The organism is Allobosea lupini, from assembly GCF_900109525.1.
Taxonomy (GTDB): Bacteria; Pseudomonadota; Alphaproteobacteria; order Rhizobiales; family Beijerinckiaceae; genus Allobosea; species Allobosea lupini.
This window is the reverse complement of sequence record NZ_FOAN01000002.1, coordinates 439,062-657,407: the sequence shown is the minus strand read 5'-3', so window position 1 is coordinate 657,407 and position 218,346 is coordinate 439,062. Positions and strand designations below refer to the sequence as shown.

The window sequence follows — 218,346 nt, the reverse complement described above, 5'->3', positions numbered from 1 at the left end:
GGATACGGCGGCAGTCGCGGCGCTCGCCGTCGTGCAGGCGACATTGGGCGACTGGTCCGCCAGATAACTCCGCAACTTGCGTGCCGTCGGCTCCTCTCCCGCTGTTCGGAACGCGGCGGCCGCTTCCGCGTTTAGGCGTGAAAACTGCGCGGCTGGTCGCAGTTCCGACTCATTGACTGGCAGTCTGGCGCCGCTGCTTCGCTCCGGGGCGGCGCGCCACGGGGGAGAGACATCATGGTGAGCAGCGCCTACCGCTTCGGTATCGAGGAAGAGTACTTCCTGTCCGATGCCGCAAGCCGCGGCGCCGTGCGCAAGATCGCACCGCGTTTCATCGAGGCGGCGCAGGCTGCCTTTCCCGAGGAGTTGCAGCGCGAGATGCTGCAATCGCAGATCGAGGTGGCGACGCCGGTCTGCGAGAGGATGACACAGGCCCGCCATTCGCTGCGGCGGCTGCGCGCGGGGTTGGCTGCGATCGCGCGCGAGCACGATATGCTGTTGCTTGCCTGCGGTACTCATCCGAGCGCCGTCTGGGCTCGCCAGCGCGCCACCGAGGCCAAGCGCTACGATGGCATCATGCGCGACCTTCAGATGCTCGGAAGCCGCAACCAGCTCTGCGGCTTGCATGTCCATGTCGAGGTGCCGGACGAGGATCAGCGCATCTCGATCATGGTCCGGATGCTGCCTTTCCTGCCTCTGCTGCTCGCGCTCTCGACCTCCTCGCCGTTCTGGCAGGGGCGACGGACCGGGCTGATGGGCTATCGGCTCTGTGCCTATGCGGAACTGCCGCGCACCGGCCTGCCGGAGCTCTTTGCCGATGCCGCAGATTATCGCGCCTATGTCGATACCATGGTCGCCGCCGGCGCGATGCGCGATTCCAGCTTCGTCTGGTGGGCGATCCGTCCCTCGGATCGGCACCCGACGCTGGAGTTGCGCGTTGCCGACAGCTGCACGCGGCTCGACGACACGCTTGCCATCACCGCTCTCTATCGCTGCCTGGTACGCCATCTCGCCCGCAAGCCCGGGCTCAACGCCGACCTCACTGCCGCCTCGCGCGCCCTCGCTGGCGAGAACATCTGGCGTGCCCAGCGCTACGGCCTGCATGGCGGCTTCGTCTGTGAGAAGCGCCGCGCCATGCTGCCCGTCGGACAGGTGCTGGACGAGGTGCTGGCCCTGCTCGATGAGGATGCCGCTGCGCTCGGCTGCGGCCTCGACCTCGCCCATTGCCGTAGCATCGTCGCAGGCGGCACCAGCGCCGACATGCAACTGGCGATCTTCGAGGAGGCCCGCGCCGGTACGGGCGGCCAGAACGCCGGACTCGTCGCCGTCACCGACTGGATCGCCGCGCAGACGCGTACGGATGATGCGGATGATGACGGGTTCGTGCCGAAGGGTGCAAATCTGCTGCGCGGAGCCGCTTGACCGCTTCGCGATCATGCATTGATGCAAGGTCGGCGTGCGCTCGCACGCGTTTGCGGTCGTTGTCGGATCAACGCCGCTCGCCTATTGCTGGCGCTCCTCAGCGCATGGCGCGGCGGGAGCACCAGCTCCCGCTGCCCGTGCCGCACTTGATCCGGCGCGTTGCCCGGCTGCCAGATCGGCAGGCGGCGCGCCGGTGCACGCATGCCGGAGCGCCCATGGCCCGCGACGTATCCGATTCGACTCCGATCAGCTCGAAGGCCGAACTCGTCGGCTGGATCGCGCAGGGTGAGAAACCGGCCTCCGAATTCAGGCTCGGCACCGAGCACGAGAAGTTCCCGTTCTATCGCGACGATCTCAGCCCCGTTCCCTATGAGGGCGCTGCTGCCGGCCGCAGCGGCGGCATCCGGCAATTGCTGGAGGGCATGCAGGCCCGCCTCGGTTGGGAGCCGATCCTGGATGCCGGCCATGTCATCGGCCTGGCCGGCCCGGATGGCGGCGGCGCGATCTCGCTCGAGCCTGGTGGCCAGTTCGAGCTCTCCGGCGCGCCGCTTGCAAATGTGCATGAGACGGCCAGCGAGCTCGACCAGCACCTCGCGGATGTGAAGGCGGTCGCCGAGCCGCACGGCATCGGCTTCCTGCCGCTCGGCCACTCGCCGCTCTGGACCCGCGAGCAGACGCCGATGATGCCGAAGCGGCGCTACCAGATCATGAAGAACTACATGCCGAAGGTCGGCACGCGCGGCCTCGACATGATGTTTCGCACCTGTACCGTCCAGGTGAATCTCGATTTCGCCGACGAGGCCGACATGGTGCGCAAGCTGCGGGTCTCCCTCGCCTTGCAGCCGCTGGCTGCGGCGCTCTTTGCCGCCTCGCCTTTCAGCGACGGCAAGCTCAACGGCTTCCAGTCGATGCGCTCCGAGATCTGGCGCGACACCGACAATGCCCGCTCCGGCATGCTACCCTTCGCCTTCGACGAGGGCATGTCCTACGAGGCCTATGTCGACTGGGCGCTCGACGTGCCCCTGTATTTCGTCAAGCGCGGCGACATCTATCACGACGTCGCCGGCGCCTCCTTCCGTGACCTGCTCGCCGGCAAGCTTCCGCAACTGCCGGGCGAGCGGGCCACCATGTCGGACTGGGTCAACCACCTCGGCACCCTGTTCCCGGAGGTGCGGCTGAAGCGCTATATCGAGATGCGCGGCGCCGATGCCGGCCCGGTCGAGATGCTGAACGCGCTGCCGGCCTTCTGGGTCGGCCTGCTCTATGACGATGCTGCGCTCGCAGCCGCCTGGGACCTGGTCAAGGGCTGGAGCGCCGAGGACCGTCAGCAACTGCGCGACACTGTGCCGAAGGCCGGACTCAACACCAGGATCGCGAACCGTCCGCTGCGCGAGCTCGCCCGCGAGGTAGTCGAGCTGTCGCGCGCCGGTCTCGTTCGCCGGGCTCGGCTCGACGACAAAGGCCGTGACGAGGCGATCTATCTCGAGCCGGTCATCGCCATTGCCCAGAGCGGCCGCACGCTCGCCGAGCGTCTGGCTGTGCGTGAGCAGGGGGCCTGGGGCGGAAAGGTCGAGCCGGTCTTCCCGGAACTCGCGCTGTAGGCGCTGAAGGCGAGCGAGACATTCGCCGGTGATCGCGTGTTTTGCGCTTCGGATTAACCAATTATCCGGAGTTTTGGGCTAATCTGGCGGGTATGGAACGCTTGTCCGCCCTGGCCCTCGAATTCCTGCGTGACCGCCGCGGCGCGACTGCGCTCGAATACGGCTTCATCGCGTTCTTCGTCTCGATCGCTGCGATCGCGACGATCCGGCAGATCGGCCCGCTGCTGAACGCGAAATACGCCAGCATTCTGCCCGGTCTCCAGTAGGATAGCTCTGCGGTCGCCTGCCAGGGCGTATCGGTCTTGCTCGCTCGCGCTGCAGCTCTCCTTTCAGTTTTAAGCGCATTTTACCATATCGCCGGAAGGTCACGCTGCCAGGCGGGTTTTCGCAGCGATACCAGCGACATTCACGGGTTTCGGAAAGGTTTTCTCAATCGCCCCGTACCTAACGTTCAGGCAACCGTCCTGTCGTTCGCCTGTCCCGTTTGCGAGGCCCCCCAATGCCCGGCCTGTTCCGATCTCTCCTGACGGATGTGCGCGGCGTCAGCGCGCTGATGTTCGGGCTCGCCGCACCTGCGATCGCGCTTGCCGTCGGCGGAGGCATCGATCTCAGCCAGGCCGCGGCGCGGCGCCAGCGCATCGCCAGCGCCGTCGAGATCGGGTGCCGGGCGGCTTCGCTGGAGATCAATTTCCAGTCGCGGCAGACGGGGGCTGATCCGAAGAAGGACTATACTTCGGTCGCGAACACCAAGATCCGGGAGAGTGTCAACGGCTTGTCCCAGCCCGGTGTGACGGGTGTCAACGTGACCGCTACGCTCGCCAACAACATCATCACGGCCGTCGCGACGGCCGCAAGTGCCAACGCTTTCGGCGGCATACTGGGCTACAATACGGTAGCGCTCCGCGTCGAACGGAACTGCAATTATGTGGTCGGTACGCCCGGGACGCCGACGCCAACCGGCACGGTTCTGTTCGTCGAATCCTTCGAGACCGGACACAATGTCGCGTCGAACAGCTGGACCGTGCTGAACAACTGGAACGGCTGGACGACCCAGAGCGGCAAGGGTGGCATCGAGATCAACGGCATCCCGGAGCTCGCGGCCAATACCATCCGCTTCGGCAACTTCTTCGCCGAGCTCGACTCGCACTGCTACACCTCAGGCTGCAAGACCAATTCGAACATGTGGCGCGAGTTCACGCTTGAGGTCGGCGACTACGAATTGAGCTACTGGTACATTTCGCGTGTTCGCAACGCAGCTTATGCCGGCCAGACGCTGTGCGCCTACAGCACCGACGCGAAGGCGGTGTGGGACAAGCTCAAGGCGGCGACCTGGGAAAGCCAGACCAACCGCATCGAGGCCTTTTTCCAGAAGAAGTCGGGTTCCTACTCCACGCCTTCCAAGGACGTGGACAAGGCCACCGACCAGGTCGACGTCTGCGTCCACACCGACAAATGGACCGAGCGGAAGATTCCGCTGAAGGTCACGACGAAGGGCACCTATCGCATCTTCTTCCAGGCAGCAGGCCGTGAGGACACCTATGGCGGCCTGATCGACTACATCCGCTTCTGCAGCGGCAGCTGCCCGTGAGAGTGCCTGACCATATGGGCGGCGATACTCCGCTGATCGGCAAGGCGCACTTGCGCGCATTCCGTCGCGACATCGCAGGCTCGACGGCGATCGAGTTCGCCTTCATCGGGATGGCGTTCGTCGTCCTGCTGCTGGGCATTCTCCAGTTCGCGCTCGCCTTCATGGCGCAGATGTACATCCATGATGCCGTATCCGACGCGGCCACCGGCAGGACTGCCGGTACCTATGCGGGAAACCGGGCGCAGGTGAAGAACCAGATTTGCGGCCGATTGATCGCGATCGACAATTGCGTCGGCAGTCTTCTCCTCGAAACGCAGCCGCTGGCGAATTATGCAGCCGGGTCGCAACCGATCACTGGCGCGACCTTTGTCGCCGGCACTTCCGGGACGATGATGCTGATCCGGGCAAAGGCGCAGGTGATCACCTTCGTGCCGGGGCTGCCGACGCTGCACGTCACCGGAGCCGCACTCTATACGAGGCCGTAATGAGACGTTCCTTCGGATTGTTCAGGCGATCGCGGCGCCGGCACGGATTGATCCGCGATCAGCGTGGCGTCGCCGCGATCGAGTTCGCTCTGATCAGCACCGCCATGTTCGCCTTGCTTTCGGGCGCGGTCGACGTCACCCAGGCGATCACCATTCAGCGTGACCTCAACCGGTTCGCGGCAGAGGTCGCGCAGGCCATTGCCGGCTCCTGCAAGGGGGCGGCGAGCTGCGCGGCAGCGGCGATGGAGACCATCCGGGCGCGGCAAGGCAACATCGCGCCCAAGCTCGCGACTATCCAGCTCGGCATCGCGAATTTCGATCGGGCCAACAACCGGATCGAGAACATCATCGGTACGATGACCTATCTGCCGGCCGACATGAATACCCAGGCATTGGCGATGATGGCGAACGGTGACAAGGGCGTAGCGGTGCTCGCGACCTATACCCACACGCCGATCATTCTCGGCCTCGCCGATGACTGGGGCTTCACGACCAAGACCTTCACCGCCAAGAGCGTTGTTCTCGCCGCTCGCCCCTGACCGTCGCCTACTCCGCCGCCACCTTGAAGCTCTGCAGGTTGTCCAGGCTCTGGATGATGTGCTCGGCGAGCGCGTTCGACAGGATCGAGGGGTCGTGCCGCGTGCGCAGCAGGCCGATCTTGCAGGAGGGCAGGGTTGAGAAGCCCTCGGCTGGGCCCAGGATGCGCATGCCCGGCCGGACAGCGCTCTCCGGCAGCACCGAGACGGCGAGGCCCGCCACCACCGCGGCGCCGACCGCGGTCGAGTTCCAGCTGGCATAAAGCACGCGGAAGCGCCTGCCCTTGCTCTCCAGCGCCTCGACAGCCGCCTGGCGCCAGTTGCAGGTCGGGCGGCCCAGCGCCAGCGGCAGCGGGTCTTCCTCATGCACGCAATGACGGGCCGAGGTCACCCAGAGCAGCGGCTCGATCCGGATGATCTCGCCCTGGCCGCGCCCTTCGACATGGGTAATGATCGCAAGGTCGATGTCGCCGCCGCCGATCCGTTCCGCCAGCATCGGCGTCGGCTCGCAGACAACGGTGACCTCGGTGCGCGGGTTGGAGCGGGCGAAGCGCGCCAGGATCTCCGGCAGATAGCGGTCGGCATAGTCATCCGGGACGCCTAGCCGGATGCGGCCCTTCAGATCGGCCTCGGTGAAGCTCGCGACGCATTCGAGGTTGAGCCGGACGATGCGGCGGGCATAGTCCAGCAGGCGCTCGCCATCCTCGGTCAGCTTGGCGTGGCGCCCGTCGCGGCCGAAGAGCGGGCGGCCGACCCGCTCCTCCAGCCGCTTCATCTGCATCGAAACGGCCGATTGCGTCTTGAACACGATCTCGGCGGCGCGGGTGAAAGAACCGGTATCGGCGATGGCGACGAAGGTCTTGAGCTGATCGGCGTCGAGCACATGGGCCATGCCGGCCTCCTTCAAGAGGTTCATCAAGATCGGTTGTGTTTAGCATCATAACCATTCGTTTGGCTGATGGCCAGTGCGGAGTTATCGTTTGGGCATTCTCCCGCCGATGTCAGCCGACTCGGATGGGAGGCGAGTTTCCACGTCCAACCCCGAGGAGGCTGTCATGCTGGTCATGACCTTCGTCACGAAGACCTTGTCTGCCGTTTCCGGCGGCGCGGCGCGTGCTGCCGCTCATTCGGTCACGGGCACAAAAAACCTGGTGCGCGCGTTCCTGCACCGCCGAGAGGTGATGCGCCTCAGCGAGCTCGACGAGCGCGGGCTGAAGGACATCGGCCTCGTCCGCTCCGATATCGACGGCGCACTCGCAGTCTCCTGGCTGAGCGATCCGTCGAGCGTGCTCCAGAATCGCTCCAGCCAGCAGCAGTCGGCGGCCGTGAGCCGGCGAGAGGCCGGGGTTCGACGGCCCGTGGTGATCCAGGCCGCCGTGCGGCCGGGCGCGAAGGAGATCAAGATCGCGTGCAACGCCTGACCCCTTGGCGTGACGCGTCCCTGCGGGCGGTGGCTGCGGCTGCCGCCCTTTTTTTATGCCGGAGGGGGCAGCCTCGGCTGCAATCGTTAACTGGCCTGCGCGTCACGTAACGCTTCATTCAGCAAGTTCGATCATCTTTGCGCCGCATTGCGCCGAGTACGGCGCCCCGATCCCTTGCCCCGGGGTTTTTTATGCGACGCTTTCGCTTCCGCCTGCATGACTTGAGAATCCGAACCAAGATCGCTATCCCGATGGTCGTCATGGGCGCGATCGGCATCGGCTCAGCCGTCTATGGCGCCTTCGAGTTCGGCAAGATCGAAAAGACCTATGGCGATCTGGTTTCGCAGCGTGCTGCCGCCATCCTCGATTCGGCCCGCGCCGCCAGTGGCATGACCGAGATCGTCGGCAATCTCTATCAGGCGATCGCCTATCCCGAGTTCATGAAGCAGAACACGACCAGCATCGAGAAGGTGAAGACCGCCTATGCGGCCTCGCTGCAGGCGCTGGTCGAGGCCAAGATCAGTTTTCCGCAGCGGGCCGAGAGCTTCGACGAACTGAGCCGACGCCTGCAGGCGACCAAGTCCGACATCGACCAGATCATCGCCCAGGCCGCTCGCGACGAGGACCTGCCGGCACTCTCGATCATGTCGCAGCTCGACAGGACGGTCAGCGAGATCGCCGGCGCCGCGGCAAAGGTCAACGACGAGATCAGGAAGGATACGGAAGCGACCTCGGACCTACTGGCGGCCGATGCGCGCCGCGTCACCATGGTGGCGATCGGCCTCAGCATCGCCGGCGTTTTGCTCGGCCTGATCGGCGGCGCGCTTCTGACAAGCGCCGCCATCACGCGCCCGCTGGAACGGCTCAAGCTCCGCATGGGCCAGATCGCCAATGGCGACTATGCCGCCGAGGTGGAGGGCCAGGATCGCAAGGATGAGGTCGGCGAGATGGCCCGCGCCGTCCAGGTGTTCAGGGAGAACGGCCTCGCGGTCCAGCGCCTCGAGAGCGAGACCGAGGCCAGCCGCACCGCAGTGGAGCGCCAGCGTCTCGCGGCGGAGGCCGAACGCGGCAACGCCGCGGCCGTGCAGCAACGCCTGGCGGCGGAACAGGCGGTCGTGGTCAACGCCCTGGCCGAGGGGCTGACCAGACTTTCGCAGGGGGATCTCAGCGCGCGCGTAGAAGACGAGGTCGCGGCCGACTATGCGGCGCTGAAGCAGGATTTCAACAGTGCCGTCGGTCATCTTGCGCAGACGATCGCGACGATCCAGGCGACTTCGGTCGATGTCGGCAACGCCGCGCGAGAGATCAATTCGGGCGCCGACGATCTCTCGAAGCGCACCGAGGAGCAGGCCTCCTCGCTCGAGCAGACCGCCGCCACCACCGAACAACTCGCCGCTTCGGTCAAGGCATCGGCGCAGGCTTCGCGCCAGGCCGCTCAGCTCGCCAACGAGGCGACGGAGGTCGCTACGAATGGTGGGGCCGTCGCCGGCCAGGCGGTCGATGCGATGGCGCGGATCGAACAGACCTCGCGCAAGATCTCCGACATTACGTCGGTGATCGACGAGATCGCCTTCCAGACCAATCTGCTCGCGCTCAACGCCGCGGTCGAGGCGGCTCGGGCCGGAGACGCCGGCAAGGGCTTCGCCGTCGTCGCCTCGGAGGTGCGCACGTTGGCTCAGCGTTCGGCCGACGCCGCCAAGGACATCAAGGGCCTGATAGGTGAGTCAGGTGTCGAGGTTGAGCAGGGCGTCGGGCTGGTCCGGGCTGCCGGCGAGGCGCTGAGCCGGATCGTGGAAGCTTCCAGGAAAGTCGCGGCCACGGTTTCCGACATCTCGGCAGCGGCGGCCGAGCAGGCCAATGGCATCGACGAGATGAGCCAGACCGTCGCGCATATGGACGAGATGACCCAGGCCAATGCTGCACTCGCCGAGCAGAGCGCAGCGTCCGCCGGCTCGCTCAGCGGTCAGATCAGACGGCTCAACGAGCTGGTCGCCAGTTTCCGCACCGGTGGGCACGGAGATGCCCTGGCGGGTGGTCCCGCCGAGTTCGCGCAGGCATACGATCGCGACGAGCGCCTGCGCGCCTGACGATATCCGACATCACTGAAATTGATCGACGGCGGCTTCACAGCCGCCGCTCGCTTATTCTTCAGCCCTTGCGCTGGCCGCCGCCGAGCATGGTCTCGAAGATCGAGCGCAGCGCGTCCTGCTGGCTCGCCTGGACCTGGCGGCCGTGCTCGAACATCTGGTTGAGCGCATCGAGGCCGATCGAGCCCGGGCTGGCCTCGCCCGCTGATTGGGGAGCCTGTTCCGGCTCGGGTTCGGGCGCCGGACGGCGCGATTTAGGCGCCGGCTGGGGGCTGCTCTGCGGGGCCTGCGCTTGTCCCTGCCCACCGAACATGCCGCCGAGGATCTGGCCGAAGATGTTGCCCATGTCGGCCGGCATGCCGGGCATTCCGCCGCCGAAGGGGCCGCCGCCCTGTGCCTGACCGGCCTGGGGTCGCTGCCCGCCGAACAACCCGCCGAGGATCTGCTCCCAGGGATTGGCCGCGTTCGGCTGCGGCGCCGGGGGCTGCATGCCCGGCATCTGGCCGCGCATCATCTCGGCGAACTGGCCGAGAATGCCGCCAAGACCCTGGTTGTTCACCGATTTGAACAACCCGCCCATCAGGATCGAGGCGATCACCGGCAGCATCTGCTTGAGGATCGCCATGCCGACGCCGCTTGTCGCCGCTGCCTGCGCCGCGACGGCATTGGCAACCTCCTTCGAGCCGAAGATCTGGCTCATCACGTCCTGCCCGAGCGGCAGCGCCCGGTCGGGAATGCCGTCGCCATCGCTGTCGTACATCTGGCCGAAGGGCGTCGCCGTCATCATCTGGGCGAGATTGCCGAAGGCGTAGGGATTCTGGGTCTGGCGCTGCAGCCCCATCGAGAAGGCGGGTAGCAAAGCGTCGAGCGCCGCCTGGGTCTGCTGCATCGAAAGCCCGTATTGCCGCGCCAGGTTCTGCATGGCCTGGCCGTTCTGGGCCGACTGCATCATCTCGAACAGGTTCATCATGCGCGCTCCCGAGATCATCGCGCGTCCGACCGGACGCGGTCACGATGATCTATCACATTGTGATCGCATCGGATTATTCCGAAAAGCGGATTCCACTTGTCGGTCCGATGCTATAGCGGGACCCGCCCGCTCATCCACCGGGAAACGATAGCAGCCGCCTGCCGTCAGGCAAGCGACGGCCTGGCGGCGGCCTGGGCCGTGCCTTCGAGCCGGCTGATGCCGCGATAGGCGGTGACGAGCGCGGCGATGCCGAACAGCACGGCGCCCAGCGCTGCGCCGGCAAGAGCGCCCTTGGGCCCGGCATACTGCGCGCCCAGCCAGGCGAGCGGCACCGTGCCGAGCGTGGCCCGGCCCCAGCTGAACAGCGTCGAGTAGAACGGCATGCCGAGATTGTTGAAGGCGGCGTTGGCGACGAAGAGTGCGCCGACGAAGAGCCACATCGGCCCGGCGATCAGGCAGAAGAAGGCGACCAGCTCGGCGGTCTCGCCGCCGGTGCCGAACAGCGCGGCGATCTGGTGGCGCAGCAGTGCCAGCAGCAGGCCGGCTGCGGCGACATAGGCCGCGGCGAAGCCGACCGCATCGGTCAGCGCCCGGCGCATCCGGTCATAGCGCTGCGCGCCCCAGTTCTGCGCAAGGATCGGCCCGACCGCACCCGACAGGGCGAACAGCACGCCGAAGGCGACGGGTATCAGCCGGTCGATGATCGCGGTCGCAGCGATCGCCTGGTCGCCGAAGCGGGCGATGATGGCGAAGAAGCAGGCATTGGCGATCGGATTGGCGAGATTGGTCAGGATGGCCGGAGTCGCGATCGCGAAGGTCGGCCTGACGTCACGGCGCAAAACGGGCCAGCTCGGACGTGCGATCATCTTGTGCACGCTGAGCGCGCCTCGGAAGCCGACGGCGAGGAAAACGATGCGCGAGAATACCGTCGCCCAGGCGGCGCCGTCCGGGCCGAGGCCCATGCCGAAGATCAGCAGCGGATCGAGCCCGGCCGTGACGATGCCGCCGGCGAGCGTGACATACATCGCCCGCTTGGCGTCGCCGACGGCGCGCAGGACGCCGGACAGGCCCATGCCGAGCGCCATCAGCGCATTCGACGGCAGCGTGATCCACAGGAAGGAGGTGGCGACGGTCAGCGATTCGCCATGCGCGCCGAGCTTCGGCAGGAGCCAGGGCAGCAGCGGCAGCATGACCAGGCTGAGGACCAGCCCGCAGATGGTCATCACCGTCAGCGTCGAGCCGGCGATGCGGCGTGCGCCCTCGCGGTCGCCGGCGCCGAGCGCCCGTGCCGTCAGCGCGGCAACTGCGATCATCAGCCCGACATTGATGGAGACCATCAGGTAGAGCACGATCGTGGCGTAGCCGACGCCCGCCGTCGCCTCGGGTCGGCCGAGGCGCGAGACATAGAGCAGCGACAGGAAGTCGACGACGAAGATCGCGATGAGGCCGACCGAGGCGGTCGTGGTCATCACCGCGACATGGCGCAGCGTCGAGCCGCTGACGAAGACGGCCTGTTGCGGCTTTTGCGGTGCGTTCACTCGGCCGGCTCCCCGACCCCACCGACCGCGACCTCGGCCCCGCCATCCTCGATGACGTCCTGCGTCTCCTTGGTGAGCGGCTTCGACTTGCTTTTCGGAGCGATGATCGGCTCGGGCGTGACGCGCGGCACCTTGTCGATCCCGGCGGCGATGCCCTCGCTGAACTGGATCTCCATGCGCTGCGCGTCGCGGTCGCGCACATGCTCGATCACGAAGCCGGCTTCCTCGTAGCTGAGGCCGAGCGCCTCCAGGGTCACGCGGCCGAAGCCGAGCGCCGATTCGAAGGTCTCGCGCATCTGGTAGTCGACGTCTGCGCGCATCAGGTCCATCGCGTGGACGCGGTCATAGGCGCGGGCGTGGATGCGCGCGGCCGGGAACTCGGCCTTGGCCATCTCGACGATGCGCAGCGCCGCCTGCCGATCGTCGATGCAGACGCAGATCACCTTCGCCTTGCCGGCGCCGGCGGCGCGCAGCACGTCGAGCCTGGTGCCGTCGCCATAGTAGATCTTGAAGCCGAACTTGTTGGCCGAGCGGATCCGCTCGATGTCGGAATCGATGATGGTGACGTCGAGATGCTGCAGCAGCAGCGCCTGTGTCACCACCTGGCCGAAGCGGCCGAAGCCGATCACCAGCACGGAGGGCGTCACCCCGTCGAAGGTCTCCTCGATCTCCTCGGGCGGCGGTGCATGGGCGGCGAGCCAGAGGTCGATCAGCTTGGCGGCGATCGGGCCGATCAGCATGCTCAGCGCCGCGATCGCTGTCGCCAGCGCGCCCTGCTTCTCGTTGAGCAGGCCGAGCGAGGCGGCGAGCGGCAGCAGCACGAAGGCGAACTCGCCGGCAGGCGAGAGCAGGGCGCCGGCGCGGATCGCCTCGGTGGTCGAGGAGCAGGACGCCCGCAGGATCGCCGCCGCCGCCGCGATCTTGAACAGCACCAGCAGCGGCGCCGCCAGCGCCAGCAGCAGCGCGTTCTCCGCGACAAGCTTCAGGTCGATCGACATGCCGACCGCCATGAAGAACAGGCCGAGCAGCACGCCGCGGAACGGCTCGATATCGGCTTCCAGCTCGTGCCGGAAATGCGAATCCGCCAGCAGCACGCCGGCGAGGAAGGCACCCATCGCCATCGAGAGGCCGACCTGCTCCATCAGCAGCGCCGCCCCGAGCACGACCAGCAGGGCAGCGGCCGTCATCACCTCCTTGGCGCCGGTCTTGGCCAGCAGCCGGAAGAACGGGTTCAGCGCATAGCGGCCGGCGAGCACGACGACGGCGATGGCGAGCAGGGCAAGGCCGAGGCCCGTCAGAGCCTTGGCGGAGCCGCCGCCATGGGCCGCCTCGGTCGTCGCCAGCAGCGGCAGCAGCGCCAGCATCGGCGCGATCGAGATGTCCTGGAACAGCAGGATGGAGAAGCAGCGCCGGCCATAGGGTTCGGCCCCGTCGCCGCGCTCCTCGAGCAGTTGCAGCGCGATCGAGGTGGCGGAGAGGGCGAGCGCCAGCCCGACGGCCAGCGCACCGGCGGGGCTGAGCCCCAGCTTCCAGGCGACGGCGCCGATCACCGCGGCGCTCAGCAGCATCTGCGCGAAGCCGGCGCCGAGGATGTCCTTGCGCATCGAATAGAGCCGCTCCGGCTGCAATTCGAGCCCGACCAGGAAGAGCAGCAAGACGACGCCGATCTCGGCGGTGCTGCGGATCGTATCCGGGTCCTTGATCACGGCGAGCGCCGAGGGGCCGATGACGACGCCGGCGGCGAGATAGCCCAGCACCGCCGACAGGCCGAAGCGCCGGAACAGCGGCACCGCCACCACCGCCCCTGCGCAGAAGGTCAGGATCGACGGCAGATAGCTGGCATGCGAGGCGGCATCGGCCATGAAGAAACTCGTGCTGAAGCGAAGGGGGCCCGTGCGGAGGCAGGTGGCCGGACGCGTGCAATGTAAGGCCAATCCTTGCATCCTGCGAGGGGCTGCCGCGCATGGCCTACGGCACTGCGTCGCCGCGCTTCCTTGACATCGCCGGCGCCAGACAGAAAAGAAGGCGCGATCCCTTCGGAACCAGCGCCCCAGTGACCGCCAAGCCGCCGCTCGACATCCTGCTCTGCGCCCCGCGCGGCTTCTGCGCCGGCGTGGTCAGGGCGATCGACGCCGTCGAGAAGGCGCTCGCTTTGCATGGCGCGCCGGTCTTCGTGCGCCACGAGATCGTGCACAACAAGTACGTGGTCGAGTCGCTGAAGCGGAAGGGTGCGGTCTTCGTCGCCGAGCTCTCCGAGGTGCCCGATGCGACCCGGCCGGTGATCTTCTCGGCTCATGGCGTGCCGAAATCGGTGCCGGCGGAGGCGCAGGCGCGCCAGTTCTTTGCCATCGATGCCACCTGCCCGCTGGTCACCAAGGTGCATCGCGAGGCCGAGGTGCATCACAAGCGCGGCCGGCACATCCTCCTGGTTGGCCATGCCGGCCACCCCGAGGTGATCGGCACGATGGGGCAGTTGCCGGAAGGCGCGATCACGCTGATCGAGACGCTCGATGACGTCGCGCGACTGACCCCGCCGGAAGGGCGTGAGCTCGCCTATGTCACGCAGACCACGCTCTCGGTCGACGACACCCGCGAGATCGTGCAGGGCCTGCAGGCGCGTTTCCCTGCGCTGATCGCCCCGCACAAGGAAGACATCTGCTACGCCACCACCAACCGCCAGGAGGCGGTCAAGCGCGTCGCGCCGCTGGTCGACGGGCTGATCGTGGTCGGCTCGCCCAATTCCTCGAACTCGCAGCGCCTGCGCGAGGTCGCCGAGCGCGCCGGCTGCCCGGTCTCGCGCCTCGTGCTGCGCACCAACGAGATCGACTGGTCGCTCTTCGGCGGCATCCGCCGCCTCGGCATCACTGCCGGTGCCAGCGCGCCCGAGGTTCTGGTCGAGGAGATCATCGACGCCTTCGCCGAGCGCTACGAGGTCACGGTCGAGACCGTCTCGACTGCCGATGAGAGCGTCTTCTTCCCGCTGCCGCGCGAATTGCGCGAGCCTGCCCCGTCCGCAGCCGAGTGAGCTGAGTATCCAGCGTGGCCGTCTACACCGAAGTGCCCGATGACGAGATGGCCGCCTTCGTGGCGCGCTACGGCATCGGCGACCTGCTCTCCGCCAAGGGCATCGCCGAGGGGGTCGAGAACTCGAACTACCTCGTTCACACCACGCGGGGCTTCTACATCCTCACCCTCTACGAGAAGCGGGTGAACCCGGCCGACCTGCCGTTCTTCATCGAGCTGATGCAGCACCTTGCCGGGCGCGGGCTCAACTGCCCGGTGCCGGTGCTCGACGCCTCGGGCCAGGCGCTCGGCACGCTCTCCGGCCGCCCCGCGGCGATCGTCAGCTTCCTCGACGGGCTCTCGGTGCGCCGCCCCGGCGCCGGCCATTGCGGCGAGGTGGGACGGGCGCTCGCTCTGCTGCACCGGGCCGGCGCGGACTTCGCGATGACACGCGTCAACGCGCTGTCGGTGCCGGGCTGGCGCCCGCTTGCCGAGCAGGCCGGAGCCGACGCCGACAAGGTCTCGCCCGGGCTGGCGCAGCGGGTCATGGCCGAGATCGCGGTGCATGAGGCGCGCTGGCCGCAGCACCTGCCCGGCGGCGTCATCCATGCCGATCTCTTCCCGAATAACGTCTTCTTCATCGGCGAGAAGCTGTCGGGCGTCATCGACTTCTATTTCGCCTGTACTGACGCCTATGCCTACGACCTCGCCATCTGCCTGAATTCCTGGTGCTTCGAGGCCGATTCCTCGTTCAACCTGACCAAGGGCCAGGCGATGCTCGCCGGCTATGAAAGCGTGCGCCCGCTCGGCGAAGCCGAGGTCGCGGCCTTGCCGGCGCTCTGCCGCGGCTCGGCTTTGCGCTTCCTGCTGACCCGGCTGGTCGATTGGCTCAACGTGCCGCCCGGCGCGCTGGTCAAGCCGCATGATCCGCTCGAATACGACCGCAAGCTCGCCTTCCACCAACGGGTCAGCGACGCGCGCGAATATGGGCTGCGCCGATGACCGACCCCGTCGAGGTTTGGACTGACGGCGCCTGCTCGGGCAATCCGGGTCCCGGCGGCTGGGGTGCGATCCTGTCCTACAAGGGCAAGGAGCGCGAGCTTTCCGGCGGCGAGGCGCTGACCACCAACAACCGCATGGAGCTGATGGGCGCGATCTCCGCGCTGGAGACGCTGACGCGGCCCTGCACCGTCGCGCTCCACACCGACAGCCAGTATCTGCGCCAGGGCATCACTAGCTGGATCCATGGCTGGAAGAAGAACGGCTGGAAGACCGCCGACAGGAAGCCGGTCAAGAACGAGGAGCTCTGGAAGCGCCTCGACGCCGCGCTGAAGCAGCACAAGATCGAGTGGAAATGGGTCAAGGGCCATGCCGGCGACGAGATGAACGAGCGCGCCGACGCGCTGGCGCGCGCCGGCATGGCGCCGTTCAAGCTGGGGCGGTGAGCGGCGCCCTCAGCGCCACCCCAGCCCCGGTGCGACATGCTTCAGGATCGCCTCGATGACATGGGCGTTGTAGTCGACGCCGAGCTGGTTCGGCACCGTCAATAGCAGCGTGTCGGCCTCGGCGATCGCCTCGTCCCGCTTCAGCTCCTCGATCAGCTTGTCCGGCTCGGCCGCATAGCTGCGCCCGAAGATCGCGCGGGTGCTGTCGTCGATATAGCCGATCGAATCGTCGCTTTGATTGCCGCGGCCGAAATAGGCGCGGTCGCGCTCGTCGACCAGGGCGAAGATGCTGCGGCTGACCGAGACGCGCGGCTCGCGCTGGTGGCCGGCCTCCTTCCAGGCCTGCCTGAACAGGCGGATCTGCCTGGCCTGCTGGATGTGGAAGGGCTCGCCGCTCTCGTCGGTTTTCAGCGTCGAGCTCTGCAGGTTCATGCCGGCTTTCGCCGCCCAGATCGCGGTGGCGTCGGAGGAGGCGCCCCACCAGATGCGCTCGCGTAAGCCCTCGGAATAGGGCTCCAGCCGCAGCAGACCCGGCGGATTGGGGAACATCGGGCGCGGATTGGGTTGCGCGAAGCCCTCGCCGCGCAGCACGTCGAGGAAGACCTCGGCATGATGGCGCGCCATGTCGGCGTCGCTCTGCCCCTCCGGCGGCTGGTAGCCGAAATGGCGCCAGCCATCGATGACCTGCTCGGGCGAGCCGCGGCTGATGCCGAGCTGCAGCCGCCCGCCGGAGATCAGGTCGGCCGACCCGGCATCCTCGGCCATGTAGAGCGGGTTCTCGTAGCGCATGTCGATGACGGCGGTGCCGATCTCGATGCGCTTGGTCCTGGCGCCGACCGCAGCCAGCAGCGGGAAGGGCGAGGCGAGCTGGCGGGCGAAATGATGCACCCGGAAATAAGCGCCGTCCGCGCCCAGCTCCTCGGCCGCGACGGCAAGGTCGATCGACTGCAGCAGCGTGTCGCCCGCCGAGCGGGTCTGGGATTGCGGCGAGGGAGTCCAGTGTCCGAAGGACAGGAAGCCGATCTTTTTCATCGCGTGACGCCTGTGAACCACCGCAAGCGCGGGGCTTTTCTGCCAAAGGACAACGCCCGAGCGGCCATCACCGCCGGGTTTGTGTCATCGGCATATAGGCAGGATTCACTTTCGTGCCGCGGCGCTCATGCACAGACGCCAATGCGGCGATGCAATCTCGGCAGCAGGAATGTGGGCGTGCCAGCTCAGCCCAGCGGCTGGCGGTAGACGATGAAGCCGGATTTCTGTGCGACCTTGTCGTAGAGTTCCTGTGCCTGCAGGTTGCTCTCATGCGTCTGCCAGTAGACGCGGAACAGGCCTTTCGTTTCCGCCATCTGCCGGACGGCCTCGATCAGCTTGCGGCCGACGCCGTGCCCGCGCGCCTCCTCGCTGGTGAAGAGATCCTGTAGATAGCAGATCTCCTTCTGGCTCCAGGTCGTGCGGTGGAGCACGTAGTTGACGATGCCGAGCGCCTTGCCGTCGCGTTCGGCGATGAAGCCGCCCATGGGCTCCTGCCCGCCCGTCAGGCGCGCGAAGGTGGTATCGGTCGTCTCCGGCGTCAGCGAGGCCTTGTAGAAGGTGAGATAGCCCTGCCAGAGCGGCTCCCAGGCGGCGCGGTCATCGGCCGTGAGTGGGCGGATGCTGATCTCTGACATGGCGTGGCGTCTCCTCGATCGTGCCGGGAGGCTAGCGGCGGCTTTGGGCGCTGTCTCATGACAAGCGCAGATCGGATCGATCGGATTTGGTGCTGAAAAGCGAAAGCCCGCGCCAAGCCGGCGCGGGCGCAAAGCGACGGGGCCGACGCCGAGCCTCAGAGCTGGTTCAGCATCGCTTCGGCGCCGGAGACATCGGCCTTGCCCGGCGCGTCCTCGACGTTGAGCGCGGTCACGACGCCGTCTTCGACGACCATCGAATAGCGCTGCGAGCGGGTGCCGAGGCCGAAGCCCGAGCCGTCCATCGACAGGCCGATCTCCTTGGCGAAGTCGGCATTGCCGTCGGAGAGGAAGGTGATCACGCCGGCGCCGCCGGTCGCCTTCGACCAGGCGTCCATCACGAAGACGTCGTTGACGCCGGTGACGAAGATCTCCTCGACGCCCTTGGCCTTGATCTCGGCCGCCTTGTTCACATAGCCGGGCAGATGGTTCTTGTGGCAGGTCGGCGTGAAGGCGCCCGGCACCGCGAAGAGCACGACCTTGCGGCCCTTGAACAGATCGTCCGTGGTCTTGGCCGCCGGCCCGTCGGCCGTCATCACGCGAAACGTCGCCTGCGGAAGCTTGTCACCGACCTTGATCGCCATGTCCGTATCTCCTGCATGCGGCAGCGTGCCGCCCGCGCGCAGGGTTACGGCTTCGCGTTGCCGATGTCGAGTTCGAGCCGCGTCTCGACCGATTGGGGCTTTCCGCGCACGGTGATGATCAGGGGGGTGGGGCCGGTCGCGCCCTTGGGGCGCTCGACAATTCTGAGCTTTGCGGCCACCGTGCCGTCGGGCTGCGGCATCAGCATCGCCCGGCCGAAGGACCACATCCCGGCGCCTTCGACGAAGACATCGTCGACCGAGCCGCCCTCTGGGGCCTTCAGCACCAGCTTCACCGCGGCGTCGCTATGCGTGACTTCCAGGATCGACAGGCGGTCATCGGCCGCGCCCAGCTTGACCGCGTGCGGAATCCGCGCCTCGAATTGCTCCAGCCGCGGCGAGGTCACCGAGGTGACGCCGGGTTCCAGCCAAAGCCGTGCCTCGCCCTTGGCGGGAACGCAGATCTTGTCGCAGACCGCGTAGTCGAGCTTCAGCACCACGGTGACCGGCCGCGTCGGATCGATCGGCTGGACCGAGACCGGCACAACCACATCGCCGACATAGCCGATGCCGGAGCCGGCGCCGTCGTCGAAGCGCTCCGGGGTCGGCCAGCGCACGTCGAGCCCGCCGACATTCTCCGAGCCGCTCCAGTCGAAGACCGGCGGTACGCCGGCATCGCCGGGGCTGCGCCAATAGGTCTTGAAACCTGGCGACATCGTGATCTCGACGCCGACGCGCTGCTTGCCCGAAGGCGCAGTCGCGCCCGCGATCAGGCGCATCGACGAGTATGCGGCCTTCGACCACGGCGAAACCGCGGCGTCCTGGGCGGAAGCCGGAGCGCCGAGCGTCAGCGCGGCGAGGAAGGAGAGGGGCGTGACCGTTTTCACGTGGTCTGATTTAGGCGATCCGGACGCGTTTTGCGAGGCCGATACCGGCGCTGTGATCCGGGATCGATAGTGCAGCCAAGCATGGCCAGCTTTGCGCCAGCATTGCGGCGGGGCGGACCGGCATCCCGCAGAGCCGTCCGGATCAGCCTGAATATCCTCCGCTTGCCTGCGCGCCAAAAATGTTCCCACACCAGCCGAACATGTCTTAGCATGGCGCAATGAATATCGGATCGAACCAGCGCATCAGCGGCCGCAGCTATCTCGACGGGCAGTGCCTGATCGCCATGCCGGGCATGAGCGACCAGCGCTTCGCCCGCAGCGTCGTCTATCTCTGCGCCCATTCCGAGGACGGTGCGATGGGCATCATCGTCAACAAGCCCGCCGCCGACACCCGCTTTCCGGAATTGCTCGTCCAGCTCGACGTGATTCCGCCTGACCAGGCGATCCTCCTGCCGAGCCAGGCTGAGAGGATGAAGGTGCTGCGCGGCGGGCCGGTCGAGACCAAGCGCGGCTTCGTCCTGCATAGCGCCGATTTCTTCCTCGAATCGGCGACGCTGCCGATCGACGACGGCATTTGCCTGACCGCGACGCTCGACATCTTGCGCGCCATCGCCGTCGGGACCGGGCCGGAGAATGCGGTGCTGGCCCTCGGCTATGCCGGCTGGGGGGCGGGGCAGCTCGAATCCGAGATCCAGTCCAACGGCTGGCTGCATTGCGCCGCCGATCAGGCGCTGCTCTTCGATGACGCGCTCGACACCAAATATGCCCGCGCGCTCGGCAAGCTCGGCATCGACCCGGCTTTCCTGTCCAAGGATGCCGGGCACGCGTAACATGCGTCATGCTCGGGCGTGACCCGAGCATCTCAGGCCGGACGAGGCTCAAACCACCGCTTTCTCGTCACGAGATTCTCGGGTCTGCGCTTCGCTTCGCCCGAGAATGACGTCGCAGCTCACGCCGCCTCGAAGGACGAGCTCGACGCCCCTACCAATCGCCGCGCCTCCGCCGCCGTCATCGGCTGGCCGAAGGTGTAGCCCTGCGCGTACTGGCAGCCGAGCTGGTAGAGCTCGATCGCGTCCGACTCGGTCTCGGCGCCCTCGGCGACCACGTCCATCTGGAGATCGGCGGCGAGCTGCACGATCGAGCGCAGGATCACCGGCGGCTTGCCGTTCCCCATCTGGCGCACGAAGCTCTGGTCGATCTTGATGGTGTCGAAGGGGAAGCGCTGCAGATAGGACAGCGAGGAATACCCCGTTCCGAAATCGTCGAGCGACAGGCCGGCGCCGAGATCGCGGATGCGGCTGAGCATCTGCGCGGCATATTCGGGGTTTTCCATCACCAGGCTCTCGGTGATCTCGAGCTTCAGCGTGCCCGGCAGCACGCGCCGGCGCGCCAGCACGGCCTTGACGTCCTTCAGCAGATCGTGGCGCAGCAGCTGGCGGCTGGAGACATTCACGCTGGCGAAGATCGGCGGCTCGACCTCGAGCGCGGCCTGCCAGGCGGCGAGCTCGCGCGCGGTGCGGTCCATCACATAGACGCCGAGATCGACGATCAGCCCGCTCTCTTCTGCGATCGCCAGGAAGTCCTGCGGCAAGAGGCGGCCCTCGCGCGGATGGTCCCAGCGCATCAGCGCCTCGAAGCCGGCGATGGTCCGGTCCTCCAGCCTGACGATCGGCTGGTACATCACCTGGATCTCGCCGCGCTCGATCGCCCGGCGCAAGTCGCTTTCGAGCGCGAGCCGGTCGTTGCGGTCGCTGCGCATCGCCGGAACGAAGACCTCGACGAGGTTGCCGCCCTGGTTCTTGGCATGCGCCATGGCGAGCTCGGCATTCTTCAGCGCGTCGTCCTTGCGTGCGGTCGGTGTGCCGTCGAAGAGGGTAAGGCCGATCGAGGGCGTCAATACGATCTCGCGCTCGGCGAAGGTGATCGGCGTCGAGACGGCGCGGCGGATCAGCTCGGCCAGGGCGAGGATACGCTCGGGATCGCTCTCCGAGACGATGATCATCGCGAAGATGTCGCCGCCGATGCGTGCGAGCGTGTCCTGCGTCCGCAGCAGCCGGCCGAGGCGGCGCGCCAGCGTCAGCAGGATCGAATCGCCGGCCGAGAAGCCGACGGATTCGTTGACCTGCTTGAAGCGGTCGATGTCGATGACGATCACCGTCGGGCGGATGGCGTCGTCGGCGCGGCTGAAGCCGAACACGGCGGTGAGCCGGTCCTGGAACAGCTCGCGATTGGGCAGGCCGGTCAGGTTGTCGTGCACGGCATCGTGCAGCATGCGTTCCTGGGCGGTGCGCTGCTCGGTGACGTCGGCGAGCGTGCCGATGACGCGGATGACCTCGCCATCCGAGCCGATCACCGGCCGGGCCTTCAGGCTGAACCAGTGATAGGCGCCATTGGCGGCGCGCAGGCGGAAATCGAGCTGCAGTTTGCCGCGGCGCTGCTCGATCACAGCGTCGAGCGAGACGCGGTAGCGGTCGCGGTCGGCGACATGCATGTGCTCGAGCCAGCGCGCGGCCGAGCCTTCGAGCGCGCCCTTGGATAGGCCGAGCAGGATCTCGGCCTGCGGCGAGACGAAGATCTTGTCGGCAGAAACATCCCAGTCGAAGACGAGGTCGCCCGAGCCGGAGAGCGCGAGCGCGCGTCGCTCGGTGTCGGAGACCAGCCCCTGCGCCAGCGCGCCGCCGGCGAAGGCATGCTGCACCACGGTGAAGCCGATCAGCAGCACGATCAGTACGAGGCCGCCGATCAGGGCGGGCGGCACGAGGTCGCGCGTGACCTGTCCGATCACGGTGAAGCTGGCCGCGGTCACCCAGACCAGCAGCAGGAACCAGGTCGGGATCAGCATCACCGCCCGCTCATAGCCATGGGTGGCGAGGTGCAGGATCAGCACGAAGCCGATCGTCGCCACCGCCGCGATCGAGATGCGGGCGATACCGGCCGCCATCGGCGCATCGAACACCGCAAGTCCGACCAGCCCGGCGAGGCCGAGGATCCAGACGATGGTGATATGGCTGTAGCGCACATGCCAGCGCGACAGGTTGAGATAGGCGAAGAGAAAGACGACCAGCGTCGCCGCCAGGACCACCTCGGCGCCGGCGCGGTAGATTCGCTCGATCGCCGGCGTCAGCGGGAAGATGCGCTGGAAGAAGCCGAAATCGAGCCCTGCATAGGCCAGCACCGCCCAGGCCAGCGCCGCTGCGGCGGGGAAGATCACCGCACCCTTGACCACGAAGATGATGGTCAGGAATAGCGCGAGCAGGCCGGCGATACCGATGATGATGCCCTTGTAGAGCGTCAGCCCGTTGGTTTTCTGGCGATAGGCCTCCGGCTCGAACAGATAGAGCTGGGGCAGGTTCGGCGACTTCAGCTCGGCGACGAAGGTCACGGTGGTGCCGGGGTCGAGCGTGATCTGGAAGATGTCGGCGTCGGGCGCTTCCTCGCGCTCGGGCCGCAGGCCCTGGCTCGCGGTGATCGCCTCGATGCGGCGGTCGCCGAGATCGGGCCAGACCACGCCCGAGCCGATCAGGCGATGGAAGGGCGCCACCAGCAGCCGGTCGATCTGCTCGTCGGAATCATTGGTCAGCGCGAACACGATCCAGTCCGGCCGCGCTCCGGATTCGCGCGCCCGCACGGCGATGCGCCGGACGATGCCGTCGGCCCCCGGCGCGGTCGAGATCTGGATGACGTCGCCATCGGCCTTGTTGCGCTCGACCACGTCGGTGAGGTCGAGTACGGGCACGTCGAGCGGCACGCGCTGGGCCTCGACCGCCAGTGCCGGCCGCAGCAGCGAAAGCAGTGCCAGCATCAGGAGGCCGAGGACGGCAATGCCGGACCGGAGGAAACGTGGTGTCGCTGACAAGATGGGCTCTGCGGGACAGTCTTCAGGCGTGACGGTCAGTGGTATCGGCGCGACGTGGCGAGGGCAAGGCAGTGCCGGCCTGTTCACAGCTTGCGATCGGTTTCGGCAGGGCGGCGCAGCTCCGCGGCAAGCATGCCGTAGAGCAGGTGGTCGGCCCAGGCGCCGTTGATGCGCAGGTAGCCGCGCGCCTCGCCCTCACGGGTGAAGCCGACGCGCTCCAGCAACCGGCGCGAGGGCTCGTTATGCGGCAGGCAGGCGGCTTCGACGCGGTGCAAAGCGAGTTCGGAAAAGGCGAAGTCGAGTGCGCCGCGCACTGCTTCGGTCATGTGGCCTTTGCCGGCATGGCGCTGGCCCATCCAGTAGCCGAGCGTGCAGGCCTGGGCGACACCGCGCCGGACGAGACCCAGCGTCAGCCCGCCGAGCAGCGCCTCCGAGCGGGCGTCGAGGACGAACAGGGAATAGGCTTCGTCGGTCGCGATCTCGCGGGCCGCGCGCTTCACCCGCAGGCGGAACGAGGCTCGGGACAGATCGTCTTCGGTCCAGATCGGCTCCCAGGGGGTGAGAAAGTCGCGGCTCTCCATCCGCAGATTCGCCCAGGCCGAATAGTCGCCGGCGAGCGGAGCACGCAGGATCAGGTTCTGCGTCCTGATCAGCGGCCGCGCCGGCGGGTCGGTGGCGAAGCGGAAGAGAGCCATTGGAGTCAGGCGGCTCGCGCCAGCAGCGCGCGCAAGGCTGTCACGGGGGCAAGACCGTCGAGCGGGCCGACGGCCGCGACCGTGACCACGCCGTCGAGCAGGCCCTGACCGGCCGCCCGCACATCGGCGAGGCTGACCGCGTCGAGCCGGCGCGCCAGCTCCTCGCGCGGGATCGCCCGGCCGAAGACCAGCACTTGTCGCGCCATCTGCTCGAGCTTGCCGCCAGGGCTTTCGAGCGAGGCCAGCAGGCCGACCTTCATCTGCGCCCGGGCCCGGGCGACCTCGGCTTCGCTGACGTCGCGAGCAGCCTGGCTCAGGCAGTCGAGCGCGACCTCGACCAGCTCGCCGACATCCTCCGGCGCGGTGCCCGCGCTGATGCCGAAGACGCCGCAATCGGAGAAGGGCCAGTGGAAGGCATCGACCGCATAGGCGAGGCCGCGGCGCTCGCGCACCTCCTGGAAGAGGCGCGATGACAGGCCGCCACCGAGCACGGCCGAGAAGATCTGCAGCGGATAGTGGACGCCGTTGGTGAACGGCTTGCCGGGGAAACCCAGCACGATGTGTACCTGTTCCTCGTCGCCGTCGATGCGGGCTTCGCCACCATGATAGGCCGCCGGCGTGCGCGCCGCGGGAGCGTTTGCGGGCCGTGCCGGCAGCGCTGCGAGCGCCTGTTCCGCCAGCGCGACCAACTCGTCATGGTCGACCGCACCCGCTGCGGCCAGCACCATGTTGCCGGCATGGTAGTGTCGGTCGAGATAGGCGCGGATCGCCTCGGGCGTGAAGCTCTTCACGGTCTCCGCCGTGCCGAGGATCGGCCGGCCGAGCGGCTGCTCCGGGAAGGCGGCCTGCAGGAAGCGGTCATACACGAGGTCGTCCGGCGTATCCTGGACGGCGCCGATTTCCTGCAGGATCACGCCCTTCTCGCGCGCCAGCTCCTCCTCGGTGAGCGAGGGTTGGGTCAGGATATCCGCGAGGATGTCGACCGCCAACGGCAGATCCTGGCCGAGCACGCGGGCGGTGTAGCAGGTATATTCCACCGAGGTCGCGGCGTTGAGGTCGCCGCCGACGCTCTCGATCTCCTCGGCGATCTGCAAGGCGGTGCGCCGGGCCGTGCCCTTGAAGGCCATGTGCTCGAGCAGATGGGCGAGGCCGTGCTCATGCGGCAGCTCGTCCCGTGCGCCGGCCCCGATCCAGATGCCGAGCGACACGGTCGAGGCATGGGCCATGTGCTCGGAGACGATGCGCAGGCCCGACGGCAGCGTCGTCAGGCTGACGGCCGGGTCGTGGCCGGCTTCGCCTGGTTTCACGGGCTTCTCGATCTTGGCCTTGAGCGTCTTGGCTGCCGTCATGCCGCAGCACTCCTGACGGCCCGTGCCCGCTCGGCGATGAAGCGCTCGAGCTTGCTTTGGTCGTTCGGCAGCAGGCTGAAGCGCTCCTTGCGCTCCATCAGGTCGGCGAGATGCTCAGGGAGAGCGGGCGTCACGCCGCTCGCCGCCGCGACGGCGGCCGGGAACTTGGCCGGGTGGGCGGTGCCGAGCGCGACGACCGGCGTGGCCGGATCGGCCGCAAGCAGCTTGCGGGCGGCAGCGACGCCGATCGCGCTGTGCGGGTCGAGCAGATAGCCGGCTTCGCGCCAGGTGATGCCGATCTCGGCCGCGATCGCGGCCTCGTCCTGCGAGACCGCATCGAAATCGGTGCGGATACGGGCGAGTGGCTCAGGAGCGATCTCGAAGCGTCCGGACTGCGCCAGCGACTGCATCAGCCTGCGCACGGCGACGCCGTCTCGCCCATGCGCCTCGAACAGCAGCCGCTCGAAATTCGAGGAGATCTGGATGTCCATCGAGGGTGAGCTCGTCGCCGCGACGCCGCGCATCTCATAAATGCCGGTTTCGAGCGTGCGCGCCAGGATGTCGTTGCTGTTGGTGCCGACCATCAGCCGGCCGATCGGCAGCCCCATCTGCTTGGCGATCCAGCCGGCGAGGATGTCGCCGAAATTGCCGGTCGGCACCGCGAACGAGATGGGCCGGTGCGGCGCGCCGAGCGCAACCGCCGCGGTGAAGTAGTAGACGACCTGCGCCGCGATCCTTGCCCAGTTGATCGAGTTGACGCCGGAGAGCCGGATCTCGTCACGGAAGGCGTGGTGGTTGAACAGCGCCTTCACCAGATTCTGGCAGTCGTCGAAGGTGCCCTCGACCGCGATGGCGTGGACATTGTCCGCCTCGACCGTGGTCATCTGCCGGCGCTGCACGTCGGAGACGCGGCCTTCCGGATAGAGGATGAAGACGTCGACGCGTTCCAGCCCCTTGAAGGCGTCGATCGCGGCGCCGCCGGTATCACCCGAGGTCGCTCCGACGATGGTGGCGCGTTCGCCGCGCTGGGCCAGCACATGATCCATCAGCCGCCCGAGCAGCTGCATCGCCACATCCTTGAAGGCGAGCGTCGGGCCATGGAAGAGCTCGAGCGAAAACAGGTTGTCCCCGAGCTGGACCAGCGGGCAGACAGCCGGATGGCGGAACGTGCCATAGGCCTCGCTGATCATGGCCTTCAGCGCATCGGCGGCGATGTCGCCATCGGCGAGCGCGCCGAGGACGCGCTCCGCGACTTCGGCGTAGGGCTTGCCGGCGAAGCCGGCGATCTCCTGCGCGCTGAAACGCGGCAGGGCTTGCGGCAGATAGAGGCCGCCGTCACGGGCAAGTCCGGCGAGCAGCGCGTCGGCGAACGAGAGAGACGGCGCTTCGCCGCGGGTCGAAATATGCAGCACGGTTCTTGATCTCGGATGGCGTGCTGATCCTATAGGCCCGTTGGCGGGGGAGGGCAAAAGCAAAGGCTGATTAGCCGCTCTGCGTCGGCCTCCGCGCCTGCCAGGCATAAGCGCCGAACACCCCGATCAGCGTCAGCGCCAGCCCCCACCAGGTCAGCGCATACTGCAGATGGTTGTCCGGGATGCGGGCGATCAGCTCCCTGGCATCAACCCCGGCCGGCGGGGTCAGCCCGTCGCCCTGGCGTTCGGCCTCCAGATAGAACGGCGCCGTTGCGGGCAGGCCGAGAGATGCGGCAATCGCTGCGGGGTCTCGCGTGTAGAACTCGCGCTGCTGTGGCAGATCGGCGGGGGTAAAGCTGTTGCGAGCCTCCGGGATGCGCAGGAAGCCGGTGACGGTCGCCTGGCCGCTCGCCGGCGTGATGGCGCTAAAACGCGCCTCCGGCACGAAGCCGCGATTGATCAGGATGGTCGCGCCGTCTTCCAGCCGAAAACCCTGGAAGACCCAGCGGCCGAAGCCGGAGAGCTGGCGTGAGCCGGGCGGACCGGCGGCGATCGTCGTGCGCACGCCGGCAATACCGTCGAGATAGCTGCCCTTGGCGACAGCCCTTGTGAGATCGACGGCTGCGAGGTCGAGCCGCGGCCAGTCGCTCGCCGGCGGCAGCGGGGCAGCGGAGCCTGCGGCTTGCGTCTCCAGACGGGTGATGAAGGCGCGCTTTTCGTCCATACGCTGCCATTGCCAGGCACCGAGATAGAAGAGCACGCCGACGCCGACGACGGTCAGGAGCGCCGGCAGCAGCAGCTTCGGCCGGGGCGTGGGAGACGCGGACTCGCTCACTTCTTCAACCTGCCTTCCTCGGCCTTGTGGGCATATTGCAGGGCGACTGCGAGCCCCTTCATCGGCCTGAGCAGCCCCAGGCAGGCGACGAGCGCCAGCGGCAGCCAGAGCAGGAGATGCAGCCAGATCGGCGGGGTGTAGGCGATCTCGACATAGAGCGCGAGGCCGAGCACGAAGAAGCCCGCGATCAGCATGATGAACACCGCCGGCCCGTCGGCCGAATCGGCGAAGGCGAAGTCCAGCCCACAGGCGGCGCAGCGCGGCTTCAGCTTGAGGTAGCCGTCGAATAGCTTGCCCTCGCCGCAGCGCGGGCAGCGACCGGTCAGGCCCGTCGCATAGGGCGAGGGCGGAGTGATCTGCGGCTGCGCCATGGCGGTCTCCTCAAACGGAAAGGGCGGCCTCGCGGCCGCCCCTTTTTGAAGGTTCGCGGCCGCTTCCGGCCCGAGTGCTAGTGTGCCGCAGGCGCCCCGGCGCCCCAGACATAGATCGAGGCGAACAGGAACAGCCAGACCACGTCGACGAAGTGCCAGTACCAGGCGGCGAACTCGAAGCCGAGATGCTGGTCCGGCTTGAAGTGGCCGAGATAGACGCGCCACAGGCAGATCGCCAGGAAGATCGTGCCGATGATGACGTGGAAACCGTGGAAGCCGGTCGCCATGAAGAAGGTCGCGCCGTAGATGTTGCCTTTGAAGGCGAAGGCGGCGTGCGAGTACTCGTAGGCCTGGCACAGGGTGAACAGGATGCCGAGGATCACGGTCAGCCACAGGGCCTGCTTCAGGCTCTTGCGATCGCCCTGGATCAGGGCGTAGTGCGCCCAGGTCACGGTCGTGCCGGAGGTCAGCAGGATCAGCGTGTTGAGCAGCGGCAGATGCCAGGGGTCGAAGGTCTCGATGCCCTTCGGCGGCCAGTGCCCGCCGGTGAACTCGGCGCGGGCGAACTGGATGTGCTCGCCGGTGAACAGGCTCGCGTCGAAATAGGCCCAGAACCAGGCGACGAAGAACATCACCTCGGAGGCGATGAACATCATCATGCCGTAACGATGGTGCAGCTGCACCACGCGGGTGTGATGCCCCTCGCGCTCGGCCTCGCGGGTCACGTCCATCCACCAGGCGAGCATGGTGTAGAGCACGCCGAGCAGGCCGACGCCGAACACGAGCGGGCCGATGTTCATGCCGAGCAGCGGCAGTGCCTTCATCCACATCACCGCGCCGATCGCCATGATGGTCGCGCTGGCGGCGCCGACGATCGGCCACGGGCTCGGATCGACGAGGTGGTAGTCGTGGTTCTTGGTATGAGCCCCGGCCATCGTGCTTAAGTCTCCGCGTCCGTAGAAGTGCAGCGCTTGTCGCGCAGCTTTATAGTTTCGATTGGTTGCCGTCACCCTTGGTTTCCGCCACCGGCTGCCCGTTCTTCGACGGGAAGTAGGTGTAGGACAGGGTGATCGATTTCAGGCTGGCGAGCTCGCGGTTCAACTCGATCTCGGGATCGATGTAGAACACAACCGGCGCTTCCAGGGTTTCGCCTGGCTGCAGTGTCGTCTCGGTGAAGCAGAAGCACTGGATCTTGACGAAATAGGCGCCCGACTGGTTCGGCTGGACATTGTAGGTCGCGATCCCGGTCATCGGCCGCGAGGACGTGTTTGTGATCTTGTAGAACACCGTCTGCGTCACGCCGACCTGTGCCCTGATCTCGGTCTTCTCCGCCTCGAAGCGCCAGCCCAGCGCGGGCGCGACATTGGCGTCGAAGGCGACCGAGACGATCCGCTCGCTGGTCTTGCCGGTGGCGGCGGTGCCGACCATCGGCGTACCGGCGAAGCCCGTGACCTTGCAGAACAGGTTGTAGAGCGGCACCGCGGCGAAGGAGAGCCCGGTCATGGCGATGACGGCGGCGCTGCAGGCCAGTACGGTGCGGCGGTTGCGGGAGGCGGTGCTCATCGCGTCACAGCGGCCGGTTGAGGATCGCCGGCCCGGTCTTGGCCAGCGTCACGATGAAGAAGAAGACCACGAGGCCGCCGAGCACGAGCGCGAGCGCAATCGAGCGGCGATTGCGCCTGGCCATGTCCTCCGGCGAGAACGCCGCCGGCGGCTGCTTCCTGTCCTGCGGGCCCTGGCTCATCCCAGCACCTTGGGCAGGGCCCACATCAGGCCGAGGCCGTTCTCGGCCAGCAGTACGGCGAAGAGCAGGAAGAGATAGAGGATCGAGAAGCCGAACAGCGCATAGGCCGCCTTGTTGGCCGGCTCGCCCTCGGTGACGTGCAGCACGCGCAGCGACAGGCCGATCATGGCAAGGCCGGTGACGACCGAGACGATCAGGTAGATCAACCCGCCGAAGCCCATCAGCGCCGGCAGCACAGCGACCGGGGCCAGAACCAGCGTATAGGCGACGATCTGGCGGCGCGTCGCGGCCGGGCCGGCGACGTTCGGCAGCATCGGAATGCCGGCGCGGGCGTAGTCGCCAGACTTGACCAGCGCCAGCGCCCAGAAATGCGGCGGCGTCCACAGGAAGATGATGGCGAACAGGACGATCGAGGTCAGGCCGAAATCGCCGGTGACGACGGCCTCGCCGATCATCGGCGGGAAGGCGCCGGCGGCGCCGCCGATGACGATGTTCTGCGGCGTCGCCCGCTTCAGCCACATCGAATAGACGACGGCGTAGAAGAAGATCGTGAAGGCCAGCATCGCTGCCGAAAGCAGGTTGGCGACGAGGCCGAGCACCAGCACGGAGCCGATCGAAAGCGTCAGCCCGAAGGCGAGTGCTTCTGACGGCAGGATGCGGCCGGCGGGGATCGGCCGGTTGGCGGTACGCGCCATCACCGCGTCGATATCGGCGTCCCACCACATGTTGAGGCAGCCCGAGGCGCCGGCGCCGACCGAGATCGCCAGCAGCGCAGCAAGGCCGATGACCGGATTGACTGTGCCCGGCGCCGCGACCATGCCGCCGAGCGCCGTCACGATCACGAGGAACATCACCCGCGGCTTGAGCAGCGCGAAGAAGTCCTGCGCCTCGCCGGGGGAACTCAGCGAGACGCCGTCGTCAGCCTGGGTGATCTGATCGAAGGCAGCAGACATCGAAACTCGTTCACTTCAACGTTCGAAGACACCTCAATCGGGTGTCGCTTGCGGGATCCGCCCGTCTCCGGAACGCCCTGGATCAGGCGCTCGGGGGAGGGGCGGCGGCGGGCTTTTGGCCCGCCGCCGGTGTGTTCAGTGGTCCGAGCCGGTGATGCGCGGCAGCGTCTCGAACTGGTGGAACGGCGGCGGCGAGGACAGGGTCCACTCCAGCGTGGTGGCGCCTTCGCCCCACGGATTGTTGCCGGCGAGCTCCTTCTTGGTGAAGGCGACGACGATGCCGTAGAGCCAGACCAGTAGGCCGGCCGCGAAGATGTACGAACCGATCGACGACCAGAAATGCCAGTGGGCGAAGGCGTCGGGATAGTCGACATAGTGCCGCGGCATGCCCGACAGCCCGAGGAAGTGCTGCGGGAAGAACAGCAGGTTCGCGCCGATGAAGGCGACCCAGAAGTGCAGGCGGCCGATCCAGTCCGGGATGATGTAGCCGCTCATCTTCGGGAACCAGTAGTAGAAGCCCGCGAAGATGCCGAACACCGCGCCGAGCGACAGCACGTAGTGGAAGTGCGCCACCACGTAGTAGGTCGCGTGCAGCGAGCGGTCGAGGCCGGCATTGGCCAGCACCACGCCGGTGACGCCGCCGACGGTGAACAGGAAGATGAAGCCGATCGCCCAGACCATCGGCGCGGTGAAGCGGAGCGAGCCGCCCCACATCGTCGCGATCCAGGAGAAGATCTTCACGCCCGTCGGCACCGCGATCACCATCGTCGCGAAGACGAAGTAGCGCTGCGTGTTGAGCGACAGGCCGACCGTGTACATGTGGTGGGCCCAGACGATGAACCCGACAACGCCGATCGCGACCATGGCGTAGGCCATGCCGAGATAGCCGAAGATCGGCTTCTTCGAGAAGGTCGAGATGATGTGGCTGACGATGCCGAAGGCCGGCAGGATCATGATGTACACTTCGGGGTGGCCGAAGAACCAGAACAGGTGCTGGTAGAGCACCGGATCGCCGCCGCCGGCCGGATCGTAGAAGGTCGTGCCGAAGTTGCGGTCGGTCAGCAGCATGGTGATCGCGCCGGCAAGGACCGGGAGCGCCAGCAGCAGCAGGAAGGCGGTGACCAGGACGCCCCAGGCGAACAGCGGCATCTTGTGCATAGTCATGCCAGGCGCGCGCATGTTCAGGATGGTGGTGATGAAGTTGATCGCGCCCAGGATCGACGCCGCACCGGCGACGTGGAGCGACAGGATGCCGAAATCGACCGACGGGCCGGGGTGGCCTGCCGACGAGAACGGCGGATAGATCGTCCAGCCTGTGCCGACGCCCTTGGCGCCGGGGGCGCCCTCGACGAACATCGAGATCAGCAGCAGGATCAGGCCCGCGACCGTCAGCCAGAACGAGATGTTGTTCATGCGCGGGAAGGCCATGTCCGGCGCGCCGATCATCAGCGGCACGAACCAGTTGCCGAAGCCGCCGATCACGGCGGGCATGACCATGAAGAAGATCATGATCAGGCCGTGGCCGGTCACGAAGACGTTGTAGCTCTGGCCGTTGGCGAAGATCTGCAGGCCCGGCTGCTGCAGCTCGATGCGCATCATGATCGACAGGAAGCCGCCGATCAGGCCCGCGATGATCGAGAAGATCAGGTAGAGCGTGCCGATGTCTTTATGGTTGGTCGAGAGCAGCCAGCGGCGCCAGCCCGTCGGGGTGTGGTGCTCGTGGGCGTGGGCGTCGTCGTGCCCGTGGGCGTGGGGAGCCGCGGTAGCCATGAATTTCGTCTCCTCCTGCGAATGCGCTTCGCGTGAGTTCTTTCAAGAATGTCGGGTTCAGCGGGTCGCTTCGGCGACCTTGCTGGTGGCGTCGGCCGCATTGGCGAACTTCTGCTTCGCTTCCGCGAGCCAGGCCGTGTAGCGCTCCTGGCTGACGACGCGGATGGCGATCGGCATGAAGGCGTGGTTCTGGCCGCAGATGAACGAGCACTGGCCGTAGAAGATGCCTTCGCGATCGGCCTTGAACCAGGTTTCGTTCAGGCGGCCGGGGATGGCGTCGATCTTCACGCCGAAGGCGGGCAGCGCGAACTTGTGGATGACGTCGGCGCCGGTGACCTGCACGCGCACGATCTTGCCGACCGGCACCACCGCTTCGTTGTCGACGGCGAGCAGGCGCGGCGCCTCGGCCTCGGCGATCTTCTTCGACGAGATTGCCTCGGCGCGCTGCTTCTCGTCGAGCATCAGCGAATCGAAGCCGAAGCTGCCGCCGTCCTGCGGATACTCATAGGACCAGTACCACTGCTTGCCGGTGACCTTCACGGTCATGTCGGCCTGCGGAATCTCCAGCTGCAGCTTGAGCAGGCGAAACGAAGGAATGGCGATCACGACCAGGATCAGGACCGGGACGATCGTCCAGGCGACCTCGAGCAGAGCGTGGTGCGTCGTCTTCGAGGCGACCGGGTTGCGCTTCTCGTTGAAGCGCCAGGCGACGTAGATCAGCAAACCAAGCACGAAGAGCGTGATGATGAAGATGAGGACGTTCACCCAGTCATGGAACCAGTGGATGAACGTCATCACCTCGGAATTGGCCGGCTGGAGATTGATCTCCCACGGCTGCGGCATGCCGTTCTGGGCCGATGCGACGGCCGGCGAAAACGCTACCAGGGCAGCAGCAAGGGCCGCCAGCGCGTTCCTGAGAGGAGTGGTCACAAATCGCATCGGTCCGACATAGCTCCTTTGATGCCGCGCGATCCGCCTTCGTCAGCTTAAGACAGGCGCGCGCCGGGGCGGCCACGTCTGACCGGCCCGGTTCTTCGGCATTGCGATAAATCAAAGATCACGCTTGCGCCAGTGGGGCAATGAAAGGCTGTGACGCAGCCCGTGCGGCATAAGTACGCGACGAGCGCATGGGTGTCGGGCGGTCGATCTGCGCTGTTTGCAGGGAGTCCGCCACGAGTCCGCCACGAGTCTGCCGCGCGGACGCACGTGATCCTTCGCCTTGACAGGAATCGGGACGCATGGTCGGAACGCATTCTCGCGTGGCGGGGGCGCCGTTTCGGTGTGGGTGTGCGCACATTCCCACACCTTTAAGGAGAGGATGACAGGGATGCGCTCATTGATCGGTCCCGTGGCCGCGGCGCTCGCCGTCATCGGCTGCGGCTGGCTCTCGGCCACGCCGGCCCAGGCGCAAGGCGCGGTACGTTCCACCCATGGCGATTGGCAGATGCGCTGCGAGACGCCCCCCGGCGCCAAGGCCGAGCAATGCGCGCTCGTTCAGAACGTCGCCGCCGAGGACCGCCCGAATCTGACGCTGCTCGTCATCGTGCTGAAAACGGCCGACCAGAAGAGCCGTCTGCTGCGCGTCGTCGCCCCGCTTGGCGTCCTGCTCCCCTCCGGCCTCGGTCTCAAGATCGACGACAAGGATATTGGCCGCGCCGGCTTCGTGCGCTGCCTGACCACCGGCTGCGTCGCCGAGGTGGTGATGGACGATACGCTGCTCGGCCAGCTCAAGACTGGTAAGAGCGCCACATTCATCGTGTTTCAGACGCCGGAGGAAGGGGTCGGAATCCCGGTTTCGCTCAACGGATTCGGCCCTGGTGTGGAGGCTTTGCCGTGATTGATCGCTTTGCTGGCCGTTTCGGCCGGTTCATTCTGCCCGCCGGCCTTGCGTTTGCGCTTGCCGGCTGCGGCTCTTCCGGATCGTCGAGCACCGGCGAGCCCAGCGCCACGCAGAAGCTCGGCAATATCCTGATGTTCCAGTCGACCACCCCGCCGCCGGTCGACCAGCTGCCGCAGGATGACGAGGCGAACTTCATCTGCCCGCAGGTGATCATTTCCGATGGTGGCGCGGCGATCCGTGCCCAGTCGGGCCAGGACAGCAGCAGCCTGCGCAGCCAGGTCTCGATCAACACGGTCGCGCGTGAATGCACGCCGATCGGCAAGGATGGCGCCTTCACTCTCAAGGTCGGCGTCGAAGGGCGTATCCTGATCGGACCGGCCGGCAGTCCCGGCAATTATGGCGCGACGCTGTACACGCAGGTGATGCGCAACAACCAGGTGATCGCGCGCCGCAGTTCCCGCGTCGGCGGCGCCATCCCCAGTGGCCAGACCGGTGCCGATTTCTCGCATGTCGAGAGCAACATCTCGGTTCCCGCAGGGTCCGGCGAGGTCGAGATCATCGTCGGCCTGAATCCGGGCGGCGGAGGCGAGCCGGCCCGGCGCCGGCGCAGATAGGCGGCACGCTGCCCTAAATTCACGCGGGCGGGCCGATTGACTCGGCTCCTCGCTCGTCTATTGCTGGCTCAGCCGCATCATCCCCGCGGGAGAGACCGGGACCGGACTTGTCCGGACCCGGCGCCGAAGGCGCAACCGCCCCGGAAACGCTCAGGCAAACGGACCGCGTGGGAATTGGCGCTCTGGAAAGAGGCTGGCTTTTGAAGCCCGCCCACCGACGGGGGTAACTCGCCCAAGGCTTCGGCCCGGCGGGGAAATCTCTCAGGTCCCGAGACAGAGGGGGCGCGCTCCGGACGAATCCGTCCGGGGCTCGCGCTCGACTCTGGAAGGGATGCCATGGCTGCCGAAGCCGAGACTGCAAGCACCGAGCCGCTGCTCAAGACGCCGTTCCACGCCCGCCATGTCACGCTGGGCGCGCGCATGGTGCCGTTCGCCGGCTACGACATGCCGGTCCAGTATCCTGCCGGGATCATGGCCGAGCACAACTGGACGCGCGAGAGCGCCGGCCTGTTCGATGTCTCGCATATGGGCCAGGCCTTCCTCGTCGGTCCCGACCACGAGACCACGGCCCGCGCGCTGGAAGCACTGATCCCGGCCGACATCGTCAACCTGCCGCCGGGCAAGCAGCGCTATTCGCAGCTGTTGAACGAGGAGGGCGGCATCCTCGACGATCTGATGGTGACGCGCTCGGCCGATCCGGACGAGGACGGCGCGCTGCTGCTCGTCGTCAACGCCGCCTGCAAGACGCAGGACTATGCCCATATCGAGGCGCGGCTGCCCGCCAATGTGAAGCTGGTCAAGGCGGAGCATCGTGGCCTGATCGCGCTGCAGGGGCCGAAGGCGGAGGAAGCGCTCGCGGCGCTCAATCCCGAGGCCGCCGAGATGGGCTTCATGACCCTGCGCACGCTGAAGCTCGGCGGCGTCAAGGCCAATGTCAGCCGCTCCGGCTATACCGGCGAGGACGGCTACGAGATCTCCGCCGCGGCCGACCGGATCGGCGAGATCTGGGATGCGCTCCTGCTCGACGCACGCGTCAAGCCGATCGGCCTCGGCGCGCGCGATTCGCTGCGGCTGGAAGCCGGCCTGTGTCTTTATGGCCATGACATCGACGCCACGACCTCGCCCGTCGAGGCGGCGCTCAACTGGTCGATCCAGAAGCGCCGGCGCGAGGAGGGCGGCTTCCCGGGCGCGGCCCGCATCCAGCGCGAATTCGCCGAGGGGGTCTCGCGCGTCCGCGTCGGCCTGCTGCCGGAAGGCCGGGCTCCGGCCCGCGAGGGCGCCGATATCGCGACCGCCGACGGCACCATCGTCGGCAAGGTCACTTCGGGCGGCTTCGGCCCGACCCTGAACGGCCCCTGCGCCATGGGCTATGTCGCCAAGGAGCATTCCGCTCCCGGCACGAAGCTCGACCTGATCGTGCGCGGCAAGCCGCTGCCGGCGACCATCGCCGCGATGCCTTTCGTCCCCAACCGCTACAAGCGCTGAACCCACCTTTTCCGTCGGAGGAAACCATGGCCGAGACCCGCTACACCAAGGACCACGAATACATCCGCGTCGAGGGCGACACCGGCACGGTCGGCATCACCGATTACGCCCAGGGCCAGCTCGGCGACGTCGTCTTCGTCGAGCTGCCGAGCGTCGGCAAGGCGCTGAGCAAGGGCGGCGAGGCCGCCGTCGTCGAGAGCGTCAAGGCGGCGTCCGAGGTCTATGCGCCGGTCTCCGGCGAAGTCGTCGCCGTCAACAGCGAGCTCGAGGCCGCGCCGGGCACCGTCAACGAGGACCCGGCCGGCAAGGGCTGGTTCGTCAAGATCAAGCTCACCAACACGGGCGAGCTCGACGGCCTGCTGAGCGAGGCCGAGTACCAGGACTACGTCAAGACGCTCTGACCCTCACCGAGTCGTCCCGGACAAGCCGCGTAGCGGCGCTGATCCGGGACCCATGCCTGAACCGCTCCGGCATGGGTCCCGGGTCGCCCTCCGGTCGCCCGGGACGACCTCGCAGTTTTGAACGGTCGCGACCGTATCAGAGAACGGAACCTCCATGCGCTATCTCCCCCTGACCGAGACCGACCGCGAGGACATGCTCGCGCGCATCGGCGTAACCGATGTCGATGCGCTCTTCTCCGACGTGCCGAACGGCAAGCTCCTGAAAGAGCCGCTCGACCTGCCGCGCGCCAAGGGCGAGCTCGAGGTCGAGCGCATCCTCGGCAAGATGTCGTCGAAGAACACGGCGGCCGGCTCGGTGCCGTTCTTCGTGGGGGCCGGTGCGTACAAGCACCATGTCCCCGCGACGGTCGATCACCTGATCCAGCGCTCGGAATTCCTGACCAGTTACACGCCCTACCAGCCCGAGATTGCCCAGGGCACGCTGCAATACCTGTTCGAGTTCCAGACCCAGGTCGCGGCCCTGACCGGCATGGAGGTCGCAAACGCCTCGATGTATGACGGCTCGACCGGCACGGCCGAAGCGGTGCTGATGGCGCATCGCGTCACCAGGCGGCGCAAGGCCGTGCTATCTGGCGGCCTGCACCCGCATTACACCCAGGTCGTCGAGACGCTGTCGGAGATGGCGAACGACGAGGTCGTGGCGCTGAAGCCCGACATCCGCGCCACCGAGGACATTCTCGCTGCGATCGACGACAGCGTCTCCTGCGTCGTGGTGCAGTCGCCCGACGTCTTCGGCAATCTGCGCGATCTCAAGCCGATCGCCGACAAGGCGCACGCCCATGGTGCGCTGCTGATCGCGGTCTTCACCGAGGTCGTCTCGCTGGGCGCGGTGACGCCGCCGGGTGCGCAGGATGCCGACATCGTCGTCGGCGAGGGCCAGTCGATCGGCAACGCGCTGAACTTCGGTGGCCCCTATGTCGGCCTTTTCGCCGCCAAGTCGAAATACATCCGCCAGATGCCGGGCCGGCTCTGCGGCGAGACGGTTGATGCCGATGGCCGCCGCGGTTTCGTGCTGACGCTCTCGACCCGCGAGCAGCACATCCGCCGCGACAAGGCGACCTCGAACATCTGCACCAATTCCGGCCTCTGCGTGCTGGCCTTCACCATTCACATGACGCTGCTCGGCCAGGCCGGCCTGACCCGGCTCGCCGAGGTCAACCACGCCAATGCGGTGAAGCTCGCCGACGCGCTGTCCGGCGTGAAAGGTGCCGAGATCCTCACCGAGAGCTTCTTCAACGAGTTTACCGTGAAGCTCGCCAAGCCGGCGGCAGAGGTGGCCGAAGCGCTCGCCGCCAGGGGCATCCTGGCTGGCGTGCCTGTCTCTCGGCTTCTGCCGGGCGCCGGGCTCGACGATCTCCTGATCGTCGCCAATACCGAAGTGAACACGGATGAGGATCGGGCGGCCTTCGTGGCGGCGCTCGCGGAGGTGCTGTGATGCTGAACCGTCAGGGACGTCCCAGCCAGGCTGGTGAAGCTTCCGCCGAGGTCCATGAGACCTTCACCGGCAACCGCGCGCTCCAGCAGATCGAGCCGCTGATCTTCGAGATCGGCCATCACGAGACGACCGGCGTCGACATCGACAAGCCTGCGCCGTTCAAGAGCCGCCTCGGCAAGCACGCCCGCCAGGGCGAGATCGGCCTGCCCGGCCTCTCCGAGCCGGAGACGATGCGCCATTATGTGCGTCTCAGCCAGAAGAACTACGGCATCGACACCGGGCTCTTCCCGCTCGGCTCCTGCACGATGAAGCACAATGCCCGCCTCAACGAGAAGGTGGCGCGGCTGCCGGGTTTCTCCGACGTGCATCCGCTGCAGCCCACATCGACCGTGCCGGGCGCCCTCGACGTCATGCTCGAGCTCGCCCGCTACCTGATGACGCTGACCGGCATGCCGGCCGTGGCGCTGTCGCCCAAGGCCGGTGCTCATGGCGAAGCCTGCGGCATGATGGCGATCAAGGCTGCGATCGCCGCCAAGGGCGAGGGTGCGACTCGCACGGTCGTGCTGGTCCCTGAATCGGCTCACGGCACCAACCCGGCGACCGCCGCGCTGATCGGCTTTTCGGTGAAGGCCGTTCCGGCCCGTCCGGACGGCACCGTCGCGGTCGAGGACGTCAAGGCCCTGCTCGGCCCCGACGTCGCCGCGATCATGCTGACCAACCCCAACACCTGCGGCATCTTCGAGCCGCAGATCGTCGAGATCGCCGCGGCGATGCATGAGGCCGGCGCCTATTTCTACTGCGATGGCGCCAACTTCAACGCGATCGTCGGTAAGGCGCGCCCGGGCGATCTCGGCGTCGACGCCATGCATATCAACCTGCACAAGACCTTCTCGACCCCGCATGGCGGCGGCGGCCCGGGCGCCGGCCCGGTCGTGCTGTCGGAGCGACTGGCGCCGTACGCGCCAGTGCCGTTCATCCATGTCGAGGGCGGCAAGTCGCGTCTCGTCGAGCACAAGGCCGATGCGCCAGAGGGCAGCGACCCGTTCGGTCGCATGACCGCGTTCCACGGCCAGATGGGCATGTATGTCCGGGCACTGGCCTACATGCTGAGCCATGGCGCCGACGGCATGAAGCAGGCGTCGGAAGATGCCGTGCTCAATGCCAACTACATCCGCGCTGGCCTCGCCGACCTGATGTCGCTGCCCTTCCCGGATCACCCCTCGATGCATGAGGCGTTGTTCGACGACGAATGGCTGAAGGGCACCGGCGTTACCACGCTCGACTTCGCCAAGGCGATGATCGACGAGGGCTACCACCCGATGACGGTGTATTTCCCGCTCGTCGTCCACGGCGCCATGCTGATCGAGCCGACCGAGTCCGAATCGAAGGCCTCGCTCGACCTGTTCATCGCGACGCTGCGCGACCTCGCCATCGCCGCCAAGGGCAACGACAAGAGCCGCTTCACCGCGGCTCCCCATCACGCCCCGATGCGCCGTCTCGACGAGACCAGGGCCGCGCGCCAGCCGGTGCTGAAATGGGAAAAGCCCGCGCCCGTGAAGGAAGCGGCGGAGTAACACCTGGCGAGAGGGCAGGGCCGGTTGCTCCTGCCCTTCCGTCACCCGAGCCGGCTGCCTTAAGTCTTCCTTGACCATATGCGAGGGAAGCTTCCGACGGCGTGTATCCTCGCGCCTTGGAAGCTCGCCCATGTATCGCGTTCGCCTTCGCCATATGCTCGCCGCCGCGGTCTCTTTCGCGGCGATGCTCTCGGCCTCCCGCGCCGAGGAGCCGGGCTATGGCCCCAAGACCTATGACCGCACGCTCGAGGCGCTGATCACGCATGAGGATATCGCTGGCCGCGGCGGCTGGCCGAAGGTTCCCGGTTCGGCGAGCGCGCTGAAACCCGATTCGCAGGGGCCAGATGTCGCGCTGCTCAAGCAGCGCCTGATGCTGAGCGGCGATCTGCCGCCCGACGCCTTGCCTGGCGATGTCTATGACGCGGCCGTCGTCGCTGCGGTGAAGCGCTTCCAGCGCCGCCATGGCTTGTCCGATCTCGGTACCGTCGGCCGCCTCACCCTGAAGGCGCTGAACGTACCGGTGGAAGTGCGTCTCAACCAGCTCACGGCCACGCTGGAGCGGCTCAAGGGCAACGGCTTCAGCTTCACCGGTCGCTATGTCGTGGTGAACATCCCCGGCGCCAGCGCCGAGGCGGTGGATGGCGGTGTCGTCCAGCGCCGCCATCTTGCCATCGTCGGCCGGCCTGATCGCCCGTCGCCGGTGCTCCAGGCCAGCATCACCTCGGTCAACCTCAATCCCTACTGGACGGTGCCGATGTCGATCGTGAAGGCCGACATCATCCCGCATATGCGCAAGGATCCCGGCTTCATCGCCAAGTCCAACATGAAGCTGCTCGGCGCCGAGAACCGCGAGATCGACCCGGCGAGCGTCAACTGGGCTAGCCTGAGCAACCCCTATTTCTATGTCCGGCAGGAGCCGGGCCCGACCAACTCGCTCGGCCAGCTCAAGATCGACATGCCGAACAGCGAGGCGGTCTACATGCATGACACGCCGAAAAAGTCGCTGTTCCGCAACGATGTCCGCTTCAACTCATCCGGCTGTGCCCGCATCGAAGGTGTGCGTGATCTGGCGGCCTGGTTGCTCGAAGGCACCGAGTGGAACCAGCCGGCGATCGAGGCCGAGATCGCCAAGGGCGAGCGCAAGAACATCGCCTTGAAGAAGGCCGTTCCGGTGGCCTGGGTCTACATGACCGGCTGGCAGGACGCCGAAGGTCTCGTGCAGTTCCGCGACGACATCTATGGGCTCGATACGCCGCAGGGCATCGTCACCTCGACGATCCAGCCGCGCCGGCCCAAGCCAAAGCCGGTCGTCGCTCCGACAGAGGCAGCGCCCGCCACGGCCAAGCTGCCCCAGCCGGTCGTCCGGCCAGCTGCCCCGGCGGCCGTCGCCATCCAGTAGGACAGGGCGCTGCTCTTTCCGTTTCCTGGAGCTCACATGAAAAACGCCGCGGTCCGAAGACCGCGGCGTTTTCGTTTCTCGTGATGTCGCAGCGGCTCAGTTGAGCTTGGCGCGAACATCCTTGAGGCCGGCGGCGATCAGGTCGGCACCGGCCTTGCCGGCGACCTGGCCACGCAGAATGACCTCGGCGGCGCGCGTCGCAGCCTCGGCTGCGGCGGCACGGACCTCGGCGGTGGCCTGCGTCTCGGCCTGGGCGATCTTGTCCTGCGCCGACTTGGTCCGGCGCGTGACGAACTCCGCCAGCTTCTCCTCGGCGTCCTTGGCGAGACGCTGGGCCTCGTCCTTGGCGTTGGCGACGATCGCCTCGGCCTCGGCCTCGGCCGCCTTGCGCTTGCCTTCGAACTCGGCCAGCAGCAGCTCGGCCTCGTGGCGCAGGCGGCGGGCCTCGGCGAGCTCACGGGCGACGAGCTCGCCGCGAGCGTCGAGCGCGCCGGTGAGGCCCTTGAGAGCACCCATCTTCACCGCCATGGCAAGGAAGATGACGGTCGAGACGAGAACCCAGAAGGTCGGATTGCTCAACATGGTGCTCAGCCTCCCAGCGCGGTCTTGACCGCCTTGGCGGCGTCGGCCGGGGCCGGAGCCGTTCCGGTCAGATGGCTGACGATGGCGCCGGCCGCGTCTGCGGCGATCGCATCGACATGGCTCATCGCCTCGGTCTTGGTGGCGACGATCTTGGCCTCCGCATCGGCGAGCTTGGCGGAAAGATCGGCCTCGACCGTCTTGCGCCGCGCAGCGCTGTCGGCGTTGACCTTCTCGCGCGTCTCCTGCGCGATGGCCTGCGACTTGGCGCGGGCTTCGGCAAGGGACTTCTCATAGGCCTGGCCGGCCTCTTCGGCCTTGGCTTTCATCGCCGCCGCCTCGTCGAGATCGTTGCCGATCTTGTTGGCGCGGTCCTCGAGGATGCCGCCGAGGCGCGGCACGATGACCTTGGCGGCGAGCCAGTAGAGGAAGCCGAAGGTAATCGCCAGCCAGAGCAGCTGCGAGGCGAAGGTTTCACCCTGGAACGGCGGGAAGCCGCCGCCATGGGCGGGAGCCGCGCCGCCATGGGCGGTCGTTCCGGTGGTCGTGGCTGGCGCTGCCATCACTGAACCTCATCCGGCCGCACGAGCCCGGACGGTTCGCACGGCGATATGGGAAGGGAGGCGGGAGCCTGCCGCGTGACGCCCTGTGAGGGCCGTCGCCTGCGGCAGGCTCTGGTCGTTTTCGCGATCAGACCGCGAAGAGCAGCAGCAGCGCGATCAGCAGCGAGAAGATGCCGAGCGCTTCGGTCAGCGCGAAGCCGAGCAGCAGGGTGCCGCGCTGGCCATCGGCCGCCGACGGGTTGCGCAGGGCGCCCGAGAGGAACTGGCCGAACAGGTTGCCGAGGCCGATGCCCGCGCCGGCCATGCCGAGGCAAGCGAGACCAGCGCCGATGTACTTGGCTGCGACGGGATCCATGGAAATGCTCCTTAGGGGGATGGTTGTGACAGTCGAGGGGTGAACTTGAGGATCAGGGCCGCTCAGTGGCCCGGATGGAGGGCGTCGTGCAGGTAGATGCAGGTCAGCACGGCGAAGACATAGGCCTGCAGTCCGGCGACCAAGAATTCCAGCGCGATCAGCGCGACGGTCAGCACGAGCGGCAGCGGCGAGAGGATGGCCCAGCCGCCGGCGAAGAGCAGCGTCGCCACAAAGCCGGCGAAGATCTTCAGCGCGATGTGGCCGGCCAGCATGTTGGCGAAGAGGCGGACCGACAGGCTGATCGGGCGCGAGACGAAGGAGATCACCTCGATCGGCACCAGGATGATCAGCATCAGCGGATGCACGCCCTTGGGCACGAACAGGCCGAAGAAATGCGCGCCGTGCTTGGCGATACCGTAGATGATGACCGTGAAGATCACGAGCGCGGCGAGCGCGGCGGTGACGATCAGGTGGCTGGTGACGGTGAACGCGCCCGGGATCATGCCGAGCATGTTGCAGACCAGCACGAACATGAAGAGCGAGAACACCAGCGGCATGAACTTCATGCCGTCATGGCCGGCCGAGTCTTTCACGGTGTTGGCTACGAACTCGTAGCCCATCTCCGCCAGCGATTGCAGCCGGCCCGGGACCAGCGAGCGGTTGCGCGTGCCATAGACGAACAGCAGCACGATGATGGCGACGGCAGCGACCATGAACAGGGCGGAATTGGTGAAAGCGATTTCGCTTCCGCCGATCTTGCCAAGAGACACGATCGGTTTGATCTCGAATTGTTCGATCGGACCAGCCATCTGTCGCCCTTGTTCCTGCCATAAGACGGCCCCTTTCGGGACCGAGCCTCAGTTCTGCGCGCTCGACTTATCGTCAGTGCGCGATTTCATCAAGCCCGCTGCGCGCACGACGTTCATCACGCCAGCGCCGAAACCGAGCATCAGCAGGACGATCATCCCGAAGGGCGCCGTCCCCAGCCATTTATCGACGGCCCAGCCGAGCCCGCCGCCGACAATGATGCCGGCAACGAATTCCGTGGAAAGCCGCATCGCCTGCCCGATTCCGCTGGAATCGGCGGATGTGCTCTCGCGCCGGATTTCGGCTTCCGTCTGGTTGGTCGCACGCTTCAAGCCTGCATCGAGGGATTTGAGCCGGACTTCCAGGCTCGCATCCTCATCAGCAGGCCGCCCCGGGCCCGAACTCTTTCCGTCCTGGCCCGTCATTGCCGCTCGACCGCCGTCATGACACGACCCCTCCGTGCTCGGTCCCCTGGAGAACCGGACAATACCGGAATTGTCGCTGATTTGCGCTGCCATATCAGCTGATCCGGGAACCGGATCGTCGTGGCGTGCGCTCATCGGATTGCCGATCGTTCCGTGCGATGAAACAAGCCCCGCCACCCGGAAAAATCGGGCGCACCATATTGACGGGGTCATATGGTGTCAAGCTGAGTGGGAGGCTATTAATGCCTTGAAAAATAAAATGATTTTGGACTGCCGCAGGTCTCTGGAGACGATTTTTGTGCGCCGCGGCAATAATGTCAGACCGCCTCGCGGATGCGCTCGGCCGTGGCGAGGTCGACCGAGACCATCTGGCTGACACCGCGCTCGGCCATGGTGACGCCGAATAGCCGGTCCATGCGGGCCATGGTGATCGGGTTGTGGGTGATCAGGATGAAGCGCGTCGCGGTGTTGCGCGCCATCTCCTCGAGCAGGTCGCAATAGCGCTCGACATTGGCATCATCGAGCGGGGCGTCGACCTCGTCGAGCACGCAGATCGGCGAGGGGTTGGTCAGGAACACCGCGAAGATCAGCGCGGTCGCGGTCAGCGCCTGCTCGCCGCCGGAGAGCAGCGTCATCACCTGCGGCTTTTTGCCCGGGGGGCGCGCGATGATCTCGAGCCCGGCTTCGAGCGGGTCTTCCGAATCGACCAGCGTGAGATCGGCGGTGCCGCCGCCGAACAGCACCCCGAACAGATGCTGGAAATGGCCGTTGACGATCTCGAATGCGGCAAGAAGCCGCTCCCTTCCTTCGCGGTTGAGCGCTCCGATCGCCTGGCGCAGGCGCCGGATCGCCTCGGTCAGGTCGTCACGCTCGGTGGCGAGGCCGCTGCGCTTGCCCTGGACTTCGCTCAGTTCGTCGTCGGCGCGCAGGTTGACCGCCCCCAGCCGCTCGCGCTCGGCCTTGAGTCCGCCCAGCCGCCGCTCGACATCCTCTGCATCCGGCGGCGTGTCGCCGATCTTCAGCCCGGCGAGTTGATGCAGGGTGGCGACTTCGGTCTCCAGCCCATCGACGATCTGGCGCACCACGTCTGCGAGGCGCTGGCGCGCGGCCTCCAGCCGGGCCTCGGCGCTCGCCCGTCCCTCGCGCGCGGCTGAAAGTGCTTCCAGCTCCGAGCGCGCCTGCCGGTCGGCTTCTGCCTGCGCGACTTCACCGGCGGCGAGCTTGTCGGCAGCGGTGCGCCGGTTGGCCTCGGCCGTCTCGATCTCGGCGAGGAGCCGGCGGCGCTCGACCAGGAAAGTGTCGGGTGCCTCGAGCAGCGCCTTGTGCTCGGCCGCCGTCGTCTCGATGCGCCGGCGGGTATCGGCGGCGCTCTGCTCGCTGGTGGCAGCGCGTTCGCGCCAGGCGCGCAGATCCCCTGCGATCGCCTCGCGCCGGCGGCTGCGCAGCTCGGCCTCGCGCCCTTGCGTCTGCACCCGCGCCCGCGCCTCGGAGGCTGCAGCGCGCCGCTCGCCTAGCTCCGCTCGCGCAGCGAGCAGGGCGCTTTCCAGTTCGGGCGCCGGGGCGAGGCCGGAGAGATCTTGATTCGCGGCCTCTGCCTGCGCCTGCGCATCGGCGATGTTCTGGCCGAGCCGGCCGATCGCCTCGGTCAGGGCCGAGCGGCGCGCCGCCGTTTCGCCGGCCTTGCGTTCGGCCTGGGCCAGCCGCTCGCGAGCCTGATCGAGGTTGCGCCTGGCCTCGCGGATCGCCTCCAGCGCCTTCGCCTCGGCCTGTGCCGCAGCCTTGGTGCGCTCGCTTGCCTGGTCGAGCCCGTCGCGCGCCGCTTCGGAGGCTTCGCGCGCTGCCTGGGCCTCGCGTTCGAGATCACCGAGGCGGTTCTTCTCGGCGAGCCGGCGGGCGGCAGGCGAGGGCGCATCGGCGGCGCTGGTGAAGCCGTCCCAACGCCAGATGTCGCCCTCGCGCGAGACCAGTCGCTGCCCGGGCAACAGTTTCGGCCGCAGCGCGGCGCCGTCTGCCCGGGCGACGACGCCGATCTGGCGCAGCCGCCGGCCGAGCGCCGCCGGGCCGCGAACTTGTTTGGCGAGCGACTCGACGCCATCGGGAAGCGACGGGTCGCTTTCGCCACTGCCGCTGTCGGACCAATGCGCTGGCGCTGCCGGATCGGCCGACGCGTCGAGATCGTCGCCCAGCGCCGCGCCGAGAGCCGTTTCATAGCCTTTGGCCGCCACAATCGAATCGAGGATCGCCGGCCAGCGTCCACCCGCCGCCGGAGCGAGCAGCTTCTGCAAGGTCCGGACTTCGGTTTCGAGGCGCTGCGCCTTGCGATCAGCCTCTGCGACCGGCCCGCGTAGCCGCGATTCCTCCTCGCGAGCTGCCGCAAGGGCGCTGCGCGCGACGCCCGCGGCGGCATCCGCGCTTTGCATCACGGAATCCGCGGTCGCGACCGCCGCGCGCAAGCCGTCGAGCGAGGCGGCGGTGCCATCGGCATCGAGCGCTGCCTGGTCGCGCTGCAGCCGTTCGCGCTCTGCGGTGTGGCGGGCCTCGCGTTCCGTCGCCTCGCGCAGGGCCCGTTCGAGCGCACCGCGCCGGGCGGCGAGCTCGGAGAGGCGCGCCTGCACCGCGGCGTGCTCCGCTTCCGCCGCCGCAAGTGCTTTTTCCGCCTCGGCGAGTTCGGCTGCTGCGGCCACGCTGCCACCGGCCGCAGCCTCGCCCTCCAGTCGCAGGCTCTCATCCTCGGCCGTCAGGCGCGACAGGCTATCGCTCGCATCCTTGCCGAGGCTGTCCTGCCGGGCGAGATCGCTCTGCAGTTCGGCGAGCCGCTTGGCCAGTTCCTCGGTGCGCTGTTTGGCGCGGCGGTTCTCGGCCTCGATCTCGTCGAGACCACGCTTCAGGCGCACGAGCGCCGCCGCGGCGGCGGCCTCGCCTTCGCGCAGCGCCGGCAGCTCATGCGTCGCGATTGCCTGCAAGCGGGCTGCTTGCGCCTGCACGCCCGTCCTGTCGGCGACCTCGCGCACGGCCGCTTCGAGGGCGCGCTCGGCGACAGCTTCCTGCGTCCGCGCCTCGTGATGGGCGATGAGCGCCAGCACCGCCTCGGCCTTGCGGATGTCGCTGGCGAGGTTGCGATAGCGCGTCGCCTGGCGCGCTTGCCGTTGCAAGGCCTCGACCTGTCCGTCGATCTCGGCGAGCACGTCTTCCAGCCGGTTGAGATTGTCCTCGGCGCCCTTGAGGCGCAGCTCCGCCTCGTGCCGGCGGCTGTGCAGCCCGGCGATACCGGCGGCGTCCTCGAGGATGCGCCGGCGTGATTGCGGCTTGGCGGAGATGATCTCGCTGATCTGGCCCTGGCGCACCAATGCCGGCGAGCGCGCGCCGGTCGCGGCGTCGGCGAAGAGGAGCTGCACGTCGCGGGCACGCACCTCCTTGCCGTTGATCCGGTAGGTCGATCCCTCCTCGCGCTCGATCCGGCGCGTCACCTCGAGCACTTCAGCCTCGTTGAAGGCGGCAGGCGCCTTGCGGTCGCTGTTGTCGAGGGTGAGCGCGACTTCGGCCATGTTGCGGGCCGGGCGCTCGGACGAACCGCCGAAGATGACGTCGTCCATGCCCGAGCCGCGCATGTTCTTGAACGAGCTTTCGCCCATCACCCAGCGCAGGGCTTCGACGAGATTGGACTTGCCGCAGCCATTGGGGCCGACAATGCCGGTCAGCCCAGGCTCGATCTGGAATTCGGCCGGTTCGACGAAGGTCTTGAAGCCGGCGAGCTTGAGGCGCGTCAGCTGCATCGACGCGCCATCAGGCTGCCGGACCGCTCAGCTGCCGAGCAGCGGCTCGAGGATCTTGTCGAATTCGGCGAGGCTGAGTGCACCGGAGCGCTTCTGCCCGTTGATGAAGAAGGTCGGGGTGGAGTCCACGCCAGCCTTGGCTCCACCTTCCTTAACCTGCGTGACAGCGTCGTAAATGTCCTGACGTTTCAGGCAGGCCTCGAAAGATTCCTGTGTGAAACCGGCCTGCTTGACCAGGCTCGAAAGCGCATCGACCGGCTTTTCGGTGAAGGCCCAGTTGCGCTGCTGCGCGAACAGCAGGTCGGTCAGCGGATAGTATTTGTCGGTGCCGTTGCAGCGGGCCAGCATGAAGCCGGCGGTGGCGAGCGGATCGAGCGGGAACTCGCGCAGCACGAAGCGCACCTTGCCGGTGTCGATGTACTTCGCCTTCAGCGCCGGCCAGGTATCCTTGTGGAAATTGGCGCAGTGGCTGCAGGTCAGCGAGGCGTACTCGATGATCGAGACCTTGGCGTCGGCATTGCCGAGCCAGACATCGCCGAGCGGGTTGGCGACCCCGGGAAGCGTCTGGGCCGAAGCGCCCTGGCTGGCGAGAAGCGGCGAGAAGGCCAAGGCGGCTGAGCCGATCAACACCTGGCGGCGGCTGGTCATGAGACAATCCCTGATGACGAAGTAGTTGCGCGGACCATAGTCACCAGCAGGATTGTGGCAAGATCGGTTCGCTGCTTCCCGCTCACGAAGCCGTGTCGTCGCCCGCGACCTGGCGCCGTTGCGCGATGCCGCGCCCGAGCCGCGCCAGCGCCTCGCGCAATTCGGCGCTTTCGACGCCGGCGACCTGTGCTTCGATCCGTGCCAGCACAGCAGGATCTGGCGGCGGGGCGGGCTTGGAGACTGGGAGCGGGGCGACCGGCCCCTGCTTCAGCACCAGTTTGCCGACAGCGCGCCAGCCGAGATGGCTGTTGACCCGCTCCAGCACCAGTGGCCCGAGCTGCTGCATCTCCAGCGCGAAGGCGCCCTCGACACGCACGACCAGCGTCGCCGGGTCCGAGAGCTCACCAGGTGCACCGCGACGCCGCGGCCAGTCGATCTTGAGAGGCCGCGTGCGTTGCGCCAGCCGCTCGCCGACGATCTCCGGCCAGAAGGCCACGACCGAGCGTCCCGCAAAGCCTTGGGCGGCGAGCGCGGGCGCGAGGCAGTCGTCGATCAGTTCGGCGAGGGGTTTTGCGACCATGCAGCCACCCTATAGCTGCGGGTGCCTGCGACAAACAGCTGTTTGCAGGACAGCGGGATGCTTGCTTGACCGGGCGGTCGCGCTACACAAAGTCCGATGGACGCTTCCGCCCCCCAGCCCCGCGCCGCCGATCTCCTCGCCTGGTATGACCGCCATCGCCGCGTCCTGCCCTGGCGGGCGCTGCCGGGCGAGCGGGCCGACCCTTACCGCGTCTGGGTCTCCGAGATCATGCTGCAGCAGACCACGATCGCGGCGGTGAAGCCCTATTTCGAGCGCTTCATGGCGCGCTTTCCGACGGTCGAGGCGCTAGCCGCCGCGCCATCGGAGAGCGTCATGCAGGCCTGGGCCGGGCTCGGCTACTACTCGCGCGCCCGCAATCTCCACGCCTGCGCCAAGGCGGTTGCGCATGAGCATGGCGGCCGCTTTCCCGATACCGAGGAGGGCCTGCGCGCCTTGCCGGGTATCGGCGCCTATACGTCGGGAGCCGTCGCTGCGATCGCCTTCGACCGGCCGGCGGTCGCGGTCGATGGCAATGTCGAGCGGGTGATCACGCGCCTCTTCGCGATCGAGGACGAGATGCCCGCCGCCAAGCCGCTGATCCGCGAGCGGGTTTTGGCGCTGCTGCCGCATGCCCGCCCTGGAGACTTTGCGCAGGCGCTGATGGATCTGGGCGCGACGATCTGCACGCCGCGCTCGCCGGCCTGCGGGCTCTGCCCCTGGCGTGAGCCCTGCCAGGCGCGCATCGCCGGGACGCAGGAGAGCTTTCCGCGCAAGGCGGCGAAGAAGACCGGCAAGACCCGCTATGGCGCCGCCTTCGTCGCGATGCGCGAAGATGGTGCCGTGCTGGTCCGCACCCGCCCGGCCAAGGGCTTGCTCGGGGGAATGGTCGAGGTGCCCGGAGGCGACTGGCGGACGGATTACGAGGTGGACGACGCCCTGCGCGACGCGCCAGTGGGGGCGACATGGCGCCGGCTGATGCTGCCGGTCCGCCACGTCTTCACGCATTTCCCGCTGGAGCTGACGATCTTTGCCGGGCGCGTGCCGCTGGAGACGCACGCGCCGGAGGGCATGCGCTTCACCCCGTTCAACCGGTTGAAGGACGAGGCGTTTCCGAACGTCTTCCTGAAGGCGCTCGAAGCCGGACTGGAAGAGCTGCAGCGGCCTCTAGACTAGAAGTGAGAGACGGATTCACCGATCAGGTTGTCTCGACCTGATCGGATCCGGCTCTAGGCCGCCGCCATCTGCGTCCTGATCTCACCGCGCAGGACATCGAGCAGCATGGCTTTGCCCTCGCGCTCGACATGCCAGAAAGTCCAGCCATTGCAGGCCGGCAGCCCCTGCGCCAACGCGCCGACCTTGTGGATCGAGCCGACGGCCGGGCCGAGCACCAGAGTGCCATCGGCGCGGATGGTGGCGCTGTGACGCCGCTTCTCGTCGAAGACGGTCTCGCCCGCCTTGACCAGCCCGGCCTCGACCAGGCTGAGGAAGGGTACGCGCGGCTCGCTGCGCTTCGACGGCGCCGTGGCGAAGGCTTCCGGCGGCAGCGGCTGAACCGCTGCGATGCGCTCGCGCGCCGCCTTGGCATAGACCTCTTCGCGTTCGACGCCGATGAAATGGCGGCCGAGCGCCTTGGCGACGGCGCCGGTCGTGCCGGTACCGAAGAAGGGATCGAGCACGACGTCGCCGGGATTGCTGGCCGAGAGCAGCACGCGGGCGAGCAGCGATTCGGGCTTCTGGGTCGGGTGGACCTTGGCACCCTTCTCGTCCTTCAGGCGCTCGTCGCCGGTGCAGAGCGGCAGATACCAGTCCGAGCGCATCTGCAGGTCGTCATTCCCGCCCTTCAGTGCCTCGTAATGGAAGGTGTATTTCGACGCTTCGCCGCGCGCCGCCCAGATCAGCGTCTCATGCGCATTGGTGAAGCGGCGGCCACGGAAGTTCGGCATCGGGTTGGCTTTGCGCCAGACGATGTCATTCAGCATCCAGAAGCCGAGATCCTGCAGGATCGAGCCGACGCGGAAGATGTTGTGATAGGAACCGATCACCCAGAGCGCGCCGTCCGGCTTCAGCGCCCGGCGGCAGGCGGTGAGCCAGGCGCGGGTGAAGGCGTCGTAGTCGGCGAAGGAGGCGAACTTGTCCCAGTCGTCGTCGACGGCGTCGACGAGGCTGTCGTCAGGTCGGCGCAGATCGCCGCCGAGCTGGAGATTGTAGGGCGGGTCTGCAAAGACGAGGTCGACGCTCCCGGGGGGAAGGGCCTCGATCGCGGCGACGCAATCGCCCACGATCACCTGGTCGAGCGGCAGCTCGCGAGGCGGGAGGATCTGAGAGGGAAGAAGGCTCTTGGCCTTCATCCGGGCCCCCAGCGCGGGCCGTCCGGTACGCGAAACCTGAATCCGGACGGGAGCGCTGGCGGTCCCGGTACGCGAGGTACTCATGACGCCAAGACCGTTACGCAACTTCAACGCTCGCGATCCTGGCTGGTCACGGTAAAGGACGGGTTTCCGGGTTGAAAAAAATGCGTCCCATTCTGGGGCTGCAGATTTTGCCTAGCCCATTGAATATGTTTGGAAAATCGTAACGGAGATTAAGGAAGGGTAACCGGCTCCCGCCTGCCGTTGCGGCAGTTCGGTGGCTGCTCCGCAGGTCTCCCAGCGGTCAGTCAGGCAGGTAGATTTCGGCCTTCATGAACGTCACCGCGTGGCCGGCAATGAGCACACGCTCTCCCGCCAGCTCGCAACTCAAGTGTCCGCCACGCGCGGAAGCCTGGAAGGCCTCAAAGCGGTTCTTGCCAAGCTCCTCGGCCCAGTACGGGACCAGGGTGGCGTGGATCGAGCCGGTGACGGGGTCTTCCGGGATGCCGGCGCTGGGCGCGAAATAGCGCGAGACGAAATCATGGGCCTCGCCGGGCGCGGTGATGCCGAAGCAGAGCGGGGCGAGAGTCGCGATCGCAGCGGCGTCGGGCACGAAGGCGCGCACGGCCTGCTCGTCAGCCAGAACGGCGAAGACATTCTCGAAATTGCGGAACAGCGCACGAGGTGGGACCGGGAAAAGCGCGGCGATGACCGAAGGCAGCGCCTCGATCGGCTCCGGCGCGAAGGCCGGCAGGTCGAGCCGGTAGCCTTCATCCTGTCGCGAGACCCGGATCGGGCCGACGCGGGTCAGAAATTCCATATCGCTGGAGACGCCGTGCGCACTGGCGAGGACATGGGCTGTCGCGAGCGTGGCATGGCCGCAGAAATTGACCTCGTGCACGGGCGTGAACCAGCGCAGGTCCCAAGCGCTGCCGTTCGGCCGGGCGAAGGCGGTCTCGGCCAGATTGTTCTCATTGGCGATCGCCTGCATCGTCGGCTCGGCGAGCCAGTCGTCCAGGATGAGGACGGCTGCGGGGTTGCCGGCGAACACCTTGTCGGTGAACGCGTCGACCTGATGCATCGTCAAGGTGGGCATGACGTCTCCCGCCGGCTCAAGCGATCGAGCGCGACCAGACACCTTTGATCGGGGCGAAGGAATAGCGATGCGCGGGGCAGGGGCCATGCGTCTTCAGCGCGGCGCGATGTGCCGCGGTCCCGTAGCCGGCATGGTTGGCGAAGCCATAGGCCGGATAGGTCAGCGAAAGCCGCGCCATCATCCTGTCGCGCATCACCTTGGCGACGATCGAGGCTGCGGCGATCGAGGCGATCAGCCCGTCGCCGCCGATGATCGACTCGCAACCGCAGGCCAGCGCCGGCGGATCGTTGCCATCGACCAGCACGAGATCGGGTGAGAGCGGCAGCGCTCCGACCGCGCGCCGCATGGAAAGCAGCGTCGCCTGCCGGATGTTGATCCTGTCGATCTCGGTCGCCGAGGCGCTGCCGACACCGACTGCCAAAGCGCTGGCGAGGATCAGCACGCAGAGCTCCTCGCGGCGCTGGGCGCTGAGCTCCTTCGAGTCGGCGAGGCCGTCGGGAATCGCCGTGGGATCGAGGATGACGGCGGCGGCGACGACCGGGCCGGCGAGGGGGCCGCGCCCGACCTCGTCCACGCCGGCAACACGGGCGCGCCCGGCAATCATCGCGGCCTGCTCGCGGCTGAAATCGGCGGTCATGGCGCCGCTATGCCAGATCTCGATGCGAACGTCTGCCGGAATTGCATCCTGTCCACTTGGTAACAGCCACACTCAGCGCGGTCGTCCCGCGCGACCGGAGGCAGACCCGGGACCCAGGCCGGAACCTTCATCGGAAAGGCTCAGGAATGGATCCCGGCTCTCCGCTGTGCTGCGTCCAGGATGACAGCCATGAGGCACGTCGGATCAAAACAAGCTGAGCTGTGCCTTCTCCTTCTCCGGCTTGACGAAGAGGTCGGTGCGGAGCCTGAGCCGGGTGCTGTTGAAGCCGAGCCGCTCGGCCGCCATTTCGAAGCGCCGGCCGATCATCCAGGCATAGGGGCCGGAGCCGACCTGGCGTTGACCCCAGGCGGCGTCGTAATCCTTGCCGCCCCGGGTCGAGCGGATCAGCGAGACGACATGGCGCATCTTGTCGGGATGATGCGTCACCAGCCAGTCCTGCACGATGTCCTTCACCTCGAGCGGCAGGCGCAGCAATACATAGCCGGCCTCGCGCGCGCCGGCTGCTTTCGCTGCATCGAGGATGCGCTCGATCTCGTGCTCGTTGATCGCCGGCACGATCGGCGCGACCAGCACCGTCACCGGAATGCCGGCCTCCGAGAGCTTTCGGATCGTCTCGATGCGCTTGGCAGGGGCGGCGGCACGCGGCTCCATGTTGCGGGCGAGCTTGGGATCGAGCGTCGTCACCGAGAGCGCGACCTTGACCAGCCCCTTCGCCGCCATCGGCGCGAGGATATCGATGTCGCGCTGCACCAGCGCCGATTTGGTGACGATGCCGACCGGGTGGTTGAACTTCGCGAGCACCTCCAGGATCGCGCGCATGATCCTGAGCTTCTTCTCGATCGGCTGGTAGGCGTCGGTATTGGTGCCGATTGCGATGGTGCGCGGCTGGTAGCTTGGCGAGGACAGCTCTTTCTCAAGCAGCAGCGCCGCATCGGGCTTTGCGGTGAGCTTGCTCTCGAAGTCGAGCCCGGGCGAGAGGCCGAGATAGGCATGGCTCGGCCGCGCGAAGCAATAGACGCAGCCATGCTCGCAGCCGCGATAAGGGTTGATCGAGCGATCGAAGGAGATATCGGGGGAGTCGTTCCTGGTAATGATGGTCCGAGGCTTCTCGACCGAGACCTCGGTCTTGAAAGCCGGCAGCTCGCCGAGCGTCCCCCAGCCGTCATCCTCGCTGATGCGCTGCTCGGCCTCGTAGCGCCCGCCGGGGTTGATCGTCGCGCCGCGCCCGCGCCGCCTGTCAGGGTCGATCTGGCTGCCGATATGGGTCAGCGGGTCGACCGGCGTGAGCCGAAGTGGTGCCGAGACCGTATCCGGTTCACTGTCGCGGCGCTTGAGTGGTTGCGTTCTGGCTGAGGGCCTGGCCTGCAGCATGGCTTCGTCTCCTCGGCGGAATCGGGGATTCCGAGACCAACGAATGTGAACATATCAGGAACAAAAGGCAAGTGACAGGATTGCGACATGTTGCAGTGCGTCATAAGCTGACAGCCTATGATCACTGCCGTCATCCGGGCCAATCGTGACGCAAGGGCGCTTGCCGCAACCTTGTCGGTGCTGATCCCCGCGGTTGCGAAAGGTGTGATCGGCCATGCCGTGGTGGTCGACGATGGCGACGACGCCGCGATCGCGCGGCTCGCGGACGAGACCGGGGCGAGCTATGTCAGGGCCACGGCCGGCGAGGCCTGGTCCTCGGGTGTCGCGCAGGCGCGCGGCGACTGGGTGATCCTGCTCGAGGCGGGCGACCTGCCCGAGCCGCAATGGACGCCAAGCATCGAGCGGCATCTGTTGACCGCAGCGGCCCGGCCGGCGCTGATGCCGCTGCGCGGCATGGCGGCGGCGCTGCGCGAATGGGGCGCGGTCTCGCTACGCTCGCGCGGCGTCAGGGCGGGGCTGCTCGCGCCGAAGACGCAGATCCTCTCCGGCAAGCTGGCGCGGGCGCCGCGCCGGCTTACTGTCCGCCGCGAGCGCGCCGAACTCTGAGGCTCAGAGCTGGTTGGTGCGGAAGGTGTCGCAGCTCTGCATGGAACCCGACTTGAAGCCGGTGTTGAACCACCGGGTGCGCTGCGCCGACGAGCCGTGCGTGAAGGAATCCGGCACGACCACGCCGCGGCCCTGCTGCTGCAGCTTGTCGTCGCCGATCGCCGAAGCTGTTCGCATCGCCTCGTCGATGTCGCCGGCCTCGATCCGGTCCATCGCCTGGAGGTTGTAGGCCCAGACGCCGGCGAAGCAGTCCGCCTGCAATTCGACGCGCACCGAGAGCAGGTTCGATTCGCGCTCCGAGAGCCGCTGGCGCAGCTCGTTCACCTTGGGCAGGATGCCGAGCAGGTTCTGGATATGATGGCCGATCTCGTGGCCGATGACATAGGCATAGGCGAAGTCGCCGCCGCCGCCGAGCTTGCGCTGCATCTCCTGGAAGAAGGAGAGGTCGAGATAGACCCGCTGGTCGTTGGGGCAATAGAACGGCCCCATCGCCGACTGGGCCGTGCCGCAGCCGGAGCGATCGACGCCGCTGAACAGCACCAGCTTGGGCGGTACGTATTTGCGGTTGGCCTGCTGCGGCAGCACCTTCGTCCAGATATCCTCGTTCTGCGCCAGCACGGCCGAGATGAACTTGCCCATCTCGTCCTGCGGCGGGCCGGCCGATTTGCGCTGCTCCTGTGTCGGCGCGCTGCGCCCGCCGATGCCGCCGATCATCTCGGCGCCGCCGATCAGGATGCGCGGATCGATGCCGAGCGCCCAGCCGAGCAGGCCGAGCACGACCATGGTGCCGATGCCGATGCCGCCGCGCCCGCCGGGAAGCCCGGCATATTCGCCACCGCCGCCGCGCCGGTCCTCGACGTTATCGGACTGGCGGTAATCTTCCCAACGCATGCGCGGACCCTTGTTGCAGCGCCGCCAATGTCGGCGAGGATGCGGCGGAACTCAAGCGTAGCCGTCAGCTTGGTCATGCAGTCGGTTACTTGGCATCGCCGCGTGAGACGTCTGTGATCATGCGCGCCAGCAGATAGAGCCGGGGCACGACCGAATCCAACGCGACATATTCGTTCTGGTTCGAATGGGCGCCGAAGCCCCTGAGACCGAAGCCCTCGATCACCGGGCCCCTGGCCTGGAGCGCGGCATAGGCTGCATCGGTTCCGCCGCCGCTCGCTCGTTCGGCGATGGTCAGCGAGCGGCCAATCTCGCCGAAGATGCGCTTGGCATGCGCGCCGAGCGCCCTGCTGGCCTCGGTCGGCGCCAGAGGCGGGCGCCCGCGCGTGAATGTCGCTTCCACCAAGGTGTCGGGGATGAGCTTGTTCTGGATGCGCTCCCTCACCGCGGCCTCGATCAGGTCGAAATCGGCCATGCGCAGCGCCCGCATGTCGCCCTGCGCCTTCGCCTCGGCCGGAATCGTATTGCTGACCGAGCCGGCTGAGGCGAGCGTCCAGTTCAGCTTGAGGCCCATCTCCGGCTTGGAGAGATCGCGCATCTGCAGGATCTGATGGGCGAGTTCGTACAGGGCGTTGCGGCCTTGCTCCGGCGAGCCACCGGCATGCGAGGCCCGGCCGGTGACCTTGAGCTGCACGGAGCCGACGCCGCTGGTGGCGAGGCGCAGCGTGTCCTGGCCGATGCCGGACCCTTCGCATGAAAACACTGCGTCCTGCTCGGCCGCGAGCCTGGTGATCAGCGCCCTTGAGCCGGCCGAGCCGATCTCCTCGTCGCCGTTGATGAGGACGGTGAGCGTGCCGTAGTCCCGGGCCGCGATCCTGTTGAGCAGCGCGATGGTATGGAGGATCAGGGCGACGCCGTGCTTGTCGTCGGCGATGCCGAGGCCATAGGCCCTGTCGCCCTCGATCCGGAAGGGCTGCTGGGCCAGCATGCCCTTGGCGTAGACCGTGTCCATATGGGCCAGCAGCATGATCTTCCTGGTGCCGCTGCCCTTGAAGCGTGCCAGCGCGATCTTGCCCGGCGATCGCGTCGGTTCGGCCGAGTCGATCAGCTCGGTCTCGCCGCCCAGGGCCTTGAGGCGCTCGGCGATGAGTGCGGCGATCGTCGCCAGACCCTGCACGTCCCGCGAGCCCGATTCGATCGAGACCAGCTTTTCCAGCGTTGCGAGATAGGCCGGCTTCTCGGCCTCGGCCGCGTCGAGGACGGGCTTTTGCGGCGCTGCCAGAGCAGGCGTGGCAAGCATCAGGGTTGCGATCAAGGCGCTGCGGGCCATCCCGGTCGCGAACATCATCGACTCCCTGTCGAAGCGGAATCGCAGAATCTGCTCAGGGCGCCGCGAGCGCGGCCTTGAGCGTACGCAGGTCGCGCCAGGCCAGGCGCTTCTGCAAGGGCTGGCGCAGGAGATAGGCCGGGTGCAGCGTTGCGATCGCCCGGATCATGCGCCTGCCGGTGTCATATTCCATCCAGCGCCCGCGCGAGGCCAGGATGCCGGAGACACCGAGCAGCCCCTGGGCCGACGGGCCGCCGACGCAGACAAGGATGTCGGGGTCGACCAGTTCGATCTGGCGCTGGATGAAGGGCAGGCAGATCGCGACCTCCTGCGGGGTCGGCGTGCGGTTGCCGGGCGGGCGCCAGGGCAGGAGGTTGGCGATATAGACATGCTCCTGCCGGGTGAGGCCGATCGCGGCCAGCATCCGGTCGAGCAACTGGCCGGAGCGGCCGACGAAGGGCACGCCGGCGCGATCCTCGTCCGCGCCGGGTGCCTCGCCGACGATCATGACCTTGCCGGCCGGATTGCCGTCGGCGAAGACGAGGTTCTTGGCTGTCGCCTTGAGCGGGCAGCCCTCGAAGCTGGCGAGCGCCGTCTTGAGCTCATCCAGCGAGGTCGCCTCGCGCGCCAGCGCCCGGGCTGACAGCGCGGCTTCGTCCGGCGGAGTGGCTGCGGCCACGGCTGCAGGGCGTCGCGCCGCCGGCTGCGCAGCGGCGACGGGGCGTGCGACAGGCTGTCGCGCCGGCTCGGGTGCGGCTGCGAAATGGTCGTGCGGCGTCTCGTCGAGCGCTTCGGTCACGCCCATTTCGGCGTACCAGGCGATCAATTCGGCTGCGGAGACGGCGTCGAGCGACATGGGCAGGAGAATAGAGCGGCGCTCGGAACGAAGCGAGCCCCTTCGCTGTTGCAAAATGAACGGGAGCCCCGGATAGAGGAATTCCAATCAGCCAAGCGCAGAGCTTGGCGGGTCGATCAAGATAGTTCATATATAAACTATCTAACGATGAAGACGCGCGGGTGGAGGGCAGGATGGATCTGAAGGAAGCGCAGAGCACGCCGCGCGAGAGCATGGACTATGACGTCGTCATCGTCGGTGCCGGTCCTGCCGGGCTCGCCGCCGCGATCCGGCTGAAGCAGCTCGACGAAGCTATCTCGGTCGTCGTGGTCGAGAAGGGCTCCGAGGTCGGCGCGCATATCCTCTCCGGCGCGGTCATCGATCCGATCGGCCTCGACAAGCTCCTGCCCGACTGGCGGCAGGACGATGCCCGCCCCCTGCATACGCAGGTGACCGAGGACGTCTTCTATTTCCTCGGCCCGGCCGGTGGCGCGCGCCTGCCGAACTTCGCCATGCCGAAGCTGATGAACAATCACGGCAACTTCGTCGGCTCGCTCGGCCTTGTCGCCCGCTATCTCGCCGCGCGTGCCGAGGCGCTCGGCGTCGAGATCTATCCGGGCTTCGCCGCCGCCGAGCTGCTTTATAACGACGACGGCTCGGTCGCCGGCATCGCCACCGGCGACATGGGCATCGCGAAGGATGGCACGGTCTCCGACCGCTTCACCCGCGGCATGGAACTGCGTGGCCGCTACACGCTTCTGGGAGAGGGCGCCCGTGGCTCGCTCTCGAAGATCGCGATCAGGCGCTTTGCTCTGGATGAAGGCCGCGAGCCGCAGAAATACGGCATCGGCCTCAAGGAGATCTGGCAGGTCAAGCCGGAGAATTTCAGGAAGGGGCTGGTCCAGCACTCCTTCGGCTGGCCGCTCGACATGTCGACCGGCGGTGGCTCCTTCCTCTATCATTTCGACGACAACCTGGTTTCGGTCGGCTTCGTCGTCCACCTCAACTACTCGAACCCGACGCTCTCGCCCTTCGACGAGTTCCAGCGCTTCAAGACCCATCCGATGATCCGCGACGTCTTCGAGGGCGCCAAGCGCCTCTCCTACGGCTCGCGCGCCATCACCGAAGGCGGCTGGCAGTCGGTGCCCAAGCTGACCTTCCCGGGCGGGGCGCTGATCGGCTGCGCGGCAGGCTTCGTCAACGTGCCGCGCATCAAGGGCAGCCACAACGCCATCCTGTCGGGCATGCTGGCGGCCGAGCATCTCGTGCCGGCGCTGGCGGCGGGCCGCTCGCATGACATGGTCGACGGCATCGAGGACAGCTGGCGCGCCTCCGAGATCGGCCGCGACCTCAAGCCGGTGCGCAACGTCAAGCCGCTCTGGTCGAAGCTCGGCACGCTCGGCGGCGTCGCGCTTGGCGGCATCGACATGTGGCTGAACCAGCTCTTCGGCTGGTCGCCCTTCGGCACGCTGAAGCACGGCAAGCCCGATCATGCCACGCTGAAGCCGATCGGCATGGTCACTCCGATCGTCTACCCTAAGCCTGACGGCAAGATCTCCTTCGACAAGCTCTCCTCGGTCTTCCTCTCGGCGACCAATCATGAGGAGGACCAGCCGGCGCATCTGAAGCTGACCGACCCGAACGTGCCGGTGCTGCAGAACCTGCCGATCTATGGCGAGCCGGCGCGGCTCTATTGCCCGGCCGGCGTCTACGAGGTGGTCTATGCCGATCCGGACAAGCAGTCGCTGCCGCGCTTCGTGATCAACGCGCAGAACTGCGTGCACTGCAAGACCTGCGACATCAAGGACCCTGCCCAGAACATCACCTGGACGGTGCCGGAAGGCGCGGGCGGGCCGAACTACTCGAACATGTGATCGCGTGGGCCGCCGGTCGCGGCGGGCGCTTCAAACATGAAAGGCCGCGCGGCCTCGGATCGCGCGGCCTTTTGCCATTGTTCACCCTGAAAAGGGCGGCGAATCAGCCTTTGCGGACGATCGGACCCGGCTTCTCGGGTTCCTCGGTGGCGCAGCCGCCGGCAATGCCGGCGAGCGTGAGGACGGTCGCGAGCGAGACCTTCTTCCTCTGGAAGCACCTTTGACGAATCGCCACGAAGCCAACATCACGCCCGAAAAATTGACGAAATCCATCGATGCAACCGGCCGGGCATGGGCGCTGTGTCTTTTTCACGTCAGCGCTACAACGATGACGCAGCGCGGCGCGCAACTCTTGTCGGCAGGCCCGGAAACGGCCATGTTGACTGCCTAATCGTTCAGGTCACGGTCCCGTCCACGGACCAGTCCCCGGCGGCCGGGGCGGACCGAGGGAGAATGTCGAACGTGACGTTTCAGATCAACGGCCGTAGCGCCGCTCTTGTGCTGGCGTTTGTCGCAGGCTTGCATGTCGGCATGCCGGCGCTCGCGCAGGCCCGTCCGGTCGAGAAATTCGAGCCAGCCGAGAGCCTTGAAGGCAATTACCTGGCGGCCGTGGTGGCCGGCTCGGCGCGGGATCTTGGCGCGGCCTCGATCTATCTGCGCGAGGCGATCCGGAACGATCCGCAGAACAGCGAACTGCTCGAGCGCGGCTTCGTTGCCTTCCTCGCCGACGGCGCGATGAACGAGACCTTCCGGGCCGCGGAGAAGCTGATCCAGCGCGACGCCACCAACGGCCTCGCCCAGCTCGCGCTCGGCGTGCGTGCGCTGAAGCAGAAGAACTATGGCGCCGCCCGCACCCAGCTGCAGCGTGGCGGCCGCGGCCGTTCGGCCGACATCACCGCGACCCTGCTCGCCGCCTGGGCCTACTCGGGCTCGGGCGAGACGAATCGCGCCATCGACACGCTGGAGCGTCTCAAGGGCGAATCGACCTTCGACCGCTTCCGCGATTTCCATGCCGGATTGATCCTCGATATCGCGGGCCGCCGCAACGAGGCGAATCGCCGGCTCAAGGCAGCCTACGATGCCGAGAAGACCAATCTGCGCCTCGTCGATCTCTGGGCGCGCCAGCAGGCGCGCGCCGGCGACAGCGAGGCGGCCCTGGCGACCTTGAACGATTTCGAGCGGAGCGTCCGCCCGAACCATCCGGTGGTCCGCGACGCCATCGCCAAGATCAGCAGCAAGGAGCCGCTGCAGCGCATCGTCGGCAACACCCAGCAGGGCGCCGCCGAAGTGCTCTACGGGCTCGCCAGCGCGGGCATTCTCCAGGGCGACGAGGCGACCGCGCTGCTCTATCTGCGCTTCGCCGTCTATCTCGATCCCGGCCACGATCTCGCCGTGCTGACGCTGGCCGATATCCTCGAGCGCGCCAAGCAGACCGAGGACGCCGTCCAGGTCTACAGGCGCATGCCGGAAAACTCGCCGCTGCGCCCGGTCGCCGACATCCAGATCGGGCTCGGCCTCGAACAGCTCGGCAAGACCGAGGAGGCGACCAAGCATCTCGAGGGCATCATCGCCGCGCGTCCCGACGACATCGAGGCGATCTCCGCGCTCGGCAACATCTATCGCTCGCGCAAGCGCTTCGAGGAGGCGGCTGCGACCTATGACAAGGCGGTCGCCAAGCTCGGCACGCCGAGCCGCGCCAACTGGGACATCTTCTACTCGCGCGGCATCGCCTATGAGCGCATCAAGAAATGGCCGCAGGCCGAGGCCGACCTGCGCAAGTCGCTGGAGCTGATGCCGGAGGCGCTCGGCCGCGAGCGCGCCCTGGTGCTCAATTATCTCGGCTATTCGCTGGTCGACCAGAACCTCAAGCTCGAAGAGGCGCTCGGCATGTTGCGCCGGGCCGTGGAGCTCCGGCCGCGGGACGGCTACATCATCGACTCGCTCGGCTGGGCCCACTACCGGCTGGGCCGCTATGACGAGGCGGTGACGGAGCTGGAGAAGGCGATGGAGCTGCGCCCGTCCGACCCGGTGATCAACGACCATCTCGGCGACGTCTACTGGAAGACTGGGCGCTATCTCGAAGCGCGCTACCAGTGGAATTACGCCCGCGATCTCGGGCCGGAGCCCGAGGACCTGACCCGGATCCTGCGGAAGATCGACAAGGGCCTGGAAGACCCGGCGCCCTCGGCCAATGCGGCCGAGCCTAAGAAGGATGGCGGCTGATCCTTGCGCCTGGCGACCCGCGCCCCGGCCAAGGTCAACCTCTCCCTGCGCGTGATCGGTCGCCGGGCCGACGGCTACCATGAACTCGACAGCCTCGTCGCCTTCGCTGGCGTCGGCGACGAACTGAGTCTGTCGCCGGGTGAACCTGGCGACATGAGCATCTCCGGCCCCTTTGCCTCGAGCCTCTCGACCGGCCCGGACAATCTCGTCCTCAAGGCCGAGCGTGAGCTTCGCGAGGAGATCGCCGGGCTGCGCTCCGGCCGCTTCCATCTAGTCAAGCGCCTGCCCGTCGCTTCCGGCATCGGCGGCGGCTCGGCCGATGCCGCCGCGGCCCTGCGCCTGCTGGCGCGGCTCAATGATCTGCCACTGTCGCACCCGGCGCTGCTCGCCACTGCCGGTCGCGTCGGCGCCGATGTCCCTGTCTGCCTGGAGGCGCGTGCCCGCGTCATGCGCGGCATCGGCGAAAAGCTCGGCCCGGTGCAGAGGTTGCCGCGGCTGTTCGCGTTGCTGGTCAATCCAGGGCTGGCCGTCGAGACCGCGGCCGTGTTCCGGGCGTTGGGGCTTCAGCCGGGGGAGGGGCATGCGGTCGCTGTCGAGCCGTACAAGGCAGAGGAACCCTCGCCGGCGACAGCGACTGAGTTGATCGACGTGCTCGCAGCAACGGGCAACGATCTCGAACTGCCGGCACGGGCCGTCGCGCCGGCAATCGGTGAGATGCTGTCGGCGCTGTCGGCCTTGCCCGGCTGCCGGCTGGCACGCATGTCCGGCTCGGGCGCGACCTGCTTCGCCTTGTTCGATGACTGCCGTGCTAGCGCGGCAGCGGCGAAGCAGCTTCCGTTTCAGCACCCCGGCTGGTGGGTAAAGCCGACCATGTTGAGGTGAGGCCCGGCCTTAGTGCGCCCGCGCCACGCAGAAGTCGACGGCGTCGTTGAGCGCCTGCTTCATTGGCGATGACGGGTAAAGGCCGAGCGCATCCTTCGCCATCTTGGCGTAGTGGCGGGCCCGCTCGATCGTGTCGGCCAGGGCGCCATGCTTGCGCATCAGCGCCTGCGCCTCCGCGAGATCGCCGTCACGCACCTCGCCCTCCTGCAGGGTGCGGCGCCAGAAGGCGCGCTCCTCCGCATTGCCGCGGCGGAAGGAGAGCACCACCGGCAGCGTGATCTTGCCCTCACGGAAGTCGTCGCCGACATTCTTGCCGAGCTGTCCTGCAGAGCCGCCATAGTCGAGCGCGTCGTCGACGAGCTGGAAGGCGATGCCGAGATTGAGCCCATAGCTGCGGCAGGCGGCGGCCTCGCCCTTGGACGAGCCGGCGATCACCGGCCCGACCTCGCAGGCGGCCGCAAAAAGCTCGGCGGTCTTGCCGCGGATCACGGCGAGGTACTCGTCCTCGGTCGTCTCGGTGTTCTTGGCGGCGGCGAGCTGCATCACCTCGCCCTCGGCGATGACGGCTGCCGCGGTCGAGAGGATGTCGAGCGCGCGCAGCGAGCCGACCTCGACCATCATCTTGAAGGCCTGGCCGAGCAGGAAGTCGCCGACCAGCACGCTCGCCTCATTGCCCCAGAGCATGCGGGCCGCGGCCTTGCCACGGCGCATGTCGCTCTCGTCGACGACGTCGTCATGCAGCAGCGTCGCCGTATGCATGAACTCGACGCTGGCCGCGAGCTTGACATGGCCCTCGCCGCGATAGCCGCAGAGCGCCGCCGTCGCCAGCGTCAGCATCGGCCGCAGGCGCTTGCCGCCGGAGGAGATCAGATGGTTCGCGACCTCCGGGATCATCGTGACCTCGGAGCCGGTGCGCGACAGGATCATCGCGTTGACGCGTTCCATGTCGGCGCGCGTCAGCCCGACCAGTGGCTCGATGCCGCCCTGGCTGGTGTCCTTGTCTTCGAAAGCTACGACGACGCCCACGCGCAAACTCCGGCCTCAATCTCGCGCATTCGCGCGCTATGCCCTTGCCACAAACGTCGCATGCGTGGCCAGCCCCGGCAATCCTTTCGCGGCGCAGCAGTTTGACGCTGCGCTGCCGTTTTGACCCGGGCGATGCGATCTTTCCTGTTGCGCAGGGCTGGCCCGGTGGGCTCCATGAGCGCATGCACGAACTCGTCCGCTCCAATGATCTCGTCCTGCTCGGTGCCATCGAGGCGCTGCTGGCCTCGGCCGATCTGGGTTGCCTGATCGCCGACCAGCACATCAGCTCGCTCGAAGGCATGATCGGCGCGTTCCCGCGCCGCCTGCTGGTGCGCGAGCAGGACAGCAGGCGCGCCCGCGCGTTGCTGATCGAGGCGGGCTACGGGGATGAATTGCGTCCCGCCCCTTCGTCATGACGGAAACGTCCATGGCCGAGCGGTTTCCCGGTCTCGGTGAGATCGCCGAAGACCGCCTGCTCGGCGGGCGTTTGCGTCTGCTGCAGCCGGTCAAGGGCCACCGGGCTGGTTCCGACGCGATTCTCCTCGCAGCGGCGCTTCCCGAACTGGGCGAGGGACGGCTCGCCGATTTCGGTGCCGGCGTCGGCACGGTCGGGCTCGCAGTGGCGCTACGCCAGCCGGGGCTGGAGGTCGTCCTGGTTGAGCGCGATCCGGAGCTTGCGGCACTCGCGGCCCGCAATGCCGGGCTCAACGACCTGGAGGCGCGGGTGCGCGTCGCGGTCGGAACGATCGGCGAGCGCAATGGCGATCTTGCCCGCGAGGGGCTGGCGGCAGCATCCATGGCCTGGGTCGCGATGAACCCGCCCTTCTTCGAAGCAGGTGAGGTGCGCGCCTCGCCGGTCGCCAATCGCCGTGCGGCACATGTCGCCGGGCAATCCCTGGGCGACTGGCTGAAAACGGCGCGCCATGCGCTGAAGCCGGGCGGCGGCATAAGCATCATCCACCGCGCCGAAGCGGTGGGAGCAATTCTCGCAGCGCTGGAGACGGGTTTCGGCGCGATCGAAATCCGTCCCGTCCATGGCCAGGCCGAACGGCCGGCGATCCGGGTCATCGTCTCGGCCCGCCTCGGCAGCAAGAAGCCGGCAGCGTTGCTGCCGGCTCTGGTTCTCAATGGCGCGGATGGGAGCTTCACCGCCTTCAGCGAAGCGCTCCATCGCGGCGAGGCTGTGCTCGCCTAGCTTGGTTCAGCGGCAGATGCGGCGCTCGCGCACCACCCAGCCCCAGCCGTCCCAATAGCGCACCGGGCGGATATAGCAGCGCGGGCCGTAATAGCCGCCGCCCCAGCCGTAACGCGGCCCGCCATAGCCATAGCGTGGCCCGCCATAGCCGTAGCGCGGGCGGCCATAATATCCGCCGCCGCCCCACCCGGGATTGCTGTAGCGCGGCGCCGACGGATGGCGGCTGCCGCCGCCAGGATAGCCGTAGCCGCCGCTCAGCGCCTGCGCCTCGGCCGGGGTGGCGGTGACCGCACCCATACCGAGGCCGGCCACGCCGAGCGCGGCAGCGGCGGACAGTCCAAGAACGAGTTTGCGAAGCATGATTACCTCCTTCGCTGACAGCCCCGGCCTGTGCCGGGGCGATCGGGCGTCATCGTGGCGGCCAGCTTGCGGTCGCCGGGCTGAACGGGGCGTGGCCGCGCCGTTCAGCCTCTCTTCATGAGCTCAGGTGGCCGTCAGCGGCAGACGCGTGTCGACCGGATCACGTAGCGCCGGCCGTTCCAGACGCGCTGGTCGACGATGCGGCAGCGCTGCCCATAATGCGGACGGCCATAGCCCGGACGCGGGCGAACATGCGGGCCGCCGCCCCAGCCGGGATTGCTATAGCGCGGTGCCGACGGATGCCGGCTGCCGCTGCCGGGATAGCCGTAGCCGCCGCTCAGCGCCTGGGCGTCGGCCGGAGCCGCCGTGATGGCGCTGACGCCGAGCGAGGCGGCGCCGAGGGCGGCGGCGGCCGAGAGGCCGAGGAAAAGCTTGCGAAGCATGTCATATCCTTCTTGATGAACCGCGCCGGCCTGTGCCGTGGCGATCGGGCGTCATTATGGCTGCCGGCTGGCCTCGGGGCCTGGCGGATCGCGCCGCCAGGCCCTTCCATGTGCAATGCGTCAGCGGCAGACGCGGACCGGGCGGATCACCCAGCGCCAGCCGTTCCAGACACGGCGGTCTACGAAATAGCAGCGCGGACGATAGACCGGGCGGCCGTAATGGCGGCGCGGGCCGTAATAGGGCCGGCCGTAATACTGGATCTGCTCGATCTGACCGGTGGCGGCCGGGACGCTGCCGGCCGCGATCGGCGCGGCATTGGCCGGGGCGACGGCGAGGCCGGTGAAGAGAAGGGCGCCGGCACCGAACAGGGCGGCGGCGATACGGTTCGACAGCATTGTGTACTCCTGCTTGTCGCGTCGGCCCGTCTCAAGCGCTCGCCCCGAGCGCCGCGGACCGTTCGATGGGGCGAAAATAGCCGCCTCTCTATGAACGCGATCCTTGCCGAAGGGTTCATGGGTCATTCATGGCAAGGAGCAGTTCCTGCAGAACTGTGCAGCGGTTCTGCGGCTGGAATTGCGGCTACCGACGAGACGACGCACCTCCGGCAGCTGTCCCGGGACATGCCGTTGCGCTTGACCATGAGCGTCGCCAGCCCCTAATCACGCCGCATGTTTCTCGACAGTTTAAAAGGCTGATGCCCTTGGCCGCGTCCTCCGACCCGCTGAACCCGACCCGCTCTTTCCAGGGGCTGCTGCTGACCTTGCAGCGCTTCTGGGCCGAGCGCGGCTGCGTCATTCTCCAGCCCTATGACATGGAGGTCGGCGCCGGTACCTTCCATCCGGCGACGACGCTGCGCGCGCTCGGGCCGAAGCCCTGGAAGGCGGCCTATGTCCAGCCTTCGCGCCGGCCCAAGGACGGCCGCTATGGCGAAAACCCCAATCGGCTGCAGCACTATTACCAGTTCCAGGTCATCCTGAAGCCGTCGCCGCCCGACCTGCAGCAGCTCTATCTCGACTCGCTCAAGGCGATCGGCGTCGACCTCGCTTTGCACGATGTCCGTTTCGTCGAGGACGATTGGGAGAGCCCGACGCTGGGCGCCTGGGGGCTCGGCTGGGAATGCTGGTGCGACGGCATGGAAGTCAGCCAGTTCACCTATTTCCAGCAGGTCGCCGGCGTCGAATGCGCCCCGGTCGCGGGCGAATTGACCTATGGGCTCGAACGACTCGCCATGTATGTCCAGGGCGTCGAGAACGTCTACGACCTCAACTTCAACGGCCTCGAGGGCGAGGACCGCGTCTCCTATGGCGACGTCTTCCTGCAGGCCGAGCAGGAGTTCTCGCGGCATAATTTCGAATACGCCAACACCGAGACGCTGTTCCGCCACTTCAGCGATGCCGAGGCCGAGTGCAAGGCGCTGCTCGCCGCCGGCGAGGCGGAAGAGGGCGCCAATTCCGCCCAGCACAAGCTCGCTCTGCCGGCCTATGACCAGTGCATCAAGGCGAGCCATGTCTTCAACCTGCTCGATGCGCGCGGCGTGATCTCGGTCACCGAGCGCCAGAGCTACATCCTGCGCGTGCGCGAGCTCGCCAAGGCCTGCGGTGCCGCCTGGCTGAAGACCGCCGGCGGGGGAGCAATCTGATGCCTGATCTCCTGCTCGAACTCTTCTCGGAAGAGATCCCCGCCCGCATGCAGCGCAAGGCGGCGGAGGACCTGAAGAAGCTCGTCACCGATGCGCTGGTCGAGCGCGGCCTGACCTATGAGGGCGCCAAGGCCTTCGCGACGCCGCGCCGGCTGGTCCTCACCATTGCTGGCCTGCCGGTGCGCGGCCGCGATGTCCGCGAGGAGCGCAAGGGGCCGCGCGTTGGCGCGCCCGAGGCCGCCGTGCAGGGCTTCCTCAAGGCCGCGGGGCTGACCTCGCTCGCTGAGGCGACGATCGTCAGCGATCCCAAGAAGGGCGACTCTTATGTCGCCGTGATCGAGAAGCCCGGCCAGGAGACGGTCGCGGCCATCGCCGAGATCGTGCCGGCGGTGATCCGGTCGTTCCCCTGGCCGAAATCGATGCGCTGGGGCAAGGCTTCGGCAGCAAGCGGCTCGCTGCGCTGGGTCCGCCCGCTGCATTCGATCCTCTGCACCTTCGGCGCCGAGACCGAGGATCCGGAGGTGGTGCCCTTCGAGGTCGACGGCATCCAGTCCGGCAACGTCACCTATGGCCACCGCTTCCATGCGCCCGGCCCGATCACCGTGAAGCGCTTCGACGACTACGTCCCGAGCCTGGAGCGGGCCAAGGTCGTGCTCGACGCCGATCGCCGCAAGGAGATCATCCTTGCCGACGCCAAAAATCTCGCCTTCGCCGTGGGTCTTGAACTGGTCGAGGACGAGGGTTTGCTGGAGGAGGTCGCCGGCCTCGTCGAATGGCCGGTCGTGCTGATGGGCGATTTCGAGGAGCGCTTCCTCGAGATTCCCGGCGAGGCGATCCGCGCTACCATCCGCGCCAACCAGAAATGCTTCGTGCTGCGCGATCCCAATAGCGGAGAACTCGCCAACCGCTTCATCCCGGTCTCGAACCTGATCGCCAGCGATGGTGGCCTGGCGATCACCGCCGGCAATGGCCGGGTTGTGCGCGCCCGCCTCTCCGACGCCGCCTATTTCTGGCAGACTGATCGCGGCCCGCTGCCCGATCTCGATACGCTGAAGGACAGCGCGGAGAAGCTCGCGCTCGATCTCGCCAAGCCGCTCGACCAGCGCATGGCCAAGCTCGACAGGCTCGGCGTCGTCTTCCACGCCAAGCTCGGCACGCAGGGCGAGCGCGTCCAGCGCATCGCCGCGCTGGCGAAGGCTATTGGGGAGCTTATCGAGCCTCAAAAGCAGATAGGCGAGACCGTCTACAGCGGAAGTTCGGCATCGTATCACAACGATATCGCTCGTGCCGCTTGTCTGATGAAAGCCGATCTGCCGACCGAGATGGTCGGCGAGTTCCCTGAATTGCAGGGGTTGATGGGCCGCAAATACGCGGAATTGCAGGGCGAGAACCCCTCCGTCGCCGCCGCGATCGAGGAGCACTACAAGCCGCTCGGTCCCGCTGATCGTATCCCGGCTGATCCCGTTTCGGTGGCTCTCGGGTTGGCCGACAAACTCGACACGCTAGCCAGTTTTTGGGCTATTGAAGAGAAACCTACGGGGAGCAAGGACCCTTATGCTTTGCGCCGGGCTGCGCTGGGAGTAATCCGGCTAGTAGTGGAAAACGGAGTACGAATTAGACTGCTTCCGATTATCAGCGATGCCGGCAAACGCACGCTCGATGCTGTAGTTGCGACAGGGCTCCGTCGTATGCGCGCTGAGGAAGCACTGTTGAGCCAGGAATTCGAGCACGCCCGTTCGTTGCCTTTTGCAGTTGGCATCCAACAGGGCGCAAAAGCTGAAGCAATATTAATCGCCCATAGAGCCGAGATAGAAAATCTCAAGGCGAGACAGCATTACACATACTCGGAGGCGCAGGCCTTTTCGACAGACCTCCTCTCATTCTTCCACGATCGCCTGAAGGTGATGCTGCGTGACCAGGGCGCGCGGCATGATCTCGTCGACGCGGTGCTGGGCGAGGGCGCCTCGGGCAATGACGACCTCCTGCTGATCACCCGCCGCGTCGCCGCGCTCGGCCGCTTCCTCGAGACGGAAGACGGCAGGAGCCTGCTGGCCGGCTACAAGCGCGCCGCCAATATCCTCAAGGCCGAGGAAAAGAAGGACGGCGAGGGTGCCTTCGCCGGCCCGGCCGATCTCCAGCTCATCGCCGATGCCGGGCTGATCGAGGAGAAGGCGCTCGCGGTCGCGCTCGCCCAGGCGACGCCGAAGGCGGAAGCCGCCATTGCTGCCGAGGACTATGAGGGCGCCATGGCGGCGCTCGCCGAGCTTCGGCCGGCGGTCGACGCCTTCTTCGACAAGGTCACGGTCAACGATCCCGATCCGGCCTTGCGCGCCAATCGCCTCAAGCTGCTCAATCAGCTGCGCGAGGCGACCCGCGCCGTGGCGGACTTTTCGCGGATCGCGGGGTAGGGCGCGACGCAGAACCCCTCTCCCGGATGGGAGAGGGGCAGGGGTGAGGGACCGCCGCTGATTGTTGAGGCGATGCGGCTCCGTTGCGCCTTCTGGGGTGAGGGCAGGCCCTCATCCCTGCCCTTCTCCCACACGGGAGAAGGGGTCCCCGCACCCTCGTTCGCAAGGTTGGCTCGTCCTCAGCCAGCCCCCCTCCGGAACTTTTTCCCCGGGCTCGACGTTCTCTTTTCCGAGGCCGCTGCCTGCGAACGTGTCGCAGCCAGCAACCTCGGGGGGCCGGCTTTCGGCCGCGATAAGAGGATTTAAGCCATGAGCATTCTGATTTCGCTTTTGATCACCATCCTGGTGATCGCTCTCGTGCTTTACCTGGTGCGGATGCTGCCGGTCGACGGCAACATCAAGAACATCATCCAGATCATCGTCATCATCATCGGCATCATCTCGTTGCTGCGCTATCTCGCGGTCTTCTAGCCAAAGGGGCCGCCGTCATGCCCGCCCCGTGGCGGGTGTCCATGCGAACATCGCCCGTGACCGGCGAGGACATGGATGGTCGGGACGAGGCCCGGCCATGGCGGTGGTGACGTCTTCAACCGGCAATTGACGAAAATGCCGCGCTGATCCAGAATCCCAGCGGTCCAGAGGGCCCCGGACGCAAGCCGTCCCGGGGCCCTTTCCTGTTCGAGACCGAGCGATCGCCGCGATGACTTCGCAGAACCGTACTTCGCATATCCGCCTGACCTCGCATCCCGAGCCCGGCAGCGCCGCCGCCCGCTTCCCGATCCAGTGGGGTGCTGCGACGCCGCAGGAGCGAGGACCGGTCATCGCCTCGACAACCAATCCGGCCGACCGCAACGTCATCGGCGCCCATGGCGGCTCCTATTCGGTCTATCGGGCGCTCGCCATCTCGGCCCGAGCGATGAACCCGGCGCAGCGTCCGGACCTGACCAACACCCACCCGACCTCCGACATCCTGCCGCAGCCGCAATGGTTCGATCCCGGCCGGATCGTCTCGCTCGACCCGTTCGGCCATCGCGTCGCCCAGGATTTCGGCAAGTGGATCGGCGAGGGCATCGATATCCGCCCGACCATTGCGGTCACCAAGGCGCGGCTCAACCTGCCCGAGATTCTCGCCGCCATGGCCGGCCACCGGCTCCAGGCCGATGGGGGAATCCTGCACGGTTCCGGCGACATCAGCGTCACCAAGATCGCGGTCGACCCGGTCTGGCATCTGCCGGGGATCGCCGAGCGCTTCGGTACGACTGAGAACGAATTGCGCCGCACGCTGTTCGAGCAGACCGGCGGGATGTATCCCGAACTGGTGACACGGCCCGACCTCAAGGTCTTCCTGCCGCCGATCGGCTCGATCACGGCCTATGTCATCGGCGAGGTCTCGGCGATTTCCGACCCCCGGAAGACGCTGGCCTGCCGCGTCCATGACGAGTGCAACGGCTCCGACGTCTTCGGCTCCGATATCTGCACCTGCCGGCCCTATCTGGTGCATGGCATCGAGGAAGCCGTGAAGGAGGCTCAAGCCGGCGGCGTCGGCCTGATCGTCTACAACCGCAAGGAGGGCAGGGCGCTCGGCGAGGTCACCAAGTTCCTCGTCTACAACGCCCGCAAGCGCCAGGAGGGCGGCGATTCCGCCGCGACCTATTTCGAGCGCACCGAATGCGTCGCCGGCGTGCAGGACGCCCGCTTCCAGCAATTGATGCCGGACGTGCTGCACTGGCTCGGCGTGAAGCGGATCGACCGGCTGATGTCGATGTCGAACATGAAATACGACGCCATGGTCGAAAGCGGCATCGAGATCGGCGAGCGCGTCGCCATCCCGCCCGATTTGATCCCGCCGGACGCCTCGGTCGAGATCGAGGCCAAGAAGGCCGCGGGCTACTATTCGCCGGATGGCGCGCCCGGCGACAACGCACTCAAGGCCACCGTCGGCCGCGATCTTGAAAAGTTCTGATCCCGCCTATGCCTGACACCAATCCCGAAGCCGTCCGCCAGCTGCTCAAGCCGGCAGCCGTCCGAGAGCGCGCGCAGGAGATGCTGCGGCTCGGCCTCGAAGGGCGGCTGGCGCATTTCAGCGTCCATCCCGAGCGGCTGCCGGCCTGCGCCGCCTATGTGCTGGAGACGATCCGCCAGAACTATCCGGCGCTCGACATTCCCTTCCATGCCCGCTGGCGCCATTTCATCATCGCCGGCATGGATCGCTGGCAACTGCTCGATGCGAAGGCGCATTTCCCCGACGCCCGGGCGAGGGGCCGCGCCGCCTATGATCTGGCTGTCGTCAGCGTCCTGCTCGATGCCGGCGCCGGCGCCGACTGGCGTTATCGCGATGCGGTGACCGGCCAGAGCATCGGCCGCTCGGAAGGGCTGGCCTTGGCCTCGCTCGACATGTTCGCCGCCGGAGCCTTTTCCGGCGATCCGGCGCAGCCGCTGCGGGTGGATGTCGCTGCACTCGAACATCTCGACGCCGAAGCGCTGGCGGCCGGATTCCAGGTCTCGGACGGCAATCCGTTGATAGGGCTGGGAGGTCGCGCCGCGCTGCTCAACCGCCTCGGAGAGGAGCTGGAGAAGCAGGGGCTCGCCCGTCCGGGCGATCTGTTCGACCGGCTGGTCGAGGCAGCCGAAGGTCGCTCGATCCGCGCAGCCTATATCCTCTCGCAGGTGCTGGAGGTGCTCGGCGGTATCTGGCCCTCGCGCCTGAGCTATGCCGGCATCGCTCTCGGCGACAGCTGGAAGCACCCGTTGATCGCGCCGGGCGAGATCACCGCCGGCATCGTGCCGTTCCACAAGCTTTCGCAATGGCTGAGCTATTCGCTGATCGAGCCATTGCAATGGGCCGGCATCCAGGTCGTTGGCATCGACGATCTGACTGGCCTGCCCGAATACCGCAATGGCGGGCTCCTGCTCGATCTCGGCGTGCTCGAACTGAAGGACCCTGCCGACGCGGTGCGGGGCCATGAGGTCGGCTCGCAGCTCGTGGTGGAGTGGCGGGCGCTGACGGTTGCGCTGCTCGACCGGATCGGCGAACTGGTGCGCGCCGAACTCGGCCTGAGCGCCGAGCAGCTGCCGCTCGCCAAGGTGCTGGAGGGCGGGACCTGGGCCGCCGGCCGCCGCATTGCTCGCGAAAAGCGCGAAGGCGGCGGACCACCCTTGACCATCGTCAGCGACGGCACGGTATTCTAGAGAACAACGACAAGACGAAGGGGATCAGGACTGCATGGCCATGAGCGCTAACGGCGTCACCGTCGTCGACCACCCGCTGGTGCAGCACAAGCTGACGCTGATGCGCGAGAAGGACCGCTCGACCAAGAGCTTCCGCCAGCTCCTCAACGAGATCGGCATGCTGCTCTGCTACGAGGTCACGCGCGACCTGCCGACCGAGATGATCGAGATCGAGACACCGTTGCAGAAGTCGATGCAGCCTGTCATCTCCGGCAAGAAGCTGGTCTTCGCGCCGATCCTGCGCGCCGGCGTCGGCTTCCTCGACGGCATGCTGGAGCTCGTTCCCGCCGCCCGCGTCGCCCATATCGGCCTCTATCGCGACCCGCAGACGCTCCAGGCGGTCGAGTATTATTTCAAGGCGCCTTCCGATATCGCCGACCGGATGATCGTGGTGATGGACCCGATGCTGGCGACGGCGAACTCGGCGGTGGCGGCGGTCGACCGGCTGAAGGAGCGCGGCGCCAAGGATCTGCGCTTCGTCTGCCTGCTCGCGGCGCCCGAGGGCATCGCGCGCATGCGCGATTCCCATCCGGATGTGCGCATCTGGACGGCGGCGATCGACGAGCGCCTCAACGATCACGGCTATATCGTGCCGGGCCTTGGCGACGCCGGCGATCGGATGTTCGGCACGCGTTGACATCAAAAAAGCCCGCCCCGTTGCCAGGGCGGGCCTCGCGATCCGGGATGGCTGCTCAGGCCGCGATGGCGCGAGCAACCTGCGGATCTGCCTAGATCACTCGATGATCTGCACAACGCGGCGGGTCTGCGGCTCGACCAGCACCGCGCGATTGTTCACCACCGTGTAGCGATAGCCGCTGGCGCGCTCGCCGAACTCGGCCGGCACCTCGCGGTAGACCACGCCCTGCTGCGGCAGAACGGTACCGACTGTTACCGGCTCGGCATAGGTGTAGGACGGGACGCGCTGCTCCACCACATAGGTGCGGAAGCGCGGGGCGTTGTCGCCGATCACCGCACCGGTGAAGCCACCGACCACGGCGCCGCCGACGCCGCCGACGACAGCGCCGACCGGGCCGCCGACCACCGCGCCGCCGACAGCACCCGCGGTCGCGCCGCCGACGATGCCGCTGGCCGCGCCGCCCTGGGCGCCGTCCGGGTTCTGGGCGAAGGCCGCAGCCGGGACGATGGCAAGGGCGGTGACGAGAGCAAGCTTCTTGAACATATCCGTTCTCCTTCCAGAATGGGAACCTCGGGGAGGGAAACGGGAAGCTCTGCCTCAGGTTCCGCGCAGGCGGTCACGAGGTGTGAACAATCGTGACAAGCGTTAGGGGTTTGCCCGCTCGAACAAGGCGTTGGCATCGATCACGAGCTCGATGCCGGCCGCTTGAAAATCGTGCACCTGGGTGCGTCGGGGGGCGCGGCCGGGATTGTCGAACAGCTCGTTCACCGTCGCTTCCTCCGACAGGAACAGGAAGTCGGCGTGGCTGCCGTGCTCGGGATAGGCGTCGATCGCGTGCCAGGTGCCACGATGGAACAGCACGCCTTCGCCGTCGAGCCGAAAGGCGCGCAGCGTCTCGGGCGCCGGCGGTGTGTCGGAGGGCTCGGCGACGACGATGATGGCGGGCGGTCCGCCGAGCGGCTGGCGCGCCTCGGTGACATGCAGATGCCGCTCGATCAGGGCGACCACGAAGGGACGTGCATGGTAGCGCACGATCTGCAGCCGCGGCCGGCTTTCGGCGGCGAAAGGCTGGATCCAGATGTCGTAGCCCTCGCGGCCGGTATCGCGCTCTCCCGATGGAGACAGGACACGGCCGTACGGAGCGAAGGCTTCGGCGGAGAGCGGGGAGATGGGCAGGGCAACGCGGCGCATGCCGCATCCTAGTGCGTCAGGGCCAAAAGAAAACGGCGGGCCGTGAAGCCCGCCGTCGATAAGCCTTGTCGTCTACCGATTCACTGCTTCGGCGCGGCGGACAGCACCGGCGAGAGCTTGTCGGCATCGCGCTTGATCAGCGCAGCGAAGCCGGCCGGGGTGCGCTCTTCCTTGGTCGGCAGCACGGTACCGAGATCGAGCAGGCGCTTCTTGACAGTCTCGTCGTTCAGCGCCTTGTCGAGTGCGTCGACCAGCTTGTCGACGGCCTCCTTCGGCAGGCCCTTCGGAGCGGCGATGCCGTTCCAGGCCTCGATCTGGTACTCCGGCAGCCCGGCTTCCTTGGTGGTCGGCACGTCCGGCAGGGCAGGCGAGCGCTCCGCCGAAGCGACCGCATAGGCCTTGATCGTGCCGGCCTTGATCTGCTCGGCGACGCTGACGATCTGGTCGCACATGAAATCGACCTGGCCGGAAACGAGGTCGTTCAGCGCCGGACCCGTGCCGCGATAGGCGACCGAGTTCAGCTTCGGCACGCCGAGCTGGCCCTTGAGCAGGGTGCAGGTCGTCCAGGATACCGAGCCCACGCCGGCATGGGCTTCGTTCACCTTGTCGGAGTTCGCCTTCACATAGGCGACGAACTCCTTGAGGTCCTTCGGCGCGAAGGCCTTCTTGGCGACGATCAGGATCGGCGTGCCGCCGGCGAGGCCGATCGTCTGCATGCCGTTGATCGGGTCGTACTTCAGGCCGGGATAGGTCGCCGGAGCCGCCGAGAAGGTGCCGAGGTGCCCCATCGCGATGGTGTAGCCATCCGGCGCCGCGGTCACCGCGCGGGTGATGCCGGTGGTGCCACCGGCGCCGGCGACGTTCTCCACCACGATCTGTTGGCCGAGCGTCTTCGACATGTTCTCGCTGACGATGCGGGCGATGATGTCGGTCGGGCCGCCGGCGGCGAAGGGCACGATCATGGTGATCGGGCGCTCCGGATATTTGGACTGGGCCTGCGCCGGCAGCGCCAAGGCGAGCGCTGCGGCGAGACCGAGGGCGAGTGTCTTCATGGGTAATCCTCCCTGACGATATATGTTGAAGATGGGAAACCGGGGGCGTGCGACAACCCCGTCATTCGGTGAAGACCTCGTCGCGCTTTTTCGACATCGACGGCAGCAGCGCGATGACGAGGATGGCGACGGCGACCAGCAGCAGGCCGGCCGAGATCGGCCGCTCGATGAAGGTCATGAACGAGCCGCGCGAGATGATCAGCGCCTGGCGCAGCTTCTCTTCCATCAGCTTGCCGAGCACGAAGCCGAGCAGCATCGGGGCCGGCTCGAAGCCGAGCTTGATCAGGAGATAGCCGAACAGGCCGAACAGCGCGGTGAAGGCGACGTCGACCGGCTGGTTGTTCACCGAGTAGATGCCGATCGAGCAGAAGATCAGGATCGCCGGGAACATCAGGCGGTAGGGCACCTGCAGCAGCTTCACCCAGACGCCGACCAGCGGCAGGTTGATGATCAGCAGCATCAGGTTGCCGATCCACATCGAGGCGATCATGCCCCAGAACAGGTCGGGGTTCTTGGTCATGACCTGCGGGCCGGGGATGATGCCGTGGATCGTCATCGCGCCGACCATCAGCGCCATCACCGCATTCGGCGGGATGCCGAGGGTGAGCAGCGGGATGAAGGCGGTCTGCGCGCCGGCGTTGTTGGCCGATTCCGGACCCGCCACGCCCTCGATCGCGCCCCTGCCGAAGCGCGAGGGGTCTTTGGCGAGTTTCTTCTCGATCGTATAGCTGGCGAAGGGGCCGAGCACGGCGCCGTTGCCGGGCAGGATGCCGAGCGTGCCGCCGATGAAGGTGCCGCGCAGGCACGGCGCTATGGACTGCTTGATGTCCTCCCAACTCGGCAGCAGGCGGCCGATCTTGGTACGAACGACGTCGCGCGTCTCCGGGTTCTCCAGATTGCGCAGCACCTCGGCGAAGCCGAACACGCCCATCGCCAGCACGGCGAAGTCGATGCCGTCGGAGAGGGGCGGGAAGCCGAAGGTCATGCGCTCCTGGCCGGTCTCCAGGTCGGTGCCGACGGTTGAGAGCAGGAGGCCGAGCATGATCATGCAGAAGGCCTTGAGGATCGAGCCACGCGCTAGCACGACGGCAAAGCACAGGCCCATCACCATCAGCGAGAAGTACTCGGCTGGACCAAACAGCAGCGCCAGCTTGGTCAGCGGCGCGCCGAGCGCCGCGATGATCAGGGTCGCGAAGCAGCCGGCGACGAACGAGCCGATCGCGGCGGTGCCGAGCGCCACGCCGGCGCGGCCCTGCTTGGCCATCTGGTGGCCGTCGAGCGTGGTGACGACCGCGGTCGCCTCGCCGGGGATGTTGACCAGGATCGCGGTGGTCGAGCCGCCATATTGGGCGCCGTAATAGATGCCCGCCAGCATGATCAGCGCGCCGACCGGATCGAGCCCGAAGGTGATCGGCAACAGCATCGCGATGGTGGCGATCGGGCCGACGCCGGGGAGCACGCCGATCAGCGTGCCGACGAGGCAGCCGACGAAGCAGAGCGCGATGTTCTTCAGCGTCAATGCGACGCCGAAGCCGAGCGAGAGATTCGCGAACATCTCGGTCATGGCTCAGATTCCCAGCAGCCAGGGCGCCAGCGGGATCGGCAGACCCAGCGCGTATTTGAACAGGAGGGCGCAGCCGGTCGTCATCGCAATGGCGAAGATCACCAGCTCCTTGAGCCTGACATCCTCGGCGGCGAGGCCGGAGATGAGCACGACGAGCGGACCGGACACCAGCATGCCGAGCTGCGGCACCTTGAGCGGTCCGATCTCGAAGCCGCGGATCGTCAGGCCGAAGACAACCGCCGCGCCGAGCACGAAGATGACGCCGCGCCAGGACCAGCCGGCGAGTTTGTCGCCATTGTAGCGCAGCGAGTTGAACGCAAGCAGCGCACCGAGCCCGGCACAGATCCAGGCGAAGGCCTTGGGCAGCATGCCCGGGCCGATCTGGCGCAGCGTCCCGGTCGCCAGGTCGCGCGACAGGAACAGCGCCAGTCCGGCCAGCACGATCATGAACAGGCCGGCGGCCAGGTCCTGTGTCGAGCGGATACGCCAACCTCGCGCCGCGTCGATCTTGTTCAGACTCATCAATGTCCTCCGGCTCGGGTGGTTGCTGTGCGTGCGGCAGGCTTCCTGCCGCGCCCGGTTACGCTGAACGGCAGGACGTTGCCGTCGTCGATCAATGTCACGCTCTCGCGCAGAATGGCGAGGAAGTCGTCGCGGGCGGAGAGCTTCTGGTGCGGCCGCCAGGCAACGCCGACGAGGGCCCCCGGCGGCGGCGGGTCGAGCAGCGCGCCGCGCAGGCGCCGCATGGTGACGCCTGGAAAGCTCAGCCGCGAGACCCAGTCAGGCGCCAGCGCCATGCCGAGGCCGGCTGCGACCGCGGACATCATCGCCGGCTTCTCGGTCGCCTCGATGGTGACGTTTGGCACCGCCCCGACGCTCTCGAAATAAGCCATGACGAGGTCGTAGGCGAAGGGGCGGATCCGCTTCGACGGTACGACGAAGGGCTCACCGACCAGGTCCTGCATGGTCAGGAATTCACGCGCCGCGAGCGGGTGGCTCTCGCTCAGCACCACGATCGGCCGCTCGACGCGCAGAATCTCGAAGGCGCAGTCGGTCGGCTTGCGCGGCGGGCGCAGCAGAGCGAGGTCGAGCTTGCCGGCCTCCAGCATCTGCACCAGCGGCGCCGTCATCGCCTCGACGAACTTGATCTCGATGCCGGGATGGCGCGAGCGGAACGTCACCAGCGCTTCCGGCACGAAACTCGACGAGGCCGCGTCGATCGCGCCGACACGCAGGACCTTGCTCGAGGCCAGCGACGCTTCGCGCACCGAGCGCGATGCGCGTTCCATCCGGACGAGGATGGCCTTGGCTTCCTCGAGCATGATCAGGCCGGCGCGCGTGAGCGCGACCTGCCGGGTGGTGCGCGTCAGCAGGCTGACGCCGAGCTCGTCCTCGAGCGCGCTGATCTGGCGTGAAAGGGCTGGTGGTGCGAGGCCGAGCCGCTCGGCCGCCCGGCCGAAGTGCAGCTCTTCCGCCACCGCGATGAAACATCGCAGTTGCCGCAGGTCCATGGTTGTCGCGCTCCCCTCTGGCGTATCGCTTTTTGTGATATCTGCCAGTTGTTTCGGTTATGCCCTTTAGCGCTATCCGCCGGTTTTGCGACCCTAGAGCAATTCATAATTTATTGGCAACAAAGCTTGCTGCAACGGGAAGGGTGTCCACAGGGGTGAACGCCGCTCGCATGCTTGAGCCGAGCGCAATGAATTGATTTTACAGGAGTTTATGGACGCCGGCCGAAGCTGGTCAAGCTGTCGGTAGGTTCGCCCGCCGCCTGCTCCATAACCCGGCCACGCGGCCGTCGATCAGGGCAAGCCCGACAAAGATCGCCGCCATGCCGGCGAAATGGCGGGGCAGAAGCTCTTCTCCAAGAAGCCCGGAGCCGAGCAGTATGGCGCTGACCGGGATCAGGAAGGTCACCAGCATGACGTTGCTGGGCCCGGCTGTGCGCATGATCCTGAAGAAGAGGATGTAGGCCAGCGCCGTCGAGATCAGGGCGAGGCCGACCGCCGCCAGGATCGCCTGCTGCGAGGGCACCGGCAGCGTCCACGGCGGATGCAGGAAAAAGACGATCGGGACGATCATCACCGTCGAGGCCGTGAGCTGCCCCGTGGCGGCGACGAGCGGCGGCATGCCGCGGAAGCGCCGTCCGAACAGGCCGGAAAAGGCATAGGACACCGCGGCGAGGACGCAGGCGAGCTGCGCCGCCAGGTTGGAGCCGAGGCCTCCGAGTGCATCGGGACCCATCAGGATGCCGACGCCGACGAGGCCAGCCAGGACGCCGCCGAGCTTCAGCCCGGTCGCCTTCTCATAGGCGAAGCAGTGCATCACCAGCACCGAGAAGATCGGCGTGGTTGCGTTCAGGATCGAGGCGAGGCCGCTGGCGATCTGCTGCTGACCCCAGAGAAACAGGCTGAACGGGATCAGGTTGTTGAGGATGCCCATGCCGAAGAAGGCAAGCCAGACGCTGCGGCCGACCGCCATCGAGTGCCCGGTGATCCGCACCACCAGCAGCAGCGCCAGCGCCGCGAGCCCGACGCGGACCTGCACGACGGCGAAGGGCGGCCATTCCGCCACGGTGATCTTGTTGAAGAAGAACGAACCGCCCCACAGGATCGAGAGGGCGACGAGCAGGAGCCATTCGGTCGGGCCCATGCGGAGCGAGGGAGCAGAGGTTGGCTGTGTCATGGCGCAATCTGTCCTCGCAGGGCCGGTCATCCTGCGTCAGTAGGTGGCCGGGCAGGACCCGGCCACCCGATTTCCGCCAGAGCGTTATGCCGGCTCCGCATCGCGCGCCGCCCACATCGCCTTGAAGGCGGGGCGCTGGTGCAGCTTGTCGAGCCAGGCCTTGACGTTCGGCGCGGCATCGAAGAGCTGCGTTGCCGGCTTGGCGTAGCGGATGACCTCGCCGACATTGATGTCGGCGACGGTGAAGCGCCCGCCCATGACATAGCCGCCGCCGTCCGCCAGGGCCTTGTCGAGCACGGCGAATGGCGCGGCCAGCGCCTCGAGCGCCTTGCTGACGATGGCCGGATCACGCTTCTCCGGCGGATAGGCGGCGAGATGGTAGGTCAGGTTGAGCGCGTTCGTCTCGCATTCGGTCGCGGCCCAGAGCGCCCACATCGCGGCGAGCCCCTCCTCCTGGACGTCCTTCGGCGCGACCGGCCCACCATGCTTGCGGGCGAGGTAGAGGTTGATCGCCAGCGATTCGTGCATGACGAAGCCGTCATCGTCGATCGACGGGATATGACCGTTCGGATTGACCTCGAGAAATTCGGCGCTGCGGGTATGAACGGGGGCATCGGCCGCCTTCGGATCGGGCAGGCGATAGGCCTGGATCACCGGCACATGCTTGAAGGTGATGCCTAGCTCGTTGGCGAGCCAGACATTGCGCGTCGCGCGCGAGCGATAGCAGCCATAGATGGTCAGGGACATGTGCAGGATTCCGGCAGACGGGGATGAGCTCCGAATCCGGGGACCCGAAGAAGAAAATTCTACGAAGCTCAGCCGAGCTGACGCAAGGTCTCGCGCGCGATGATCAGGCGCTGGATCTCGGAGGTCCCTTCGTAGATCCGGGTGATGCGGGCGTCGCGCGCATAGCGCTCGACCGGGAAATCGCGGCAATAGCCGGCCCCGCCATGGATCTGGATCGCCGTATCGGTGCAGCGATGTGCCGCCTCCGAGGCGAAGAGCTTGGCCATCGAGGCCTCCTTGGCGAAGGGCTCGCCGCGATCCTTCTTCGCGGCGGCATCGAGGATCAGGAGGCGCGCCGCGTGCAGGTCGAGCTCGCGGTCGGCGATCATCCACTGCAGGCCCTGGAAGTCGGAGATCGCCTGCCCGAACTGCTTGCGCTCGCGGGCATAGGACTTGGCGGCGTCCATCGCGGCGCGAGCGATGCCGAGCGAGACCGAGGCGACGCCGATGCGCCCGCCGGCGAGCTCGCCGACGGCGACGCGGAAGCCGTCGTTCTCCTTGCCCATCAGGTTGGCGGCGGGGATGCGCGCGGCGTCGAAATGGATGGTGTTGGTCGCCGAGCCGGTCTGGCCCATCTTCTTTTCGGCCTTGCCGATGCTGACGCCGGGCGTATCGGCCGGCACCAGGAAGACCGAGATGCCCTTGCCCTTCGGCGCCTCGGGATTGGTCACGCCCCAGACGACGAAGAGCCCGGCATATTCGCCGGAGGTGATGTAGATCTTCTGGCCATCGAGGACGTAGCTATCGCCGTCGCGCCGGGCGCGCAGCTTCATGCCGGCGGGGTCGGAGCCCGCCCCTGACTCGGTGAGGCAGAAGGCCCCGGCCGGATAGGTGCCATCAGCCAGCTTCGGCAGATAGGTCGATTTCTGCGCCTCGTTGCCGACGGCCTGGATGACTTCGCCGACCATGTTGGTCACCGACGTCGTGACCGCAGTCGAGGCGCAGGCGGCGGCGAGTTCCTCCAGCGCCAGGGCGAAGGAAACGGTGCCGGCCTCGGTTCCGCCGAACAGGCCCTTGACGTTGAGCGCCATGAAGCCGTTTTCGGCGAGCAGCTTGAGGTTGGCAAGGAACTCGGCTCGGCCTTCGCCGCGGTCGAGCTGCTCGGCCAATGGCGCCAGCCGGTCCGCCGCGAGCTTGCGCGCGCTCTCGCGGATGAGTTCTTCTTCTTCGCTGAGCGCGAACTGCATGCGGATGCTCACCGATCGGGGGCAGGGGCGCGAAGTCTAGAGCGAGCTGCGCCGTGCGCCAATGCGCGGCTCCGCTTTCCCCGGCGTGCGCATTGAGGCGCTGTCCGCGCAGTTGACGCTCAGCTTGCCAGCACCCGTTGCGGCGGGAAGGTGACCTCGACCAGCGTGCCTTCCTTCTTGACGCTGGTGATGGAGAGCGCCGCGCGGTTGGCTTCGACCAGCGCCTTGGTCAGGGGCAGGCCGAGGCCGGTCCCACCCGATCTGCGCGTCGTCGGCACCTGCCGGAACGGCTCCAGCGCCAATTTGATCTCGTCATCGTCCATGCCGATGCCGGTGTCGCGGACCCGCAGGATCGCCTCGCCCTGGTCGCCGAGCGCGGTCGAGACGATCACCTGTCCGCCGGCATCTGTGAACTTCACCGCATTGGAGAGCAGGTTGATCACGATCTGGCGCAGCGAACGCTCGTCGGCGACCACCGGCGGCAGCTTCGGCGCGAGACCGGAGCGCAGCACGACGCGGCCGCGCTGGGCTTCCGGCTGCAGCAGATTGACGGCCGAGAGCGCGATCTCGTTCAGGTTGACGCTGACGAAGTCGAGGTCGAGCTTGCCGGCCTCGATCTTGGCGAGGTCGAGCAGGTCGTTGACCAGGCTGATGACGTAGCCGCCCGACAGGTGGATGTCGCGCAGATACTCCTTGTAGCGCTCGTTCTCGATCGGGCCGAAGCGCTCCTCCGCCATCACCTCGGCGAAGCCGATGATGGCGTTGAGCGGCGTGCGGATCTCGTGGCTGATCTTGGCCAGCACGTCCGATTTCTGCGCGCTCGCCTTCTCGGCGCTCTTGCGCGCTTCGACAAGCTCGCCCTCGGTCTTCTTCCAGGCGGTGATGTCGCGCAGGACCGCGCAGAACTTGCTGTCCGGCCCTTCGGCGATGCGGCCCATGGTCATGAACAGCGGGATGCGCCCGCCCTGGCGCACGCGGCCGATGACCTCGCGGCCATCATTCATCAGCGAGGCGACGCCACCGCCGATCAGCCCATCGAGATAGTCGAGGGCGGGGGAATGACTCTCCGGCGCGAAGAGCAAGGTGAAGAGCTCGCCGGCGACCTCGCGCTGGTCATAGCCGAACAGCGCCTCGGCGCTCTTGTTGAGCGACAGGATGCGCCCGCGCCCGTCGACGGTGACGACGCCATCCGTCGCGGTGTCGAGCATTGCAGACAGCTCGGATACGCGAGCGTCGTTGGCCTGTCCCTCCAGCCGCAGCTGCTCGACGCGGGACGTGGCCTCTTCTTCCTCCGCCGCGAACTCGGCCGCGAGCTCCTGCTCTTCCGCCTCCTCGGGCGTCAGCATCCTGAGGTCGCCGCCCGGCACGCTGTTGCGGAAGGCCATCAGCGTCGCAGGCTCGCCCTGCCAGCTCACGCTCGAGAGCCGGCCGTCGACGCTGATCAGCCCGCCCTTGCGGTCGACCAGGATCATCGCGCCGTCGCTGCTGCGGCTCACGCCCCTGATCAGCGTGCTGATGCCGCCCGCCGCCGAGAGATCGTCGAGATCGGCATAATCCAGCAGGTCGAGCAGGGTGCGGTTGGCGTAGAGTGCCGTCTCGTCGCGATTGACCAGCACGGCGATCGGGAGTCGGTCCAGAATCTCCGCATGGGCGTTGGCGACGCGGGGGCGCCCTTCCGGAGCCGAGGGCTGCACCGGCGCAGCAGTCGAGGGAATCGCGGCAGACGATTCGTCCTTGGCGTCGTTCGCCTCCTTCTCTCGCACGCGCAGTTGCGCCGCGACCGGCAGACGAGGGCCGCCTGGCTCGTCTTCTTCGCCGGCGATGCGGGCGCCGAGCGCCTTGGCGATCTCGCGGAAGGCATTGCGTTCGGCCGAGGAGAGCAGGGTCTTGGACGGCTCAAGCACTGGGCGAACGGCGGCCAGATGGCCATTGCGCAGCGGCACGACATTGGCCGGCGGCGCTTCGGCAGCCGGCGGCGGTTCGCTGGCCTTGGCGGCCTCGCCTCCGTCTTCGGCTTGCTCTGTCGTGGCATCGTCATCCGACGCTTCGGGCTCGGCCGGCGCGTCTTGCGCTTCCACGGTTTCGTCCGGCTCGGAGGACGCCTCGGCGGGCGCGTCCGGATCAGTCGGCACGCCGTCGATCTCGTCGTCGCCGGCCTCTGCCCGGGCCGGCTCGATCGGCGCCGCCTCGGCGGTTTCGATCGAAGGAACGGCGGGCGTGGGGGCTTCCGCGATGGCTGCGATCGGCGGTTCTGCCGCCGGGATATCAGCCTCCGGAACTAAGGAAGCGACGTTCGCTTCAGGTGTTTCCCGCCGCGGAAAAGTCTCGTTGGCGGGCGAGCGGGTGAGGCCGAAGCCGCGAAAGCCGGCGGGATTGCGCTCACTATCGAACAGCGGGAAGCCGGACAGCTCGACGCGTGCGCCTTCGTCTGGGGAAACGCGCCAGAGCACGGCCCGGCCGCTCCAGGTCGAGGAGGTCGCGAGGCGTGTCGCCAGGTCGCCCTCGAGATCGACGACGTCGCTGGCGAGCAGCGCGGACCAGTTGCGTCCCTGCGTCGCGCTCGCGACCTTCTGGCCGACCAGCGCCGCGAAGTCCTGCGACAGGCTGACCAGCGTCCCGTCGAGGTCGCTTTCCCACAGGAAGCGTAGATTGGCGCGGCGCGGCTGCTCGGGTGATTCGCCGGTGGTGCCTGCCATGACAGGCGCCGCCGAGGGCGCGGCAGGAGAGGGGGCAGCGACCGCCGCCGACTCGCCCTTGGGCACGGTGATGCCGAGGCGGCGCAATTCGGAGGCGGTGACGCCGATCGCCAGCGCCAGGCCGGAGTCGGTCTCGATGCGCTTGCAGCCGCAGGTCACGAGCCCTGCGAGAGAGGCGCCGAGCCGCAATCGTTCCAGCCTCAGCGCCGTCGGTGAGGCGAGCCCGCCGGCAAGCAGCCGTAAACGCTCGCGCGTTGCCGCGGGAAGCTTGGCGGCTCCGCCGAACGCGTCGAGCAGGGCCCGGCCGCCGGCGTTGGCGAAGGCCGGGGCGTCGCCGTCGGCTGGCCAGAGCAGCAGCGCGCCGTCACGGGCAAAGCCCGCGAGCGCGGGATCCAGCGCCAGGGCGCCGGTGAGGCCGTTCCAATCCTGTCCGGATTCGCTCATCCTGCTCCGCTCTGCTGCTGGCGACTCCAGCCCGCGCGAATATGCCTAACAAATCTTTAATAACTGCGCGAGCGGGGTGAATCCATGCGGGAACCCGGCCTCTCCCCTGACGTTTCAAAACAACGTTAATATGCCCCCGCCGCCGTCTCGGTGGCGGCATTGTCATTGCACTGCAATAATGATATTGCAGTGCACAATAGGAGCGCGGCGCCGGAGACGGCGCGGACGCTTGGCTCGGTCGCAGGAGGACCTACCATGGACGGCAAGCTTCCCTACGAAGTTCCCACCGAGATGCGCGATTTCGCCGAAAAGAGCGTCGATCAGGCGCGCAAGGCCTTCGACGGCTTCATCGGCGCCGCCCAGAAGGCGGTCGACAGCGCCCATGGCTCGGCCGAGTCGGCCCGCGTCAACGTGCAGGACATGACCAAGAAGGCGATGTCCTATGCCGAAAACAACATCGCGGCCGCCTTCGACCTCGCCGACAAGCTGGTCAAGTCCAAGGACATGAACGAGGTGCTCCAGCACCAGTCCGAATTCCTGAAGGCGCAGGTCGCCGCGCTGCAGGCGCAGCTCAAGGAAGTCGGCGCGAGCGTGCAGGATGCGGCCAAGAAGACGGCCGAGACCGCCGCCAAGGCGACCAAGCTGAAGTGAGGCCTTGAGCGCCGCGAGCGCGGAGCAGGCTTTCACGACCAAGCGGCCGGGCCGGTGCGTGACTCTTTGTTGGGGCGAGACTCGCCCTGCCGGAGTTTGCTCGTGCCCGGCTCCGTCTATCGCGCAGGCATGTCCTGCCGAAACCGTGAAGGAGAGATCCGATGGCTAAGCAGACGATCCCCGGCAAGGCGCCGGTCAGCCTCGCGCCGGTCAAGGCGCTGAGCGAGCCGAAGCCGGTTGCGCCGGCCGTGCAGGCTGCGCCCGTCAAGGCTCCGGAGGTCAGGCCGCTGGAATCCAAGCCGGTGGAAATCAAGCCTGCGGCCGAGGTGAAGCCCGTTGCCGATCCGGTCGCGGTTGCGCCCGCTCCCAAGGTCGAATCGAAGTCCGCTGCCGCTGCTCCCAAGCCCGCTGCTCCCAAGCCTGCTGCTATCAAGCCCGCCGTCCCGCAGGCTGTCCCGCAGCCGGTGGTGAAGCCCGCCCCGGTCGTTGCCGCCGCGCCCGCAGCGAAGCCTGTCGCGAAGCCTGCTGCCGAGCCCACCAAGCGTGTCGCCCCGCAGAAGACCAAGATTGCGAGGCCTTCCGCCAAGGTCGCTTCTCCGGCCCTCAAGCCCGCGCCTGCCAAGGTCGCTGCCGAGCCGGTCAAGACGCAGCCCACTCCCGCCAAGGTCGAACCCGCTGCTGTAAAGCCGGTGGCTCCCGTTGCGGCCAAGGTCACCGAAGCCGTTCAGCCAGCCAAGCCCGTTGCGGCGCCTGTGGCGAGCGCCCCCGTTGTCACCAAGCCGGTCGAGGCGCGGAAGCCGGCTCCCATCGCCGCTTTCTCGGCGGCTGTCTGGATCGAGCCGGCCCTGGCACTCACGCGCGCCTTCGGCGTCGTCCAGGCCAAGGTTCTCGACCATGCCTGCGCCGAGCTCAAGGCGACGCTGGGCGAGGTCGAGACCTTGGCGCGCACGCAGAGCACTGCAGACGCTGTCGCGCTCCAGACCAAGGCCTTCCGCCGCAGCTACGAATCCTTCGCCGCCCATCTCGGCGATCTCGCCGCAACGGCGCGCCAGGAACTGCCCCGCCGCTGATTTTGAAGGCCGGCGCGGTTTTCCACGCCCGGCCCTGTATTTGCCGTTGCATTCGGCGAGGCGTGGCACTAGGTTCCGCGCCGTCGCCGGATCGGTTCCAAGGTCGCGACTTCGGCGCGAGCCGTGCAGCCATAGCTCAGTTGGTTAGAGCGCTAGATTGTGGATCTAGAGGTCCCCCGTTCAAGCCGGGGTGGCTGTACCATCGCGATATCCCCGGATTATCGTTCTGAATAGGACCGGCGCAGTTCCGACCCGGTTGCGTCCTGGTGTGGCCAGCCGGACGCTCGATTGCCATGCCCTCGCTCATGGCTTCCGCTATCCTCCACAAAACATTCGGCGTGGGCCCGGTGCAGTTGGGCTTTGCTCCATCTATCGCGAATACAACCTATAGTAGATTATTGTACTGGATAATATCCAGGCAGAGCGCAAAAACTCTCGGCGCGAGCCTTGGCCCCGTTCCGCGTAATGCTTTGCTAACGATCTTCATTAAACGTCATTGACGTTGCGGCATTAACTTCGCGGTCAAGGGGCGGCCTGAATGAATCTTTTCAAAAAGAGCGGGACACAAGCGACCGCCGAGGCGTTGTCGATTCGACGTTGGCAGGCCGTCATCGAATTTGATCTCGACGGCAAGATCATCGAGGCAAACGATCTGTTCCTGCAGGCTGTCGGTTACCAGCGCTCCGAGATCATCGGGCAGCATCACTCCATGTTCGTGCCGCCCGAGGAGAGGGCTACGGAAGCCTATCGCAGCTTCTGGCAGGATCTGAGCGGGGGCAAGGCGTTCCAGGCGCAGTTCGCGCGCGTTGCCAAGAGCGGCAAGCGGGTCTGGCTTCAGGCGACCTACACGCCGATCTGCGGAACCGACGGCAAGCGGCCGTTCAAGGTGATCAAGTACGCCAACGACATCACCGGCATCAAGGAAGCGGTGTCGAATGCTGAAGGTCAGCTCGCGGCGATCAGGAAGGCGCAGGCGGTCATCGAGTTCGACTTGACGGGCAAGGTTCTCGACGCCAACGAGAACTTCCTGCGGGCGCTGGGCTATACGATCGGTGAAGTCAAGGGACAGCACCATTCGATGTTCGTGCAGCCGCTCGAGCGCGACACCGAGGCTTACGCCCGGTTCTGGCAAAAGCTCGCATGCGGCGAATACGACGAGAACCAGTATCTGCGGATCGGCAAGGGCGGCCGCAAGGTCTGGATCCAGGCGAGCTACAACCCGATCCTCGATTCGCTGGGTAAGCCCTACAAGGTCGTCAAATACGCCACCGACATCACGGCCAGCAAGCTCGCCACCGCGGCGCTCGAGGCAGCGGTGGAGCAGACGCGCTCCGTCATCGTGGCCACGCAGGCGAAGGATTTGACGCAGCGCGTGCCGCTGGATGGCAAGTCCGGAGAGATCGGTGAACTCTGCAACGGCATCAACGAGCTTCTGGATACGTTCTCGAACGTGATTCAGACCGTCACCGGAATTTCCGAGCGCATCTCCGTCGGATCGCGTCGCATTGGTTCGGACAGCAAGGATCTTGCCCAGCGCACGGAAGAACAGGCCGCATCCCTCGAAGAGACCGCCGCGACCACGGAGGAGCTCGCGGCTTCCGTGAAGCAGAGCTTCGAGCGCGCGCGCGAGGCGGCTGAACTCGGGGCCGTGGCCAATGGCGTCGCCAACCGAGGCGGAGCCATCGTGGGCGATGCGGTGATCGCGATGGAGCGGATCGAGAAGGCGTCCGGCGATATCGGCGAGATCATCCGCGTCATCGACGACATCGCGTTCCAGACAAATCTGCTCGCCTTGAATGCGGCCGTCGAGGCGGCGAGGGCGGGGGATGCCGGCAAGGGCTTCGCAGTCGTCGCATCGGAGGTGCGCACGCTGGCGCAGCGCTCCAGCGATGCGGCCAACGACATCAAGAAGCTGATCACCAATTCCACTGCCGAGGTTGCAGGAGGCGTCAGGCTCGTCCAGCAGGCTGGGTCGGCGCTGGGCGAGATCGTCACCTCCTCGACCAGCGTCTCTGCCGCGCTGGACGAGATCAAGAGCGCCTCGCGCGAGCAGGCGAACGGGATCGAGGAAGTGGCGAAGGTTGTCGCCCATATGGACGAGATGACCCAGCGCAATTCGTCGATGGCCGATCAGAGTGCGAGCGTCGCAGCAGAGCTGCAATTGGCAACCGACTCGCTGCAGGGGCTCGTGGGCGGCTTCCGCGTCGCCGGCGTAGCGACGAAAGGCGATCGCACGGTCGAAGGCGTGGCTCAGTTGCGGCAAGCGGCCGCCCAGATGGCGCGCCCGGCTTCCGCCCCGGTGTCCCGTCAGGCAGGTTCAAGTCAACGCCGGGTCGCCAATGGCTCTGCGGCGGGCTGGGAAGAGTTCTAAGCCGGCGACTGCATCGCGCGGCAGATCGTCGAGGCAACCGACTTCTGACCGTGTCGGGCTCACAGGGCGCGCTGGCGACAGTGCGCCCTGGTCCGGTCATGCCGCTCCCGGGCATTTGCACATGCTGCCCCGCAGCCTCTAGCTTGCGGCCGGATCGCGCGGCGTTGCGCGCTCTAGCCTCGGGAGCCGCCCATGCCCAGCAAGATCGATCTTCTCAATCCCGCTTCGCTCTCTCCGCCGACCGGCTATTCGCACCTCGCGATCGTCGAGGCCGGCAAGCAGGTGCATGTCTCCGGCCAGGTCGCTTACGACCCGATGGGCAAGGTGGTCGGGGAGGGTGATATCGCCGCCCAGGCCGAGCAGGTCTACGCCAACCTCGCCGCCGCCCTGGCCGCCGCCGGCACCGACTTCACGAAAGTGTTCAAGCTGGTGACCTACGTCGTCGGGCTCAGCACCGAGAAGGCGGTCGCCGTACGCAAGGTGCGGATGAGGTATCTCGGCGATGGTCCCTATCCGGCGAGCACCATGGTCGGCGTCACCGCGCTCGTCGATCCGCGCCTGCTGATCGAGATCGAGGCGATCGCGGCGCTGGATTGAGGCGTCGTCCGCAGGGCTTGCGGCGGCACGCGCCGCTCGCCATATCTCAGTCACGCGGTTGGGTTCGCCTTTCGCGTGCGGGGTGCTGCGCAAGCGGGCTCCGATAGTTCCAGAGGCGCCTTTTCAAGGGCTTCGTGATGACGCGTCCGCCTAGCCTGTCGCATCCCTTCCTGCTCGGCTTCGACGATATCGAGCGGGCACTCGACCGTGTCGCCAAAGGCGCCGGCGATGGCTATCCGCCCTATAATATCGAGCGCATGCCGCGCACGGAGGATGAGCCCGACAAGCTCAGGATCACGCTCGCCGTGGCCGGGTTCTCGCGCGACCAGCTCGAGATCACGCTGGAGGAAAACCAGCTGACCATCCGCGGCCGGCAGGTCGACGACAAGACGCGGCATTTCCTGCATCGCGGCATCGCCGCGCGGCAGTTCCAGCGCTCCTTCCTGCTCGCCGACGGCATGCAGGTCCTGGGGGCTGATCTCTCGAACGGGCTGCTCGCCATCGATCTGGCCCGTCCGGAACCGGAACGGCTCGTCAGGCGTATCGATATCATGAGCCGCGACTAGGCCCCTGAGGGCTACAGAAGGTCTTTACGAGAAAGGCATGCGGTTTGCCTTCCGTTCATGATCAAGGATGCACAATCAAACCGCCTCGCACTGCTCTGAAGGAGGGCGCGATGACTGAGACCAGAAACAACCCTCTGACCACGGCCGAATTCGCCGCTCTCGGCAACGGCCAGGTCGCCTATCTCAAGCCGATCATGTCGGATGAGCTGGCCCGCATCTTTCCGCAGGCACCGGATATCGAACCCGGCCTGCAGCTCTTCGCGCTGCTTGCAGCCGATGGCGCGCCGATCCTGGTGACCGATTCCCGCGAGGCCGCGACGGCCAACGCTTGGGAGCACGATCTCCGGATGGTCAGCCTGCACTGACCCGAAACGTCTATGCCGTCGTGGGCGCGATGCCCTCGACGGCGGCGACGAGGCGCGCGATGTCCTCCGGCGTCGACAGGCGATGGTCGCCGTCCTTGACAAGGGTCAGCACGACCGGATCGTGCGGCAGGTGCTCGACCAGCTTGAGCGCCTGGCCATAGGGCACGTCGGGATCCTTCATTCCCTGCAGGATATGGATGGAGCAGCCGGTTTCGAGCGGGTGCCCGAAGAGGAGATGGTTCCGTCCGTCCTCGATCAGCGCCCGCGTGATCGGCATCGGTTCGGGAGAATACTCCGAAGGCCGCTGCCAGACGCCGTCCCTGATGATCGTCTCGCGGATCGCCTCCGGCATCTGCGCCCACATCAGCTCCTCGGTGAAGTCGACCGCCGGCGCGATCAGGACGAGGCCGGCGGGCTGCAGGTCCGGGGTGGTGTTGCGCAGTTTCAGCGTCGTCAGCAGCGCGACCCAGCCGCCCATGGACGAGCCGACCAGGACGGCAGGACCTTGCGTATGGGCGGCGAGGACAGCCTGCGCATCTTCGATCCAGTGCGACATCGTCCACCGCGCGAACTCGCCGCCCGATTCGCCATGGCCGGCATAGTCGAAGCGGATGAAGGCGCGCCCGGTGCGCTCGGCCCAAGCGGCCAGCGCCTCGGCCTTGGTCGCGCGCATGTCCGAACGCAAGCCGCCGAGCCAGACCACCGGCGGGCCCTTGCCGGCTTGCGTCAGCACTGCGATCTCCCGGCGTTCCGCGCCGGAGCCGACGCTCAGAAATTGCGGCTGGGGCCTCGTCACTTTAATCTCTCCTGTGATGAACCGGGCGAAAGCAGGTATAACCCTGCTGCAATCCCGCCCGATTTTGTGATCATCACGACCCCGATAGCATCGGCGAGTCGCCAAGCAGAAGGCCCTTTCGAATAGTGAGCATCTCCCTGCGTTCCGGCGCGCACCTCTCCCTGCCGTCGACCGAGACGCATCCGCTGGCCGGGCGCACCGTGCTGCAGATCATCCCGGAGCTGGAAGCCGGCGGCGCCGAGCGCACTGCGGTCGACATCGCCGCTGGGCTGACTGAGGTCGGCGCGCGGGCGCTGGTCGCGACGGAGGGTGGGCGGCTCGTCGCCGAGTTGCAGGCCAAGGGCGGTATCTGGCTGCCATTTCCGGCGGCGGCCAAGAACCCCGTCTCGATGCTGCTCAACGTGCGGACCTTCGCCCTGCTCTGCAAGCGTGAGCGGGTCGAGCTCGTCCACGCCCGCTCGCGGGCGCCGGCCTGGGTCGCGCTGGCGGCGACGCGGGCGCTGAAGCTGCCCTTCGTCACCACCTATCACGGCTCCTACAATGCCCGCTCGGTGGTGAAGAACCTGTATAATTCGGTGATGGCGCGCAGCGACGTCGTCATCGCCAACTCCGGCTACACCGCCGACCTGATCCGCGCCCGCCACCCCTTCGCCCGCGACCGCATCCGCGTCGTCCATCGCGGTACCGATTTCTCCGCCTTCGCGCCGTCGGCGGTGAGCCCGGAGCGGATCAGCGCCCTGCGCAGCGCCTGGGGCGTCGAGCCGCATCAGCGCATCGTGCTGCTGCCTGGCCGGCTCACCGGCTGGAAAGGCCAGAAGGTGCTGATCGAGGCGGCGCGCCAATTGCGTGATGCCGGCGATGAGGACACCGCCTTCATTCTCGCCGGCGACGCTCAAGGCCGCGATGGCTATGTCCGCGAGCTCGACGACGCCATTGCCAGGGCAGGGCTTGAGGGCCGGGTCCGCCGCGTCGGCCATTGCGCGGACATGCCGGCCGCCTTCCTGGCGGCGGCCGTGGTGGCGGTCCCCTCGACGGAGCCGGAAGCCTTCGGCCGTGTCGCAGTAGAGGCGCAGGCCATGGGCACGCCGGTCGTCGTCTCCAACCTCGGCGCCGTGCCGGAGACGGTGCTGGCCCCGCCCCAGGTCGCGCCGCAGGAACGATCCGGCTGGCATGTCCCACCCGATGATGCGGCGGCGCTCGCGCAAGCCCTGCGCGAGGCGCTGGCGCTGCGCCCCTCCGCCCGCGATGCGCTGGCGCGCCGCGCCCGGCTGCATGTCGAGCGCCACTTCTCATTGGCCTCGATGGTCAATGACACACTCGATGTCTATTGCGCCCTGCTCGGGCGCTGAAACCGCCTGATCCATTGACAACGCTTCGCGTTGTGCAATGTGTCTCACCAACGGCGCGATGCGCGCCATTCACAGGAGAATACAGCCATTCGTCGTCCATTCCGTGCCGCACCAGCCCCCGTCAAGGACGGTCCTCGCGCCAACCGCGACATCCGTGGCGTCCGCGACGTCCAGCTCATCGACGATACCGGCGCCAATCGTGGCGTGGTCTCGTTCTTCGAGGCGCTCAAGATTGCCGAGGACGCCGGTCTCGATCTGGTCGAGATCGCCCCCAATTCTGTGCCTCCGGTCTGCAAGATCCTCGACTACGGCCGCTTCCGCTTTCTCGAGCAGAAGAAGGCGTCCGAGGCGCGCAAGAAGCAGCGCACCATCGAGATCAAGGAAATCAAGCTTCGCCCCGGCATCGACAAGCACGACTACGACGTGAAGATGAAGGCGATGCACGGCTTCTTCGAGGAGGGCGACAAGGTCAAGGTCACCCTGCGCTTCCGCGGCCGCGAGATGGCGCACCAGGACCTCGGCGTGAAGGTGCTGGAGCGCGTCAAGGTCGATACCGTCGACGTCGCCAAGGTCGAGAGCGACTGGCAGCTCGAAGGCCGCCAGATGGTCATGGTGCTCGCGCCTCGATAAGGCGCGGGCGTCACGAAGACGTGAAAAAGGGCGCACTGCCGGTGCGCCCTTTTTCGTTCAGCCCAGCAGGCGTTTCAACTTGCGGACCGCGCTGTCCGGCGTTGTCAGCACCGGCTTGCCCGTCATCTCCGCCACCGCCGATGCGGCCCGTGCCAGGCTGAACTGCGCCAGAGCGATCGCGTCGCACCCCGCCAGATCGCTAGCCGCCAACGCCGCCAGCCGGTCGTGCTCGGCCCCGTCGCCGCGATCGAGCGCGGCGAGCGCGCCCTCCGCCAGCTTCGGCGTGACAGTCAGCGATCCCGGAAATTCCGGCGGCATCGACTGCAGCGTCGGTTCGAAGCTGGCGAGCAGGCCGATCCGGCCACCGATCGCCATGGCTTCCTCGATCATCGCCTCGTTCGGCTTCAGCACGGGCAGGGGAGCCAGTGCGCGCTGCACCGCCTCGATGCAGGGGCCGAAGGCCGAGCAGGTGAAGAGGATGCCGTCGGCGCCGGTCGCCCGCGCATAGCTGGCGAGGCTGAGGAAGCGCCCGGTCATCGCCTCGGTGATCCGCCCGTCGCGGGAGAGATCGGCCGAGAGGCTGTCGTCGAGCAGGTTCATCAGCGTGACTTCTGGCCACAGCCGCGCGAACGCCGCCTCGATCGGAGGCGGCGAATGGCGCAGCGCATGGATCAGCGCGATCCGCATCAGCGAATGGGATGCGGGTATTGCAGCCCGCCCTTGGAGGCGAGGTCGTTCAGCCCCCGCTTCAACTGCAGCTTCGAGCCCCCACCGACATTGCGCTCGAAGCTCTCGCCGTAATTGCCGATGTGCTTGATGACGCGATAGGCCCAGTCATTGCTCAGGCCGAGGCCCTCGCCGAACTTGCCTTCGACGCCGAGCAGCCGCTTGATCTCGGGATTGCCCGATTTCAGCTGCTCGTCGACATTGGCCTTGGTCACGCCGAGCTCCTCGGCGTTGAGCATGGCGTAGTGCACCCATTTCACCAGCGCGACCCAGCTCTCGTCGCCGCGCTTCACCGCCGGGCCGAGCGGCTCGCGCGAGATCAGCGTCGGCAGGATGACGAAATCGTCGGGCTTGGAGAATTTCAGGCGCTCGGCGGCGAGGCCCGAGGTGTCGGTGGTGAAGGCGTCGCAGCGCCCGGCCTCCAGCGCCTTCACGCCCTCCTCGTTGGTGGCGAAGCCGATGATCTCGTATTTGAGTTTGTTGGCGCGGAAGAAGTCGGCGAGGTTGAGCTCGGTCGTCGTTCCCTGCGTCACGCAGATCGAGGCGCCTTCCAGCCCCTTCGCCTCGGTGACTCCGAGCGACTTGCGGACCATGAAGCCCTGGCCGTCGAAATAGTTGATGATCGGCCAGGACATGCCGGCCGAGGTGTCGCGCGACATCGTGTAGGTCGCGTTGCGGGCGAGCATGTCGACTTCGCCGGACTGGACCACGACGAAGCGCATCTGCGGCGTTGTCGGCACGAACTTGACCTTGTTCGGGTCGTTGAAGATCGCGGCAGCGACGGCGCGGCAGAGATCGATGTCGAGCCCGTCCCAGCGCCCGTCCGGCCCTTGGATGCCGAAGCCGGGCAGGGCGATGTGGTTGCCGCAGATCAGTTCGCCGCGCGCCTTGACGCGGTCGAGCGTGCTGGTCTGGGCGCTGGCAGCGCCGGTGAAGCCGAGCGCGGCGAGCCCGGCAAAAGCCAAATGTTTCAGTCGTTTCATGATCGTTCCCCTGTTGTGGAAGCACCGGGCTCTTCTCGGCCCGGATCCTGGTTGAGCCTTTAGGCCGGTCGGGCCGAGGCCAAACTCGCATCGAGCGCGTCGCCCAGCCGCTCGACGATGGTGTCGACGGTCGCCGCGTCGATGATGAAGGGCGGCGCCAGCAGGACATGGTCGCCGGCGGTGCCGTCGGCCGTGCCGCCCATCGGGTAGATCAGCAGCCCGCGCTCCTGTGCCGCCTGCTTGATCCTGGCGTTGAGTTTGAGCGCCGGGTCGAAGGGCGTCTTGGTCGAGCGGTCGGCGACGATCTCGACGCCCCAGAAATGGCCGCGCCCCCGGATGTCGCCGACATGGTGGTGATTGCCGAAGCGCTCGCGCAGGCGCTGCTCCAGCCGCGCTCCTTGCCTGCGGACATTGGCGAGCAGGTCGTCGCGCTCGATCACCTGCTGCACCGCGAGCGCGGTGGCGCAGGCGAGGGGATGGCCCACATAGGTCTGGCTGTGCGGGAAGACGCCCGAGCCCTGCCGGACCGTCTCGACGATCCGCTTCGAGGCCAGCATCGCGCCGATCGGCGCATAGCCCCCGCCGAGGCCCTTGGCGATCGCCATCAAGTCGGGCGCGATGCCTTCCTGCTCGCAGGCATGCAGCGTGCCGGTGCGGCCCATGCCGCTCATGACTTCGTCGAGGATCAGCAGCACGCCATGGCGGTCGCAGATCTCGCGGATACGCCTGAAATAGCCAGGCGCGGCCGGCACTGCGCCGAGCGTCGCGCCGACCACCGTCTCGGCGACGAAGGCGCAGACCGTCTCAGGTCCGAGCTCCAGGATCTTGGCCTCGAGCTCGTCGGCGACGCGTAGCCCATACTCGTCGCTGGTCTCGTCGGGCCGGCGGCCGCGATACTCATAGCAGGGCGAGATATGGTGCCCCTGCATCAGCATCTGCTCGAACGGCGCGCGGTCCTTCATCCGCCCGCCGACCGAAAGCGCGCCGAGCGTGATGCCGTGATAGCTCTGCCGGCGCGAGATGAAGTTGACGCGACGCGTCTCACCCTTCTCGACGAAATAATGCCGGGCCAGCTTCAGGCAGGCCTCGATCGCCTCCGAGCCCGAGCTGCAGAAATAGACTGAACCCATTCCGGCAGGCGCCCGCGCGATCAGATGGTCGGCGAGCTCTTCGGCCGCGTCGGTGGTGAAGAAGCTGGTATGGGCGTAGGCGAGCTTGTCGATCTGCGCATGCATCGCCGCCAGCACGTCGGGATGGCCATGGCCGAGACAGGACACGGCGGCGCCGCCCGAAGCGTCGATATGCTCGCGCCCGTCGCGGTCGCGCAGCACCATGCCCTCGCCGCCGGCCGCGGTCGGATAGGTCTTGCTCAGCATGCGATGCAGGATGTGGCTCATCGATGGCCTCGCCTGGTGGATCGGGGAGTGAGGAAGGTGCCGGCCGCGTCGAGCGCGGCTTCGTGGCGGGCAATCGCGTCGAGCGCGGCCTTGCCCTTGCGCGCCGTCATCAGCGCCGCCAGGCATTCGACTGCGGCGAAGGCCGGCGTCATCGTGTGGAAGAAGGAGGGCGTCTCGGTCCGCACCAGCAGTGCCACATCGGCGATGGCGGCGAGCGGAGAGAGAGCGCTGTCGGTCAGCGCTATAACCTTTGCGCCGCGTTCCCGCGCTATCTCCGCAGCCTGCACGGTCTGGCGCGTATAGGGCGCGACCGAGACGGCGAAGAGCGCATCGCCCGGCCCGATCCGTCGCAGCGCGTCGATGCCGCGCCCGCCCGCGCCGTCGGCCAGCACCGAGCTCGCCCCGATCAGATCGCGGATGTAGTCGAGCATGAAGGCGGCCGGAAAGGCCGAGCGCAGGCCGAAGCAGAACACCGTCTGCGCCTCGCTCAAGAGGTCGGCCGCCTGCTCGAAACGGGCGAGCGCCTGTGGTTCGCGCAATGCTTTCAGATGCTCTGCCAGCGCCGCGAACATGTCCTGTGCAATCGCGCTCGGACCCTCGTCGCCATGGCGCTGCATCAATTCGCCGGCGCGGCCGGCAAAGCCCTCCGGCCGCCGCCGCAAGGCTGCCGCATGGACGGCGCGCAACTCGTCATAGCCCTTGAGGCCGAAGCGCTGCGCCAGCCGGGTGAGCGTGGCCGGCGACAGACCGGCGCGCTTGGCCTGCTCGCGCGTCGTCAGCAGCGCGACATCGGCCGGATGGTCCAGCACCCAGCGTGCCGCCGCCTGCAATTGCTGCGGCAGCTGTTCGAAGCTCTCGGTGAGGCTTGCCGTCAGGCCAGGTTTGTCCATGCGCCGGAGCTTAGCAGGGGGGTGCGCTGGATGAAACAGATTATTTGATATGACCTGGATGAAACAATCGTTTCATGCCATATGGCGCCACTCGCGACCGCCGAGTTCGGCTCAGCTCCGAGCGAGGAGCCCGTCGAGCATCAGGTTGAAGGCATCGATCGCCTTGCGCGAGATCGCTTCCGGTTCGGGGGCGTTCGCGATCCACTGCGCCGCATATTGCGTCGCCCCCGCGATCAATCTCGCGGCTGCCTCGGGATCGATAGGGGCAATGACGCCGGTCTCGGCCAGCTTCGTCAGGCTTTCCGTCATGGAGCGGATACACTCGCTCAGCGTCGGCCAGTCCCAGGGATCGCCGAGGACGGCTGGGCCGTCGCGCAGCATGATGCGCTGGATTTCGGGATCGAGGGCCAGCTCGATATAGGCGGTGCATTCGTCGCGGAAGCCCGTCCAGGGGTCGCCGGCCTTCGCCGAGACCGCCTGCATATGGGCGTTCATCTCGGCATCGATCTCGGTGATCACCGCGACCAGCAGGCCCTTCTTGTCGCCGAAATGATGATAGAGCGCGCCGCGCGTCAGCCCGGCCGAGGCGGTGAGATCGTCCATTGAGGTCTGCGCATAGCCGACCGTGCCGAAGGCGGCGCGCGCCGCGGCGATCAGCTTGGTCCGCGTCTCGACGATCATCTGGCTGCGCGGCTTGCGCATCGTCCATGTTCCTTTCGCATACGGTGCGTATGTGAATTGACATACGGTGCGTATGTAATTACTCATGTCACATACGCAACGTATGTCAATTACGCTTTGATGTGACGGAGACGTCCATGCCTAATCCCTATCGCGAAATTTTCCGGGCTCCCGGCTCGATCGGATTTTCAGCTGCCGGCTTCATCGCCCGCATGCCATTTTCGATGGTGACGATCGGCATCGTCACCATGCTCTCCCAGGCGCGTGGGCAATACTGGCTCGCCGGTGGCGTCGCCGCGACCTTCGCTCTCGCCAATGCGCTGATCGCGCCGCAGATCTCGCGCCTGGTCGACCGTCACGGCCAGAGCAAGGTGCTGATCCCTGCCACACTCGCGACCGTCGTCGCGCTGACCGGACTGATGCTGGCGACGCGCCTGGAGGCGCCGAACTGGGTGCTCTTCCTGTTTGCCGGCCTCGCCGGATTGACGCCCAGCATGATGGCGATGGTGCGCGCCCGCTGGACCGAGATCTATCGAGACACGCCCCATTTGCGCACTGCCTTCGCTTTCGAGTCGGTGGTGGACGAGGTCATCTTCATGCTCGGCCCGGTGATCGCGATCGGCCTCAGCGTGGTCTGGTTCCCGGAGGCCGGGCCGCTCGCGGCGACGATCCTGCTCGCCGTCGGCATGGCTCTGTTCGTGGCGCAGCGCGCCACCGAACCGCCGGTGCATGCCCATGACGCCGGTGGCCGCGGCTCCGCCATCCGGCTGGTGCCGGTGCAGATCATCGCGCTGCTGATGGTCGCGCTCGGCGTCGTCTTCGGCACGGCCGAGGTTACCGCGGTCGCCTTCGCCGAGGCGCAGGGCAACAAGGCAGCGGCGAGCCTCGCGCTCGCGGCCTATGCCGCCGGCTCTTTCATCACCGGCCTCGTCTTCGGCGCGCTGCGCCTGCGTATGTCGCTCGCCATGCAATTGCTGCTCGCGATCGGGCTTGCCGCGGCGACGACGCTGCCGCTGCTGATCGTCTCGTCGCTCTGGATGCTGGGCATCGTGCTGTTCATCGCCGGCGCCTCGATCTCGCCGACCGTCATCGTCGCGATGGCGCTGGTCGAGCGGCATGTGCCGGCCGCGAAGCTCACCGAGGGGATCACCTGGGTGATGACCGGCATGGGCATCGGCATGGCGGCGGGCTCGGCCGCCTCCGGCTGGCTGATCGACGTCTATGGCGCGAGCGCCGGCTTCTACGTGTCGGTCGCCGGCGGGTTCTCGGCGCTGGCGATCGTCACGATCGGGTTCTGCCTGATCGCCGAGCCGCGGCGCGAGCCTGAGCCGGCCCTTGCCTGATTGGATAAGGAAGGCCGCGCTTGCAAGGGCGCGGCTTTTCTGTCATAGGCGCCACCTTCGATCGCCCGGCTGATAAGGGCTGCCGTGGCGGTCGTTCTTTGCTTCCCAAAGCAAAATTGAAGCGGCGCATTGTTCGCGCTCGCGACCTATGAGGAGCTGAAATGCCCAAGATGAAGACTAAATCGGCCGCCAAGAAGCGGTTCAAGGTCACCGGAACCGGCAAGGTGCTCTACGCCCAGGCCGGCAAGCGTCACGGGATGATCAAGCGGACCAACAAGCAGCTCCGCAATCACCGTGGGACGAACGTTCTTTTCGAAGGCGATGCGGCCAACGTGAAGAAGTACTTCCTCCCCAACGGCTGACGTCCCCTAACTTTTCCGGAGATCAAACATGGCTCGCGTGAAACGGGGCGTTACGTCCCACGCCAAGCACAAGAAGACATTCAAGGCCGCCAAGGGCTTTTACGGCCGCCGCAAGAACACGATCCGCGCTGCCAAGGCGGCCGTCGATCGGTCGATGCAGTACGCCTATCGCGACCGCAAGAACAAGAAGCGCACCTTCCGCGCGCTCTGGATCCAGCGCCTGAACGCTGCGGTGCGCGAGCACGGCCTGACCTATTCGATCTTCATCGGCGGGCTCGCCAAGGCGGGCCTCGAGCTCGACCGCAAGACCCTGTCGGCTCTCGCCATCGATGACGCTGCCGCCTTCGCCGCGGTGGTCGAGACGGTCAAGGGCGCACTGGGCACCGAGGCCCAGGCCGCCTGAGCGGTCTGACCCGATCGGAATGCGAGAGGCCGGCGGAAACGCCGGCCTTTTTCGTTTCCGTTACCTTTCTGGTCATCCCGGACAAGCCGCGAAGCGGCGCCGATCCGGGATCCATTCAGGAGCCTTTCCAAGAAAGGTTCAGGAATGGGTCCCGGGTCTTCGCTGCGCTCCGCCCGGGACGACCGCGGTGAGATGTGGCGGGCTTTACGTCTGCACGTTGTCCACCGCCTTCGGCGCCCAGCTCTCGCCGGCACCCTCGACGATGCGCCGATAGGCGTCCTCGGGGCTGTCGGCGTAGCAGAACAGCTTCAGATCCTCCTGCCGGATGAAGCCGGCCTCGGCCATCCGCGCGAGATTGATCAGCCCCTGCCAGTAGGCGCTGTCGTAGAGCACGATCGGCACCGGCGGCATCTTGCCGGTCTGCACCAGTGTCATGATCTCGAAGAGCTCGTCGAGCGTGCCGAAGCCGCCGGGAAAGACCACCAGCGCCGCCGCCCGCATCGCAAGGTGCATCTTGCGCATCGCGAAATAGTGGAAGCGAAAGGTCAGGTCCGGCGTCGACCAGGCGTTCGGCTCCTGCTCGTGCGGCAGGGTGATGTTGAAGCCGATCGAGACCGCGCCGGCCTCGGTGGCGCCGCGGTTGGCGGCCTCCATGATGCCGGGCCCCCCGCCGGTGGCGATGACATGGCGCTTGCCGCTCTCCTTGCCGTCGAGCGCGCCGCCGCGCTCCGAGGCGATTTTGCCGAACTCCCGCGCCGCCTCGTACCAGGGATTGCCCTCGCGCACCCGTGCCGAGCCGAAGACGACGATGGTCGAGACGATGCCGCGGGCGCGCAAGGCATCCTCGGCCTTCTGGTATTCGAGCATGAAGCGCGTCCCGCGCATCGAATCGCCGAGCAGAAAATCCTGATCGAGCGCGGCGAGCCGGTAGGAGGGCGAATTCTTCTGGGCGGTGTTGTCGGGCATGGTGGCCTCCCGGCTGGCGCGCGGTCCGCCCGGCCTGACTTGGTCGAACGGTCCGGCTCGCGCCGACTCAATCAGGTCTATCTGGCCCGACTCGCCCCGATCACGACAGATATTTGCGCAGCACCGCGGTCATGCGCTCCGGCGAGGTCCGGTGCGGCAGCAAAGTCAGGAAGCGCCCATCAGGGCCCATCAGATAGGTCAGCGAACCATGGTCGATGGTGTATTGGCCCTCGCCGTGATGGGCTTGCGTCAGCTTGCGGCGATGGACCCTGTAGGCCTTGGCTGCGGCGGCGATGTCGGTCTCGCTGCCGGAAAGCCCGATCAGGCGCGGGTGGAAATTGGCGACATAGGCCGCCATCAGGGCCGGAGTGTCGTTGACCGGGTCGACGCTGATGAACAGCGGCGCGACCTTCGCGGCCAGCGGGCCGAGCGCATCGAGCGCCTGGGCGATCACCGGCAGATCAACCGGGCATGTATCGGTGCAGGTTGTGAAGCCGAAATAGACCAGCATGAAGCGGCTGCGGAAGTCGGCGTCGGTGACGCGCTTGCCGGTATGGTCAGTCAGCGCGAACGGGCCACCGAACTGCGTCGCCAGCAGGTCGGGAGCAGAAGGGGAGGCCGGGGAGGCGGGCGCCGCCTTGTGGTCATGGCCGAAGGCTCTTGTCGCCAGCATCATGCCCAGCCCAGCGAGAACGCTCCGGCGTGCGACGCTCGCGCTCACGGCTTCGGTTTCGGCTGGAGGTCCTTGATCCCGAACGGCCCGTCCGCGGCGATGATGCGGTTGGCCTCCGGATCAGCCCGCCACCATTCCTCCGCCTTGCCGTTCTTCGCCTCGAAATCGGCCTTGAAGCGCTCGGCCGCGATCCAGTCCTGGTCCGGCCGCTCGCGCAGGCGCTGCACGAAGAACAGGGTCACCGCCGGGTTTTCGATCAGCAGGCCGTCGGCCTCGATCTCGCGGCCGCAATAGGGTGACAGATCGGTCGTCGCGCCGGCGAAGTCGATGTTCGATTTCGCCACCAGCCTGAACATGCCATCAGAGAGCACAAGGCCGAGCTGGCGCTTGCCACCACCGCAATCCGGCGTGCAGCGGCCCTTGAGCTGGCAGAGCGCGTCGACGACGCGCCCCTTCAGCACGGCTTGCCTCTCATGCGGGATGTTCCAGGGCTCGGCAGCCTGGGCGGGCGCTGTTGCCAGCCCGGTTGCGATGAACAGTGCCGTGACGCCGCCTCGCATCGCTTCAGTTCCCGAACGGCTGGATGCCATGTTCCTCATGCGTCATCGTGATGACGCCCTTGTCGTCGGCGATGCGGTCGACCAGCAGGTACTTCACGCCGTCGCGCTCCAGCAATTCGCCATCGACCGTGACCTCATGCGTCGCCAGCTTGGCTACGCGCGGATTTCCGGCGCTGTCCTCGTCGTCGCCGATCTTCAGGATCAGGTAGAGATTGCCGTTGGCGTCGCGGATCGCGACCGGAATGCCGCCGAGTGCACACCAGACGGCGCATTGATGATGCGCGGTGCCCTTGGCGAACATCAGTCCGCTGATCGTGCACCAGCTGTCGCTGATCTCGCCGGTGACGGTGACGCGCTGGCCGCTTTGCTGGGCGGATGCCGGCACCGCGGCTGCGAGCAGCCCGGCAAAAGCCGTGGACAGGAGTGCGCGACGCCGGACTTGAGACAAGATTGTCATCTTCGCACGCGATCCCGCAATTCGGGTGGCATTTCCGTGCCGGCGAGATGCTTTGCCAGCACGATTGCCCCTAGCCTCTCCGCCGCCGACACCATAGAAGATGCCTCGCAAACGGACCAGAGCAGGCATGAACGACATCGACACCCTTCGCGATTCACTTGTCGGTGAGATCGAGGCGGCGAGCGACGAGGCGACGCTCGAGCAATTGCGCATCGCGGCGCTCGGCAAGTCCGGCTCGGTCTCGGGCCTGCTGAAGACGCTCGGCACGATGACGCCGGAGGAGCGCAAGGAGCAGGGCCCGCGCATCAACGGTCTGCGCGACACGGTCCAGCAGGCGATCGCCGCCCGCAAGGACGCGCTCGGCGAGGCGGCGCTGGAAGCGCGGCTCGCGAGCGAGCGGCTCGACATCTCGCTGCCGGTACGCGAGGGGCCGGAGGCGCGCGGGCGCATCCACCCGATCAGCCAGGTCATCGACGAGATCACCGCGATCTTCGGCGACATGGGTTTCTCGGTCGCCGAAGGTCCGGATGTCGAGACCGACGACCTCAACTTCACCAAGCTCAACTTCCCGGTCGGGCATCCCGCCCGCGAGATGCACGACACCTTCTTCTTCGCGCCCGATGCCAATGGCGAGCGCAAGCTGCTGCGCACCCATACGTCGCCGGTCCAGGTGCGCACGATGATGTCGCAGGAACCGCCGATCCGCGTCATCTGCCCGGGCCGGACCTACCGCATGGATTCCGACCAGACCCACACCCCGATGTTCCATCAGGTCGAGGGCCTCGTCATCGACAAGAAAACCCATTTCGGCCACATGAAATGGGTGCTGGAGGAGTTCTGCAAGGCGTTCTTCGAGGTCGAGGGCGTCAAGATGCGCTTCCGCCCGTCCTTCTTCCCGTTCACCGAGCCGTCGGCCGAGGTCGACATCCAGTGCTCGCGCAAGGATGGCGAGATCCGCTTCGGCGAGGGCGAGGATTGGCTCGAGATCCTCGGCTGCGGCATGGTCCATCCGAACGTTCTGAGGAATTGCGGGCTCGACCCGGACGTCTATCAGGGCTTCGCCTGGGGCATGGGCATCGATCGCATCGCCATGCTGAAATACGGCATGCCGGACCTGCGGCCGTTCTTCGAGGCGGATGTCCGCTGGCTGTCGCATTACGGCTTCCGTCCGCTCGACCTGCCGACCCTGACCGGCGGTCTGACCTCTTAAACCTCACCCTGAGGGGAGACGCATGAACGGCGCGCAATGGGCTGGGCTGATCGCGGCGCTAATGGTCGCCGCCAATCTGCTGTGCTTGGCCGTCGCCTTCGTGCGCCTGCGTCGCAAGCAGGCACCGTCACGCCTGCAGAAGCTCGCGCCGCCGGTGACGATCGTGCGCCCGGTCTGCGGCATCGAGACCTTCAGCCGGGAGACGCTGACCTCGGGCCTGGAACTCGACTATCCCCACTACGAGACGATCTTCTGCGTCGCCGACGGCCATGACCCGATCGTGCCATTGATCGAGGAGCTGATCGGGATCTACGGGGCCGATCGCGTCCGCCTGATCGTCGGCGATGTCGCGGTCAGCGCCAATCCCAAGCTCAACAACTGCGTCAAGGGCTGGGAAGCGGCGCGTCATGACTGGGTGATCCTCGCCGATTCCAACGTGTTGATGCCGAAGGACTATGTCCAGCGGCTGATGGCCTCCTGGCGCGAGGACACCGGCCTCGTCTGCTCGACGCCGGCCGGCTCGCGGCCGGGCTGCTTCGGCGCCGAGGTCGAGTGCGCCTTCCTCAATACCTTCCAGGCGCGCTGGCAATATGCCGGCGAGGCGCTCGGTTTCGGCTTCGCCCAGGGCAAGTCGATGCTCTGGAACAAGCCCTTTCTCGACGCCAATGGCGGCATCGCCGCGCTCGCAGCGGAAATCGCCGAGGATGCGGCGGCGACCAAGCTGGTGCGCAAGGCCGGCAAGCATATCCATCTCGTCGGCCAACCCTTCGAGCAGCCGCTCGGACCGCGCAATCTGCGCGATGTCGTCCAGCGCCAGTTCCGCTGGGCGCGCCTGCGCCGCGTCACCTTCCTGCCCTTCTTCGCACCGGAGATCCTGGTCGGGCCGCTGGTGCCGGCCGTGCTCGCCGGCTTCGGCGCGCCGGGCTTCGGCTTTCCCGCCTGGCTGGGTGTGCTGGCAGTGCTCGTGCTCTGGTATGCCGGCGAGATCGTGCTCGCCAGGAGCGTCGGCTGGTTCCTGAACTGGCGGACGCCGCTCGCCTACCTGGCGCGCGATCTCGCTTTCCCCGGCATCTGGGCCTATGCCTTCGTCGCGCGCGAAGTCAGCTGGCGCGGCAATGCCATGAAGATCAAGGCCGATGGCGAGGACGAGCTCAATCGAGCCGTCCCGGCACTCTCGGCAGTCACGATGCGTAGCGACGGAAGACCATGAAGTTCACCCTCTCCTGGCTCAAAGAGCATCTCGACACCACCGAATCGCTCGACACCATCACCGAGACGCTCACGCGTGTCGGTCTCGAGGTCGAGGGCGTCGAGGACAAGGCCAAGGCGCTCTCGGCCTTCACCATCGCCTATGTCATCGAGGCCAAGCAGCACCCGAACGCCGACCGGCTGCGCGTCTGCATGGTCGACACCGGCTCGGGCGAGCCGGTCCAGGTCGTCTGCGGCGCGCCCAATGCCCGCACCGGCATGAAGAGCGTGTTCTCTCCGCCCGGCACCTATATCCCCGGCAAGGACATCACCCTCGGCAAGGGCGTGATCCGCGGCGTCGAGTCGAACGGCATGCTGTGTTCGGCCGCCGAACTGCAGATTTCCGAGGATCACGACGGCATTATCGACTTGGCCGAGGATGCGCCGGTCGGCCAGCCCTACGCGACCTATGCCGGCCTCGACGACGCCGTGATCGAGATCGCGGTGACGCCGAACCGCGCCGATGCGCTAGGGGTCGCCGGCATCGCCCGCGACCTCGCCGCCGCCGGCCTCGGCACGATCAAGACCCCGCTGGTCCAGCCGGTGCGCGGCTCCTTCCCGTGCCCGGTCGTGCTCAAGCTCGATTTCGCCGAGGAAGACCGCAATCTCTGCCCGGTCTTCGCGCTCCGGCTGGTGCGCGGCGTCAAGAACGGCCCGTCGCCGGAATGGCTGCAGGCGCGCCTGCGCGCCATCGGCCTGCGGCCCATCAACGCGCTGGTCGACATAACCAACTTCATGACCTTCGATCGCAACCGGCCGCTGCACGTCTTCGACGCTGCGAAGGTCAAGGGCGACCTCGTCGTCCGCCGCGCCAGGGATGGCGAGGAGGTGCTGGCGCTCGACGGGCGGACCTATGCGTTGACCTCCGACATGGTCGCGATCGCCGACGACAACGGCGTCGAATCGATTGCCGGCGTGATGGGCGGCGAGCATTCCGGCTGCGACGAGAGCACCACCGACGTGCTGATCGAGAGCGCGGTCTGGAACACGCTCAACATCGCCCGCACCGGCCGCACCCTTGGCATCAACTCCGACGCGCGGTACCGCAACGAACGCGGCATCGATCCGGACTTCACCCTTCCCGGCCTCGACATGGCCACGCAGTTGATCATGACGCTCTGCGGCGGCGAACCCTCCGAGGTCGTCTTCGCGGGAGAGCTGCCCGAGAGTCCTGGCGCCATCGATTTCCCCTGGTCCGAGGTCAAGCGCCTGACCGGGCTCGACCTGCCTGTGGTCGAGATGAAGCTGGCGCTGACCTCGCTCGGCTTCCACGTCTCCGGCGCCGGTGATCGCGTCAAGGTCGCGCCGCCGTCCTGGCGCGCCGATGTCGAGGGCAAGGCCGATCTCGTCGAGGAGATCCTGCGCATCGCCGGGCTCGATCGCGTCGCCCCGGCGCCGCTGCCGCGGATCAAGGGCGAGGTGATCAAGCCGGTGCTGACCGTGCTGCAGAAGCGTACCCGCGCGGCCAAGCGCCTGCTCGCCAGCCGCGGGCTGGTCGAGGCGGTGACCTGGTCCTTCATCTCGCATGATGCCGCCAAGCTCTTCGGCGGCGGCTCGCGCGAACTGGTGCTCGCCAATCCGATCGCAGCCGATCTCTCCGACATGCGCCCCTCGCTGCTGCCGGGGCTGATCCGCGCAGGCCAGGCCAATGCCGATCGCGGCTTCGGCGACATCGCTTTGTTCGAGGTCGGCCAGGTCTTCCAAAGTGACGAGCCGGAAGGCCAGCTCATTGCCGCCGCCGGCCTGCGCCGCGGCACCGCGAAACTGGAGGGGGCTGGCCGTCATTGGGACGGCGCTGCGAAGACCGTCGACGCCTTCGACGCCAAGGCCGATGTGCTCGGCCTGCTCTCCGGGCTCGGCATTGCCGTCGGTGGCCTGCAGGTCGTCGCCGGTGGTCCGGCCTGGGCCCATCCCGGCCGTTCGGCGACGCTGCAATTCGGGCCCAAGGGCGTAATCGGCGCTTTCGGCGAGGTGCATCCGCGCGTGCTCAAGGCGCTCGACGTCAAGGGCCCGCTGGTCGCCTTCGAGATCCATCTCGATGCGCTGCCCCTGCCCAAGTACAAGCCGACCAAGGTCAAGCCGAAGCTGGCGCTTTCCGACTTCCAGCCGGTGACGCGCGATTTCGCCTTCATCGTCGACAAGGCGGTGGCGGCCGGCGAGATGGCAAGGAGCGCCCAGAATGCCGATCGGGCGTTGGTTGCCGAGGTGAGCGTCTTCGACATCTACGAGGGCACGGGCGTCGAGCCGGGCAAGAAGTCGGTGGCGCTGGCGGTGACCCTGCAGCCGACGCAGAAGACGCTGACCGATGCCGAGATCGAGGCCGTCGCGGCCAAGATCGTTGCCGAGATGGCCAAGCGTTACGGCGCGGTGTTGCGCGGGTAAGAATTTGCGTCATGGTCGGCCCTGAGCCGACCATCTCTTGCCGGAAAGGCTGCCAGCCGGCGCCCTCTCGTCACGAGTTTCTCGGGTCTGCGCTGCGCTACGCCCGAGAATGACGGCCGGGAGTCGCCCGCCTCGCTCTGCGTTATTGACCAGAATTATGAAATAATCGGCGCACGAAATCGTCTGAAAATCCGGGTATCGGCTCTGATTGTTGCAATCTGTGAGGCCTGATGTCGCTGGTCGAGCTCCCTGTCGCGGACGATCTGTTTCCCGGCTTCCGGTTGTTCGACGTCACGACGTCAGGTGCGCGCATCCGCGTTCGCACCGGCGGGGAGGGCCCGCCGCTGCTCCTGCTCCACGGCTATCCGCAGACGCACATCATGTGGCGGCGTATCGCTCCGCAACTGGCGCAGCGCTTTACTTTGGTCTGCCCGGATCTGCGCGGCTACGGCGATTCGGAGAAGCCGCCGAGCGCGGCCGATCATGCGCCTTATTCCAAGCGCGCCATGGCGCAGGACATGGCCGAAGTCACGACCGCGCTCGGCCATGACCGATTTTTCCTCGGCTCGCATGATCGCGGGGCTCGCGTCGGCCACCGGCTGGCGCTCGACCATGGCGAGCGTGTTCTGAAGCTCGCGACCCTGGACATCGCTCCGACGCGCGAAATGTACCGCGATACGACCGATGCCTTCGCCCGCGCCTATTGGCACTGGTTCTTCCTGATTCAGCCGGCGCCGATGCCCGAACGCATGATCGAGGCCGATCCGGAATTCTACTGGACCAGCCGGCGCGCCTCCGACATGAAGCTGTTCGAGCCGGCGGCGCTCGCCGAATATCTGCGCTGCTTCCGCGATCCTGCGATGATCCATGCCAGCTGCGAGGACTATCGCGCCGCGGCGACGATCGATATCGCCCATGACGATGCCGATGGCGGGAAGAAGGTCGCTTGCCCGCTGCTGGCGCTGTGGGGCGATCGCGGCGCGGTCGGAAAGTGCTTCGATGTGCTCGCTCTCTGGCGCGAGCGCGCGGAAAACGTCCAAGGCCGGGCCCTGCCGGGCGGGCATTATCTGGCGGAGGAGATCCCCGATCTCGTCGTCGCCGAATTCTCGGCCTTCTTTGGAGAGAACACATGAGCCGCACCAATCGCGTCTACCGCATCGCCGCCATCGCCGGTGACGGCATCGGCAAGGAGGTCATGCCCGAGGGCCTGCGCGTGCTCGAGGCGGCCGCAAAGCAGTACGGCTTCGAGTTGCGTTTCGACGAGTTCGACTTCTCCTCCTGCGACTACTACGCCAAGCACGGCAAGATGCTGCCGGACGACTGGAAGGAGCAGATCGGCGGCCACGACGCCATCTTCTTCGGCGCAGTCGGCATGCCGGCCCAGGTGCCGGACCACATCTCGCTCTGGGGCTCGCTGCTGCTGTTCCGCCGTGAGTTCGACCAGTACGTCAACCTGCGCCCGGTTCGTCTGATGCCGGGCGTGCCCGGGCCGCTGGTCGGCCGCAAGCCGGGCGATATCGACTTCTTCGTCGTGCGTGAGAACACCGAGGGCGAGTACTCCTCGGTTGGCGGGCGCATGTACGCCGGCACGGAGCGCGAGATCGTCATCCAGGAGACGGTGATGAGCCGCGTCGGCGTCGACCGCGTGCTCAAATACGCCTTCGAGCTGGCCCAGCGCCGGCCGCGCAAGAAGCTGACCTCGGCGACCAAGTCGAACGGCATCTCGATCACCATGCCGTATTGGGACGAGCGGGTGAAGGAGATGGCGAAGAACTATCCCGATGTCGCGGTCGACCAGTACCATATCGACATCCTGACCGCGCATTTCGTGCTCAATCCCGACCGCTTCGACGTGGTCGTCGCCTCGAACCTGTTCGGCGACATCCTCTCCGATCTCGGTCCGGCCTGCACCGGCACGATCGGCATCGCACCATCGGGGAACATCAACCCGACCGGCGAATTCCCGTCCCTGTTCGAGCCCGTGCACGGCTCGGCGCCGGATATCGCGGGGCAGGGCATCGCCAATCCCGTCGGCCAGATCTGGTCGGGGGCCATGATGCTCGACCATCTCGGCGAGCACGAGGCGGCCAAGGGTATCGAGGCGGCGATCGAGCGCGCGCTTGGCGATGCCCGCACCCGCACCCGCGATCTCGGCGGCAGCCTCAATACCGAGGCTGCCGGCAAGGCGATCGAGCAGGCGCTGGCTTGACGACGACGCCCGCGCTGACCACAAGCAGTGGTCGGCGCCGAAAAAGACGTAAGACTTAAGGAGGGGACCAAGGTGCCTGATCTGACGTTTTCGCTGCTCGACGCCGCTCTCTGGGGCAAGCTCTTCGAGATCATCGCGCTCAACATCGTGCTGTCGGGTGACAATGCGGTGGTGATCGCGCTCGCCTGCCGGGCTTTGGCACCCGAGCAGCGCGCCAAGGGCATCGCGCTCGGCGCCGGCGTCGCCGTACTGCTGCGCGTCGTCTTCACGGTGCTGATCGCCTCCCTCCTCAACATGCCGTTCCTGCACATCATCGGTGCGCTGCTGCTCGTCTGGATCGCGGTCAAGCTGATCATCGAGGATGGCGAGAGCGACGAGAACGCTGTCGCCGCCAGCAGCAAGCTCTGGAAGGCGGTGCAGACCGTCGCCATCGCCGACATCGTCATGAGCCTCGACAACGTGCTCGCCATCGCCGCCGTCGCCAAGGATTCGATCCCGCTGCTCGTCGGCGGCCTGATCATCTCGATCCCGCTGATCGTGCTTGGCGCCTCGCTCATCACCTCGCTGCTGACCCGTTTCCCGATCCTGGTTTGGGCCGGCGCCGGCCTGCTCGGCTGGGTCGCGGGTGAGATGTTCGAGACCGATCCCTGGCTGATCGGCAAGCTCGGCGAGACGCTGGCACACCAGCTCGAATATCCCGCCGCGATCCTGGGTGCCGTTCTGGTGCTCGGCCTTGGCTATTTCCTCAAGCAACGCCGGCCAGATCCGGCCCTTTAAGACAGGGACTGACCGACCTATGGATTTCTCATCTTCAGCCTTCTGGACATCATTGCTCCAGATCATCTGGATCGACCTTCTGCTCTCGGGCGACAATGCGGTCGTCATCGCCCTCGCGGTGCGCTCGCTGCCGGAGAAGCAGCGGAAGGTCGGCATCCTGCTCGGCGCCGGCGCTGCTGTCGGCCTGCGCATCCTTTTCGCGGTGGTCGTCACCTACCTGCTCGCCGTCCCCTTCCTGAAGGTCGTCGGCGCGCTCCTGCTGTTCTGGATCGCGATCAAGCTCGCCAAGGGCGAGGAAGAGGCGCATGGCGACATCCAGGCCTCCGACAACCTGTGGAAGGCGGTGCGCACCATCGCCATCGCCGATGCGGTGATGAGCCTTGACAACGTCCTCGCCATCGCAGCCGCGGCCCGCGGTCATTTCGAGCTCTTCATCTTCGGCCTGCTGCTGACGATCCCGCTGATCGTCTACGGCGCCCGCCTGCTCTCGACGGTTCTCGAGCGCTTCCCGATCCTGATCTGGCTCGGCGCGGCGCTGCTCGGCTGGATCGCCGGCGAGATGCTGCTTGGTGACCTGGCGGTGCTGCAGTGGCTGCAGGCGAACATGCCGAACTGGGTGGTGAGCGTGCCGGTCTCCGACACCAACCCGATCGGTCTCCTGCCCGCCAAGGTGCCGTTCTATACGGCGGCGACTCTCGGCGCGCTGATCGTCGTCGTCGCCGGCTATGTCCTGAAGAAGAAGCCGGTCGACCAGCCCGGCTGAACAATCAGGCTCGATCGAGAATGATGAACGCGGCGGCCATGCTTTCATGGCCGCCGCTTTTCGTGAGGCGGATGACCCCGGCGGCTCGGCGGCCAGTCTCGTCATCGTTGACGGTGAAGCGCTCGGCGCCGTCGAGTTGCACCGAAAAACTCTCTGGTTCCCGCGCGAAGCCGGTGCCGAGCGCCTTCACATAGGCTTCCTTCGCGCTCCAGAGCTGGGCGAAAGCCAGCGGCCTTGCAGAGGCGGGCAGGCTCTCCAGCCAGAGCTGCTCGTCCGGATGCAGCATGGCGAACGGCGGCTCGCTCGCGAGTGCGACCCGCTCGACATCGATGCCGACCGAGTGATGCGCCAAGGCTATCGCGACAAGGCCCGCGCGCGTTGCGAGCGACAGGTGCAGGCCTGAGGCGCGCGGGCGAAGGATCAGCGGGCGTCCTGCGGGCTCATGCCCGATCTCGACAGCAGCTTCCGCTAGGCCGAACTGGCGGGCCAGCAGCGTGCGGGCGAGTGAGCGTCGCAACGCCGAGCGCTCGGGCAGATTCGCAGGTTGCGCCTGCGTCGCGATCAGCCAGGCTGCGGGCAGGGCAGGGGCGGTCTGATCGATGGAGGAGAGCCAGAGCATATCGCGGTTCTAGAGCAGCATGCTCGCGTGAAAAAGGAGAGGGTCGGCCCGCCCTGCGCGGCGCTCATGGAGGCCCGGAGCTTGCAAGATGTTGACGTGAGCCAATGAAACCGGTTCGAGGACGCATGCCTTCCTCCGACGACAATTCCGACCCGCCGGCCGCGGCCCAGCTCACCCTCGCCGGCATGCGGCTCGGCCTGCGCCGCGTCTCGGTGCTTATGCCGGGCGTGATCGTCTTCGCCGTCGCCTTCGGCGCTGCCGCCTCGGCCAAGGGCCTCACCCTGTTCGAGGCGGTGCTGATGAGCGCGCTGGTCTATGCCGGCGTCTCCCAGCTCGTGGCGATGGAGCTCTGGCGGCCGGAATGGACCTGGGGGGCGATCGTCGCGCTGGCCTTCGTGACGGCGACGGTCAACGCCCGCACAATCCTGCAGGCGGCGTCGCTGCAGCCCTGGTTCTCGCGCTATCCCTGGTTCGTGACCGCCTTCCAGCTCTCCTTCTTCACCGATGCCAACTGGCTGGTCGGCACGCGCTACCATGGCGAGGGCGGCCGCGATCTCGGTGTCGTCCTTGGCGCCGGCCTTGCGCTCTGGGTCCTCTGGGTCGCCATGACCGTCCCGGGCTACCTGCTCGGCACCCTCGTCGCCGACCCCCGCAGATACGGCATCGACATGGTCATGCCGATCTTCTTCGCGGCGATGATCGTGCCGCTCTGGCGCGGCAAGCGCGCGATGCTGCCCTGGATCATCGCCGGCGTCGTCGCGCTGGTCACCGCGCGGCTGGTCGACGGCTATGCCTTCATCATCGTCGGCGCGCTCTCCGGCGCCGTGGCGGGGGCCTTGCTCGATGACCCCGCCTGAACCGGGAAGCTGGGGGCCCTATCTCGCCATCCTCGGCATGGCGCTGGCGACCTATCTCTGCCGCATCTCCGGCGTCGTGCTGATGAGCTTCATCCCGCTGACGCCGCGGGTGCGGCGCGGGCTCGCCGCCCTGCCGGGCTCGATCGTGGTCGCGACCGTGCTGCCGCTGATCGAGCGCCTCGGCCTCGCCGCCGGGCTCGCTTTGCTGGCCGCGATCGCCAGCATGGTGATCAGGCGCAGCGAACTGCTGGCGCTCGTGACCGGCATGGTAGTCGTCTCTCTGGTGCGAGCTGCGGGCTTTTGAGCCTCGGCCGCGATCGCGCAGGCCTGTGAACGAAGCTGCGCCTGCCGCCGCGATCCATCACCGGCTACGATCGCATCCATCACAGCAATCGTTCATCGGCATGCGGCGGGCATGTTGACGTCGCCCTGCCTGCGGCAGACGGTGCCGGCCAGAAGCACTGGCGATTGGAGCGCATGATGGCCTGGTATTCGCAGACATGGACCTGGTTCGACGGTGAGTGGCGCGAGGGCAATCCCGGCATCATGGGGCCGCGCACCCACGCCGCCTGGCAGGCCTCCTGCGTCTTCGACGGCGCCCGCCATTTCGACGGCGTCTCGCCCGATCTCGACCGGCATGCGGCACGCGTGAACCGCTCCGCACTCGCGCTCGGCCTGAAGCCGACCGTCTCGGCCGAGGAGATTGTCGCCAAGACCGCCGAAGGCGTGAAGAAGTTCGCGGGAGGCACCGCGCTCTACATCAAGCCGATGTACTGGGCCGAGGCCGACGGTCCGTCCACCATAATCGGCGACCCCGAGTCGACCCAGTTCGCGCTCTGCCTGTTCGAGGCTGCGATGGGCGATCCCGGCAAGGGTTTTTCGGTGACCAAGGGCGCGTTCCGCCGCCCGACCCTGGAGAACGCCCCGACCGACGCCAAGGCCGGCTGCCTCTATCCCAACAATGCCCGCGTGCTGCGCGAGGCCAAGGCCAGGGGCTTCGACAACGCGCTGGTGCTCGACATGCTCGGCAATGTCGCCGAGACCGGCACCTCCAACATCTTCCTCGCCAAGGACGGCGTGGTGAAGACGCCAGCCCCGAACGGTACCTTCCTCAACGGCATCACCCGCCAGCGTACCATCGCCCTGCTGCGCCAGGCCGGCGTCGCCGTCGAGGAGACGACGCTGCGCTATGAGGATTTCGAGCAGGCCGACGAGATCTTCTCCTCCGGCAACTATTCGAAGGTGATGCCGATCTACAAGATCGACGATCGCGAGCTGCAACCTGGCCCGATGTTCCGCAAGGCACGGGAACTCTACATGGAGTTCGCCCACAGCAAGGGCGCCTGAGGCCTGATGGCCCGGCTGAACGCGGGCGTAGGATCGATCGCCGGCTGAACCACGCGGTCTTTCCGGGGCAGGCCGAAGGCCTGAGCCCGGAACCCATGAACACGACCCCTTCGTCATGGTCGGGCTTGTCCCGACCATCCACGTCTTTTTCACGCTGACCACATGTGGTGTTCAAAACCTGGATGCTCGCCACGAGGGCGAGCATGACGTACGGGAGCCGCGTCGTGGTCATGGGTTCCGGGCCTTTCGCTGAGCGAAATCCCGGAATGACGGCGGCTGCTAGCGCAGAAGCCGCCAGAGCCCAGCCGATCTCAATCCCCCAAGCGCCACGACGCCATAGATCCCTGCCGCGACGAGGCTGAGGATGGCGAGTGCGATCAGGCGTGGCTCGACAGGGAACCCGATGAGCAGCCCGTAGAGCGGTTCGGCCAGCAGCCGGGCGACCAGCGCGGCAAGGCCGGCAGCGACGCCGACGATGACGATCAGCAGCGGCAAGGCGCGATCGGGGTTGGTCCAGCCGCGTTTCAGCGCCAGGCCGTAGAGCGCGCCGAGATTGATCCAGGCGCCGACGGCAGTGGCGAAGGCGAGGCCGGGCGCGCCATGGCTGCGCCAGAGCAGCAGCTTCAGCCCGACATTGGCGGCAATGGCCGCGAGCGAGACCAGCATCGGCGTCGTCGTGTCGCCGCGCGCCTGGAAGCTCGAGACCTGGGCGCGGATCAGCACGATCGCCGGCAGGCCGATCGCATAGGCGAACAGCACGGCGCCGGCAGCCTGCGTCGCCGCATCGTCGAAGCGGCCGCGCTCGAACAGGGCCGCGACGATCAATTCGGGAATGGCGAGGAAGGCGGCGGCGAAGGGCGCGGCAGCGACCAGGGTCAGCGCGATCGCGCGGTTCTGCGCTGCTTCCGCCTTGGCTTCGTTACCGTTGGCGATGGCGCGGCTCATCGTCGGCAGCAGCACCGTGCCGACACCGATCGCGATCACGCCGAGAGGCAGCTGGTAGAGACGTTCGGCATAGTACAGCGCCGAATAGGCGCCCGCCGGCAGCAGCGAGGCGATGATCGTGTCGGCGAACAGGGCGATCTGCACGCCGGCCGAGCCGATCACCGCCGGTCCGAAGGCCTTGAAGAAGCCCTTGACCTCGCCATCGAGGCGCGGCCGGGTCAGTGCCGCCGACACGCCCGCCTGCCGCGCCGCGATCCAGAGCAGCAGCCATTCCAGCAAGCCGGCGACGGCGACGCCCCAGGCGGCGGCATGGGCCGCGCTCGGGAACAGGAAGGCGACGAAGAGCGCCCCGATCAGGCAGACATTCAACAGGATCGGGGCGGCGGCCGCCGCGGCAAAGCGATCGACGGCGTTGAGATTGGCCGAGAGCAGCGTCACCAGCGTGACGAAGAGCAGATAGGGGAAGGTGATCCGCGTCAGCGTCACCGCGAGGTCGAAGCGGGCGGGATCGCCAGCGAAGCCGGGCGCCAGCAGCCGGACCAGCTCCGGCATGAACGGGATGGCGAGCCCCGCCAGGACGAGCTGGACGAGGAGGTTGAGCGAGAAGACGCGGTTCGAGAACTGTGCTGCGGCGGCTTCGCCCGATTGCTCGCGGATGCGGCTATAGGCCGGGATATAGGCCTGGTTGAAGGCGCCTTCGCCGAAGATGGCGCGGAAATGGTTCGGCAGGCGCAAGGCCACCGAGAAGGCGTCCATCAGCCCGCTCACGCCGAGCGTTGCCGCCAGCACGGTGTCGCGGAGGAAACCGGACAGCCGCGAGAGCAGCGTGAAGCCGCTGACGGAGAGGATCTTTCTCAGCATCGCGCCACTCGGGCCCGCCACGGTCGGCGCTCCCCTTTGCAGGTAGCCGCATAGCTGCGTCGCGGAAGATGGTCCAGCACTGGGCTTGCTATGGCGCCTGCCCGATCCCGGGCGGCAGCTCACCGCCGCGCGGTTGGGTGTTGTCCTGCCTGTCGAATCCGACCCGCTCGCCGACCAGATAGAGCGGCCGGCGCTTCACCTCGGCGAAGATGCGCCCGACATATTCGCCGATCATCCCGAGCGAGATCAGCTGGATCCCGGAGAAGAACATGATCGAGACGATCAGCGAGGGAAAGCCTGGCAGGTCGGTGCCGAAGAGCAGCGTCCGGACCATGAAATACAGGCCCGTCAGGGTCGCTACGATAGCGATCAGCACGCCGAGCCAGGTCGCAATCTTGAGCGGCACGGTCGAGAACGAGGAGATTCCATCGAAGGCGAAGCTGAACAGCTTGCGAAAGCGGAACTTGCTCTCGCCATGGGCGCGGTCGGCGACCGCGAAGGGCACGCCGGTCGCCCGGAAGCCGACCCAGGCATAGAGACCCTTCGAGAACCGCGCCCGCTCGGGCAGCGCCCGCAGCGCCTCGACCACGCGCCGGTCGAGCAGACGAAAATCGCCGGCGCCCTCCGGCAGCTCGGTCTCGCCGAAGCTGGCGAAGAGCTTGTAGAACGCCTTGGCGAAATTGCGCTTCAGCGCGCTCTCGCCTTCGCGGTCGGTGCGTTGGCCGTAGACATTGAGGAAACCCTCGCGCCATTTCGCCAGGAAGGCGGGGATCACCTCCGGCGGATGCTGCAGATCGGCATCCATGATCACCACGGCGTCGCCATTGGCATGGTCGAGCCCGGCGGCGATTGCGACTTCCTTGCCGAAATTGCGGCTGAACGAGATGGCTTGGATCCGGCTGTCCTGCGCGTTGAGGGCCCGTAGCGCCGCCAGCGTGCCGTCGCGGCTGCCGTCGTCGACGCAGACGATCTCCCAGGAAGCGACATGGGCGTCGAGGATCGGCTCGAGCCGCGCGATCAGCGGCGCGAGATTGTCGGCCTCGTTGTAGACCGGCACCACGATCGAGAGCTCCGGCCGTGGAGCGAGGGCCGGCATCGTGGCGGAGGCGGAGCTGGGCGCAATCGCGGACAAGGCTTTCGGGACCTTCGTTGCTCGGCTAGAGCCGGGGCCAATCAGATTGAGTCAATCTGATTGGTGAATCCGTCTCTCATTTCTAGTTTAGAGACCGTTTTACCGATCAGCTTGCGATGCAAGCTGATCGGAACGGGCTCTAGGGCTGTGGAACCAACCGCAGGCTCCATATACCAGCGCTGATGAATAGGGGGTAACAGCCGGCATGACCCGCAGCTTCGTGCTCTGCGCCGATGATTTCGCCATGACCGAGGGTGTCAGCCGCTCGATCCTGGAGCTGCTCGCCGCCGGCAGGCTCTCGGCCACGGGGGCGATGACCAACCGGCCGCACTGGCCGCGCCTTGCCGGCGAGCTTGCGGCCTTTTCCGGCCGAGCCGATCTCGGCCTTCACCTTAATCTGACCTGCGCCGCCCCGCTCTCGCCGATGCCGACCGTCGCGCCGTCAGGCACCCTGCCGAGGCTCGGCGGGCTCGCGCCGCTGGCGCTGCGCTCCGGCGCGGCGCGTGCCGAGATTACGGCCGAGATCGCCCGCCAGCTCGACGCCTTCGAGCAGCATCTCGGCCGGGCGCCCGATTTTGTCGACGGCCACCAGCACGTCCATGTCCTGCCCGGCGTCCGCCATCAGGTGCTCGACGCGCTGGCTGCGCGCTATCCCGCCGGCTCGGTCTATCTGCGCGATCCCTCCGATTCGATCGCGGCGATCCGGGCCCGCGGCATCGCGGTCGGCAAGGCGCTGACCGTCGCCGGGCTCGCCATGGGGCTGCGCCGGGCCGCAGCCCGACGCGGCATTCCGACCAATCGCGGCTTCTCCGGTTTCTCGCCTTTCGATCCCGAGCGCGATTTCGCTGACGATCTCGAGGCCTTCCTCATCCGGCCGGGGCCGGCGCATCTGGTGATGTGCCATCCCGGCCATGTCGACGACGAGCTCGTCGCGCTCGATCCTGTCGTCGCGACGCGCCCGCTCGAACATGCGGCGCTGATGGCGTTCGCCCCGCCGGGCCTGCGGATAGGCCGTTTCGCGGACATTGCCTGACCTGAGATCTTGTCGCTGCGCGCGCGGGATGCGTCGACTGCAATCGAAAATTTACCCCGTCCGTTCACCTTGCGGAGTGACGGTCCCGGCAGCCTGGGAATGTCGGTGTCTGGAGTCCGTGGGAAGATGAGCGTGATGGCCTGGTTTCAGTCGCGGGCTCCGCGATCGCATGTGGCCGTGCCGCAGCTCGGCCAGGTCGAGAGGGTGACGCGCTCGCTCAGCAGCCGGATCGCCGGGGCTGCGGTCGCCATCGTCGCCATCGCGATTGCTTTCGTCGTCATTGCCGCCTCCCGCTACAACGAGACCAAGACGCGCGGCGATCTCGAGCAGAAGATGGCGGCGCTGACAGCGATGATCGCCCATGCCGCGCCGCCGATGATCCTGGCGCGCGACACCATCACCCTGACCTACATCCTGGAATCGCTGAAGCGCGATCCCGATTTCGATGCGGGTTTCGTCGCTGACGATTTGGTCGCGCTCGCTTCGGCCGGGCGCAATGACGAGGCGCGGCTATCGTTCACCCCGAACGGGCTCGGCCGGCAGCTCGGCCGGGAAGCCTGGAATCTCGTCGGCGAGCAGGACACGCTGCGGCTTGAGGACAAGACCTATGTGACGCAGCTGCTCTCGGTGAAGGTCGGCAGCTTCAAGAAGCAGATCGGCTATGTCGCGCTGCGCTTCGACAAGACCCGGCTCGTCGCCCGCGCGGCCTGGGAGCAGTTCCTGACGATCGGGATCGGCATCGCCCTGCTCGTCGTGCTCGGGCCGCTGCTCTGGATCTCGCTGTCGCGGACCATGCGGCCGCTGAAGAGCATGACCCGCGCGATCGTCGGCATCTCCGACGGCAAGCTCGACACGCCGATCGACGCTGTTGGCCGCCAGGACGAGATCGGGGCGATCGCCAGGGCGCTCGGCGTGCTCAAGCTGCGCCTCGCCGAGCGGGCGAGCCTGCAGCAGCAGCAATTGACGACCGAGGCGGACCGTCATCGCCACCAGAAGCATGTCGAGGAGGCCATCGCCTTGTTCCGCGGCGAGGTCGGCGTCGCGCTCGAGGCCTTCAAGAGCAATGCCGACCGGATGGGCGAGGCTTCGGACGGCCTGGCGCGGGTCGCGGCGGAGTCGTCCGAACGCGCCGCTCGCGCCGCCCAGAATTCGCAAGGCGCGTCGGCCAATGTCGAGAACGCCGCCCAGGCGGCCGAGGAAATGGGCGCGGCGATCCGCGAGGTCGAGTTTCAGGTCCGCCGCGTCCGCACCGAGATCGTCGAGGCGGCCTCGGCCTCCCGCGACACGGCCGGCTCGGTCCAGGCGCTGGACGAGACGGCGCGGGCGATCGGCGAAGTCGTCAACCTCATCCGCGACATCGCGGCGCAGACCAACCTCCTGGCACTCAACGCGACGATCGAGGCAGCGCGCGCCGGCGAGGCAGGTCGCGGCTTCGCGGTGGTCGCGGCAGAGGTGAAGAGCCTGGCCTCCCAGACCGCCGACGCCACCGATCGAATCGTCAGCCAGGTCGGGGCGATCCAGGGCGCGACCACCGAGGTCGTCGACGCGATCCAGAATATCGCTACCCGTATGGGCGCGATCGAGAGCTTCGCCAATTCGGTCGCGACCTCGATCGAGCAGCAGGCGATCGCCACCGGCGAGATCGCCAGCGGCGTCGCGATGGCGAGCTCCTCGGCCCTCTCCGTGTCGAGTGATCTCAGCGTGTTGGCCGACAGCGTCGAGGAGACCGGCCGGTCTGCCGAGCAGGTCCGCCAGGCGGCCGGTGAGGTCTCGGCCCAGGCGATGCGGCTCGATTCGACAGTCGACCAGTTCCTCAAGCGCGTAGCGGCTTGAGCTTTGACCAAACGAAACGGGGCCCGCAGGGCCCCGTCCGTCTTCATTGATCGATGTGACGATCAGGCCTTGGCGCCGTCATAGAGCTCGGCGACGTAGTCCCAGTTCACCAGGCTCTCCAGGAAAGCCTTGAGATAGTCCGGGCGGCGATTGCGGTAGTCGATGTAGTAGGAGTGCTCCCAGACGTCGACGCCGAGGATAGGCGTGCCGCCATGGACCAGCGGGCTCTCGCCGTTCGGGGTCTTGCTGACGGCGAGCTTGCCGCCCTTGACCTCGAGCCAGGCCCAGCCGGAGCCGAACTGGCCGACGCCGGCGGCGACGAAGTCTTCCTTGAACTTGTCGACCGAGCCGAAGGAATCGGTGATCGCCTTCTCCAGCGCGCCCGGCAGCTTGCCGCCGCCATTGGGCTTCATCCACTTCCAGAAATGGAGGTGGTTGTAGTGCTGGCCGGCGTTGTTGAACACGGCCGGGTTCTTGCCATAGGAGCCCTTGACGATCTCCTCGAGAGACTTGCCCTCGAATTCGGTGCCCTTGATCGCGTTGTTGCCGTTGTTGACATAGGCGAGGTGATGCTTGTCGTGGTGGTACTCCAGCGTCTCCTTCGACATAAAGGGCTGGAGGGCGTCATGCGCATAGGGAAGATCGGGCAGGGTAAAGGACATGGGGCCTCTCCTTGGGCTGTCGAAATCGCGACGTGAGAATGGCTGCAATGACGCAACGCTTGGGCAATGATTGCCCGGCGGAACACCCGCCATTCGCCTGTTAGTTAAGCCCCTCGGCCGGCAGCGGCAACCGCCGTGGCCCGAGAAATCCGGCACGGCCAGCCAGCGTTCCGTTGGGAGGGCCGGCGCAGGCCGTTTGGTTGGCAATACCGGATGGTATCGATAGGTTAACCGCCGAGGCGGCAAGCTGTCGCAGCTCGTCTCGCCCCAAAGGAGCAAGCGTTGGTCAGGCTTTTCGTGGTTCTCGGGTTCGCGCTGCTGGCGGGCGGTGCCTATGCCATAGTCGATGGCTGGCCATATCGCGTCCTGGAGAGTGGCTTCACTGAGGTCATCCTCGGAGGACTGTCGGTGGTCGCCGGCTTGATCCTGCTCGCGCTCGCGGCGGTTCTCGCCGAGGTCCGCCGTCTCAAGGGGCTGGTCAGCGGCGCCATGGCGGCGGTGGCACTGTCCGAGCCGCGTGTCTCCGAGCCGCGTCTCGCCGAGCGTCCGGCGCCGGCCACCGCGCCTTCGCCTGCGGAGCCCGTGCTCGAGAAGGCGCCGGCGCCCGATGCCGGTTCTATCGGCATCGCGACCACGCTGGCGGCCGGAGCCGGTGCTGCTGCAGTGGTCGGTGCGCTGACCAGCCTCGGCAAGGCTGAGGATAACCCCGACGAGAAGAAAGCAATCGAGGCGGCGGACGCAACCGAAAGGGCAGAGGGCGACGACGGAGCCCGTTCCGCTCGCGCCGAGCCGCTCTCGACCGTCCTCGCCGAACCACCCCAGTCGCCCGCCGCCACGGCCGGCGACATCGATGACTGGCTTTTGCCGCCGGTCGCGCCGGTGTTCGATCTCGCCCCCGCGGATGTTCGCCCGGACGAGCGGGACGGAAACGGTGAGGCGGACGAGAAGGCCGAGGACCCGCAGGACAAGCGCAAGCCCCTGGACACCGTCGATATCGACGAGGCCTCGCACCCGACTGACGAGAAGGTCGATGACACCGCCGAACCGGATGCCGCGGTGGATGAGCCCGAAGCCGGGCTGGGCGAGGACGAGCGCGACGATGCCCCCAAGCCGCAGACCGCGCCTGCGCCGAGTTCTGAGGACCAGCTGTGGTGGCCGCGCATCGATCACTCCGCGCGGTCGGAATCGTCCTCATCGGTCGACGACGAATTCAACGCGCTGCGCGATCAGCTCGCCGGGGTCGTCAATGCGCCGGAGGTCGCGCCGCCGCGGCGCGACCGTGATGACAGCGATGCAGCCGAGAGCTGGATAGCGCCGCGGCCCTGGCCGCCGGTGACGCAGCCGCGCGATCCCGGTGCCCTGCGCGAAGTCGAGGCCGAGGTCGCCGAGAAGGCGCCGTCTGAGGAGGCGAAGGTCGAGCCCGCTCCCCTGGTGGATGAGCCTTCGCAGGCCGAACCGGAGCCGGAGTTGGCTGCCGAGTCAGCGCTTGCGACGGTGGACGAAACGTCTGTCGACACAGCCGAGCCATCAGCGGCCGAAGCCGAGCCGGACGAGGCTCAGCCGGACGAAGAGCCGGCGGCGTCAAACGAGGGGGTGATCGGCGCCTATCAGGTCGGCGAGACGCAGTTCACCATGTTTGCCGACGGCTCGATCCATGCCCGCACGCCGGATGGCGACTATGTCTTCGCCTCGATGGACGAGTTGAAGACCTATCTCGCCAGTGAGAAATCGCGGCTCGAACCGGGTGTATCATCCGCCTGAATCCGCATCAGATTGCCGTTCGTCCTTAATCGGACGGCGATCACCTTCGTCGAAGCATCGGATTCCTACGCTAAGGTGCTTAGCGGGACGTCGCAGCACCCGGCTGCGCCGTGAGGACGGCTTCGTCGCTGTCACCGTGTGTCGGCCCATTCTGGGCGGCCGATGCGTCCGGAGGTGTCACGGTGGCGGGGCCGCGGGCTCCCACATTGGCCAGGCTGCCCTTGAGCGCGGCTTCCAGCAGCGCCTTCATGTCACCGTCCGGGCCACCGAAATATCTGCGGGTGACGGGGTTGACCGTCAACTGCATGCCCCAGATTCCGCGACTCTGCCGGTCGATGATCACGACCAGCTTGTTGTCGCCGCAGTCGTGCGGCTGGCACAGCTCGGCAACTGTCCAGCTTTTCCCCGACGCATCCCGCATGACGACCGGAGCCGATCCCACGCCGCCCAGACCCGGAATCCATTGGTCCCATTTCTTGAAGCTGGCCCCCTTGATCGCTTGCGTCCATTTCGCCTTGATCCAGGGTTCCTTCATCAGATCGGATGGATGCTCCTGGGAAAACGCCGCCGCCGGAAAAAGGCATGTCAGCAGGATCGCTATGAATCGAAGCATGGAGCGGGCCTGAGCTGGGCTGAAGTCTTCGCAGATGATGCATGCGCCCGGCACCATGTCCAGACGATGCTCGGCATGGCACTTCCGGGCAGGAACTGCGCTCAGCTCGATCCAGCGGCATCCCAGCCCCCGCCGGCCGCCGTGATGGCGAAGGCATAGGCGAGGGCGGTCTCCTTCATCGAATCAAAGCGTCCGGCCGCGCCGGCATGGCCGGCGTCCATATTGGTGTGCAGCATGATCGGGCCGCCGCCGGTCATGGTCGCGCGCAGGCGCGCAACCCATTTCGCCGGCTCCCAATAGGTCACGCGCGGATCGGCCAGGCCACCCGTCGCCAGGATCGGCGGATAGGCTTGCGCCTTGACGTTGTCATAGGGCGAATAGCCCAGGATAGTCCGGAAGGCGGCGACGTCCCGGATCGGGTCGCCCCATTCCGGCCACTCCATCGGGGTCAGCGGCAGGCTCTCGTCGAGGATGGTGTTGAGCACGTCGACGAACGGCACCTCGGCGATGATGCCGGCGAACAGCTCCGGTGCGAGATTGGCGACCGCGCCCATCAGCATGCCACCGGCGCTGCCACCCTCGGCGACGATGCGGCCCCGGCTGGTGAAGCCCTCGGCTGCGAGCATTTCGCCAGCGGCGATGAAGTCGGTGAAGCTGTTGGGCTTGTTCTGGCGCTTGCCGTCGAGATACCAGCCCCAGCCCTTGTCGGTGCCGCCGCGGATATGCGCGATGGCGTAGACGAAGCCGCGATCGACCAGGCTGAGCGGACGCGTCCGGAACGAGGCCGACATCGCCGCGCCATAGGAGCCGTAGCCGTAGAGCAGGCAGGGCGCCGAGCCGTCGAGCTTGAGATCGCGCCGATGCAGCAGCGAGACCGGCACCCTGGCGCCGTCTTTGGCCATCGCGAAGATGCGGCGCACGACGTAGGCCTCGGCATCGTGGCCGGAGGGCACCTCCTGGCGCTTCACCAGAGTGCGCTCGCCGGTCGCGAGGTCGTAGTCATAGGTCTCTGCTGGCCGCGCCATCGATGCGTAGATGAAGCGCAAGCGGTCGGTTTCGAACTCGTAGCCGGCGTCGACGCCGAGCCCATAAGCCTCCTCGTCGAAGGCGATGCTGCTTTCCGTCCCGCTCTCGAGGTCGCGGATGACGATGCGCGGCAGCCCTTCCTCGCGCTCCAGGCGGATCAGCCGGCCAGCGAGGCAGATATGGCTGAGGATGAGCCGGCCGCGCTTGTGCGGCACAAGATCGACCCAGTTGGACGGCGAAGGATCGCTGAGCGGCGCACGCACGATCTTGAAGTCTTCGGCGCCGTCGGCATTTGTCAGGATCAGCAACTCGTCGCCGTGATGCTCGACGCTATACTGGCGGCCCGCCAGTCGCGGCGCGACCAGCCTGGGCTTGCCCGCCTTGTCGGCGAGGTCGACCAGGCTCACCTCCGAGGTCTCGTGGTCGCTGCTGGAGATCAGCAGGAGCCGGCGCGACTGGGTCTGGTCGATATCGGCGAACAGGCCGGGATCGGTCTCCTCATAGAGCAGTTCGTCCTCGCTCTGCGGCGTGCCGAGCCGATGGCGCAGCACACGCGTCGGGCGGTGGTCGTCATCGAGCGCGACATAGGTGAAGGCGCTGGAATCGGCTGCCCAGATCATTTCGCCTGAGGTATCGGCGATCGCGTCCGGCAGGTCCCGGCCGGTGGCGAGATCACGAACCCGGATCAGGAACAGCTCCGAACCGGCTTCATCGGCGCTCCAGGCCAGCAGGCGATGGTCGGGGCTGTGCTCGGCGTCGCCGAGATCGAAGAACTCCTTGCCTTCGGCCAGCGCGTCAGCGTCAAGCATGACCTGTTCGCGGCCGGGCTTGCCGCCTTCGTTCGCCTGTGGCTTGCGGCAGATCAGCGGATGCTCGCCGCCACGCCGATAGCGGCTGTAATAGAGGAACGGTCCGTCCGGCTGGGGCGGCTCGCTGTCGTCCTCCTTGATGCGCCCGCGCATCTCCTTGATCAAGTCGCGCTGGAGTGCCTTGGTCGGCGCCATCAATGTATCGCACCAGGCGTTTTCCATCTCGATATGCTTGCGGATCTCGGCTGGCAGCGTATCGGGATCGCGCAGCACGTCGCGCCAATTCTCGGCGCGCAACCAGGCATAATCGTCTTTCAAGGTAACGCCGTGGACGACGCGGCTTTGCGGACGGACCGCGGCAATCGGCGGCGAGGCGACCTTGCTTCGGCTAGTCATACTTGGTTCCCAGGCTCGGTTTGATCATTTCCAAGGAGGCGATCGATATAGCGATCGTCCTATCTTTGCCGATGACGACAGGTAGAGGTCGGGGTAGACACTGACAAGGACAACTTTTTGGCGCAAATGCTGCAGCGCAAAGCGTCATGGTTACGATCTAAGCTCGCAAAATAAGCAATAATATGTCTCGATGAATGTATTCGAATCCTTGTCCAGCCACTTGCGATATTGAAGCGTATGGCTTAGACGAGTGCCGGCTGGTCCGTTTTGCATGATTCTATTCCGGCGGAAATTCGACCGTTCGTCGGCGGCGATCAGGGAGGGCGCTCGCGCCTGGAAACAGAGCTGGGCGCAGTCACCGCTATGACCGGTCAATATAACAATGGAGCAACGCCATCATGGCTGACCAAGACGGTTCCGATTTCATCGAGCTTACGGCAGATATCGTTTCCGCCTACGTGTCGAACAATTCTGTCCCGGCATCGGACTTGCCGTCGCTGATCAGCGACGTTCACGCCGCCCTCAATCGTGTTGTCGGCGGTGCCGCCCCGATTGTTCCGGTCGAGGCACCGAAGCCTGCCATTGCGGTGAAGAAGTCGATCACGGCCGACTATCTGATCTGCCTGGAGGACGGAAAGAAGTTCAAGTCGCTCAAGCGTCATCTGCGCACGCAGTACAACATGTCGCCCGAGCAGTATCGCGAGAAGTGGGGCTTGCCGCCCGATTATCCGATGGTCGCGCCGAACTATGCCGAGGCGCGCTCGCAGCTTGCCAAGAAGATGGGTCTGGGCCAGCAGCGCCGCAAGCGTCGCTGAGTCACAGCAGACCAAGCTGCATCACCGCCTATGCAGTGAAGCCGCCGGATTGCCGGCGGCTTTTTCTTTTGGGGCCACCTCTCTTCGCCGATGGCTTCGTGGCGCTGCGCGCCAGGTGCCTTCAACCCAAACATGTCAGGAGCCTGTCGGGATGGGCGACTTCGGGCTTGCAGCGAGGAAGTGTAGGAATATATACCTGTAAGCGTCGCGGTTGAATTCGGGGAGGCAATGCTCGCAATGGAACATATCATGAACATCTTGATTGCCAAGCGGTCAGACGTGATGCGATGGAGGGCGCCGGCGAGCTTGGTCGAAGCCGCGGTTTGCGGCGCGATGGGCCTGCCTGCCGGGGTCCTTCGAACCGGGCGCGGCCAGCGCCGGGTCGCTTTCGCCCGCCAGCTCGCGATGTATCTGACCCATGTCGGCTTCGGCCTGACCTTGACGCAGGTCGGCGCCTGCTTCGAGCGCGACCGTACCACCGTGCGCCATGCCTGCGCCCTGGTGGAGGACCGGCGTGATCAGCCGGCCTTCGACCTCGCCGTATCAGCGCTCGAGACAGGGCTGGCGCATTTCGCCTTCGGCCTGCAGCTGAGTTTCGCCTCGGAGGCTGCATGATGAGCGCTGACGATCGCGACCAGTCGCCATCCCGCCTGCTGCGGCATCTGAGCGAGCCGGGCGCCTATGGCGTCGAATCCTCGCTTGGCTGTGGCCGGATCGCGCTCTATCGCCGGGGTGCCGGTGGAGCCACGCTCGGGGCCGGCTATGTCGAGGCCGCCGAGGCGCAGGCCTTGGTCGCGGCCGGCTTCGCCGGCTGGATCACGGAAGCGGGCAAGCGCCGGTTGCGCCTTGCCGACGCGGAGCCCGACAGGCCGCGGGCGACCGCGACGATGATGGTGGACGGGCAAGCGCAGCAGGTCGTGCTGGACGAGCGCGAGAGCCCGCTGCTCTGGCTCCATCGCCGTCCGGGCAAGGACGGGCAGCCGCAGATATCCGCCGTCGAGTTCGCCGCCGGCGAGCGCTTTCGTGCCGATCTGACCCTGGCGAAGATGCTGCCGCGGGTGACGGTCAACTGGGATGCGGGCCTTGCTGCCGGCACCCATGCCGCGGTGCGCGGGCCGGCGGAAGCCTCCGATTCCAGCCTGGCGGCGCGCCAGCGCGTGCGCTTCGCCTGCAAGCGCCTCGGCCCTGAACTGTCGGGCCTGGCGATCGATGTCTGCGGTTTCCTCAAGGGGCTCGACCAGGTCGAGCGCGAGCGCAAATGGCCGGCGCGCTCTGCCAAGGTCGTGCTCCGGCTGGCGCTGTCGGCGCTGGTCGAGCACTACGGGCTCGGCGCAAAGCAGGAACGACCGGTGGGCCATGCCTGGCGCGCGTCCGATGCGCGCCCGACGATCCAGGCTCCGCTGGAACCTCGCGATTAGGCGAGCGCCGCGCGGGCGTCGTTCTTGATCCGCTCCATCATCGCGCGCACGCCGTTCGAGCGCTGCGGCGTCAAATGGGCAGCAAGGCCGAGGCGCTCATAGATCGCGAAGGCGTCGGTCGCCAGGATCTCCTGCGCCGTGTGGCCGGAATGGATGGCGATGGCGAGCGCCACCAGCCCGCGCACGATATGCGCGTCGCTGTCGCCGCGGAACGAGAGGCGCGTCGCCGCGCCGGGACCGCCCTCGCTCTTGGTCTCGAGCCAGACCTGGCTGGCGCAGCCACGCACCTTATTGGCGTCGTTGTGTGCCTCTTCAGGCAGCGGCGCCAGCGTCCGCCCTAGCTCGATCAGGTAGCGATAGCGATCGTCCCACTCGTCAAGCAGCTCGAAATTGGCGACGATCTCGTCGAGGCTCTCGCTCATGAATTCCGCTGTCGGCCTCCGGCTCAACCCGCCGGTCCTGGGGGCGGAGATCGCGAAGCTCTTCGGCCTGCCGCGCGGCGAGGTCAAGCCTCAGCGGTGTCGCGGCGACGTTTCGCTGCTGCGGGTTGCGGCGCTCGCGGCCAGGGCAAGCACCCGGGCGCGCGTCTCCGGCTCCAGTCCCGCCAGGACTTCCGCGGCTTCGCGTATGCTGGCAGCGCCTTGCAGCGCCGCCTTCGGATCGATCTTGGCGAGGATGGCGATCGCCGCCTTCGCATCGACCATGAGAGCATCGGGCTCGCTCTTCGTGCCGTACACGGGCGAGTTCAGCGCGATCACGCCGACGATCGCCATGCTGCGCAGAAGATAAGCCATCTTGGTCCCCATCCGGTTGCGGGCTCCCTAGCCCACGGACGAGCGAACCATAGCGCCTGGGTCGAAAGATCGGGTGTCGGCGACAGCATCGATTTGAATCAAAGGCGGTGTCTCCTCTTCAGCTTCCATTCACCTTGCCGCGAACAACAGCCTGGCGCAGGCAAGCGCGCTACGGGTCTCACAATTCATTGAAAAGAAAAGACTATTTGTGCTGTCGTCGGCAAAAGACCCGGTTTCCGGCGCTCTCGCCTTAAGCCCCGCTTAAACGGCAGCCGCGAGGATCGGCTCAACAAGGCGAGGCGAAAGTGCCGACGGCCGGCAGAGGTGCGCGTTGCGGTTTTCCAATTTGATGACGGCGGTGAGGGCGCAGGTCGCGGCGATGGTCCATCCATCGGCGCTGGCCGATTCGCTCGAACGCATGCGTCATGAGCGCTTCATGCTGAGCAGGCTGGCCGCTTCGGTCGCGGCGCTCAGCCTGATGCCGGCCTATATCGCCTGGCGCGGCCGCATCGGCGCGCTCGAACTGCTCGTGCTCGTCGCCATGGCGATGCCGCTGCTGGCGGTGTTCCTCCTCTCTCGCACCGGCCGGCTGGATCTCGCGCATTGCCTGTCCGGCGCGGCCCTGACCTTGCTGGTGACCACGCTCGCCTGCCTGACCGGAGGCGCTGCCTCGCCGCTGCTGCTCTGGCTGGCCGCGGTCCCCGCTGAAGCGATGTTCTTCGGCTCCCGGCCCTATGTGGCGCGCGCCAGTGCGCTCGCAGTGATCGGTCTCGGCGTCGTCGTCGCCCTGCAGGGAACCGGGATGATCGCGGAGCCGGCGCCATGGACCTGGCAGGCGATGCCCGTCTTCGCTGGCGTCGCGATCCTGCATGCGGCGCTAATCACGGTCGGCTTCCTCTATCGCCGCGATGACGAGTTGCGTGAGCATCGGGCTTCCGATGCGCGTGCTCAGTTGATGCTCGAGCATGTTGGCGATCTCGTCACCTGGCATGATGCGGCCGGGTCCGTCGTCTTCGCCAACGAAGCTGCCCGCAACCTGACCGGAGCCGAGCCCGCGGGGCTCTTCGGCCGCGGCCTGTTCGAGCGCGTCCACATTGCCGACAGGCCGCTTTTCCTGAAGGCGCTGAGCGATGCCGCTCATGGCAGCGGCCGGGCCACCGCCTGCTTTCGTGTCCTCTTCGTCCCGGCGGGAGCCGATGGGCGCGCCAATGCGAGCCCGGTCGTCCGCTGGCTCGACCTCAGCGCACGGCGCATCGAGCAGTCCGGCCCGCACGGCGCCGCCGCCGTCGTCTGCGTCAGCCGCGACGTGACCGACCGACATGCGATCGACGAGGAGCGCGAGCGCAATCGCGTCGAGGCGGTCAAGTCGAGCGACGTCAAGGGCCAGTTCCTGGCGACGGTCAGCCATGAGCTGCGTACCCCGCTCAACGCGATCATCGGTTTCTCGGAGATGCTGAGCGGCGATCTCGCGGTTTCGTTCAGCCAGGCGCAGCGTCAGGAGTACGCCAGGATCATTCATGATTCCGGGCAGCACCTGCTCGACGTGGTCAATACGCTGCTCGACGTCTCGAAGATCGAGAGCGGCGCGATGACGATCGAGCAGGATGCGCTCGACATGGCCGAGCTCGCCGAGGATTGCTGCAATGTTGTCGCGCTCAAGGCCGGCAGCGGCACGGTCGCGCTCGAACGCGTCGTGGGTCCGGACCTGCCGCAGCTGCTCGGCGACCGGCGCGCCCTCAAGCAGGTGATGCTCAACCTGCTCTCGAACGCGATCAAGTTCACGCCGCCCGGTGGGCGCGTCACGCTCGCTCTGGTGCGCGACGGCGGCATGATCGACCTCTCGGTTTCCGATACCGGCATCGGCATCGCCGCCACCGACCTGCCGCGACTGGGCGATCCCTTCTTCCAGGCCAAGTCCTCCTATGACCGCGCTCACGACGGCACGGGCCTCGGCCTGTCGGTGGTGCGCGGCCTTGTCGGCCTGCATGGCGGCACGCTCACCATCGAGAGTGCACCGGGCATCGGCACCCGCGTCGGCGTGCGCCTGCCGATCGGCGGCGTCGCCGCCGCGAGCGAGCCGGCCCGCATCGCGACCTTCGCCCGCGCCCCGCGCCGTGGCCTCGACACCAAGCAACCCGTTCGTCTGACCGCCTGACCCGAGAGCTCAAGACCCATGTCAGCCACGCTTGCCGCCCGTGCCCGCTCCGATGCGACGCTGTCGATGCCTGTTCGCCGTCCGGCCGGCCGGCGCGCCGCCCCGTCGATGCCGACGCGGCTGCTGCGCTGGTTCGCTCGCCGTCCGGGCCGGGGCCTCATCGTGCTGCTGTTCGCGGCGGTATCGGTGCTGATCGTCCTGAATGCGGTGCTGTTCCAGAAGGGCCGTCATCCCGCCCCGATGCTGTCGCCGCCCTCGCAGTCTGCTGCGCGACCGGCCGAACAGCGCCGCGTCGAGACGCCGGCCGTCGCCGAGCCTGCGCCCGCCCCGCAGGCGGTGATGCCGCCGGCGCGGCCCGGCTCCCTGGCACCGGCCGCTCGCGATGCGGCGCCGCGCCCACCGGCGCCGGTCGCGCCTGCCCAGCCGCGCCAGGCCCAGGCAGCTCCGGCTCCGGCCCGTCCTGCCCCGGCCGCCCAGCCGGCGGCACGCGATCCGATCGCGGACCTGATCAACGGCGCCGACATCCGGCCGCCGGCTGACATCAAGGGCCAGCGGCGCTAGAGCATTTTCAAGCGAAGTGGCGGCCGGTCCGCGTGAAGAAAATGCGACAGAACAAGACGATTGAGAATGTCCGCGCTTCGGAGAGGCGCGGACATTCTCAGTCCCGCGAGCGCTCATCTTGCCGCGCCTGACCAGCGATTTCTGGGTCTCGGCCTATCTGCGCCAGGCTGCGCATGACGGGCTCGTCGCGGTGCTGCGCCGGCGCGGCGCGCGCGAAGCCGGCGCGATCTTCGTCAAGCTCGACCGATTGGACGGTACCGCGGCGCTCTACGGCCCGGCGCCGCAGGCGCTGGCGGACGAGGCCGGCGCGCGGCGTTTCCAGCTTGTGCTCGATGCCGATCCGCTCGCGATAGAGGATCGGGTCGCGCGCGAGGTCCGCTTCGACAGCGATCTCTGGCTGGTCGAGATCGAGAATCGCGCCGGCGATGCGCGTCTCGACATTGTCGAAAGCTAGCGTTCAGTCGGCGCCGCCACCGAGCCTGCGCCTGACCTCCTGAACGATGCCGCGAACCGGCGCCCGCTCGGCGCTGGGACGGGCCGAGGTGCCGCTGGGGTCCATGGCAGGCTGCAAGACGCCGGAGCGGGCACTGCGCGGCGCGATCCCGCCGATCTGCTGGGCGAGCCGGCGAGCCACCGCCGGCTGCAGCGCCCGCATCAGCTCGACCAGCGCGAAGATGCGCTCGACCGAGCGGGCAGCCTCGTCGCCGAGGCCGATCAGGAAGCGCGTGGCATCTTCCGGAGCCGCGCCGCAACCGATCAGCGCCAAGGCCGCAAGCTGACGGGACGCATCGTTCGCCATCGCCGTCGCGAAGCGCGCATCGCCGCCGAAGGCGTGCGCCAGCGCAGTGAAGGCGTTGCGTCGGTCGGAGAGCGCTGTCGCGATCAGAGCGGAGATCTGCTCGCCGGGGAGCGTCGCCGGGCGTGGCGAAGGCGCCAGCGCCTCACGAGCGGTGGCGGCGTCGATCATGGCGAGGCGCTTTTCCAGGCTCGCCTGCAGGAAGAGCGGCGTCAGCTCCGAGACGGGCAGGTCGGCCCGCGCCAGCAAGGCAGCGCCGAGAGCCGGCGCGCCCACCGCTCGCGGCAGCAGCAGGTCGAGCGCGGCATGGGGCAGCGATGCAGCCCCGTTCGCGACCAGTGCCGCGTCGATCTCCGCGCTGCCGCAGCCGGCGAGCGCGATGCTGGCGCTGCTGGTCAGGTCGCGCCGGCCGGCGAGGGCGGTCTTGGCCTCGTCATCGCCTTCGTCCGCGATCTCCTCGATCTCGGTCGCGCTGAGCGACATGTCATGCTTGATCAGCGCGGCCAGCACCTCGCCCCCACGCTTGCGTAAGGCAGCGAGCGCCTCGCGCGGTGCATGCGGCCAGCTTGCGAGCTTGCGGGCGAGGATCGTCGCCGTCGCCTCGTCGACCACCGGGATCAGGGCCTCGGCCATGGCGCGGAAGGCGTCCATGTCCTCCGGAGACGGGCAGGGCGTCGCCAGGAGCAGATCGGTCTTCACCCGCAGCGCGACCTGGCGCAGGTCGAGCCCGCCATCGCTGGCCAGCCTGGCGAGTTCGGCAAGGTCTGTGGCGATGCGGGACGGCATGAGCGATTCTCGTCGGCGAACTGCACTTTTGCGAAACTTATCCCCGATGCGTTAGCACGGCGTTAACCATGATGGCGCTTGATGATCTTGAGGATGGCTGGCGCGGTTTGTGCAGGCGGCCAACCGGCTTCCGCGTGGTTCGCGAATTGGTCACAGGCGCCAGCAAGGGAGGCGCATCATGGCAGACGTCATTCCTTTCGCGCCGCGCAGGCGCTCAACCAGCCAGGGCAACGCAGCGGCGGGCCCGTTCGGCCAGATCCTGTTCTTCACCGGCGTGCGCTACGAGCGCCAGCACGAGCCGGCCGCGAGCAAGCCGCCGCGGCGCCCGCGCCCTGCCGGCCGCGGTGAACGCGAGACACGGCGCAGGCGTCCCGGGTGAGGACTTTCGGTTCACGCTGATTCTGGATCGATCCAAATCAGCGCGTGCCTCGTTTCAGAGTTCGAGTGGGATTCATGCGAAAAACTGGCTCCGACTTTTTCGCATCCCATTCGGTCGCCACGATCGCGGCACTCTGCCTACTGCTCGCCGGCTGCTCGACCACCGGCGATCTCGGCCGGCCCCGCCCCAACATCATCGCCGACAAGATCGCGCCGGCGATCGGCGACTGGAGTGCGCGCTTTCGCGGAGAAGCCTCCTCATGGTCCCACCTGACGGACGACGAGGAGCAGTTGCGGGCCCGCGCCTGGCGCCTCGTCCTGCCCGCGCATGAGCGCAGCCATTTCGACCGGGAGGTCTCGAAGCTCGCCCACGCCCGCATCCTGCCGGTCGAGGCGCAATCGAACGATGTCTCCGCCTATTACCGCGCGTTGACCTCGGGCTCGTTCGCCTCGCAGGCATCGCGCTACAATCGCCTGGGCGAAGACGCCAATGGCGACCGGCTGCTGCTCGGTCAGTTCCGCGCCAACGCCTTGCGCGTCATCAACGCCGACCGTGCGCGCCTGCGCGTCCTCGACGCTTCGCAGCAGGTGCCGCCCGAACAGCGCGATTCGGCCGCCCAGCGCGTCGCCGAGAACGAGGGGCTGATGCTCTGGGTTTGCGAGCGGGCGCACTTCAGGCTGAAGAGCTATCGCTACTCGCTCGACAATCTGGTTGTCGAAATGCCGTCACGCGAGGCGATCCGGGCCGAGCGTGCCATCATGGGCATGGAGAGCGAGATCGGCCCCACCTGCAACTTGCCGCTGATCGGCGTCTTCGGCGGCAAGGGCGAAGGTGCGCCGCCGCGCGCTCCCGTCGTCTACAAGGGCTGATGGCCTGTCGCCGGACGCGAGCGCTTCGATCGGTCGAAGGCCGCGTCGTCCCGCGTCGCGAAAAGTGGTTCCCATCCCCCGCGCATTGGGTCTAGCCTGCCGATCATGAGCCGGCGATCGGTGGGGGATCGCATGTCAGTGACGCAAATCAGGTTCCCGGCCTCGGCCGCAGCGGAAGCGCCCTCCGATCCGCCCGTCGATCATGGCCATCGCCATGAGGCCGGCGTCATCGCCTCGAGCGTCTATGCCCATGGCGTGCGCGTCGCCGACATCCCGGTCGAGGAAGCGGGGGAATGGTCCCGCAAGGACGGCCATGTCGTCTGGATCGGGCTGTTCGAACCGGAGGCCGCACTGCTCAAATGCGTGCAGCAGCAGTTCAATCTGCATCCCCTGGCGGTCGAGGACGCGACCAACGCCCATCAGCGGCCGAAGCTCGAGCAATATGGCGACGCGCTCTTCGTCGTCGCCCGCACCGCCCAGATGGCCGACAAGCGCATCGCCTTCGGCGAGACGCATATCTTCGTCGGTCGCGGCTATATCGTCAGCGTCCGCCACGGCGCCTCGAATTCGTACACGTCGGTGCGGCAGCATTGGGAGACCTGCCCGACCTCGCTGGCCAAGGGCGAGGACTTCATCCTTTACGCCATCCTCGATTTCATCGTCGACAACTACATGCCGGTGCTCGAGGCTATCCATGACGAGGTCGAGGAGATCGAGGACAAGGTCCTGGCGACGCCGATGACCCGGAGCGACATCGAGCGCCTCTACATGCTCAGGCGCGACCTCTTGCGTTTGCGAAACGCGGCCGGCCCGCTCGTCGACGTCTGCCAGCGCCTGACCAATGGCAGCGTGCCGCAGGTTCGCCCGACGCTGGCGCCGATGTTCCGCGACGTGACCGACCATGTCCGCACCGTGCAGGAGAAGATCGACAGCCTGCGCGAAGTCCTCGCCTTCGCCTTCGAGGCGAGCCTGCTCGTCGGCCAGAGCCAGGAGAATTCCATCACCAAGCGGCTCGCCTCCTGGGCGGCCATTCTCGCGGTGCCGACGGCGGTCGCCGGCATCTACGGCATGAACTTCAAGAACATGCCGGAGCTGGAGATGCATTACGGCTACTACATCGTCCTCGGCTTCATCGTCACCGCCTGCCTGACGCTCTTCTGGCGCTTCAAGCGCAATGGCTGGCTCTAGCGCATTCTCGAGCGAAGTGGATACCGGCTTGCGCGAAGAAAATACGATAAAACAAAAGCTTGGCTAATCCGCCAACCCGCAGGCGACGCCGGTCGCCTGCGCTTCCGCCTCGCTGCGGTCGAAGGCGCGGCGGACCACCACCCGGGCGACGACGAGCCCCTGCAGCGATGGCGAGACCACCCGCAGTTCCCGCGAGGTCTCGCCCTCCTCGTCATTGGCCAGCCGCTCGTCGAGCTGCTCCCGCGTCATCACCACGAATTCGAGCACGCCGCGGATCGCGGCCCGGTCGGTGATGGCATAGGCGACGCCGCCGCCACGGCGATGGACGGTGAGGCCGAGCGGCAGCGAGCCGGTGTGGGCTATGACGCGCAGCGGCCCGGCCGAAAGATCGTAGCTGCAGACCGCGGCGACGCTGTTGGGATCGCCGTCGAGGATCGCCGGCAAACCTGCAGGTGGCGGTGTCACCAGCTCGGCGCGGCCGTTGGCACCGAGCGCGGCGTAGACCGTGGCCGCATCATGCGTGGCCAGGGCCGGGATGCGCAGCACGGTGACGATGTGGACGATGCCGGCGAGGAACAGGCCGGCCAGGGTGAGCAGCGCGAACCGCAGCAGGCCTCTGCCCAGCCGCGACAGAAATCGGCGGGACGCATCCGCGCGGGTAGCCGGAGGGCGCTTTGCGGCCGGCACGGCCCGGCTGTCGTCGATCGCGCTCACCGGCAGTCGATCCTGGTGATGCGGGGGAGGGTGTCCGGCCGGAGCTCGCCGGCATGGCTCGAGATCGGCGTGTCGTAGAGGCGAAGGCGCAGCTGGAAGCGCCCTCCCGCCGGCAGGGGCAGCCAATTGCCGGTCTCGGGCGTCGTCGCCAGCACGATGCGCATGCCGCCGCGCTCGCCGCGGACGATCTCGGCATCGGTGAAGCTTTCGCGCTCGATCGGCAGCTGCGGGGGCCGGCCCCGCGGGTCGGCGACGCCGAGCGACCAGCCGCGCGCCGGCGGTGTCGCCCCGCTGACCAGATAGCGGCAGCGCGCATCGAGCGCCTGCCCGGCGTCGTCTTGCCCGGCGATCAGCTCCAGCCCCTCGCCGGCGCCGAGCGGGAGGTGCACGCCGCGGGCCAGATAGGCCCGCATATAGGGATCGATGTCGCGCGCGCCGCTGTTCGGCCAGCTGGTCCAGGCGCCGACCTGGGCGCGGCCGACCCAAGGCCGCTCCGCCACCGCATAGCGGGCGGAGGTCAGGCCGAGGCCGGCTCCAAGCGCGATCACATAGGCCAGCGGGAGGACGCGCATGGAACGATCCGGATCCGCATGGATGGCGGTCAGCGTATGGCGGTGAGGCCGGTCGCGGCCTCACGGGCCCCGACCTGCACGGAAGCGCGGGCCGTGCGCGGCGTCTCGACCGCCTTGAACATCGCGCCGACCGAGGAGAGCACCTCGAAGGACTTGCGCGGCATATGCCCGGCGCCGGCGCCTGCCGCGGCGGCCGGGTCGGTCGCCTTGGCAACTGCCGCCTTGGCGTCACCCGGCTGCGGCGCCACGCCGGGCATCGGCTTCAGCTCGATGCCTTGGTGCGCGAACGCCATGATCTCCTTCCAGGTCATCGCCGGCAGCGAGCCGCCGGTCATGTTGGCGGTCTCGGACGAATCGTCGTTGCCGAACCAGACCGCGCCGACCAAGTTGCCGGTGTAGCCGACATACCAGGCGTCCTTATAGCCATTGGTCGTGCCGGTCTTGCCGGCGCTGACGACGCCGTCGAGCGCGGCACGCCGGCCGGTGCCCGCGGTCGGCACGGTCGAGAGCATCTGGTTCATCTCGTAGGCGACCTGCGTGCTCAGCACCTGCGCCGGCGTCGGCTCGTCGCGGTCATGGCGATAGATCTCCTCGCCCGCCGAGTTGCGGATGTCGAAGGCGGCATAGGGCCTGGCCCGCTTGCCGCCATTGGCGAACACGGCATAGCCGGCGGCCTGCTCGATCACGGTGACCTCGCCGGCGCCGATCGGCAGGGAGACCGTATCGGTCAGCGGCGTGGTCAGGCCCATGGCCCGGCAGGTCTCGACGATCTTCATCCGGCCGATGCGGGCGGCGCGGGCCTCGTGCGTCTCGCCGGTCGCCTTGCCGATCGCGATCGACATCTGCACCGGGATCGTGTTGATCGACTTCGCCAGGGCCACCGTCAGCGGCATCGAGCCGGCATAGGAGCGCCCGTAATTGTTCGGGCACCAGTTGCCGATGCAGACCGGCCGGTCGGTGACGATCGTGGTCGGCTTGTAGAGCCCGGCGCTCATCGCCGCCGCGTAGACGTAAGGTTTGAAGGACGAGCCGGGCTGCCGCAGGCTCGACGTCGCCCGGTTGAACTGGCTCGCGCCATAATCGCGCCCGCCGACGATCGCACGCACCGCCCCGTCCGGATCCATGATCACCGCCGCCGCCTGCCTTGCCCGATAGGCCGGGCCGTGCTGGCGCAGGATCGACTCGACCGCCTCGTCGGCGCGCTTCTGGATCGCCGGGTCATGCGGGGTCTTGACCGTCAGCACCCGCTCGGGACCGAGCTTGCCGTCGTCCGCCAGCTTGCGGATTTCGTCGAAGGCCCAGTCGAGATAGTAGTCCGGGCTGGCATCGCGCTTGCGGTCGATCGGCGTCGCAGGATTGCGCCGGGCGGAGTCGACCTGTCCCGCGGTCATGAAGCCGGCATCGACCATGGCGTTCAGCACGTCGCTGGCGCGCGCCCGCGCCGCCGGCAGGTTGACGTGTGGCGCGAACTTGGTCGGCGCCTTGAACAGGCCGGCAAGCATCGCCGCCTCCGCCAGCGTCACGTTCTTCACCGACTTGCCGAAATAGTATTCGGCCGCAGCCGCGACGCCGAAGGTGCCGCCGCCCATATAGGCGCGGTCGAGATAGAGCTTCAGGATCTCGTTCTTGGTCAGCCGGTATTCCAGCCAGAGCGAGAGGAAGGCTTCCTTGATCTTGCGGTCGAGCGAACGCTCGTTGTTGAGGAACAGGTTCTTGGCCAATTGCTGGGTCAGCGAGGAGCCACCCTGGACCACGCCCGAGGCGCGGGCGTTGACGGTGATCGCCCGGAAGGTGCCGATCACGTCGATGCCGAAATGGTCGTAGAAGCGCCGATCCTCGGTCGCCAGCACGGCCTTGAGCAGATGATCGGGGAATTCCTCGAGCTTCAGCGAATCATCGTGGCGGGCGCCGCGATGGCCGATCTCAGAGCCATAGCGATCCAGGAAGGTGACGGCGAAGACCTGGTTCTTCAGCGCCTCCTCGCGCCCTTCGCGAAAGGCGGGGATCGCCAGCATCAGCATCACGATCGCACCGGCGATGCCGACGTTGAGCCCCTCGCTGGCGAATTCGGCAGCGAGGCGCTTCGGGCCGCTGACGGTCAGACGGTCGGTGACGCTGCGGATGCGTTCATAGATCTCGCCGGCGCGGTGGCCGGCCGCATAGAGCGAGGCGTCAATCCACGAGTCGGCGCTCAGCGCGAGGCGCTTGAGACGGGTCGTCCAGCTCGCTTTCCGGAACTCGATCACGGTCGTGCGGCATCCTAAGCCTGCCGCGGGGGCGCGTCCGCGGTGTCCCGGACCGGCCGACGAAGGCCAAGCCCGATCTCAGAAGGTAAGGGCTCGCGGCTCCGAACGGAAGTATGCGAAGGTGGGGTTGCCCGACAAAAAGAAGCTGGGGTTACCCCGCAATCAGCCCTTGGTCGCCAGCACTGCAAAGCGCGTGGAGGAGGCGAGGCGAAGCGCATCGTGCAGGGCGGCGTTGCGCTGCTGCGCCCTGACCACCTGTGCGTAGTCGGCAGCCTCGATGCGGGCGAAGCCGGTCTGGCGCAGCATCGTGCCCAGCCGCTCGAAGCTCAGCCCGTCGCGAAAGAAGAAGCGCTTGGTGATCGAGTCGAAAGCGTCGCGATCGGCTGCGTGCGGAGCAGCGCCGGCGCGCTCGCGCAGGAAGGTCGCGGCTCGGTTCAGCATCTGCTGCAGCCATGAGCGGTTGATCCAGTCGCCATCGATGACGAGCAGCTTGCCGCCGGGCTTGAGCACCCGGAACCATTCGGCGAAGGCCGCTTCCGGATCGGTCAGCGTCCAGACCAGGTGGCGCGTCACCAGCGCGTCATAGGTCCCGTCGTCGTCGAGCAGCCGCTCGGCGTCGCCAGCGAGGATACGGGCCCTGTCGCCATGCTTGGCGCGGGCGCGGGCCAGCATCTCCTCGGAGAAGTCGAGTGCCGTGACCTTGTGGCCGAGCGACAGCAGGGCGCGCGTGATCTCGCCGGTGCCGCAGGCGAGATCGAGGACCTCGCGCGGCTCCGCGCCGAAGGATTGCCGCAGCAGCGACTGGAAGGCAGCGAGCTCGGCGTCCGACTTGATGGCGTGGCCGACTTGGCTGTCGAACGTGGCGGCCCGGCCTGACCAATAGGTCCGGATCTCCTCCTTGAGGGAGTAGTTGGCACCAGGAGTGGGAAGGCCGGAGGAAAGGCTGCTGTCTGACATCGGCGGGTCGCCAGGTTGAACTGAGAGGGGGTTATTCTGCTGCCTGGGCGGGGGCAAGCGGTGTCTCGCCGCGGCTGTGCCTGCGAGCCGAGCCGTGGACGACGATGAAGGGCGTCTCGCCTTCGTTCGCCTCGACCCGCGCGACGACGCCGTAGACCTCTTCGAGCAAAGCCGGCGTGATGATCTCGCGCGGGGCGCCGAAGGCGGCGAGCCGCCCTTGCGACAGCACCATCACCTTGTCGGCGATGCGCAGCGCCTGGTTGAGGTCGTGGATCGCGATCAGCACGCAGATCTGCCGCTCGCGCGCCAGCCGGCCGACGAGGCTCAGCACCTCGAACTGGCGGTGCAGGTCGAGCGCGCTGGTCGGCTCGTCGAGCAGCATGATCTCGGGCCGGCGCACCAGTGTCTGGGCGATCGAGACGAGCTGGCGCTGGCCGCCCGAGAGCTCGCCGAGGCCGCGGAAGGCGAGGTCGGCGATGTCGAGCGCGTGCAGGGCTTCGTCGATCGCGGCAAGCTCGTCGTCGCCGACGCCCCAGGAGCCGCCCTGCTTGCGGGCGAGCAGGATCGATTCGTAGACGGTCAGCACCGCGTTCACCGCCGTGTCCTGCGGCAGGTAGCAGGGCGTCTTGCCGGTCGTGCTTTCGACCTGGACCTTGCCGGTACCCGGGATCAGCCCGGCGATGCGGCGGAACAGGCTCGACTTGCCGGCGGCGTTGGGGCCGATCACGGCGACGACCTCGCCACCGGCCATGGTCGGCGTGGTGATCCCGTCGAGAATCCGGCGCTTGCCATAGGCGACGCCGACATCGTTGAGCGTCAGGCGCTTCACCATGAACGCCTCCGGCTGGTCAGGATCAGGCTGAAGAAGAAGGGCACGCCGACCAGCGCGGTGACGATGCTGATCGGGAAGATCAGCCCGGGGATCAGCGACTTGGAGACCACCGAGGAGGCCGAGAGCACGGCAGCGCCCGCCAGCGCGGATGCCGGCATGAAGAAGCGCTGGTCCTCGCCGATCACCATGCGGGCGATATGCGGGCCGACCAGCCCGATGAAGCCGATCGTGCCGACGAAGGCGACAGGGACCGCTGCGAGCAGCGCGACGAGCAGCATGGTCTCCAGCCGCAGATATCGCACGTCGATGCCGAAGCTCGCCGCCTTCTCATCACCGAGACGCAGGGTCGTCAGCGCCCAGGCCCGGCGCGCGAACAGCGGGACGCAGATCAGCAGCACCGCCGAGGTGATGGCGAGTTTGTGCCAGTTCGCCTTGGTCAGCGAACCCATCATCCAGAACACGACGGCCCCGAGCGCCTGCTCGGAAGCAAAAAACTGCAGCAGTGCCAGCAGCGCATTGAAGGTGAAGACCAGAGCAATGCCGAGCAGCACCACCGTCTCGGTAGTGACGCCGCGGCGCTGGCTGAGCAGATGGATCAGCAAGGAAGCCCCCATCGCCATGATGAAGGCGTTGAGCGGCACGACATAGTCGATCGCGAGCGGCACGATCGAGACGCCGAAGACCAGCGCGAGCGCCGCCCCGAAGCTCGCCGCGGCAGAGATGCCGAGCGTGAAAGGGCTGGCGAGCGGGTTGTTCAGCGCGGTTTGCATCTGCGCGCCGGCGATGGCGAGCGCGGCGCCGGTGACGACCGCCATCAGCGCGACCGGCAGGCGGATGTCCCAGATCACCACTCGCACGGCGGCCGGTGCGGTCGAGGGCGAGAGCAGCGCATTGACCACCTCGCTCACGCTGTACCGGGCCGGGCCGAGCATCAGGTCGACGATCAGGCAGGCCAGCAGCACGGCGGCGAAGCCGGCGAGGATTAGCTTGCGGCGCAGCGCCAGCGCCCGATAGGCGTCTCTCCCTTGGGCCGTGCTCCGCGACGCCTCTGCCGGCGTCGTCACAACATCGTCCGCGCTGGCGGGAGCCAGGCTCATTTGCCCGCCTCGAGCGAGACCCACAGGCCGGGCTCATAGGGCAGCGGCAGGAAGCGCTCGTGCAGCAGCTTCATGGTCGCGCCCGGATCGACGTCCTTGAACAGCTCCGGGTGCAGCCATTTCGCGATCTCCTGGATCGCCACGAACTGATAGGGGCTGTTGTAGAACTGGTGCCAGATGCCGTGGACGCGGCCGTTCTTGACGGCGGCGGTCTGGGTGAAGGCCGGGCGCTTCATCAGATTGGTCAGCTTGCGGCGCGCCTCCGTCATGTCGGCGCCGTAGCCGAGGCCGACCCAGTTGCCGCCCGGGACATAGCCGTCCCAATTGCTCCCGGTGACGATCACGACATCGGGATTGGAGGCGACGATCTGCTCGGCATTGACCGTGCCGAAGGTGCCGGGGATCAGCGGCGTCGCCAGGTTTCGGCCGCCGGCGAAGTCGACCATCTTGCCGAAATTCTCGTTGCCGAAGGACATGCAGCAATCGTCGGAGTAGCCGCCGGCGCGCTCGACCATCACGAGCGGGCGCTTCAGGTCCTTGGCAGCGGCGAGGCGGTCGGTCACGACCTTGATCTGCTCGGCGCGGAACGTGATGAACTCCTCCGCCACCTGCTCCTTGCCGAAGAGCTTGCCGATCAGGCGCATCGACGGCTCGGTGTGCTCGAACGGCTTCTCGCGGAAGTCGACATAGACGACGGGGATGCCGACCGAGGCGAGCTTCTCGACGAGCTTGGCCTCGTCGCTCGCGATCTTCGCCTCGATGTTGAGGAAGAGCACGTCGGGCTTGAGCGCGATCGCCTGCTCGACGTCGAATGCGCCTTCCTTCATGCCGCCGAAGGTCGGCAGCTTGGCGATCTCGGGATAGCGCTTGGCATAGGCACGGAAGGTCTCGGGATCGGCCTTGCCGAGATCGTCGCGCCAGCCGACGACGCGCTTGAACGGCTCGTTCTTGTCAAGCGCGCCGACGAAGTACATCTGCCGGCCTTCGCCGAGGATGATCCGCTTGACCGGCGCCTCGACCTCGACCTTGCGGCCGACGATATCGGTGACGGTGACCTTCTCCGCCAGCGCGGGAAGGGCCGCCGCGGCCAGGCCCGCGGTGATGGTAAGAGCGCGTAGCAGATGTCGGCGGTTCAGCATTGTCGAACTCGGAAACGAGGGAATTCTTCCCCCCGTTAGGCCGATCCGAGTATTCGGTCAATTTTCATAGATTATAACTTTTCTAAGTATAGATTAGAATTGATGTAATGAGGGGCGACCGCTAAGGGCCGCCTTCGCGGCCGGGGCCGGTTCCGATCGCCGATGTCCGATTGCGGACGATCACCTCCAGGGTGCATAAGCGGCCATGGCCGACGCAATGACCGAAAGCACGCCCTTCTGGCGCAGCAAGACGCTCGACGAGATGACGCAGGCGGAGTGGGAATCGCTCTGCGACGGCTGCGGCCGCTGCTGCCTGGTCAAGCTCGAGGACGAGGATAGCGGCAAGATCCACGCCACCGATATCGGCTGCCGCCTGTTCGATGCCGCGACCTGCCGCTGTCATGACTACGCCAACCGCTCGAAGACGGTGCCCGATTGCGTCACGCTGACGCCGGAGGCGGTGCGCACCTTGCCGTGGCTGCCGCCGACCTGCGCCTATCGTCTGCTCGGGGAAGGCAGGGATCTGCCTTGGTGGCATCCGCTCGTCTCCGGCGATCCCGAGACGGTCGTCGCTGCGGGCGTGTCGGTCCGCGGGAAGGTGCACGCCAACGAGGACGAGGTCGCCGAGGAGGAGATCGTCGAGCGTATCGTCGCCTGGCCGCTGCGCTGGCCTAAGGCGGCGCGCGGGCCACGGTAAGAGCACGCCGTGCTCGAGCTTGCAGCGTCACGGTCGAAGTCTTACTCTTACGTGTAAGAGTAAGGAATGTTCCTATGCGGATCACGTCAAAGGGCCAGGTGACCATTCCTGCCGACATCCGTGAACGGGCCGGTCTCCTGCCCGAGACCGAGGTGGATTTCGAATTCGACGGCAAGGTCGTCCGGATTATGCCGGCTGCGGCGCGCCGCAAGACGGGGCGCGGTGACAGGCTCGTCGCGCATCTGCGCCGCAGCAAGGGTGATATCGCCATGACGACCGATGAGATCATGGCGCTGACGCGCGAGCCCGAATGAGCGCAGTCCTGGTCGACAGCAATGTCCTGCTTGACGTTCTGACGCAGGACACGCGCTGGGGCGCCTGGTCGGCGCGGGCCTTGTCCGAGGCTGCGGATCGGCAGCGGCTTGTGATCAACGCGATGGTCTATGCCGAAATCTCGGTTCATTATTCGCGGATCGAGGATCTCGATGAGGCCCTCCCGACGACGATGCTGGAGCGGGAGCCAATTCCGTTTGCCGCTGCGTTTCTGGCCGGCAAGTGCTTCCTAGCTTACAGGCGCCGAGGCGGTGTGCAGCAATCGCCGCTCCCCGATTTCTTCATCGGCGCGCATGCGGCGGTGGCCGGATACACGCTGATCACGCGCGATGCGTCCCGCTACCGGACCTATTTCCCTGGCTTGTCGCTGATCGCTCCGGATGTAGCGCCGCGAAAGTGAGACGTCTGTGAGACGTGGCGGAGCCGGTTCTACCTGAACCGTAAATTCTCGCGCGAGAGCTGGTCGAGACTGGTGACGCCCATCAGCTTCATGCTGCGCTCGACTTCCGTCTTGAGCTGGCCGAGCGCGCGTTCGACACCCGGCTGGCCTGCCGCCGCGAGCGGGTAGAGGTAGTAGCGCCCGATGCCGACTGCCTTGGCGCCGAGCGACAGGGCCTTCAGCACATGCGTGCCGCGCTGGATGCCGCCATCCATGATCACGTCGATCTTGTCGCCGACAGCGTCGACGATCTCGGCGAGCTGGTCGAAGGCGGCGCGGGAACCGTCGAGCTGCCGGCCGCCATGGTTGGAGAGGATGATGCCGGTGCAGCCGATCTCTACTGCGCGCTTCGCATCGGCGACGGACATGATGCCCTTTAGGCAGAACTGCCCCGACCACAGCTTGACCATCTCGGCGACGTCGCCCCAGGTCATCGCCGGGTCGAGCATTTCGGTGAAATAGCGGCTGATCGACATTGCGCCGCCGCCCATGTCGACGTGGCTGTCGAGCTGCGGCAGGCTGAATTTCTCGTGGGTGAGGTAGTTCAGCGCCCATTGCGGCTTGATCGCGAACTGGGTGATGCCGGCGAGGTTGAGCCGGAACGGGATCGAGAAGCCGGTCCGCAGGTCGCGCTCGCGATTGCCGCCGGTGATGCTGTCGACGGTCAGCATCATCACGTTGACGCCGGCGCTCTTGGCGCGCTCCATCATCGCCCGGTTCAGGCCGCGGTCCTTGTGGAAATAGAACTGGTAGACCTGCGGGCCGCTATGGGCCTTTCGCAGTTCCTCGAGGCTGATCGTGCCGAGCGAGGATACGCCGAACATGGTGCCATAGCGCGCGGCCGCGGCGGCGACGGCACGCTCGCCCTGATGATGGAAGAGGCGCTGCAGGGCTGTCGGCGAGCAGTAGAACGGCACGGCGAGCTTCTGGCCCATCACGGTGACGGAGGTGTCGAGGCTGCTCACGCCGCGCAGCACGCTCGGAACGAGGTCGCAACGTTCGAAGCTCTCGGAGTTGCGCCGCAGCGTGACCTCGTCGTCGGACCCGCCATCGATGTAGTTGAAGATCGGGCCCGGCAGCCGCTTCCTGGCGAGGGTCCGGAAGTCGTGGAAGTTGTGACAGGCGTTCAGGCGCATCGTTGGCTTCGGTGTCGTTCTGGCTCGGCGAGTGTGGCGCTGGCGACCATCGGATCGGCGGCGGTCGTCGCTGCTCGAAAGGCGGGGACGGTACCCTATCGCGCGGCGCTGACCTTGGCCATATTGCGCGACCGGTCGCCAGGCCGCCCAGAATTGAAGGTTGGGTGGGCTGGCTCCGCGGCATGATCATTGATTGTTCATCCGGTTTTCGGCATGACCACCCCCGCACCCGGTGCGCTGCAACAAGCGGGCACCGCAAATGCGAAACCAGGCGTACCCGCCGGCGTTGATGTCGGCGACAACGTTGGGAAAGGCAGGCTATGGCAGGGCAGAAGTGGGTCTACACCTTCGGCGACGGCAAGGCCGAAGGCGAGGCGGGCATGAAGAACCTGCTCGGCGGCAAGGGCGCGAACCTGGCCGAGATGAGCAATCTGGGGCTTCCGGTGCCTCCGGGCTTCACCATCACCACGCAGGTCTGCACCTGGTATTACGACAACGGCAAGAGCTTTCCGGCCGAGCTCGACGGGCAGGTCAAGGACGCGCTCGCCGGCATGGCCAAGCTCACCGGCAAGACCTTTGGTGACCCGGCCAATCCGCTGCTGGTCTCGGTCCGCTCCGGCGCCCGCGCCTCGATGCCGGGCATGATGGACACGGTCCTCAATCTCGGCCTCAACGACGTCACGGTCGAGGCGGTGGCCAAGGCCTCGGGCGATGCCCGCTTCGCCTATGACAGCTATCGCCGCTTCATCACCATGTACTCGAACGTCGTGCTCGACATCGACCACGGCCATTTCGAGGAGGCGCTCGAAGACTACAAGGAGCGCAAGGGCCTGCATCTCGACACCGATCTCTCGGCCGACGACTGGAAGGTTCTGGTCGGCAAGTACAAGGAGATCGTAAAGAAGGAGCTCGGTTCCGACTTCCCGCAGGATCCGCAGCAGCAGCTCTGGGGCGCAGTCGGCGCCGTCTTCTCGTCCTGGATGAACGCCCGCGCCATCAAGTATCGCGAGCTCAACAGCATCCCGGCCTCCTGGGGCACGGCGGTCAACGTCCAGTCGATGGTCTTCGGCAATATGGGCGAGACCTCGGCGACCGGCGTCGCCTTCACCCGCAATCCCTCGACCGGCGAGAACGCGCTCTATGGCGAGTTCCTGATCAACGCCCAGGGCGAGGACGTCGTCGCCGGCATCCGCACGCCGCAGGATATCACCGAGGCGGCCAAGCTCGCCGCCAAATCCGACAAGCCTTCGATGGAGAAGGCGATGCCGGAAGCTTATGCCGAGCTCTGCCGCATCTACGGCATCCTCGAAAAGCACTATCGCGACATGCAGGACATGGAGTTCACCATCCAGGAGGGCAAGCTCTGGATGCTGCAGACCCGCTCCGGCAAGCGCACCGCCAAGGCGGCGCTCAAGATCGCAGTCGATCTCGCCCGCGAGGGCCTGATCACCGAGAATGAAGCGGTCGGCCGCGTCGAGCCCGGCGCGCTCGACCAGCTCCTTCATCCGACGATCGACACCAAGGCTGAGCGGCGCGTGCTGACCGCCGGCCTGCCGGCCTCGCCCGGCGCCGCCGCCGGCGAGATCGTCTTCACCTCCGAGGCGGCCGAGGCCGGCAAGAAGGCAGGCAAGAAGGTCATTCTCGTCCGCGTCGAGACCTCGCCGGAGGACATTCACGGCATGCACGCCGCCGAAGGCATCCTGACCACGCGCGGCGGCATGACCTCGCATGCGGCGGTCGTGGCGCGTGGCATGGGCAAGCCCTGCGTCTCCGGCGCCGGCCAGATCCGCGTCGACTACGCCAAGGGCACGATGACCGTCGGTCCGACCACGCTGAAAGCCGGCGACTTCGTCACCATCGACGGCAGCAACGGCCAGGTGCTGCTCGGCGAGGTCAAGATGCAGCAGCCCGAGCTCTCCGGCGACTTCCGGACGCTGATGGGCTGGGCCGACAAGGTGCGGCGCCTGAAAATCCGCGCCAATGCCGAGACGCCGCGCGACGCCAAGGCGGCCCGCGAATTCGGCGCCGAGGGCATCGGCCTTTGCCGCACCGAGCACATGTTCTTCGATGCCGGCCGCATCCTTGCCGTCCGCGAGATGATCCTGGCCGAGGACGAGAAGGGTCGCCGCGCCGCTCTTGCCAAGCTCCTGCCGATGCAGCGCCAGGACTTCGTCGAGCTCTTCACCATCATGCAGGGCCTGCCGGTCACGATCCGCCTGCTCGATCCGCCGCTGCACGAGTTCCTGCCGCATACCGACGAGGAGATCGCCGAGGTCGCGGCGGCGATGGGCACGACCGCCGACAAGCTGAAGCGCCGGGCTACCGAACTCCACGAGTTCAACCCGATGCTCGGCTTCCGCGGCGTGCGCCTCGCGGTCGCCTATCCCGAGATCGCCGAGATGCAGGCGCGGGCGATCTTCGAGGCGGCGGTGATCGCCGCCAAGGAGACCGGCCATCCCGTCATCCCGGAGGTCATGGTGCCGCTCGTCATGGGCGCGCCCGAGCTCGACCTGGTCAAGAGCCGGATCGACGCGATGGCGGAGGCCGTGAAAAAGGAGAGCGGCACGGAGTTCACCTATCAGGTCGGCACCATGATCGAACTGCCGCGCGCCGCGCTGCGGGCGGAGGAGATCGCGGGGAGTGCCGAGTTCTTCTCCTTCGGCACCAACGACCTGACGCAGACCACGCTCGGCATCAGCCGCGACGACGCCGGCTCCTTCCTTGGCTCCTATACGGCGCGCGGCCTGCTCGAATCCGATCCCTTCGTGACGATCGACCAGGACGGCGTTGGCGAGCTGGTCAGGATCGCCGTAGAACGCGGCCGCAAGACGCGTCCGAACATCAAGCTCGGCATCTGCGGCGAGCACGGCGGCGACCCCGCCTCGATCGGCTTCTGCGAGAGCGTCGGGCTGGATTATGTCTCCTGCTCGCCCTTCCGCGTGCCGATCGCGCGCCTCGCTGCCGCGCAGGCAGCGCTGGGGGCGATCAAGGCCAAGGACGCGTGAGGCAGCAGGTGCGGGAAACAAGCCGTCATGCTCGCCCTTGTTGTGAGCATCCACGTCTTGAACACCAAGCTGCCCGAAGGAAGACGTGGATGGTCGGGGCAAGCCCGACCATGACGAGGTGGCCGTGACCGTGAACCTCACCACCATCGGCTTCGATGCCGACGACACGCTCTGGCAGAACGAGCAGTTCTTCCGGCTGACGGAAGACCGCTTCGTCGCGCTGCTCGGCGAGCATGGCGAAGCGGCTGAGATCTCCGGCAAGCTGCTCGAGGCCGAGAAGCGCAACCTTGCCTTCTACGGCTTCGGCATCAAGGGCTTTACCCTCTCGATGATCGAGACAGCGCTCGAGATCACGCGCGGCCAGGTTGCGCCGGCGGTGATCGGTGAAATTCTCGCCGCCGGCCGCGAGATGCTGGCCCATCCGGTCGAGACCTTGCCGCATGCGCAGGAGACGCTCGCTAGTCTCGCAGGCCGCTACCGGCTGGTACTGATCACCAAGGGCGATCTCTTCGACCAGGAGCGCAAGCTGGCCCAGTCCGGCCTCGGCGATTTCTTCGACGCGGTCGAAATCGTCAGCGACAAGAGCGCCGCGACCTATGAGAAGCTCTTCGCCCGCCATGGCGACGGGCCGGTGCGGTCGATGATGGTCGGCAACTCGCTGAAGTCGGATATCGTGCCGGCGCTCGCCGCCGGCGCCTGGGCCGCGCATGTGCCGCATGAGCTGACCTGGGCGCTGGAGCATGCCGAGGAGCCGGCAGGCGAGGTCCGTTTCCGCAAGCTGTCCGATCTCGGCGGGCTGGTCGATCTGGTGCACGAGATCGGCTGAGGGCGGGGCTTTGGCCTGCAAACTGGACCGACCTTGCAATTTGTGCTAGGTCCACCGATGTAAGACGAGATGCGGCCGGTTCTGGCCAATCCTCCGCGCGGGTATTCCGACCGGCGGGCCACTTCAGATCCACCACACGTCGATACAAGACCATGGCAAGGCGTCCGCGCGTCCGGTCATGGGTTCCACGAATACGCGGATCTGAAGTGCAAGGATTAGTCCCGCTATGAACAAGGGCACCGTCAAGTGGTTCAACGCCACCAAGGGCTACGGCTTCATCACCCCTGAGGCCGGCGGCCCGGATATTTTCGTCCACATCAGCGCTGTCGAGCGCGCCGGCCTGCGCGAGCTGCGCGAAGGCCAGGTCGTCTCCTACGAGCTGATCGCCGATCGCAAGACCGGCAAGTCCTCGGCTGGCAACCTCGTCGCCAACTGAAGACACCTATCGGGCGGGCCATCAGCGTCCGCCCGTTTTCAAGACGCGAGCCTCAAGGCCCGCGACACACGACATCCTCCGGCGCAGTGGCTAGCGGTTCGCCGGGCGGAAAGAGACCATGCGTAGACCGAGACGGCATGTCGAGGCGCTTCCGTTCACCACGTGCGCCCCATTTCGTTCGGCTCAGAAAGACCTGATTTGACCAAATTTACCGACCTCGGCCTGGCCGAGCCGCTTCTCAAAGCGCTCGCCGCCGAAGGTTATGAGACGCCGACGCCGATCCAGGCGCAGGCGATCCCTTCGATTCGCGATGGCCGTGACCTGCTCGGAGCCGCCCAGACCGGCACCGGCAAGACCGCCGCTTTCTCCCTGCCGATGCTGCACCGCCTGCTCAACCAGCCGCGGCGCATGCAGCCGCGTTCGGTGCGCGCCCTGATCCTGTCGCCGACGCGTGAGCTCGCCGCCCAGATCGAGGCCAGCATCCGCACCTACGCCCAGTTCACCTCGCTGAAGTCGACGGTGATCTTCGGCGGCGTGCCGGTCGGCAAGCAGATCCGCGCGCTCGGCCAGCATGTCGACATCCTCGTCGCGACCCCTGGCCGCCTGCTCGACCTCGTCGACCAGCGCGCGGTCTCGCTGCGCGAGATCGAGTTCCTGGTGCTGGACGAAGCCGACCAGATGCTCGACCTCGGCTTCATCCACGCGCTGCGCAAGATTGCGACGCTGATCCCGAAGCAGCGCCAGACCCTGCTGTTCTCGGCGACCATGCCGAAGGCGATCCGCGAGATCGCCTCCGCCTACCTGACCGATCCGGTCGAGGTCGCGGTCGCGCCCGTCGCGACCACAGCCGAGAAGATCGACCAGCGCGTCATCTTCACCGAAGCCGGCCAGAAGCCGGCCTTGCTGGCGAAGACCCTGAGCGTTCCGGAGATGGAACGCGCCATCGTCTTCACCCGCACCAAGCACGGCGCCGACAAGGTCGTGCGCCAGCTCGAGCAGGCCGGCATCGCGTCCGCCGCGATCCATGGCAACAAGAGCCAGGGCCAGCGCGAGCGGGCGCTGGGCGCCTTCCGCGACGGCGAGCTTCGCATCCTGGTCGCGACCGACATCGCGGCGCGCGGCATCGATGTCGACGGCATCAGCCATGTCGTCAATTTCGACCTGCCGAACGTGCCCGAGACCTATGTCCACCGCATCGGCCGCACTGCGCGCGCCGGCGCCTCGGGTCTCGCCATCGCCTTCTGCACGCCGGAAGAGCGCGGCGATCTCGCCGCGATCGAGAAGCTGACCAAGATCGCGCTCACCCCGGTCGGCGACGTGCCGCATTGGGATGGCCGCACCCCGAAGAAGCCGCCGCAGAACCGTGGTGGCCGCGGGCAGGGGCGCCCGCAGAACGGACAGCAGCCGGGTCAGGGGCAGCGCCGCGACGGCCGGGGTGCGCAGGGCCGCAATGGCCAGCGCACCGAGCAGGGCGAGCGTCAGGACCCGCGCCGCGAGCAGTCCCGTCCGAGCCAGCCGCGCCAGCAGCAGGCACGTCCGGAGCAGCAGCGTCATGAGCGTCCGGCCCAACGCCAGGATGGGGGCGGCGGGCGAAAAGACGCGGCTTCCGGCAAGGAAGGACTTGGCGGCGTCGCGTTCTTGCAGCAAAGAACGGGACAACGACGCACCGGCGGCGGCGGGCGGCGCCCGAACTGACAGGCGCCGTAACCGCTGGGGCCCGGCCTAGCTGGCCTGGCCCCGCGCCGAGGACAAGACGAAGGATCAGCGAATGGCGAAAGAAGAACTGCTCGAATTCGACGGCACCGTGGTCGAGGTGCTTCCGGACGGCAACTACCGGGTCAAGCTCGACAATGACCACGTCATCCTGGCCTATGCGGCCGGCAAGATGAAGAAGAACCGCATCCGCACCATCGCCGGCGACCGCGTGGTCGTCGAGATGTCGCCTTACGATCTCGATCGTGGCCGGATCAACTTCCGCCAGAAGACCGCCAGCCCCGGCCCGATGCCGCCGCGGCCGCAGAACTTCCGCCGGCGCTGAGGTTACGATGCGTTTCAGCCGGCCCGAGCAATTCTTCGCCGCGGCCGGCATCGGCCTTGGCGCGCTCGCCTCGCTTGCGGTCAATACCGGCTGGATCGCCAGAGGGGGGACCTTCCCGCCCTTCGTCTATGTGCTGCTGGCGCTCGCTTTGGTCGAGGTCGCCGCCGGCCTCATGACAAAGCAGCCGCCCGGCACCTTGTTCTCCATGCCGGCCCGCATCCTGGCCTTCGCCCTCGGCATCGGCGTGCTGATCCTGCTGACCGGCGGGCTGGCCTGAGCGTCGGCGACCTTTCGATCTCGACATTGATCCATTCGCGTCATGCTCGCCCCTGTGGCGAGCATCCATGTCTTGAACGCCGGATGCGATCGAGAACGCGATGACGTGGATGGTCGGCACAAGCCCGACTATGACGGATGAGGGCGACTCGCCCACCTCTTCAGCGTTGATGCCAAACAAGAAAAAAGCCCCGGCCGAGGCCGGGGCGTGAGGTGTTTTTACGTGGTGACAGGTACTACGAAGAAAACTTGGAAAACTCAGTAGCCGCCCTTGGCCCAATGCTGCGAGCCGGGGCTGACAAGGACCTGACGCTGCCGCGTCGCATACTCGGCCGGCACGGTCTGGTGCTCGACCCGCGACGCACTGACCATTACGCGGCGGCTGCGCTGGCCATAGACGGCCGGGATGACGTCGTAGTCGACCGAGGCCGGAGACACTTCCACCGTGCGCTGCTGATAGCCGTATTGCGCGGGGACATGCACCCAGCAGCCGGTGGTCTGGCCGTAGGCGTCGCGGCTGACTTCCCAGCGCTTGGTCGCCGGCGAGATCAGGACCTTCTCTGAGACGGTCCGGTACTGGGCCGGGATATGGCGGGCGACGCGGCGTTCCGGCTGGATCACGACCTGCTCGGTGACGGTGTCGTACTGCGCCGGGATGACCCGCGAGAAGGTGCGCTCGGGACGCACGACATAGCTTTCATCGACGGTGCCGTAGACCGGTGGGGTCGAAACCAGCTTGTAGCAGGAGCCGCTGCCGCAAGTGCTGACCGGCGCCCGGTAGCAGGAGGAGCTGGTGCAGCCGCCGGCGAGCGCCGGAGCGGCGAGGCCCATGAGCGCCGTGGTGGCGAGAGCCGAAAGCGAAAGAAGCCTGAACGTCATAGCTGAGCCCAACCCTGCGTTGCGCAACGGTGCCGCTGCGTCGTTGGGGTGAGAAAGCCAGAGACGATCCATGAAGACAAGGTTAACTGCAAAACAAGGTAAAATTAACTAATTCTGCCCGAACGGAAGCGGTCTCGTCATGACTGCCGCGTCCGGTACGCTGCCCAGTATTCAAGGGTTTCGGTGCTGGCCGGCGCAGTCGCCGGCCAGCACCGCCAGCCTTGTCTGGAAGCAGCTTTGCGGTCGGTTGTCAGTCGATGGCACCGCGCTTCATGCCGAAGCCTTCGATATAGCAGCTGCAGGACGAATTGGCCGGAGCCGGCCGGGCCGCGCAGGAGCCGCGTGAGGTCACGCAGGTGTCGCCGAAGCGCTGGCGATAGGGCCGCTCATAGCCGTAGCGCGGGCGGTCGTAGCCATAGGGCGGCGGCGGCCGATCGTAATCATAGCGCGGCGGCGGCGGCCGGTAGGGATCGTAATACTGGGCGTTCGCGCTGGTCGCGGACGAGATGGCCGCTCCGACGAGGGCCGCGATGGCGAGGGTCTTGAACATCATGGCGTTCTCCGGGCTTCCCCAGGCCGGGCTGGGACAGTTGACCATCGGCAGGATAGGATCGACTCGATGAACGCGGGCTGAGCGACGTCAGCGCCCCAGTGCCTCGAGGCTTGCGTCGATCGTTACGCACAGCCCCGCCGGGTTCCAGTCATATCGCACCTCCAGCCCTCGATGAGCTCTGATGGTGCGCTCGATCATGGTCGAGCCAAAGCCACTGCGCTTGGGCTGCGCCTCGATCGCCGGGCCGCCCGCTTCGCGCCAGCAAATTCGGCCAGCACGTTCGTCGCGATCCACCGTGACAGTCACCATCCCGGTCTGCGATGACAACGCCCCGTACTTCACCGCGTTCGTCGCCAACTCATGGACGATGAGGGCGATGCAGGTCGCTGCTTGCGGGCCGATCGGGCCGTCCTTGCCGTCTATCTGGACCCGTTCGCCGGCCCCCTCCCGATAGGGCGCGAGCAGCCGGGAAAGCAGGTCGATGAGGCCGCCCTCGGCATCGGTCCTGCTGCGGCCGACGAAGGCGTGGGCCCGGTGCAGTGCCGCCAGTCTCTCTTCGATCCTGGCGGCAAAAGCGCGACTCTCTGGCTCGGAGCGAGCCGCCATCCGGACGAGGCTGCTGACCACCGCGAAGATATTTGCGATCCGGTGCGAGAGTTCGCGGGCGACGAGTTCGTATTGCTCCTCAGCCTGCTTGCGCGCCGTGACGTCGATGTGAGCGCCCTGGAGCAGCAATGCCGCGCCGTCGGCATCCCGTTCGATCTCCGCCTTGGCGAGGATCCAGCGAATCTGCCCATCGCTCGGCCTGATGATCCGGTACTCGACCTCGTAATCGGTCGCGTGACCGCGAACGGTCTCGAGAAAATGGCCAAGTACGCGGTCCCGGTCATCGGGGTGGATACGCTGGACCCAGGCCTCGTGCGTCTCGTGAACCGCCTCGGGCGGCAGGCCGTGGACGACGAGATATTCGGGCGAGCGGGTGTTGCGGAACCGGCCGCCGCGCAGGTCGACCGTCAAGCCGCCGATCTGTCCGATCTTCTGGACGCGGGCAAGTTCGGCCTCGCGGGCCGCAAGTCGCAGTTGAGCGTCCGACGACGCATCCCGATCCATGCCAGACGCCTCTGCCCGCCGTTCCGCGCAGAACTAAGGCAGAGACGCCGTGGATGCAAAGTCATTTGACAGGATCGGCCGGCGGCCGCGCTGCTTCGGCTGCCGGCCTTCATGCTCGCCGCCCAATAGTCCTCGACGTGCCGAACCAGCGCCGGGTGCCCGTCAACAAGAAGACCCCGCAGGCGCTAGCCTGCGGGGTCTGCGCAAACCCGCTTTACAGCGAGCCGTTCGCAATGCCGGTCATTGCCAGGTTTGGCGGCCATACCAGTCGTCGACATCGGTCCGGACCTTGTCCTTCTCGATCCCGTAGCGTTCCTGGATCTTGCCCTCGAGCTGGTCGCGCTTGCCGGCGATGACATCGAGATCGTCGTCGGTCAGCTTGCCCCACTGCTCCTTGACCTTGCCCTTGAGCTGCTTCCAGTTTCCTTCGACGCGGTTCCAGTCCATGGGACTCTCCTCGTGGTCGTGATGGGTATGCTTAAGGAACGCGCGGGCGGCGGAATGGTTCGGCACAAAAAGCCGTGTCAGCGGCAAATGCCGGGCCTGCGATCGCCTGGAAGATTTCCGCAATTCTTCGGATCGCGGAAATCTTCCAGGTCCTGATTCTATCGCATTTTCATCACGCGAACCGGTGCCCACTTCGCCCGAAAATGCTCCAGGAGCGATCCCCGCCACGAGCGGCCAGGCGTGCGCGCAGGCGCGGCGCCACCCAGTCCAGGAAGGTGCGGACTTTCAGGCTGCGCAGGCCTCCTTCTGCATAGGCGAGGCTGACGGGCAGCGCCGCAGCGAAAAATCGGCAAACCGCTAAAATGCGAGCAAAATCCGTATCGGTCGGCCAAGAGCTTGCCGGTTAGGGAGGAGCATCACAGCCCAGAACAGGCCATGACGTACTCAGCGCAAGACATCACAAACGCCCTCCTGCGGATCAAGGAGGATGGCTTCGTCCTCGACAACGACGCCTTCGGCTATGCCGCGATCAGATGGGACGCCCGCCGGCTGAAGCGCGACCTGCGCGAGGCCGGTTATGCCGGCCCCGAGCTGGCTCAAGGCCGGATGATGAACGAGGGTGAGTCGATCTGCTGGCTCTACAACCCCGACGCCGTCGCCAAGGACAGCGTCGATCGCCTCGCTGCGGCGCGGCACTCGGCGCTCTATGGCGAATAGGCGCTCGGGGTGATCGAGCCCCGCCAGTGCAAGCACCGACGGCGCCACTCTCCCTCACTGACGAGCGTCGCCGGCGCCTATCGTCCCCGCTGTTTGCAGCCGGGCGTCGTGGCTTCCTGTTCGAATGCGTCCGCTTGCCCTTCATAGGCGCTCGCCATGGCGGCCAGGCGAGCTGCGCCTTCGCTGTCCCGGGCCGTATCGGCCCAGCGGCGGCACATCAGCGCCTTGACGCGCAGGGCCTGAGCCTGCCGAACTCTGTCGTGGTCCATGGCGGCGCTCCAACACACCAGATCACCCTGCAGCTTGCGGCCGTCAGAGACGAAAGCGCTTCGATCGCGGGAGTGATCACGCGAGCCCGAACAGCTTGAGACAGATTACTGTCCAAGCAGGCTTTTGGATGCACAGGCCGAAATCAAAAACGCCTCGATCTGCTGTGACGCAGCTGTTCGTCGTCTTTGACGTCACCTTACTATTTGTTCGGCAAAGTGCTACGCCATGTTATTGGCAGCGTTAATGGCAGGAGTCAGAAACGGCAGGCCGCGAATATTAAGCATGTTTCCTGGCTGGAACTCCGAAGAGTACCGTATCACTATAAGTCCTACGCGGCGAAGGGGCTGCCAGTCGCTCAAGCGAATAGGTCCCGCGCCTGCGGCTTGGAGATCGTCGATATCAGATGAATGAGGGCGCTTGAGCACTCGGGATGATAGTCAACGATTGCCGTGTCGGACAGTTGGGCAATGCGTCGACTAGGTTTGCCCGGGCCGCAGCTTGTAGAAGACGTGCCGGCCGATCGTGTCCATCTTCTTCAGTTTCCGCGCCCAGTACGGCCGGACATAGTCGGCGTGGTAGTGGGTGGAGGCGCCAACCTCAGCCAGATAGGTCGTGCCGTCATAAACCTCGCGGGCGATGCGGACGGCGTCGCGCCAGGGGCCGGGCTCGGTGATGCGCAGCGCCTTGCCCTCGCAGGCGAAGGTGAACTGGCAGGCGAGATGGCGGCTGGCGTTCTGGTAGACCGCGCCGCAGACCGTGTTCGGGTAGAGCCCGCTCTTGACCCGGTTGAGAACGACCTGCGCCACTGCGGCGCGGCCCTGCTCGCCTTCCGAGCGCGCCTCGAAATAGACGGCTTCGGCCAGGCAGCGCTGCTCCTTGGCCATGTTCTCGGGCGCAATCAGGCTGGTGTAGATCTGCTTCTCGCTGGGGTCGACGGTGCGCAGGTCGATGGTCGTGCCGCGCTCCGACTTGGCGATGCGACTGCGCGATTTCGGCTCGGCGGCAACGGGCGCCATCTGCATCGGCGTGGCGGAGGCCGCTCCGGCGACGCCGGTGGCTGCGGGCGTGCTGGAGGACTGGCCGAGCGCCGTGGAGACGGACGGCGTCGAGCCGTCGAGGTTTTCCGGATTCAGTTCGCCATGGCGCGGAGAGCCGATGCTCTTCGGAACCGCCGTCGGCGAGGAATCGGACAGGGCCGGGTCGGTCATCCCCTCGTCGCGCAGGAAGGGTTCGAAGCCGAGCGGCGGCTCCTCCGGGCTTTCCTGCGCTTCGAGCGAAAAGCCGCCCGAGATCAGCCCGGGCTGGGTGTCGCCGAAGACGACCTGCTCGAGCTCGCCGGGTGGGCCGTTGCGGGTCAGCGTCGGACGTAAGGGCACGATCGGGTCGCCCTTGCTGCTGCGGTCGACCTGCGGGAAGGCGCTGGCCGTGCGCTTCATGTCCTCGCGCGGCTGGCGCGGGTCGATCGCGAAGGTCCGCTCGGGCGTTTCGAAGGAAAGTCGCGCCGGCTGGATCAGGCGGGCATAGGCGCGCTCTGGCATACGAAAGGCGCTGGCGGCCACGAGCAGCGACGGGCCTTCCGCAAGGTCGGAGAGCGCGCCCGGCGCGGTGCGGGGGATCAGCGAGCCCGGCGGGCCGAGGACATCGGGCTTCTGCCCGGCCGAAGCGGTGAAGGAGACCAGCATGCCTGCCGAGAGCGCCCAGGGAGCGACGGTCGCCAGCGCCCAGCGCAGCTTCTGCCAGCCCATTCGCTTCGATCGCCGACGCAGACGCAACTGACCCAGGCCCTCGTTTCGCAAAGACGACAGATGAGCGACCGCGAATCCCAATGATGCAAATTCGCGACAGTCGGATAATCCCTTGTCAGGGTTGAAAGGCGGTTAACGGCCGTCCGCTCGCGTCGGCAGCCCTCCGCCAAAAGACGGCTTTCCCGATCGGGGATTTGTCCCTTATGCTGCGCCGCAACAAAGGGAGAGAGACATGAATGCCACCGCCCTCAAGGCCGATTCCGAAGCCAATGCCGTCGCGTTGATCGCTGCCGCCTTGCCGGGCTTCGAGGCCTTGCTGGAGGAGGCGGTCGCAGCCGTCAGGCAGAAGGTGCTGGTCGACGGCCGGATTTCCTCGGCGAGGCTTGAGCAGGAGCAGCACGCTGCGCACGGCCTCTCCTGGCTCGCCACCTATGTGATGGGCCTGCGCGAGCTCAAGGCTTATGGCGAGCGCCTGCAGGCCGAGGATCGCTACGGCGCGATCGAGGACTACGCCATCCGGATCGGCGCAGGCGAGTATGCCGCCCAGATCTTCGGCGGCATCCCGATGAGCCAGGGCGAGATCGTCCGCCTACCGGCGCTAGGCCTGACGGCCAAGGCCGTCGCCGCCGCTTGCTCGGACGCGGCGGAGCAATTGATCGCCGAGGGCAACACGCCCGAGAACCGCGCCCGCTTCGTTGCCCTGTTCAGCCAGAGCCAGGGCCTCGCCAGCGTCGGCGATCCCGGCCTCGACGAGACGCTGGAAGCGATCCGCTCGGAGATGCGCCGCTTCTGCGAGCAGCAGGTGACGCCGCATGCCCATGAATGGCATCTTCAGAACGAGTACATCCCGCTGCCGGTAGTCGAGCAGATGGCCGAGCTCGGCGTCTTCGGCCTGACCATCCCCGAGGAGTTCGGCGGCATGGGCCTGTCGAAGGTCTCGATGTGTGTCGTCTCCGAGGAGCTCTCGCGCGGCTATATCGGCGTCGGTTCGCTCGGCACCCGCTCCGAGATCGCCGCCGAACTGATCCTGAACGGCGGCACCGACGAGCAGAAGGCCTATTGGCTGCCGAAGATCGCCTCGGGCGAAATCCTGCCGACCGCCGTCTTCACCGAGCCCAATACCGGATCCGACCTCGCATCGCTGCGCACCAAGGCGGTGAAGGACGGTGACACCTGGAAGGTCTACGGCAACAAGACCTGGATCACCCACCCGGTTCGCGCCGACATCATGACACTGCTGGTCCGCACCGATCCGGATGCGCCGGGCTATCGCGGCCTCTCCATGCTGATCGCCGAGAAGCCGCGCGGCACGGATGCCGAGCCGTTCCCGGTCGCGGGCCTGACCGGCGGCGAGATCGAGGTGCTCGGCTATCGCGGCATGAAGGAATACGAGCTCGCCTTCGACGGCTTCGAGGTGAAGGGGGAGAACCTGCTCGGCGGCGTCGAAGGGCAGGGCTTCAAGCAACTGATGCAGACCTTCGAGGCCGCCCGCATCCAGACCGCGGCGCGGGCGCTCGGCGTCGCGCAATCTGCCTTCGATCTCGGCCTGCGCTATGCCCAGGAGCGCATCCAGTTCGGCAAGCCGCTGATCGCCTTCCCGCGCGTCGCCGACAAGCTCGCCATGATGGCGGCCGAGCTCGTCATCGCCCGCCAGCTCACCTATTTCGCCGCCCGCGAGAAGGACGCCGACCGGCGCTGCGATTTGGAAGCCGGCATGGCCAAGCTCCTGGGCGCCCGCGTCGCCTGGGCGGCGGCCGACAACGCCCTGCAGATCCATGGCGGCAACGGCTTTGCGCTGGAATATCCGATCAGCCGCGTGCTCTGCGACGCCCGCATCCTCAACATCTTCGAGGGCGCGGCCGAGATCCAGGCGCAGGTGATCGCGCGGCGGCTGGTGGAGGGGTGAGGTGAGGCCTTTGGCCTAGAGGCTGGCCGCCGCTCGCGCCGCCTGGTCGTACTGGCCCGACAGCGAGCGCATCGCGGCGGCGATCTCGGACAGGCGGGCCGGATCCACGCCGGTCGCCAGCACCGATTTCACCAGCAATTGCTCGCGGATCTGGGCGTAGCGCTTACAGGCGTCCTCGCCCGCGGGGGTGATCGCGACGGTCTTTTCCTTGCCCTTGCGGCCGCTCTTCAGAAGCTTCAGGCGCTCGAGCTTCTTCAGCGAATAGTTCACCAGATGCGTGTCCTCGATGTTGAGGACGAGGCAGATGTCGGCGAGGCGCTTGGCCTTGCCGCGATGGTTGACGTTGTGCAGGACGAGCACGTCCATCGGCGTCAGCTCGGGAATGCCGGCGGCGGTCATGCAGCGCAGCATCCAGCGCTGGAAGGCGTGCACCGTCATCGTCAGCGCGAACTCGAACTCCGACAGCGCCGGCATCGCGCCGGAGGCGAGATGGCCGGAAGAGACGATCGGGCCGAGGTCGTCGGAAGGGAGCATGCTGTCTCTAGCCGAAAGAGGCGCGGTCCGCGGGGGGGCTCCCTTCTCCCCTCGGGGGAGAAGGTCCCGGCAGGGGGATGAGGGCAGTACGACTGGGTGAGAGTCGGACAGGTCGAGCCTATCCTTCCCTCATCCGTCAGCGCTTCGCGCTGCCACCTTCTCCCCCGAGGGGAGAAGGAAAGCATCGCGCCTCACATCTTCTTATAGGCGTCCACGATCGCCTGGCCGTCGGCGCCGGCCTTCTTCAGCCAGTCGGCGGTCAGCGTCTCGCCGGCCTTCTTGAAGCCGTCCTTGAGCGCCGGCGACGGGGCCTGCACCTTCATGCCCTTGGCCTTGAGCTGGTCGAGATACCAGTTGGTCTTCTCTTCCCACATCTTCCAGCCGCGGGCTTCGGCATCAGCCGAGGCCTTGAGGATCGCGTCCTGCGTCGCCTTGTCGAGGCCGGCGAAGGCGGCCTTGTTGACGAAGGTGGCGTTCTTCGGGATCCAGGCCTGGACGTCGTAGAAATGCGTCAGCGTCTCCCAGGCCTTCGAGTCGTAGCCGGTGCCGCCCGACGACATGAAGGAGTTGACCACGCCGGTCGCCAGCGCCTGCGGCAGCTCCGCCGCCTGGATGGTGACCGCCTGCATGCCGAGCAATTCGCCGAGGCGGGTCGTGCCGACATTATAGGCCCGCCACTTCAGGCCCTTCATGTCCTCGATCGTGTTGATCTCCTTCTTGGCGTAGACGCCCTGCGGCGCCCAGGGGACCATGAACAGGAGCTTGATCCCCTGGCTGTCGAGCTTCTTCTCGACCGCCGCCTTCGAGGCCGCATAGAGCTTCTTCGACTCGGCGAAGGAGGTGGCGAGGAAGGGCACGACGTCGATGCCGAAGACTGGGTCCTCGTTCTCATGCAGCGAGATCAGCACCTCGCCCATCTGGGCCTGGCCGGTCTGGACGGCGCGCTTGATCTCCGGCGCCTTGAACAGTGAAGCGTTGGCGTGGACGGTGATCGAGAGCTTTCCGCCGGTCGCCGCTTCGACGTCCTTGGCGAAGGTGGCGAGGTTCTCGCTGTGCGGATTGTCGGACGGATAGGCCGCCGGCAGGTTCCACTTCGCCTGGGCGAAGGCCGTCGGAGCGGCGAAGGCGAGCGTTCCGGCGGCGACGCCGGCGACGAGCAGGCCCTTGATGAAATCGCTACGCTTCATGGTGTTCTCCGTTCCCTCTTGGTGGTGGTTGCGCATCATTTCGGAAAAGCGAGTTCGGGCAAGACCATCACGATCTGCGGGAAGACCGTGATGATGGCGACGGCCGCGACGAGCAGAAAGAAGAAAGGCAGGGCGGCGAGCGCCACCGTGTTCGAATCCTTGCCCGACATGGTCTGGAGCACGAACAGGTTGAAGCCGACCGGCGGCGAGACCTCGGCCATCTCGACGATCAGCACCAGAAAGATGCCGAACCAGACGAGGTCGAAGCCGGCGGCCTTGATCATCGGGATCACGATCGCGGTGGTCAGCACGATCATCGAGATGCCGTCGAGCGCAGCGCCGAGCAGGATGTACATCACAGTCAGCGCCGCGATCAGCGCATAGGGCGACAGGTGCAGGCTATCGACCCAGGCGGCGAGCGCGGCCGGGATGCCGGTATAGGCCATCGAGGTCGACATGAACGAGGCGCCGGCGAGGATCAGCATGATCATGCAGGTGATCCGCGTCGTGCCCATCACGCTCGCCCAGAAGGCTTCCTTGGTGAGCGATCCAGACCACCAGGCGATGCCGAAGGAGCCGAGCACGCCCCAGGCCGCGCATTCCGTCGCCGTCGCCCAGCCGAGCAGTAGCGACAGGAAGACCAGCGCGATCAGCAGCATGCAGGGGATGAGGTTGGCCGATTCCCTGAGCTTCTCGCGCAGGCTCATCTTCGGCTCGGCCGGCGGCGCCTGCTCGGGGTGGAGCAGGTGCCAGACCGCGATGTAGCCGGAATAGAGCGCCATCACGAGCAGGCCGGGCAGGAAGCCGGCGAGAAAGACCTGGATGATCGAGACGTTGGCCGCCACCGCATAGACCACCATGGTGATCGAGGGCGGAATCAGGATGCCGAGCGTGCCGGCGCCGGCAAGCGAGCCGAGCGCGAGCTTCTCATTGTAGCCGCGCCGCTTCAGCTCCGGCAGCGCGATCTTGGCGACGGTGGCGCAGGTCGCCGCCGAGGAGCCGGAGACCGAGCCGAAGATGCCGCAGGCCAGCACGTTGACGTGCATGAGCCGGCCCGGCAGCCAGTTCAGCCAAGGGGCGAGGCCGCGAAACATCTCTTCCGACAGCCGCGTGCGGTAGAGGATTTCGCCCATCCAGATGAAGAGCGGTAGGGCAGCCAGTGTCCAGGAGGCGCTGTTGCCCCAGATGGTCGTGGCGAGCACGGAGCCGGCCGGGATGCCGCCGGCGACGAACTGCATCGCGACCCAGCCGCAGGCCATCAGCGAGATGGCGATCCAGACGCCGCCTGCGAGAAGGACTGCTAGCAGGACGAGCAGCAATGCGGAGATTTCGATCATCGCCATCGGTCAGACTCCGCTCGCCATGGCGCGCTCGACGATCTCCTCGTCGGATTGCGGCGGCGGCTTCTCGTAGCGCGGCGGCTGGCCGCGCAGCACGACATGGACGAACTCGTCGAGCATGGCGATGAACAGGATGACGAGGCCACCGGAATAGCCGAGCTGCGGAATCCACATCGGCATGGCGACCACACCGCCGGCGATATCGTTGAACTCGTAGGATTGCCAGGTCATCACCACGGCATGCCAGGCGAAGAAGCCGGCGAAGCCGAGGCCGAGCACCAGCGAGAACACCTCGAACACCCAACGCGTGCGGCCCTGGAAGCGGTCGATCAGCAGGCCGACCCGGATCATCTCGCCGGATTTGAAGGTGTGGGCGAGGCCGAGGAAGGCCATCGCCGCCATGCACCAGGAGGCGAAATCGTCGCCGGCCGGGATGTTGAAGCCGACCTCGCGGCCGATCGACAGGCCCATCATCAGGACGAGGATCGCGATCAGGAAGAGGCCGGCGGCGTAGCCGGCGAAGAGGTAGAGTCCATCGAGGAAGCGGCGGATCATGCGCGCGCGCCGAGACGATGCGTCGCCGCGCCGGGCCGCTCGGCCATGCGCAAAGCGGCGGTTGCCAGGACTGGTCCCGTCATGAAAGCCTCCCCTAAGATCGGCCCGGCCCCTCAGCCATGTCCCGATCGCTGATCGTCGATCCTAATCGGCGAAATGAGCTTGTCAACGTTTCATCGACGATTTATCGATGAAACGTCAAAGAGCCTTGTTGGCCAATAATCGGGGGATCAGATGACGAACGGCCGTTGGGACTTCTGGATCGACCGTGGCGGCACCTTCACCGACGTGATCGGCCGTGATCCCGCAGGCAAATTGCATGCCCGCAAGCTGCTCTCCGAGAATCCCGGAGCCTATCGCGACGCCGCCGTCCAGGGCATCCGCGATCATCTCGGCCTGAAGCAAGGCGAGCCGATCCCTGCCGGCACGGTCGGCGAGGTCCGCATGGGCACGACGGTCGCGACCAATGCGCTGCTGGAGCGCAAGGGCGACCGTACCTTGCTCGTCACCACCAAGGGTTTCCGCGACGCACTGCGCATCGGCTACCAGGCCCGGCCCGACATCTTCGCCAAGGAGATCATCAAGCCGGAGCAGCTCTACGACGCAGTGGTCGAGATCGAGGAGCGCGTCCTCGCCGATGGTACGGTCGAGAAGGCCGCAGACGAGGCCGCGATCCGCGCCGCCTTGCAGGCTGAGTTCGATGCCGGTTTCCGCGCTGTCGCCATCGCCTTCATGCATGGCTATCGCTACCCCGCGCATGAAGAGCTCGCCGCCAGGGTCGCCCGCGAGATCGGCTTCCCACAGGTCTCGGTCAGCCATGAGGTCTCGCCCCTGATCAAGCTGGTCGGGCGCGGCGACACCGCCGTGGTCGACGCCTATCTCTCGCCGATCCTCGCCCGCTATGTCGCGCAGGTCTCCGAGGAACTCGACATCGCCCGCACCGGTGCGCGGCTGATGTTCATGATGTCCTCGGGCGGCCTCACCGCCGCCGACCTGTTCCAGGGCAAGGACGCGATCCTCTCCGGCCCGGCCGGCGGCGTCGTCGGCCTCGCCGAGACCGGCCGCTCGGCCGGCTTCGACAAGGTCATCGGCTTCGACATGGGCGGCACCTCGACCGACGTCGCCCATTTCGACGGCGAATACGAGCGCGCCTTCGAGACCGAGGTCGCCGGCGTGCGCATGCGCGCGCCGATGATGCTGATCCATACCGTCGCTGCAGGTGGCGGGTCCATTCTGCATTATGACGGCTCGCGCTTTCGCGTCGGCCCAGATTCCGCCGGCGCCAATCCCGGCCCGGCCGCCTATCGCCGCGGCGGCCCGCTCGCCGTGACCGACGCCAACGTGATGGTCGGCAAGCTGATCCCGTCCTATTTCCCGGCGATCTTCGGCCCCGGCCAGGACCAGCCGCTCGATGTCGCGACGGTGCGCGAGAAGTTCGCCGCGCTCGCCGCTGAGGTTGGCGATGGTCGGTCGCCCGAGGAGGTCGCAGACGGCTTCGTCCAGATCGCCGTCGCCAACATGGCCGAGGCGATCAAGAAGATCTCGGTCCAGCGCGGCTACGACATCACCCGCTATGCGCTGAATTCCTTCGGCGGCGCCGGCGGCCAGCATGCCTGCCTCGTCGCCGATGCGCTCGGCATCAAGACGGTGCTGCTGCACCCGTTCTCCGGATTGCTCTCGGCCTATGGCATGGGACTGGCCGAGATCCGCGCTACGCGCACCGCGGCGCTCGACGTGCCCCTCGATGCCGAGGCCAAGGCCGCGATCGGCGTGCTCGCCGACAGGCTTGGCGCCGAGGCCAAGGGCGAGGTTGCAGGACAGGGCGTGCCGGATGGCGACATTGCCATCCATGTCCGCGCCCATATCCGCTACGCCGGCACCGACACCGCGATCGCGACACCCTTCGGCAGCCGCGCCGAAATGCAGGACGCCTTCCAGGCGGCGCACAAGGCCCGCTTCGGCTTCATGGACGAGACCAAGGCGCTGGTCGTCGAGGCCGTCGAGGTCGAGGCCGTCGGCGGCGGCGCCCGTTTCGAGGAGGCTGCGGCAGCCGAGAGCGCCGGCGATCCGGAGGTCGCCGAGCGCACCCGCTTCTTCTCCAGGGGGCAGTGGCACGAGGCGGCGATCGTCCGGCGCGAGGCGATGGCCCGCGGCCAGGGCATTGCCGGCCCGGCGATCGTGATCGAGGCGAACCAGACCGTCGTGGTCGAGGATGGCTGGACTGCAAAGCTGACCGCCAAGGACCATCTCGTCCTGACCCGCAGCAAGGCGCTGGTTCAGAACGCTGCGATCGGCACCAAGGCCGACCCGGTCATGCTCGAGATCTTCAATAACCTGTTCATGTCGATCGCCGAGCAGATGGGCGTGACGCTGCAGAACACCGCCTATTCCGTGAACATCAAGGAGCGGCTCGACTTCTCCTGCGCTGTCTTCGACCAGACCGGTGCGCTGGTCGCCAACGCGCCGCACATGCCGGTGCATCTCGGTTCGATGGACCGCTCGGTCGAGACGGTGATCTCGAACAATCCGGTGATCCGCCCGGGCGACGTCTACTGCCTGAACGCGCCCTACAACGGCGGCACGCACCTGCCCGACATCACGGTCTGCACGCCGGTCTTCGACAACGAGGACAAGCAGATCCTGTTCTGGGTCGCGAGCCGCGGCCACCACGCCGATGTCGGCGGCACTGCGCCGGGCTCGATGTCACCGCTGGCGACCAATATCGAGGAAGAGGGCGTCTATATCGACAACTTCAAGATCGTCGATCAGGGCCGCTTCTGCGAGGAGGGGCTGGTCAAGCTCCTGACCGGCGCGCGCTATCCCGTCCGCAATGTCGTCCAGAACGTCAACGATCTGAAGGCGCAGATCGCCGCCAACGAGAAGGGCGTGGCGGAACTGCGCAAGATGATCCGCTCCTTCGGCCTCGACGTCGTCCAAGCCTATATGGGCCACGTCCAGGACAACGCCGCCGAGAGCGTCGCGCGCCTTTTGACCCGCCTGCATGACTCCGAGTTCACCTATCCGATGGACCAGGGCTGCGCGATCAAGGTGAAGATCACCATCGATCGCGAGAAGCGCGAGGCGACCGTCGACTTCACCGGCACTTCGCCGCAGCGCGAGGACAATTTCAACGCGCCGGCGCCCGTCACCCGCGCCGCCGTGCTCTATGTCTTCCGCGTCATGGTCGACGACGCGATCCCGATGAATGCCGGCTGCCTGCGCCCGATCAAGGTGATCGTGCCGGAGGGCTCGATGCTGGCGCCGCGTTATCCAGCCGCCGTCGTCGCCGGCAATGTCGAGGTCAGCCAAGCCGTGACCAACACGCTGTTCGGCGCGCTGGAGGCGATGTCGTCCTCGCAGGGCACGATGAACAACCTGACCTTCGGCAACGACCAGTACCAGTATTACGAGACGATCTGCTCGGGCTCGCCGGCCGGGCCGGGCTTCAACGGCACCTCGGGCGTCCACGTCCACATGACCAATTCGCGCCTGACCGATCCGGAGATCCTGGAGACGCGCTTCCCGGTCGTGCTGGAGGACTTTCACATCCGCGCCGGCTCGGGCGGCAAGGGCGAATGGAATGCCGGCGACGGCACCAGCCGCACCATCCGGTTCCTCAAGACGATGGACTGCGCCATCCTCGCCTCGCATCGCAAGGTCAGGCCTTTCGGCATGAAGGGCGGCGAGCCCGGCGAGCTCGGCAGGACGCTGGTCCGGCGGCTTTCGGGTGAGATCGAAGAGCTGAAGCCATCGGACCAGACGCTGCTGCAGGCCGGCGAGGCTGTCACCGTGATCACGCCGACGGCCGGCGGCTATGGAAAGCGCAAGGGCTGAGGCTTAGGTCTGGTCTTCAAGACGGAGACGACCATGCCCCAGACCTGGATGATCACCGGTGCCAATCGCGGCATCGGCCTGGCGTTGACGATGGAATTGCTGCGACGGGGCGACCACGTCGTCGCCGCGGCGCGCGATCCCTGGGGCGGGGCTTTGGCGGAGGTCGCCGGCGGGCAGGCCGGGACGCTGACTCCGCTCGAACTCGACGTCACCTCCGACAAGAGCGTCGCCGCAGCCAAGCAGGCGCTCGATGGCCGCCCGATCGACGTGCTGGTCAACAATGCCGGTGTCTACGGCCCGCGCGACCGGCAGTCGGCGCTCGACATGGATTTCAACGCCTGGCGCGAGGTCTTCGAGGTCAATGTCTACGCCCCCTTGCGGGTGGCGCAGGCCTTCCTGCCCAATGTCGAGGCGGGCACCGGTCGCAAGATCGTCACGATAAGCAGCCGCATGGGCTCGATCGGCAGCAATCCCTCCGGCGCGATCGCCTATCGCTCCTCGAAGGCGGCGGTGAACATGGTGATGGTCGGTTTCGGCAATGCGGTGCGCGGCAGCGAGGTCGCGGTGCTGCTCTTCCATCCCGGCTGGGTCCGCACCGACATGGGCGGAGGCGGCGCCGACATCCCGCCGGCTGAGAGCGCCGCCGGGTTGATCGCTACGATCGACGCCTCCGGCATGCGCGAGACCAACAGCTTCCGGAACTGGAAGGGCGACGAAATCCCCTGGTAGGGGTTCAGCTGCCGCGGGTCGAGGCGAGCCAGAGCCCGCCGCCGATCAGGAAGCCACCGCTGACCTTCGACATCAGCTGGACGCGCCGCTGCGACAGGAAGCGGCCGGCCCGGCCGGAGAGGATCGCATAGGCGCTGTCGCTGACCGCGGCGAAGAGCATGGCGGTCGCGCCCATGATTGCGATCTGGGTGGCATAGTCGCGGGCCGGGTCGAGGAACTGCGGGAAGAAGGCGCCGAAGAAGACCAGCGTCTTCGGATTGCTCAGCGCCACCAGCAGTCCCTGCAGGAAGAAGCCGCCGCGCGGCGGGCGCGCCTCGATCGCGCCCTCGGTGATCTCGCCGGCGCTGCGATACATCTTCCAGCCCAGCCAGATCAGATAGGCGGCGCCGGCGAGCCTGACCCAATCGAACCAGTGGCCCATCGCCGCGATCACCGAGCTCAGCCCGATGCCGACGATCGCGATCATGATCACGCGCCCGGCCTGCGTTCCTGCCATGTTGAGAAGCCCGGCGCGGCTACCATGCCTCAGGCTGTTGGCGATGATCAGCGTCACCGTCGGGCCGGGAACGATCACGATGACGAAGCAGGCGACGAGATAGGCGGCGAAGAGTTCGAGTGACATGGAATAGCCTCCGACGGCGGCCGCCTCGCAGGCGGCGCGTCATTCCTCTCCTGTTTGCGGAGGTCTGTCGAGAGAGGGGAGAAAACGCGTGGCGAATCGCGAGTTTCAGGTCGTCCCGCTGACGCCGGAGCTTTGGCCGGCGCTCGAGGATCTCTTCGGCCCGCAAGGGCCCTGCTATGGCTGCTGGTGCAATCATTTCCGCATGCCGCCGAAATTGCGCAAGCCGTTGCTTGGCGAGGGAGCGCGCCAGCTCTTCGAGAAGCGGGTCGAGAAGGGGCCGCCGCCGGGCGTGCTAGCCTTCGCCGGCAATGTCGCCATCGGCTGGCTGCAGATCGGGCCGCGGGCGCATGTGCCCGAATGGAATAATCCGCGCCGGGCCTCGACGCCGCTGCCGGATGCGCCGGCACAGGATGAGCGCAACTGGGCGGCCTCCTGCTTCTTCGTCCGCAAGGGCTTTCGCGGCAAGGGCGTCACGGCGGTGCTGCTGGCTGGCGGGCTCGATTTCGCGCGGGCGAGCGGCGCATGTTTGGTCGAGGCCGCGCCGATGGACAACGAGGCCAGGCGCAGCGCCGACGGGCTCTATGTCGGTCCGGAGAGCGTGTTCCAGCGCGCCGGGTTCGTCGAGGTCGCCAGGCAAAAGCCGGGTCGGCCGCTGATGCGCTGCGTCCTGTAGCGGAAGCGCCTTCGCAAGGGTGTCGAAAGGGTCGGTGTCAAGCCAAATATTTTATATTTTTTAGATACTTAGCTGGCTCCGTTAAGGATCTGTTTGTCTCGCATTTGCGAAAGCTCTGCTCGCTGACGAAGCGGTGAAGACGATGCGGCCGTTCGGGCTTACAGCCAAGATCACTGTCCTGTTCGCGATCTTCGGGATCGCGGCTGCCCTCGGTTTGGCGAGCGCGGTCAGCGGGCTCGATTCCGTCCACGAGATCGACAGCGAGGCCTTCTCCGGACAGCAGCTCGCCAACAAGGCGGCGTTGCTGTCGAGCCGGGTCGCGCAAGCTTCGCTCCTCAGCCGTTTCGACGATGCGACGGAGCCAGGGGCGGTCGCAACCGCGCTCGACCAACTCGATGAAGCGGTCGAGCTGGTCGATGCCGCACGCGCCAATCTGCTGTCGTCGCTGCCTACCGGCCAGCGCCAGGTCAATGCCGTGCTCGACCCGCGCATCAGGACCTTCATCGCCTTCCAGCGCGACATCGTCGATATCGGCCGGCGTGTCTCGCCCAAGGCGGCGCTGATCGAGGCCTCAGCCGCCGAGGCGCGCGAGAACGTCCGCCAGATCATCGCGGCTACGGCGCGGCTCCGCGACGATCTCGATCGCCAGGCCGGCCTCGCCGCCAGCCGCGCCCGCGCTCTGGCGCAGGAAGTCAGGCTGCGCGTGATCCTGATCGCAGCCGGTCTTCCGCTGGCGGGTGGTCTGCTCGCGATCCTGCTGCTGCGGACCTATCTGACGCGGCCCCTGCGCGTGCTGATGGAGACCATTGCGAAGGTCACCTCCTCGGATCGTGCAATCGAGGTGCCCTACGGCAAGCGGCGCGACGAGATCGGTCAGCTTGCCCGCACCGTGCGCACGCTGAGCGAGGTCCGCGCCACTCTCGTCACCCGCGATGCCGAGGCCGATCTCGCACAGCAGCATCGGCAGCATCGGACGGAGGAACTGCACAGAATCGCCCAGGAGTTCGAGGCGCGCATCGGCCGTCTGCTCGCCGATATCGGCCGGCTGAGCGAGGGCCTGCGCGCTGCGCTGGACGCCTCCGCCCTCCGTGCCGGCCAGATCTCGCACAGCGGCAATGCCGCGGCGCAGGCCGTCGCCGGAGCCGGTGACGAGGCGATCCGCATCGCCGATGCGGCGGTACGGCTGGAAGCGGTCGTCGAGCAAATCAATCGCGAGGTCAGGCGCGTCTCCGAGACAGCGAGCCTCGCGACCCGCGACGCCTCCGGCACGGTCGGCCTGGTCGGCCGCTTGACCGAGAACGCCGGCAAGATCCGCGATGTCGTCCAGCTGATCGAGGCGATCGCGCGCCAGACCAACCTGCTCGCACTCAACGCCACGATCGAGGCGGCCCGCGCCGGCACGCATGGCCGCGGCTTCGCCATCGTCGCCAGCGAGGTCAAGGCCCTGGCGACCCAGACCGCCGACGCGACGGCGCAGATCTCGATGCGGATCGCGACCGTCGACACGGCGCTGTCGCAGGCTGCGCAGGCGATCACCGGTATCGCGAGCCGCGCCGGCGCCGTCGAGCAGGCGAGCACCGAGATCTCGACCATGGTCGCCTCGCATACCGGCCTGCTGCAGGGGCTTGGTGAGACCATCGCGCGCATCTCGGTGGTCACCGGACAGGCGGCGGCCGCGGTGACGACGATCGCCGGCGCCGGTGTCCAGACCACGGCGCATGCCGAGCAGGGCGCGAGCGGCGCCCGCCAGCTCGACGAACGCATCTCGGCGCTGCAGGCCGAGGCCGACGAATTCGCCCGGCGCCTGCGCGCCGCCTGAACCGGCTTGCCTTGGCCGCCCGACTCGCGGCCTTGTGCGCCATGCCCAAAAGCATCTGCAACCTCCCATGAGCTGGTCGCCGCAGCAGGACGCGGCGCTCGCCGCCGTGGCCGATTGGCTGAAGGTCGGCTCGCCACAGCTCTTCCGCCTGTTCGGCTATGCCGGCACCGGCAAGACCACGCTCGCCCGGCATATCGCCGAGGGCGTCGACGGCACCGTCGTCTTCGCCGCCTTCACCGGCAAGGCGGCGCTCGTGCTGCGCAACAAGGGCTGCGAGGGCGCGCAGACCATCCACTCGCTGATCTACCGCTCGCGCGGGGTCGACGAGGAGAGCCCGACCTTCGTGCTCAATCGCGAGAGCACGGCGGCCAAGGCCAAGCTGATCATCATCGACGAATGCTCGATGGTCGACGAGGAGCTCGGGCGTGACCTGCTCTCCTTCGGCACGCCGGTGCTGGTGCTCGGCGACCCCGCCCAGCTTCCGCCGGTCAAGGGCGGCGGCTTCTTCACGGAAGGTCAGCCCGACGTGATGCTCACCGAGGTTCATCGCCAGGCGGCCGACAACCCGATCGTGCGCATGTCGATGATCGTGCGTGAGGGCGGCCGGCTCGAGGTCGGCGACTATGGCGCAAGTCGGATCATAAGGCGCGCCGAGATCACGCCGGAGCTGGTGCTCTCGGCCGATCAGGTGCTGGTCGGCCTCAACAAGACGCGCCGGCTCTACAATGCCCGCATGCGCCAGCTCATGGGCCATACCGCCAATGTCCCGGCAGTCGGCGAGAAGCTGGTCTGCCTGCGCAATGACAAGAGCAAGGGCTTGCTCAATGGCGGCGCCTGGATCGTGCAGGAGCTCAAGACCTCGAAGAAGGGGCTCGTCACCATGCGAGTGACGCCGGAGGACGACACCGGCGGCAAGCCGGTCAAGGTCTCGGTCATGCCGAATTTCTTCGACGGCACCGAGGACGAGGTGCCCTGGGAACTGCGCCGCCACACCGACGAGTTCACCTTCGGCTATGCGCTGACCGTCCACAAGGCGCAGGGCTCGCAATGGGACAACATCGTCATGTTCGACGAGGCCTTCGCCTTCCGCGAGCACCGGGCCCGCTGGCTCTACACCGGTCTGACCCGCGCGGCCGAGACGATCACGGTGGTGATGTAAGCTCTGCGAGCAGGCGGGCGCGCTCCAGGTCCTTCGGGCGCCCGAACCCTGCGATGATGCGCCTGAGCTCATCCCGCTCGGGGATGTAGACGGTCGCCGAGCCGAGAGTGACGGCCCGACGCGTCACTGGCTGCACCGGATGCCAGGCATCGCCGACGCGATGCTCGAAGCCGGCCATGAGATCGACCGGCACGGGCTGCGTTGCCCATTTGGCCAGGACCTTGGATCTGAACAGCGGGCTCGGCGGCGCCGGATAGGGTTCGATCCCGATCAGCGGCAGGATACGGCCGATATCCTCGACGCTGAGCAGGACATCGACGTCGGCAACGGTGATCGGCCTGGCCCCATGCAGGGCGGCGGCCGCGCTGGCGATGATCCACCAGGGATCGCGTGCCGCTTCCATGATTCTTGCGACGGAATCGAGGGTCTCGATCAGGGGCGCGGGCAGGTTCATGAGCCGCCTATAGCAGCCCTCCAGGTTCTGCGGCGAGCCGGCGCCAGACCGCCACGGTAGATGGGAATTGCGTGAAACGCTGCTGGCGGAGAAGATTTTTCTTGGTATGCGATGGTCCTGTGCTGGCCCGGCAATGCATCGGAACCCATGATGATCGCAGCTTCGACCTTTGATTTGCGCATCGACCGCCGCGGCAGCAACTGCGCCAAATGGGACAAGATGGAAGCCATCTACGGCGTGGCGGCTTCCGAAGGCATCGCCATGTGGGTCGCCGACATGGACTTTCGCCCGCCGGCCTGCGTCCAGGCCGCGGTCGAGGCAATGGCCGCCCATGGCATCTACGGCTATTTCGGCCACGAGAAGACGAACAGCGACGCGATCCGCTGGTGGATGCGGGAGCGCCATGGCTGGAGCGTCGAACCGGAGGCGATCTTCACCACGCATGGGCTGGTGAACGGAACGGCGCTCTGCGTCGACGCCTATACCAGGCCGGGCGACGGCGTCGTCCTGATGACGCCGGTCTACCACGCTTTCGCCCGCGTCATTAAGGCGGCCGGCCGCCACGTCGTCGAATGCCGGCTGGCGCAGCAGGACGCCCGCTATGTCCTCGACATCCCAGCCTGGGATGCGCAGATGACCGGCAAGGAGACGATGCTGGTCCTGTGCTCGCCGCATAATCCGGGCGGGCGGGTCTGGAGCCGTGACGAGCTCCGCCAGATCGCCGATTTCTGCGTCCGCCACGACCTCGTTCTGGTTTCGGACGAGATCCATCACGACCTGGTCATGCCCGGCTACAAGCATATGGTCATGCCTCTTGCGGCACCGGAGATCGTCGATCGCCTGGTGATGATGACGGCGACGACGAAGACCTTCAACATCGCCGGCGCTCATGTCGGCAACGTCATCATCCCCGATGAAAAGCTGCGTGCCCCGTTCCGCGCCCGCATGAACGCGCTCGGCATCTCTCCGAACTCCTTCGGCATGGAGATGTCGACCGCCGCCTACAGCAAGGAGGGTGCCGCTTGGGTCGATGCGCTCGCCACCTATCTCGACGGCAATCGCCGGGTCTTCGACGCGGCGATCAACGCCATCCCCGGCCTGCGCTCGATGCCGCTGGAGGCGACCTATCTCGCCTGGGTCGACTTCTCCGGCACCGGCATGGAGCCGAAGGACTTCATCGCCCGCGTCGAAAAGCAGGCGAAGATCGCGGTCAACCACGGCTCCAGCTTCGGCGCCGGTGGCGACAGCTTCCTGCGCTTCAACCTCGCGACCCAGCGCGCCGTCGTGGTCGAGGCGGCCGAGCGCCTGAAGCAGGCCTTCGCCGACCTGCAGTGAAGATAGCTTCGTTCAGAAATGCGCGAGATAGCCTCCGTCGACCGGTAGCGTCACGCCGGTGACATAGGCCGCTTCCGGCGAGCACAGGAAGGCGACGGCGCCAACCAGCTCGTCGGGGACGCCCCAGCGCCCGATCGAGGTCCGCTGCGCCAGCATGCCGGCGATGCCGGGATCGGCGACGAGGCCGGCATTGGCCTCTGTCGCGAAGAAGCCGGGCGCGACGGCATTAACCGTGATGCCGCGCGGGCCGAACTCGGCCGCAAGCGCGCGGGTGAGCGCCTCCAGCCCGCCCTTGGTCGCGATGTAGCCGGGGTCGCCGGCGCGCGCGATCGAGCCGGCGATCGAGGTGATGTTGACGATCCGCCCGCCATCAGGAATGTGCCGCGCAAGCCGCCGCACCAGGTCGAACGGCGCGACGAGATTGACCTCCAGCAGCGCCCGGAAGGCGGCGCGGTCGAGCGCATCGAGTGGCCGGCGATCGCGCAAGCCGGCATTGTTGACGAGGATGTCGATGCGGGGATGACGGGCGAGCAGCGCATCGAGCGCCTGCGCGGTCGCATCCTCGTCGGCGAGATCGGCAGCGAAGGTCGAGACCGCCAAGCCTTCCGCCGCCAATTCAGCCGCCGCGCTGTCGAGCGCTGCCTGGCTGCGGCCATGGATCACGACATGGCCGCCACGCGCGGCGAGCCCTTTGGCGATCGCGAGGCCGAGGCCCTTGGCCGCCCCGGTGATCAGAGCGGTTCGTCCTTTCAGATCAGTCATCGCCTCTCGCCGTCAGCCTTGCAGGTCCGCCGAGCTTGCCGCACGGCGGCGTCCTGTCGCGTCAGCACCCGCCCGGTCCATCACAGCCGCTGCGAGGTCGTACCCTTGGCGATGATCGGGCCGGTCGGGCGCCCGGTCGGCGAGCCCGACGCCGGCTCCAGCGTGATCTCGAAGAGCTGGCCGTTGCCGAGCGGCAGGTTGTCGAGTCGCAGGGGCGTCGAGCGCGCGCGGTCGATCAGGCCGACTGAGCGCGGCCCGACGGCGCGGTCCCACAGCGTCCAGATCTCGAGCGCCTTGCCGGCCGGCACGTCGATGCTCTGCAAGGGCAGCATCTCGACGCGCCCATCGGCGAAGGTGTTGACCACGGCGGCGGCGGCGTTGCCCTCGGTCAGCAGCACTGCGACCATCAGCGGCTGGCGCTTGGCGCGATCGAGCGCGCCGAAGAGGCCGACAGCCAGCAGCACGCTAGCCAATGCACCGGCGAAGGCTGCGCCGCGCCAGACGAACAGGCTGTTCCACCAGTTTGCGAAGCGGCTGGAGGTTGCCAAGGCCGGGCGCGCGATCCCCGCCGAGGCGGTCGGCTGGATCAGCCCGGCGATCCCGGCCTCGATGCGGGACCAGAGGTCGGCCGATGGTGTGATCGGTGTGGCCGTGGCGTCGAGCGCGGCGAAATGGCGGCGCCAGCGTTCGACCGCCGTGGCGAAGGAAATGTCCTGCTCGAGACGGTGCTCGGCGGCTTCGCGCTCACGGCCTTCGAGCAGGCCGAGGACATATTCACCCGCGAGCGCGATGGCTTCGGGGGAGGTAGCATCGGCGGCGGGGCTCATCCGAGGCACTCCTTCAGCGAGAGCAGCGAACGGCGGATCCAGGATTTCACCGTGCCGAGCGGCAGCTTGAGCCGCCCGGCGATCTCGCCATGGGTGAGGCCCTGGACGAAGGCGAGCAGCACGAGGCCGCGGCGCTGCGGCGAGAGCGTCTCCAGGCAGGCCCGCAGCGCGCTGGCGTCGGACAGTTTCGCCATCACGGTCTCGGGATCGTCCTCTTCGCTCGCCGTCTCCTCGGCGATCGGGGTATCGCTGGTCTCCGTACGCTTCTCGTCGCGCAGGATCGAGAGGGAGCGGTTGCGCAGGATCGCGTAGATCCAGGTCAGGCCGGCGCCGCGCTCGGGATCGAAGCGGCCGGCATGCCTGAAGATCAGTACGAATGCGTCCTGCACCGCTTCCTCCGCCAGCGCCCGGCGCTTCAGCAAACGCTGCGCTACACCGAGCATACGCGGCGACTCGGCCTCGTAGATGCGGCGGAGTGCAGTTTTATCGCCGGCGGCGCAGGCGAGCAGCGCGGCTTCGATCTCGCCGGTCTGTCGCGGCTGCGTAGCGTCGGTCGCCATCCATCTCCCCGCTTTCCCGCCGTCCTCTCGGATGCGGCGAGCCCATTGATACGCGATACCTGCCGCCTTGGATGCTGCCGGAAGCCTTTATTTTTTCTTTCGCATCCGGTCCGGGAGTCCGCCGCTATCCGCCATGGGTGCCGCGCCGCAGGAGGCGTCGGCCAGCCCTTCAGAGATCGCGACACGAACCGGAGGACGTCACATGACCAAGGCTCGCAACCTGCTTCTCGCTTCCACCATTCTCAGCGCGGCTTTCGCGGCGACTGCAGCCCAGGCCGGCACGCTCGCCGTTCTGACCGGCGACGACACGCTGACCATGGTCGATACCGCCACCCAGAAGGCTGGCAAGTCGATGAAGGTCAGCGGCATCAACGGCAAGATCGCCGGCATCGATGTCCGTCCCGCCGACGGCCTGCTCTATGCGCTCGCCGCCGACGGCACGATCTACACGGTCGACAAGGCCGGCAAGGCCACGATGAAGTCGAAGATGGACACGGTCCTGTCCGCCAGCACCTTGGCGACGGTCGACTTCAACCCGGCCGCCGATCGCCTGCGTGTCATCGGCGCCGATGGCACCAACCTTCGCGTCAACGTCGACGATGGCAAGACCACGGTCGACGGCAAGCTGAAATTCGCCGAGACCGACATGCACAAGGGCGAGACGCCGATGGTCGTCGCCGGCGCCTACAGCAATTCGGTCAAGGGCACCAAGGAGACGGCGCTCTACGACATCGACGGCAAGATTGGCGGGCTCCTGAAGCAGGCGCCGCCGAATGACGGCGTTCTCGGCGCGATCGGCAAGCTCGGCGTGACCCCGAAGGCGATCGCTTTCGACATCGAGACGGCCGCAGACGGCAGCAACACCGGTTGGCTCGTCGCCGATGGCGGCCTCTACAAGGTCGACCTCGCCACCGGCAAGGCTGCCATGGTCGGCAAGATCGCGGGGATCAGCGCAGCGGTGCGCGACGTCGCCGCGCTGCCGGCGATGTGAGCTGAACGCATCACCTGATTTCCAAAGGGCCGCCGTTCCCCGGGACGGCGGCCTTTTTCGTTGTGGAGACTGCCGGGCTTTCGCCATAGTTGCAGTGGAGTTTGCGGATGGCGACGCAGATGGCGGAGGCGAGGGCATGGCGGATTGGTCAGACCCACGCTTGAGGACGCAGGTTTTGCAACGCTTCGGCCTCGGCCCGAAGCCGGGGCAGGGCGGAACGGTTGCAGACGTTCGCGAGCGCCTGCTTGCAGAGATTAGCAGCGACGGGGCGCCGCAGCCGCGCGTCGGCTTCTCCGGTGCGGCGCCGATCGGCCGGGCGCTCTACGCTTTCGAGGACGAGGAGCGCGCCGCCCGCGAGGCAAAGCGCGTCGCCGTCCAGCAGGGCGGCGGGCAGCCGGCGATGGGGCAGGGCGTTCAGGTCGCGGCTGCATCGCCCATGCCTGGCCAGCCGCAGGGCTCGATCGCGGCACCGGCGCAGCCGGCCCCGCCTTTTCCGCAGGCGGTCTATCGCGAGGAGGTCGTCAGCCGCGTCCAGGGCGCGCTGGAGGCCGAGGCCGGCTTCGCCGAGCGGCTGGTGCAGTTCTGGTCGAACCATTTCTGCGTCTCGGTCGCCAAGGGCAATTTCGTTCGTGCCATGGCCGGCGCGTTCGAGCGCGAGGCGATCCGCCCCAATATCTTCGGCCGTTTCGAGGACCTGCTGATCGCCGTCGAGAGCCATCCGGCGATGCTCAACTTCCTCGACAACCAGCTTTCGATCGGTCCGGATTCGCGCGCCGGGAAGCGCCGCGGCCGCGGCCTCAACGAGAACCTCGCCCGCGAGATCATGGAGTTGCACACGCTCGGCGTCTCCGGCGGCTATACGCAGGCCGACGTCACCTCGCTGGCGCGGATCATCACCGGCTGGACGGTGGTCGGGCGCGATGCGCGGTTGGGCTTCCCCGGCTCCTTCGCCTTCAATCCCGGCCTGCACGATCCTGGCGGCCAGAGGCTACTCGGCAAGGTCTACCGGCAGGAGGGCAAGGAGAAGGGCATGGCGGCGCTCGCCGATCTCGCCCGCCATCCGAGCACGGCGAGCTTCATCGCCCGCAAGCTCGCCCGCCATTTCGTCGCCGACGACCCGCCGCAGGCGCTGGTCGCCGAGCTCGCGCGTGTCTTCCGCGACACGGGCGGCGACCTCGCTGCGCTCTCCCGGGCGCTGGTGACCTCGGAACTCGCGGGCGTAGCGCCCGCGACCAAGCTGCGCACGCCGCAGGAATTCCTGGTCGCCGCGTTCCGGGCGCTCGGCCGCAAGCCGGATTATGGCCAGGTCGCCGGGCCGCTCGGCGTGATGGGACAGCCGCTCTGGCAGCCCTCCGGCCCGGACGGCTATCCCGACACGAACGCCGCCTGGGCAACGCCCGAGGGCATCAAGACCCGCATCGATGTCGCAGCCCAGCTCGGCCGGCAGGCGGCAGGTTCGGTCGCCGATCCGCGCGCGCTGGTCGAGGAGGTGCTGGGCCCGCTCGCGTCGCCGCAGACCCGGCAGGCGGTGGCGCGTGCCGAGAGCAAGCCGCAGGCGCTCGCCTTGTTGCTGATGTCGCCCGAATTCCAGCGGAGGTGAGCATGGCCGCCGATGATGATGACTGCGAACGGATGACACCCTCGCGCCGGGCTGTGCTCGGGGCGGCCAGCGCGCTCTTTGCCTGGTCCTACATGCCGAAATTCGCCCATGCGGCGGCTGGCTCGCGCGATTCCCGCTTCCTGCTGGTGGTGCTGCGCGGCGCGCTCGACGGACTCTCGGCCGTGCCCCCGCTCGGTGACCCCGGTTACGCCGATCTGCGGGAGGGCATCGCGCTGGCCAAGGACGGGCCGGAGGCGGCGCTGCCGCTCGATGGCTTCTTCTATCTGCACCCGGCGATGCCGAACCTGGCCCGGCTCTACGCCGAGGGACAGGCGGCGATCGTCCATGCCAGCGCCACCGGCTATCGCGAGCGTTCGCATTTCGACGGGCAGGATGTGCTCGAAAGCGGACAGGGCGGCCCGGGCAAGACCGATAGCGGCTGGCTCAACCGGCTGATCGCCAGCCTGCCGCCGGGCGAGGCGGTCTCGCGCCACGGCGCGCTCGGTGTCGGCGTGGTCCCGCCTCTGGTGGTGCGCGGCTCGGCGCCGGTGCTCGGCTGGGCGCCGCCGCGCATGGCGCGGGCCGGCGCCGACCTCGTCCAGCGCCTCAGCGATCTCTACGGCGAGCGCGATCCCGCTCTGGCGTTGGTGCTGAAGCGGGCGATCGAAACCGAGCTGATCGCGTCGAAGCAGGGCGCCGAGCAGCCGCGCGGCGGCGGCGGACCCGACAGCGCCGAGGGCATGAAGCGCATCGCCGAGGGCGCCGCGCGACTGGTCGGCGCCGAGGACGGTCCGCGCATCGCGGCATTGGCGTTCGAAGGCTGGGACACCCATGCCAATGAAGGCGGTGCCAAGGGAAGGCTCGCCACGCTGCTCGGCGGGCTCGACGGCGCGCTCGCGACCTTCGAGAGCGGGCTCAAAACCGTTTGGAAGGACACGGTGGTGATGGTCGTCACCGAGTTCGGCCGCACCGCCCGCGTCAATGGCACGGTCGGCACCGATCACGGCACCGGCACGGTCGCCTTCCTGGTCGGCGGCGCGGTCAAGGGTCGGCGGATGATCGTCGACTGGCCCGGGCTGAAGCCGGAGCAACTGCACGAGCAGCGCGACCTCAGGCCGACCACCGACATCCGCGCCGTCGCCAAGGGCGTGGTCGCCGATCTGTTCGGGCTCTCCGGCCCGGTGCTGGCCGAGAAAGTGTTCCCCGGCACCGGCGGGTTCGCGCCGATGCAGGGGCTGGTGATCTAGCGTCCTTCTCCCCTCGGGCGAGAAGGTCCGGCAGGGGATGAGGGCGTTATGACGGGGTGAGACACTACAAAAAGGGCCGCTTATGCGGCCCTTCCCTCATCCGTCTCGGCTTCGCCGAGCCACCTTCTCCCCCGAGGGGAGAAGGGAAGGTTACGCCCAGGCGCGGCCCTTCAGCTTCTCCTCATAGGCGTCGATCTTGCTCGACTTCTCCATGGTGAGGCCGATGTCGTCGAGGCCGTTGAGCAGGCAGTGCTTGCGGAACGGGTCGATCTCGAAGCGGACCTCGCCGCCATCCGGCCCCTTGATGCTCTGGTTGACCAGATCGACGGTCAGCGTCGCGTTGGCGCCGCGGTCGGCGTCGTCGAACAGCTTGTCGAGATCTTCCTGGCTGACCACGATCGGCAGGATGCCGTTCTTGAAGCAGTTATTGTAGAAGATGTCGGCGAAGCTGGTGGAGATCACGCAGCGGATGCCGAAATCGAGCAGGGCCCAGGGCGCGTGCTCGCGCGACGAGCCGCAGCCGAAATTGTCGCCGGCGACCAGGATCTCCGACTTGCGATAGGCCGGCTGGTTCAGAACGAAATCAGGGTTCTCCGACCCGTCGTCCTTGTAGCGCATCTCTGAGAACAGCGCGGTGCCGAGGCCAGTACGCTTGATCGTCTTCAGATACTGCTTGGGGATGATCATGTCGGTGTCGACATTGATCACCTTCAGCGGGGCGGGGGTCGAGGTCAGGGTGGTGAAGGGCTGCATCGCGGATACTCCGGCAGGTCTTGTCTGGTCAGGTTGGCGCGACGGCTCAGTCAGAGCTGCGCCGTCAGGAGCTTGAAGCTGGCGAAGGTGAAGAAGGCGGCGAGGCAGGCTTCCGCCCGGCGGCGGATCCTGCGGTAGCCCGCCACCATCGAGGCGGTCGAGAACAGGTAGGCATAGGTCTGGTTGATCGCGAGCGAGATCGTCAGGCATCCCAGGATGATGGCGTAGAGCACCACTGGCGGCGTCTCGGGCCTGAGGCCGAGCGCGATGATCGCCGTCCAGCTCAGGATCGCTTTCGGGTTGGTGAGGTGCATCAGGTAGCCGCGCAGATAGAGGCGGCGGCCCGAGCCGCTGGCTTTCGGCGGCGGCATCTCCGCCTGCATGGCCGAGCGGGCGGAGCGCCAGGCCAGGAACAGGAGATAGAGCCCTCCGACGATCTTGATGGCGTAGAGCGCGCCGGGATGGGCGACGATCAGTGCGGTGACGCCGACCGCGGCGAGGATGCCCCAGGTCAGCGATCCCGTGGTGACGCCGAGCGCCAGCGTCATCCCGGCTTTCCGGCCATGCTCCATCGAGGTCGCCATCACCTGGAGATTGCTCGGTCCAGGGCTGGCGACGGCGATGAAGAAGGCCGAGAAGACCAGAGCGAGGTCAGGCAGGTGGCGGATCAGTTCGTCGAGCATCTCTCTTATCCTGCCGCCTTCTCGATCGCGTCCATGTCGTCGTCGTCGAAGCCGAAATGGTGGCCGATCTCGTGGACGAGCACATGGGTGACGATGGCGCCGAGCGTCTCGTCATGCTCGGCCCAGTAGTCAAGGATCGGCCGGCGATAGAGATGGATCGTGTTGGGCATCTGACCGGTCTGCGGGGCGTAGCCCTGCTGCGGCAGGCCGATCCCTGAGAACAGGCCGAGCAGGTCGAAAGGGCTCTCGGCCTCGAGTTCCTTCAGCACGTCGTCCTCGGGGAACTCGGTGATGGTGATGACGAGATCGGCGCAGAGCTTGCGGAAATCCTCGGGCAGGCGGTCATAGGCCGCCTGCGCCAGGATCTCGAACTCGGCGGTCGAGGGCGCGCGCACTCCGTCCCAGTCGAGGCCCTGCGAGGCCTCGCCCGAAGCGGTGGACTTGATCGAGGGAACGCTGCCCATCACCAGATCTTCAATTGATGCCCGAGCCACCAGGACAGGCCGATGAAGGCGATCAGCGAGAGTCCGCGGCCGATTCTGCGGCCCCAGAGCTCGATGTTGTCGCCTTCCGGCGCGTCCTTGCCGGAGAAGTGGTCGGCCGCGCGCCCCATGGAGGAGCCGAGGAAGCTCTCATCGTCGCGCCTGACGCGATCGAGCGCTTCCTTGGCCTCCTTGGCGCGGGCAGCTTCGCGGGGATCGGTGCTCATGACGTCCTCCCGCGAACCGATCCGCCTCAGCCCAGCGTCCGCACGTCGACGAAGCGGCCGATCAGCGATGCCGCCGCCGCCATCGCCGGCGAGACCAGGTGAGTGCGGCCCTTGAAGCCCTGGCGGCCCTCGAAATTACGGTTCGAGGTCGAGGCGGCACGCTGGCCCGGCTTGAGCTGGTCCGGGTTCATGCCGAGGCACATCGAGCAGCCCGGCTCGCGCCATTCGAAGCCGGCGGCGATGAAGATCTTGTCGAGCCCCTCGGCCTCGGCCTGCTGCTTCACCAGGCCGGAGCCTGGCACGATCATGGCGTAGTCCAGGCTCTCATGGATCTTCTTGCCCTCGACGATCTTGGCGACCGTGCGCAGGTCCTCGATGCGGCCATTGGTGCAGGAGCCGATCCAGATCACGTCGAGTGGGATGTCGGTCATCTTGGTGCCGGCGGTCAGGCCCATATAGTCGAGCGCCCGCTTCTTCGAGGCGCGTTTGACCTCGTCCTCGATCTGGTCCGGATCGGGCACGGCTCCGGTCACCGAGATCACGTCCTCCGGGCTGGTGCCCCAGGAGACGATCGGCGGCAGGTTGGCGGCGTCGAGCTTGACGATACGGTCGAAATGCGCGCCCTCGTCGGTGCGCAGCGTCTCCCAGTAGCGCACGGCCTCGTCCCAGGCGGCGCCCTGCGGCGCTTTCGGGCGGCCTTTCAGATAGGCATAGGCCTTCTCGTCAGGCGCGACCATGCCGGCGCGGGCGCCGCCTTCGATCGACATGTTGCAGACGGTCATGCGGCCTTCCATTGAGAGGCCGCGAATGGCCTCGCCGGCATATTCGATCACCGAGCCGGTGCCGCCGGCGGTGCCGATCTCGCCGATGATGGCGAGCGTGATGTCCTTGGCGCCGACGCCCGGAGCGGGCTTGCCGTCGACCTGGACCAGCATGTTCTTGGCCTTCTTCTGGATCAGCGTCTGGGTGGCGAGCACATGCTCTACCTCGGAGGTGCCGATGCCATGGGCCAGCGCGCCGAAAGCGCCATGCGTCGAGGTATGGCTGTCGCCGCAGACGATGGTGGTACCGGGCAGGGTGAAGCCTTGCTCGGGGCCGACGATGTGGACGATGCCCTGACGGATATCGAGCTCGTTGAAATACTCGACGCCGAATTCCTTGGCGTTCTTGGCCAGCGCCTCGACCTGGATCCGGCTCTCTTCCTCGGCGATGCCCTTGCTGCGGTCGGTCGTCGGGATGTTGTGGTCGACGACGGCCAGCGTCTTGCCGGGGGCATGGACCTTGCGGCCGGTCATGCGCAGGCCCTCGAAGGCCTGCGGGCTGGTGACCTCGTGCACGAGATGGCGGTCGATGTAGAGCAGGCAGGTGCCGTCATCCTGACGATCGACGACGTGGTCCTCGAAGATCTTGTCGTAGAGAGTGGTGGGGGCCTTGGTCGCAGTCATGGCTTCATCGCCTTCGGTATGGAAATCGGGTAGCGGCCCGCCTCGGGGCCAGCACGCATCGCAATGGCCTGTCGCCGGCTGGACGGCCGGTCTCAGGCGAGCGTAAGGCCGGCTGCGAGCGAGGCCGTGAAGCGGCCGAAGAAGCGCCAGGGCAGGCGGGCATGGTCATGCAGCGCGGCGAAGCCCTGGGTGGTCGGAAAACGGCGCAGGTTCAGCGTGCGGCGCACGACGCGCCGGACTTCGCCCCTGTTCTGCCGCTTCACCGTCATGACGTGCTTCTACCAGTTCCAAACTGCACCGGCAACGCGCTGCGCCTGTCGCAGCGGCAGCCGCGTAGCGCGTTCAGTGCAGGGCTGTTATCTAGCGGCTCCCGGTGCGCCGCGAAAGAGCAGGTTGCGCCGGCAAACGGAACGGTGATGCGATGGCGCGCTTCTTTCCCTTCATGCTGCTGGCGGTCATCGCCTATGGCGTCACCGTCGCGGCGTTGGGCGTGCCGCTCTCGCGTGAGCTTCTCAATATCGGCCTGCCGTCCGGCACCGCCTTCGTGCTGACGGTCAGCGAGCTGCTGCTCGCAATCTCGACGGTGGTGCTGTTCTTCGAGATCATGAACGCGACAAGCGCCAAGTCGAGCTCGATCCTCAACCACGGCCTGTCCATGGTTGTGTTCATCGCGTGCGGGCTGATCTTCCTGTTCATTCCCGGCTTCGGCACCGGCACCTTCGTGATCATCACGCTGATGGCGCTGGTCGACGTGATCGCCGGCTATTCGATCAGCATCCTGACGGCACGCCGGGACATGACTTTCGGGAACAACGAGTAGCCCTTCCCGTCGCGAACATGTAGCTCCAGCTCGTCATGCTCGCCCTTGTGGCGGGCATCCACGTCTTGAACACCACATTGCCTCGACGAAGACTTGGATGGTCGGGACAAGCCCGACCATGACGGGGAAGGCGGTGTTCGTGGTTTCCGGGCTCAGGCCTGACCCGAAAGACGGCGGCGCTAAAGCTCGCTGCGCAGCTGCCAGAGCTCCGGGAAGAACGAGCGCTCCAGCGCCGTCCGCAGAAACTTTACGCCACTTGAGCCGCCGGTGCCTTGCTTGAAGCCGATGATGCGCTCGACTGTCTTCATGTGGCGGAATCGCCATTGCTGGAACTGGTCTTCGACATCGACCAGCTCCTCGGCGAGCTCGTAGAGATCGAAATAGGTGTGCGTATCGCGATAGATCGAAAGCCACACCGCCTTCACGCCCTTATTCGCGACATGCGGCTGGCTCCAGTCGCGCTCGATGCACTCGGCCGGAACCGGCAAGCCGCGGCGGGCGAGCAACCTGAGAGCCTCGTCGTAGAGGCTCGGCGCCTCCAGCAATTCCTTCAGATGGTCGTGATGCTCGGGGTGATGCTTATGCATCGCCAGCATCCGCGGATCCTTGGCGCCGAGGCGGAATTCGAAGGCGCGGTACTGATGGGACTGGAAGCCGGAGGATTGGCCGAGTGCGTCGCGGAAAGCGAGATAATCGGCGGGTGTCATGGTCGAGAGCACGTCCCAGGCGCTGATCAATTGCGCCTGAATGCGTGAGACCCGCGCCAGCGACTTGAAGCCCGGCTGCAATTCGTCGGCCTTGATCGCGGCGATCGCGCCGTCAAGCTCATGGGCGGCGAGCTTCAGCCAGAGTTCCTGGACCTGGTGGATGGTGATGAACAAGAGCTCGTCGGGCGCATCGCTCAGTGGCTTCTGTGCCGCCAGCAGCAGGTCGAGGCCGAGATAGGAGCCATAGTCCATCCGCTCCTTGAAATCGGTCTGCATGCCCGGCTCGATCCGGCTCTGGTGATCGCCCGTCCCGCTGGTCATGATGCCGCCCTCGTTCGCCTCGCGCCTTGACTGGGGAGAGGCGCAAGATATTTTAAGCTTAAAGTATTTTGTCGGATCGGCAAGGTGGCGGAGCCTGATGATGGACCAGATGACGAAGGTTCCTGCAACGCTCGGCCGCCCGCCCTTCGACCTGTCGGCTGAGTTCTCACGCTTCCGCCAGAGCTGGCCTTCGAGCCTGCATTTCGCCGCGCACAGTCATCATTTCTGGCCGGATGCGACCCGCGCGGCGCATTTGCGTGCCTGGGACGATGCCGCTCGCCTCGTCGACGGCAAGTGGCAGGAGGTGCTGGGGCCAGTCTGGCAGAAGGTCGCGCAGGGCGTCGCGCGGCATCTCAACCTGCCAGGGATCGACGGGCTCGTTCCTGCCAACAACACCCATGAATTCGTCAACCGGCTGCTCTCCTGCCTGCCGCGCGAGCGCAAGCCGCGCATCCTGACCAGCGACGCCGAATTCCACTCCTTCCGGCGCCAGATCGAGCGGCTCGCCGAGGACGGTTTGATCGAGCTCACCGTCGTGCCGGCCGAGCCCTTTGCCGGCCTGACCGAGCGGCTGGTCGCAGCGGCGCAAACCGGCCCCGGCCCCGACATGGTCTTCGTCAGCCAGGTCCATTTCAACTCCGGCTACGCGCTGACCGATCTGGAGGGGCTGGTCCACAGCGTCAGCGCTCCCGGCCGGCTCGTCGTCATCGACGGCTATCACGGCTTCCTGGCACGGCCGACCGATCTCTCTGGGATTGCCGACAAGGCCTTCTACATCGCCGGCGGCTACAAATATGCGATGTCGGGCGAGGGCGCCTGCTTCATGCATTGCCCGCCCGGCTTCGCCATGCGCCCGCGCGACACCGGCTGGTATGCTTCCTTCGGCGCGCTCGCGGGCGCGCAGGGCGAGATCGGCTATGCCGAGAATGGCTGGCGCTTCATGGGCGCGACCTTCGATCCGTCCGGCCTCTATCGCATGGGCGCGATGTTCGACTGGCTGGATGCCAAGGGCCTGGATGCCGCTGCGATCCACGCCCACGCCCACGCCTTGCAAGCGATCTTTGCCGAGGGCTTGGCGCGGCAGCCCTGCGGCGTGCTCGCACTGGAGAACCTGGTCGTGCAGCTGGATGAGCCGGCGCGCGGCAACTTCCTCACCTTCCGCCATACGGATGCGGCCCTCTGGCATGAGAAGCTTAAGCAGGCCGGCATCACCGTCGACCTGCGCGGCGACCGCCTGCGTGTCGGCTTCGGGCTCTACCAGACGGAGGGCGACGTTAAGCTGCTGCTGGAGCGGATGCTGACGTCGCGGTAGGCTCCTCTCCCGATCAGCCTGCATCCAGCGCTGATCGATCGGACGGAGCTGATGCATGAAGACTCTGCCGGCCTTGGCAATAGCTGCTGCTCTCGCCTCCCTCGCTCCCGCCTTCGCCCAGGCTCCCAAGCCGGCCACGGCTTCAGCGGCCGTGCAGAAGGAGTTCGGCGACTTCATCGGAAGGTTCCGCGCGGCATTGAAAGCCAATGATGCGGCAGCCGTCGCCGACATGACGAAGCTGCCCTATATGGGCGATGCTTCCATCGCCGACGCCGCGCAGTTCCGCGCCAAGGTCTGGCTGCGTGACTTCAGCACGAAGAACCGCACCTGCCTGCAACGCACCAAGCCGGTCTACGACCGCGATGGCGCCAACAACGAAATCTACGCCATCGCCTGCGGCGGCAGCATCTTCACCTTCACCAGGACATCGGCCGGCTTCCAGCTCACCGATGTCGATATCGCCGACTGATCAGGTCATACGGCGCGTCAGCGCTGCGCGGTGTCGACGCTGACCACGACCGACATGCCGGGCGACAGCCGCTCCGCCAGCACCTGGCCGGGATCGATCGCGATCCGCACCGGCACGCGCTGGGCGATCTTGACGAAGTTGCCGGTGGCGTTCTCCGGTCGGATCACGCTGAACTCCGAGCCGGCCGCCGGTGAGAAGCGCTCGATCGTGCCGGTCAGCCGGGCATGGCGCAGCGCGTCGACGGTGAAGCCGACCTTCTGGCCGATGCGCATGCCGGGGAGCTGGGTCTCCTTGAAGTTTGCGATCACCCAGACCTGGCTCGGCACCAGCGCCATCAATTGCGTACCGGCCGAGACATACTGCCCAAGCCGGGCCGAAACCTCGCCGAGACGCCCGTCCTGCGGGGCGGTGATGCGGGTGTTCTGCAGGTCGATCTCGGCGAGATGCACGGCGGCCTCGCCGCCCTGCACAGCCGCTTCCAGCGATGCCTTGTTGACGATGGCGCTCTGCACGTCCTGACGTGCGACGTCGACGGCCGCGTGGCTCGCCGTCAGGGCGGCCTTGGCCTGGTCCAGTGCCTGCTGGCTCTGATCCGTGTTGGTCTGGCTGACGATGCCGCGCTCGCGCAACGGCTCGATGCGGCCCCAATTGGCTTCCGCCGTGCGCAGCGCGGCCTCGGCGCTGGCGACATTGGCCTCGCTGGCGCGTTGGCGTGCCTCGGCGGCATGGCGGGCCTGCTCGGAATTGGCGAGCGCAGCATGCTGCGCCGCGAGACTGGCGCGGGCCTGATCGAGCCGTTGCTGGAAGATGCGCTCGTCGATGCGCACGAGGAGCTGGCCCTGCCTGACAGTGGCGAAATCCTGCACGGCGACCTCGGCGATGTAGCCGGCGAGCTGCGGCGCGATCACGGTGACCTGGCCGCGCACATAGGCGTTCTCGGTGGTCTCGATCGCGCTGGCGAAGGGCGGCAGCCGCCATGCGTAAAGGATGACGCCGATGCCGGCGAGGCCGACGGCGAGCGCGACATAGGTAGAGACTGAGCGAAAGATGCGGGTCATGGCTGGGGCGCGGGGGCGGGAGTGGTGGCGGGAGCGACGAAGCGTTCCCGCAGATGCAGGATGGCGAGATGGGTGAGGAGGCCGATCAGCGCGCTGCCGGCGATCACAGCGATCAGCAGGAAGGCGTCGTTATAGGCGAGCACGGTCGCTTCCCGCGTCGCCTGCTGGGCGAGCAGGGTGACGCCTTCGGCCCGGGTCAGCCCGAGATCGGTCAGGACGTGGCCATAGGCGCCGCCGAGCTGCTGGATGCGGTCGGCGACGAGCGGATTGGCCAGCGAGAAATGCTCGGCGAGCTGGCTGTAGTGAAAGCTGGTCCTGAGCGTGATGAAGCTGCCGAACAGCGCCGAGCCGAGCAGGCCACCGATGCTCTGGGTGAACAGGAAGATCACGAAGAAGCTGAGGATATAGACCGGTCCCCGCGCCAGCGCCGGGGCAAGGCCCTGTCCCATCGCCGCGGGCAGGAACAGCGCCGAGCCATAGGCCACCAGTGCCTGGCTGAGATGAATGTCGTCCGGCCGGGTCAGGTTGGTGGCGCTGCTGTCGAGCAGCGCGCCGGCCATGATGCAGACCAGCGCCACCGCGTAGAAGGCATTCTCCCGGCCGGGACGCAGGAGCGTGGCACAGGTGAAGCCACCTGCCAGGATCGCCACGAGGATCACGCCATAGAGCGGCATGGTCTGCTCGTTCTGGAAGCCGAGCACCTGAAAGAAATTGGAGGCCCCGACCGTCTGCTCCGCCAGCACGATGCGGAAGAGCAGCAGCACGGTGGCGTAATGCAGCGTCGCCGGGCTGGTCAGCCAGCGTATGTCGATCAGCGGGCTCTGGCGGTGCAATTCAATGACCGCCGCCAGCGTCAGGCAAAGGATCGCGCCGGCGAAGAGCCAGCCGAGCCAGGGTGCTTCCAGCCACCAGTAGATCCGCCCGAGCGAGAGCGCGACGGCGATGGCGCCGAAGCCGAGCGCGAGCAGGAGATAGCTCACACCGTCGAGCGGACCGATCACCTTGACCCGTGGCGGCGTGGTCAGAGGCAGGGCGTAGACCAGGCCGAATGCGACCAGCGCCAGCCCCATCTCGAACAGGGCCAGGCCATGGAAGCCGCCGATCTCGAGCAGCGACGGCGAGAGCAGCCGCGTGATCGGGATGCCGAGCGTGGTGTTGGTCAGCGCCAGCGACAGGCCGACCGTCAGCTTCTGGCGCGGCTGCAGCGGCTCGATCATGTAGAGGAAGGCCAGCGAGGACAGCGGCGCGGCGGCGATGCCGCTCATGAAGCGCACGACCAGCGCCGACTGCAGGTCGTGCACGAAGAAATTGAGCAGGGCGGCTATGACGAAGCCGGCGATGCTGATCTCGGCGAAATTGCGCAGGCCGTACTGCATCCGGATCTTGATCAGGGCGATCGAGAGCGAGACGTTCGGCGCCATATAGGCCGCGATCAGCCAGTTGGTCTCGGCCACGGTGGCGCCGAGCTCGCCCTGGATCTGGTAGACATTGGTCGTGACCAGATTGGCGCCGACCTGCTGCGTCATCGCCAGCATGGTCGCGGCCAGCATGTAGGCCAGTGCCCGCGGCCGGCTCATGCTCGCCGCCGCTGCGGGTGGTGGCGATCCGGCTTGCGGAGCGGCAGAGGAGGGCGCGTTCATCCCGCCGCCCCGCGATTGGCGACGATGTTCCGGGACATCCGCGAGAGCACGCGCAGGGCGACTTCCAGCTCCTCTCTGTCGATCCCGTCGAGCACATCGGCACGCAAATCGGTCAGGAAGGCAAGGATGTCCTCGGCCTGGGCGCGCGCAACTGGCGTCAGGAACACCCGCCGGGCTCGCCGGTCGCCTTCGGCTGCGCGGCGCTCGATCATGCCGGTACGTTCAAGGCCGTCGAGCAGGCGCACCAATGTCGGCTGTTCGATGTCGAGCAGCCCGGCGAGATCGGACTGGATCGGCCCGTCGGCCTTGGCGAGCTGCATCAAAAGGCGGGCCCGCGACAACGTGAGCCCCATGTCGCGGGCGCGCTCGTCGACCAGAGCCTTGAGCTTGCGGTTGGCTGATGCCAGCTCGGCAGTGAAGGCGGCCTGAAGCTCCGGAGCGTTCATCGCATCCATATGAATAGCTTGCTAATGATATGCTGACATATCAATGCGAATGATGCATTGCAATCGTGTTCCTGGCGATTTGATATGTGTGGGAGGAATGCCTTTTCGAGCAACCCGTCAGTGCGAGCGCGGCGAAGCGATCCAGGGAATGCCGGGCGCCACGTCGTCTTGGAACGCATCGTCGCTTGCGCCCCTCATAAGGATGGAAGCACAGGCAATAAAAAACGCGGCCCGAAGGCCGCGTTCCTGACGTCCCGAAGCGTGACGAGACGCTTACTTGCCGCCCTTGGCCGGCTTGGCGTCGACGCGCTCGGCGATACGGGCCGACTTGCCGCGGCGATCGCGCAGGTAATACAGCTTGGCGCGGCGAACCTTGCCCTTGCGGACGACCTTGATCGAGTCGAGGTTCGGCGAATACAGCGGGAAGACGCGCTCGACGCCCTCGCCATAGGAAATCTTGCGGACGGTGAAGCTCTGGTTCAGGCCGCCGCCATTGCGGGCGATGCAGACGCCCTCATAGGCCTGCACGCGGCTGCGCTCGCCTTCCTTGACCTTGACGTTGACCTGCACGGTGTCGCCCGGCTGGAAATGCGGGATTTCCTTGCCGTCGGCGAGCTTGGCAATCTGCTCCTGGTCGAGCTGCTCGATGATGTTCATGGCTATCTCCATGGCCGTGTTCGCGCGGATGCGCGGGCTTTCGGCTCGCTGTTTTAAGTTGAGGGCGTGGCCATACAGCAGGGCGGCGGGTTTGTCGAGACGCTGCGACCGTCTAGCCGGGCCAGTCCTACTCATCTTGCGCAATGTCGTCGGCAAGGCCACGAGAATCAGCATGCCGGCCGAGATCCTGTCCTATGCCTCGCTGTTCACCCTGGCGGTCGGCTTGATCGCTGGCACTGTCGGCGGCGTGGTCGGAACCGGCTCCTCGATCATGCTGTTGCCGGTGCTGGTCTGGTCGTTCGGGCCGAAGCAGGCGGTGCCGATCATGGCAGTGGCCGCCGTGATGGCGAATCTGGCTCGGCTCGCGGCCTGGTGGCGCGAGGTCGACTGGCGCGCCTTCCTCGCCTATGCGCTGCCCGGCATACCCGCGGCGATGCTCGGCGCGCGCACGCTGCTGCAATTGCCGGCGGCGGCCATCGATATCGGCCTCGGCCTGTTCTTCCTGCTGATGATCCCTGGCCGGCGCTGGCTGGCGGCGCGCCAGATCAGGCTCGGCCTCTGGCAGCTGGCGCTGGCCGGTGCGGCGATCGGCTTCCTGACCGGCCTCGTGCTCTCGACCGGGCCGCTCAGCGTTCCGGCCTTCGCCGCTTACGGCCTGAGCAAGGGCGCGCTGCTCTCGACGGAGGCTGCGACCTCGCTGTTCATCTACCTCACCAAGGTCGGGACCTTCCGCAGCCTGGGTGCGATGCCGCTTATGATCTTCGCAAAGGGGCTCATCGTCGGTTCGTCGCTGATGCTCGGGGCCTTCATCGGCAAGGCGCTGGTGCGGCGTATGGATGAGCGTACGTTCCGGCTCCTGCTCGACGGGATGATGCTGCTATCCGGCCTGTTCCTGCTGCTGGCGGCATTTCGCTGACTGCTTCCGGCCGGCCGTTCCGCGCTGTATGCAGAACGAAAGCCCCAAGATTGCGGAGCCGCGCCATGTCCGAGAATTCGATCAAGACTGCCCTCGTCACCGGGGCCGCGCGCGGGATCGGGCTCGCGACGGCCAAGCGCTTCCTCGCCGACAACTGGCGCGTTGCCTTGCTCGACATCGACGAGCCGGAACTCGCCAAGGCGATGGCCGATCTCGACGCGCCGACGGCGACGATGTCGATCGGTTGCGATGTTGCTATTCCCGGGCAGGTCGCCGAAGCGGTCGATGCGGTGGTCGAGCGCTTCGGACGGCTCGATGCCCTCGTCAACAATGCCGGCACCGCCGTGTTCAAGCCATTACTGGAGACGACCTACGCCGAGTGGCAGCGCGTCCTCGCAGTCAATCTCGACGGCCCCTTCCTGACGACGCAGGCGGCCGCGTCGGTGATGGCGGACAATGGCGGCGGCGCCATCGTCAACATCACCTCGATCTCGGGTTTGCGCGCCTCGACGCTGCGCGTCGCCTACGGAACCAGCAAGGCGGCACTCGCCCATCTCACCAAGCAGCAGGCGGCTGAGCTCGCCGGCCTCGGCATCCGCGTCAATGCCGTCGCGCCCGGCCCGGTCGAGACCGCCATGGCCAAGGCCGTGCACTCGCCTGAGATTCGCGCCGACTATCACGACGCGATCCCGCTCGCCCGTTATGGTGCGGAAGAAGAACTCGCCGAAGCGATCTTCTTCCTGTGCAGCGAGCGGGCGAGCTACATCACAGGACAGGTGCTCGCGGTCGATGGCGGCTTCGATGCGGTCGGCATCGGTCTGCCGACGCTGCGTGGGCAAAGGCGCAATCGCTAGCCCAGCAGCCCGGCCAGCGCCTCCTTCAGCGTGACCTTGCCGCGGCGCGTCTCGCCGACATCCTCGAAACCGGCGCGCCCGGCGTTCATGGCGTCGTAGAGCCCGGCGAGCTCGCGCGCATGGCTTGCGCTCAAGCCCGCGGCGACGAGCCCCGGTTCCCATTCCGCGCGCGGCGTCGGCACCGCCATGACCGGCTTGCCGAGCAGGTCGCCGAGCGCTTGTGCGGCCTCTTCGGACGAATACTCCGCTGGCCCCTTCAGGTTGACGATGCGCTCGCCGGCATGCGGACGGGCAAGCTCGACGGCCGCCTGCCGGCCGACATCGAGCGCGGAGACCGTCTCGCCGGCGGCGTCGAGCGGTTGGCGCATGCTCGGCAGGATGCCGTGCTCGGCCGCGACAGCAAGAACGCTGCCCCAATTCTCCATGAATTCGGTGGCGCGGATGAAGGTCAGTGACGGAGCCGCCCCACGCAGCGCCTGCTCGAAATCGTGCAGCGCCCTGACGATGCCGGTGCCCTCCGTGCGATGTGCACCGCTCGACGACAGCGCCACCACATGCGGCACCCCGGCGCGGCGGATCGCCTCGGCGATCGCTGCGCCGTTCCTTGCTGCCGCAGCGAAAACGTCCTCGGCGGCGTGGGGCACGGGGTTGAGGACATAGGCCGACTCGGCGCCGGCAAAGGCGGCCGTCAGCGCCTCGACATCGTCGAGATCGGCCTTTGCAAGAACGGCCCCTTTGTCGGCCAGCGCCGTGGCACGGCCCGGCTCTCGGACGATCGCCTTGACCGTCTGTCCTGCTGCAAGAGCAGCCGCCAAAGCCGCGCCGCCCGTCTGTCCCGTCGCTCCCAATATCGCAAACATCGTGTTCTCCATCGGTTGATGGAGACGAGGTAACAGGGCAGTATCGAAGACGTAAGTACGCACAATTTTTATACTTGATTGGAGCCGCCGATGCGCCCCTCGCTCAAGGACATCCCCTATGTCTGGTGCCCGGTAGAGGCGACGATCGACGTGATCGGCGGCAAGTGGAAGGCGCTGATCCTGTTCCAGCTGACGCAGGGGCCGCGCCGCTTCAACGCGCTGCGCCGGCTGCTGCCGCATGTGACGCAGCGGATGATGACCTTGCAGCTGCGGGCGCTGGAGGAGGACGGCATCATCTCGCGCAGCGTGCAGGAGACGGTGCCCCCCAAGGTCGAATATGCGCTGACCGAGCGGGGCTGGGCGCTGGCGCCGATCTTCGAGGCGATGACGCTGTGGGGACAGGCGCATGGCGCGCGCCGCTCGGCGCCGGCCTGAGCCGGCGGCAACATTCCGCTTGCGCCGCCCCCGGAACGGCGCGAACCTGCCCTCCGACATCCCTCTTCGACGGCCGCCCGACCCTGTCGGGCCTGTGCGACCGCCGCCTTTCCGGCGTGGGCGCTCCATTCCCGTTCCCGCCGGTCAACCGCCGCCCCGGACGAGAGGCCGTCTAGGCCATCGTCCGTTCGCGGCCAGAACCGAAGGAGGACGACATGGCTGCGAGCGCCAGCACTGGAGGAAACCCGTCCGGCGTCAGAGGCAGGGGGCCGCGATGCATCGCGATCGTCGGTCCCTTCCAGAGCGGCAAGACCAGCCTGTTCGAGAGCATATTGGAGCGTTGCGGCGCCGTTTCGCGCGCCGGCTCGGTCAAGAGCAGGAATAGCGTCGGCGATGCCTCACCCGAGGCGCGCGCTCACCAGATGAGCACCGAGCCCAATGTCGCCAGCGTCGACTTCATGGGCGAGCGCTACACTTTCATCGACTGCCCCGGCTCCGTCGAATTCCTCCAGGAGATGCGCCACGTCCTGCCGGCGGTCGACGCCGCGGTGGTCGTCTGCGAGGCCGATGACCGCAAGGCGCCGGCGCTTGAGCTCGTGCTGCGCGAGCTCGAGGAGGCCGACATTCCGCGCTTCCTCTTCCTCAACAAGATCGATTCCGCCTCGCGGCGCGTGCGCGAGACGCTCGGATTGCTGCAGCGCGCCTCGCGTACGCCGCTGCTGCTGAGACAGATCCCGATCTGGCAAGGCGGTATCGCCGTCGGCTTCATCGATCTCGCGCTGGAGCGGGCCTTCATCTACCGCGAGCATGCGCCGAGCGAGATCGTGCCGCTGGCGCCCGAGGAAGTCGAACGCGAGCGCGATGCCCGTTTCTCCATGCTGGAGAAGCTCGCCGATTATGACGACACCCTGATGGAGGATCTGCTCGGCGATATCGAGCCGCCGCGCGACCTGATCTTCGACGATCTCGCCCGCGAACTGAAAGAGCGTCATGTCGTCCCGGTGCTGATCGGCGCGGCCGAGCGCGGCAACGGTGTCACTCGCCTGCTCAAGGCGCTGCGGCACGAGGCGCCGTCCCTAGACGTGACGCGTGGACGGATCGGCGTGGTCGACAGCGGCACGCCGCTCGCGCTGGTCATGAAGACCTGGCAGTCCGGCCAGGGTGGCAAGCTCTCGCTGGCACGTGTGCTGCGCGGCCGGATGGCCGAAGGCGACGTGATCACCTCGTCCGGCGGCGTCGAGGCCCGCATCGCCAGCGTGCTCGAACTCAAGGGCGCCGAGCAGCAGCGCCGCCCGGCAGCGGAGGAGGGCGAGACCGTTGCTTTCGCCCGGCTGGAAGGTGTGCGCACCGGCGACGCAATCGCGGTCGGCAAGGTCCGGCCCGATGTCGTCAGCGCCGTCGCGCCGCCCGAGCCGGTCCATGCACTCTCGGTCGGCGTCAAGGATCGCAAGGACGATGTCAGGCTCACGACCGGCCTCGCCAAGCTGGTCGAGGAGGATCCGGCGCTCGCCCTCGAGCATCGTCCGGAGTTCAGCGAGATGCGCCTGTCCGGCCAGGGCGAGATGCACTTGCGCGTCGCGCTCGAACGGCTCGCGGGGCGCTATGGCGTCAATGTCGACAGCGGCGCGACGCAGATCGGCTATCGCGAGACCCTGCGCGGCAAGGCCAGCGCTCGAGGCCGGCATCGCAAGCAGAGCGGCGGCCATGGCCAGTTCGGCGATGTCGTGCTGGAGATCGCGCCGCTGCCGCGTGGCGAAGGCATCCGCTTCGTCGACCGGATCACCGGCGGCGTCGTGCCGAAGCAGTACATCTCGTCGGTCGAGGCGGGCGTGCGCGACTACTGCCAGCGCGGGCCGCTCGGCTTCCCGCTCGTCGACATCGAGGTGACGCTGACCGACGGTTCCTACCACACGGTCGATTCCTCCGACATGGCCTTCCGCCAGGCGGCCCGGCTCGCAATGACAGAAGCCTGCCCGCAGGCCAGGCCCGTGCTGCTGGAGCCCATCCTGGCGGTCGAGATCGTGATTCCCTCGGATGCGATGTCGCGGGCCTCGGCGATCGTCTCGGCCAGGCGCGGCCAGATCCTTGGCTATGACGCGCGGCCGGGCTGGCGCGGCTGGGACCAGATCAACGCGCTGATGCCTGAGGCCGAGATGGGCGGCTTGATCGTCGAGTTGCGCTCGGCGACAGCGGGTGTCGGCACCTTCAGCGCCCGCTTCGACCATCTCGCCGAACTCGCCGGCAAGCCGGCCGACGCGGTGGTCGCGGCGCAGGCGCTGGTGCAGGCACGCTAGAGTCCGCCTGAGCCAGACAGCGCCGCAAATCGGCGGAAGGGAGATATTTAGACTAAAGTCTACGAACTAAAAGATGATGACGCTTCCCCGGCCAGGCCGTTCAAGCCTGACCGGGCTGCGCCCTGGCCTCGCGGTGGCGCCTGGCTTACAGGCTGGTCGAATGCCGCCTTTATCGAGTTGCAGTAAGAAGGTTTATATGTAAACTTTCGAGCGGCGGGTGCTTGCGCCCGCCGCTAGGCTTGCGCAGTGTAGTGCCGAACAATCAGAAGGTGCGGGTCGTGACCGGCGGACAGCCGGGCGTCCGCCGCGCGGCATCCAGGCCCGGCAACAGGGCGGACCGCAAAGGGGAGGATGGGGATGACGGTTCTTTCCGCGGCTCAGGCGACATCGGATGCGCGCCCCTGGCTGGCGCATTATCCGCCGGCCGTGCCGCCGGTGATCGACGAAGCCGGTGTCGGCACGCTTGCCGACCTGATCCGCAATGCCTGCGAGACCTATGCCGATCGCCAGGCCTTCGAGAGCTTCGGCAAGTCGATCACTTTCGCCGAGGTCGGGCGTGCCGCGCGCGCCTTCGCCGCCTGGCTGCAGGCGCAGGGCTTCAAGAAGGGCGACCGCATCGCGCTGATGATGCCGAACATCCTCGCCTATCCGGCGACGATCTTCGGCGCGCTGATCGGCGGCTTCACCGTCGTCAACGTCAACCCGCTCTACACCGCCCGCGAGCTGGCTCATCAGGTCAACGACGCCGAAGCGCGCGCGCTGGTGGTGATCGAGAACTTCGCCCATGTCGTCGAGGAGGCGCGGCCCAACCTCAAGCTCGACGCGATCCTCATCGCCACTGCCGGCGACCTGATGGGGTTCAAGGGGACGATCGTCAATTTCGTCGCCCGCAAGATCAAGAAGGTGGTGAAGCCCTACAATCTGCCGGGCTCGGTGCCGCTCAAGAGCGTCTTCGCCCAGACGGGGACGATGAGCCCGGTCACGATCGCGCCCGGGGACGTCGCCTTCCTGCAATATACGGGCGGCACCACCGGCGTCTCCAAGGGCGCGACGCTGACGCACCACAACGTCGCCTCCAATGTCGCGCAATGCGCGCTCTGGCTCGGCTGGCAGCTCGAGGCGCCGCATGGCCGCAGCGACTATCAGCATGTCATGGTCACGGCGCTGCCGCTCTACCACATCTTCGCCCTGACCTGCTGCTGCATGTTCATGCTGCGCATCGGCGCCAAGAGCCTCCTGATCGCCAATCCGCGCGACATCGCCGGCTTCATCAAGATCCTGAAGGCGAGCCGTTTCACGCTCTTCTCGGGCGTCAATACGCTCTACAACGCGCTCGCCAGCCATCCCGAGATCAAGGACGTGAACTTCTCGGAGCTCAGCTTCGCCATCGCCGGCGGCATGGCGACCCAGGCCGCCGTGGCCAAGCGCTGGAAGGAGGTCACCGGCCGGCCGATCATCGAGGGATACGGCCTCTCGGAGACATCGCCGGTCGCCTCGGTCAACCGCACCGACATCACCGAGTTCAGCGGCACGATCGGCTACCCGCTGCCCTCGACCGACTTCGCCATCCGCGACGCCGAGGGCAACGACGTGGCGACCGGAGAAGCCGGGGAGATCTGCATCCGCGGGCCGCAGGTGATGGCCGGCTATTGGAACCGGCCGGACGAGACCGCCAAGGTGATGACGGCGGACGGCTATTTCCGCTCCGGCGACGTCGGCATCTTCCTGCCGGACGGGCAGATCAAGGTCGTCGACCGGATGAAGGACATGGTCCTAGTCTCCGGGTTCAACGTCTACCCGAACGAGGTCGAGGACGTGCTCGCCAAGCATCCCGGCGTGCTCGAATCGGCCGTGATCGGCCTGCCGGACGAGCATTCCGGCGAGGCGGTGACCGCCTTCGTGGTCAAGCGCGATGCGGCCGTCACCGCCGAGGATCTGCGTGCCTTCTGCAAGGAGAACCTGACCGGCTACAAGGTCCCCAAGCAGATCATCTTCCGCGAGGCGCTGCCCAAGACCAATGTCGGCAAGGTGCTGCGCCGGGCGCTGCGCGAGGAGATCGCTGCGCAGAAGGGGTGAACCCCCACCTTCATCGTGAGGAGACCGCGTTAGGGGCCGCCTCGAAGGTTGAAGTCCCGGGCGGTAGCGGGCCTATTCCGGCGCATGGATGGTCGCGCGCAGGGCCTTGAACTGCGGCAAAGCAGCGGCGAGGCTGGCCGGGTCGGTGGCGCAGATCAGGGCGGTGCGGCCCTTGGCCGTCTCCAGGGTCGAGGTGAACATGCGCACATTCTGCGCGTTCGGCCCGGCCTTGGGCGTCACGACCAGCTCGATGCCGGTGAAGCCCTGGTGTTCGAACAGCTTGAGGTCGGACACGGTGCCGATCGTCTCGAACATCTCGCGATAGAGCTGCTGCCATTCCGGCCTGGTCATCTGCTCGTTGACGATGTCGCGCGTCAGCTGCGCGTTCTGCGTCGAGGGCTTGAAGCCGAGCGTGCAGAGATGGCCAGTGCTGTTCACCGCCTTGGGCGTGCCGGTCTTCGAGGAGATGTCGATCGTCACGTCGAATTGCGGATGTGGCTTGCCGGCTTCCGCCTTGAAGCCGGCCGGCGGCGAAACCGAGAGGCCGCTTACGGAATCGCCATAGGATTGCGCGGTAGCGCTGGCGGCGGACAGGATGGCTGCGAGGGCGGCGGACAGGCGAAGCGATCTGGTCATGGTCACGGGCTAGTTCCCGATTGCGACGGCAGCGAGACGGATGAAGCGCTGCCGGCTATGGCCGGGGAGGGGGGCCGGGTCAAGCAGCGAGCAGTGATTTGCCGCTCCGGGCATGGCTCGTCACTCCCAGGATCTGACCGGGCGCGACGCTGTGGCCGAAGCGCACCAGCGTGAAATCCTCGGCTCGGCCGGTATCGCCGCGCTCGGTCAGGACGGAGAGCGGCCGGCCGATTCGGGCGGAAAGATGCCGCCCATGGGCCGCCTCCGCGGCTTCCCGCAGGCGGGCCGCGCGTTCCTTGATTTCGCCGCCGGCGACCTGCGGCATGCGTGCCGCCGGCGTGCCGGGCCGCGGCGAAAACGGGAAGCCGTGGACATAGGACAGGCCGCACTCCTCGATCAGTGCGAGCGTGCGCGCGAACATCGCCTCGTCCTCGGTCGGGAACCCTGCGATCAGATCGGCGCCGAAGGCGATGTCGGGGCGTAGAGCCCGCAACTCCTTGCAGAAGCTGATCGCGTCGGCGCGGCTGTGGCGGCGCTTCATCCGCTTCAGCACGAGGTCGTCGCCCGATTGCAGCGACAGATGCAGATGCGGCATCAACCGCGGCTCGTCGGCAATGAGATCGCGCAGATCGTCATCGACCTCGACAGCGTCGAGCGAGGACAGGCGCAGGCGCTTCAGCTCGGGCAGCGCCGCGAGGATCGCGCCGACGAGAGCGCCGAGCGTCGGTCCGTCCGAGCGCTCCCGGCCATAGCTCGTCAGGTCGACCCCGGTCAGCACGATCTCGCTCGCCCCTTCCGCGACGAGACGGCGCGCCTGCACGATGACCTCGGCGACATCAGCCGAGCGGGCATTGCCACGCCCGAGCGGGATGACGCAGAAGGTGCAGCGATGGTCGCAGCCGTTCTGCACCTGCAGGAAGCCGCGCGTATGCAGGCCGAGCGCCTGCGTGCGCTGCGGAGAGGCATCGCGTGCCTGCATGATGTCGCCGACCACGATCTTGCTCGTCACATCGGCCGACGGGCCAGCCCGCAGGCTGTTCGAGCTCGCGAGAGTCCGCCAGCGCGCCGGGTCGAGCTTCTCGGCATTGCCGAGCACCCGCGTCACCTCCGGCATGGCGGCGAAGCGTGCGGGCTCGATCTGCGCGGCGCAGCCGGTGACGACGATCGGCCGCTCGGGCCTCTCGCGGGCGAGTCGGCGGATCGCCTGGCCGGCCTGGCGCACGGCTTCCGCAGTCACCGCGCATGTATTGATCACCGCGATCTCGGAGAGGCCGGCAGCCAGTGACTGCCGCTCGATCGTCTCGCTCTCGACGAGGTTCAGCCGGCAGCCGAAGGTGACGAGCTCGACGCCCATCAGGCGACGGCGGCGAAGAGGCCGGGCTCCAGCACGCCGTCCCAGTCGAGCGCGGCCGGCCCGGTCATCAGCACATGGCCGTCGCTCTCGCGCCATTCGATGACGAGGTCGCCGCCGGGCAGGCTGACGGTCGCCTTGCGCTCGGAGAGCTCGCGGCGCACAGCCGCGACCAGCGCCGCACAGGCGCCCGAGCCGCAGGCTCGGGTGATGCCGGCGCCGCGCTCCCAGACCCGCAGCACGATATGGTCCGGCGCCTTGACCGCGGCGAGGCCGATATTGGCGCGGTCCGGAAAGATCGGGTGGTTCTCCAGCAGCGGGCCGATCTGCTCGAGATTGAAGCGATAGGGATCGTCGACGAAGAACACGGCGTGCGGATTGCCCATGCTCACGGCGCAGGGCGTGTGCAGGATCGGATCGTCGATCGGCCCGATCTGCAGTTCGAAGCGGCTGGTGTCCTCGAAGGGCTCGGCCAGCGGGATCTCGTTCCAGGCCAGGCGCGGCGCGCCCATGTCGACGGTGAAGACGGCCTCCGACAGACGCGCCACCGGCAGCAGCCCGGCCTTGGTCTGCAGCAGGAGCCCGTCGCGGCCGGCCTGGCCCATCCCAGGGTCGGCGGTCATCGCCCAGGCGACGCAGCGCGTGCCGTTGCCACAGGCGCCGGCCTCGGAGCCGTCGGTGTTGTAGATGCGGACATAGGCGTCGATGCCCGCCGCCTTTGCGTCGTGCAGGACCATCAACTGGTCGAAGCGGGTGCGCTCCTGACTGGCGATGGCGCGGGCCTCGGTCTCGGAGACGATATGCGTCGTTCCGCGCAGATCCAGCACAGTGATCTCGTTGCCGAGCCCGTTCATCTTGAGGAACCGGCGATTGGCGAGGGCGTTCATATCGTCACAAGTCCATGATGCTGGCGGTATATGAGCGCGATGCCGAAAAATTGCCACCCTTCGCGATCTTCCTGCCGTTACGGGATCAGCGTAGTTTGCGGCACGGCGCGAATCGGTCGTGTCAGCTCGGGATATTCGGGTATGCGGCAGTCGAGATTCAGCGCGCTCCTTCTTGCGCTCGCCTTTGCTTGTCCGGCTGCCGCGCAGACGCGCGTGGCGCCGCCGACTGCCGTGGAGAACACGCCGCTCGCCGCGCCGCCGGGGACCGCGACGCCGGCGCAGAATGCCCAGCAGGCGCCGACCCAGAGCCAGGGCGGTCAGCCGGCTCAGGCCGAACCCCAGCCGGTGCAGCCGCCGCCGGCGCTTCAATCACCCGTGACACCGCAGCCGGTCCAGCCCGCTCCTGCGGCGCCGGCCGAGCCGCAACCCGTCCAGCCGCCCCCGACTCTGCCCAGCCCGCAGCCCGCGCCCCCTGTGCAGCAACAGCAGACCGGCACGCCCGACTCGAATGCGACGCTCGCCGGCAAGAAGGGCGACCCCTCCGATGTCGACGAGGTGCAGCTGACGGCCAAGCCTGTATTGCTCTTCGCCGGGCAGGCGAGCTGGGATCAGGGTTTCCAGAAACTGGGGGAGACCATCGCTCTCCTGCGGGCCGAGGCCGACAGGGCCGGGCTCAAGGTCGCGGGCCGGCCGCTCAGCCTGTTCGTCGAGACCGACGACAACGGCTTCAAGTTCGAGGCGATGCTGCCGGTCGACAAGCCGGCTGCCACGGCGCTGGCGAATGGCGTGCGCAACGGCCAGTCACCGGTCGGTCGCGCGCTGCGCTTCGTCCACACCGCTCCCTATGACGATATCGATTCGACCTATGAGACGATCACGGCCTATCTCGAGGCCAAGAACATCGTCGTGAAGGACGCTTTCCTCGAAGAGTATGTCAGCGATCTCAAGGACGCCGGGGACCCGAACCTCGAGATCAACGTCTACGTCCAGCCGAAATAGGGCATACGTCTCGAATAACGACGTAGTCATCCCCGACAAGCGGCGGTAGCCGCGCCGATCCGGGATCCATGCCTGAGCCTATCCGAAAAGGGTTCCGGGTTTCCCTCCGGTCGCCCGGGCCGACCGAGTCGAGTTAGGGGTTCACGCCTCCCACACCAGCCCCGGCCGCATCGGCCGAAAGCGCTCTTCGGGCAGTCCTGCCTGCTCCAGCGCGATCGTGAGCGCCTCCGGCGGGCGGGTGACGCCCTCGTCCGTGAGCTGGAAGGTGCCCCAATGGTGGCCGAGCGCCTGCTCGGCGCGCAGAGAGCGCATGACCTTGACCGCTTCCTCGGGGTTCATGTGGTTGTCGCTCATGAACCAGCGCGGCTCATAGGCGCCGATCGGCAGCGCCGCCAGGCGGAACGGGCCGTGCTCCCGGCCGAGCCGCTCATAGAGCGAGCCGTCATGATAGCCGGTGTCGCCGATATGGAAGAGCTTGCCGCCCGGAGTCTCGATCACGAAGGAGCACCACAGCGCCATGCGCCGGTCGAAGGCGCCGCGCGCCGACCAGTGATAGCTCGGCACCAGCGTGGTCGCGACCTTGTCGGACAATTCGAGCCGCGTAGCCCAGTCATGCGCCTCGGCGCGAACGCTCGCCTCGCGTGCCTTGACGATCACATCGTTGCCGAGCGGCATGATCATGCGCGGATTGTCGCGGGCATGAACCTGCGCCAGCGTCTCGACGTCGAGATGGTCGTAATGGTTGTGCGTCACCAGCACGACGTCGATCTTCGGCAGGTCGGCGAAGGCGACACCAGGGGCGTTCACGCGCTTGGGCCCGAAGAAGGAGAACGGGCTGGCGCGTTCGGAGAAGACCGGGTCGATCAGGATGTTGAGGCCGGCGACCTGGTATAGGAACGAGGCGTGGCCGAGATGGACGACGCGCAAGCCTTCGACGCGGGCCGGCGGCTTGTCCTGCGGCGGGGCCTCGTATTGCGCCGGAAACGCCTCGCGCTCGCGTTTCGAGAACTGCCAGCGCAATACATCGGCCAAGCCCTTGGTGACCGGCCGGCCGTCCGTGAAGACCAGACCGTCGAAATGGTCGCTGACCGGGCCCTGGTAATAGGGATTGCGCGAGCGCGCATAGGAGGCCCAGGCGAAACCGGAGGAGCCGAGAAGGGCGGGGATGCCGAGAAGGCGCAGGAGCTTGCGGCGTGTCATGGCATAGTCAGGTCGTGCGCGTATCGCGCAGCGTCAAGACCGCGCCGTCCGTTTCAAGACAACTTGATCGCCGTCGCGTGCAGCCAGCGCGTCGGCTCCTGGTCGTAGCCGCCACCCAGATCCTCCTCGATATCGATGCGGTTCCAGCTGCCGTGGCCGTAGGCCGTGCGCAGCCAGTCGGCATCCGGATAGTTGTAGTAGCGGCCGAAGCGGTCGCGGCCTTCCGCCTCGCCGGCCTTGTAGCTGGCGTAGAAGACGCCGCCCGGCCGCAAGGCCCGGTGCACTCTCGCGACGATGCCGGGCAGGGCCGGCCGCGGGACATGCAGCAGGCAGGCATTGGCCCAGACCCCGTCGAAAGCCGCATCCGCCACGAGGTCTTCGAACAGCAGCACGGAGACCGGCCGGCCGAGGCGCTTTTGCGCCTGTGCGGCGAGTTCGGGCGAGCCGTCGGTCGGGCTGACGTCGAGGCCGAGCCCGAGCAGGGCTTCGCTGTCCTGGCCACCGCCGCAGCCGAGTTCGAGCACTGTGGCCTGGGCCGGCAGCAGCCCGGTGAAGCGTCGCAGCCGCGCCTCGCCGAGTTCGCGGTCACGCCCGGCATACACTTCAGCCTCGGCCGCGTAGAAGCCGAGCGTATCCACGTCGCGTCCGCTCATGCTTGATCCTTCAGTTGTTGCCGGAGCGCACCGCGACGGTGGCGATGCCGGCGCCGATCAGCAGCGTGCCGCCGGCCTTGTTGAACAGGCCGATGGCGCGGGAATTGCCGACGACGGCGCGGGCGCGCGAGGCGATCAGCGCATAGCCGAAGGCATTGGCGAAGGCGAGGGTGATGAAGGTCGCCTCGAAGATCAGCATCTGCGTCCAGAAATCGGCCTTCGGGTCGAGGAACTGCGGCAGGAAGGCGACGAAGAAGGTGATGCTCTTCGGGTTCAGCGCCGTCACCAGCCAGGCATGGCCGAGCATTTTCAGCGCCGAGCTTGCGTCCCGGCGCGGTTCGGCATCGAGACTGCCGCCGGCCCGAAAGAGCTTGACGCCGAGATAGATCAGATAGGCCGCGCCCGCCCATTTCAACGCGGTGAAGATCGTCGCCGAGGTCGCCAGCAGCGCACCGACGCCGAGCATGGACAAGGTCATCGCGGTGAAGTCGCCGAGCGCGACGCCGACCGCCATCGGCAGGGCCGTGCGCCAGCCCTGGCCGAGCGCATAGGAGATCACCAAGAGGATGGTCGGCCCGGGGATCACGAGGAGGACGGCTGTGGCGGCGGCGAAGGCGGCCCAGGCTTCGAAGGTCATGGTGTAGAGGCTCCGCTAAAGACCAGAGCCATCACCACGACGGGATGTTTGTAAAGGGCTATTTTGCGCGCAGATAGCCGCTCATTGCCGTGATTACGTCGACAAGTTGCCCGTCGTCGACGCGGCCGATCGCCTGCGCATGGCGAGCCTCGATCGTGGCGATCTTGCAGGGGCGGATCGTCGATGGCGCCGGCAGGCCCGCTTCGCGGTATCGCGCTCCCAGTGGCACGTCACCGGGCCAGGGGCGGTTCTCGGCGCTCGTGATCATCGCGACCCAGAGTAGTGCCTCGCCGTCTCCAATGCCGCCGGCCGACACGACCAGCGCTGGCCGATGCTGGCGCGTCGCGCGATCGGTATAGGGAAAGGGAACGCGGACGACGTCGCCCTGCTCAAAGACCGGCATAAGCCTTCCGATCCGCCTCGCTGTCCCATTCGCCGAACGTCGCGAATGGGTCTTCGGCAGCCGGCGAGGTCGCCTTGCTGATCACGACATGATCGTCGGCGATCACATAGGCGATCTCGTCGCCATCCCTGAGCTTGAGGGCGGCGCGGACCGGTTGCGGGATCGTCGTCTGCGCCTTGCTCGTCAGCTTGCTCGTGATCATAGCAACCTCCTGTTGGATAGGTAAGGAATTTCCTTTCTTTCTGCAATCCATCCGCGATGACGTCCTAAAGCGGCGCCCCCCAACGGAAGGTCGTCGTCCCGCTGCCGCGCGCCGGCACCAGGGGCCCTGCCGACATCTCCTGCCGCTTCTCCGGATCGCCCGCCAGTACAAGCGTCCACCAGGCGCCGTACCGGGTCTGCGGGTTCTTTGCGAGGGCAAGGCCGATGCGCGTCGCCTGCGGCATCGACAGGTTGGCTTCGTGGCCGGAGGATTTCTTCCAACCGTCGAAGGCCTCTTGCGTCGAGTAGTAGCCGGCGCCGAGATTCTCCGCGGCGCGCACCGTGTCGAGGCCGGCGGCGCTGACGCGGGAATTGAAGCTGCCGGCGGCGCTGTGGGAAAGGTCGTCGCTGGCGGCCATCGCGTCGGACTGGCGCTGGGCCATCGTAGTCAGCGTCGAATCGAGCCTCACTGGGCCGAGGCCCTTGCCGGCGCGATAGGCGTTGAGGATGCGCACCGCCTCGGCCGGATCGGCCTTCACCGCGGCGAGGCGCTCGATCTTGCGCGGGCTCGGCGCCGTGGTCTCGCGTTGCGTTCCGGCACAACCGGCCAGAAGCAGGGCGATCAGGAGGGCTGTGCCCGAATGCTTCGTCATCTATGGGGGGATCCTGTCAGGCACGATCGGCTGGCGTATCCGCCTAATGGCGGATTCTGGCAGGATTGTCGCGGCGCCGCCTGAGCGAGACGCCGCGTCTTGCGCAGGATCAGCCCTGCGCGCCGGAGATCACCCGGCATAGCGCGTCGCGAACGTAACCTTCGGGAGCGACCTGGCCCTGCTGGACGACGAAGACCGCATCGACCCGCGTACTGCTGCCACTCTTGCGGGCGGTGATGCGCAGGGTCTGTGGCCGGCCGGAGCCCGAGGTCTCCTGGATGGCGAGGACGGAGCTGGTCGCGTTGTCGATGCGCATGTCGGCGAATCCTTCGGCCGAGACGGCGGCGCCGAGATCCTTCAGCACCCGCGCCGGCGCGCGCTTCTGCACGATGTCCCAGGTCTTGTAGGTCAGGCCGGTCAGCATCGGCGTGCCGACCACGGAGAAGTTGCCTTCGCAGGACTGCGCCTGCGCCTGGGTGAGGCCGAGCGCGAACAAGGCGGCGGCGAGGACCGGAAGCTTCATTGTATCTCCGTGATGAGGATCGCGCAGGGCTGGCGCAGCCGCCGCTTGTGCGCTTCAGCTTGACTTTCGCCGCATTTGTCCGCTTTAACGCGCGCATTCGTTTCGCCGACATCGCCGAAACCTCATCCGCCGACCGGGCCGCTCGCTGAGCTACCATGAGCCCGGAGGTCAACGCCCGACAGCGCGTCTGCGCCCTCGGGCGCGAAACCGTTTGGCGGTCATGTTGGTTCTTGCGGCCGACGCCGGCAAACAAGGATAGGGCAATCGCCGCATGTTCGGCACGCTGAGCGACAGACTTTCCGGCATCCTCTCGGGCCTGACCCGCAGGGGCGCGCTGACCGAGGACGATGTCAACGCCGCGCTGCGCGAGGTTCGCCGGGCGCTGCTCGAGGCCGACGTCGCGCTCGAGGTCGTGCGCAGCTTCACCGACAAGGTCCGTGAGCGCGCCGTCGGCGCCGAGGTGCTGAAGTCGGTCACGCCCGGCCAGCAGGTCATCAAGATCGTCAACGACGTCCTGATCGACACGCTCGGTGGCGAAGGCGAGGGCATCACCTTCGACGCCGTGCCGCCGGTGCCGATCCTGATGGTGGGTCTGCAGGGCTCGGGTAAAACCACCTCCACGGCCAAGATCGCCAGGCGCCTGACCGACCGGGACAAGAAGAAGGTCCTGATGGCGTCGCTCGATACGCGCCGTCCGGCCGCGATGGAGCAGCTCGCCATCCTCGGCAAGCAGGTCGGCGTCGAGACGCTGCCGATCGTCGCCGGCCAGAGCGCCGTGCAGATCGCGCGGCGCGCCGTCGAGGCGGGCAAGCTCGGCGGCTACGACGTCGTCATGCTCGACACCGCCGGCCGCGTCACGCTCGACGAGGCGCTGATGGCCGAGGTCGCCGAAGTCAAGGCGGCGACGAACCCCCATGAGGTCCTGCTCGTCGCCGACGCGCTGACCGGCCAGGACGCGGTCAACACCGCCCGCGCCTTCGACGGCCGCGTCGGGCTCACCGGCATCGTGCTGACCCGTATGGACGGCGATGGCCGCGGCGGCGCCGCGCTCTCGATGCGCGCCGTTACCGGCAAGCCGATCAAGCTCGTCGGCACCGGCGAGAAGACCGACGCGCTCGAGGATTTCCATCCCTCGCGCGTCGCCAACCGCATCCTCGGCATGGGCGACATCGTCGGCCTGGTCGAGAAGGCGGCGGCCACGGTCGATGCCGACAAGGCACAGGAACTGGCCCAGCGTCTGGCCAAGGGCAATTTCGACCTCGGCGACCTGCGCACCCAGCTCCAGCAGATGGAGAAGATGGGCGGGCTCGGCGGGTTGATGGGCATGCTGCCCGGCATGGCGCAGATGAAGAACCAGATCGCCAACGCCAAGATGGACGACAAGGTCATCGCCCGGCAGATCGCGATCATCAATTCGATGACGGCGGCCGAGCGCCGCAATCCCGACCTGCTCAAGAACAGCCGCAAGAAGCGCATCGCCGCCGGCTCCGGCACCTCGCCGGAAGCGATCAACAAGCTGCTCAAGATGCACCGCCAGATGGCGGACATGATGAAGCAGATGTCCCGCCAGAAGGGCGGCATGCTCGGCAAGCTCGGCAGCATGTTCGGGCTCGGCGGCGGCGGCATGCCGGCCGGTATGCCCGACCCCTCGAAGATGGATCCGGCCCAGCTCGCCGAACTGCAGAAGCAGCTCGGCGCCGGTGGTGGCCTGCCTTCGCTGCCTCCAGGCGGCTTCCCAGGTCTGCCCAAGGGCGTCACCCCGCCCGCCGGCATGATGCCGAAATTGCCCGGCCTCGGCGGTCTGCCCGGCCTCGGCAACAACCCGTTCAAGAAGAAGTAATTCTACCGCTCGAACCAAAGGAAGAAGAGCAATGTCCCTGAAGATCCGCCTGACCCGTGGTGGCGCGAAGAAGCGCCCGTACTACCGCATCGTCGTCGCCGACGCCCGCTCGCCGCGCGATGGCCGCTTCATCGAGAAGATCGGCGCCTATGACCCGATGAAGGCCAAGGACTCGCCGGAGCGCGTCATCCTGGATCTCGAGAAGGCCAAGGCCTGGCTCGCCAAGGGCGCCCAGCCGACCGACCGCGTCCTGCGCTTCCTCGACGCTGCCGGCGTGTCCAAGCGCCCGGCCCGCAACAACCCGAAAAAGGCCGTTCCCGGCGAGAAGGCCAAGGAGCGCGCCGAGAAGAAGGCCGAGAAGAGCGCTGCCCCGGCCGAAGCCGCGGCTGAGTGACATGAAGTACGCGGGGAACCCTTCTCCCGTGTGGGAGAAGGGCAGGGATGAGGGCCTGCTCTATCCGATTGAGGTCGCAGCGGCGCCGCTTCGCCCTAACAATCAGCGGCGGTCCCTCACCCCTGCCCCTCTCCCATCCGGGAGAGGGGTTCCCCGCGCTTTTCCTATTCGCCGTTGCACCCTGACATGAGCGACGACCTCGTCCTGCTCGGCATCGTCGGCGCGCCGCATGGCGTGCGCGGCGAGGTCCGGATCAAGACCTTCACCGCCGATCCGCTGGCGCTGGCCGAATACGGCCCGCTCGTCGACGAGAAGGGCCGGCGCTTCGAGATCGCCGATATCAGGCCCGCCAAGGAAGTGGTCGTCGCCCGGCTCAAGGGCGTGACCAGCCGCGAGGGCGCCGAGCTCCTGAACGGCGTGAAGCTCCATATCGAGCGCTCGCGCCTGCCGGCACCCGAGGACGAGGACGAGTTCCTCCAGGCCGACCTCGTCGGTTGTACGGTCATTGGCCCTGATGGAGCCATCCTCGGCACTGTCACCGCCGTTGCCAATTACGGCGCCGGCGACCTCATCGACATCGAGACGCAAGATGGCCGCTCGGTGCTGATGCCTTTCACCAAGGCCTATGCGCCGCGCATCGACATCGCCGCCAAGCGCATCGAGGCCCTGCCTCCCGCCGGCCTGTTCGAGGATGACGATGCTGCCTGAGACACCGGCCAAGGGCCTGATCTTCGACATGGATGGCACCATCGTCGACAATATGCGCTACCATGACGACGCCTGGGAGGTCTGGTACCGCAAGCACGGCCTGCCCTTCGAGCGTGCGACCTTCTCTGCCCGCACCGCCGGCATGGCGATCTCCGACATCATCGGCCCGCATTTCCCCGGCGTCGACGCGGCCGAGCTCGACCGGCTCGCCGAGGAGAAGGAAGAGCTTTATCGCGAGACCTACGGCCCGCTGGTCAAGCCGCTCGCGGGACTGATCGACCTGCTCGACCGGGCGCGCGAGTATGCAGTCCCGATGGCGGTCGGCACTGCCGCTGCCCCGCCGAATATCGCGCTGATCCTCGACACGCTGTCGCTGCGCCAGCGCTTCGCCACCATCGTCTCGCCGAGCCAGGGCTTCCCCGGCAAGCCGCATCCCGACATGTTCCTGGCGGCGGCCGAGCGCATGGCCGTCAAGCCGGCCGACTGCATCGTCTTCGAGGATGCGCCGAACGGCGTCGAGGCGGCCCGCCGCGCAGGCATGCGCGCTGTCGCGGTGTTGACCATGCTGCCGGCCGAGGCCTTCGCCGCCTTCGACAACGTGATCGCCAGCGTTGATGACTACGCGGCGCTGGACGGCAATCCGGCGCTGCGCTTTGCTTGAACGATGGCATTTCGCGCCTCGGTCCTGACCCTCTATCCCGAGATGTTCCCCGGCCCGCTCGGCGCCTCGCTGGCCGGCGAGGGCCTGCGTACCGGCCTCTGGTCGCTGGAGACGCATCAGATCCGCGAGCACGGCATCGGCCGGCATCGCAATGTCGATGACACGCCGGCTGGCGGCGGCGCCGGCATGGTGCTGCGCTGCGACGTGCTGGCGGCGGCGATCGATGCGGCGGTTCCAGAAAACGATACTCGGCCGCGCCTCCTGATGTCGCCGCGCGGCCGGCCGCTCAGCCAGCGCATGGTGCGGGACTATGTTGCCGGCGAGGGCGTCGTCATCGTCTGCGGCCGCTTCGAGGGCGTCGATGAGCGCGTGATCGAGGGGCGGGGGCTGACCGAGGTCTCGGTCGGCGATTACATCCTGTCAGGCGGCGAGATGGCCGCCATGGTGTTGCTCGACGCCTGCGTGCGGCTGATCCCCGGCGTGATGGGCAAGGAGGCCTCCGGCACCGAAGAGAGCTTCGAGAACGGCCTGCTCGAGTACCCCCACTACACCCGCCCGCGCGAATGGGAAGGCAGGGGCCTGCCCGAGGCGCTACTCTCCGGCGACCATGCCCGCATCGCGAGGTGGCGGCGGGAGCGGGCGGAGCAGATTACAAGGGAGCGGCGGCCGGATCTCTTGAATCCTTCTCCCCTCGGGGGAGAAGGTGGCAGCGCGAAGCGCTGACGGATGAGGGAAGGAAGGCTCGATCTATCCTTCTCTCACCCCGTCGTACCGCCCTCATCCCCGCCGGACCTTCTCCCCCGAGGGGAGAAGGAAGCGCGTCACGGATAGCTCGTCACCGGCAGGCCTTCCGCCAGCCAGCCCTTGTCCTTGGGATTGCCGAGCAGCCCGCCGCGAACATCGACCAGCTCCTTCCAGCCGCGCGCCGCGAGCGTCTTCTGCAGGGTCGAGGTCCGGTTGCCGGTCCGGCAGATCAGCGCGATCGGCTTGCCGGGATGGTCGAGCTTCAGTGCCGCCAGCCTGACCTCGAAACCGCTGCCGGTCATGTCCAGCTTGATCGCACCCTCCGGCACGCCGGTGTCGGTCCATTCCTCGGGCGTGCGGATGTCGACGAGGACGAGCTTGCCGGCCTTGGCTGCCTCATGCGCCTCGCGGACGGAGAGCGAGGGCAGGGGTGTCTGCGCCTCGGCAAGAGCCGGCAGCGAGCAGAGAGCGGCGAGCAGCAGGAATGCGCGACGATTCATGTCGGAGCGTTACCGAAAGGTGCGGGCCGCCGCAATTCACGAAGCCCGGATGGGACCGAGCCCACTCAAGGGCGCGTCGAGCGAAACCCCGTCCTGTCCGCCGCCGTGATCGCGCGCAGCACCTTGCAGGGCACGCCTGCAGCGATCACGCCGGCAGGGATATCGCGCGTCACGACGCTGCCGGCGCCGATGATGCTGTCGTCGCCGATCGTGACGCCTTGCGTGATCTGGACGCCGCCGCCGACCCAGACCCGGTTGCCGATCTTGACCGGCCTGGCATAGCATCCGCCGGCGACACGCTCGGCCGGGTCGATGGCGTGATTGGAGGTGTAGATGCCAACGCGCGGGCCGAGCAGGACATGGTCGCCGATGGTGATCTCGCCGCCATCGAGCATGACGCAGTCGAAATTGGCGTAGAAGCTGTGGCCGATCGAGATGTTGAAGCCGAACTCGCAGCGGACATTCGGTTCGAAATGGGCGCTGGGGCCGACATCGCGCAGGAAAGCGCGCAACAGCGCCTCGCGCTCGGCCTGCGGCTTTCCAAAGCTGCGGTTGTAGGCGTCGGTCAGACCGACCGCCCGCGCCCGGGCTGCGATCAGCTCGGGCGTCAGGTCGTCATACATGCGCCCCGACAGCATCAGGGCGCGCTGCTCTTCAAGTGTCATCGCGGATGAGGACGAGGCCGGCAGCCGAGCCGCCGGCCTTGCGATGTCTCAGCGCAGCTCGGCGCAGAAGCGCTGGATGCGGCGGCAGGCCTCTTCCAGCTTCTCGTCCGAGGTGGCGTAGGAGATGCGGAAGTTCGGGCCGAGGCCGAAGGAGGAGCCGTGCACGGCCGCGACCGCCTCGTTCTCCAGGAGGCCCATGACCAGGTCCTCGTCGGTCTCGATCTTTTTGCCGTTCGGCAGCGTCTTGCCGATCAGCTCCGAGCAGTCCGGGTAGACGTAGAAGGCGCCTTCCGGCGTCGGGCACTTCAGGCCGCGGGTCTGGTTCAACATGGAGACGACGAGGTCGCGCCGACGCTCGAACGCCTTCTTGAACACCGGGATGTGTTCCTGCGTGCCGTCGAGCGCCTCGACCGCGGCCCATTGCGAGATCGCCGACGTGCCCGAGGTCTGCTGGCCCTGGACCAGGTCCATGGCGTTGATCAGGTGCTGCGGACCGGCGGCGTAGCCGATGCGCCAGCCGGTCATGGCATAGGACTTCGAGACGCCGTTCATGGTCAGCGTGCGCTCGTACAGGCCGGGCTCGACCTGCGCCGGGGTGACGAATTTGAAGTCGCCATAGACGAGGTGCTCGTACATGTCGTCGGTGAGGATCCAGACATGCGGATGGCGCATCAGCACGTCGGTCAGCGCCTTCATCTCGTCATGGGTGTAGGCGGCGCCCGACGGGTTCGACGGCGAGTTCAGGATCAGCCACTTGGTCTTCGGCGTGATCGCAGCCTCGAGATCGGCCGGCTGGAGCTTGAAGTTGTTTTCGAGGCGTGCCTCGCAGAAGGTCGGGGTGCCGCCGCAGAGCGCGACCATCTCGGGATAGCTGACCCAGTAGGGCGCGACGCAGATCACCTCGTCGCCCGGGTTCAGCGTGGCGAGCAGGGCATTGTAGATGACGTGCTTGCCGCCGGTGCCGACGATGGTCTGCGAGGCCTTGTAGTCAAGGCCGTTCTCGCGCTTCAGCTTGCGCGTGATCGCCTCGCGCAGCTGCGGAATGCCGGCGACCGGCGTGTACTTGGTCTCGCCGCGGCGGATCGCGGCGATCGCCGCTTCCTTGATATTGTCCGGCGTGTCGAAATCGGGCTCGCCGACGGAGAGGGAGATCACGTCCTTGCCCTGCGCTTTCAGGTCGCGCGCCTTCTGCGTGATGGTGATGGTCGCAGACGGCTTCACGCGCTTCAGGGCGTCGGCAAGGAAAGCCATGATCCAGATCTCCGGGAGAACGATGGCGCCCGTCGCGGGCGCGGGGCGTGGTTTAGGCCCCCGGAGCGGGCACTGCAAGCAAGACTGCTTGATAGCGGCCAGAAACGACAGGAATGGCAGCGCGGCGTGCCGTCGACCCGGGGGCGAAAACGGCCTGTCCGCGGCAGACGCCCGCAACCGTATCGCCCTGGCCCGAAACGTGCTTGGTAGAGCAAGCTGGGGAGCCAGAAGACGACAGCGCGCCGACGCGCAGAAGGCCCATGCATGAAACTCCGGATCGGCTACGAACTCGACTACGTTTTTCCACAGCCGACCCCGATGATCTTGATGCTGCACGTGCATTTCAGCCGGGTCTCCGATCTCTCGGCGCCGGATCACATGCGCATCCAGCCTCCGACGCCGGTCACTGCCTATCGCGACGGCTTCGGCAACTGGTGCAGCCGCCTGGTGGCGCCGCAGGGCACGATGCGCATTTCCGCCGATGCGGTGATCAGCGATAGCGGCCTGCCGGAGGCGTTCGACCGCAAGGCCGGGCAGGTACCGGTGGAGCGCTTGCCGGAAGAGTGCCTGGTCTTCCTGCTCGCCAGCCGGTTTTGCGACAGCGATCGCTTGCTCGATCTCGCCTGGGAGCTTTTCGGTCATACCCCGCCGGGCGCGGCGCGGGTGCAGGCGATCTGCGACTTCGTCAACCAGCGCATCGCCTTCGACTATATGGACGCGAGCGTCACCCGCAGCGCCTCCGAGGCCTATCGCGAAGGGCGCGGCGTCTGCCGCGACTATGCTCACCTCGCCATCGCCTTCTGCCGGGCGATGAACATCCCGGCGCGCTACTGCACCTGCTATCTCGGCGATGTCGGCACGCCGCCACCCTGGCCGCCGGGCGATTTCGCTGCCTCCTTCGAGGCTTTTCTCGATGGCGGCTGGCAGATGTTCGATCCGCGCAATAATGTCCCCCGCATCGGCCGGGTGCTGATCGCACGCGGACGCGATGCTGCCGATGTCGCGATCGCCACCACCTTCGGACCGAACACGCTGACCGGTTTCAAAGTCTGGACGGACGAGGTCGCCGAGGCGGCCTGAGGCCGATTCGCCAGGACCTATCGGTCGAGCAGTGGGGCAGTCTTGGCCTTCTTCGCCCGCAGCGGCGTCTTGCGGACCAGCCCCTTGCGGGCGGCCGGAGGGGTGTCCTCCGGCGCTGGCTCTACCGGTGCGGCTGCGACAGCGTGCACGGGAGCCGGTTGCGGTGCCGGCTTCTCGGGCTGGGTGGGGTCGATCGTGCGGAAGCGGATCATTTCTTCTTCGGACCCGCCGCTGCCTTGGCGACGGCCGAGGCGAAGCCCACCGGAGGGGTCGCGCTCGCCTTCGGCTTGTCCTTCTTGGGCTTCTTGGCCTCGCGATTGCTGCGCTGCTCACCTTTTGCCATGTCTCGTCTCCTTCGGTCGGAATGGCAGGCATCGCCGCTTCGAATCGAAGGGGCTTGAACCTGCGCTGAGCGGGTCGGGACGGCTGCGAGCTCAGGTCATGGCGGCCGGCTTCCGACTGCCACGGCCGGCCCGTGGACATCGGGCCGTGAAGTCGAAGCAGAAGGGGAGCCTAGGGCAGAGTCGCAGCGAGAGCACGCGCTTTCTTGGCGCAGCAGCGCCCCATCCCCAGCGTGCCGGAGCGCCCAGCGGCGCTGCACCATGGCGACAGTGCCAGCGCCCCAGCGTGGCCGGCCGAAACAGGGAAAGCCGCGGCGGTTGAGCCGCCGGGCGATGTCGGCAGGATCGCCGATGCCGGCGCCGGCGAGTTGGTCGATCAGTGCGCCAGCGGCTTCCAGGAAGATGCCGAGCAGCGCCCTGTCGAGGTCGCGGCTCGCCTTGTCGGCGCCGGGCATGCCCTCAATGGACGCCCAGACCATAGCTGGGCTCGACTCCGTTCGGGGAGATCAGCACGGCATTGGGATGGCCGCCCTCGGAAAGGGCGAAGCGAACCGCCTCCTTCTGGTTGCGGAAGATGCCTTCGCTGCGGCCTTCGAGGTCGCGCGCGACCCAGAAGCCGTGGCTCGACCGGCCGACCAGGAAGAGATGGCTCTCGCCATTGAGCGGCTGCAGCGGCTTGAATTGTCCCATGGCGGCGTCCTCAGTTCGGCAAGGCGAACCAGGCGCGCAGGCCGAGGACGGCGGCGGCGGCCAGTGCGAACACGGCGAGCGCGACCATCTCGGCACAGAGGATCCCGACGACCGGGCGGCGGCTGGCGACACTGTCATAGACGGCGCGGGCACGGCGCCGCTGGCTGGTGCGGAACAAGGCGTTGTTCATCGACATATCGACCTCCATCGATGCCGATGATGTAGGTCCGCCCCCGATAAGGCCGCCATGCGGAAGGTGCTTGCACGCATAAGGCCGGCATAAGGGCTTGCGTGGGGGCCGCTCGGCTGCGATGCCGGCGCCATGGATGCGCCCCCCAACACCATCGTGATCTATATCGACGCCGACGCCTGTCCGGTGAAGCCGGAGGTCTATCGCGTCGCCGAGCGGCACCGGCTCAAGGTCTTCGTCGTCGCCAACAGCTTCATGCAGGTGCCGCGCGAGACCTGGATCGAGCGCGTCGTCGTGCCTGGCAACTTCGATGCCGCCGACGACTGGATTGCCGAGCGTGCCGCCCGCGGCGCGATCGTCATCACCGCCGACATCCCGCTCGCCGACCGCTGCATCAAGGCCGGCGCCGACGTGATAGGCCCGACCGGCAAGCCCTTCACCGAGGCCTCGATCGGCATGGCGCTGGCGACGCGCGACATGATGGAAGACTTGCGCGCCATGGGCAGCGTCGGCGGCGGCCCGAAGCCGTTCTCGCAGAAGGATCGCTCGGCTTTCCTGCAGGCGCTCGACGTCGCGGTGCAGCGATTGAGGCGGGCGGGCCTTTCCGCCTAGATCTCGCTGAAATCGCCGCCGCGGCCCTTGCCGGCGGCGAAGCGGCCGGCGCCGGCCGCCCCTTCGGTCGCGATGGTATGGACGCCGCCTTCCCATTCGCGCGCCAGCGCCTCGCGGACGGGCAGGCCATGCCCGGCGATGACGCTGCGGCGGTCGGCCAGCATGGCGCCGCTCGGGAAGCGCGCGATCTCCTGCGCCATTGCCTCGGCCGCGGCGCGCGCCTCGCCTCGGGCAACGACCTTCTCGCACAGCCCGATGCGCAGAGCCTCCTCGGCCTCGACCTTGCGGCCGGTCATGACGATCTCGAGCGCGCGGCCCTGACCGACGAGGCGCGGCAGACGGACCGTGCCGCCGTCGATCAGCGGAATGCCCCAGCGCCGGCAGTAGACGCCGAAATAGGCGTCCTGCGCCATCACCCTGACGTCGCACCAGAGCGCGAGCTCCATGCCGCCGGCGACAGCCGGGCCTTCCACGGCCGCGATCACCGGCTTGCTCATCTCCAGGCGCGAGGGCCCCATCGGCCCGCGCGGCGGCGGCGCATCGCCCGGCGGGAAGGCGAGGCCTTCGACGATCTCGCTCCGGAAGCGCTCGGCCTGCGTGAAGGCCTGAGCGTATTTCAGGTCCCATCCAGCGCAGAAGGCGCCGCCTTCGCCCCAGAACACGATCACGGCGGTTTCCGGATCGGCGTCGAGCGCGACAAAGGCATCGGTCAGGGCGATGGCGCTGTCCGGATCCATGGCGTTGCGAGCCTCGGGACGCGCATGGATCACGGTCGCGACCTTGCCGCTGCGTTCGATCCGGATCGTCATGGCATCTCGTCTCCCTCAAAGCCTCATTGCCAAAAAGGCTAAGACAGGACGCCACTTACGCGCCAGTCGCTGGACGCAAACCCGCTTTGCCCGTAATCCTCCCGCGAAAGCCCGTCTCCCAATCGGGCTCCCGGGAGGAAGTTCATGTCGCTGACCCGCCGTTCCACGCTTGGCCTCGTTGCCGGCGCCGTCTTCGCTCCGGCCATCGTCCGGGCGCAGAGCTATCCGTCGAAGCCGATCACCCTGGTCGTGCCCTATCCGGCCGGCGGGCCGACCGACGCGATCGCGCGCTTCGTCGCCCAGGATCTCTCGACCTCGATCGGCCAGAACGTCCTCGTCGATAACCGCGCCGGCGCTTCGGGCGCGGTCGGCACCCGCGCCGTCGCGCATGGCGCCGCCGACGGCCACACCTTCATCTTCGGCAACAACCAGACGCATGGGAACAACATGTTCCTGCTGAAGGACCCGGGCTACGACGCGGTCAAGGATTTCGCACCGGTCGCCGGCGTCGGCGCCTTCGAGCACGCTTTCGTGGTGCGCAACGACCTGCCGGCGAAGACCATCAAGGAGCTGATCGCGCTCGCCAAGGCCGATCCCGGTAAGCTCAATTACGGCTCGACCGGCGTCGGCTCCGGCTCGCATCTCGCCATGGAGCTGTTCATGCAGCGCACCGGCATCAAGATGACGCATGTGCCGTTCCGCGGCGCGGCGCCGCTGGTGCAGGAGATCATCGGCGGGCGCATCGACATCGCCAATTCGACGCTGCCGTCCGTGCTGGAGCAGATCAACGCCGGCACGCTTCGGGCGATCGCGCTGGCGAGCCCGGAGCGCAATCCGCGCGCCAAGGACATCCCGACCCTGCGCGAGCAGGGCGTGAGCGATGCCGACGCCGACAGCTGGGCCGCCTTCTTCGCGCCCGCCGCGACGCCGGCGCCGGTCCTCGATACCCTGTCGAAGGCCGTGCTGGCCTCGCTCGCCAAGCCGGCGATCGCCGAGCAGATCCTCAAGCTCGGCTTCACCCTCAAAATCCGCGACCCCGCCGCCTTCCGGCCCTACCATCAGCAGGAAATCGCAACCTGGGAGAAGATCATCAGGGAAGCCGGCGTGAAGCCGGAGTGAGCGTTCCG

General features: G+C 67.1%; 226 protein-coding genes, 1 tRNA gene and 2 riboswitches (1 of these 229 cut by a window edge). Of the genes, 105 read left to right on the top strand and 122 right to left on the bottom strand.

Annotated elements, in window-relative coordinates; translation table 11 throughout:
- From BMZ21_RS08675 to BMZ21_RS08645, 7 genes are all read left to right on the top strand, one after another.
- On the top strand, positions 1–67 hold the 3' end of the coding sequence (locus BMZ21_RS08675) for a 16S rRNA (uracil(1498)-N(3))-methyltransferase (RefSeq protein ID WP_091832442.1). Its footprint begins 674 nt before the window's first position; 67 of the gene's 741 nt are visible here — the last part of the coding sequence; the start codon falls outside the window, past its left edge; its stop codon occupies positions 65–67.
- A 167-nt stretch (positions 68–234) separates the two neighbouring features.
- A complete protein-coding gene (locus tag BMZ21_RS08670) occupies positions 235–1,419 on the top strand; it encodes a carboxylate-amine ligase (RefSeq protein ID WP_091831878.1) in 1,185 nt (394 codons plus the stop codon).
- Positions 1,420–1,634: 215 nt separating this feature from the next.
- Positions 1,635–3,020, top strand: a complete 1,386-nt coding sequence (locus BMZ21_RS08665; RefSeq protein ID WP_091831876.1) for a glutamate--cysteine ligase — start codon at positions 1,635–1,637, stop codon at positions 3,018–3,020.
- Positions 3,021–3,121: 101 nt separating this feature from the next.
- Complete coding sequence (locus tag BMZ21_RS08660; RefSeq protein WP_244543754.1) at positions 3,122–3,286, top strand: Flp family type IVb pilin; 165 nt, start codon at positions 3,122–3,124, stop codon at positions 3,284–3,286.
- A gap of 233 nt (positions 3,287–3,519) precedes the next feature.
- Positions 3,520–4,608, top strand: coding sequence for a TadE/TadG family type IV pilus assembly protein (locus tag BMZ21_RS08655; protein ID WP_091831873.1), 1,089 nt, complete (start codon positions 3,520–3,522; stop codon positions 4,606–4,608).
- Positions 4,605–5,093, top strand: a complete 489-nt coding sequence (locus BMZ21_RS08650) for a TadE/TadG family type IV pilus assembly protein (protein WP_143079676.1) — start codon at positions 4,605–4,607, stop codon at positions 5,091–5,093. The genes BMZ21_RS08655 and BMZ21_RS08650 overlap by 4 nt, the downstream gene beginning before the upstream one ends.
- Positions 5,093–5,632, top strand: coding sequence for a TadE/TadG family type IV pilus assembly protein (locus BMZ21_RS08645; RefSeq protein WP_143079675.1), 540 nt, complete (start codon positions 5,093–5,095; stop codon positions 5,630–5,632). The genes BMZ21_RS08650 and BMZ21_RS08645 overlap by 1 nt, the downstream gene beginning before the upstream one ends.
- A 7-nt stretch (positions 5,633–5,639) precedes the next feature.
- On the opposite strand, the gene BMZ21_RS08640 is transcribed toward BMZ21_RS08645, so the two are convergent.
- Positions 5,640–6,521 (bottom strand): LysR substrate-binding domain-containing protein, encoded by an 882-nt coding sequence (locus BMZ21_RS08640; protein WP_091832439.1) that lies wholly within the window; start codon positions 6,519–6,521, stop codon positions 5,640–5,642.
- A 163-nt stretch (positions 6,522–6,684) separates the two neighbouring features.
- On the opposite strand from BMZ21_RS08640, the gene BMZ21_RS08635 reads away from it, so the two are divergent.
- The gene (locus BMZ21_RS08635; protein ID WP_167561573.1) at positions 6,685–7,050 is read left to right on the top strand and encodes a DUF1127 domain-containing protein; all 366 of its coding nucleotides are present in this window, start codon (positions 6,685–6,687) and stop codon (positions 7,048–7,050) included.
- Between the two features lie 251 nt (positions 7,051–7,301).
- Positions 7,302–9,137 carry a methyl-accepting chemotaxis protein gene (locus BMZ21_RS08630; protein WP_167561572.1) on the top strand — a complete coding sequence of 612 codons (1,836 nt, stop codon included), beginning with the start codon at positions 7,302–7,304 and terminating at the stop codon, positions 9,135–9,137.
- A gap of 61 nt (positions 9,138–9,198) precedes the next feature.
- Here the strand turns inward: BMZ21_RS08630 and BMZ21_RS08625 are convergent, their stop codons facing one another.
- The 3 genes from BMZ21_RS08625 to BMZ21_RS08615 form a co-directional block, all read right to left on the bottom strand.
- Positions 9,199–10,107, bottom strand: a complete 909-nt coding sequence (locus BMZ21_RS08625; protein ID WP_208862237.1) for a DUF937 domain-containing protein — start codon at positions 10,105–10,107, stop codon at positions 9,199–9,201.
- 164 nt (positions 10,108–10,271) lie between these two features.
- Positions 10,272–11,645, bottom strand: a complete 1,374-nt coding sequence (locus BMZ21_RS08620; RefSeq protein ID WP_244543753.1) for an MATE family efflux transporter — start codon at positions 11,643–11,645, stop codon at positions 10,272–10,274.
- The gene (locus BMZ21_RS08615; protein ID WP_091831861.1) at positions 11,642–13,507 is read right to left on the bottom strand and encodes a monovalent cation:proton antiporter-2 (CPA2) family protein; all 1,866 of its coding nucleotides are present in this window, start codon (positions 13,505–13,507) and stop codon (positions 11,642–11,644) included. The genes BMZ21_RS08620 and BMZ21_RS08615 overlap by 4 nt, the downstream gene beginning before the upstream one ends.
- Positions 13,508–13,698: 191 nt before the next feature.
- Between BMZ21_RS08615 and ispH the strand changes: the two genes are divergently transcribed.
- From ispH to rnhA, 3 genes are read left to right on the top strand one after another with little or no spacing between them, the layout of a single operon-like run.
- Positions 13,699–14,670, top strand: a complete 972-nt coding sequence (ispH, locus tag BMZ21_RS08610; RefSeq protein WP_244543752.1) for a 4-hydroxy-3-methylbut-2-enyl diphosphate reductase — start codon at positions 13,699–13,701, stop codon at positions 14,668–14,670.
- Between the two features lie 14 nt (positions 14,671–14,684).
- Positions 14,685–15,650, top strand: a complete 966-nt coding sequence (locus BMZ21_RS08605; protein ID WP_091831857.1) for a homoserine kinase — start codon at positions 14,685–14,687, stop codon at positions 15,648–15,650.
- Complete coding sequence (gene rnhA, locus BMZ21_RS08600; protein WP_091831855.1) at positions 15,647–16,093, top strand: ribonuclease HI; 447 nt, start codon at positions 15,647–15,649, stop codon at positions 16,091–16,093. The genes BMZ21_RS08605 and rnhA overlap by 4 nt, the downstream gene beginning before the upstream one ends.
- 9 nt (positions 16,094–16,102) lie before the next feature.
- Here the strand turns inward: rnhA and BMZ21_RS08595 are convergent, their stop codons facing one another.
- The 4 genes from BMZ21_RS08595 to BMZ21_RS08580 all read right to left on the bottom strand — a co-directional run bounded on the left by BMZ21_RS08595 (position 16,103) and on the right by BMZ21_RS08580 (position 19,285).
- On the bottom strand, positions 16,103–17,125 hold the full coding sequence (locus BMZ21_RS08595; protein ID WP_091831853.1) for an LLM class flavin-dependent oxidoreductase: 1,023 nt from the start codon (positions 17,123–17,125) through the stop codon (positions 16,103–16,105).
- Positions 17,126–17,310: 185 nt separating this feature from the next.
- Complete coding sequence (locus BMZ21_RS08590) at positions 17,311–17,760, bottom strand: GNAT family N-acetyltransferase (protein ID WP_091831851.1); 450 nt, start codon at positions 17,758–17,760, stop codon at positions 17,311–17,313.
- Positions 17,761–17,915: 155 nt separating this feature from the next.
- Entirely contained in the window at positions 17,916–18,401 is a 486-nt protein-coding gene (locus tag BMZ21_RS08585; RefSeq protein WP_091831849.1) for a peroxiredoxin, read from the bottom strand.
- Between the two features lie 44 nt (positions 18,402–18,445).
- Positions 18,446–19,285 (bottom strand): protein-disulfide reductase DsbD domain-containing protein, encoded by an 840-nt coding sequence (locus BMZ21_RS08580; RefSeq protein ID WP_091831847.1) that lies wholly within the window; start codon positions 19,283–19,285, stop codon positions 18,446–18,448.
- Positions 19,286–19,503: 218 nt separating this feature from the next.
- On the opposite strand from BMZ21_RS08580, the gene BMZ21_RS08575 reads away from it, so the two are divergent.
- Positions 19,504–20,115 (top strand): YqgE/AlgH family protein, encoded by a 612-nt coding sequence (locus BMZ21_RS08575; RefSeq protein WP_091831845.1) that lies wholly within the window; start codon positions 19,504–19,506, stop codon positions 20,113–20,115.
- Between the two features lie 119 nt (positions 20,116–20,234).
- Here the strand turns inward: BMZ21_RS08575 and BMZ21_RS08570 are convergent, their stop codons facing one another.
- The 12 genes from BMZ21_RS08570 to coxB all read right to left on the bottom strand — a co-directional run bounded on the left by BMZ21_RS08570 (position 20,235) and on the right by coxB (position 33,209).
- Positions 20,235–23,087: an EAL domain-containing protein gene (locus BMZ21_RS08570; RefSeq protein WP_091831843.1), complete on the bottom strand. Its 2,853-nt coding sequence runs from the start codon at positions 23,085–23,087 to the stop codon at positions 20,235–20,237.
- Positions 23,088–23,224: 137 nt separating this feature from the next.
- Positions 23,225–23,836: a GNAT family N-acetyltransferase gene (locus BMZ21_RS08565; protein WP_091831841.1), complete on the bottom strand. Its 612-nt coding sequence runs from the start codon at positions 23,834–23,836 to the stop codon at positions 23,225–23,227.
- 5 nt (positions 23,837–23,841) lie between these two features.
- Positions 23,842–25,185, bottom strand: coding sequence for a M16 family metallopeptidase (locus BMZ21_RS08560; protein ID WP_091831839.1), 1,344 nt, complete (start codon positions 25,183–25,185; stop codon positions 23,842–23,844).
- The gene (gene thrC / locus BMZ21_RS08555; RefSeq protein WP_091831837.1) at positions 25,182–26,597 is read right to left on the bottom strand and encodes a threonine synthase; all 1,416 of its coding nucleotides are present in this window, start codon (positions 26,595–26,597) and stop codon (positions 25,182–25,184) included. The genes BMZ21_RS08560 and thrC overlap by 4 nt, the downstream gene beginning before the upstream one ends.
- Positions 26,598–26,667: 70 nt before the next feature.
- Positions 26,668–27,432 carry an SURF1 family protein gene (locus BMZ21_RS08550; RefSeq protein ID WP_091831834.1) on the bottom strand — a complete coding sequence of 255 codons (765 nt, stop codon included), beginning with the start codon at positions 27,430–27,432 and terminating at the stop codon, positions 26,668–26,670.
- Positions 27,429–27,803, bottom strand: a complete 375-nt coding sequence (locus tag BMZ21_RS08545; RefSeq protein WP_091831832.1) for a DUF983 domain-containing protein — start codon at positions 27,801–27,803, stop codon at positions 27,429–27,431. The genes BMZ21_RS08550 and BMZ21_RS08545 overlap by 4 nt, the downstream gene beginning before the upstream one ends.
- Before the next feature lie 77 nt (positions 27,804–27,880).
- Entirely contained in the window at positions 27,881–28,738 is an 858-nt protein-coding gene (locus BMZ21_RS08540) for a cytochrome c oxidase subunit 3 (RefSeq protein WP_091831830.1), read from the bottom strand.
- 49 nt (positions 28,739–28,787) lie between these two features.
- Positions 28,788–29,366 (bottom strand): cytochrome c oxidase assembly protein, encoded by a 579-nt coding sequence (locus BMZ21_RS08535; RefSeq protein WP_091831828.1) that lies wholly within the window; start codon positions 29,364–29,366, stop codon positions 28,788–28,790.
- 4 nt (positions 29,367–29,370) lie between these two features.
- Positions 29,371–29,547 carry a hypothetical protein gene (locus tag BMZ21_RS30305; protein ID WP_167561570.1) on the bottom strand — a complete coding sequence of 59 codons (177 nt, stop codon included), beginning with the start codon at positions 29,545–29,547 and terminating at the stop codon, positions 29,371–29,373.
- Positions 29,544–30,500, bottom strand: a complete 957-nt coding sequence (locus BMZ21_RS08530; protein WP_091831826.1) for a heme o synthase — start codon at positions 30,498–30,500, stop codon at positions 29,544–29,546. Before BMZ21_RS08530 ends, BMZ21_RS30305 begins: the two co-directional genes overlap by 4 nt.
- A gap of 135 nt (positions 30,501–30,635) precedes the next feature.
- Complete coding sequence (gene ctaD, locus BMZ21_RS08525) at positions 30,636–32,270, bottom strand: cytochrome c oxidase subunit I (protein WP_091831824.1); 1,635 nt, start codon at positions 32,268–32,270, stop codon at positions 30,636–30,638.
- A 57-nt stretch (positions 32,271–32,327) separates the two neighbouring features.
- A complete protein-coding gene (gene coxB, locus BMZ21_RS08520; RefSeq protein WP_091831822.1) occupies positions 32,328–33,209 on the bottom strand; it encodes a cytochrome c oxidase subunit II in 882 nt (293 codons plus the stop codon).
- A 388-nt stretch (positions 33,210–33,597) separates the two neighbouring features.
- Here coxB and BMZ21_RS08515 point away from each other — a divergent pair, with 388 nt between their 5' ends.
- The 7 genes from BMZ21_RS08515 to BMZ21_RS08485 all read left to right on the top strand — a co-directional run bounded on the left by BMZ21_RS08515 (position 33,598) and on the right by BMZ21_RS08485 (position 41,078).
- The gene (locus BMZ21_RS08515) at positions 33,598–34,107 is read left to right on the top strand and encodes an invasion associated locus B family protein (protein ID WP_244543751.1); all 510 of its coding nucleotides are present in this window, start codon (positions 33,598–33,600) and stop codon (positions 34,105–34,107) included.
- A complete protein-coding gene (locus tag BMZ21_RS08510; RefSeq protein WP_091831818.1) occupies positions 34,104–34,724 on the top strand; it encodes a hypothetical protein in 621 nt (206 codons plus the stop codon). The genes BMZ21_RS08515 and BMZ21_RS08510 overlap by 4 nt, the downstream gene beginning before the upstream one ends.
- Positions 34,725–34,800: 76 nt before the next feature.
- Positions 34,801–34,900, top strand: a riboswitch (glycine riboswitch).
- Between the two features lie 4 nt (positions 34,901–34,904).
- Positions 34,905–35,003: riboswitch (glycine riboswitch) on the top strand.
- 57 nt (positions 35,004–35,060) lie between these two features.
- Entirely contained in the window at positions 35,061–36,209 is a 1,149-nt protein-coding gene (gcvT, locus tag BMZ21_RS08505) for a glycine cleavage system aminomethyltransferase GcvT (protein ID WP_091831815.1), read from the top strand.
- 26 nt (positions 36,210–36,235) lie between these two features.
- Positions 36,236–36,610 (top strand): glycine cleavage system protein GcvH, encoded by a 375-nt coding sequence (gcvH, locus tag BMZ21_RS08500; RefSeq protein ID WP_091831813.1) that lies wholly within the window; start codon positions 36,236–36,238, stop codon positions 36,608–36,610.
- 154 nt (positions 36,611–36,764) lie between these two features.
- Positions 36,765–38,105, top strand: a complete 1,341-nt coding sequence (gcvPA, locus tag BMZ21_RS08495) for an aminomethyl-transferring glycine dehydrogenase subunit GcvPA (protein ID WP_091831811.1) — start codon at positions 36,765–36,767, stop codon at positions 38,103–38,105.
- Positions 38,105–39,679 (top strand): aminomethyl-transferring glycine dehydrogenase subunit GcvPB, encoded by a 1,575-nt coding sequence (gcvPB, locus tag BMZ21_RS08490; RefSeq protein WP_091831809.1) that lies wholly within the window; start codon positions 38,105–38,107, stop codon positions 39,677–39,679. The genes gcvPA and gcvPB overlap by 1 nt, the downstream gene beginning before the upstream one ends.
- A 130-nt stretch (positions 39,680–39,809) precedes the next feature.
- Complete coding sequence (locus BMZ21_RS08485; RefSeq protein WP_091831807.1) at positions 39,810–41,078, top strand: L,D-transpeptidase family protein; 1,269 nt, start codon at positions 39,810–39,812, stop codon at positions 41,076–41,078.
- Between the two features lie 96 nt (positions 41,079–41,174).
- Here BMZ21_RS08485 and BMZ21_RS08480 read toward each other — a convergent pair whose 3' ends face one another.
- From BMZ21_RS08480 to BMZ21_RS08445, 8 genes are all read right to left on the bottom strand, one after another.
- Positions 41,175–41,657 carry a F0F1 ATP synthase subunit B family protein gene (locus tag BMZ21_RS08480; protein ID WP_425285424.1) on the bottom strand — a complete coding sequence of 161 codons (483 nt, stop codon included), beginning with the start codon at positions 41,655–41,657 and terminating at the stop codon, positions 41,175–41,177.
- Between the two features lie 8 nt (positions 41,658–41,665).
- Positions 41,666–42,220: a F0F1 ATP synthase subunit B gene (locus BMZ21_RS08475; protein ID WP_091831803.1), complete on the bottom strand. Its 555-nt coding sequence runs from the start codon at positions 42,218–42,220 to the stop codon at positions 41,666–41,668.
- Positions 42,221–42,347: 127 nt separating this feature from the next.
- Positions 42,348–42,575, bottom strand: coding sequence for a F0F1 ATP synthase subunit C (locus BMZ21_RS08470; RefSeq protein ID WP_091831801.1), 228 nt, complete (start codon positions 42,573–42,575; stop codon positions 42,348–42,350).
- A 62-nt stretch (positions 42,576–42,637) separates the two neighbouring features.
- The gene (locus BMZ21_RS08465; RefSeq protein WP_091831799.1) at positions 42,638–43,384 is read right to left on the bottom strand and encodes a F0F1 ATP synthase subunit A; all 747 of its coding nucleotides are present in this window, start codon (positions 43,382–43,384) and stop codon (positions 42,638–42,640) included.
- Between the two features lie 48 nt (positions 43,385–43,432).
- Positions 43,433–43,942, bottom strand: a complete 510-nt coding sequence (locus BMZ21_RS08460; RefSeq protein ID WP_244543750.1) for an AtpZ/AtpI family protein — start codon at positions 43,940–43,942, stop codon at positions 43,433–43,435.
- Between the two features lie 182 nt (positions 43,943–44,124).
- The gene (gene smc / locus BMZ21_RS08455; protein ID WP_091831795.1) at positions 44,125–47,580 is read right to left on the bottom strand and encodes a chromosome segregation protein SMC; all 3,456 of its coding nucleotides are present in this window, start codon (positions 47,578–47,580) and stop codon (positions 44,125–44,127) included.
- A 27-nt stretch (positions 47,581–47,607) separates the two neighbouring features.
- Positions 47,608–48,228 (bottom strand): DsbA family protein, encoded by a 621-nt coding sequence (locus BMZ21_RS08450; RefSeq protein WP_091831793.1) that lies wholly within the window; start codon positions 48,226–48,228, stop codon positions 47,608–47,610.
- 82 nt (positions 48,229–48,310) lie between these two features.
- Positions 48,311–48,808: a DUF721 domain-containing protein gene (locus BMZ21_RS08445; protein ID WP_091831791.1), complete on the bottom strand. Its 498-nt coding sequence runs from the start codon at positions 48,806–48,808 to the stop codon at positions 48,311–48,313.
- A 96-nt stretch (positions 48,809–48,904) separates the two neighbouring features.
- On the opposite strand from BMZ21_RS08445, the gene mutY reads away from it, so the two are divergent.
- Positions 48,905–49,981 (top strand): A/G-specific adenine glycosylase, encoded by a 1,077-nt coding sequence (gene mutY / locus BMZ21_RS08440; protein ID WP_091831789.1) that lies wholly within the window; start codon positions 48,905–48,907, stop codon positions 49,979–49,981.
- Positions 49,982–50,034: 53 nt separating this feature from the next.
- Here mutY and BMZ21_RS08435 read toward each other — a convergent pair whose 3' ends face one another.
- The 4 genes from BMZ21_RS08435 to BMZ21_RS08420 form a co-directional block, all read right to left on the bottom strand.
- On the bottom strand, positions 50,035–51,240 hold the full coding sequence (locus BMZ21_RS08435) for a site-specific DNA-methyltransferase (RefSeq protein WP_091831787.1): 1,206 nt from the start codon (positions 51,238–51,240) through the stop codon (positions 50,035–50,037).
- Positions 51,241–51,460: 220 nt separating this feature from the next.
- Positions 51,461–52,252 (bottom strand): PhzF family phenazine biosynthesis protein, encoded by a 792-nt coding sequence (locus BMZ21_RS08430; protein ID WP_091831785.1) that lies wholly within the window; start codon positions 52,250–52,252, stop codon positions 51,461–51,463.
- A gap of 16 nt (positions 52,253–52,268) precedes the next feature.
- Positions 52,269–52,889 (bottom strand): ribonuclease HII, encoded by a 621-nt coding sequence (locus tag BMZ21_RS08425; RefSeq protein ID WP_208862236.1) that lies wholly within the window; start codon positions 52,887–52,889, stop codon positions 52,269–52,271.
- A 204-nt stretch (positions 52,890–53,093) separates the two neighbouring features.
- A complete protein-coding gene (locus tag BMZ21_RS08420; protein WP_425285423.1) occupies positions 53,094–54,278 on the bottom strand; it encodes a PA0069 family radical SAM protein in 1,185 nt (394 codons plus the stop codon).
- A 120-nt stretch (positions 54,279–54,398) separates the two neighbouring features.
- Between BMZ21_RS08420 and BMZ21_RS08415 the strand changes: the two genes are divergently transcribed.
- The gene (locus tag BMZ21_RS08415) at positions 54,399–54,887 is read left to right on the top strand and encodes a glycosyltransferase family A protein (protein WP_091831781.1); all 489 of its coding nucleotides are present in this window, start codon (positions 54,399–54,401) and stop codon (positions 54,885–54,887) included.
- 3 nt (positions 54,888–54,890) lie between these two features.
- Here BMZ21_RS08415 and ypfJ read toward each other — a convergent pair whose 3' ends face one another.
- The 3 genes from ypfJ to BMZ21_RS08400 all read right to left on the bottom strand — a co-directional run bounded on the left by ypfJ (position 54,891) and on the right by BMZ21_RS08400 (position 57,958).
- Positions 54,891–55,778 carry a KPN_02809 family neutral zinc metallopeptidase gene (ypfJ, locus tag BMZ21_RS08410; RefSeq protein ID WP_091831779.1) on the bottom strand — a complete coding sequence of 296 codons (888 nt, stop codon included), beginning with the start codon at positions 55,776–55,778 and terminating at the stop codon, positions 54,891–54,893.
- Positions 55,779–55,863: 85 nt separating this feature from the next.
- The gene (locus BMZ21_RS08405) at positions 55,864–57,120 is read right to left on the bottom strand and encodes a M20/M25/M40 family metallo-hydrolase (protein WP_091831777.1); all 1,257 of its coding nucleotides are present in this window, start codon (positions 57,118–57,120) and stop codon (positions 55,864–55,866) included.
- 37 nt (positions 57,121–57,157) lie between these two features.
- On the bottom strand, positions 57,158–57,958 hold the full coding sequence (locus BMZ21_RS08400; RefSeq protein ID WP_091831775.1) for a uracil-DNA glycosylase: 801 nt from the start codon (positions 57,956–57,958) through the stop codon (positions 57,158–57,160).
- Positions 57,959–58,131: 173 nt separating this feature from the next.
- Between BMZ21_RS08400 and BMZ21_RS08395 the strand changes: the two genes are divergently transcribed.
- Positions 58,132–59,811, top strand: a complete 1,680-nt coding sequence (locus BMZ21_RS08395) for an electron transfer flavoprotein-ubiquinone oxidoreductase (protein ID WP_244543748.1) — start codon at positions 58,132–58,134, stop codon at positions 59,809–59,811.
- 103 nt (positions 59,812–59,914) lie between these two features.
- Here BMZ21_RS08395 and BMZ21_RS29870 read toward each other — a convergent pair whose 3' ends face one another.
- Positions 59,915–60,160 (bottom strand): hypothetical protein, encoded by a 246-nt coding sequence (locus BMZ21_RS29870; RefSeq protein WP_143079673.1) that lies wholly within the window; start codon positions 60,158–60,160, stop codon positions 59,915–59,917.
- A 113-nt stretch (positions 60,161–60,273) separates the two neighbouring features.
- Here BMZ21_RS29870 and BMZ21_RS08390 point away from each other — a divergent pair, with 113 nt between their 5' ends.
- Positions 60,274–62,034, top strand: coding sequence for a tetratricopeptide repeat protein (locus BMZ21_RS08390; RefSeq protein WP_244543747.1), 1,761 nt, complete (start codon positions 60,274–60,276; stop codon positions 62,032–62,034).
- Positions 62,035–62,037: 3 nt separating this feature from the next.
- Positions 62,038–62,916, top strand: coding sequence for a 4-(cytidine 5'-diphospho)-2-C-methyl-D-erythritol kinase (locus tag BMZ21_RS08385; RefSeq protein WP_091831771.1), 879 nt, complete (start codon positions 62,038–62,040; stop codon positions 62,914–62,916).
- A gap of 9 nt (positions 62,917–62,925) precedes the next feature.
- On the opposite strand, the gene BMZ21_RS08380 is transcribed toward BMZ21_RS08385, so the two are convergent.
- Entirely contained in the window at positions 62,926–63,942 is a 1,017-nt protein-coding gene (locus BMZ21_RS08380) for a polyprenyl synthetase family protein (RefSeq protein ID WP_425285416.1), read from the bottom strand.
- Positions 63,943–64,043: 101 nt separating this feature from the next.
- Here BMZ21_RS08380 and BMZ21_RS08375 point away from each other — a divergent pair, with 101 nt between their 5' ends.
- Together BMZ21_RS08375 and BMZ21_RS08370 are read left to right on the top strand one after the other, a co-directional pair.
- Positions 64,044–64,358: a putative signal transducing protein gene (locus BMZ21_RS08375; RefSeq protein ID WP_425285415.1), complete on the top strand. Its 315-nt coding sequence runs from the start codon at positions 64,044–64,046 to the stop codon at positions 64,356–64,358.
- 11 nt (positions 64,359–64,369) lie between these two features.
- A complete protein-coding gene (locus tag BMZ21_RS08370; RefSeq protein ID WP_091831767.1) occupies positions 64,370–65,137 on the top strand; it encodes a tRNA1(Val) (adenine(37)-N6)-methyltransferase in 768 nt (255 codons plus the stop codon).
- A gap of 6 nt (positions 65,138–65,143) precedes the next feature.
- On the opposite strand, the gene BMZ21_RS08365 is transcribed toward BMZ21_RS08370, so the two are convergent.
- From BMZ21_RS08365 to BMZ21_RS08355, 3 genes are all read right to left on the bottom strand, one after another.
- Entirely contained in the window at positions 65,144–65,497 is a 354-nt protein-coding gene (locus BMZ21_RS08365; protein WP_091831765.1) for a hypothetical protein, read from the bottom strand.
- 134 nt (positions 65,498–65,631) lie between these two features.
- Positions 65,632–65,940, bottom strand: coding sequence for a hypothetical protein (locus BMZ21_RS08360; protein ID WP_091831762.1), 309 nt, complete (start codon positions 65,938–65,940; stop codon positions 65,632–65,634).
- Between the two features lie 120 nt (positions 65,941–66,060).
- Entirely contained in the window at positions 66,061–66,336 is a 276-nt protein-coding gene (locus tag BMZ21_RS08355) for a hypothetical protein (RefSeq protein WP_091831760.1), read from the bottom strand.
- A gap of 326 nt (positions 66,337–66,662) precedes the next feature.
- On the opposite strand from BMZ21_RS08355, the gene BMZ21_RS08350 reads away from it, so the two are divergent.
- The 6 genes from BMZ21_RS08350 (at position 66,663) to upp (ending at position 73,853) form a co-directional block, all read left to right on the top strand.
- Positions 66,663–67,580 carry a glycine--tRNA ligase subunit alpha gene (locus BMZ21_RS08350; protein WP_208862249.1) on the top strand — a complete coding sequence of 306 codons (918 nt, stop codon included), beginning with the start codon at positions 66,663–66,665 and terminating at the stop codon, positions 67,578–67,580.
- Positions 67,580–69,988 (top strand): glycine--tRNA ligase subunit beta, encoded by a 2,409-nt coding sequence (glyS, locus tag BMZ21_RS08345; protein WP_091831755.1) that lies wholly within the window; start codon positions 67,580–67,582, stop codon positions 69,986–69,988. Before BMZ21_RS08350 ends, glyS begins: the two co-directional genes overlap by 1 nt.
- A 309-nt stretch (positions 69,989–70,297) precedes the next feature.
- The gene (locus BMZ21_RS30300) at positions 70,298–70,459 is read left to right on the top strand and encodes a Thivi_2564 family membrane protein (protein WP_091831753.1); all 162 of its coding nucleotides are present in this window, start codon (positions 70,298–70,300) and stop codon (positions 70,457–70,459) included.
- 229 nt (positions 70,460–70,688) lie between these two features.
- The gene (locus tag BMZ21_RS08335) at positions 70,689–71,951 is read left to right on the top strand and encodes a GTP cyclohydrolase II (protein WP_091831751.1); all 1,263 of its coding nucleotides are present in this window, start codon (positions 70,689–70,691) and stop codon (positions 71,949–71,951) included.
- Positions 71,952–71,959: 8 nt separating this feature from the next.
- Complete coding sequence (locus BMZ21_RS08330) at positions 71,960–73,177, top strand: URC4/urg3 family protein (protein WP_091831749.1); 1,218 nt, start codon at positions 71,960–71,962, stop codon at positions 73,175–73,177.
- A gap of 40 nt (positions 73,178–73,217) precedes the next feature.
- On the top strand, positions 73,218–73,853 hold the full coding sequence (upp, locus tag BMZ21_RS08325) for a uracil phosphoribosyltransferase (protein ID WP_091832424.1): 636 nt from the start codon (positions 73,218–73,220) through the stop codon (positions 73,851–73,853).
- A 96-nt stretch (positions 73,854–73,949) separates the two neighbouring features.
- On the opposite strand, the gene BMZ21_RS08320 is transcribed toward upp, so the two are convergent.
- The 10 genes from BMZ21_RS08320 to BMZ21_RS08275 all read right to left on the bottom strand — a co-directional run bounded on the left by BMZ21_RS08320 (position 73,950) and on the right by BMZ21_RS08275 (position 85,458).
- The gene (locus BMZ21_RS08320) at positions 73,950–74,396 is read right to left on the bottom strand and encodes a DUF1236 domain-containing protein (RefSeq protein ID WP_091831747.1); all 447 of its coding nucleotides are present in this window, start codon (positions 74,394–74,396) and stop codon (positions 73,950–73,952) included.
- Between the two features lie 102 nt (positions 74,397–74,498).
- Complete coding sequence (locus tag BMZ21_RS08315; RefSeq protein WP_091831744.1) at positions 74,499–75,044, bottom strand: ureidoglycolate lyase; 546 nt, start codon at positions 75,042–75,044, stop codon at positions 74,499–74,501.
- An 80-nt stretch (positions 75,045–75,124) separates the two neighbouring features.
- The gene (locus BMZ21_RS08310; RefSeq protein ID WP_091831742.1) at positions 75,125–76,096 is read right to left on the bottom strand and encodes a tripartite tricarboxylate transporter substrate-binding protein; all 972 of its coding nucleotides are present in this window, start codon (positions 76,094–76,096) and stop codon (positions 75,125–75,127) included.
- A gap of 61 nt (positions 76,097–76,157) precedes the next feature.
- Positions 76,158–77,660 carry a tripartite tricarboxylate transporter permease gene (locus BMZ21_RS08305; RefSeq protein ID WP_091831740.1) on the bottom strand — a complete coding sequence of 501 codons (1,503 nt, stop codon included), beginning with the start codon at positions 77,658–77,660 and terminating at the stop codon, positions 76,158–76,160.
- A gap of 3 nt (positions 77,661–77,663) precedes the next feature.
- Positions 77,664–78,182 (bottom strand): tripartite tricarboxylate transporter TctB family protein, encoded by a 519-nt coding sequence (locus BMZ21_RS08300; protein WP_091831737.1) that lies wholly within the window; start codon positions 78,180–78,182, stop codon positions 77,664–77,666.
- A complete protein-coding gene (locus tag BMZ21_RS08295; RefSeq protein WP_091831735.1) occupies positions 78,182–79,171 on the bottom strand; it encodes a LysR family transcriptional regulator in 990 nt (329 codons plus the stop codon). The genes BMZ21_RS08300 and BMZ21_RS08295 overlap by 1 nt, the downstream gene beginning before the upstream one ends.
- 232 nt (positions 79,172–79,403) lie before the next feature.
- A complete protein-coding gene (locus BMZ21_RS08290) occupies positions 79,404–80,345 on the bottom strand; it encodes a DMT family transporter (protein WP_244543746.1) in 942 nt (313 codons plus the stop codon).
- 84 nt (positions 80,346–80,429) lie between these two features.
- Positions 80,430–81,092 carry a glutathione S-transferase family protein gene (locus BMZ21_RS08285; RefSeq protein WP_091831731.1) on the bottom strand — a complete coding sequence of 221 codons (663 nt, stop codon included), beginning with the start codon at positions 81,090–81,092 and terminating at the stop codon, positions 80,430–80,432.
- 68 nt (positions 81,093–81,160) lie between these two features.
- Positions 81,161–82,318, bottom strand: coding sequence for an acyl-CoA dehydrogenase family protein (locus BMZ21_RS08280; protein WP_091831729.1), 1,158 nt, complete (start codon positions 82,316–82,318; stop codon positions 81,161–81,163).
- A 119-nt stretch (positions 82,319–82,437) separates the two neighbouring features.
- Entirely contained in the window at positions 82,438–85,458 is a 3,021-nt protein-coding gene (locus BMZ21_RS08275; RefSeq protein WP_091831726.1) for an ATP-binding protein, read from the bottom strand.
- A 255-nt stretch (positions 85,459–85,713) separates the two neighbouring features.
- Between BMZ21_RS08275 and BMZ21_RS08270 the strand changes: the two genes are divergently transcribed.
- The 3 genes from BMZ21_RS08270 (at position 85,714) to BMZ21_RS08260 (ending at position 87,381) form a co-directional block, all read left to right on the top strand.
- Positions 85,714–86,109: a phasin gene (locus tag BMZ21_RS08270; RefSeq protein ID WP_091831724.1), complete on the top strand. Its 396-nt coding sequence runs from the start codon at positions 85,714–85,716 to the stop codon at positions 86,107–86,109.
- Between the two features lie 161 nt (positions 86,110–86,270).
- Positions 86,271–87,179 carry a hypothetical protein gene (locus BMZ21_RS30975; protein ID WP_091831722.1) on the top strand — a complete coding sequence of 303 codons (909 nt, stop codon included), beginning with the start codon at positions 86,271–86,273 and terminating at the stop codon, positions 87,177–87,179.
- Between the two features lie 125 nt (positions 87,180–87,304).
- Positions 87,305–87,381, top strand: a tRNA-His gene (locus BMZ21_RS08260).
- Between the two features lie 291 nt (positions 87,382–87,672).
- On the opposite strand, the gene BMZ21_RS30780 is transcribed toward BMZ21_RS08260, so the two are convergent.
- On the bottom strand, positions 87,673–87,882 hold the full coding sequence (locus tag BMZ21_RS30780) for a hypothetical protein (RefSeq protein WP_244543782.1): 210 nt from the start codon (positions 87,880–87,882) through the stop codon (positions 87,673–87,675).
- On the opposite strand from BMZ21_RS30780, the gene BMZ21_RS08255 reads away from it, so the two are divergent.
- From BMZ21_RS08255 to BMZ21_RS08240, 4 genes are all read left to right on the top strand, one after another.
- A complete protein-coding gene (locus BMZ21_RS08255) occupies positions 87,790–89,550 on the top strand; it encodes a methyl-accepting chemotaxis protein (RefSeq protein ID WP_244543775.1) in 1,761 nt (586 codons plus the stop codon). The genes BMZ21_RS30780 and BMZ21_RS08255 overlap by 93 nt on opposite strands.
- A gap of 192 nt (positions 89,551–89,742) precedes the next feature.
- Positions 89,743–90,147, top strand: coding sequence for a RidA family protein (locus BMZ21_RS08250; RefSeq protein WP_091831718.1), 405 nt, complete (start codon positions 89,743–89,745; stop codon positions 90,145–90,147).
- Positions 90,148–90,284: 137 nt separating this feature from the next.
- Entirely contained in the window at positions 90,285–90,713 is a 429-nt protein-coding gene (locus tag BMZ21_RS08245) for an Hsp20 family protein (RefSeq protein WP_091831716.1), read from the top strand.
- A gap of 110 nt (positions 90,714–90,823) precedes the next feature.
- Positions 90,824–91,078, top strand: a complete 255-nt coding sequence (locus tag BMZ21_RS08240) for a BQ00720 family protein (protein ID WP_091831714.1) — start codon at positions 90,824–90,826, stop codon at positions 91,076–91,078.
- Between the two features lie 10 nt (positions 91,079–91,088).
- Here BMZ21_RS08240 and BMZ21_RS08235 read toward each other — a convergent pair whose 3' ends face one another.
- A complete protein-coding gene (locus tag BMZ21_RS08235; RefSeq protein WP_208862235.1) occupies positions 91,089–91,874 on the bottom strand; it encodes an alpha/beta hydrolase in 786 nt (261 codons plus the stop codon).
- Positions 91,875–92,005: 131 nt separating this feature from the next.
- Here BMZ21_RS08235 and BMZ21_RS08230 point away from each other — a divergent pair, with 131 nt between their 5' ends.
- Complete coding sequence (locus tag BMZ21_RS08230) at positions 92,006–93,223, top strand: glycosyltransferase family 4 protein (RefSeq protein ID WP_244543774.1); 1,218 nt, start codon at positions 92,006–92,008, stop codon at positions 93,221–93,223.
- Positions 93,224–93,310: 87 nt separating this feature from the next.
- Positions 93,311–93,853, top strand: coding sequence for a translation initiation factor IF-3 (gene infC, locus BMZ21_RS08225; RefSeq protein ID WP_091832415.1), 543 nt, complete (start codon positions 93,311–93,313; stop codon positions 93,851–93,853).
- 57 nt (positions 93,854–93,910) lie between these two features.
- Here the strand turns inward: infC and BMZ21_RS08220 are convergent, their stop codons facing one another.
- The 5 genes from BMZ21_RS08220 to BMZ21_RS08200 form a co-directional block, all read right to left on the bottom strand.
- Positions 93,911–94,540, bottom strand: a complete 630-nt coding sequence (locus BMZ21_RS08220) for an aspartate/glutamate racemase family protein (RefSeq protein ID WP_091831712.1) — start codon at positions 94,538–94,540, stop codon at positions 93,911–93,913.
- Positions 94,540–95,562, bottom strand: coding sequence for an amino acid ABC transporter substrate-binding protein (locus tag BMZ21_RS08215; RefSeq protein WP_091831710.1), 1,023 nt, complete (start codon positions 95,560–95,562; stop codon positions 94,540–94,542). Before BMZ21_RS08215 ends, BMZ21_RS08220 begins: the two co-directional genes overlap by 1 nt.
- Before the next feature lie 59 nt (positions 95,563–95,621).
- Positions 95,622–96,959 carry an aspartate aminotransferase family protein gene (locus tag BMZ21_RS08210; RefSeq protein ID WP_091831708.1) on the bottom strand — a complete coding sequence of 446 codons (1,338 nt, stop codon included), beginning with the start codon at positions 96,957–96,959 and terminating at the stop codon, positions 95,622–95,624.
- Positions 96,956–97,849 carry a MurR/RpiR family transcriptional regulator gene (locus BMZ21_RS08205; protein ID WP_091831706.1) on the bottom strand — a complete coding sequence of 298 codons (894 nt, stop codon included), beginning with the start codon at positions 97,847–97,849 and terminating at the stop codon, positions 96,956–96,958. The genes BMZ21_RS08210 and BMZ21_RS08205 overlap by 4 nt, the downstream gene beginning before the upstream one ends.
- A 111-nt stretch (positions 97,850–97,960) precedes the next feature.
- Entirely contained in the window at positions 97,961–98,551 is a 591-nt protein-coding gene (locus BMZ21_RS08200) for a TetR/AcrR family transcriptional regulator (RefSeq protein WP_091831704.1), read from the bottom strand.
- Positions 98,552–98,667: 116 nt separating this feature from the next.
- Between BMZ21_RS08200 and BMZ21_RS08195 the strand changes: the two genes are divergently transcribed.
- From BMZ21_RS08195 to rplT, 3 genes are all read left to right on the top strand, one after another.
- Entirely contained in the window at positions 98,668–99,873 is a 1,206-nt protein-coding gene (locus BMZ21_RS08195) for an MFS transporter (protein WP_091831702.1), read from the top strand.
- A 161-nt stretch (positions 99,874–100,034) separates the two neighbouring features.
- A complete protein-coding gene (gene rpmI / locus BMZ21_RS08190; protein ID WP_091831700.1) occupies positions 100,035–100,235 on the top strand; it encodes a 50S ribosomal protein L35 in 201 nt (66 codons plus the stop codon).
- Positions 100,236–100,263: 28 nt separating this feature from the next.
- The gene (rplT, locus tag BMZ21_RS08185) at positions 100,264–100,638 is read left to right on the top strand and encodes a 50S ribosomal protein L20 (protein ID WP_091831697.1); all 375 of its coding nucleotides are present in this window, start codon (positions 100,264–100,266) and stop codon (positions 100,636–100,638) included.
- 204 nt (positions 100,639–100,842) lie between these two features.
- Here the strand turns inward: rplT and BMZ21_RS08180 are convergent, their stop codons facing one another.
- From BMZ21_RS08180 to BMZ21_RS08165, 4 genes are all read right to left on the bottom strand, one after another.
- A complete protein-coding gene (locus BMZ21_RS08180) occupies positions 100,843–101,604 on the bottom strand; it encodes an LOG family protein (protein WP_091831694.1) in 762 nt (253 codons plus the stop codon).
- Positions 101,605–101,704: 100 nt separating this feature from the next.
- A complete protein-coding gene (locus tag BMZ21_RS08175; protein WP_143079672.1) occupies positions 101,705–102,325 on the bottom strand; it encodes an SCO family protein in 621 nt (206 codons plus the stop codon).
- A complete protein-coding gene (locus BMZ21_RS08170) occupies positions 102,322–102,837 on the bottom strand; it encodes a hypothetical protein (RefSeq protein WP_091831690.1) in 516 nt (171 codons plus the stop codon). The genes BMZ21_RS08175 and BMZ21_RS08170 overlap by 4 nt, the downstream gene beginning before the upstream one ends.
- 4 nt (positions 102,838–102,841) lie before the next feature.
- Entirely contained in the window at positions 102,842–103,294 is a 453-nt protein-coding gene (locus tag BMZ21_RS08165; protein WP_091831688.1) for a hypothetical protein, read from the bottom strand.
- 127 nt (positions 103,295–103,421) lie between these two features.
- Here BMZ21_RS08165 and pheS point away from each other — a divergent pair, with 127 nt between their 5' ends.
- From pheS to BMZ21_RS08130, 7 genes are all read left to right on the top strand, one after another.
- Positions 103,422–104,504, top strand: a complete 1,083-nt coding sequence (pheS, locus tag BMZ21_RS08160) for a phenylalanine--tRNA ligase subunit alpha (protein WP_091831686.1) — start codon at positions 103,422–103,424, stop codon at positions 104,502–104,504.
- Positions 104,505–104,526: 22 nt separating this feature from the next.
- Positions 104,527–105,714, top strand: a complete 1,188-nt coding sequence (locus tag BMZ21_RS08155) for a glycosyltransferase (RefSeq protein ID WP_091831684.1) — start codon at positions 104,527–104,529, stop codon at positions 105,712–105,714.
- The gene (gene pheT, locus BMZ21_RS08150) at positions 105,711–108,134 is read left to right on the top strand and encodes a phenylalanine--tRNA ligase subunit beta (RefSeq protein ID WP_091831682.1); all 2,424 of its coding nucleotides are present in this window, start codon (positions 105,711–105,713) and stop codon (positions 108,132–108,134) included. The genes BMZ21_RS08155 and pheT overlap by 4 nt, the downstream gene beginning before the upstream one ends.
- A gap of 230 nt (positions 108,135–108,364) precedes the next feature.
- Positions 108,365–109,267, top strand: coding sequence for an alpha/beta fold hydrolase (locus BMZ21_RS08145; RefSeq protein WP_091831680.1), 903 nt, complete (start codon positions 108,365–108,367; stop codon positions 109,265–109,267).
- Positions 109,264–110,343, top strand: coding sequence for a tartrate dehydrogenase (locus BMZ21_RS08140; protein ID WP_091831678.1), 1,080 nt, complete (start codon positions 109,264–109,266; stop codon positions 110,341–110,343). The genes BMZ21_RS08145 and BMZ21_RS08140 overlap by 4 nt, the downstream gene beginning before the upstream one ends.
- A 72-nt stretch (positions 110,344–110,415) precedes the next feature.
- Positions 110,416–111,120, top strand: coding sequence for a TerC family protein (locus BMZ21_RS08135; RefSeq protein WP_244543745.1), 705 nt, complete (start codon positions 110,416–110,418; stop codon positions 111,118–111,120).
- A 19-nt stretch (positions 111,121–111,139) separates the two neighbouring features.
- Complete coding sequence (locus tag BMZ21_RS08130) at positions 111,140–111,883, top strand: TerC family protein (RefSeq protein ID WP_091831676.1); 744 nt, start codon at positions 111,140–111,142, stop codon at positions 111,881–111,883.
- Between the two features lie 4 nt (positions 111,884–111,887).
- Here BMZ21_RS08130 and BMZ21_RS08125 read toward each other — a convergent pair whose 3' ends face one another.
- Positions 111,888–112,502 carry a 4'-phosphopantetheinyl transferase family protein gene (locus BMZ21_RS08125; RefSeq protein WP_091831674.1) on the bottom strand — a complete coding sequence of 205 codons (615 nt, stop codon included), beginning with the start codon at positions 112,500–112,502 and terminating at the stop codon, positions 111,888–111,890.
- Between the two features lie 125 nt (positions 112,503–112,627).
- Here BMZ21_RS08125 and BMZ21_RS08120 point away from each other — a divergent pair, with 125 nt between their 5' ends.
- From BMZ21_RS08120 to BMZ21_RS08110, 3 genes are all read left to right on the top strand, one after another.
- Positions 112,628–113,359 carry an AzlC family ABC transporter permease gene (locus BMZ21_RS08120; protein WP_091831672.1) on the top strand — a complete coding sequence of 244 codons (732 nt, stop codon included), beginning with the start codon at positions 112,628–112,630 and terminating at the stop codon, positions 113,357–113,359.
- The gene (locus BMZ21_RS08115) at positions 113,346–113,663 is read left to right on the top strand and encodes an AzlD family protein (RefSeq protein WP_091831670.1); all 318 of its coding nucleotides are present in this window, start codon (positions 113,346–113,348) and stop codon (positions 113,661–113,663) included. Before BMZ21_RS08120 ends, BMZ21_RS08115 begins: the two co-directional genes overlap by 14 nt.
- Before the next feature lie 176 nt (positions 113,664–113,839).
- A complete protein-coding gene (locus BMZ21_RS08110; protein ID WP_091831668.1) occupies positions 113,840–114,706 on the top strand; it encodes a branched-chain amino acid aminotransferase in 867 nt (288 codons plus the stop codon).
- A gap of 279 nt (positions 114,707–114,985) precedes the next feature.
- Here BMZ21_RS08110 and murJ read toward each other — a convergent pair whose 3' ends face one another.
- Both murJ and BMZ21_RS08100 read right to left on the bottom strand, forming a co-directional pair.
- Complete coding sequence (gene murJ / locus BMZ21_RS08105; RefSeq protein WP_091831666.1) at positions 114,986–116,512, bottom strand: murein biosynthesis integral membrane protein MurJ; 1,527 nt, start codon at positions 116,510–116,512, stop codon at positions 114,986–114,988.
- A gap of 88 nt (positions 116,513–116,600) precedes the next feature.
- The gene (locus tag BMZ21_RS08100) at positions 116,601–117,608 is read right to left on the bottom strand and encodes a glycosyltransferase family 2 protein (RefSeq protein ID WP_091832409.1); all 1,008 of its coding nucleotides are present in this window, start codon (positions 117,606–117,608) and stop codon (positions 116,601–116,603) included.
- A gap of 241 nt (positions 117,609–117,849) precedes the next feature.
- Here BMZ21_RS08100 and BMZ21_RS08095 point away from each other — a divergent pair, with 241 nt between their 5' ends.
- Positions 117,850–118,677 carry a ChbG/HpnK family deacetylase gene (locus BMZ21_RS08095; RefSeq protein WP_091831664.1) on the top strand — a complete coding sequence of 276 codons (828 nt, stop codon included), beginning with the start codon at positions 117,850–117,852 and terminating at the stop codon, positions 118,675–118,677.
- Positions 118,678–118,803: 126 nt separating this feature from the next.
- Positions 118,804–120,510 (top strand): methyl-accepting chemotaxis protein, encoded by a 1,707-nt coding sequence (locus tag BMZ21_RS08090; RefSeq protein WP_208862233.1) that lies wholly within the window; start codon positions 118,804–118,806, stop codon positions 120,508–120,510.
- Between the two features lie 62 nt (positions 120,511–120,572).
- Here BMZ21_RS08090 and BMZ21_RS08085 read toward each other — a convergent pair whose 3' ends face one another.
- Positions 120,573–121,172, bottom strand: a complete 600-nt coding sequence (locus BMZ21_RS08085; RefSeq protein ID WP_091831660.1) for a superoxide dismutase — start codon at positions 121,170–121,172, stop codon at positions 120,573–120,575.
- Between the two features lie 282 nt (positions 121,173–121,454).
- Between BMZ21_RS08085 and BMZ21_RS08080 the strand changes: the two genes are divergently transcribed.
- The gene (locus BMZ21_RS08080) at positions 121,455–122,933 is read left to right on the top strand and encodes an ICP22 family protein (RefSeq protein ID WP_091831658.1); all 1,479 of its coding nucleotides are present in this window, start codon (positions 121,455–121,457) and stop codon (positions 122,931–122,933) included.
- A gap of 79 nt (positions 122,934–123,012) precedes the next feature.
- Here the strand turns inward: BMZ21_RS08080 and BMZ21_RS08075 are convergent, their stop codons facing one another.
- The gene (locus BMZ21_RS08075) at positions 123,013–123,603 is read right to left on the bottom strand and encodes an Ivy family c-type lysozyme inhibitor (RefSeq protein WP_091831656.1); all 591 of its coding nucleotides are present in this window, start codon (positions 123,601–123,603) and stop codon (positions 123,013–123,015) included.
- A gap of 44 nt (positions 123,604–123,647) precedes the next feature.
- On the bottom strand, positions 123,648–125,777 hold the full coding sequence (locus tag BMZ21_RS08070; RefSeq protein ID WP_091831654.1) for a S9 family peptidase: 2,130 nt from the start codon (positions 125,775–125,777) through the stop codon (positions 123,648–123,650).
- 398 nt (positions 125,778–126,175) lie between these two features.
- Here BMZ21_RS08070 and BMZ21_RS08065 point away from each other — a divergent pair, with 398 nt between their 5' ends.
- The 3 genes from BMZ21_RS08065 to BMZ21_RS08055 all read left to right on the top strand — a co-directional run bounded on the left by BMZ21_RS08065 (position 126,176) and on the right by BMZ21_RS08055 (position 128,010).
- Positions 126,176–126,592 carry a Ros/MucR family transcriptional regulator gene (locus BMZ21_RS08065; RefSeq protein ID WP_091831652.1) on the top strand — a complete coding sequence of 139 codons (417 nt, stop codon included), beginning with the start codon at positions 126,176–126,178 and terminating at the stop codon, positions 126,590–126,592.
- Positions 126,593–126,841: 249 nt separating this feature from the next.
- The gene (locus tag BMZ21_RS08060; protein WP_244543744.1) at positions 126,842–127,207 is read left to right on the top strand and encodes a helix-turn-helix domain-containing protein; all 366 of its coding nucleotides are present in this window, start codon (positions 126,842–126,844) and stop codon (positions 127,205–127,207) included.
- Positions 127,207–128,010 (top strand): DUF6456 domain-containing protein, encoded by an 804-nt coding sequence (locus BMZ21_RS08055; protein ID WP_091831647.1) that lies wholly within the window; start codon positions 127,207–127,209, stop codon positions 128,008–128,010. The genes BMZ21_RS08060 and BMZ21_RS08055 overlap by 1 nt, the downstream gene beginning before the upstream one ends.
- On the opposite strand, the gene BMZ21_RS08050 is transcribed toward BMZ21_RS08055, so the two are convergent.
- Both BMZ21_RS08050 and BMZ21_RS08045 read right to left on the bottom strand, forming a co-directional pair.
- Positions 128,007–128,432: a SufE family protein gene (locus tag BMZ21_RS08050; RefSeq protein WP_091832406.1), complete on the bottom strand. Its 426-nt coding sequence runs from the start codon at positions 128,430–128,432 to the stop codon at positions 128,007–128,009. The genes BMZ21_RS08055 and BMZ21_RS08050 overlap by 4 nt on opposite strands.
- A 90-nt stretch (positions 128,433–128,522) precedes the next feature.
- Entirely contained in the window at positions 128,523–128,804 is a 282-nt protein-coding gene (locus BMZ21_RS08045; RefSeq protein ID WP_143079671.1) for a hypothetical protein, read from the bottom strand.
- Between the two features lie 331 nt (positions 128,805–129,135).
- Between BMZ21_RS08045 and BMZ21_RS08040 the strand changes: the two genes are divergently transcribed.
- The 3 genes from BMZ21_RS08040 to BMZ21_RS08030 all read left to right on the top strand — a co-directional run bounded on the left by BMZ21_RS08040 (position 129,136) and on the right by BMZ21_RS08030 (position 131,974).
- On the top strand, positions 129,136–130,959 hold the full coding sequence (locus tag BMZ21_RS08040; protein WP_158673232.1) for a sensor histidine kinase: 1,824 nt from the start codon (positions 129,136–129,138) through the stop codon (positions 130,957–130,959).
- Positions 130,960–130,977: 18 nt separating this feature from the next.
- On the top strand, positions 130,978–131,520 hold the full coding sequence (locus BMZ21_RS08035; RefSeq protein ID WP_091831641.1) for a hypothetical protein: 543 nt from the start codon (positions 130,978–130,980) through the stop codon (positions 131,518–131,520).
- Positions 131,521–131,638: 118 nt separating this feature from the next.
- Entirely contained in the window at positions 131,639–131,974 is a 336-nt protein-coding gene (locus tag BMZ21_RS08030; RefSeq protein ID WP_091831639.1) for a DUF1491 family protein, read from the top strand.
- A gap of 3 nt (positions 131,975–131,977) precedes the next feature.
- Here BMZ21_RS08030 and BMZ21_RS08025 read toward each other — a convergent pair whose 3' ends face one another.
- Positions 131,978–133,102, bottom strand: coding sequence for a DUF2336 domain-containing protein (locus BMZ21_RS08025; RefSeq protein ID WP_091831637.1), 1,125 nt, complete (start codon positions 133,100–133,102; stop codon positions 131,978–131,980).
- A 178-nt stretch (positions 133,103–133,280) separates the two neighbouring features.
- Between BMZ21_RS08025 and BMZ21_RS08020 the strand changes: the two genes are divergently transcribed.
- The 3 genes from BMZ21_RS08020 (at position 133,281) to corA (ending at position 135,538) form a co-directional block, all read left to right on the top strand.
- A complete protein-coding gene (locus BMZ21_RS08020; RefSeq protein WP_091831635.1) occupies positions 133,281–133,481 on the top strand; it encodes a hypothetical protein in 201 nt (66 codons plus the stop codon).
- 74 nt (positions 133,482–133,555) lie between these two features.
- The gene (locus tag BMZ21_RS08015) at positions 133,556–134,350 is read left to right on the top strand and encodes a hypothetical protein (protein WP_091831632.1); all 795 of its coding nucleotides are present in this window, start codon (positions 133,556–133,558) and stop codon (positions 134,348–134,350) included.
- A gap of 132 nt (positions 134,351–134,482) precedes the next feature.
- On the top strand, positions 134,483–135,538 hold the full coding sequence (corA, locus tag BMZ21_RS08010; protein ID WP_091831630.1) for a magnesium/cobalt transporter CorA: 1,056 nt from the start codon (positions 134,483–134,485) through the stop codon (positions 135,536–135,538).
- Positions 135,539–135,601: 63 nt separating this feature from the next.
- On the opposite strand, the gene BMZ21_RS08005 is transcribed toward corA, so the two are convergent.
- The 7 genes from BMZ21_RS08005 to BMZ21_RS07975 form a co-directional block, all read right to left on the bottom strand.
- A complete protein-coding gene (locus BMZ21_RS08005; protein WP_091831628.1) occupies positions 135,602–136,252 on the bottom strand; it encodes a DUF1254 domain-containing protein in 651 nt (216 codons plus the stop codon).
- Positions 136,249–136,824: a DUF1214 domain-containing protein gene (locus BMZ21_RS08000; RefSeq protein ID WP_091831626.1), complete on the bottom strand. Its 576-nt coding sequence runs from the start codon at positions 136,822–136,824 to the stop codon at positions 136,249–136,251. The genes BMZ21_RS08005 and BMZ21_RS08000 overlap by 4 nt, the downstream gene beginning before the upstream one ends.
- Positions 136,825–136,853: 29 nt before the next feature.
- Positions 136,854–139,070 carry a transglycosylase domain-containing protein gene (locus tag BMZ21_RS07995; protein WP_091831624.1) on the bottom strand — a complete coding sequence of 739 codons (2,217 nt, stop codon included), beginning with the start codon at positions 139,068–139,070 and terminating at the stop codon, positions 136,854–136,856.
- A gap of 162 nt (positions 139,071–139,232) precedes the next feature.
- Entirely contained in the window at positions 139,233–140,027 is a 795-nt protein-coding gene (locus BMZ21_RS07990) for a class I SAM-dependent methyltransferase (protein WP_091831622.1), read from the bottom strand.
- 31 nt (positions 140,028–140,058) lie between these two features.
- On the bottom strand, positions 140,059–140,856 hold the full coding sequence (locus tag BMZ21_RS07985) for an ABC transporter ATP-binding protein (protein ID WP_425285422.1): 798 nt from the start codon (positions 140,854–140,856) through the stop codon (positions 140,059–140,061).
- Positions 140,853–141,956 (bottom strand): FecCD family ABC transporter permease, encoded by a 1,104-nt coding sequence (locus tag BMZ21_RS07980; protein WP_091831618.1) that lies wholly within the window; start codon positions 141,954–141,956, stop codon positions 140,853–140,855. Before BMZ21_RS07980 ends, BMZ21_RS07985 begins: the two co-directional genes overlap by 4 nt.
- Positions 141,953–143,095, bottom strand: coding sequence for an ABC transporter substrate-binding protein (locus tag BMZ21_RS07975; RefSeq protein WP_091831616.1), 1,143 nt, complete (start codon positions 143,093–143,095; stop codon positions 141,953–141,955). The genes BMZ21_RS07980 and BMZ21_RS07975 overlap by 4 nt, the downstream gene beginning before the upstream one ends.
- A gap of 205 nt (positions 143,096–143,300) precedes the next feature.
- Between BMZ21_RS07975 and BMZ21_RS07970 the strand changes: the two genes are divergently transcribed.
- The 3 genes from BMZ21_RS07970 (at position 143,301) to BMZ21_RS07960 (ending at position 144,525) form a co-directional block, all read left to right on the top strand.
- Entirely contained in the window at positions 143,301–143,792 is a 492-nt protein-coding gene (locus BMZ21_RS07970) for a YcgN family cysteine cluster protein (RefSeq protein ID WP_425285414.1), read from the top strand.
- A 74-nt stretch (positions 143,793–143,866) separates the two neighbouring features.
- Positions 143,867–144,106 (top strand): AbrB/MazE/SpoVT family DNA-binding domain-containing protein, encoded by a 240-nt coding sequence (locus tag BMZ21_RS07965; RefSeq protein WP_091831614.1) that lies wholly within the window; start codon positions 143,867–143,869, stop codon positions 144,104–144,106.
- Entirely contained in the window at positions 144,103–144,525 is a 423-nt protein-coding gene (locus tag BMZ21_RS07960; protein ID WP_091831612.1) for a type II toxin-antitoxin system VapC family toxin, read from the top strand. The genes BMZ21_RS07965 and BMZ21_RS07960 overlap by 4 nt, the downstream gene beginning before the upstream one ends.
- A 29-nt stretch (positions 144,526–144,554) precedes the next feature.
- Here the strand turns inward: BMZ21_RS07960 and BMZ21_RS07955 are convergent, their stop codons facing one another.
- Positions 144,555–145,700: an alpha-hydroxy acid oxidase gene (locus tag BMZ21_RS07955; protein WP_091831610.1), complete on the bottom strand. Its 1,146-nt coding sequence runs from the start codon at positions 145,698–145,700 to the stop codon at positions 144,555–144,557.
- A gap of 320 nt (positions 145,701–146,020) precedes the next feature.
- Here BMZ21_RS07955 and ppdK point away from each other — a divergent pair, with 320 nt between their 5' ends.
- From ppdK to BMZ21_RS07925, 6 genes are all read left to right on the top strand, one after another.
- Positions 146,021–148,705 (top strand): pyruvate, phosphate dikinase, encoded by a 2,685-nt coding sequence (gene ppdK, locus BMZ21_RS07950; RefSeq protein WP_091831608.1) that lies wholly within the window; start codon positions 146,021–146,023, stop codon positions 148,703–148,705.
- An 85-nt stretch (positions 148,706–148,790) separates the two neighbouring features.
- Positions 148,791–149,531 carry an HAD family hydrolase gene (locus BMZ21_RS07945; RefSeq protein WP_244543743.1) on the top strand — a complete coding sequence of 247 codons (741 nt, stop codon included), beginning with the start codon at positions 148,791–148,793 and terminating at the stop codon, positions 149,529–149,531.
- Between the two features lie 226 nt (positions 149,532–149,757).
- Positions 149,758–149,967, top strand: a complete 210-nt coding sequence (locus BMZ21_RS07940; protein ID WP_091831606.1) for a cold-shock protein — start codon at positions 149,758–149,760, stop codon at positions 149,965–149,967.
- Between the two features lie 198 nt (positions 149,968–150,165).
- Positions 150,166–151,662, top strand: coding sequence for a DEAD/DEAH box helicase (locus BMZ21_RS07935; RefSeq protein ID WP_091831604.1), 1,497 nt, complete (start codon positions 150,166–150,168; stop codon positions 151,660–151,662).
- Between the two features lie 73 nt (positions 151,663–151,735).
- Positions 151,736–152,005, top strand: a complete 270-nt coding sequence (gene infA / locus BMZ21_RS07930) for a translation initiation factor IF-1 (RefSeq protein WP_057187732.1) — start codon at positions 151,736–151,738, stop codon at positions 152,003–152,005.
- Between the two features lie 7 nt (positions 152,006–152,012).
- On the top strand, positions 152,013–152,282 hold the full coding sequence (locus BMZ21_RS07925; RefSeq protein ID WP_091831601.1) for a hypothetical protein: 270 nt from the start codon (positions 152,013–152,015) through the stop codon (positions 152,280–152,282).
- 257 nt (positions 152,283–152,539) lie between these two features.
- Here BMZ21_RS07925 and BMZ21_RS07920 read toward each other — a convergent pair whose 3' ends face one another.
- The 4 genes from BMZ21_RS07920 to BMZ21_RS07905 all read right to left on the bottom strand — a co-directional run bounded on the left by BMZ21_RS07920 (position 152,540) and on the right by BMZ21_RS07905 (position 155,270).
- The gene (locus BMZ21_RS07920; RefSeq protein WP_091831599.1) at positions 152,540–153,160 is read right to left on the bottom strand and encodes a hypothetical protein; all 621 of its coding nucleotides are present in this window, start codon (positions 153,158–153,160) and stop codon (positions 152,540–152,542) included.
- 250 nt (positions 153,161–153,410) lie between these two features.
- Positions 153,411–153,713, bottom strand: a complete 303-nt coding sequence (locus BMZ21_RS07915) for a hypothetical protein (RefSeq protein WP_244543742.1) — start codon at positions 153,711–153,713, stop codon at positions 153,411–153,413.
- Positions 153,714–153,800: 87 nt separating this feature from the next.
- Positions 153,801–154,823 (bottom strand): sensor histidine kinase, encoded by a 1,023-nt coding sequence (locus tag BMZ21_RS30970; RefSeq protein WP_091831597.1) that lies wholly within the window; start codon positions 154,821–154,823, stop codon positions 153,801–153,803.
- A 240-nt stretch (positions 154,824–155,063) separates the two neighbouring features.
- Positions 155,064–155,270 carry a CsbD family protein gene (locus BMZ21_RS07905; RefSeq protein WP_091831595.1) on the bottom strand — a complete coding sequence of 69 codons (207 nt, stop codon included), beginning with the start codon at positions 155,268–155,270 and terminating at the stop codon, positions 155,064–155,066.
- Between the two features lie 435 nt (positions 155,271–155,705).
- Here BMZ21_RS07905 and BMZ21_RS07900 point away from each other — a divergent pair, with 435 nt between their 5' ends.
- Positions 155,706–155,987 (top strand): hypothetical protein, encoded by a 282-nt coding sequence (locus BMZ21_RS07900; RefSeq protein WP_091831593.1) that lies wholly within the window; start codon positions 155,706–155,708, stop codon positions 155,985–155,987.
- A gap of 77 nt (positions 155,988–156,064) precedes the next feature.
- Here the strand turns inward: BMZ21_RS07900 and BMZ21_RS07895 are convergent, their stop codons facing one another.
- Both BMZ21_RS07895 and BMZ21_RS07890 read right to left on the bottom strand, forming a co-directional pair.
- Entirely contained in the window at positions 156,065–156,256 is a 192-nt protein-coding gene (locus tag BMZ21_RS07895) for a hypothetical protein (RefSeq protein ID WP_091831591.1), read from the bottom strand.
- 477 nt (positions 156,257–156,733) lie between these two features.
- Complete coding sequence (locus BMZ21_RS07890; protein WP_091831588.1) at positions 156,734–158,002, bottom strand: cell wall hydrolase; 1,269 nt, start codon at positions 158,000–158,002, stop codon at positions 156,734–156,736.
- Positions 158,003–158,234: 232 nt separating this feature from the next.
- Between BMZ21_RS07890 and BMZ21_RS07885 the strand changes: the two genes are divergently transcribed.
- On the top strand, positions 158,235–159,908 hold the full coding sequence (locus BMZ21_RS07885; protein ID WP_091831586.1) for an acyl-CoA dehydrogenase family protein: 1,674 nt from the start codon (positions 158,235–158,237) through the stop codon (positions 159,906–159,908).
- A 15-nt stretch (positions 159,909–159,923) separates the two neighbouring features.
- On the opposite strand, the gene BMZ21_RS07880 is transcribed toward BMZ21_RS07885, so the two are convergent.
- The 4 genes from BMZ21_RS07880 to BMZ21_RS07865 form a co-directional block, all read right to left on the bottom strand.
- A complete protein-coding gene (locus BMZ21_RS07880; protein ID WP_091831584.1) occupies positions 159,924–160,442 on the bottom strand; it encodes a winged helix DNA-binding protein in 519 nt (172 codons plus the stop codon).
- A gap of 191 nt (positions 160,443–160,633) precedes the next feature.
- On the bottom strand, positions 160,634–161,629 hold the full coding sequence (locus tag BMZ21_RS07875; RefSeq protein ID WP_091831582.1) for a TRAP transporter substrate-binding protein: 996 nt from the start codon (positions 161,627–161,629) through the stop codon (positions 160,634–160,636).
- Between the two features lie 35 nt (positions 161,630–161,664).
- The gene (locus tag BMZ21_RS07870; protein WP_091831580.1) at positions 161,665–162,972 is read right to left on the bottom strand and encodes a TRAP transporter large permease; all 1,308 of its coding nucleotides are present in this window, start codon (positions 162,970–162,972) and stop codon (positions 161,665–161,667) included.
- 3 nt (positions 162,973–162,975) lie between these two features.
- Complete coding sequence (locus BMZ21_RS07865; RefSeq protein ID WP_091831578.1) at positions 162,976–163,524, bottom strand: TRAP transporter small permease; 549 nt, start codon at positions 163,522–163,524, stop codon at positions 162,976–162,978.
- Positions 163,525–163,758: 234 nt separating this feature from the next.
- Between BMZ21_RS07865 and BMZ21_RS07860 the strand changes: the two genes are divergently transcribed.
- Positions 163,759–167,358 carry a hydantoinase B/oxoprolinase family protein gene (locus BMZ21_RS07860; protein ID WP_091831576.1) on the top strand — a complete coding sequence of 1,200 codons (3,600 nt, stop codon included), beginning with the start codon at positions 163,759–163,761 and terminating at the stop codon, positions 167,356–167,358.
- A 33-nt stretch (positions 167,359–167,391) separates the two neighbouring features.
- Positions 167,392–168,087, top strand: a complete 696-nt coding sequence (locus tag BMZ21_RS07855) for an SDR family oxidoreductase (protein ID WP_091831574.1) — start codon at positions 167,392–167,394, stop codon at positions 168,085–168,087.
- 4 nt (positions 168,088–168,091) lie between these two features.
- Here BMZ21_RS07855 and BMZ21_RS07850 read toward each other — a convergent pair whose 3' ends face one another.
- Entirely contained in the window at positions 168,092–168,709 is a 618-nt protein-coding gene (locus BMZ21_RS07850; protein WP_091831572.1) for a LysE family translocator, read from the bottom strand.
- 88 nt (positions 168,710–168,797) lie between these two features.
- Between BMZ21_RS07850 and BMZ21_RS07845 the strand changes: the two genes are divergently transcribed.
- From BMZ21_RS07845 to BMZ21_RS07835, 3 genes are all read left to right on the top strand, one after another.
- Entirely contained in the window at positions 168,798–169,382 is a 585-nt protein-coding gene (locus BMZ21_RS07845; RefSeq protein WP_091831570.1) for a GNAT family N-acetyltransferase, read from the top strand.
- A 142-nt stretch (positions 169,383–169,524) separates the two neighbouring features.
- A complete protein-coding gene (locus BMZ21_RS07840; protein WP_091831568.1) occupies positions 169,525–171,201 on the top strand; it encodes a methyl-accepting chemotaxis protein in 1,677 nt (558 codons plus the stop codon).
- A gap of 67 nt (positions 171,202–171,268) precedes the next feature.
- Positions 171,269–172,360, top strand: coding sequence for an ATP-dependent DNA helicase (locus BMZ21_RS07835; protein ID WP_091831566.1), 1,092 nt, complete (start codon positions 171,269–171,271; stop codon positions 172,358–172,360).
- Here BMZ21_RS07835 and BMZ21_RS07830 read toward each other — a convergent pair.
- Complete coding sequence (locus tag BMZ21_RS07830) at positions 172,344–172,814, bottom strand: hypothetical protein (RefSeq protein WP_091831564.1); 471 nt, start codon at positions 172,812–172,814, stop codon at positions 172,344–172,346. The genes BMZ21_RS07835 and BMZ21_RS07830 overlap by 17 nt on opposite strands.
- Before the next feature lie 150 nt (positions 172,815–172,964).
- Between BMZ21_RS07830 and BMZ21_RS07825 the strand changes: the two genes are divergently transcribed.
- Positions 172,965–174,149 carry a MalY/PatB family protein gene (locus tag BMZ21_RS07825; protein ID WP_091832393.1) on the top strand — a complete coding sequence of 395 codons (1,185 nt, stop codon included), beginning with the start codon at positions 172,965–172,967 and terminating at the stop codon, positions 174,147–174,149.
- A gap of 12 nt (positions 174,150–174,161) precedes the next feature.
- Here BMZ21_RS07825 and BMZ21_RS07820 read toward each other — a convergent pair whose 3' ends face one another.
- The 3 genes from BMZ21_RS07820 to BMZ21_RS07810 all read right to left on the bottom strand — a co-directional run bounded on the left by BMZ21_RS07820 (position 174,162) and on the right by BMZ21_RS07810 (position 176,298).
- Complete coding sequence (locus BMZ21_RS07820) at positions 174,162–174,911, bottom strand: SDR family oxidoreductase (protein WP_091831562.1); 750 nt, start codon at positions 174,909–174,911, stop codon at positions 174,162–174,164.
- A gap of 80 nt (positions 174,912–174,991) precedes the next feature.
- Entirely contained in the window at positions 174,992–175,738 is a 747-nt protein-coding gene (locus BMZ21_RS07815; RefSeq protein WP_091831560.1) for an anti-sigma factor, read from the bottom strand.
- Positions 175,735–176,298, bottom strand: a complete 564-nt coding sequence (locus BMZ21_RS07810; protein ID WP_091831558.1) for a sigma-70 family RNA polymerase sigma factor — start codon at positions 176,296–176,298, stop codon at positions 175,735–175,737. Before BMZ21_RS07810 ends, BMZ21_RS07815 begins: the two co-directional genes overlap by 4 nt.
- A gap of 202 nt (positions 176,299–176,500) precedes the next feature.
- On the opposite strand from BMZ21_RS07810, the gene BMZ21_RS07805 reads away from it, so the two are divergent.
- The 3 genes from BMZ21_RS07805 (at position 176,501) to BMZ21_RS07795 (ending at position 180,136) form a co-directional block, all read left to right on the top strand.
- Positions 176,501–177,289, top strand: a complete 789-nt coding sequence (locus BMZ21_RS07805) for a DUF4394 domain-containing protein (RefSeq protein WP_091831555.1) — start codon at positions 176,501–176,503, stop codon at positions 177,287–177,289.
- A gap of 175 nt (positions 177,290–177,464) precedes the next feature.
- Positions 177,465–178,889, top strand: coding sequence for a DUF1800 domain-containing protein (locus BMZ21_RS07800; RefSeq protein WP_244543741.1), 1,425 nt, complete (start codon positions 177,465–177,467; stop codon positions 178,887–178,889).
- 2 nt (positions 178,890–178,891) lie between these two features.
- On the top strand, positions 178,892–180,136 hold the full coding sequence (locus tag BMZ21_RS07795; RefSeq protein WP_244543740.1) for a DUF1501 domain-containing protein: 1,245 nt from the start codon (positions 178,892–178,894) through the stop codon (positions 180,134–180,136).
- 150 nt (positions 180,137–180,286) lie between these two features.
- On the opposite strand, the gene leuD is transcribed toward BMZ21_RS07795, so the two are convergent.
- The 6 genes from leuD to BMZ21_RS30295 all read right to left on the bottom strand — a co-directional run bounded on the left by leuD (position 180,287) and on the right by BMZ21_RS30295 (position 183,995).
- The gene (leuD, locus tag BMZ21_RS07790; protein ID WP_091831553.1) at positions 180,287–180,889 is read right to left on the bottom strand and encodes a 3-isopropylmalate dehydratase small subunit; all 603 of its coding nucleotides are present in this window, start codon (positions 180,887–180,889) and stop codon (positions 180,287–180,289) included.
- A gap of 50 nt (positions 180,890–180,939) precedes the next feature.
- Positions 180,940–181,572, bottom strand: a complete 633-nt coding sequence (locus BMZ21_RS07785) for a LysE family translocator (protein ID WP_091831551.1) — start codon at positions 181,570–181,572, stop codon at positions 180,940–180,942.
- A gap of 5 nt (positions 181,573–181,577) precedes the next feature.
- Positions 181,578–182,036 carry a metallopeptidase family protein gene (locus BMZ21_RS07780; protein WP_091831549.1) on the bottom strand — a complete coding sequence of 153 codons (459 nt, stop codon included), beginning with the start codon at positions 182,034–182,036 and terminating at the stop codon, positions 181,578–181,580.
- A complete protein-coding gene (locus tag BMZ21_RS07775; protein WP_091831547.1) occupies positions 182,036–182,281 on the bottom strand; it encodes a hypothetical protein in 246 nt (81 codons plus the stop codon). Before BMZ21_RS07775 ends, BMZ21_RS07780 begins: the two co-directional genes overlap by 1 nt.
- Before the next feature lie 26 nt (positions 182,282–182,307).
- A complete protein-coding gene (gene leuC, locus BMZ21_RS07770) occupies positions 182,308–183,726 on the bottom strand; it encodes a 3-isopropylmalate dehydratase large subunit (RefSeq protein WP_091831545.1) in 1,419 nt (472 codons plus the stop codon).
- Between the two features lie 92 nt (positions 183,727–183,818).
- A complete protein-coding gene (locus tag BMZ21_RS30295) occupies positions 183,819–183,995 on the bottom strand; it encodes a hypothetical protein (RefSeq protein ID WP_158673640.1) in 177 nt (58 codons plus the stop codon).
- Between the two features lie 152 nt (positions 183,996–184,147).
- Between BMZ21_RS30295 and BMZ21_RS07765 the strand changes: the two genes are divergently transcribed.
- Positions 184,148–184,546 carry a hypothetical protein gene (locus BMZ21_RS07765; protein ID WP_091831542.1) on the top strand — a complete coding sequence of 133 codons (399 nt, stop codon included), beginning with the start codon at positions 184,148–184,150 and terminating at the stop codon, positions 184,544–184,546.
- Between the two features lie 179 nt (positions 184,547–184,725).
- Here the strand turns inward: BMZ21_RS07765 and kynA are convergent, their stop codons facing one another.
- A complete protein-coding gene (gene kynA / locus BMZ21_RS07760) occupies positions 184,726–185,574 on the bottom strand; it encodes a tryptophan 2,3-dioxygenase (RefSeq protein WP_091831540.1) in 849 nt (282 codons plus the stop codon).
- Positions 185,575–185,674: 100 nt separating this feature from the next.
- Between kynA and BMZ21_RS07755 the strand changes: the two genes are divergently transcribed.
- Together BMZ21_RS07755 and BMZ21_RS07750 are read left to right on the top strand one after the other, a co-directional pair.
- Positions 185,675–186,886 (top strand): aminotransferase class V-fold PLP-dependent enzyme, encoded by a 1,212-nt coding sequence (locus BMZ21_RS07755; protein WP_244543739.1) that lies wholly within the window; start codon positions 185,675–185,677, stop codon positions 186,884–186,886.
- A 55-nt stretch (positions 186,887–186,941) separates the two neighbouring features.
- Positions 186,942–187,355 carry a hypothetical protein gene (locus BMZ21_RS07750; RefSeq protein ID WP_091831538.1) on the top strand — a complete coding sequence of 138 codons (414 nt, stop codon included), beginning with the start codon at positions 186,942–186,944 and terminating at the stop codon, positions 187,353–187,355.
- A 17-nt stretch (positions 187,356–187,372) separates the two neighbouring features.
- On the opposite strand, the gene BMZ21_RS07745 is transcribed toward BMZ21_RS07750, so the two are convergent.
- The 4 genes from BMZ21_RS07745 to rplS all read right to left on the bottom strand — a co-directional run bounded on the left by BMZ21_RS07745 (position 187,373) and on the right by rplS (position 191,156).
- A complete protein-coding gene (locus BMZ21_RS07745; protein WP_143079669.1) occupies positions 187,373–188,413 on the bottom strand; it encodes an HlyD family secretion protein in 1,041 nt (346 codons plus the stop codon).
- On the bottom strand, positions 188,410–189,990 hold the full coding sequence (locus BMZ21_RS07740; protein ID WP_244543738.1) for an efflux MFS transporter permease: 1,581 nt from the start codon (positions 189,988–189,990) through the stop codon (positions 188,410–188,412). Before BMZ21_RS07740 ends, BMZ21_RS07745 begins: the two co-directional genes overlap by 4 nt.
- Before the next feature lie 59 nt (positions 189,991–190,049).
- Complete coding sequence (locus tag BMZ21_RS07735) at positions 190,050–190,508, bottom strand: MarR family winged helix-turn-helix transcriptional regulator (protein ID WP_091831536.1); 459 nt, start codon at positions 190,506–190,508, stop codon at positions 190,050–190,052.
- A 264-nt stretch (positions 190,509–190,772) separates the two neighbouring features.
- The gene (gene rplS, locus BMZ21_RS07730) at positions 190,773–191,156 is read right to left on the bottom strand and encodes a 50S ribosomal protein L19 (protein ID WP_091831534.1); all 384 of its coding nucleotides are present in this window, start codon (positions 191,154–191,156) and stop codon (positions 190,773–190,775) included.
- Between the two features lie 172 nt (positions 191,157–191,328).
- Here rplS and BMZ21_RS07725 point away from each other — a divergent pair, with 172 nt between their 5' ends.
- Positions 191,329–192,072, top strand: a complete 744-nt coding sequence (locus tag BMZ21_RS07725; protein WP_091831532.1) for a sulfite exporter TauE/SafE family protein — start codon at positions 191,329–191,331, stop codon at positions 192,070–192,072.
- Between the two features lie 65 nt (positions 192,073–192,137).
- A complete protein-coding gene (locus tag BMZ21_RS07720) occupies positions 192,138–192,926 on the top strand; it encodes an SDR family NAD(P)-dependent oxidoreductase (protein WP_091831530.1) in 789 nt (262 codons plus the stop codon).
- Here the strand turns inward: BMZ21_RS07720 and BMZ21_RS07715 are convergent.
- Complete coding sequence (locus BMZ21_RS07715; protein ID WP_167561568.1) at positions 192,923–193,786, bottom strand: NmrA family NAD(P)-binding protein; 864 nt, start codon at positions 193,784–193,786, stop codon at positions 192,923–192,925. The genes BMZ21_RS07720 and BMZ21_RS07715 overlap by 4 nt on opposite strands.
- Positions 193,787–193,876: 90 nt before the next feature.
- On the opposite strand from BMZ21_RS07715, the gene BMZ21_RS07710 reads away from it, so the two are divergent.
- From BMZ21_RS07710 to BMZ21_RS07700, 3 genes are all read left to right on the top strand, one after another.
- Positions 193,877–194,221 carry a winged helix-turn-helix transcriptional regulator gene (locus BMZ21_RS07710; protein WP_091831526.1) on the top strand — a complete coding sequence of 115 codons (345 nt, stop codon included), beginning with the start codon at positions 193,877–193,879 and terminating at the stop codon, positions 194,219–194,221.
- Between the two features lie 215 nt (positions 194,222–194,436).
- Positions 194,437–196,515: an elongation factor G gene (locus BMZ21_RS07705; protein WP_091831524.1), complete on the top strand. Its 2,079-nt coding sequence runs from the start codon at positions 194,437–194,439 to the stop codon at positions 196,513–196,515.
- Between the two features lie 357 nt (positions 196,516–196,872).
- On the top strand, positions 196,873–198,591 hold the full coding sequence (locus BMZ21_RS07700) for an AMP-binding protein (protein ID WP_091831522.1): 1,719 nt from the start codon (positions 196,873–196,875) through the stop codon (positions 198,589–198,591).
- Positions 198,592–198,663: 72 nt separating this feature from the next.
- On the opposite strand, the gene BMZ21_RS07695 is transcribed toward BMZ21_RS07700, so the two are convergent.
- The 3 genes from BMZ21_RS07695 to dapF all read right to left on the bottom strand — a co-directional run bounded on the left by BMZ21_RS07695 (position 198,664) and on the right by dapF (position 201,465).
- Positions 198,664–199,233 carry a hypothetical protein gene (locus BMZ21_RS07695; RefSeq protein WP_091831520.1) on the bottom strand — a complete coding sequence of 190 codons (570 nt, stop codon included), beginning with the start codon at positions 199,231–199,233 and terminating at the stop codon, positions 198,664–198,666.
- Positions 199,234–199,306: 73 nt separating this feature from the next.
- Positions 199,307–200,581, bottom strand: coding sequence for a tRNA (N(6)-L-threonylcarbamoyladenosine(37)-C(2))-methylthiotransferase MtaB (gene mtaB / locus BMZ21_RS07690; RefSeq protein ID WP_091831517.1), 1,275 nt, complete (start codon positions 200,579–200,581; stop codon positions 199,307–199,309).
- Positions 200,581–201,465, bottom strand: coding sequence for a diaminopimelate epimerase (gene dapF, locus BMZ21_RS07685; protein WP_091831515.1), 885 nt, complete (start codon positions 201,463–201,465; stop codon positions 200,581–200,583). Before dapF ends, mtaB begins: the two co-directional genes overlap by 1 nt.
- 213 nt (positions 201,466–201,678) lie before the next feature.
- Between dapF and BMZ21_RS07680 the strand changes: the two genes are divergently transcribed.
- Positions 201,679–202,464, top strand: a complete 786-nt coding sequence (locus BMZ21_RS07680) for a GyrI-like domain-containing protein (protein ID WP_167561567.1) — start codon at positions 201,679–201,681, stop codon at positions 202,462–202,464.
- 141 nt (positions 202,465–202,605) lie between these two features.
- Here the strand turns inward: BMZ21_RS07680 and BMZ21_RS07675 are convergent, their stop codons facing one another.
- The 7 genes from BMZ21_RS07675 to BMZ21_RS07645 form a co-directional block, all read right to left on the bottom strand.
- The gene (locus tag BMZ21_RS07675) at positions 202,606–203,664 is read right to left on the bottom strand and encodes an MBL fold metallo-hydrolase (RefSeq protein ID WP_091831511.1); all 1,059 of its coding nucleotides are present in this window, start codon (positions 203,662–203,664) and stop codon (positions 202,606–202,608) included.
- Between the two features lie 53 nt (positions 203,665–203,717).
- Entirely contained in the window at positions 203,718–204,317 is a 600-nt protein-coding gene (locus BMZ21_RS07670; protein WP_091831509.1) for a class I SAM-dependent methyltransferase, read from the bottom strand.
- Between the two features lie 10 nt (positions 204,318–204,327).
- Positions 204,328–204,954, bottom strand: a complete 627-nt coding sequence (locus tag BMZ21_RS07665; protein ID WP_091831507.1) for a LysE family translocator — start codon at positions 204,952–204,954, stop codon at positions 204,328–204,330.
- Positions 204,955–205,012: 58 nt separating this feature from the next.
- Positions 205,013–205,357, bottom strand: a complete 345-nt coding sequence (locus BMZ21_RS07660) for a type II toxin-antitoxin system PemK/MazF family toxin (protein ID WP_091831505.1) — start codon at positions 205,355–205,357, stop codon at positions 205,013–205,015.
- Positions 205,344–205,559 carry an AbrB/MazE/SpoVT family DNA-binding domain-containing protein gene (locus tag BMZ21_RS07655; RefSeq protein WP_091831502.1) on the bottom strand — a complete coding sequence of 72 codons (216 nt, stop codon included), beginning with the start codon at positions 205,557–205,559 and terminating at the stop codon, positions 205,344–205,346. Before BMZ21_RS07655 ends, BMZ21_RS07660 begins: the two co-directional genes overlap by 14 nt.
- Positions 205,560–205,623: 64 nt before the next feature.
- Positions 205,624–206,211 carry a CAP domain-containing protein gene (locus BMZ21_RS07650; RefSeq protein WP_091831500.1) on the bottom strand — a complete coding sequence of 196 codons (588 nt, stop codon included), beginning with the start codon at positions 206,209–206,211 and terminating at the stop codon, positions 205,624–205,626.
- A 109-nt stretch (positions 206,212–206,320) separates the two neighbouring features.
- The gene (locus BMZ21_RS07645) at positions 206,321–206,734 is read right to left on the bottom strand and encodes a hypothetical protein (protein WP_091831498.1); all 414 of its coding nucleotides are present in this window, start codon (positions 206,732–206,734) and stop codon (positions 206,321–206,323) included.
- On the opposite strand from BMZ21_RS07645, the gene BMZ21_RS30290 reads away from it, so the two are divergent.
- The 6 genes from BMZ21_RS30290 (at position 206,734) to trmD (ending at position 211,060) form a co-directional block, all read left to right on the top strand.
- Complete coding sequence (locus BMZ21_RS30290) at positions 206,734–206,883, top strand: hypothetical protein (RefSeq protein WP_158673646.1); 150 nt, start codon at positions 206,734–206,736, stop codon at positions 206,881–206,883. The genes BMZ21_RS07645 and BMZ21_RS30290 overlap by 1 nt on opposite strands.
- Before the next feature lie 122 nt (positions 206,884–207,005).
- Complete coding sequence (ffh, locus tag BMZ21_RS07640) at positions 207,006–208,574, top strand: signal recognition particle protein (RefSeq protein ID WP_091831496.1); 1,569 nt, start codon at positions 207,006–207,008, stop codon at positions 208,572–208,574.
- A gap of 31 nt (positions 208,575–208,605) precedes the next feature.
- The gene (gene rpsP, locus BMZ21_RS07635; RefSeq protein WP_091831494.1) at positions 208,606–208,968 is read left to right on the top strand and encodes a 30S ribosomal protein S16; all 363 of its coding nucleotides are present in this window, start codon (positions 208,606–208,608) and stop codon (positions 208,966–208,968) included.
- 186 nt (positions 208,969–209,154) lie between these two features.
- Entirely contained in the window at positions 209,155–209,676 is a 522-nt protein-coding gene (gene rimM, locus BMZ21_RS07630; RefSeq protein WP_091831491.1) for a ribosome maturation factor RimM, read from the top strand.
- Complete coding sequence (locus BMZ21_RS07625; protein ID WP_091831489.1) at positions 209,666–210,337, top strand: HAD family hydrolase; 672 nt, start codon at positions 209,666–209,668, stop codon at positions 210,335–210,337. Before rimM ends, BMZ21_RS07625 begins: the two co-directional genes overlap by 11 nt.
- Before the next feature lie 3 nt (positions 210,338–210,340).
- Positions 210,341–211,060 (top strand): tRNA (guanosine(37)-N1)-methyltransferase TrmD, encoded by a 720-nt coding sequence (gene trmD, locus BMZ21_RS07620; protein WP_091831487.1) that lies wholly within the window; start codon positions 210,341–210,343, stop codon positions 211,058–211,060.
- A 98-nt stretch (positions 211,061–211,158) separates the two neighbouring features.
- Here the strand turns inward: trmD and BMZ21_RS07615 are convergent, their stop codons facing one another.
- The 3 genes from BMZ21_RS07615 to BMZ21_RS07605 form a co-directional block, all read right to left on the bottom strand.
- The gene (locus tag BMZ21_RS07615; protein ID WP_091831485.1) at positions 211,159–211,581 is read right to left on the bottom strand and encodes a rhodanese-like domain-containing protein; all 423 of its coding nucleotides are present in this window, start codon (positions 211,579–211,581) and stop codon (positions 211,159–211,161) included.
- 65 nt (positions 211,582–211,646) lie between these two features.
- Complete coding sequence (locus BMZ21_RS07610) at positions 211,647–212,246, bottom strand: sugar O-acetyltransferase (protein ID WP_091831483.1); 600 nt, start codon at positions 212,244–212,246, stop codon at positions 211,647–211,649.
- Positions 212,247–212,294: 48 nt separating this feature from the next.
- On the bottom strand, positions 212,295–213,497 hold the full coding sequence (locus tag BMZ21_RS07605; RefSeq protein WP_091831481.1) for a pyridoxal phosphate-dependent aminotransferase: 1,203 nt from the start codon (positions 213,495–213,497) through the stop codon (positions 212,295–212,297).
- A gap of 264 nt (positions 213,498–213,761) precedes the next feature.
- Between BMZ21_RS07605 and BMZ21_RS07600 the strand changes: the two genes are divergently transcribed.
- Positions 213,762–214,577, top strand: coding sequence for a transglutaminase-like domain-containing protein (locus BMZ21_RS07600; protein WP_091831478.1), 816 nt, complete (start codon positions 213,762–213,764; stop codon positions 214,575–214,577).
- 208 nt (positions 214,578–214,785) lie between these two features.
- On the opposite strand, the gene BMZ21_RS30965 is transcribed toward BMZ21_RS07600, so the two are convergent.
- The 3 genes from BMZ21_RS30965 to BMZ21_RS07580 form a co-directional block, all read right to left on the bottom strand.
- The gene (locus BMZ21_RS30965; RefSeq protein ID WP_280141469.1) at positions 214,786–214,920 is read right to left on the bottom strand and encodes a hypothetical protein; all 135 of its coding nucleotides are present in this window, start codon (positions 214,918–214,920) and stop codon (positions 214,786–214,788) included.
- Between the two features lie 457 nt (positions 214,921–215,377).
- Positions 215,378–215,608, bottom strand: a complete 231-nt coding sequence (locus tag BMZ21_RS07585; RefSeq protein WP_091831472.1) for a hypothetical protein — start codon at positions 215,606–215,608, stop codon at positions 215,378–215,380.
- Positions 215,609–215,618: 10 nt separating this feature from the next.
- Positions 215,619–215,804 carry a hypothetical protein gene (locus tag BMZ21_RS07580; protein ID WP_143079666.1) on the bottom strand — a complete coding sequence of 62 codons (186 nt, stop codon included), beginning with the start codon at positions 215,802–215,804 and terminating at the stop codon, positions 215,619–215,621.
- Positions 215,805–215,930: 126 nt separating this feature from the next.
- Here BMZ21_RS07580 and BMZ21_RS07575 point away from each other — a divergent pair, with 126 nt between their 5' ends.
- Positions 215,931–216,410, top strand: coding sequence for a YaiI/YqxD family protein (locus tag BMZ21_RS07575; RefSeq protein ID WP_091831468.1), 480 nt, complete (start codon positions 215,931–215,933; stop codon positions 216,408–216,410).
- On the opposite strand, the gene BMZ21_RS07570 is transcribed toward BMZ21_RS07575, so the two are convergent.
- Positions 216,407–217,219 (bottom strand): crotonase/enoyl-CoA hydratase family protein, encoded by an 813-nt coding sequence (locus tag BMZ21_RS07570; protein ID WP_091831466.1) that lies wholly within the window; start codon positions 217,217–217,219, stop codon positions 216,407–216,409. The two genes, BMZ21_RS07575 and BMZ21_RS07570, sit on opposite strands and share 4 nt — an antisense overlap.
- A gap of 144 nt (positions 217,220–217,363) precedes the next feature.
- Here BMZ21_RS07570 and BMZ21_RS07565 point away from each other — a divergent pair, with 144 nt between their 5' ends.
- Positions 217,364–218,338, top strand: coding sequence for a Bug family tripartite tricarboxylate transporter substrate binding protein (locus BMZ21_RS07565; protein ID WP_091831464.1), 975 nt, complete (start codon positions 217,364–217,366; stop codon positions 218,336–218,338).
- Positions 218,339–218,346 lie beyond the last annotated feature (8 nt).

What these genes read in the sequence shown, in the direction of transcription:
- BMZ21_RS08670 (WP_091831878.1), top strand. Translation starts at nt 235, where the DNA reads ATGGTGAGCAGCGCCTACCGCTTCGGTATCGAGGAAGAGTACTTCCTG.
- BMZ21_RS08665 (WP_091831876.1), top strand. Translation starts at nt 1,635, where the DNA reads ATGGCCCGCGACGTATCCGATTCGACTCCGATCAGCTCGAAGGCCGAA.
- BMZ21_RS08655 (WP_091831873.1), top strand. Translation starts at nt 3,520, where the DNA reads ATGCCCGGCCTGTTCCGATCTCTCCTGACGGATGTGCGCGGCGTCAGC.
- BMZ21_RS08645 (WP_143079675.1), top strand. Translation starts at nt 5,093, where the DNA reads ATGAGACGTTCCTTCGGATTGTTCAGGCGATCGCGGCGCCGGCACGGA.
- BMZ21_RS08640 (WP_091832439.1), bottom strand. Translation starts at nt 6,521, where the DNA reads ATGGCCCATGTGCTCGACGCCGATCAGCTCAAGACCTTCGTCGCCATC.
- BMZ21_RS08635 (WP_167561573.1), top strand. Translation starts at nt 6,685, where the DNA reads ATGCTGGTCATGACCTTCGTCACGAAGACCTTGTCTGCCGTTTCCGGC.
- BMZ21_RS08630 (WP_167561572.1), top strand. Translation starts at nt 7,302, where the DNA reads ATGGTCGTCATGGGCGCGATCGGCATCGGCTCAGCCGTCTATGGCGCC.
- BMZ21_RS08625 (WP_208862237.1), bottom strand. Translation starts at nt 10,107, where the DNA reads ATGATGAACCTGTTCGAGATGATGCAGTCGGCCCAGAACGGCCAGGCC.
- BMZ21_RS08615 (WP_091831861.1), bottom strand. Translation starts at nt 13,507, where the DNA reads ATGGCCGATGCCGCCTCGCATGCCAGCTATCTGCCGTCGATCCTGACC.
- rnhA (WP_091831855.1), top strand. Translation starts at nt 15,647, where the DNA reads ATGACCGACCCCGTCGAGGTTTGGACTGACGGCGCCTGCTCGGGCAAT.
- BMZ21_RS08595 (WP_091831853.1), bottom strand. Translation starts at nt 17,125, where the DNA reads ATGAAAAAGATCGGCTTCCTGTCCTTCGGACACTGGACTCCCTCGCCG.
- BMZ21_RS08590 (WP_091831851.1), bottom strand. Translation starts at nt 17,760, where the DNA reads ATGTCAGAGATCAGCATCCGCCCACTCACGGCCGATGACCGCGCCGCC.
- BMZ21_RS08585 (WP_091831849.1), bottom strand. Translation starts at nt 18,401, where the DNA reads ATGGCGATCAAGGTCGGTGACAAGCTTCCGCAGGCGACGTTTCGCGTG.
- BMZ21_RS08575 (WP_091831845.1), top strand. Translation starts at nt 19,504, where the DNA reads ATGAATATCGGATCGAACCAGCGCATCAGCGGCCGCAGCTATCTCGAC.
- BMZ21_RS08570 (WP_091831843.1), bottom strand. Translation starts at nt 23,087, where the DNA reads ATGCTGGCACTGCTTTCGCTGCTGCGGCCGGCACTGGCGGTCGAGGCC.
- BMZ21_RS08565 (WP_091831841.1), bottom strand. Translation starts at nt 23,836, where the DNA reads ATGGCTCTCTTCCGCTTCGCCACCGACCCGCCGGCGCGGCCGCTGATC.
- BMZ21_RS08560 (WP_091831839.1), bottom strand. Translation starts at nt 25,185, where the DNA reads ATGACGGCAGCCAAGACGCTCAAGGCCAAGATCGAGAAGCCCGTGAAA.
- BMZ21_RS08545 (WP_091831832.1), bottom strand. Translation starts at nt 27,803, where the DNA reads ATGGCGCAGCCGCAGATCACTCCGCCCTCGCCCTATGCGACGGGCCTG.
- BMZ21_RS08540 (WP_091831830.1), bottom strand. Translation starts at nt 28,738, where the DNA reads ATGGCCGGGGCTCATACCAAGAACCACGACTACCACCTCGTCGATCCG.
- BMZ21_RS08535 (WP_091831828.1), bottom strand. Translation starts at nt 29,366, where the DNA reads ATGAGCACCGCCTCCCGCAACCGCCGCACCGTACTGGCCTGCAGCGCC.
- BMZ21_RS30305 (WP_167561570.1), bottom strand. Translation starts at nt 29,547, where the DNA reads ATGAGCCAGGGCCCGCAGGACAGGAAGCAGCCGCCGGCGGCGTTCTCG.
- BMZ21_RS08530 (WP_091831826.1), bottom strand. Translation starts at nt 30,500, where the DNA reads ATGTCTGCTGCCTTCGATCAGATCACCCAGGCTGACGACGGCGTCTCG.
- ctaD (WP_091831824.1), bottom strand. Translation starts at nt 32,270, where the DNA reads ATGGCTACCGCGGCTCCCCACGCCCACGGGCACGACGACGCCCACGCC.
- coxB (WP_091831822.1), bottom strand. Translation starts at nt 33,209, where the DNA reads ATGCGATTTGTGACCACTCCTCTCAGGAACGCGCTGGCGGCCCTTGCT.
- BMZ21_RS08515 (WP_244543751.1), top strand. Translation starts at nt 33,598, where the DNA reads ATGCGCTCATTGATCGGTCCCGTGGCCGCGGCGCTCGCCGTCATCGGC.
- gcvT (WP_091831815.1), top strand. Translation starts at nt 35,061, where the DNA reads ATGGCTGCCGAAGCCGAGACTGCAAGCACCGAGCCGCTGCTCAAGACG.
- gcvH (WP_091831813.1), top strand. Translation starts at nt 36,236, where the DNA reads ATGGCCGAGACCCGCTACACCAAGGACCACGAATACATCCGCGTCGAG.
- gcvPA (WP_091831811.1), top strand. Translation starts at nt 36,765, where the DNA reads ATGCGCTATCTCCCCCTGACCGAGACCGACCGCGAGGACATGCTCGCG.
- gcvPB (WP_091831809.1), top strand. Translation starts at nt 38,105, where the DNA reads ATGCTGAACCGTCAGGGACGTCCCAGCCAGGCTGGTGAAGCTTCCGCC.
- BMZ21_RS08485 (WP_091831807.1), top strand. Translation starts at nt 39,810, where the DNA reads ATGTATCGCGTTCGCCTTCGCCATATGCTCGCCGCCGCGGTCTCTTTC.
- BMZ21_RS08475 (WP_091831803.1), bottom strand. Translation starts at nt 42,220, where the DNA reads ATGGCAGCGCCAGCCACGACCACCGGAACGACCGCCCATGGCGGCGCG.
- BMZ21_RS08470 (WP_091831801.1), bottom strand. Translation starts at nt 42,575, where the DNA reads ATGGATCCCGTCGCAGCCAAGTACATCGGCGCTGGTCTCGCTTGCCTC.
- BMZ21_RS08465 (WP_091831799.1), bottom strand. Translation starts at nt 43,384, where the DNA reads ATGGCTGGTCCGATCGAACAATTCGAGATCAAACCGATCGTGTCTCTT.
- BMZ21_RS08460 (WP_244543750.1), bottom strand. Translation starts at nt 43,942, where the DNA reads ATGAGCGCACGCCACGACGATCCGGTTCCCGGATCAGCTGATATGGCA.
- smc (WP_091831795.1), bottom strand. Translation starts at nt 47,580, where the DNA reads ATGCAGCTGACGCGCCTCAAGCTCGCCGGCTTCAAGACCTTCGTCGAA.
- BMZ21_RS08450 (WP_091831793.1), bottom strand. Translation starts at nt 48,228, where the DNA reads ATGACCAGCCGCCGCCAGGTGTTGATCGGCTCAGCCGCCTTGGCCTTC.
- BMZ21_RS08445 (WP_091831791.1), bottom strand. Translation starts at nt 48,808, where the DNA reads ATGGTCGCAAAACCCCTCGCCGAACTGATCGACGACTGCCTCGCGCCC.
- mutY (WP_091831789.1), top strand. Translation starts at nt 48,905, where the DNA reads ATGGACGCTTCCGCCCCCCAGCCCCGCGCCGCCGATCTCCTCGCCTGG.
- BMZ21_RS08435 (WP_091831787.1), bottom strand. Translation starts at nt 51,240, where the DNA reads ATGAGTACCTCGCGTACCGGGACCGCCAGCGCTCCCGTCCGGATTCAG.
- BMZ21_RS08430 (WP_091831785.1), bottom strand. Translation starts at nt 52,252, where the DNA reads ATGCCCACCTTGACGATGCATCAGGTCGACGCGTTCACCGACAAGGTG.
- BMZ21_RS08425 (WP_208862236.1), bottom strand. Translation starts at nt 52,889, where the DNA reads ATGACCGCCGATTTCAGCCGCGAGCAGGCCGCGATGATTGCCGGGCGC.
- BMZ21_RS08415 (WP_091831781.1), top strand. Translation starts at nt 54,399, where the DNA reads ATGATCACTGCCGTCATCCGGGCCAATCGTGACGCAAGGGCGCTTGCC.
- ypfJ (WP_091831779.1), bottom strand. Translation starts at nt 55,778, where the DNA reads ATGCGTTGGGAAGATTACCGCCAGTCCGATAACGTCGAGGACCGGCGC.
- BMZ21_RS08405 (WP_091831777.1), bottom strand. Translation starts at nt 57,120, where the DNA reads ATGTTCGCGACCGGGATGGCCCGCAGCGCCTTGATCGCAACCCTGATG.
- BMZ21_RS08400 (WP_091831775.1), bottom strand. Translation starts at nt 57,958, where the DNA reads ATGTCGCTCGACGCCGTCTCCGCAGCCGAATTGATCGCCTGGTACGCC.
- BMZ21_RS08395 (WP_244543748.1), top strand. Translation starts at nt 58,132, where the DNA reads ATGGATCTGAAGGAAGCGCAGAGCACGCCGCGCGAGAGCATGGACTAT.
- BMZ21_RS08370 (WP_091831767.1), top strand. Translation starts at nt 64,370, where the DNA reads ATGGCCGAGCGGTTTCCCGGTCTCGGTGAGATCGCCGAAGACCGCCTG.
- BMZ21_RS08365 (WP_091831765.1), bottom strand. Translation starts at nt 65,497, where the DNA reads ATGCTTCGCAAACTCGTTCTTGGACTGTCCGCCGCTGCCGCGCTCGGC.
- BMZ21_RS08360 (WP_091831762.1), bottom strand. Translation starts at nt 65,940, where the DNA reads ATGCTTCGCAAGCTTTTCCTCGGCCTCTCGGCCGCCGCCGCCCTCGGC.
- BMZ21_RS08355 (WP_091831760.1), bottom strand. Translation starts at nt 66,336, where the DNA reads ATGCTGTCGAACCGTATCGCCGCCGCCCTGTTCGGTGCCGGCGCCCTT.
- glyS (WP_091831755.1), top strand. Translation starts at nt 67,580, where the DNA reads ATGCCTGATCTCCTGCTCGAACTCTTCTCGGAAGAGATCCCCGCCCGC.
- BMZ21_RS30300 (WP_091831753.1), top strand. Translation starts at nt 70,298, where the DNA reads ATGAGCATTCTGATTTCGCTTTTGATCACCATCCTGGTGATCGCTCTC.
- BMZ21_RS08335 (WP_091831751.1), top strand. Translation starts at nt 70,689, where the DNA reads ATGACTTCGCAGAACCGTACTTCGCATATCCGCCTGACCTCGCATCCC.
- BMZ21_RS08330 (WP_091831749.1), top strand. Translation starts at nt 71,960, where the DNA reads ATGCCTGACACCAATCCCGAAGCCGTCCGCCAGCTGCTCAAGCCGGCA.
- upp (WP_091832424.1), top strand. Translation starts at nt 73,218, where the DNA reads ATGAGCGCTAACGGCGTCACCGTCGTCGACCACCCGCTGGTGCAGCAC.
- BMZ21_RS08320 (WP_091831747.1), bottom strand. Translation starts at nt 74,396, where the DNA reads ATGTTCAAGAAGCTTGCTCTCGTCACCGCCCTTGCCATCGTCCCGGCT.
- BMZ21_RS08315 (WP_091831744.1), bottom strand. Translation starts at nt 75,044, where the DNA reads ATGCGCCGCGTTGCCCTGCCCATCTCCCCGCTCTCCGCCGAAGCCTTC.
- BMZ21_RS08310 (WP_091831742.1), bottom strand. Translation starts at nt 76,096, where the DNA reads ATGAAGACACTCGCCCTCGGTCTCGCCGCAGCGCTCGCCTTGGCGCTG.
- BMZ21_RS08305 (WP_091831740.1), bottom strand. Translation starts at nt 77,660, where the DNA reads ATGACCGAGATGTTCGCGAATCTCTCGCTCGGCTTCGGCGTCGCATTG.
- BMZ21_RS08300 (WP_091831737.1), bottom strand. Translation starts at nt 78,182, where the DNA reads ATGAGTCTGAACAAGATCGACGCGGCGCGAGGTTGGCGTATCCGCTCG.
- BMZ21_RS08295 (WP_091831735.1), bottom strand. Translation starts at nt 79,171, where the DNA reads ATGGACCTGCGGCAACTGCGATGTTTCATCGCGGTGGCGGAAGAGCTG.
- BMZ21_RS08290 (WP_244543746.1), bottom strand. Translation starts at nt 80,345, where the DNA reads ATGACACAGCCAACCTCTGCTCCCTCGCTCCGCATGGGCCCGACCGAA.
- BMZ21_RS08285 (WP_091831731.1), bottom strand. Translation starts at nt 81,092, where the DNA reads ATGTCCCTGACCATCTATGGCTGCTATCGCTCGCGCGCGACGCGCAAT.
- BMZ21_RS08280 (WP_091831729.1), bottom strand. Translation starts at nt 82,318, where the DNA reads ATGCAGTTCGCGCTCAGCGAAGAAGAAGAACTCATCCGCGAGAGCGCG.
- BMZ21_RS08275 (WP_091831726.1), bottom strand. Translation starts at nt 85,458, where the DNA reads ATGAGCGAATCCGGACAGGATTGGAACGGCCTCACCGGCGCCCTGGCG.
- BMZ21_RS08270 (WP_091831724.1), top strand. Translation starts at nt 85,714, where the DNA reads ATGGACGGCAAGCTTCCCTACGAAGTTCCCACCGAGATGCGCGATTTC.
- BMZ21_RS30975 (WP_091831722.1), top strand. Translation starts at nt 86,271, where the DNA reads ATGGCTAAGCAGACGATCCCCGGCAAGGCGCCGGTCAGCCTCGCGCCG.
- BMZ21_RS30780 (WP_244543782.1), bottom strand. Translation starts at nt 87,882, where the DNA reads ATGCTGCCCGATGATCTCGGAGCGCTGGTAACCGACAGCCTGCAGGAA.
- BMZ21_RS08250 (WP_091831718.1), top strand. Translation starts at nt 89,743, where the DNA reads ATGCCCAGCAAGATCGATCTTCTCAATCCCGCTTCGCTCTCTCCGCCG.
- BMZ21_RS08245 (WP_091831716.1), top strand. Translation starts at nt 90,285, where the DNA reads ATGACGCGTCCGCCTAGCCTGTCGCATCCCTTCCTGCTCGGCTTCGAC.
- BMZ21_RS08240 (WP_091831714.1), top strand. Translation starts at nt 90,824, where the DNA reads ATGACTGAGACCAGAAACAACCCTCTGACCACGGCCGAATTCGCCGCT.
- BMZ21_RS08220 (WP_091831712.1), bottom strand. Translation starts at nt 94,540, where the DNA reads ATGCGGATCGCGCTGATCCATGCGCTGCGCCATTCGCCGCCTCCGATC.
- BMZ21_RS08215 (WP_091831710.1), bottom strand. Translation starts at nt 95,562, where the DNA reads ATGAAACGACTGAAACATTTGGCTTTTGCCGGGCTCGCCGCGCTCGGC.
- BMZ21_RS08210 (WP_091831708.1), bottom strand. Translation starts at nt 96,959, where the DNA reads ATGAGCCACATCCTGCATCGCATGCTGAGCAAGACCTATCCGACCGCG.
- BMZ21_RS08205 (WP_091831706.1), bottom strand. Translation starts at nt 97,849, where the DNA reads ATGGACAAACCTGGCCTGACGGCAAGCCTCACCGAGAGCTTCGAACAG.
- BMZ21_RS08200 (WP_091831704.1), bottom strand. Translation starts at nt 98,551, where the DNA reads ATGCGCAAGCCGCGCAGCCAGATGATCGTCGAGACGCGGACCAAGCTG.
- BMZ21_RS08195 (WP_091831702.1), top strand. Translation starts at nt 98,668, where the DNA reads ATGCCTAATCCCTATCGCGAAATTTTCCGGGCTCCCGGCTCGATCGGA.
- rpmI (WP_091831700.1), top strand. Translation starts at nt 100,035, where the DNA reads ATGCCCAAGATGAAGACTAAATCGGCCGCCAAGAAGCGGTTCAAGGTC.
- rplT (WP_091831697.1), top strand. Translation starts at nt 100,264, where the DNA reads ATGGCTCGCGTGAAACGGGGCGTTACGTCCCACGCCAAGCACAAGAAG.
- BMZ21_RS08180 (WP_091831694.1), bottom strand. Translation starts at nt 101,604, where the DNA reads ATGCCCGACAACACCGCCCAGAAGAATTCGCCCTCCTACCGGCTCGCC.
- BMZ21_RS08170 (WP_091831690.1), bottom strand. Translation starts at nt 102,837, where the DNA reads ATGCGAGGCGGCGTCACGGCACTGTTCATCGCAACCGGGCTGGCAACA.
- BMZ21_RS08165 (WP_091831688.1), bottom strand. Translation starts at nt 103,294, where the DNA reads ATGACAATCTTGTCTCAAGTCCGGCGTCGCGCACTCCTGTCCACGGCT.
- pheS (WP_091831686.1), top strand. Translation starts at nt 103,422, where the DNA reads ATGAACGACATCGACACCCTTCGCGATTCACTTGTCGGTGAGATCGAG.
- BMZ21_RS08155 (WP_091831684.1), top strand. Translation starts at nt 104,527, where the DNA reads ATGAACGGCGCGCAATGGGCTGGGCTGATCGCGGCGCTAATGGTCGCC.
- pheT (WP_091831682.1), top strand. Translation starts at nt 105,711, where the DNA reads ATGAAGTTCACCCTCTCCTGGCTCAAAGAGCATCTCGACACCACCGAA.
- BMZ21_RS08145 (WP_091831680.1), top strand. Translation starts at nt 108,365, where the DNA reads ATGTCGCTGGTCGAGCTCCCTGTCGCGGACGATCTGTTTCCCGGCTTC.
- BMZ21_RS08140 (WP_091831678.1), top strand. Translation starts at nt 109,264, where the DNA reads ATGAGCCGCACCAATCGCGTCTACCGCATCGCCGCCATCGCCGGTGAC.
- BMZ21_RS08130 (WP_091831676.1), top strand. Translation starts at nt 111,140, where the DNA reads ATGGATTTCTCATCTTCAGCCTTCTGGACATCATTGCTCCAGATCATC.
- BMZ21_RS08125 (WP_091831674.1), bottom strand. Translation starts at nt 112,502, where the DNA reads ATGCTCTGGCTCTCCTCCATCGATCAGACCGCCCCTGCCCTGCCCGCA.
- BMZ21_RS08120 (WP_091831672.1), top strand. Translation starts at nt 112,628, where the DNA reads ATGCCTTCCTCCGACGACAATTCCGACCCGCCGGCCGCGGCCCAGCTC.
- BMZ21_RS08115 (WP_091831670.1), top strand. Translation starts at nt 113,346, where the DNA reads ATGACCCCGCCTGAACCGGGAAGCTGGGGGCCCTATCTCGCCATCCTC.
- BMZ21_RS08110 (WP_091831668.1), top strand. Translation starts at nt 113,840, where the DNA reads ATGGCCTGGTATTCGCAGACATGGACCTGGTTCGACGGTGAGTGGCGC.
- murJ (WP_091831666.1), bottom strand. Translation starts at nt 116,512, where the DNA reads ATGCTGAGAAAGATCCTCTCCGTCAGCGGCTTCACGCTGCTCTCGCGG.
- BMZ21_RS08100 (WP_091832409.1), bottom strand. Translation starts at nt 117,608, where the DNA reads ATGCCGGCCCTCGCTCCACGGCCGGAGCTCTCGATCGTGGTGCCGGTC.
- BMZ21_RS08095 (WP_091831664.1), top strand. Translation starts at nt 117,850, where the DNA reads ATGACCCGCAGCTTCGTGCTCTGCGCCGATGATTTCGCCATGACCGAG.
- BMZ21_RS08090 (WP_208862233.1), top strand. Translation starts at nt 118,804, where the DNA reads ATGAGCGTGATGGCCTGGTTTCAGTCGCGGGCTCCGCGATCGCATGTG.
- BMZ21_RS08085 (WP_091831660.1), bottom strand. Translation starts at nt 121,172, where the DNA reads ATGTCCTTTACCCTGCCCGATCTTCCCTATGCGCATGACGCCCTCCAG.
- BMZ21_RS08075 (WP_091831656.1), bottom strand. Translation starts at nt 123,603, where the DNA reads ATGGTGCCGGGCGCATGCATCATCTGCGAAGACTTCAGCCCAGCTCAG.
- BMZ21_RS08070 (WP_091831654.1), bottom strand. Translation starts at nt 125,777, where the DNA reads ATGACTAGCCGAAGCAAGGTCGCCTCGCCGCCGATTGCCGCGGTCCGT.
- BMZ21_RS08065 (WP_091831652.1), top strand. Translation starts at nt 126,176, where the DNA reads ATGGCTGACCAAGACGGTTCCGATTTCATCGAGCTTACGGCAGATATC.
- BMZ21_RS08060 (WP_244543744.1), top strand. Translation starts at nt 126,842, where the DNA reads ATGAACATCTTGATTGCCAAGCGGTCAGACGTGATGCGATGGAGGGCG.
- BMZ21_RS08055 (WP_091831647.1), top strand. Translation starts at nt 127,207, where the DNA reads ATGAGCGCTGACGATCGCGACCAGTCGCCATCCCGCCTGCTGCGGCAT.
- BMZ21_RS08050 (WP_091832406.1), bottom strand. Translation starts at nt 128,432, where the DNA reads ATGAGCGAGAGCCTCGACGAGATCGTCGCCAATTTCGAGCTGCTTGAC.
- BMZ21_RS08045 (WP_143079671.1), bottom strand. Translation starts at nt 128,804, where the DNA reads ATGGCTTATCTTCTGCGCAGCATGGCGATCGTCGGCGTGATCGCGCTG.
- BMZ21_RS08035 (WP_091831641.1), top strand. Translation starts at nt 130,978, where the DNA reads ATGTCAGCCACGCTTGCCGCCCGTGCCCGCTCCGATGCGACGCTGTCG.
- BMZ21_RS08025 (WP_091831637.1), bottom strand. Translation starts at nt 133,102, where the DNA reads ATGCCGTCCCGCATCGCCACAGACCTTGCCGAACTCGCCAGGCTGGCC.
- BMZ21_RS08020 (WP_091831635.1), top strand. Translation starts at nt 133,281, where the DNA reads ATGGCAGACGTCATTCCTTTCGCGCCGCGCAGGCGCTCAACCAGCCAG.
- BMZ21_RS08015 (WP_091831632.1), top strand. Translation starts at nt 133,556, where the DNA reads ATGCGAAAAACTGGCTCCGACTTTTTCGCATCCCATTCGGTCGCCACG.
- corA (WP_091831630.1), top strand. Translation starts at nt 134,483, where the DNA reads ATGTCAGTGACGCAAATCAGGTTCCCGGCCTCGGCCGCAGCGGAAGCG.
- BMZ21_RS08000 (WP_091831626.1), bottom strand. Translation starts at nt 136,824, where the DNA reads ATGCGCGTCCTCCCGCTGGCCTATGTGATCGCGCTTGGAGCCGGCCTC.
- BMZ21_RS07990 (WP_091831622.1), bottom strand. Translation starts at nt 140,027, where the DNA reads ATGTCAGACAGCAGCCTTTCCTCCGGCCTTCCCACTCCTGGTGCCAAC.
- BMZ21_RS07980 (WP_091831618.1), bottom strand. Translation starts at nt 141,956, where the DNA reads ATGAGCCTGGCTCCCGCCAGCGCGGACGATGTTGTGACGACGCCGGCA.
- BMZ21_RS07975 (WP_091831616.1), bottom strand. Translation starts at nt 143,095, where the DNA reads ATGCTGAACCGCCGACATCTGCTACGCGCTCTTACCATCACCGCGGGC.
- BMZ21_RS07970 (WP_425285414.1), top strand. Translation starts at nt 143,301, where the DNA reads ATGGCCGACGCAATGACCGAAAGCACGCCCTTCTGGCGCAGCAAGACG.
- BMZ21_RS07965 (WP_091831614.1), top strand. Translation starts at nt 143,867, where the DNA reads ATGCGGATCACGTCAAAGGGCCAGGTGACCATTCCTGCCGACATCCGT.
- BMZ21_RS07960 (WP_091831612.1), top strand. Translation starts at nt 144,103, where the DNA reads ATGAGCGCAGTCCTGGTCGACAGCAATGTCCTGCTTGACGTTCTGACG.
- BMZ21_RS07955 (WP_091831610.1), bottom strand. Translation starts at nt 145,700, where the DNA reads ATGCGCCTGAACGCCTGTCACAACTTCCACGACTTCCGGACCCTCGCC.
- ppdK (WP_091831608.1), top strand. Translation starts at nt 146,021, where the DNA reads ATGGCAGGGCAGAAGTGGGTCTACACCTTCGGCGACGGCAAGGCCGAA.
- BMZ21_RS07940 (WP_091831606.1), top strand. Translation starts at nt 149,758, where the DNA reads ATGAACAAGGGCACCGTCAAGTGGTTCAACGCCACCAAGGGCTACGGC.
- infA (WP_057187732.1), top strand. Translation starts at nt 151,736, where the DNA reads ATGGCGAAAGAAGAACTGCTCGAATTCGACGGCACCGTGGTCGAGGTG.
- BMZ21_RS07925 (WP_091831601.1), top strand. Translation starts at nt 152,013, where the DNA reads ATGCGTTTCAGCCGGCCCGAGCAATTCTTCGCCGCGGCCGGCATCGGC.
- BMZ21_RS07920 (WP_091831599.1), bottom strand. Translation starts at nt 153,160, where the DNA reads ATGACGTTCAGGCTTCTTTCGCTTTCGGCTCTCGCCACCACGGCGCTC.
- BMZ21_RS07915 (WP_244543742.1), bottom strand. Translation starts at nt 153,713, where the DNA reads ATGATGTTCAAGACCCTCGCCATCGCGGCCCTCGTCGGAGCGGCCATC.
- BMZ21_RS30970 (WP_091831597.1), bottom strand. Translation starts at nt 154,823, where the DNA reads ATGGATCGGGATGCGTCGTCGGACGCTCAACTGCGACTTGCGGCCCGC.
- BMZ21_RS07905 (WP_091831595.1), bottom strand. Translation starts at nt 155,270, where the DNA reads ATGGACTGGAACCGCGTCGAAGGAAACTGGAAGCAGCTCAAGGGCAAG.
- BMZ21_RS07900 (WP_091831593.1), top strand. Translation starts at nt 155,706, where the DNA reads ATGACGTACTCAGCGCAAGACATCACAAACGCCCTCCTGCGGATCAAG.
- BMZ21_RS07895 (WP_091831591.1), bottom strand. Translation starts at nt 156,256, where the DNA reads ATGGACCACGACAGAGTTCGGCAGGCTCAGGCCCTGCGCGTCAAGGCG.
- BMZ21_RS07890 (WP_091831588.1), bottom strand. Translation starts at nt 158,002, where the DNA reads ATGGGCTGGCAGAAGCTGCGCTGGGCGCTGGCGACCGTCGCTCCCTGG.
- BMZ21_RS07885 (WP_091831586.1), top strand. Translation starts at nt 158,235, where the DNA reads ATGAATGCCACCGCCCTCAAGGCCGATTCCGAAGCCAATGCCGTCGCG.
- BMZ21_RS07880 (WP_091831584.1), bottom strand. Translation starts at nt 160,442, where the DNA reads ATGCTCCCTTCCGACGACCTCGGCCCGATCGTCTCTTCCGGCCATCTC.
- BMZ21_RS07875 (WP_091831582.1), bottom strand. Translation starts at nt 161,629, where the DNA reads ATGAAGCGTAGCGATTTCATCAAGGGCCTGCTCGTCGCCGGCGTCGCC.
- BMZ21_RS07870 (WP_091831580.1), bottom strand. Translation starts at nt 162,972, where the DNA reads ATGGCGATGATCGAAATCTCCGCATTGCTGCTCGTCCTGCTAGCAGTC.
- BMZ21_RS07865 (WP_091831578.1), bottom strand. Translation starts at nt 163,524, where the DNA reads ATGATCCGCCGCTTCCTCGATGGACTCTACCTCTTCGCCGGCTACGCC.
- BMZ21_RS07860 (WP_091831576.1), top strand. Translation starts at nt 163,759, where the DNA reads ATGACGAACGGCCGTTGGGACTTCTGGATCGACCGTGGCGGCACCTTC.
- BMZ21_RS07855 (WP_091831574.1), top strand. Translation starts at nt 167,392, where the DNA reads ATGCCCCAGACCTGGATGATCACCGGTGCCAATCGCGGCATCGGCCTG.
- BMZ21_RS07850 (WP_091831572.1), bottom strand. Translation starts at nt 168,709, where the DNA reads ATGTCACTCGAACTCTTCGCCGCCTATCTCGTCGCCTGCTTCGTCATC.
- BMZ21_RS07840 (WP_091831568.1), top strand. Translation starts at nt 169,525, where the DNA reads ATGCGGCCGTTCGGGCTTACAGCCAAGATCACTGTCCTGTTCGCGATC.
- BMZ21_RS07835 (WP_091831566.1), top strand. Translation starts at nt 171,269, where the DNA reads ATGAGCTGGTCGCCGCAGCAGGACGCGGCGCTCGCCGCCGTGGCCGAT.
- BMZ21_RS07830 (WP_091831564.1), bottom strand. Translation starts at nt 172,814, where the DNA reads ATGAACCTGCCCGCGCCCCTGATCGAGACCCTCGATTCCGTCGCAAGA.
- BMZ21_RS07825 (WP_091832393.1), top strand. Translation starts at nt 172,965, where the DNA reads ATGATCGCAGCTTCGACCTTTGATTTGCGCATCGACCGCCGCGGCAGC.
- BMZ21_RS07820 (WP_091831562.1), bottom strand. Translation starts at nt 174,911, where the DNA reads ATGACTGATCTGAAAGGACGAACCGCTCTGATCACCGGGGCGGCCAAG.
- BMZ21_RS07815 (WP_091831560.1), bottom strand. Translation starts at nt 175,738, where the DNA reads ATGAGCCCCGCCGCCGATGCTACCTCCCCCGAAGCCATCGCGCTCGCG.
- BMZ21_RS07810 (WP_091831558.1), bottom strand. Translation starts at nt 176,298, where the DNA reads ATGGCGACCGACGCTACGCAGCCGCGACAGACCGGCGAGATCGAAGCC.
- BMZ21_RS07805 (WP_091831555.1), top strand. Translation starts at nt 176,501, where the DNA reads ATGACCAAGGCTCGCAACCTGCTTCTCGCTTCCACCATTCTCAGCGCG.
- BMZ21_RS07795 (WP_244543740.1), top strand. Translation starts at nt 178,892, where the DNA reads ATGGCCGCCGATGATGATGACTGCGAACGGATGACACCCTCGCGCCGG.
- leuD (WP_091831553.1), bottom strand. Translation starts at nt 180,889, where the DNA reads ATGCAGCCCTTCACCACCCTGACCTCGACCCCCGCCCCGCTGAAGGTG.
- BMZ21_RS07785 (WP_091831551.1), bottom strand. Translation starts at nt 181,572, where the DNA reads ATGCTCGACGAACTGATCCGCCACCTGCCTGACCTCGCTCTGGTCTTC.
- BMZ21_RS07780 (WP_091831549.1), bottom strand. Translation starts at nt 182,036, where the DNA reads ATGGGCAGCGTTCCCTCGATCAAGTCCACCGCTTCGGGCGAGGCCTCG.
- BMZ21_RS07775 (WP_091831547.1), bottom strand. Translation starts at nt 182,281, where the DNA reads ATGAGCACCGATCCCCGCGAAGCTGCCCGCGCCAAGGAGGCCAAGGAA.
- leuC (WP_091831545.1), bottom strand. Translation starts at nt 183,726, where the DNA reads ATGACTGCGACCAAGGCCCCCACCACTCTCTACGACAAGATCTTCGAG.
- BMZ21_RS30295 (WP_158673640.1), bottom strand. Translation starts at nt 183,995, where the DNA reads ATGACGGTGAAGCGGCAGAACAGGGGCGAAGTCCGGCGCGTCGTGCGC.
- BMZ21_RS07765 (WP_091831542.1), top strand. Translation starts at nt 184,148, where the DNA reads ATGGCGCGCTTCTTTCCCTTCATGCTGCTGGCGGTCATCGCCTATGGC.
- kynA (WP_091831540.1), bottom strand. Translation starts at nt 185,574, where the DNA reads ATGACCAGCGGGACGGGCGATCACCAGAGCCGGATCGAGCCGGGCATG.
- BMZ21_RS07755 (WP_244543739.1), top strand. Translation starts at nt 185,675, where the DNA reads ATGGACCAGATGACGAAGGTTCCTGCAACGCTCGGCCGCCCGCCCTTC.
- BMZ21_RS07750 (WP_091831538.1), top strand. Translation starts at nt 186,942, where the DNA reads ATGAAGACTCTGCCGGCCTTGGCAATAGCTGCTGCTCTCGCCTCCCTC.
- BMZ21_RS07745 (WP_143079669.1), bottom strand. Translation starts at nt 188,413, where the DNA reads ATGACCCGCATCTTTCGCTCAGTCTCTACCTATGTCGCGCTCGCCGTC.
- BMZ21_RS07740 (WP_244543738.1), bottom strand. Translation starts at nt 189,990, where the DNA reads ATGAGCCGGCCGCGGGCACTGGCCTACATGCTGGCCGCGACCATGCTG.
- BMZ21_RS07735 (WP_091831536.1), bottom strand. Translation starts at nt 190,508, where the DNA reads ATGGATGCGATGAACGCTCCGGAGCTTCAGGCCGCCTTCACTGCCGAG.
- rplS (WP_091831534.1), bottom strand. Translation starts at nt 191,156, where the DNA reads ATGAACATCATCGAGCAGCTCGACCAGGAGCAGATTGCCAAGCTCGCC.
- BMZ21_RS07725 (WP_091831532.1), top strand. Translation starts at nt 191,329, where the DNA reads ATGCCGGCCGAGATCCTGTCCTATGCCTCGCTGTTCACCCTGGCGGTC.
- BMZ21_RS07720 (WP_091831530.1), top strand. Translation starts at nt 192,138, where the DNA reads ATGTCCGAGAATTCGATCAAGACTGCCCTCGTCACCGGGGCCGCGCGC.
- BMZ21_RS07715 (WP_167561568.1), bottom strand. Translation starts at nt 193,786, where the DNA reads ATGTTTGCGATATTGGGAGCGACGGGACAGACGGGCGGCGCGGCTTTG.
- BMZ21_RS07710 (WP_091831526.1), top strand. Translation starts at nt 193,877, where the DNA reads ATGCGCCCCTCGCTCAAGGACATCCCCTATGTCTGGTGCCCGGTAGAG.
- BMZ21_RS07705 (WP_091831524.1), top strand. Translation starts at nt 194,437, where the DNA reads ATGGCTGCGAGCGCCAGCACTGGAGGAAACCCGTCCGGCGTCAGAGGC.
- BMZ21_RS07700 (WP_091831522.1), top strand. Translation starts at nt 196,873, where the DNA reads ATGACGGTTCTTTCCGCGGCTCAGGCGACATCGGATGCGCGCCCCTGG.
- mtaB (WP_091831517.1), bottom strand. Translation starts at nt 200,581, where the DNA reads ATGGGCGTCGAGCTCGTCACCTTCGGCTGCCGGCTGAACCTCGTCGAG.
- dapF (WP_091831515.1), bottom strand. Translation starts at nt 201,465, where the DNA reads ATGAACGCCCTCGCCAATCGCCGGTTCCTCAAGATGAACGGGCTCGGC.
- BMZ21_RS07675 (WP_091831511.1), bottom strand. Translation starts at nt 203,664, where the DNA reads ATGACACGCCGCAAGCTCCTGCGCCTTCTCGGCATCCCCGCCCTTCTC.
- BMZ21_RS07670 (WP_091831509.1), bottom strand. Translation starts at nt 204,317, where the DNA reads ATGAGCGGACGCGACGTGGATACGCTCGGCTTCTACGCGGCCGAGGCT.
- BMZ21_RS07665 (WP_091831507.1), bottom strand. Translation starts at nt 204,954, where the DNA reads ATGACCTTCGAAGCCTGGGCCGCCTTCGCCGCCGCCACAGCCGTCCTC.
- BMZ21_RS07660 (WP_091831505.1), bottom strand. Translation starts at nt 205,357, where the DNA reads ATGCCGGTCTTTGAGCAGGGCGACGTCGTCCGCGTTCCCTTTCCCTAT.
- BMZ21_RS07655 (WP_091831502.1), bottom strand. Translation starts at nt 205,559, where the DNA reads ATGATCACGAGCAAGCTGACGAGCAAGGCGCAGACGACGATCCCGCAA.
- BMZ21_RS07650 (WP_091831500.1), bottom strand. Translation starts at nt 206,211, where the DNA reads ATGACGAAGCATTCGGGCACAGCCCTCCTGATCGCCCTGCTTCTGGCC.
- BMZ21_RS07645 (WP_091831498.1), bottom strand. Translation starts at nt 206,734, where the DNA reads ATGAAGCTTCCGGTCCTCGCCGCCGCCTTGTTCGCGCTCGGCCTCACC.
- ffh (WP_091831496.1), top strand. Translation starts at nt 207,006, where the DNA reads ATGTTCGGCACGCTGAGCGACAGACTTTCCGGCATCCTCTCGGGCCTG.
- rpsP (WP_091831494.1), top strand. Translation starts at nt 208,606, where the DNA reads ATGTCCCTGAAGATCCGCCTGACCCGTGGTGGCGCGAAGAAGCGCCCG.
- rimM (WP_091831491.1), top strand. Translation starts at nt 209,155, where the DNA reads ATGAGCGACGACCTCGTCCTGCTCGGCATCGTCGGCGCGCCGCATGGC.
- BMZ21_RS07625 (WP_091831489.1), top strand. Translation starts at nt 209,666, where the DNA reads ATGCTGCCTGAGACACCGGCCAAGGGCCTGATCTTCGACATGGATGGC.
- trmD (WP_091831487.1), top strand. Translation starts at nt 210,341, where the DNA reads ATGGCATTTCGCGCCTCGGTCCTGACCCTCTATCCCGAGATGTTCCCC.
- BMZ21_RS07615 (WP_091831485.1), bottom strand. Translation starts at nt 211,581, where the DNA reads ATGAATCGTCGCGCATTCCTGCTGCTCGCCGCTCTCTGCTCGCTGCCG.
- BMZ21_RS07610 (WP_091831483.1), bottom strand. Translation starts at nt 212,246, where the DNA reads ATGACACTTGAAGAGCAGCGCGCCCTGATGCTGTCGGGGCGCATGTAT.
- BMZ21_RS07605 (WP_091831481.1), bottom strand. Translation starts at nt 213,497, where the DNA reads ATGGCTTTCCTTGCCGACGCCCTGAAGCGCGTGAAGCCGTCTGCGACC.
- BMZ21_RS07600 (WP_091831478.1), top strand. Translation starts at nt 213,762, where the DNA reads ATGAAACTCCGGATCGGCTACGAACTCGACTACGTTTTTCCACAGCCG.
- BMZ21_RS30965 (WP_280141469.1), bottom strand. Translation starts at nt 214,920, where the DNA reads ATGGCAAAAGGTGAGCAGCGCAGCAATCGCGAGGCCAAGAAGCCCAAG.
- BMZ21_RS07585 (WP_091831472.1), bottom strand. Translation starts at nt 215,608, where the DNA reads ATGGGACAATTCAAGCCGCTGCAGCCGCTCAATGGCGAGAGCCATCTC.
- BMZ21_RS07580 (WP_143079666.1), bottom strand. Translation starts at nt 215,804, where the DNA reads ATGTCGATGAACAACGCCTTGTTCCGCACCAGCCAGCGGCGCCGTGCC.
- BMZ21_RS07575 (WP_091831468.1), top strand. Translation starts at nt 215,931, where the DNA reads ATGGATGCGCCCCCCAACACCATCGTGATCTATATCGACGCCGACGCC.
- BMZ21_RS07570 (WP_091831466.1), bottom strand. Translation starts at nt 217,219, where the DNA reads ATGACGATCCGGATCGAACGCAGCGGCAAGGTCGCGACCGTGATCCAT.
- BMZ21_RS07565 (WP_091831464.1), top strand. Translation starts at nt 217,364, where the DNA reads ATGTCGCTGACCCGCCGTTCCACGCTTGGCCTCGTTGCCGGCGCCGTC.